Annotated in this window: 175 protein-coding genes, 6 tRNA genes, 1 other RNA gene, 2 pseudogenes and 1 riboswitch (2 of these 185 only partly in view); of the genes and pseudogenes, 64 read left to right on the forward strand and 120 right to left on the reverse strand. The window is 43.7% G+C overall.

The window, feature by feature from the left end:
* The 5 genes from CS948_RS03885 to CS948_RS03905 form a co-directional block, all read right to left on the reverse strand.
* Positions 1–419 carry the beginning of an ATP-binding protein gene (locus CS948_RS03885; protein WP_099290455.1) on the reverse strand. 2,482 nt of this gene lie to the left of the window's left edge, so the window shows 419 of its 2,901 coding nt (coding positions 1–419); the start codon lies at positions 417–419; its stop codon lies beyond the left edge, outside the window.
* Positions 385–1,473 (reverse strand): DNA cytosine methyltransferase, encoded by a 1,089-nt coding sequence (locus tag CS948_RS03890; protein ID WP_099290456.1) that lies wholly within the window; start codon positions 1,471–1,473, stop codon positions 385–387. The genes CS948_RS03885 and CS948_RS03890 overlap by 35 nt, the downstream gene beginning before the upstream one ends.
* 253 nt (positions 1,474–1,726) lie before the next feature.
* A complete protein-coding gene (locus tag CS948_RS21835) occupies positions 1,727–2,137 on the reverse strand; it encodes a hypothetical protein (protein WP_255301848.1) in 411 nt (136 codons plus the stop codon).
* 189 nt (positions 2,138–2,326) lie between these two features.
* Complete coding sequence (locus CS948_RS03900) at positions 2,327–3,115, reverse strand: nucleotidyl transferase AbiEii/AbiGii toxin family protein (RefSeq protein ID WP_099290457.1); 789 nt, start codon at positions 3,113–3,115, stop codon at positions 2,327–2,329.
* Positions 3,112–3,729 (reverse strand): hypothetical protein, encoded by a 618-nt coding sequence (locus CS948_RS03905; RefSeq protein ID WP_099290458.1) that lies wholly within the window; start codon positions 3,727–3,729, stop codon positions 3,112–3,114. Before CS948_RS03905 ends, CS948_RS03900 begins: the two co-directional genes overlap by 4 nt.
* 171 nt (positions 3,730–3,900) lie before the next feature.
* Here CS948_RS03905 and CS948_RS03910 point away from each other — a divergent pair, with 171 nt between their 5' ends.
* Entirely contained in the window at positions 3,901–4,944 is a 1,044-nt protein-coding gene (locus tag CS948_RS03910) for an alcohol dehydrogenase (protein ID WP_099290459.1), read from the forward strand.
* A 227-nt stretch (positions 4,945–5,171) separates the two neighbouring features.
* On the opposite strand, the gene CS948_RS03915 is transcribed toward CS948_RS03910, so the two are convergent.
* Positions 5,172–6,323 (reverse strand): bacteriophage abortive infection AbiH family protein, encoded by a 1,152-nt coding sequence (locus CS948_RS03915; RefSeq protein ID WP_099290460.1) that lies wholly within the window; start codon positions 6,321–6,323, stop codon positions 5,172–5,174.
* Positions 6,324–6,579: 256 nt separating this feature from the next.
* Between CS948_RS03915 and CS948_RS21950 the strand changes: the two genes are divergently transcribed.
* The 3 genes from CS948_RS21950 to CS948_RS03930 all read left to right on the forward strand — a co-directional run bounded on the left by CS948_RS21950 (position 6,580) and on the right by CS948_RS03930 (position 9,653).
* The gene (locus tag CS948_RS21950) at positions 6,580–6,660 is read left to right on the forward strand and encodes a Fic family protein (protein WP_366842434.1); all 81 of its coding nucleotides are present in this window, start codon (positions 6,580–6,582) and stop codon (positions 6,658–6,660) included.
* A gap of 24 nt (positions 6,661–6,684) precedes the next feature.
* On the forward strand, positions 6,685–7,452 hold the full coding sequence (locus CS948_RS03925) for a LuxR C-terminal-related transcriptional regulator (protein ID WP_176554909.1): 768 nt from the start codon (positions 6,685–6,687) through the stop codon (positions 7,450–7,452).
* Between the two features lie 101 nt (positions 7,453–7,553).
* Positions 7,554–9,653, forward strand: a complete 2,100-nt coding sequence (locus tag CS948_RS03930) for a UvrD-helicase domain-containing protein (RefSeq protein WP_099290461.1) — start codon at positions 7,554–7,556, stop codon at positions 9,651–9,653.
* On the opposite strand, the gene CS948_RS03935 is transcribed toward CS948_RS03930, so the two are convergent.
* The gene (locus tag CS948_RS03935) at positions 9,604–10,080 is read right to left on the reverse strand and encodes a YbaK/EbsC family protein (RefSeq protein WP_099290462.1); all 477 of its coding nucleotides are present in this window, start codon (positions 10,078–10,080) and stop codon (positions 9,604–9,606) included. The two genes, CS948_RS03930 and CS948_RS03935, sit on opposite strands and share 50 nt — an antisense overlap.
* Positions 10,081–10,170: 90 nt before the next feature.
* Here CS948_RS03935 and CS948_RS03940 point away from each other — a divergent pair, with 90 nt between their 5' ends.
* Both CS948_RS03940 and CS948_RS03945 read left to right on the forward strand, forming a co-directional pair.
* Positions 10,171–10,941, forward strand: a complete 771-nt coding sequence (locus tag CS948_RS03940; protein WP_099290800.1) for an N-acetyltransferase — start codon at positions 10,171–10,173, stop codon at positions 10,939–10,941.
* Between the two features lie 260 nt (positions 10,942–11,201).
* Positions 11,202–12,497: an MATE family efflux transporter gene (locus CS948_RS03945; protein ID WP_099290463.1), complete on the forward strand. Its 1,296-nt coding sequence runs from the start codon at positions 11,202–11,204 to the stop codon at positions 12,495–12,497.
* 109 nt (positions 12,498–12,606) lie between these two features.
* On the opposite strand, the gene CS948_RS03950 is transcribed toward CS948_RS03945, so the two are convergent.
* The 3 genes from CS948_RS03950 to CS948_RS03960 all read right to left on the reverse strand — a co-directional run bounded on the left by CS948_RS03950 (position 12,607) and on the right by CS948_RS03960 (position 14,260).
* Positions 12,607–12,972: a VOC family protein gene (locus CS948_RS03950; protein ID WP_099290464.1), complete on the reverse strand. Its 366-nt coding sequence runs from the start codon at positions 12,970–12,972 to the stop codon at positions 12,607–12,609.
* A gap of 94 nt (positions 12,973–13,066) precedes the next feature.
* Positions 13,067–13,870, reverse strand: coding sequence for a DUF6597 domain-containing transcriptional factor (locus tag CS948_RS03955; RefSeq protein ID WP_099290465.1), 804 nt, complete (start codon positions 13,868–13,870; stop codon positions 13,067–13,069).
* Between the two features lie 78 nt (positions 13,871–13,948).
* Entirely contained in the window at positions 13,949–14,260 is a 312-nt protein-coding gene (locus CS948_RS03960; RefSeq protein WP_099290466.1) for a hypothetical protein, read from the reverse strand.
* Positions 14,261–14,323: 63 nt separating this feature from the next.
* Here CS948_RS03960 and CS948_RS03965 point away from each other — a divergent pair, with 63 nt between their 5' ends.
* The 12 genes from CS948_RS03965 to CS948_RS04020 all read left to right on the forward strand — a co-directional run bounded on the left by CS948_RS03965 (position 14,324) and on the right by CS948_RS04020 (position 32,934).
* Entirely contained in the window at positions 14,324–15,589 is a 1,266-nt protein-coding gene (locus CS948_RS03965) for a tyrosine-protein phosphatase (protein WP_099290467.1), read from the forward strand.
* 45 nt (positions 15,590–15,634) lie between these two features.
* Positions 15,635–17,071, forward strand: a complete 1,437-nt coding sequence (locus tag CS948_RS03970; RefSeq protein ID WP_099290468.1) for a bifunctional UDP-sugar hydrolase/5'-nucleotidase — start codon at positions 15,635–15,637, stop codon at positions 17,069–17,071.
* Positions 17,072–17,435: 364 nt separating this feature from the next.
* A complete protein-coding gene (locus tag CS948_RS03975; protein WP_099290469.1) occupies positions 17,436–19,124 on the forward strand; it encodes a TldD/PmbA family protein in 1,689 nt (562 codons plus the stop codon).
* Between the two features lie 208 nt (positions 19,125–19,332).
* Positions 19,333–21,162 carry a metallopeptidase TldD-related protein gene (locus CS948_RS03980; protein WP_255301849.1) on the forward strand — a complete coding sequence of 610 codons (1,830 nt, stop codon included), beginning with the start codon at positions 19,333–19,335 and terminating at the stop codon, positions 21,160–21,162.
* Between the two features lie 202 nt (positions 21,163–21,364).
* Positions 21,365–21,922, forward strand: coding sequence for an RNA polymerase sigma factor (locus tag CS948_RS03985; protein ID WP_099290470.1), 558 nt, complete (start codon positions 21,365–21,367; stop codon positions 21,920–21,922).
* Positions 21,919–22,509 (forward strand): Spy/CpxP family protein refolding chaperone, encoded by a 591-nt coding sequence (locus CS948_RS03990; protein WP_099290471.1) that lies wholly within the window; start codon positions 21,919–21,921, stop codon positions 22,507–22,509. The genes CS948_RS03985 and CS948_RS03990 overlap by 4 nt, the downstream gene beginning before the upstream one ends.
* Positions 22,510–22,580: 71 nt before the next feature.
* Positions 22,581–22,868 (forward strand): hypothetical protein, encoded by a 288-nt coding sequence (locus tag CS948_RS03995; RefSeq protein WP_099290472.1) that lies wholly within the window; start codon positions 22,581–22,583, stop codon positions 22,866–22,868.
* Between the two features lie 41 nt (positions 22,869–22,909).
* A complete protein-coding gene (locus CS948_RS04000; RefSeq protein ID WP_099290473.1) occupies positions 22,910–25,756 on the forward strand; it encodes a TonB-dependent receptor in 2,847 nt (948 codons plus the stop codon).
* A 12-nt stretch (positions 25,757–25,768) separates the two neighbouring features.
* A complete protein-coding gene (locus CS948_RS04005; RefSeq protein WP_099290474.1) occupies positions 25,769–26,974 on the forward strand; it encodes a DUF4876 domain-containing protein in 1,206 nt (401 codons plus the stop codon).
* A gap of 26 nt (positions 26,975–27,000) precedes the next feature.
* The gene (locus tag CS948_RS04010) at positions 27,001–28,578 is read left to right on the forward strand and encodes a DUF6850 family outer membrane beta-barrel protein (RefSeq protein WP_141560878.1); all 1,578 of its coding nucleotides are present in this window, start codon (positions 27,001–27,003) and stop codon (positions 28,576–28,578) included.
* Between the two features lie 23 nt (positions 28,579–28,601).
* On the forward strand, positions 28,602–30,542 hold the full coding sequence (locus tag CS948_RS04015; protein WP_099290476.1) for a 4Fe-4S binding protein: 1,941 nt from the start codon (positions 28,602–28,604) through the stop codon (positions 30,540–30,542).
* A 220-nt stretch (positions 30,543–30,762) separates the two neighbouring features.
* The gene (locus tag CS948_RS04020) at positions 30,763–32,934 is read left to right on the forward strand and encodes a S46 family peptidase (RefSeq protein WP_099290477.1); all 2,172 of its coding nucleotides are present in this window, start codon (positions 30,763–30,765) and stop codon (positions 32,932–32,934) included.
* A 259-nt stretch (positions 32,935–33,193) separates the two neighbouring features.
* Here CS948_RS04020 and CS948_RS04025 read toward each other — a convergent pair whose 3' ends face one another.
* The 16 genes from CS948_RS04025 to CS948_RS04110 all read right to left on the reverse strand — a co-directional run bounded on the left by CS948_RS04025 (position 33,194) and on the right by CS948_RS04110 (position 56,067).
* Positions 33,194–35,848 carry a zinc-dependent metalloprotease gene (locus CS948_RS04025; RefSeq protein ID WP_099290478.1) on the reverse strand — a complete coding sequence of 885 codons (2,655 nt, stop codon included), beginning with the start codon at positions 35,846–35,848 and terminating at the stop codon, positions 33,194–33,196.
* Positions 35,849–35,915: 67 nt separating this feature from the next.
* Positions 35,916–37,001, reverse strand: coding sequence for a redoxin domain-containing protein (locus CS948_RS04030; protein ID WP_176554910.1), 1,086 nt, complete (start codon positions 36,999–37,001; stop codon positions 35,916–35,918).
* Positions 37,002–37,006: 5 nt separating this feature from the next.
* Positions 37,007–38,110, reverse strand: coding sequence for a TlpA disulfide reductase family protein (locus tag CS948_RS04035; RefSeq protein WP_099290480.1), 1,104 nt, complete (start codon positions 38,108–38,110; stop codon positions 37,007–37,009).
* A gap of 18 nt (positions 38,111–38,128) precedes the next feature.
* A complete protein-coding gene (locus CS948_RS04040) occupies positions 38,129–39,121 on the reverse strand; it encodes a peroxiredoxin (RefSeq protein ID WP_099290481.1) in 993 nt (330 codons plus the stop codon).
* Positions 39,122–39,220: 99 nt separating this feature from the next.
* The gene (locus CS948_RS04045; RefSeq protein ID WP_099290482.1) at positions 39,221–40,309 is read right to left on the reverse strand and encodes a TlpA disulfide reductase family protein; all 1,089 of its coding nucleotides are present in this window, start codon (positions 40,307–40,309) and stop codon (positions 39,221–39,223) included.
* Positions 40,306–41,265 (reverse strand): hypothetical protein, encoded by a 960-nt coding sequence (locus tag CS948_RS04050; RefSeq protein ID WP_099290483.1) that lies wholly within the window; start codon positions 41,263–41,265, stop codon positions 40,306–40,308. The genes CS948_RS04045 and CS948_RS04050 overlap by 4 nt, the downstream gene beginning before the upstream one ends.
* A 15-nt stretch (positions 41,266–41,280) precedes the next feature.
* Positions 41,281–42,864, reverse strand: coding sequence for a RagB/SusD family nutrient uptake outer membrane protein (locus CS948_RS04055; RefSeq protein ID WP_176554911.1), 1,584 nt, complete (start codon positions 42,862–42,864; stop codon positions 41,281–41,283).
* A gap of 9 nt (positions 42,865–42,873) precedes the next feature.
* On the reverse strand, positions 42,874–46,548 hold the full coding sequence (locus tag CS948_RS04060) for a SusC/RagA family TonB-linked outer membrane protein (protein ID WP_255301850.1): 3,675 nt from the start codon (positions 46,546–46,548) through the stop codon (positions 42,874–42,876).
* Between the two features lie 147 nt (positions 46,549–46,695).
* Positions 46,696–47,853, reverse strand: a complete 1,158-nt coding sequence (locus tag CS948_RS04065; RefSeq protein ID WP_099290485.1) for a FecR family protein — start codon at positions 47,851–47,853, stop codon at positions 46,696–46,698.
* A 230-nt stretch (positions 47,854–48,083) separates the two neighbouring features.
* On the reverse strand, positions 48,084–49,202 hold the full coding sequence (locus CS948_RS04070) for a Fic family protein (RefSeq protein WP_099290802.1): 1,119 nt from the start codon (positions 49,200–49,202) through the stop codon (positions 48,084–48,086).
* 217 nt (positions 49,203–49,419) lie between these two features.
* Positions 49,420–50,856 carry a S8 family serine peptidase gene (locus tag CS948_RS04075; RefSeq protein WP_176554912.1) on the reverse strand — a complete coding sequence of 479 codons (1,437 nt, stop codon included), beginning with the start codon at positions 50,854–50,856 and terminating at the stop codon, positions 49,420–49,422.
* Between the two features lie 106 nt (positions 50,857–50,962).
* Positions 50,963–51,532 (reverse strand): RNA polymerase sigma-70 factor, encoded by a 570-nt coding sequence (locus tag CS948_RS04080; protein WP_099290487.1) that lies wholly within the window; start codon positions 51,530–51,532, stop codon positions 50,963–50,965.
* An 892-nt stretch (positions 51,533–52,424) separates the two neighbouring features.
* Positions 52,425–53,180 (reverse strand): hypothetical protein, encoded by a 756-nt coding sequence (locus CS948_RS04095; protein ID WP_099290489.1) that lies wholly within the window; start codon positions 53,178–53,180, stop codon positions 52,425–52,427.
* A 399-nt stretch (positions 53,181–53,579) separates the two neighbouring features.
* Positions 53,580–54,635: a DUF3871 family protein gene (locus tag CS948_RS04100; RefSeq protein WP_099290490.1), complete on the reverse strand. Its 1,056-nt coding sequence runs from the start codon at positions 54,633–54,635 to the stop codon at positions 53,580–53,582.
* A gap of 251 nt (positions 54,636–54,886) precedes the next feature.
* Positions 54,887–55,324, reverse strand: coding sequence for a JAB domain-containing protein (locus tag CS948_RS04105; RefSeq protein WP_176554913.1), 438 nt, complete (start codon positions 55,322–55,324; stop codon positions 54,887–54,889).
* Positions 55,325–55,596: 272 nt separating this feature from the next.
* Positions 55,597–56,067: a hypothetical protein gene (locus tag CS948_RS04110; protein ID WP_099290492.1), complete on the reverse strand. Its 471-nt coding sequence runs from the start codon at positions 56,065–56,067 to the stop codon at positions 55,597–55,599.
* Between the two features lie 218 nt (positions 56,068–56,285).
* Between CS948_RS04110 and CS948_RS21590 the strand changes: the two genes are divergently transcribed.
* From CS948_RS21590 to CS948_RS04130, 5 genes are all read left to right on the forward strand, one after another.
* On the forward strand, positions 56,286–56,462 hold the full coding sequence (locus CS948_RS21590) for a hypothetical protein (RefSeq protein ID WP_176554853.1): 177 nt from the start codon (positions 56,286–56,288) through the stop codon (positions 56,460–56,462).
* A 176-nt stretch (positions 56,463–56,638) separates the two neighbouring features.
* Positions 56,639–57,400 carry a Fic family protein gene (locus tag CS948_RS04115; protein WP_099290493.1) on the forward strand — a complete coding sequence of 254 codons (762 nt, stop codon included), beginning with the start codon at positions 56,639–56,641 and terminating at the stop codon, positions 57,398–57,400.
* Positions 57,401–57,655: 255 nt separating this feature from the next.
* On the forward strand, positions 57,656–57,835 hold the full coding sequence (locus CS948_RS04120; protein ID WP_099290494.1) for a hypothetical protein: 180 nt from the start codon (positions 57,656–57,658) through the stop codon (positions 57,833–57,835).
* A gap of 170 nt (positions 57,836–58,005) precedes the next feature.
* Complete coding sequence (locus tag CS948_RS04125) at positions 58,006–58,746, forward strand: DUF2971 domain-containing protein (protein WP_099290495.1); 741 nt, start codon at positions 58,006–58,008, stop codon at positions 58,744–58,746.
* Between the two features lie 22 nt (positions 58,747–58,768).
* The gene (locus CS948_RS04130; protein WP_099290496.1) at positions 58,769–59,578 is read left to right on the forward strand and encodes a hypothetical protein; all 810 of its coding nucleotides are present in this window, start codon (positions 58,769–58,771) and stop codon (positions 59,576–59,578) included.
* An 83-nt stretch (positions 59,579–59,661) separates the two neighbouring features.
* Here the strand turns inward: CS948_RS04130 and CS948_RS04135 are convergent, their stop codons facing one another.
* From CS948_RS04135 to CS948_RS21955, 4 genes are all read right to left on the reverse strand, one after another.
* Positions 59,662–60,120, reverse strand: a complete 459-nt coding sequence (locus CS948_RS04135; RefSeq protein WP_141560879.1) for a hypothetical protein — start codon at positions 60,118–60,120, stop codon at positions 59,662–59,664.
* A gap of 41 nt (positions 60,121–60,161) precedes the next feature.
* A complete protein-coding gene (locus tag CS948_RS04140) occupies positions 60,162–62,090 on the reverse strand; it encodes a hypothetical protein (protein ID WP_099290498.1) in 1,929 nt (642 codons plus the stop codon).
* 515 nt (positions 62,091–62,605) lie between these two features.
* Positions 62,606–63,604 carry a hypothetical protein gene (locus CS948_RS04145; protein WP_099290499.1) on the reverse strand — a complete coding sequence of 333 codons (999 nt, stop codon included), beginning with the start codon at positions 63,602–63,604 and terminating at the stop codon, positions 62,606–62,608.
* Positions 63,605–63,723: 119 nt separating this feature from the next.
* Positions 63,724–63,966, reverse strand: coding sequence for a tyrosine-type recombinase/integrase (locus tag CS948_RS21955; RefSeq protein WP_369689225.1), 243 nt, complete (start codon positions 63,964–63,966; stop codon positions 63,724–63,726).
* 206 nt (positions 63,967–64,172) lie between these two features.
* On the opposite strand from CS948_RS21955, the gene CS948_RS04155 reads away from it, so the two are divergent.
* On the forward strand, positions 64,173–65,402 hold the full coding sequence (locus CS948_RS04155) for a site-specific integrase (protein ID WP_004311259.1): 1,230 nt from the start codon (positions 64,173–64,175) through the stop codon (positions 65,400–65,402).
* A gap of 19 nt (positions 65,403–65,421) precedes the next feature.
* The gene (locus CS948_RS04160) at positions 65,422–66,633 is read left to right on the forward strand and encodes a site-specific integrase (protein WP_004311260.1); all 1,212 of its coding nucleotides are present in this window, start codon (positions 65,422–65,424) and stop codon (positions 66,631–66,633) included.
* A gap of 64 nt (positions 66,634–66,697) precedes the next feature.
* Here CS948_RS04160 and CS948_RS04165 read toward each other — a convergent pair whose 3' ends face one another.
* Both CS948_RS04165 and CS948_RS04170 read right to left on the reverse strand, forming a co-directional pair.
* Complete coding sequence (locus CS948_RS04165) at positions 66,698–66,991, reverse strand: helix-turn-helix domain-containing protein (RefSeq protein WP_004311261.1); 294 nt, start codon at positions 66,989–66,991, stop codon at positions 66,698–66,700.
* A gap of 12 nt (positions 66,992–67,003) precedes the next feature.
* Complete coding sequence (locus CS948_RS04170) at positions 67,004–67,207, reverse strand: helix-turn-helix domain-containing protein (RefSeq protein ID WP_032849094.1); 204 nt, start codon at positions 67,205–67,207, stop codon at positions 67,004–67,006.
* A gap of 298 nt (positions 67,208–67,505) precedes the next feature.
* Between CS948_RS04170 and CS948_RS04180 the strand changes: the two genes are divergently transcribed.
* Positions 67,506–67,673 (forward strand): hypothetical protein, encoded by a 168-nt coding sequence (locus CS948_RS04180; protein WP_004311262.1) that lies wholly within the window; start codon positions 67,506–67,508, stop codon positions 67,671–67,673.
* Between the two features lie 195 nt (positions 67,674–67,868).
* Positions 67,869–71,417 carry an Eco57I restriction-modification methylase domain-containing protein gene (locus CS948_RS04185; protein ID WP_004327088.1) on the forward strand — a complete coding sequence of 1,183 codons (3,549 nt, stop codon included), beginning with the start codon at positions 67,869–67,871 and terminating at the stop codon, positions 71,415–71,417.
* On the opposite strand, the pseudogene CS948_RS04190 reads toward CS948_RS04185, so the two are convergent.
* A pseudogene (locus CS948_RS04190) lies at positions 71,389–72,075 on the reverse strand (transposase); the annotation flags it as partial. The gene CS948_RS04185 and the pseudogene CS948_RS04190 sit on opposite strands and share 29 nt — an antisense overlap.
* A 220-nt stretch (positions 72,076–72,295) precedes the next feature.
* Between CS948_RS04190 and CS948_RS04195 the strand changes: the two are divergent.
* Positions 72,296–72,481: pseudogene (locus CS948_RS04195) on the forward strand (transposase); the annotation flags it as partial.
* A gap of 3 nt (positions 72,482–72,484) precedes the next feature.
* Here CS948_RS04195 and CS948_RS04200 read toward each other — a convergent pair.
* From CS948_RS04200 to CS948_RS04235, 7 genes are all read right to left on the reverse strand, one after another.
* On the reverse strand, positions 72,485–74,677 hold the full coding sequence (locus tag CS948_RS04200) for a hypothetical protein (RefSeq protein ID WP_004311265.1): 2,193 nt from the start codon (positions 74,675–74,677) through the stop codon (positions 72,485–72,487).
* A gap of 2 nt (positions 74,678–74,679) precedes the next feature.
* A complete protein-coding gene (locus tag CS948_RS04205) occupies positions 74,680–76,881 on the reverse strand; it encodes a HEAT repeat domain-containing protein (protein WP_004311266.1) in 2,202 nt (733 codons plus the stop codon).
* A 6-nt stretch (positions 76,882–76,887) separates the two neighbouring features.
* Complete coding sequence (locus CS948_RS04210) at positions 76,888–79,062, reverse strand: HEAT repeat domain-containing protein (RefSeq protein WP_005651733.1); 2,175 nt, start codon at positions 79,060–79,062, stop codon at positions 76,888–76,890.
* A 30-nt stretch (positions 79,063–79,092) separates the two neighbouring features.
* Positions 79,093–80,655 (reverse strand): DUF6850 family outer membrane beta-barrel protein, encoded by a 1,563-nt coding sequence (locus CS948_RS04215; protein WP_004327091.1) that lies wholly within the window; start codon positions 80,653–80,655, stop codon positions 79,093–79,095.
* A 23-nt stretch (positions 80,656–80,678) separates the two neighbouring features.
* On the reverse strand, positions 80,679–81,950 hold the full coding sequence (locus CS948_RS04220; RefSeq protein ID WP_004312956.1) for a DUF4876 domain-containing protein: 1,272 nt from the start codon (positions 81,948–81,950) through the stop codon (positions 80,679–80,681).
* Between the two features lie 13 nt (positions 81,951–81,963).
* Positions 81,964–84,834 (reverse strand): TonB-dependent receptor, encoded by a 2,871-nt coding sequence (locus CS948_RS04225; RefSeq protein WP_004311273.1) that lies wholly within the window; start codon positions 84,832–84,834, stop codon positions 81,964–81,966.
* Between the two features lie 910 nt (positions 84,835–85,744).
* On the reverse strand, positions 85,745–87,625 hold the full coding sequence (locus tag CS948_RS04235; RefSeq protein WP_004327093.1) for a carboxypeptidase-like regulatory domain-containing protein: 1,881 nt from the start codon (positions 87,623–87,625) through the stop codon (positions 85,745–85,747).
* 987 nt (positions 87,626–88,612) lie between these two features.
* Between CS948_RS04235 and CS948_RS21595 the strand changes: the two genes are divergently transcribed.
* The gene (locus CS948_RS21595; RefSeq protein ID WP_153862836.1) at positions 88,613–88,774 is read left to right on the forward strand and encodes a hypothetical protein; all 162 of its coding nucleotides are present in this window, start codon (positions 88,613–88,615) and stop codon (positions 88,772–88,774) included.
* A 108-nt stretch (positions 88,775–88,882) separates the two neighbouring features.
* Here the strand turns inward: CS948_RS21595 and CS948_RS04240 are convergent, their stop codons facing one another.
* The 3 genes from CS948_RS04240 to CS948_RS04250 all read right to left on the reverse strand — a co-directional run bounded on the left by CS948_RS04240 (position 88,883) and on the right by CS948_RS04250 (position 90,597).
* A complete protein-coding gene (locus CS948_RS04240) occupies positions 88,883–89,671 on the reverse strand; it encodes a ParA family protein (protein ID WP_004311277.1) in 789 nt (262 codons plus the stop codon).
* 75 nt (positions 89,672–89,746) lie between these two features.
* Entirely contained in the window at positions 89,747–90,151 is a 405-nt protein-coding gene (locus CS948_RS04245) for a DUF3408 domain-containing protein (RefSeq protein ID WP_004315818.1), read from the reverse strand.
* Positions 90,152–90,180: 29 nt separating this feature from the next.
* On the reverse strand, positions 90,181–90,597 hold the full coding sequence (locus tag CS948_RS04250) for a DUF3408 domain-containing protein (RefSeq protein ID WP_004327094.1): 417 nt from the start codon (positions 90,595–90,597) through the stop codon (positions 90,181–90,183).
* Positions 90,598–90,718: 121 nt separating this feature from the next.
* Between CS948_RS04250 and CS948_RS04255 the strand changes: the two genes are divergently transcribed.
* The gene (locus tag CS948_RS04255) at positions 90,719–90,928 is read left to right on the forward strand and encodes a hypothetical protein (RefSeq protein WP_005829337.1); all 210 of its coding nucleotides are present in this window, start codon (positions 90,719–90,721) and stop codon (positions 90,926–90,928) included.
* Positions 90,929–91,511: 583 nt separating this feature from the next.
* Here CS948_RS04255 and CS948_RS04265 read toward each other — a convergent pair.
* From CS948_RS04265 to CS948_RS04275, 3 genes are read right to left on the reverse strand one after another with little or no spacing between them, the layout of a single operon-like run.
* Positions 91,512–92,078, reverse strand: a complete 567-nt coding sequence (locus tag CS948_RS04265; protein ID WP_004289236.1) for a DUF2284 domain-containing protein — start codon at positions 92,076–92,078, stop codon at positions 91,512–91,514.
* The gene (locus CS948_RS04270; protein WP_004289235.1) at positions 92,075–92,833 is read right to left on the reverse strand and encodes an ABC transporter ATP-binding protein; all 759 of its coding nucleotides are present in this window, start codon (positions 92,831–92,833) and stop codon (positions 92,075–92,077) included. Before CS948_RS04270 ends, CS948_RS04265 begins: the two co-directional genes overlap by 4 nt.
* Positions 92,830–93,720: an iron ABC transporter permease gene (locus CS948_RS04275; protein ID WP_255301878.1), complete on the reverse strand. Its 891-nt coding sequence runs from the start codon at positions 93,718–93,720 to the stop codon at positions 92,830–92,832. The genes CS948_RS04270 and CS948_RS04275 overlap by 4 nt, the downstream gene beginning before the upstream one ends.
* Between CS948_RS04275 and CS948_RS21840 the strand changes: the two genes are divergently transcribed.
* Positions 93,644–93,829, forward strand: coding sequence for a hypothetical protein (locus tag CS948_RS21840; protein WP_255301881.1), 186 nt, complete (start codon positions 93,644–93,646; stop codon positions 93,827–93,829). The genes CS948_RS04275 and CS948_RS21840 overlap by 77 nt on opposite strands.
* Here the strand turns inward: CS948_RS21840 and CS948_RS04280 are convergent.
* From CS948_RS04280 to CS948_RS04330, 10 genes are all read right to left on the reverse strand, one after another.
* Positions 93,811–94,950 carry an ABC transporter substrate-binding protein gene (locus CS948_RS04280; protein WP_004289233.1) on the reverse strand — a complete coding sequence of 380 codons (1,140 nt, stop codon included), beginning with the start codon at positions 94,948–94,950 and terminating at the stop codon, positions 93,811–93,813. The genes CS948_RS21840 and CS948_RS04280 overlap by 19 nt on opposite strands.
* Before the next feature lie 11 nt (positions 94,951–94,961).
* A complete protein-coding gene (locus CS948_RS04285; RefSeq protein WP_004311295.1) occupies positions 94,962–97,040 on the reverse strand; it encodes a TonB-dependent siderophore receptor in 2,079 nt (692 codons plus the stop codon).
* An 18-nt stretch (positions 97,041–97,058) separates the two neighbouring features.
* Entirely contained in the window at positions 97,059–98,159 is a 1,101-nt protein-coding gene (locus tag CS948_RS04290; protein ID WP_004293828.1) for a YncE family protein, read from the reverse strand.
* Between the two features lie 28 nt (positions 98,160–98,187).
* Positions 98,188–100,278 (reverse strand): lipoprotein, encoded by a 2,091-nt coding sequence (locus CS948_RS04295; RefSeq protein WP_004311297.1) that lies wholly within the window; start codon positions 100,276–100,278, stop codon positions 98,188–98,190.
* 14 nt (positions 100,279–100,292) lie between these two features.
* Complete coding sequence (locus CS948_RS04300) at positions 100,293–102,074, reverse strand: PKD-like domain-containing protein (RefSeq protein ID WP_004293827.1); 1,782 nt, start codon at positions 102,072–102,074, stop codon at positions 100,293–100,295.
* A gap of 64 nt (positions 102,075–102,138) precedes the next feature.
* Positions 102,139–103,056 (reverse strand): DUF4465 domain-containing protein, encoded by a 918-nt coding sequence (locus CS948_RS04305; protein WP_004289228.1) that lies wholly within the window; start codon positions 103,054–103,056, stop codon positions 102,139–102,141.
* Positions 103,057–103,210: 154 nt separating this feature from the next.
* A riboswitch (cobalamin riboswitch) is annotated at positions 103,211–103,403 on the reverse strand.
* A 386-nt stretch (positions 103,404–103,789) separates the two neighbouring features.
* Positions 103,790–104,119 (reverse strand): hypothetical protein, encoded by a 330-nt coding sequence (locus CS948_RS21960; protein ID WP_004289226.1) that lies wholly within the window; start codon positions 104,117–104,119, stop codon positions 103,790–103,792.
* 46 nt (positions 104,120–104,165) lie between these two features.
* A complete protein-coding gene (locus CS948_RS04315; RefSeq protein ID WP_004289225.1) occupies positions 104,166–105,059 on the reverse strand; it encodes a phage integrase SAM-like domain-containing protein in 894 nt (297 codons plus the stop codon).
* Positions 105,060–105,488: 429 nt separating this feature from the next.
* Complete coding sequence (locus CS948_RS04325) at positions 105,489–106,562, reverse strand: site-specific integrase (RefSeq protein ID WP_099290501.1); 1,074 nt, start codon at positions 106,560–106,562, stop codon at positions 105,489–105,491.
* Positions 106,563–106,677: 115 nt separating this feature from the next.
* Positions 106,678–106,765: transfer RNA gene (locus CS948_RS04330), tRNA-Ser, on the reverse strand.
* A gap of 364 nt (positions 106,766–107,129) precedes the next feature.
* Between CS948_RS04330 and CS948_RS04335 the strand changes: the two genes are divergently transcribed.
* Together CS948_RS04335 and CS948_RS04340 are read left to right on the forward strand one after the other, a co-directional pair.
* The gene (locus tag CS948_RS04335; RefSeq protein WP_099290502.1) at positions 107,130–107,666 is read left to right on the forward strand and encodes a DUF5063 domain-containing protein; all 537 of its coding nucleotides are present in this window, start codon (positions 107,130–107,132) and stop codon (positions 107,664–107,666) included.
* Positions 107,667–107,683: 17 nt separating this feature from the next.
* Positions 107,684–108,283, forward strand: coding sequence for a 3'-5' exonuclease (locus tag CS948_RS04340; RefSeq protein ID WP_099290503.1), 600 nt, complete (start codon positions 107,684–107,686; stop codon positions 108,281–108,283).
* Here the strand turns inward: CS948_RS04340 and CS948_RS04345 are convergent.
* Positions 108,280–109,410 carry a hybrid sensor histidine kinase/response regulator gene (locus CS948_RS04345; RefSeq protein WP_099290504.1) on the reverse strand — a complete coding sequence of 377 codons (1,131 nt, stop codon included), beginning with the start codon at positions 109,408–109,410 and terminating at the stop codon, positions 108,280–108,282. The two genes, CS948_RS04340 and CS948_RS04345, sit on opposite strands and share 4 nt — an antisense overlap.
* Entirely contained in the window at positions 109,394–110,482 is a 1,089-nt protein-coding gene (locus CS948_RS04350; RefSeq protein ID WP_141560880.1) for a GAF domain-containing protein, read from the reverse strand. Before CS948_RS04350 ends, CS948_RS04345 begins: the two co-directional genes overlap by 17 nt.
* A 228-nt stretch (positions 110,483–110,710) precedes the next feature.
* Between CS948_RS04350 and ffs the strand changes: the two genes are divergently transcribed.
* The 4 genes from ffs (at position 110,711) to CS948_RS04370 (ending at position 111,401) form a co-directional block, all read left to right on the forward strand.
* Positions 110,711–110,810, forward strand: an RNA gene (ffs, locus tag CS948_RS04355) — signal recognition particle sRNA small type.
* Positions 110,811–110,818: 8 nt separating this feature from the next.
* Positions 110,819–110,892 (forward strand) — tRNA-Thr (locus tag CS948_RS04360).
* 24 nt (positions 110,893–110,916) lie between these two features.
* Positions 110,917–110,988 (forward strand) — tRNA-Thr (locus tag CS948_RS04365).
* Positions 110,989–111,116: 128 nt separating this feature from the next.
* Entirely contained in the window at positions 111,117–111,401 is a 285-nt protein-coding gene (locus CS948_RS04370; RefSeq protein WP_099290506.1) for a putative quinol monooxygenase, read from the forward strand.
* A 238-nt stretch (positions 111,402–111,639) separates the two neighbouring features.
* Here CS948_RS04370 and CS948_RS21845 read toward each other — a convergent pair whose 3' ends face one another.
* The 17 genes from CS948_RS21845 to CS948_RS04445 form a co-directional block, all read right to left on the reverse strand.
* A complete protein-coding gene (locus CS948_RS21845; protein WP_255301851.1) occupies positions 111,640–111,771 on the reverse strand; it encodes a hypothetical protein in 132 nt (43 codons plus the stop codon).
* Between the two features lie 584 nt (positions 111,772–112,355).
* Positions 112,356–113,447, reverse strand: a complete 1,092-nt coding sequence (locus CS948_RS04375) for a TlpA disulfide reductase family protein (protein ID WP_099290507.1) — start codon at positions 113,445–113,447, stop codon at positions 112,356–112,358.
* A 7-nt stretch (positions 113,448–113,454) separates the two neighbouring features.
* Positions 113,455–116,100, reverse strand: coding sequence for a zinc-dependent metalloprotease (locus CS948_RS04380; RefSeq protein ID WP_099290508.1), 2,646 nt, complete (start codon positions 116,098–116,100; stop codon positions 113,455–113,457).
* Positions 116,101–116,243: 143 nt separating this feature from the next.
* Positions 116,244–117,119 carry a hypothetical protein gene (locus tag CS948_RS04385; RefSeq protein WP_141560881.1) on the reverse strand — a complete coding sequence of 292 codons (876 nt, stop codon included), beginning with the start codon at positions 117,117–117,119 and terminating at the stop codon, positions 116,244–116,246.
* Between the two features lie 20 nt (positions 117,120–117,139).
* Entirely contained in the window at positions 117,140–118,648 is a 1,509-nt protein-coding gene (locus CS948_RS04390; RefSeq protein WP_099290510.1) for a RagB/SusD family nutrient uptake outer membrane protein, read from the reverse strand.
* Positions 118,645–122,211 (reverse strand): SusC/RagA family TonB-linked outer membrane protein, encoded by a 3,567-nt coding sequence (locus tag CS948_RS04395; RefSeq protein ID WP_176554914.1) that lies wholly within the window; start codon positions 122,209–122,211, stop codon positions 118,645–118,647. The genes CS948_RS04390 and CS948_RS04395 overlap by 4 nt, the downstream gene beginning before the upstream one ends.
* Before the next feature lie 145 nt (positions 122,212–122,356).
* The gene (locus CS948_RS04400) at positions 122,357–123,523 is read right to left on the reverse strand and encodes a FecR family protein (RefSeq protein ID WP_099290512.1); all 1,167 of its coding nucleotides are present in this window, start codon (positions 123,521–123,523) and stop codon (positions 122,357–122,359) included.
* A gap of 105 nt (positions 123,524–123,628) precedes the next feature.
* A complete protein-coding gene (locus CS948_RS04405) occupies positions 123,629–124,180 on the reverse strand; it encodes a sigma-70 family RNA polymerase sigma factor (RefSeq protein WP_099290513.1) in 552 nt (183 codons plus the stop codon).
* A gap of 729 nt (positions 124,181–124,909) precedes the next feature.
* Positions 124,910–126,181 (reverse strand): thioredoxin domain-containing protein, encoded by a 1,272-nt coding sequence (locus CS948_RS04410; protein ID WP_099290514.1) that lies wholly within the window; start codon positions 126,179–126,181, stop codon positions 124,910–124,912.
* Between the two features lie 3 nt (positions 126,182–126,184).
* The gene (locus tag CS948_RS04415; RefSeq protein WP_099290515.1) at positions 126,185–127,318 is read right to left on the reverse strand and encodes an aspartyl protease family protein; all 1,134 of its coding nucleotides are present in this window, start codon (positions 127,316–127,318) and stop codon (positions 126,185–126,187) included.
* 18 nt (positions 127,319–127,336) lie between these two features.
* On the reverse strand, positions 127,337–129,037 hold the full coding sequence (locus tag CS948_RS04420; RefSeq protein ID WP_099290516.1) for a S8 family serine peptidase: 1,701 nt from the start codon (positions 129,035–129,037) through the stop codon (positions 127,337–127,339).
* A 116-nt stretch (positions 129,038–129,153) separates the two neighbouring features.
* Positions 129,154–130,152, reverse strand: coding sequence for a TlpA disulfide reductase family protein (locus tag CS948_RS04425; RefSeq protein ID WP_255301852.1), 999 nt, complete (start codon positions 130,150–130,152; stop codon positions 129,154–129,156).
* Positions 130,153–130,161: 9 nt separating this feature from the next.
* Positions 130,162–131,070 carry a hypothetical protein gene (locus tag CS948_RS21850; RefSeq protein WP_255301853.1) on the reverse strand — a complete coding sequence of 303 codons (909 nt, stop codon included), beginning with the start codon at positions 131,068–131,070 and terminating at the stop codon, positions 130,162–130,164.
* 10 nt (positions 131,071–131,080) lie between these two features.
* The gene (locus CS948_RS04430) at positions 131,081–132,577 is read right to left on the reverse strand and encodes a RagB/SusD family nutrient uptake outer membrane protein (protein ID WP_176554915.1); all 1,497 of its coding nucleotides are present in this window, start codon (positions 132,575–132,577) and stop codon (positions 131,081–131,083) included.
* Between the two features lie 21 nt (positions 132,578–132,598).
* Positions 132,599–136,165, reverse strand: coding sequence for a SusC/RagA family TonB-linked outer membrane protein (locus tag CS948_RS04435; protein ID WP_099290518.1), 3,567 nt, complete (start codon positions 136,163–136,165; stop codon positions 132,599–132,601).
* A 105-nt stretch (positions 136,166–136,270) separates the two neighbouring features.
* Positions 136,271–137,434, reverse strand: a complete 1,164-nt coding sequence (locus CS948_RS04440) for a FecR family protein (RefSeq protein ID WP_099290519.1) — start codon at positions 137,432–137,434, stop codon at positions 136,271–136,273.
* 78 nt (positions 137,435–137,512) lie between these two features.
* Positions 137,513–138,058, reverse strand: coding sequence for an RNA polymerase sigma-70 factor (locus CS948_RS04445; RefSeq protein ID WP_099290803.1), 546 nt, complete (start codon positions 138,056–138,058; stop codon positions 137,513–137,515).
* Positions 138,059–138,178: 120 nt separating this feature from the next.
* Between CS948_RS04445 and CS948_RS04450 the strand changes: the two genes are divergently transcribed.
* Positions 138,179–139,261 carry a linear amide C-N hydrolase gene (locus tag CS948_RS04450; RefSeq protein WP_099290804.1) on the forward strand — a complete coding sequence of 361 codons (1,083 nt, stop codon included), beginning with the start codon at positions 138,179–138,181 and terminating at the stop codon, positions 139,259–139,261.
* Positions 139,262–139,298: 37 nt separating this feature from the next.
* Here CS948_RS04450 and CS948_RS04455 read toward each other — a convergent pair whose 3' ends face one another.
* From CS948_RS04455 to CS948_RS04535, 17 genes are all read right to left on the reverse strand, one after another.
* Positions 139,299–140,357 carry a thioredoxin domain-containing protein gene (locus tag CS948_RS04455; RefSeq protein WP_099290520.1) on the reverse strand — a complete coding sequence of 353 codons (1,059 nt, stop codon included), beginning with the start codon at positions 140,355–140,357 and terminating at the stop codon, positions 139,299–139,301.
* Between the two features lie 29 nt (positions 140,358–140,386).
* Complete coding sequence (locus tag CS948_RS04460) at positions 140,387–141,919, reverse strand: hypothetical protein (protein ID WP_099290521.1); 1,533 nt, start codon at positions 141,917–141,919, stop codon at positions 140,387–140,389.
* A 4-nt stretch (positions 141,920–141,923) separates the two neighbouring features.
* A complete protein-coding gene (locus CS948_RS04465) occupies positions 141,924–142,454 on the reverse strand; it encodes a TlpA disulfide reductase family protein (RefSeq protein WP_099290522.1) in 531 nt (176 codons plus the stop codon).
* Between the two features lie 6 nt (positions 142,455–142,460).
* Positions 142,461–143,996 carry a PKD domain-containing protein gene (locus tag CS948_RS04470; protein WP_099290523.1) on the reverse strand — a complete coding sequence of 512 codons (1,536 nt, stop codon included), beginning with the start codon at positions 143,994–143,996 and terminating at the stop codon, positions 142,461–142,463.
* 16 nt (positions 143,997–144,012) lie between these two features.
* Positions 144,013–144,804 carry a DUF4843 domain-containing protein gene (locus CS948_RS04475; RefSeq protein WP_099290524.1) on the reverse strand — a complete coding sequence of 264 codons (792 nt, stop codon included), beginning with the start codon at positions 144,802–144,804 and terminating at the stop codon, positions 144,013–144,015.
* 12 nt (positions 144,805–144,816) lie between these two features.
* Entirely contained in the window at positions 144,817–146,238 is a 1,422-nt protein-coding gene (locus CS948_RS04480) for a RagB/SusD family nutrient uptake outer membrane protein (protein ID WP_099290525.1), read from the reverse strand.
* A 14-nt stretch (positions 146,239–146,252) separates the two neighbouring features.
* Positions 146,253–149,462 carry a SusC/RagA family TonB-linked outer membrane protein gene (locus CS948_RS04485; RefSeq protein ID WP_176554916.1) on the reverse strand — a complete coding sequence of 1,070 codons (3,210 nt, stop codon included), beginning with the start codon at positions 149,460–149,462 and terminating at the stop codon, positions 146,253–146,255.
* Between the two features lie 168 nt (positions 149,463–149,630).
* On the reverse strand, positions 149,631–150,821 hold the full coding sequence (locus CS948_RS04490) for a FecR family protein (RefSeq protein WP_099290527.1): 1,191 nt from the start codon (positions 150,819–150,821) through the stop codon (positions 149,631–149,633).
* A gap of 341 nt (positions 150,822–151,162) precedes the next feature.
* Complete coding sequence (locus tag CS948_RS04495) at positions 151,163–151,708, reverse strand: RNA polymerase sigma factor (protein WP_099290528.1); 546 nt, start codon at positions 151,706–151,708, stop codon at positions 151,163–151,165.
* A gap of 130 nt (positions 151,709–151,838) precedes the next feature.
* Positions 151,839–154,604 carry a zinc-dependent metalloprotease gene (locus tag CS948_RS04500; protein WP_255301855.1) on the reverse strand — a complete coding sequence of 922 codons (2,766 nt, stop codon included), beginning with the start codon at positions 154,602–154,604 and terminating at the stop codon, positions 151,839–151,841.
* Positions 154,605–154,735: 131 nt separating this feature from the next.
* Positions 154,736–155,569, reverse strand: a complete 834-nt coding sequence (locus CS948_RS04505; RefSeq protein WP_099290530.1) for a hypothetical protein — start codon at positions 155,567–155,569, stop codon at positions 154,736–154,738.
* Positions 155,570–155,587: 18 nt separating this feature from the next.
* Positions 155,588–157,153, reverse strand: coding sequence for a RagB/SusD family nutrient uptake outer membrane protein (locus CS948_RS04510; protein WP_099290531.1), 1,566 nt, complete (start codon positions 157,151–157,153; stop codon positions 155,588–155,590).
* A gap of 7 nt (positions 157,154–157,160) precedes the next feature.
* Positions 157,161–160,709 (reverse strand): SusC/RagA family TonB-linked outer membrane protein, encoded by a 3,549-nt coding sequence (locus CS948_RS04515; protein ID WP_176554917.1) that lies wholly within the window; start codon positions 160,707–160,709, stop codon positions 157,161–157,163.
* Between the two features lie 149 nt (positions 160,710–160,858).
* Positions 160,859–162,040 (reverse strand): FecR domain-containing protein, encoded by a 1,182-nt coding sequence (locus tag CS948_RS04520; protein ID WP_099290533.1) that lies wholly within the window; start codon positions 162,038–162,040, stop codon positions 160,859–160,861.
* Positions 162,041–162,235: 195 nt separating this feature from the next.
* Positions 162,236–162,835: an RNA polymerase sigma-70 factor gene (locus tag CS948_RS04525; protein WP_176554918.1), complete on the reverse strand. Its 600-nt coding sequence runs from the start codon at positions 162,833–162,835 to the stop codon at positions 162,236–162,238.
* 21 nt (positions 162,836–162,856) lie between these two features.
* On the reverse strand, positions 162,857–165,466 hold the full coding sequence (locus CS948_RS04530; protein ID WP_099290535.1) for a hypothetical protein: 2,610 nt from the start codon (positions 165,464–165,466) through the stop codon (positions 162,857–162,859).
* 17 nt (positions 165,467–165,483) lie between these two features.
* Complete coding sequence (locus CS948_RS04535; protein ID WP_099290536.1) at positions 165,484–167,637, reverse strand: cation:proton antiporter; 2,154 nt, start codon at positions 167,635–167,637, stop codon at positions 165,484–165,486.
* Between the two features lie 115 nt (positions 167,638–167,752).
* Here CS948_RS04535 and CS948_RS04540 point away from each other — a divergent pair, with 115 nt between their 5' ends.
* Complete coding sequence (locus CS948_RS04540) at positions 167,753–170,116, forward strand: GH92 family glycosyl hydrolase (protein WP_099290537.1); 2,364 nt, start codon at positions 167,753–167,755, stop codon at positions 170,114–170,116.
* A gap of 52 nt (positions 170,117–170,168) precedes the next feature.
* Here the strand turns inward: CS948_RS04540 and CS948_RS04545 are convergent, their stop codons facing one another.
* Positions 170,169–171,185: a 2-oxoacid:ferredoxin oxidoreductase subunit beta gene (locus CS948_RS04545; protein ID WP_099290538.1), complete on the reverse strand. Its 1,017-nt coding sequence runs from the start codon at positions 171,183–171,185 to the stop codon at positions 170,169–170,171.
* A gap of 2 nt (positions 171,186–171,187) precedes the next feature.
* Positions 171,188–173,032: a 2-oxoacid:acceptor oxidoreductase subunit alpha gene (locus tag CS948_RS04550; RefSeq protein ID WP_099290539.1), complete on the reverse strand. Its 1,845-nt coding sequence runs from the start codon at positions 173,030–173,032 to the stop codon at positions 171,188–171,190.
* A 348-nt stretch (positions 173,033–173,380) separates the two neighbouring features.
* Here CS948_RS04550 and corA point away from each other — a divergent pair, with 348 nt between their 5' ends.
* Entirely contained in the window at positions 173,381–174,442 is a 1,062-nt protein-coding gene (corA, locus tag CS948_RS04555; RefSeq protein WP_099290540.1) for a magnesium/cobalt transporter CorA, read from the forward strand.
* A gap of 79 nt (positions 174,443–174,521) precedes the next feature.
* On the opposite strand, the gene CS948_RS04560 is transcribed toward corA, so the two are convergent.
* The 16 genes from CS948_RS04560 to CS948_RS04635 all read right to left on the reverse strand — a co-directional run bounded on the left by CS948_RS04560 (position 174,522) and on the right by CS948_RS04635 (position 191,660).
* Positions 174,522–174,839, reverse strand: a complete 318-nt coding sequence (locus CS948_RS04560) for a DUF3467 domain-containing protein (protein ID WP_099290541.1) — start codon at positions 174,837–174,839, stop codon at positions 174,522–174,524.
* A 59-nt stretch (positions 174,840–174,898) separates the two neighbouring features.
* Positions 174,899–179,143, reverse strand: coding sequence for a DNA-directed RNA polymerase subunit beta' (rpoC, locus tag CS948_RS04565; protein ID WP_099290542.1), 4,245 nt, complete (start codon positions 179,141–179,143; stop codon positions 174,899–174,901).
* 91 nt (positions 179,144–179,234) lie between these two features.
* Positions 179,235–183,047, reverse strand: a complete 3,813-nt coding sequence (rpoB, locus tag CS948_RS04570) for a DNA-directed RNA polymerase subunit beta (RefSeq protein WP_099290543.1) — start codon at positions 183,045–183,047, stop codon at positions 179,235–179,237.
* A 93-nt stretch (positions 183,048–183,140) separates the two neighbouring features.
* Positions 183,141–183,518 carry a 50S ribosomal protein L7/L12 gene (gene rplL, locus CS948_RS04575; protein WP_099290544.1) on the reverse strand — a complete coding sequence of 126 codons (378 nt, stop codon included), beginning with the start codon at positions 183,516–183,518 and terminating at the stop codon, positions 183,141–183,143.
* A gap of 42 nt (positions 183,519–183,560) precedes the next feature.
* Positions 183,561–184,079, reverse strand: coding sequence for a 50S ribosomal protein L10 (gene rplJ, locus CS948_RS04580; RefSeq protein WP_099290545.1), 519 nt, complete (start codon positions 184,077–184,079; stop codon positions 183,561–183,563).
* Positions 184,080–184,108: 29 nt separating this feature from the next.
* The gene (gene rplA, locus CS948_RS04585; RefSeq protein WP_099290546.1) at positions 184,109–184,804 is read right to left on the reverse strand and encodes a 50S ribosomal protein L1; all 696 of its coding nucleotides are present in this window, start codon (positions 184,802–184,804) and stop codon (positions 184,109–184,111) included.
* A gap of 24 nt (positions 184,805–184,828) precedes the next feature.
* On the reverse strand, positions 184,829–185,266 hold the full coding sequence (gene rplK, locus CS948_RS04590; RefSeq protein ID WP_099290547.1) for a 50S ribosomal protein L11: 438 nt from the start codon (positions 185,264–185,266) through the stop codon (positions 184,829–184,831).
* 23 nt (positions 185,267–185,289) lie between these two features.
* Complete coding sequence (gene nusG, locus CS948_RS04595; RefSeq protein WP_099290548.1) at positions 185,290–185,838, reverse strand: transcription termination/antitermination protein NusG; 549 nt, start codon at positions 185,836–185,838, stop codon at positions 185,290–185,292.
* An 18-nt stretch (positions 185,839–185,856) separates the two neighbouring features.
* The gene (gene secE, locus CS948_RS04600; RefSeq protein WP_099290549.1) at positions 185,857–186,048 is read right to left on the reverse strand and encodes a preprotein translocase subunit SecE; all 192 of its coding nucleotides are present in this window, start codon (positions 186,046–186,048) and stop codon (positions 185,857–185,859) included.
* A 19-nt stretch (positions 186,049–186,067) separates the two neighbouring features.
* Positions 186,068–186,140: transfer RNA gene (locus tag CS948_RS04605), tRNA-Trp, on the reverse strand.
* Between the two features lie 97 nt (positions 186,141–186,237).
* Positions 186,238–187,425, reverse strand: coding sequence for an elongation factor Tu (gene tuf / locus CS948_RS04610; RefSeq protein ID WP_099290550.1), 1,188 nt, complete (start codon positions 187,423–187,425; stop codon positions 186,238–186,240).
* 171 nt (positions 187,426–187,596) lie between these two features.
* Positions 187,597–187,893 carry a ribosome hibernation-promoting factor, HPF/YfiA family gene (raiA, locus tag CS948_RS04615; protein WP_099290551.1) on the reverse strand — a complete coding sequence of 99 codons (297 nt, stop codon included), beginning with the start codon at positions 187,891–187,893 and terminating at the stop codon, positions 187,597–187,599.
* Positions 187,894–187,911: 18 nt separating this feature from the next.
* Positions 187,912–188,823 (reverse strand): tyrosine-type recombinase/integrase, encoded by a 912-nt coding sequence (locus tag CS948_RS04620; RefSeq protein ID WP_099290552.1) that lies wholly within the window; start codon positions 188,821–188,823, stop codon positions 187,912–187,914.
* 70 nt (positions 188,824–188,893) lie between these two features.
* Entirely contained in the window at positions 188,894–189,085 is a 192-nt protein-coding gene (rpsU, locus tag CS948_RS04625) for a 30S ribosomal protein S21 (RefSeq protein WP_099290553.1), read from the reverse strand.
* Between the two features lie 544 nt (positions 189,086–189,629).
* Complete coding sequence (locus CS948_RS04630; RefSeq protein WP_176554919.1) at positions 189,630–189,905, reverse strand: tol-pal system YbgF family protein; 276 nt, start codon at positions 189,903–189,905, stop codon at positions 189,630–189,632.
* Between the two features lie 81 nt (positions 189,906–189,986).
* Positions 189,987–191,660, reverse strand: coding sequence for a M23 family metallopeptidase (locus CS948_RS04635; RefSeq protein WP_099290555.1), 1,674 nt, complete (start codon positions 191,658–191,660; stop codon positions 189,987–189,989).
* A gap of 88 nt (positions 191,661–191,748) precedes the next feature.
* Between CS948_RS04635 and CS948_RS04640 the strand changes: the two genes are divergently transcribed.
* The 10 genes from CS948_RS04640 (at position 191,749) to CS948_RS04685 (ending at position 203,941) form a co-directional block, all read left to right on the forward strand.
* Positions 191,749–192,039 (forward strand): hypothetical protein, encoded by a 291-nt coding sequence (locus CS948_RS04640; RefSeq protein WP_099290556.1) that lies wholly within the window; start codon positions 191,749–191,751, stop codon positions 192,037–192,039.
* A gap of 2 nt (positions 192,040–192,041) precedes the next feature.
* Positions 192,042–192,329, forward strand: coding sequence for a cell division protein ZapA (locus CS948_RS04645; protein WP_099290557.1), 288 nt, complete (start codon positions 192,042–192,044; stop codon positions 192,327–192,329).
* Positions 192,330–192,605: 276 nt separating this feature from the next.
* Positions 192,606–194,141, forward strand: a complete 1,536-nt coding sequence (gene rny / locus CS948_RS04650) for a ribonuclease Y (RefSeq protein ID WP_099290558.1) — start codon at positions 192,606–192,608, stop codon at positions 194,139–194,141.
* 93 nt (positions 194,142–194,234) lie between these two features.
* On the forward strand, positions 194,235–195,113 hold the full coding sequence (locus CS948_RS04655) for a nucleoside phosphorylase (protein ID WP_099290559.1): 879 nt from the start codon (positions 194,235–194,237) through the stop codon (positions 195,111–195,113).
* A gap of 15 nt (positions 195,114–195,128) precedes the next feature.
* On the forward strand, positions 195,129–195,590 hold the full coding sequence (locus tag CS948_RS04660) for a DUF4293 domain-containing protein (protein ID WP_099290560.1): 462 nt from the start codon (positions 195,129–195,131) through the stop codon (positions 195,588–195,590).
* A 36-nt stretch (positions 195,591–195,626) separates the two neighbouring features.
* On the forward strand, positions 195,627–197,324 hold the full coding sequence (locus CS948_RS04665) for a dipeptidase (RefSeq protein ID WP_099290561.1): 1,698 nt from the start codon (positions 195,627–195,629) through the stop codon (positions 197,322–197,324).
* 240 nt (positions 197,325–197,564) lie between these two features.
* Entirely contained in the window at positions 197,565–197,918 is a 354-nt protein-coding gene (rplS, locus tag CS948_RS04670) for a 50S ribosomal protein L19 (RefSeq protein ID WP_099290562.1), read from the forward strand.
* A 153-nt stretch (positions 197,919–198,071) separates the two neighbouring features.
* Positions 198,072–199,814 (forward strand): phospho-sugar mutase, encoded by a 1,743-nt coding sequence (locus CS948_RS04675; protein ID WP_099290563.1) that lies wholly within the window; start codon positions 198,072–198,074, stop codon positions 199,812–199,814.
* A 249-nt stretch (positions 199,815–200,063) separates the two neighbouring features.
* Positions 200,064–200,447: a fibronectin type III domain-containing protein gene (locus CS948_RS04680; protein ID WP_099290564.1), complete on the forward strand. Its 384-nt coding sequence runs from the start codon at positions 200,064–200,066 to the stop codon at positions 200,445–200,447.
* Between the two features lie 227 nt (positions 200,448–200,674).
* Positions 200,675–203,941, forward strand: coding sequence for a hypothetical protein (locus tag CS948_RS04685; protein ID WP_255301856.1), 3,267 nt, complete (start codon positions 200,675–200,677; stop codon positions 203,939–203,941).
* A 62-nt stretch (positions 203,942–204,003) separates the two neighbouring features.
* Here the strand turns inward: CS948_RS04685 and CS948_RS04690 are convergent, their stop codons facing one another.
* Positions 204,004–205,431 (reverse strand): ATP-dependent RecD-like DNA helicase, encoded by a 1,428-nt coding sequence (locus CS948_RS04690; protein WP_099290565.1) that lies wholly within the window; start codon positions 205,429–205,431, stop codon positions 204,004–204,006.
* Positions 205,432–205,612: 181 nt separating this feature from the next.
* On the opposite strand from CS948_RS04690, the gene CS948_RS04695 reads away from it, so the two are divergent.
* The 14 genes from CS948_RS04695 to CS948_RS04760 all read left to right on the forward strand — a co-directional run bounded on the left by CS948_RS04695 (position 205,613) and on the right by CS948_RS04760 (position 217,129).
* Positions 205,613–206,263 carry a hypothetical protein gene (locus CS948_RS04695; protein WP_099290566.1) on the forward strand — a complete coding sequence of 217 codons (651 nt, stop codon included), beginning with the start codon at positions 205,613–205,615 and terminating at the stop codon, positions 206,261–206,263.
* Between the two features lie 26 nt (positions 206,264–206,289).
* Complete coding sequence (locus CS948_RS04700; protein ID WP_099290567.1) at positions 206,290–207,132, forward strand: DUF3822 family protein; 843 nt, start codon at positions 206,290–206,292, stop codon at positions 207,130–207,132.
* Positions 207,120–207,656 carry an RsmD family RNA methyltransferase gene (locus tag CS948_RS04705; RefSeq protein WP_099290568.1) on the forward strand — a complete coding sequence of 179 codons (537 nt, stop codon included), beginning with the start codon at positions 207,120–207,122 and terminating at the stop codon, positions 207,654–207,656. Before CS948_RS04700 ends, CS948_RS04705 begins: the two co-directional genes overlap by 13 nt.
* 115 nt (positions 207,657–207,771) lie before the next feature.
* On the forward strand, positions 207,772–208,752 hold the full coding sequence (locus CS948_RS04710; RefSeq protein WP_099290569.1) for a hypothetical protein: 981 nt from the start codon (positions 207,772–207,774) through the stop codon (positions 208,750–208,752).
* 99 nt (positions 208,753–208,851) lie between these two features.
* Positions 208,852–209,910, forward strand: a complete 1,059-nt coding sequence (gene pstS / locus CS948_RS04715) for a phosphate ABC transporter substrate-binding protein PstS (protein ID WP_099290806.1) — start codon at positions 208,852–208,854, stop codon at positions 209,908–209,910.
* A gap of 108 nt (positions 209,911–210,018) precedes the next feature.
* On the forward strand, positions 210,019–210,870 hold the full coding sequence (gene pstC, locus CS948_RS04720; RefSeq protein WP_099290570.1) for a phosphate ABC transporter permease subunit PstC: 852 nt from the start codon (positions 210,019–210,021) through the stop codon (positions 210,868–210,870).
* 7 nt (positions 210,871–210,877) lie between these two features.
* A complete protein-coding gene (gene pstA / locus CS948_RS04725) occupies positions 210,878–211,741 on the forward strand; it encodes a phosphate ABC transporter permease PstA (RefSeq protein ID WP_099290571.1) in 864 nt (287 codons plus the stop codon).
* A 68-nt stretch (positions 211,742–211,809) separates the two neighbouring features.
* Entirely contained in the window at positions 211,810–212,577 is a 768-nt protein-coding gene (pstB, locus tag CS948_RS04730) for a phosphate ABC transporter ATP-binding protein PstB (protein ID WP_099290572.1), read from the forward strand.
* 118 nt (positions 212,578–212,695) lie between these two features.
* The gene (locus CS948_RS04735) at positions 212,696–213,373 is read left to right on the forward strand and encodes a PhoU domain-containing protein (protein WP_099290573.1); all 678 of its coding nucleotides are present in this window, start codon (positions 212,696–212,698) and stop codon (positions 213,371–213,373) included.
* A gap of 10 nt (positions 213,374–213,383) precedes the next feature.
* Positions 213,384–214,061, forward strand: coding sequence for a response regulator transcription factor (locus CS948_RS04740; protein ID WP_099290574.1), 678 nt, complete (start codon positions 213,384–213,386; stop codon positions 214,059–214,061).
* Positions 214,062–214,073: 12 nt separating this feature from the next.
* Positions 214,074–215,837 carry a cell wall metabolism sensor histidine kinase WalK gene (locus CS948_RS04745; protein WP_099290575.1) on the forward strand — a complete coding sequence of 588 codons (1,764 nt, stop codon included), beginning with the start codon at positions 214,074–214,076 and terminating at the stop codon, positions 215,835–215,837.
* A 279-nt stretch (positions 215,838–216,116) separates the two neighbouring features.
* The gene (locus CS948_RS04750; RefSeq protein ID WP_099290576.1) at positions 216,117–216,800 is read left to right on the forward strand and encodes a NigD-like protein; all 684 of its coding nucleotides are present in this window, start codon (positions 216,117–216,119) and stop codon (positions 216,798–216,800) included.
* A gap of 169 nt (positions 216,801–216,969) precedes the next feature.
* Positions 216,970–217,051, forward strand: a tRNA-Tyr gene (locus tag CS948_RS04755).
* Positions 217,052–217,056: 5 nt separating this feature from the next.
* Positions 217,057–217,129 (forward strand) — tRNA-Gly (locus CS948_RS04760).
* Positions 217,130–217,249: 120 nt separating this feature from the next.
* Here the strand turns inward: CS948_RS04760 and CS948_RS04765 are convergent.
* From CS948_RS04765 to CS948_RS04805, 9 genes are all read right to left on the reverse strand, one after another.
* Positions 217,250–217,984, reverse strand: a complete 735-nt coding sequence (locus CS948_RS04765) for a hypothetical protein (protein ID WP_099290577.1) — start codon at positions 217,982–217,984, stop codon at positions 217,250–217,252.
* A 238-nt stretch (positions 217,985–218,222) separates the two neighbouring features.
* Positions 218,223–221,003, reverse strand: a complete 2,781-nt coding sequence (locus tag CS948_RS04770; RefSeq protein WP_099290578.1) for a pitrilysin family protein — start codon at positions 221,001–221,003, stop codon at positions 218,223–218,225.
* Entirely contained in the window at positions 221,000–222,277 is a 1,278-nt protein-coding gene (locus CS948_RS04775) for a thioredoxin fold domain-containing protein (RefSeq protein ID WP_255301857.1), read from the reverse strand. Before CS948_RS04775 ends, CS948_RS04770 begins: the two co-directional genes overlap by 4 nt.
* A 21-nt stretch (positions 222,278–222,298) precedes the next feature.
* The gene (locus CS948_RS04780; protein ID WP_141560882.1) at positions 222,299–223,102 is read right to left on the reverse strand and encodes a hypothetical protein; all 804 of its coding nucleotides are present in this window, start codon (positions 223,100–223,102) and stop codon (positions 222,299–222,301) included.
* A 10-nt stretch (positions 223,103–223,112) separates the two neighbouring features.
* On the reverse strand, positions 223,113–223,754 hold the full coding sequence (locus CS948_RS04785) for a hypothetical protein (protein ID WP_255301858.1): 642 nt from the start codon (positions 223,752–223,754) through the stop codon (positions 223,113–223,115).
* Complete coding sequence (locus CS948_RS04790; RefSeq protein ID WP_099290581.1) at positions 223,742–225,343, reverse strand: RagB/SusD family nutrient uptake outer membrane protein; 1,602 nt, start codon at positions 225,341–225,343, stop codon at positions 223,742–223,744. The genes CS948_RS04785 and CS948_RS04790 overlap by 13 nt, the downstream gene beginning before the upstream one ends.
* 10 nt (positions 225,344–225,353) lie before the next feature.
* The gene (locus tag CS948_RS04795; protein ID WP_255301859.1) at positions 225,354–228,911 is read right to left on the reverse strand and encodes a SusC/RagA family TonB-linked outer membrane protein; all 3,558 of its coding nucleotides are present in this window, start codon (positions 228,909–228,911) and stop codon (positions 225,354–225,356) included.
* A gap of 75 nt (positions 228,912–228,986) precedes the next feature.
* Positions 228,987–230,174 carry a FecR family protein gene (locus CS948_RS04800; protein WP_176554920.1) on the reverse strand — a complete coding sequence of 396 codons (1,188 nt, stop codon included), beginning with the start codon at positions 230,172–230,174 and terminating at the stop codon, positions 228,987–228,989.
* A gap of 82 nt (positions 230,175–230,256) precedes the next feature.
* Positions 230,257–230,686 carry the 3' portion of an RNA polymerase sigma-70 factor gene (locus CS948_RS04805; RefSeq protein ID WP_099290584.1) on the reverse strand. 131 nt of this gene lie beyond the right edge of the window, so only the last 430 of its 561 coding nucleotides appear in the window; the start codon falls outside the window, past its right edge; it ends in the stop codon at positions 230,257–230,259.

Raw genomic sequence — 230,686 nt, forward strand, 5'->3', positions numbered from 1 at the left:
CAATCTATAAATAGAGCCTGACATTTTTTGTTTTCTTTTTTCGTGAGCATTAACATGGGAGAACCTAAATAAGAGACAGACAGTCGTCCGATACCCTTTTCTCCCATGGGAATACGCATAGGTTTATAGAATCTCTCTTTATCTGTTAAAAATAATTTACCTCTTGCTTTTGAATCTGTTCCCAGAACAATCCATTTATTCAAAATATCTTCAGCCGACATTCCGAAACCATCGTCACAGAGTGTGAACAAGGGAGATTGATTATCCCTGTACCCAGGTAAATATAGATTGCAGCTTAAATGACCGGCATAGGCATCATAACCGTTTTTCCATAACTCTGAAATTGCTGTCGGTAAATCTGCAATTTGTCCTTTCCCGAGCAATTCAACGGCTCTGGCTTTGGTTCTGAATTGTACCATGATAATTCTTTTTAAGCTCTTGTAATAGTAATCCTAACCTTCTGCCGTATTCCGGAGGAACTGCATTTCCTATGATACGAGCGTTGTTTACGAGGCATCCTCCTTTGAAAATGTAATTGTGAGGAAATGTTTGTAAAGTTGCTCCTTCACGAATAGAAAGTCCGCGATTTTCTTCCGGGTGAGCAAAACGACCACAAGAAATTTTATAAAATCCGGTTGTTATAGTTGAAGAGGGTGTATTCCAACGTAACCGTCCGTATACATCAGTAAAACTATGATCTTTTCCTATATAACAAGGTAACTGAAGTTCTTCGTCATCTTTCCAAGCTAAACGACTACCTCCGTCATGAGGTGTTTTCATTAATCGTCTTAGGTTTATATCGTTTAATTTAGAAACGGAATGCATAAAATCACTTTTATCAGAATGACCAGCTTCGACTCGCTGAAAACCATGTGCTTCTCCTATAAAATCAACTAATTTAGCTTGTTCTTGATCCGGTGCGGGAAGATATACCTCGCCTAAACGAGAAGCAATTAAGGAGAATCGTTTGCGTGATTGAGGAACCCCGTAATAACTCATATTCACAATTTTCCATTCATAGCGATATTGTTTTTTTTCCAAAAAATCTAAAAATTCGGGAAGTACACTATCGTGACGACTAGCCAAACCCGGAACGTTTTCAACCAGAACGAATCCCGGATTATAATAATCGACAAATCTTTTGAATTCTCGTAATAAGTCTTTTGATTTACGAGCTTTTTCTCGGGAAGTATTAATGATGCTATAATATTGACAAGGACTACAACCGACAAGAATTAAATTATCATCATTGCGTAAGATATTTAGATTCTTCTCAAAATAATCATTTGGTAATTTAGTTATATCCGAATGAATGAAAGTTGTACCCGGGTTATTGTCTTCATAAGTTGTTTTACACGCAAGATCGAAATCAATACCGCCAACGACATGAATTCCGGCTTGACGAAGACCATGTGTCATACCTCCTCCTCCACAGAAAAAGTCAATAGCACAAAATTCATTTGTTTTACTCATGTCTAAACCTTAACTTGGTTAATATGCTACAAAAATACAAATAAACCACTTCTTTTTATAATAAACAAGAGTAAAAATTACCTGAATAGAGTAAAAGTACTAACATTTTCATTTCGAAACTAAGAAGAATCTTTTTTGGGTGTCTCGAATTCTAATTTTTTCTTTCGGTCTTCTACTAATTTTGTATTTAACATTACTGATATACAGTTCACTAATTTGGTTAAAACACGAAACATTCAGATGTATTGCCTAATTAACCCGTTCGTGTTCTCGTTAAGGCCTCTTTCCCATGAAGAATACGGGTGAGCGAAATAAAATTTAATCCCGAGTTTTCGGGCGACAAATTCATATTCGGCAAACTCAGACTCGTTATCAGAGGAATCGAGTGTATAAATTTTTTATATGAGAATAATAACCACACCATCACTCGAGCCAGTTCATTTGCATTTTTTCCTTTCTCGAGTTTCTCCATGATCAGAAAATTTGTTCTTCTTTCCGTCAGGGTAACGATCGCCCCCTTGTTATCTTTCCAGATAATCGTGTCTATCTCGAAATCCTCGAAACGTTCCCGGGTATTTATAATGTCCAGACGTTGATATCTTATCTCAAGATTATTGGCATAAAACGAGTATTCGCATATTTTCTCATTATCCTCAGCATCCATTTTATCTTTGTGTAAACAGGAAAAACAAAGAATAGTACAATTGTTTTCCTCTATATTTTATTTCTGCAATGCACTATATTTACAGCATAATAGAAATAAAATAAAGAAATAATTTCCCTAGGATTTAAACATCACCGACTCGGTTTAATATTCAATTTTAGACCCAAAAGACAAATTATCCCTCCATAATTATTCCGTAAGCGAGTCCACAAATTCCCCAAACCTTAAAATCTTCTCACTATTCACTTTATTGAAAAGCAAGTGTTCAAAATCCTTTTGCTTCTTCTTCAAATCAATCGTTTTCAGCAATTCGACTGTTGCTTGCTTGAATTCTTGCAAATTATGTATTCCACAACGCTTTGACAGAAAAGTGTAATCCGGTTTTGCTTGTGAAAGTAAAAACATCAAATCATAAAAATCACGACCTTTAGCACGAGCTAACATGGCTGCAATTTTCATACTGCACAATACACCATCAGAAGGAACGGGAAACGGAAAAAAGAATCCACACCCCTTGATATTTGTTATAACTGGAGGATAAATGATTTGTTGATCTTGACTCTCAACCTTAATCAAAAAACGCTCTTCCTTATGTCCGCTCAATCCTAAATCAAATAAGAGTTCCGGGAAATGGATGTTACGCCTGAATGCTGTTAACTTCGGATTTTCTTTATCTTTCGCTTCAACTCTTAGTCCCGAACGCTCCAAAAAGCGGATTACTCCATTCGTCATTTCAATAAACTCTTCTTTCGACAAGTCTTTGCAGTCAAAATCCAAATCTTCAGAAAACCGATCTATCCCTTTCACCAAACGCAAGTTTGTTCCTCCAATAAAAGCCATCTTTTGAATGGTTGGAGTAGAAGAAAGGTAATCCAAAATCATCAACTGCAAATACTCTTTCAGTATGTGCTTATCGAAACCCGAATTCCCACGGATTTGAACTGGAAAATAATTTCTTATCTGTTCTATCTGTATCATAAATCATAAGTCTTAAAAAGTAACTTTACCCGATAATCAAGAGCCTTACTTTGAAAGTTGGCACAATAATTCATCAGTAAATCTTTGTTTAAATCATCATGTAGGTAATCTTCATCCAAACGCAATTCCTCTAATTCCTGCTCATTATCATAGAATGGATAAAGATACAGCAAATCAAGCAATGCCTTTTCGGGGGTGGCAAACTGCATGGTACGGTTGTCTACCACAGGCTTCAACTCGTATCCGAACATCAGGTTCTCTTTGATATTTTTATAGGAGTATTCACCAAAATCGTTACTAAACGAGGCTGTTTTTAGTGATGTCACACAAGTAATTTGCACTACCGCTTCCGGTATCATCCCGTAGAATGCCAATGCCGTATGCAAGCTAATATAAGAGGGACGGTAAATCCTATTAGCAAAATAAAGGGAATAATCCGGTTTGTTCTTGTATTCAGAAAAAGCAAAATATCCTTGCCGTAAGCGTATAAGATACCCTTTCTTCACCCAACGAGTAAGATTATTGCGGTCAAAATCCGGTTGCCATGCATATACTTGATAGATATTGAAACATGCCAAATCGAATAGTTGATTTTTAAATTCCAAAAAGGTCATTCTTCATTTTGTTTCTATTATGCAGCAAATATAGTGCATTTTGGAAATAAAAACAAGATAATAGACACAGTCTTTCGAGATACTCTTTTTTGAGATTAAAAACCTATATTTGAAACCTGAAAGAAAAATGCTTCTTATCAGTTTTAATATCAAAGTATATATTACGATTAAATGTTAGCATACACATACATAAGCAAAGGTGACTTCAGACTCCAAGAGAAGCCGATACCTCAAATAAAAGATTCACGAGATGCTATCGTGCGTGTCACGCTTGGAAGTATTTGCACGAGTGATTTACACATCAAACACGGTAGTGTACCTCGTGCCGTACCGGGCATTACCGTTGGGCATGAAATGGTGGGTGTTGTAGAACAAACGGGAACCGACGTTACTACCGTGAACCCCGGGAACAGAGTGGTCGTGAATGTGGAAACCTTCTGTGGAGAGTGTTTTTTCTGCAAAAAGGGATTCGTGAACAACTGTACCGACCCCAATGGCGGTTGGGCTTTGGGCTGCCGCATTGACGGCGGACAGGCTGAATACGTCCGTGTTCCCTATGCCGACAGCGGACTCAACCGCATTCCCGATGCGGTAAGCGATGAACAGGCTCTTTTCGTGGGCGACGTGCTTGCCACCGGATTTTGGGCTACACGCATTTCGGAAATCACGGAAGACGATACCGTACTTGTCATTGGAGCCGGACCCACCGGAATATGTACCCTGCTTTGCGTGATGCAGAAGAAGCCAAAAAGAATTATTGTTTGCGAAAAGTCCCCGGAAAGGATTCAATTTATCCGGGAACACTATCCCGATGTACTGGCGACCGAACCGGAAAGATGCAAAGAATTCGTGCTTCAGCACAGTGACCACGGAGGGGCTGACGTGGTGTTGGAAGTAGCCGGAAGCGATGACACCTTCCGTATGGCATGGGAATGCGCCCGCCCCAACGCCATCGTAACCGTGGTTGCTCTTTACGACAAACCGCAACTTCTGCCTTTACCCGATATGTACGGTAAAAACCTTACTTTCAAGACCGGGGGCGTGGATGGTTGCGATTGCGCCGAGATTCTTCACTTGATAGAAGAAGGCAAGATTGATACCACCCCACTCGTCACACATCGGTTCCCCTTAAACAAAATAGAAGAAGCATATCGTGTTTTCGAGAATAAACTGGATGGTGTGATAAAAGTAGCGATAACAGGGAAAGAATGCTGAAATTAAAAAGAGGATAGATTTTCACCTATCCTCATAACCATTCACAAGCAGTTTTCGAATGCCTGACGCACCTACCAACAACTCTGGTTTTCACAAAGAAGTCCCACGAAAGTAGAACTTCAAATACGCCTATACAGTAGAATCTCATCCAAAAGATGCAATTAACAAGTCACGTACCACCCAACCGAGTTGGGGTTCATAGGATACGCGAATAGGCGCAAGACCAGTTAACGTTTTAAAACCGACATACTGAACAACTGGTCATTTTCCGCTTCGGGTATTTTCAGTTGTCGGCAAAATCTTTTAATTCTACATTTATCTGCATCAGTATGATAACTAAATTTCCATTTCAAATCTTCCGGAGCAACCACATGGTCAAGAATAGCCCTAAAATAAGGTAAATCCACGTCGCCCAGAGAATGTCCAAGTACCGTTATCTCCTGCAATTCCCGCAATGACTTGAAAAATTCCAGATTCCGGTCTATAATCTCTCCGCATCGTTTCACGTTTTCTTTATAATAATCCTCCAAACGCTCTTCAATCAAATCCGCGGCATAATACCTGACAGGCAACCGCCATCGACCTTTTGCTTCATCTTCCGCAAAGAATGCCAAATACACCAACTTATCATTGGCGAAATACCTCCCGTTTTTCCCTTTCAAATTAGGACGGTACCTTCTTTTGTTTCTATTTTTATGAATCCACTCGTCAAAAGCCGCCTCAGCATTCTCCGCACGATGTCCCAGCACTAACTTACCAAACTTTTGTCTTCGCTCTCCATGTATATACACAATTTGCTCCCGAGGAATACCATATTCAGTTTCAAGAAAAAGTGTATAATTGAAGTTCAAAAAAGCCGCATTTCCATCAAGTTGTAGCATTTTCTTCCTAAACCCTTTCTCGTAATGCACGGTATTAATCCAGCGATGGAAATGATACTGCATCTCGACAGAACACTCCTTTACAATATCGCTTACCCACCCTATTAGTGCATCGAAATTCGCGTAAAAGCCACCTTCTTCCTCGTCCAACTCAGATAAATCCTCATCCACGAAGTCAAATACCCGTTCCCGATTCAACTCGCCGAGGTATCTCTCGAAATCATTCCACAAACATTTACAAGCCCACGTATTCCTCGGCGCGGGCAAAGCACGCCCGTATTGCAGGCAAAGCAAGTAGTCTTTTATCGACTTAAAATTATTCATCATCGACCTTGGTCCGAAAAAGAGTTCAAACATCTTTAGCGCAAAGTCATCATGCCTGATTAAATACCCCCTGAAATCCCAATAAGTAGATTTCGCCCCGTGGTATCGATCAAATCCATTTCCTATCACGTAAAGATGTCTGACAGGTTCTCCGTTAATCAAGTTCTCAAGCATAAAGACAAATATATTAAAACAAATTCAACTATTATAATGTTATCTTATAAAGTATTCGTTTTAGCAGATTCTTGTTCCTATTTTCTCTATACAGCATATAATTCAAAGATTTTTACGTAAATTTGTCTGTCATTCAATCATAACACAAAACTGTTCTATAAAACATGACTTCTGAAACAAACCGTATAGATTACCCCGCAAGTTACCCGCAAGTTACCCCGCAAGTCAAGGAACTTATTAAAATATTGGATGGGAAATGACAATCCCCAACAAACCCAACAGTAAGTCACAAAAATACCGTTTAACGCCAGTAGGCAAGCTATTAAAAGAATTGTAATATAAATCATTAAACAAAGTCATCATGAAACCAACCAACATCACCCGGGAAGAAATGTGGGCAAGGCAATGCCTTGCGGCAGAGGATATTGATTATGCCGTGTGGGAGCGGGATAAGGCGATGTTGCACCAAATGGAGAGAATCAGCCGAAGTTGTTCGTTTGTGGTGGATGTCTATAAAGGCAAATATGTATACGCTTCCTCGAATTTTGCGGATTTATTAGGGTATGATAGTCGTAAAATCTGTACACTGGAAAGGCAGGGAGATTACTTGGAATCCCGGTTCCACCCGGATGATTTCCCTCAATTGGAAAAATTACAAATAAAACTAAGCCGGTTTATTTATAGCTTACCTCCCGAACAGCGGAATGACTATTGCAATATTTACAGTTTCCGGGTACGCAATGCCAAAGGACAATATACACGGGTAATCAGCAGACAACAGGTACTGGAACGTGAACGCACGGGAAAAGCGTGGTTGATCGTGGGGAATATGGATATCGCCCCCAACCAGAAAAAGCACGAACAAGTGGACTGCACGGTGCTCAATCTTAAAAACGGGGAGATATTTTCTCCGACTCTATTATCCCTGCCGCGAATTGACTTGACCGAGCGGGAAATAGAAATATTACACTTGATACAGAGAGGATTTCTGAGCAAGGAGATCGCTTACCAACTCGGCATCAGCATCCACACGGTGAATATTCACCGCCAGAATCTGCTTCGCAAACTAGGCGTGCAAAATTCTATCGAGGCTATCAATAAAGGATTGGATTTAGGGCTTTTAAAATAATTGCTATAAAAGATAGCTATAAATAACTATTTACCGCCTCATCCTGTTGAATTAACTTTGTACCTCTTTTCGTGCATTTTTATATAACTAAGGAGAGGTATATGGTTTTCAACAAAACAGAAGAACAGGAAAAAGAGTATTTACGCCAGCTCATCGGTATCATCAACGATATGATAAACAACACGGACAAGTCGGTAAAGGAACACGTGGACACGTTGCAGGAGTACAAGGATTACATCTGGTCGAATAAAGACATCGATCCTCACGAGATACGTTCCATGCGGGAGAGTATTCTGCGGCATTTCGCGTCGGGTGAAAGCGTGATTGACAAGCGTCGGCGGCTAGGGAAAATTCTGGAAATTCCCTATTTCGGGCGGATAGATTTCAAAGAGAAAAAAGAGGGAAGCGAAACCATGCCCCTCTACATCGGGATACACACGTTCTATGATCCCAATCAAAAAATGAACTTGATTTATGACTGGCGGGCGCCCGTTTCGAGTATGTTTTACGATCACGAATTGGGGGAAGCGGCTTATTCTTCCCCGACGGGAGAGGTTAGCGGGGAGATTTCGCTCAAACGGCAATACCGCATCCGGAACGGGAAGATGGAGTACATGCTCGAAAGTTCCCTGACCGTCCATGATGATATACTGCAAAAGGAGTTGAGCGCCAATGCCGACGACAAAATGAAAAACATCGTTACCACGATTCAGCGGGAACAGAACCGGATTATCCGGAACGAGGAAGCCCCGGTACTTATCATACAGGGGGTTGCGGGGTCGGGAAAAACGTCTATCGCGCTACATCGCATCGCCTACCTGCTCTACGCCCAGAAAGGGGATATCTCTTCCAAGGACATATTGATCATTTCGCCCAACAAGGTCTTTGCCGACTACATCTCCAACGTGCTTCCGGAACTCGGCGAAGAAACCGTACCCGAAACCAGCATGGAGCAAATTCTGTCGGGGATTCTCGACAATAAATACAAATACCGGAACTTCTTCGAGCAGGTGACGGAATTGCTCGACAAACCCGCTCCGGACTTTATCGAGCGGATACGGTACAAGGCTTCTTTCGAGTTTATCTCGCGACTGGATAAGTTCATCCTGCACGTGGAGAATACCTATTTCAAAGCGACAGACGTGCAACTCACCCGACTCGTCACGATTCCGGCTGAATTTATAGAGGAGCAGTTCCGCCGCTTCAACCGGTACCCCATGCGCCAACGGTTCGAAACGATGACGGATTATATTCTGGACATGATGAAAGTCAAATACGGTTTCACGGTAACCGCGGCGGAGAGGAACCTGCTGAAGAAGGAAATACAAAAGATGTTCACCGGGAATAACGACCTTCAAGTGTACAAGGATTTCTTCGAGTGGAGCGGGCAACCCGATATGTTCAAGACACGGAAAAATCACACGCTGGAATACGCCGATTTGGCACCCTTGGCATACCTGCATATGGCACTGGACGGGAATACCGTCCGACACCGGGTGAAGCATCTCCTGATCGACGAGATGCAGGATTATTCACCCGTGCAGTACAAAGTACTCCAAAAACTATATCCCTGCCGGAAAACCGTTCTCGGCGATGCCTGCCAATCGGTAAACCCTTACGGTTCGTCCACAGCCGACATCATCCGGAAAGCGTTCGTCACGGGAGAAGTAATGAAATTATGCAAAAGTTACCGTTCGACTTTCGAGATTACCGATTTCGCTCAAAAGATTCTGACAAACGAGGAACTGGAACCCGTGATACGACATGGCGAACACCCCGCAATCCTCCGTTTCAAGAACATGGAAGAAGAAATATCCGGTATCGCGAACATCCTGTCAACCTTCAAGACCTCGAACCACAAATCACTGGGAATCATCTGCAAGACCGAGGCACAAGCCATGGAAATGACGGAAAAACTTAAAGCGTACACCTCCAATATCTATTTCCTCTCCAACCGGAGTTCCGCTTTTGCGAAAGGCATTATCGTCACGTCAGCCCACATGGCAAAGGGGCTGGAATTTGACGAAGTCATCGTTCCGCGGGTAGACGATAAAAACTACTCCACCCCCATCGACAAGAGCATGCTTTACGTCGCCGTGACACGGGCGATGCACAAATTAACTCTCACATATCACGGGAAGCCGAGCGGGTTTATTCCTCCCTCCACCCCTTGCACACGTCAATCCAAGCCGTGTAATTAGAGCAATCTTCCAACTCCTTGATTGACAATTCGACGGCACTGTTACTTGTTCCCGCCGCAGGATAGACTATGTCAAAACGCTTGAGGGACACATCCAGATAAACTTTCGTTCCCGGGGGAATGGCAAACGGGCATACTCCACCGGGGGCGTGCCCGATATACTGTTCCACGGACTCTCCCGGTATCATCTTTGCCTTGTGATGAAAATTCTCCTTGTATTTTTTATTATCCACCTTGGCATCCCCGGCGGTGACGATTAAAATGGCTTCCTCCCCTGCCAGAAAAGACATGGTTTTAGCTATCCGTTCCGGCTCACACCCCACGGCGACAGCCGCTTCCTCGACGGTGGCACTCGATTGAGCCAATACCATTACCCGTTGTCCCAAACCGAGGGTATCGAAATATTGTTTTACTTTTTCTAGTGACATAAGCGAACCTCTTTATTTTGCACGACAAAGATAAAAAAGCCATTGCATTATAGTATCTTTGCCGATAACAAAATCACGAAATACAAACTTATGGAACCACGATTCATCACCCTAACCCAAGAGAACATTGCCCAAGAACACATCTGTTGCGCCTTTTCCGACAAGAAATGCAAGGACAGCTACGAGCTGAAAAAGGAATGGCTGAAGAGAGAATTTGACAACGGGTACGTGTTCCGCCGACTCGATGAACGGGCGAAGGTTTTTATAGAATACTGTCCCGCGGAGAAAGCATGGCTCCCGGTAGATGCTCCCGGTTACCTGATGCTCAACTGCCTTTGGGTTGCCGGACAATACAAGGGCAAAGGGTATGCCAAAGCGTTGCTGCAATCCGCCATTGACGACGCCACGGCACAAGGTAAAACGGGATTGGTGACCGTGGTCGGGACAAAGAAATTTCATTTCATGAGTGACGCGAAGTGGTTTTTACTACAAGGGTTCGAAACGGTCGAGAAAACCCCTTCGGGCTTCAGCCTTCTGGTGAAAAGATTGAAACCGGATGCGGCATTACCTAAATTCCACGCGAACGCAATCAGTGGCGAATGTCCGGATAAAGAGGGACTGGTAGCCTATTACTCGAACCGTTGCCCGTTCACGGAATACCATATCCGAGAGTCTTTAACAGCAACAGCCCAAAGTAGAAACATTCCGTTGAAAATAATCAAACTGGAAACCATGGAGCAAGCCCAAGCCGCCCCGACTCCTGCCACGATTTTCTGTTTATTCTACAATGGCAAATTCGTCACGACGGATATCAGTGCCTGTATAGATAGCAGGTTTGATAAATTATCACTACATTTGTAACGTGTAACATTGACAAAAGAATATTCATCCATTTATGAAACTCTGCATATAGCTACGCCCCGGGAATAGCACTTACCTAAAAAAAGCTATTCAGCACAAACGAACCATACCGGTTCGGTAGAGAGTTTTATTTTCAATTATTTACGAATTTCGAAATAAGATTTCGAGTTTATAAAACACCCGCAAGGTTCATTACTTTATGAACTTTACGAACCTTATAAACTTTTGACTCTACATATTTCGAACCATCGAATGAAGAGATGAATTATACTTATAAACAAATCTGGCTCATCAACTACCCGGTGATGATGAGCATATTAATGGAGCAATTAATTAATATCACCGACGCCCTTTTCCTTGGGCACGTGGGAGAAGTCGAACTGGGTGCGTCCGCTTTGGCGTGCGTTTATTACATGGCGATCTATATTCTGGGTTTCGGGTTCAGCCTCGGGTTGCAAGTCATGATCGCACGCAAGAACGGGGAGCAGCAATATGAAAAGACGGGCAGGACATTCTTTCAAGGACTGTTTTTCCTCTGTGGATTGGCGGTGGCGTTAATCCTCGTTTCGTATTGGATAACCCCGCCCGTCATGCAATATTTTATCAGTTCACCCCAAATCTATCAAGCGGTCATAGATTACTTGAACTGGCGGTGCTTCGGGTTGCTTTTCTCCTTCCCGTTTTTGGCATTCCGTTCTTTTTATGTCGGGATTACCAAGACCAAGGTATTGACACTGGTAGCGCTCACGGCTGTCATTATCAACATTCCATCCAATTACCTGTTTATCTTCGGGCTTGATTTAGGCATAGCGGGAGCGGCAATGGCATCCTCGTTCGCGGAAGCGGGTTCATTGCTTATCATTCTTATCTACACGCTACGCGTGACGGATAAAGTGAAATACGGATTAAAAATGGTGTATGACGGCAAGCTATTAAAAGCGGTACTGCGATTGTCCGGATGGAGCATGATGCACTCGTTCGTCAGCACAGCCCCGTGGTTCCTGTTCTTTATCGCCATCGAGAGATTGGGTGAAGTGCAACTGGCGGTATCCAATATCACCAGAAGTGTCTCGACGCTCTTTTTCGTGATTGTCAACTCGTTCGGCGCCACGACGGCTTCGCTCGTGAGTAACTTGATCGGCGAAGGGAAAGGGAATCAACTTTTTCCGCTCTGCCGCAAGATACTGAAACTGGGGTACGCCATCGGGTTGCCCTTGATTGTACTTGCCCTGCTTTTCAGCCGGCAAATCATGGGATGCTACACCGACAACACGCGCTTGATTGAAATCGCATCCACCCCGTTTATCGTCATGTTACTGAATTACCTGTTTGCCGTACCCGGGTTCGTCTACATCAGTGCCTTGACCGGCACGGGAGATACCCGGACTGCGTTCATCTTTCAAGTGACGACGATAATCGTTTACCTGATATACCTGTACGTGTTGAGCTATTGCTTCACGACACTGCTGGCGGTATACTTGACGGCTGAATACCTGTTTGTTGCCATGTTAGGAATACAATCCTACATCTACTTGAAAAGGAAACAAATATATTAAGTCAAAGGTTTATAAGGTTCATAAAGTTTATAAAGTTACGGGCGTCCTTCGGGCTGCTCGAGAGGGCAATTACTTTATAAACTTTATAAACCTTACAAACTTTATAAACTTATTTCTCCTTGTACACCCCGAAGCGATTCCCCTCGCTATCCGTGCACACGGCGAAATATCCCCCGCATTCCGCCTCGATTCTGGTCTTCGGGATGACGACATCGCCGCCTTTTTTACGAACCCTCCGGATGGCTTCCTCTATATTGTTGCAACGGAAGTGTACAAGCACTCCTCCCGCCGACGGTTTAAATTCGGGAGCCCAAGCGACGGCGCCGACAGTTTGTCCGTCCTCGATAAAGCACGCCATTTTCTCGTGTTCGCATTCAAAAACGGCGAGTTGCAGGTCAAGCACGGTTTCATAGAAATCAACAGCCCGTTTGAAATCGACAGCCGGAATCTCGAAAAATGCAATTAAGTTTTTCATCTTGTTCTTTTTTATTGGTTACTACTATGCCTCTATAAAGACAAGGCAAAAATAAGAACACCGCCTCTCCCCGGATAGAAAAAAACGGACATCCTTATATATGGGAAAAATAATCGGAATAAGGTGCGCAAATAGTCAAATATTCCGCCGGGGTGTACCCGGAAAAGAGTTTAAACTCTTTGATCATGTGGGACTGATCCGAAAAACCGCAAGCGTACGCGACTTGAGCGAAGGGGGTAGCCCCGTCCTGTTGTAACATAAACAAAGCCCGCTGCATCCGCACGATACGTATAAACTCCTTGGGTGTCGTACCCATGTAATCCATAAACACCCGACGGAATTGTTTATCTCCCAGACAAGCGACATCCGCCAAGCGAGGGATATCGACACTCGGGCAAACATTTATCTCGTGCAAGGCGGCAACAACACGTTTCAAGTTATATTCCGGGAACGTATACAGGCGGCGAATCAAAAACCGCTCGATCAACCGGATACACTCGTCCTGATCGGTCGTGTCCATTACTCGCGTTGTCAATAACTTGAAATCCTTATCCTCCACGTCCTCCATTGCCACGCTCTGCCCGTGAAACAAGCGTACCGGGATATGAAGAAAGGCTTTGGCGGCATAAGGCTGGAACACAACCGTGAGCATCTCTATCCGCCCCGTCGAGAGGACATCCGAGAAGCCGAACGTGTGACCGCAAATCATCGCGCGAGGTTGTAATTTTCCTTCTTTCAATAAAAACAGGGATTCTCCTTTATGAAACACCAATTGCACACAACCGACAGGCAACACCCGTTCGGAAACAGGCAGTACCGCGTCCTCTTCCAAAATCCAATAATGCCTCACGTATCGAGCCAACTCCGGGGCGGGCTTTATCATTCTGAATGACTGCATACTACCGGTATATTCTTTTAAACAACATAACAAAGATAATGTTTTACGCGTTTGCTATATTGTAAAAAAGGGACATTTTCAGTCCCTTGATGTAATTTCTGTCAATAAAAGCGTTCGATCCGATTTCTCCTTCACGTTCACGATAATCTTGACTTGTTCAAAAAAACGCATAATCTTCTCGTCAATACCGGAAACGTAAATCATTTTAATTCCGCGGTCAACTAACCAAGAAACAAAATTATTAAAGTTACGGATCTTCACCTCGCTGTTTTTGATAGAAACAACTTTATCTTCCTCCGTGGTAATAGTTGAAACTCTGATTTCCTTCCTGCGGGTATTCTCGTCAAGATGGCAAAGTTGATCGTTTTCAAAAAACAAAGCTGTCTTCATAACTTTATTTTTAAGGGGTTATACATAGGTTACTGACAAAAACCGCACCACGAAACCCGTGTTATGAAAACATTAAGAATTTATTGTAAACTTTTAAAGATACATGACAAGTCACGGGTATCCTTCGGATGTCGTTTATCGGCAGCCCAAGCTACCGTGAGCAAAGCGTCCCCGCAGGGGGCCATTGACCTTATAAACTTTATAGACCTTACAGACTTGACAGACTTAATTATTTTTCGCATATTTGTAAACACCAACACGATTAAAATACAGAACATTATGAGATTAGCCATGATTATTATTACCACTACCATCGTATGCCATTCATGTAAAGACAAGACACCTGACAAAACGCTCGCGAACGGGTATGCCACGCCTGATATGGCAGAGATTACTGCCAACAAAAACACGAAAGAAACGACAATCACCTTACAAGTCGATGGAGATTGGGCACTATTCGAGGCTTCTTCCATCGATGCGCTCGACACGCTACAAACCCCGATTGGCAATGGTAATTCCAGTAGTACAACAACCAACAGCATAACCATCCCCTCCCCGGAGAAAAAATATTACCGGCTCGTCACCCCGCGAGAAACGTTCACCTTCTCCGAGAGGCAACTCCCTATGGCGGGCGGGTATAACTTTCGTGACTTGGGCGGATTCCCGACTCAAGACGGGCGGCACGTCAAATGGGGTAAACTGTTCCGTTCCGACGATTTGCACAAACTGACGGAAGCCGATTTACATTACCTGTCAAGCATTCCCGTCACCTCCGTCGTGGACTTCAGGGGACCGAAGGAAATCGCCAATGCCCCGGACAAACTACCCGGCTCAACCCGCCATGCCTACAAGCTATCCATTGAACCCGGCAACGTGCTCACCCTCGTGAATTTCTCCGATCTCGGTCCCGAACAACTCGACAGCCTCATGACTCAAATATACGTGCATCTGGTCACCGAGGAACCATTTATTGAACGGTACAGAACATTCTTCCAATTATTGCAAGACAGCACGCGAGTCCCCCTGCTCTTCCATTGTTCCGCCGGGAAAGACCGCACGGGTACGGCTGCCGCGCTCATCCTGTACGCCTTGGGGGTGGACGAGGCGATCATCATGGAAGATTATCTCGCCTCCAACCATTACCTCGGCGACAAATACGCCAAGGAACTGGAACAGAACCCCGGTCTTAAACCCGTGCTCACGGTGAAACGGGGATTCCTGCAAGCCGCGATCGACCGGATAAAACAAGATCACGGCAGCGTGGAGAACTTCCTCGTGAAGGTATTACATGTAGACATCCCCAAATTCAAAGCACGCTACCTGTATTAATATACGCTGATTTTGACTATATTTGCCGCCCGATAAAAAGATACGATGAAACACGAGCGAGCAAACAAACGGGTGAACTTCTATTCCGGTATTCGCTACCGGTACATACTCTTGTACATCCTTTTGCTGCTTGTCGGTTGCCGGACAAAAACGGCGGAAAAGGAAATCGTCATCATCTCCACCAACGACATTCACGGGCATATCGACCAATTCCCCAAGTTGGCGACATTCGTGGAACGCGTGAAAGCCGAACACCCGAACGTGATTCTCGTTGACGCGGGCGACCGTTTCACGGGCAATCCTTACGTGGACTACGCCGAGGAACGGGGCAAACCCATTATCACGCTCATGAATGCGCTGGGATACTCGGTCGCCACGCTGGGAAATCACGAGTGCGACTACGGGCAGGAAACACTACGCCGAAGGATAAATGACGCCTCCTTCCCCATCATTTGCGCTAATATCAACTCCTCCCGTGCCGCGTTGGACACAATCGCACCCTATCATTCCATGACGGTCAACGGGCTTGAACTATGCTTCATCGGGCTGACGCAAACCACGAACGGGCTTCCCGACGCCAATCCCGATCATTTCACCGGAATCACTTTCGACGACTACCGACAGACTGCTGCCCGGTACAAATACTTGAAACAAAACGGCGATGCCCTCATCGCCATCACCCACTTGGGGGTAGACGCCGATTCCGTGCTCGCGACGTCCATGCCCGAACTGGACGTCATCATCGGCGGTCACACGCACACCTTGCTGGACACAGCCAAGTTCATAAACGACGTCATGATAGGACAGTCTGGAATCGCGCTGAAATATGCCGGAGTCACGATACTGAAATTCTCCGGCAAGAAGCTAATTCACCGTTCATTCCGCTCCGTCAACATCGACACGATTACCCGTCCCGAGCCCCGAATCCTCGATCTGGTAAACCAATTTTACGACAGACCGGAATTTAAAAAGATCATGGGGCATACATCCCGCCCGTTGTCCCAAGAGATGACAGGACACATCGTGACAACCGCCACGCGGGAAGCCACTCGCGGCGACTTCGCTTTCTACAATCTCGGGGGCATCCGCAAACCCCTTATCCCGCCGGGCGACATCACGCTGGAAACCTTACTCGAGATAGAACCTTTCGGCAACCATATCGTCATTCAGGAGATGACCGCCGAAGATATAAAACTCCTCCTGCTGAACCGCTTCAACGAACTTCGAAAATACCCGTTCACGGACTTGCTCATGGCGGGAGGTACCTTTTCCATCACCCGCGACAGCACGGGCAAAGGCATCGACGTCCTCTTGAAAGACCATTCCGGCACCCCGCTCGCGAACGGAAAGCGTTACCGTGTCGCCTTGAATTATTACATCAACGCCGAGTACTCCTTCCCGGGCAAAGGCAAGGGGATACACTCGGGCATTTCCGTCATGGAAGCCCTACTCGCCTACCTCAAGAAACACCCTTCTCTATAAACACCTCCCCGTTTCCCGGCGTAATACAACACTTATCCCCGCGTCGAGCTACCCGCAAGCCTCCCGCTACCCCCTGTACAAGGCAGGAATTACCCGAAATAGCCAAGATATCACGTGTGTTAAATTTACTTATTTACCACTAAAACGTGGGCGATGAGTGGGCTAACATCAGGCGAACATCGGGCGAAGCCTTTAGACAACCACCCAAAAGCTGCCCAACCCCCACCCATCGAGCCAGCTTATCCCTTGTCCCGGGGTTATAAATGTATAGCTATAACTTTTTTTTACCTCATCCCGCGCAAGTTTTTCCAACCGAGGTTGTCCAAACCCGTGACGAACAAGAGAAAAACTAACAGCATAAACCATGAAAAGAACCCGTATTATTATTTTAGGGATTATATCCATCCTCCTTATTCCCTTTATATCCGGCGCACAGGATCAGTTCACCGACTTTCTGAGAACAGAACTCCGCGCCCAAATGGACGAACTGAAGAAACAAGAGTTCCCCCCGTATTACATGAACTACCGGGTAGTGGACGAGCAATTTGCCCGCGTGATTACCTCCTTCGGGGTATTGACCGCGAAAGAGAGCAACCGGGAGCGTACGCTGGTGCCGCAAATCCGAATCGGGAATCCCGAATTTGATAATTTCAAGATCAAACAAATGGGTTCCCCCATCTCCCGTTTTCACGGACCGTCATACGCCGTACTCCCTATCGACGACACGAACGGGGACAACGCCACGCGGCAAGCCATCTGGAACGAGGTGAACAACCGTTACAAGTTTGCCATCGACGCCTACCAGACCGCGAGAGCCGAAACCACGATCAACGTGGCGGAAGAAGACAAGGCACCCTGTTTCTCGCAAGCACCCGCGGAAAAATACTACGAGGCACCGCTCCCCGCCAACCGGACAGCGGTAGACCTTGACGCATGGGAAAAACGACTGAAGGAAATCTCTGCCGTGTTCAAGAAACATCCCAAAATACTACGGGGAGATGCCTCTTTCCGCTACACGGTGAAACGTATCTACGTGCTAGACTCGGAAGGAACGGAAGTCGTGCAGAACCTCACTTACGCCCGCATCATGGTACAAGGTGCCGCGAAAGCGGACGACGGCATGGAATTACCGCTCGTGCTTTCCTATTTTGCCCATTCGCCGGAATCTCTTCCCTCGAACGAACAAATCATGAAAGACGCCAACCTCATGGCGGACAAGCTGATCGCCTTACGGGACGCGCCGATTGTCGACCCGTACACGGGTCCCGCCATCCTGTCGGGGAGTGCCAGCGGGGTATTCTTCCACGAGATATTCGGTCACCGCATCGAGGGGCAACGCATGAAAAGCGATAAAGACGCCCAGACATTCAAGAAAATGATCGGGGAATACGTGTTGCCCCCTCACCTCCAAGTGTTTTCCGACCCGACACTCAAGAACTACGCCGACCAAGACATGAACGGCTACTACAAATATGACGACCAAGGCGTGAAAGCCGAGAGAGTGGATGTCGTGATCGACGGGAAACTAAACGATTTTCTGATGACAAGAACACCGCTCGACGCGCATCCCCGCAGCAACGGTCACGCCCGTGCCGACATCGGTTACGACCCCGTGTCCCGCCAGTCCAATCTCGTGGTGGAAAGTTCCGACCCGAAAACGGAAGAGGAATTGCGCCAACTATTAATCGCCGAGATCAAAAAACAAGGGAAAGACCGGGGATACTTCTTCAAAAGCGTGACGGGCGGCTTCACCATGACCAACCGTCGGGGAGCGAATGCCTTCAACGTAACGCCCCTCGAAGTGTACGAGGTGTATGCCGACGGTCGCCCCGACAAACTGGTGCGGGGAGTAGACCTCATCGGGACACCCCTCTCCATGTTCTCGAACATCATATACGCCGGTAAAGCACCCGAAATATTTACCGGGACGTGTGGCGCAGAATCGGGCGGCATACCGGTAACCGCCACCTCCCCGACCATTCTCGTACAGAAAGTAGAAATGCAGCGCAAAGCGAAAGCCTCCGACCTGCCCCCTATTCTGGAAAAACCATGAAAGTCCATAAGGTCTATAAGGTCCGTAAAGTCCGTAAAGTCCATAACACTGGAGTCCTTCGGACTATATTTATCAGCAGCAACGCTGCCGTAGGAGAAGCACCCCGCAAGGGTCAATGACCTTATGAACCTTACAGACCTTATAGACTTTATAGACTTTATAAACCTTATAAACTTTATGAACTTTATGAACTTTAACCCTTGATGTCATGAAAAGATTTATCCTCTACATATTATTTCTCTTCCTCATCGGAAGCCTGTCACCCGTTTCCGCCCAGACGACCAAAGACGACGTTATCATCCAAGCCATGCAGGACGAATTGCAGCGCAACATGGAGCAATTGAGCCTGCCCAAGGTGCAGAAGCCGTTCTTTATCTCGTACGCCACGGGAGTATCCCGCAACTTCGAGATCTCGGCTACCTTAGGTGCGGTTACACGCTCGACGGAAAAACCGGAACACATGGTCGGCTCGGTCAAACTACTACTGGGCGATTACAGGGAAAACAGTGACAGCCGCTACCTCGGCAGGCACACGAGGGTAATCCTGTCCATGGAACCGGATTACGACCTGCTTCGCCAAGATTACTGGCTCGCGACGGATAACGCCTACAAGAACGCCTCCCGCGAGTGGATCACGAAACGAAGTATGCAGAAAAGAAACGTCCAGTCCGGAGAAGAAACACAACTCCCCGATCTACAACAAATACAACCGCAAGAAAAAATCATCACCCCCCAAGTCCCGTTTGTATTCAACCGGGAGCAATGGGAAGAAAACCTTCGGGAATTATCGGCAATCTTTGCCGACTACCCCGAATTGTACAATTCTTCCGTTCAACTGTCGGGCATGGACATGGAAGTCTACCTGACTACCTCCGAGGGAACGGTGGTAAAACAACCCGTGCGGGTGGTTACCCTTCGGGCAGAAGCCACAACCCGCACGGACGACGGGATGCAAATCAAGGACGCTTTCGGGATAACGGCACGCGTACCGAACGAATTGCCCGCGTTGGCGGAATTGAAAACCCGAATCGGGAATTTCGCCGAACAACTCGCGGCTCTGAAAAAGGCGGAAACTATCGACCCGTATTACTGCGGTCCCGTGTTATTCGAAGGAAGTGCCGCCGCATCCATTTTGAGAGAGAATCTATTGAGTCAGGAAGGACTGTTCGCCTACCGGATGCCCCAAGATCCCAGAACAGCGTCCCAGAACAAGGTCAATTCCATAGCCCCCCGCATGGGACTAAAAATCATAGACAACCGCTTGACCGTTAAGAATTACAGCACATTGAGCAAATACAACAACACCCCGTTACACGGAGCCTACGAGATAGATGCCGAAGGCGTGGTACCCCCTCAGGAAGTCACACTGGTTGAAAACGGGATACTGAAAAACCTGTTGAACGGCAGAGTTCCCACGCTCAACTGCGAGAACACTACCGGAAGTTCGCGTTACATCGCTTCCGACCGGGAAATCGCGTACAAAACGGCACCGGGAACCATACACGTGTCGGCAAAAAACGCCGTGAAACCGGAAACACTGAAAAAGAACCTGTTGAAAATAGCCAAGTCGGAAGGTCTGTCCCACGCTTACATCGTGCGGAAAATAGCCGGAAACGCCACCCGCATCTACCGGGTGAATGTAAAAGACGGCAGCGAAACACTGGTACGCACGGGAGAAATCATGCCCATCACCTTGTCTCATTTAAGAAGATTAAACGCTATTTCCAACAAAGAAAATGTCAGCAACTATCTCTTGGACGGAGAAGTCATATCATCAATGATCTACCCGTCGGCACTGTTGCTGGAAGACATCGAAATCAAAAAAGCGGAAGTGAAGAAAGAAAGCGAGCCGGCACTCCGGTTCCCGTTGATATCGGGGCAAACGCGTGTAAACACTTTTTGCCCGGTTCATAAAGTTGAGCTTTCAGCTCCTAAAGTTTATAAAGTTCATAAAGTAACGGGCGTCCTCCGGACAAAGTTTACCGGCAGCTACGCTGTCGTAGAAAAAACGCCTCGCGGAGAGCCATCTACCTTATGAACCTTATAAACTTTATGAACTTTACAAACCTTTAACTCACAGGATTATCCACTTCAAATAATTCAACTAAATTTGCACCATATGCATACACCAATACCCTAATACACAAAACGATACAACAGACAGCTAAAAAGCCGCAAAGACAAAAAATATCGCATCCGGCGATATACCCGATTGACAGTTTTTGACCCAAAAGTTGTACATGTGTGAAAAATTGAGAATAAAAGCAATCCTTGAAGGAGATCAACGAGCCTTCAAGGAGCTGGTTGACGATTATAAAGTGATAATCGTCAACACCTGCTACGCTTTCGTTCACGACAAAGACGATGCCGAGGATCTGGCGCAGGAAGTATTTATCCAAGCCTACGAATCCCTCGACAAATTCCGGGGAGAATGTAAACTCTCCACGTGGCTGTACCGCATTGCCGTGAATAAAGCGATCAATTACAAGAAATCCGTCCGGTACAGGATGAAAAGAATACGTCTTGAAGGGGACAACCCGATGTCCATTCCCTCGAAAGACGAATTGGCACAGGAAAAAATAGAAAAAGAAGAAATCATATCACATCTCCACCAAGCGATCAACAACCTTCCCGAAAGGCAACGCACCGCTCTGGTTTTAAATAAATATGAAGAACGCCCGTACAAAGAGGTCGCCGAAATCATGGGTATTTCCCTCGCTTCCGTCGAATCCCTCCTGTTCAGGGCAAAAAGCTATTTGGAAAAATATTTCAGTAACTATAAAAACGATTTGACATGACAACGGGTAACAAGAACAAGCTATTTTACTGGTTCAACATCATCTTCCTCATGATAAACACCTCTCTTGTGGTCTTCTTGTGGTCGAACACGAGCCAAGAGCAACCGACCGAGAACACGAGCCAAGAACTGAACATGGAGTTTTTAAGAGAGGAACTCGAACTGACCGACGAGCAATACAAGCAACTCATGGGAATGGATCGCCAAGTGCTCAAAAGACACGAAACCGTTCTGAAACTACTATGCCAGAACCGCTACCGTCTTCTGCACGAACTCGCGAAACCCGAGCCCTCCATGGAAGAACTGAACAACACGGCGAGGTCTGTCGGTTTCCTGCACCGGGCATTGAAGAAGCAAACCATCTATCATTTGCTGAACGTGAAGAAGATATGCACCCCGGAGCAATCCAAGAAGCTGAATAAAATCTTTATCGACATTTTAGAGATTGACAAACACTGCCCGGAGTGTAAAACCAAATGCAGCAAAAGCGAGAAAAAAGAAAAATGCCGTCGTTGCACGGGAACTTATCCCTATGACAATCAAGCCGAAGACCGACTCCGACAGCAAGAAAAAGATTCTTTGCTATAAAAAAACGGACATCTAACGCAAGTTATCCCGTACCCCGTTGTCAAATACACAAATACCTAATCTGAAGCGTCATGAAGTGGGAAAATATAATTCAAGAAGATAGAATCAAATCCGTGTCACCCGATTTCACGGAACAAGTGATGAGCCGCCTTGCCGGGTTACGCAAGTACGAGTTCCGATTCAGAAAACGCTACCTCGGGATGAGCATAGCGGCAGGCATCATTATGGGGATGATCATGCTCGGGCTGCAACACCACTTGGGGGAATCACGAGATCGTGACACGATGCTCAAAGAATGGATCGGTCAATACCATCTCGACGACATGAACCTTGAAAAAATGGACATCAATCTGTTTTAACGGAAACCTAATACCAACTTAACCTACAAATACAATTAACTATGAGTCTTTATCGTTTCATTTTTCTATGCTTGTGTATCTTCTTCACAAGCCAACTTCCTGTAACAGCGCAGGAAGCGGAAAAAAAGGTAATATTCGAGGGAACTATCCTCGATTCTAAAACCGGAGAAACCCTTCCGGTCGTGGTTATCCATATCAAAGAACTGAACATGTGGACGACTTCAAACCTCGAAGGCGCCTTCAGTTTCAAGAATATCAAACCGGGAACCTACACGGTTACCGCCTCGTGCCTCGGGTACAAGGATTACGAGATGAAAATGGTGCTCACGAAAAACGTGACCAATTACAAGCTCCGGCTGGAAGAAGTATCCCTCGCCATCTCGGAAGTGACGGTAACCGCCAAATCCGGCGGTAAACTGAACAGTTCCTACTCGATCAACAAAACGGCAATCGAGCACTTGCAAGCCACCAGTTTGACGGACATCATGCAATTGCTGCCGGGAGTATTGACCTTCAATCCCTCGCTGACAAAGATCAACCAGATCACCATCCGCGACTTGCCCCCTATCACCAACGGAACGGCTGTCCCGAACACGACCAACGCGCTGGGTACCGCCATTATCATCGACGGGGCGCAACTGACCAACGACGTCAACATGCAAACCCGCTCATCGGACAACAACGCGTTCTCCACGAGCAGCGAAGGGGGTATCGATACCCGCCAGATCCCGATCAACAATGTCGAATCGATAGAAGTCATCAGCGGTGTAGCCTCCGCCGAATACGGCGATTTGACTTCTGGAGCCGTTATCGTGAGGACGAAAGCGGGACGGGCACCCCTTGAAATCGGTTTCAAAACCGACCCGAACATCAAGCAGGTGAGCGCCACGAAAGGATTCGCCCTCGGCGGCAACAAAGGATTTTTCAACGCTAACATGGACTATTCCTACTCCAACAAAGACAACCGCTCCCCCGCCACCACGTTCAACCGGATCACGCTGGGATTAGGCTATTCCAACACGTTCAACAAAGAACGGACGCCCCTCAGCTTCAACGCCAAATTCAACGGTCACATGACTCTCGACAAGCAAAAAGAAGATCCCGACATGAAACAGGAAAGACTGTACAAAGCGGAAGACAAACAAGCGAGCCTCAACCTGTACGGGAACTGGATGTTGAACAAATCATGGATCACGAACTTGAAATACACGGTAGCCGGATCATACGGGAAACAATACAACTACGAGAAGAAATGGAATTCCGGAAGCATGCAACCCACGACATCCGCCACCGAATCGGGTCCCAACGTGGGGACATTCCTGCCTGCACAATACTTCAGCACCTTTTGGGTGGAAGGAAAACCCTACACGGCACAGGCGAAATTGGTTGCCAACCTGTCCGGTAAATACGGTGCCGTCTACAACAGCGCCCTCGTCGGAGCCGAATGGAGAGTAAAGGGGAACAACGGTGACGGCAAACAATACGGGCAATATCAACCCGCATCCGGACTGCGTCCCCGTTCATTTAAAGACATTCCCGCCATCCACGAGTATTCGTTCTTCGCGGAGAACAAGCTGACCATTCCCTTGAGCAAACAGCAATCTTTCGAACTCTCCACCGGAGTCCGCCTGTCGAACATCAGCGCGGACGCCGCAGATTACGACGTGATGGTCGATCCCCGTTTCAACGGACGACTGGTACTCTACGACCAGAAATGGAAAAAGAGCGGTTTGCAGCACCTCAGCATCCGAGGCGGCTGGGGTATCCAACACAAGATGCCGACCATGTACTACCTCTACCCCGACCCGAGATACACCGACAGAATCGCGTTCCAATACATAAACGGCGACACGACACTGGCAGTGTATCACACGCAGGTCACCCCGACCGATAACCCCGATCTGAAAACCCCAATCAGCCGGAACACGGAATTTGGCGTGGATGTCAACCTTTTCGGCATCAGGGCAAGCATGGTATACTACCGCGAGAACTTGAAAGACGCTTTCAGCACCAGCAAACAAGTGATCCCGTTCCACTGGACACGCTTCAAGAATCTCGACATCGTAACCAAACCGGAATACATCAACGGTGAAATCGTTTATGACGGCGGAAAAACCGTCGAATCCTATCAAGACTCTATATTCATTTCCTACGACAGTCCCAGCAACGGGAACCGCATCAAGAAATGGGGACTCGAGTACACGCTCGACTTCGGTATGATTCCCGCCATCCGCACCTCGCTGATTGCCAACGGAGCCTACCGCTACGAAAAAAGAACAGACCAGAGTCCGCTGATGCGCGATAAATCCACCACCTACTACGACTACGCCGGAATCTATGCAGGCACAGACAACGGGGTGGATAACGGAAGGATAGCACAACGCTTCAACACCAATTTACAGATTATCACGCATATTCCCAAGTTACGTTTCATCGTGAGCCTCACCATGCAATGCGTGTGGGTAGATAATAGTAAACGTACCTTCAGTTACAACGGGAAAAACATGATTTACATGAAAGACGAAGCCGGCAACATCGTCCCCGGTAACCCGAACAAGGATTCGCAACATTACAAGTACATCAACCCGACCCATTACATGGATTTGGCGGGTTATATCCGTGAGTTCACGGACGAACACGCCAAGATGCCCGAATTTCAGAACCTAATCCTCAGCTCCAAGCCGAAATACTTGTTGCAGGATAACTTAGACCCCTATTTCATGATGAATTTGCACTTGACGAAAGAAATCGGGAAACACACCACGTTCTCGTTCTACGTGAACAACTTGACGAACTCATCCCCGAAACGTTATTACCGTTCCACGGGACAATACCAGAGAATGAACTCCGACATCAGCTTCGGCGCAGAACTCAAGTTAAAATTCTAAACTCCGAATACCATGAAAAAATACATATACTCCCTTCTGGCACTATTCTTCATGACAGGCTGCCTTAAAGACGAAAAGATACACACGAGTCTACAACTTAGTCTGGACTTCCCGGAAGAATTTGCCGACATGGACAGGACTCCTATCGTGGTGACTTTACGAAACACGTCGAACGGCGTGCAATACAAGAGCAATTGCGACGCGAACGGTATCGCCTCGTTTAGCGCAGAATACGGTTTCTACGAAGCGAGTTTCCAACACAAACACATTGATAATGAAAGTGGAGTCATCCACATTTTCAACGGGCGTTTCGAGAATATCGTTCTTTCACAAGAAATGGAATCCAAAAACGCCACTCCTTACCCGATGGAGATTATCGCGGCAACTTCTGCCCAATTGATTATCAAAGAATTTTATCACTACGGATGCATCGGCAACGACGGGAAGAATTACACGTATGACACGTACCTGTGCATCTACAACAATTCGAACCAAGTGGCTTACCTCGACAGCATCTGTATCGGAATGGTTACCCCGATGGTAAGCAACTCCCCGAGCAGATTCATGGTAAACGGCAGCCTGCCCGATTTCTTACCATTGGACCAAATGGCTTGGCAATTCCCCGGAACCGGCAAGGATTATCCCCTGCAACCCGGCGAAGAATGTGTCGTCGCTTACTCGGCAATCAATCATAAAGCCCTTCATCCCAATTCCATCGACCTGTCGAAAGCAGACTACGCCTTCTGGACAGAAGAATTTGACATGAGTTCCAGCCAAGTACAAAAACCCGCCATCGGGGTAAAACACATGGAGTGCATTTGGAGAACAAAGAATACGACTAAAGCATTCCCGATCGCCAATACCGCCAAAGCCATGATATTGTTCCGCATAGAAGGACAAAGTGCCGCGGCATACGTGGCAAATCCTGATAATATCACGAAAGCCCCGGATCAACCGACCGGATTGGACTATCTGAAAGTGCCGCAAGAATGGGTACTTGACGGCATCGAATGCGTTACCAGCGCGGAAAGAAACAACAAACGCATACCGACCAGCGTGGATGCCGGCTTCTTCTTTATCGACGGCGGGGCTGCCGGATGCGGATTGGCTGCCATCCGGAAAGTGGAAGAAATCGCGGACGGAAGAATAGTCTATCAAGACACCAATAATTCTTCCTTGGATTTGGAATCCGGAACACCGACATGGAAAAACAGATAAGGTCATAACCCTAAAACGCAAGCATTATGAAATTCAATAAAATATATACCTTAGGTTTAAGCCTTCTCTTAGGCAGCACACTATCGCTCTCTGCCCAGAAAGAGGATAAAAACATCTACAACATGGAGCGTTTGAAAGCTGACAATCCATGGATTAGTTCGTACAATGCCGCCGGATTGACATTCAACCGATTCTCAGACTTCTCGTTAGCCGAAATCGGTTTCCAATACGACAAAGGGGATTTCAGAAACGTGATAGACCCGACGTCAGCCTTCGGCACGAAAATATTGGCAGAATCTTACCGGAAAATCGACAAAGTCTACTTTTACGGGAAATTCGCTTTCGATTATATTCATCGGCAAAACAAATCGTGGTCGAGCGTACTCGATCCCTACGCTACCCCGTTCTTTCTTGCCGACTCCGTACCGGGACGCCAGACTCTCGAATCTTATATTCTGGACGCGGGAGTGGGAACCACGTTTGGCGAACATTGGGCTGTAGGCGGATACGTTCATTATCAAGTAGCTTCCAACTCCAAGAAAAAAGACGTGCGCAACACCAACACGTACATGGAATTTGAAATCTATCCCGGTGTCATGTATAAATCGAAATATTTCAACTTGGGAGCCAACTTCCTCTACCAACGCTCGACAGAGAAAGTGACTAACAAACTTTTCGGGGAAGGAATCAATCACGAAGTATTCTACTTCGAAGGCATGTGGTTCTACACCTCTGTCACCACGACAAACAACTACTCGGAAGACCGTAACTACACGACCAACATTTACGGGGGCGCAGCCCAAGTCGAACTGGCAACCGGGAAAGTGAGATTCTTGAACCAATTCACGGGGAAGAAAGCCGACCAAACCATCTGGATCAATCATGTACAGGGACAAAGAGGCGGACAAATGGAAAGAACCACTTACTCGTACAACGGACACCTCGATATTGACGGGGATAAATTCCATCACGTGATTAAAGGGGAAGCCCATTTCAACGAAACGCAAGGCTTTGAAAATATGCAGAAATCCGAAATCGTGGACGGGTACACCACTTGGACTCAATACGGGAAGAAAAATAAAAACACGCAAGACGCCACCACTTACGACGTGAGCTACACGCTCTACCGGGATCGGGCGATGCTCGATAACTCGTGGAACGCCAGCGTGGGAGTAAAAGGTTTTAGTGTGGAAAACACATACCGCCTTTACCCCGTGGAATATTCCCAGAAATGGGAAAACACGGAAGTGTACGCCGCCTTCAACAAGAACTTCCAATTCAAGAAAGGGATGTTCGACTGCGGTATCGGACTTGCCTACACGGCGGGCGACGGCACGATGCTGAAAGTAAAGAGCGTGTCGGACGAAATCACGGGAGAAGACCTTTACAAACAGCGCACCGACCTGCTGCAACGTGAATTTGATTACATCACGGCAGACAAATTCACGGGCCAACTGAAAGCCCGCTATACCTACTTCCTGAACAAAGAAAAAGGCATGAACCTCTATGCGGACGCCCATGCCACGTGGAAGAGGGCTTTAAGCGGCAGTTTCAAAGACGACGACCGGACAGCGGTCAAAATAATGTTGGGATTTTCATTCTAATAATATAAAACTAAAGAAAAGTCATGAGCAAAATTAAAAAGAATTTATGGAGGCATGTATTACAAATAGGTGTGATTGCCCTCATTGTCGGATTTATCGTGAAAGTATTTTTCGGGGGGAAGCCGGCGGATGTTGAAGCTTACTGCCCGCTAGGCGGACTGGAATCTCTCGCCACCTTCCTGAATTCAAGCACTCTCGCCTGTAGTATGTCTATCGTGCAAATCATGATAGGTATCGTATTGGCTGTCGGAGTCATTCTATTCAGCAAACTGTTTTGCGGGTACGTGTGTCCCCTCGGCACCATCACGGAATGGCTGGGTGTACTGCGCAAGAAAATGAAGATTAAATACGAGATACCCATGGGTTCGGTAGCGGATAAAGTACTGCGGGTATTCAAGTATATCATCCTCTTCTGGATATTCTACATGACTATCACCACAAGCGAACTCTTCTGCAAGAACTTCGACCCCTACTATGCCATGGCAACCGGATTCAGGGGAGAAATCACGGCTTGGATGACCGTTATCTCCATGCTCCTGCTCTTCCTCGGCAGCTTATTTATCAATATGTTCTGGTGTAAATATATTTGCCCGCTGGGAGCGTTGAGCAATATTTTCAAATTTACCCTCACCTTCGCCGTGTTGGTCGTACTCTCCCTTATCGCCGGGGCTATCGGGTTATCCATGCCGTGGGTATGGTTGCTGGGAGTTGCCTGCGTGATATGCTACATCTACGAGATCGTGTACTACGAGAGCAAGGTATTCCCCTTGTTGCGCATCACGAAAGACGAAACGACGTGTACCAATTGCGGCGCTTGCAGCCGGAAATGCCCGCAACAAATTGACGTGAAGAACATGAAAGTGGTCAAACACGTGGATTGCACCCTGTGCGGGGAATGTATCGCTTCCTGCCCGGAGAAATCACTGAATATCAATCGCCGTTCCGGCTTGCGCTGGGTTCCGGCAATTCTGGTTGTCGTCTTGTTCTTCCTCGCCTTGTGGATGTCCCAACATTGGGAATTACCGACCATCGACGAGCGTTGGGGAGATGAAGCAAAAATCGAACGCCTCGAATCCTTCGAACGGGACGGAATGCGCACGGTGAAATGTTTCGGAAGTTCGAAAGCATTCGCGAACAAGATGCGCACCGTGCCGGGAGTTTACGGGGTAACCACATACGTGAACCGCTTCGCCGTCGTGATTCATTACGACCCGACCGAAACCACGAAAGAGAAAGTCGAGGAAAGCATGTTCACCCCGACAAAACGCAAACTGAACACGCCCCCGGCAAACGTGCAGCAATTGAAAGTTGTCACCATGGAAGTGGATAAACTTTTCGACCGGATGGATATAACTTTCTTGGGCAACATCATCAAAGAAAAAGAAGGATTCTACGGTATCGTATCCGAATACGGCTGTCCGGTGAAAGTAATATTGTACATGGACGTGAACAAACCCGTTGATAAAAAAGAACTGCAAGGAATCGTGGAAACCCGCAAATTCGAAATGCCGGTTCACGGGGGCGGGGTCAAAGAAATCACTTGTAACTACGAGTTGACTAGCGTATCCGATCAAGTAGACACGATAGGACGCCAAGAATTTTTGGATTACATGTTCCCAAAAACATCTTCCGCGTTCAAAGGCAACAAGGATAAATATGACGCGAACGTCGCCACCGCCGTTTACGAAATGGACTACCCCGGCATCGACAAACCGTTGATTCAACGGCAACTTCCTTACTTGGGCAGCTTCCTTTCCAACAATCCCGGTATCCTTGCTTACGAAACAGCACTCCGCGGCGATATGTCCGTCATCCGGATTACCTACGTGAAAGATGTCCTTGACGACGAAAAGATATGGGAATATCTCCAATCTCCCCAATGGACAATTCACTTTAAAGACGGCACCGTGAAAGATATGGATCCTACCCTCAGTTTCAAACAACAGGGAAAGACCGTAGAATGATTCTGTGATTGTCGATTAAATAGAGGTGTGTTTTGACACACCTCTAGTCCATAAAGTTTATAAAGTCCGTGATTAATAACGTGATGATATCCAATATGTATTCATGGATTACTTGTACATTTGACCTTACGACCTTATGGACTTTCTGACTTTATGGACGAGAGGGCGTGTCAAAACACACCTCCTATTACATTTTTCTCAAACCATTAAAATTATCACCATGTCACCAATACGTCAGATTAAAAGTCTGTTACTCGTCTTATGCCTTGCCTTCCCCACTCTTTCGTTCGCGGACGAGGGGATGTGGCTCGTGCAACTCATGGCACAGACCAACTACAAGGCAATGAAATCCCACGGGCTGAAACTGAAAGCCTCGCAGATATACAACGAGGAACAACCCTCGATAAAAGACGCCATCGTCGCCATCGACTACGGCACCTGCACGGGAAGCATGATCTCCCGACAGGGACTGATGATTACCAATCATCATTGCGCCTACAACGATATTCAAAAACTAAGTTCCCTCGAACACGATTACCTGCGGAACGGTTTTTGGGCAAAGAGCCAATCGGAAGAAATCCCCCTGCCCGGCAAAGTGGTTTTATTCCTCGACCGGGTGATTGACGTCACTGACGAGTACCGAGAAGAACTGAAAAAACACGCGCCGGAAAGAGAATACCCCATCTATTCCATGCGAAAAGTAAACTTCATGCTTGAGAAACGTTATGCCAAAGAAGGCTACGAGGTATCCTGCAACGCAATCATGAAAGGCGATAAATATTACCTTTACTTCTACCGCATATTCAAAGATGTACGTCTGGTATTCGCTCCCCCCACGTGCTTCGGGGCTTTCGGGAAAGACACGGACAACTGGACATGGCCCCAGCACAAGGGTGATTTCACCATGTACCGCGTGTACGGGGACAAAGACGGCAACCCGGCAGAGTACTCCCCGGCAAACACCCCCATCACCCCCCGTTATGTACTGCCCGTATCCATGAAAGGAGTGAAAGAAGGGGATTACGCCATGATCATGGGCTACCCGTACACCACCTCCCGCTACACGCCCTCGTGGGGAGTTAGCGAAAAAATCGGACGTTCCAATCCCGCCATGATTAAGGTAAGAACCAAAAAACTCGACATCCTTAACGAGGCGATGAACGCTGATCCTGAAGTCAATATCAAGTACGCCTACAAAGCATTCTCCATCAGCAACCCGTGGAAATTCACCATCGGGGAAAGCGAATACGTGAAACGCTACCAAGTGGCAGCCTTGAAAGCAGAAGAGGAACAACGCCTTGACCGCTGGATTAAAGCCGCTCCCGACCGTCTGGCACGCTACGGCAACCTGCTGGAAGAACTGAAAAACACGTACGACATCACCGCCCCCTACATCTCGTCGGACGTCTACTACAAGGAAGCCATTGTCAACGGTGCCGACATCATGCGTCTTGCTATGCGGGTACGGGGGTTGGAGTCTTCCATGCTCCGGGAGAAGGTCACCACACTCGACCCGAAAAGCACACAATGCGAGGGTTTCCGGGATTATTGCGAGAAATACTTCAAAGACTACGACGAGGCGACGGACAAAAAAGTATTCGCTGCCCTCTTCCCGCTCTACGTGAAGAACGTGAACCCGGAACATTTACCCGCGGAAGTCACGAACCTCGTGCAGGAGTACAACGGCGACTACACCCGGCTGACGGATTCACTTTACGCCCGCTCTTTCTTGGCAAACCAAGAGCGCCTGTACGCAGCATTGGAGAACTTCAATCTCGAACTGTTGGCAAACGATCCGGTGTACTCGCTCTCCCGAATCACGCGGGAAACGAATCAAAATCTACGGGACGGCATCCGGGACAACGAGAAAAAAAATGCTTACTTACGCACACTCTACACGAGAGCCCTGCTCGAAATGAACCGGGATAAAACTCTTCCCCCGGATGCCAACTCCACCATGCGCATCACGTACGGCAACATCGGCGGCTATTCGCCAAAAGACGGAGTCACCTATTCTTACCGTGCCTCTATCAACGGCTACAATGAAAAATACGTGAAAGACGATCCGGAATTTGACCTGACACCCGAAGTCTTGGCAGCCATCCGCACGGGAAATTGGGGACGTTACGCCGATAAAGACGGCAAACTATACACGAGTTTCGCCTGCAACTTGGACATCACGGGAGGCAACTCCGGCAGCCCCGTCCTGAACGCGAAAGGCGAAATCATCGGTCTTGCCTACGACGGCAATTGGGAATCCATGGCAGGCGACCTGTATTTTCATCCCGACTACAATAAAAGTATCTGCGTGGATATCCGCTTCGTTCTCTGGATTTTAGACAATTATGCCGGGGCAACAAATATACTGAAAGAAATTTCCATTGTTGAATAATAAAAAATTACTATATTTGTATTTGTCAAGGAGTGAGTAATCTTGATACGAAAAGCACACTACGATTATTTAATGTTTTTAATCAATCGGTCACTGAAGCACGCACCAAAAAAAGTGATCTTAGTTTGATTCCTTGACATAGCGACCTCGCGACGAGGTCGCTTTCTTTTTACTAACAAAACAATATCAATCATCAAAAAAGGAGGTTATCCCGAAAGGGACAACCTCCTCATCTTATAAAATAAGCATAAAATGCTAATTACTTTTTCTTCATTTCTTCCAACACGGATATCAAACCTTCATAATGCACTCTATCAGCACGGTTCGCTGATGCTAACTTACCCTTCAACAAAGTAACAACCCGTTTCAACATAGCTTGATTATACCCGAAACTATTGTTAATAGCATCAATTTCCACCTCACCTTGGAAAGGCGAAGCTCCCTGTCCAAACTGCACGGGCAACCCTTCAGGTGCCAAAACGTTCATTCCGAATTCTTCCTCAATATTCTGGGAATGACTATGTAGCACCTCCATCAATCCTTTAGGACACAACTCGTAAGCCTCAATTTCTGCCAAAGATGGATTCAAACTTTGAATTCCTTTATTACTTAGGTACTTAGTAGAGATAGCAGCCATATTCTTGAAAATATTTTCTTGAATTATTCTATCTGCTGCAGTTAATTTTCTTCCCTGAATCGTGGGAGCAAATACGCCGGCATACAAATCGTCGTAGAATTCACCAATTGTATAAGGATTTTTCTCTTTTGAAACATGAGAAGACAAAATTACATGTCCTCCTTTAGCAACGATAGCCTTACTAATTCCGGCAACAATCTTTGCAGACGGATATACAGCCAATCCCGTTTGATTGATTAATTCGGGAAGATTAATCCAGTCGCTATTTCTCAATTCTTTAATCACCCATGCCAACGCTTCCTTTTGTTTTGCATGCGGCACAGATACCACAGCCTCACCAGCCGTACCATCTTTCACTTGTGTCAAATGCACACCACCAACCTGATACAGCACATTCAACAAATAACGCGTATACTGCGACTGAATAGCTTTGTAAAGTTGCATTCTATGAGTGTAATCCACATCATCTTCAATCCACTCGTTCAAATGGCTCAAGATATATTTCAAATTCTTGATCCCGTAGGTACTTGCTTTCAACGGATCATCACCCAAATCTTCTTCCAATGCACTCGGGTCGATACGAAACATCAATTGCTGACGACCGTAACGATAAAGAGGATCTCCAGCCTTCTCGTCAAGCCATTTTTGTGTAATCTCGGCTTCCTCCCACATATCCTTCGCTTCCGGAACAGGAGAATACAACCACTTAATCACGTAATAATCATACACACCAAGTTCGGGAGGTGTCAATTTCACTCCTTTATCTCCCGGTTGCGCTACATAATTGAAACGAGCGTAATCCATGATAGAAGAAGTTGTCCCGTATTTTTGAGTGAAAGAAGCGGAACGTAACGAATCCACCGGAATTGAAGCAGAAGCTGACATATTGTGCATCAACCCCAAAGTATGCCCGATCTCGTGAGAAATGACATAAACGATAGACTCATCAAGAACATCTTTCGGCATCTTAGAGGCACGAACGCGAGGATCAAGTTGTGCGGTTTGAACAAAACGCCAGTTATTAATCAACTCTACAATATTATTGTATACAATCACGGAAGCATTAATAATCTCTCCGGTTGTCGGGTCTACCCACGACGGTCCCATGGCATTTGCCACTGCATTCGGGCAATAACGGATACACGTGTATTTCAAGTTATCCGGATCGAAATTAGGATCATCCTTCGGGAAATCTTTTGCAACCATCACGTTTTTGAAACCTATCTTCTCGAAAGCCTTATTCCAGATCAAAATTCCCTCTTTAATCGGACCTTTCCACTCGTCAGGAAAAACATCATCCACGTACCACACGATCGGCTTCACTGGTTCAACAAGCTCTCCGCGCTTCCAAGCCTCCATATCTTTGGGTTCCAAACGCCAACGGTTCGACAAGATATAAGAATCAAATCCGTCTTTTTGTTGAGATATTTTCCGAATAGGCAACTGCATCCTATCACTTGCCGAATTCACCGTGAAAAAAACTCCGACACGGGAATCCTGAACACGAGGTCTCATTTTAGCCTCCGGCAACAAAAGGAAAGTAATCACCGAACGAGTTGACACCTGTCCAAAATCTATTTTGCCAAATAATGATACGATATAAGCCTCTACCGGCTGAGAAACTTCCACAGATGCATTATCTTCAAATGCTTTTATACCTTCAAAAGAAAATTTACTTGAAACTGGAGATGAAGTTATCATTCCACCGCTAACTTTCGGGGCAAGTTCTTTATTCTCCTTTATAAAGGAAGTCACGTCAATTACCACGGCTGAACTATCCGCGTTATACGAATGAATCGAGAACGATTTTGCCGGTATATCGATATAATTCTTTTCCATGGCTTTCTTTATCCAAGGTTTATCTTCTCCCGCGGTAGCCGCCAAATTGGGTTTATTGAAAACAATTGCAGAATCTTTTTTAATCACGCGATAGAGCTTAGGATCATTGTATTTATACCCCACGTTAAGTAATGAAGGCTCCGAAGTGGCGGACACGGTTCCTCCCACTAATATTTCACGATTCACATATTTCAAAGGATACTCCAGATAAATCTTCTGTCCCACTTTGTGAATCGTCAAAAAATCACCTTTCGCGGTAACGATTCCCGGGCTTTTCATCAAAGTTTCGTATTTATTCTTCTTCTTGACAACAGGTAGTTTCACCTCCTCTGTTGCTTCTTTTTTCTTCTTTTTTTTGAACAACTCCCCTGCATAACTCTCTCCCGCGGAAGGAATAAGCAAGGACAGTAACATTGCTAATACAAAACAATTTTTCATTTTTAAAAATTTAAAATTAAACACTGTGATAACATAAAAAACAAACATTTATCATTAAAATAACATCCTATATTCCAACTCGTTTGTAGAACAAAAGACTTTTCACGAACACCCGTTTAAACAACGACTGATTAACGGGAGAAATAAACCACCCGGAGCGCAATACACCGTCTACTTCCACGAAAATATAACGCGGAAGAGCCCCTATCACGTAATCTTTCATGAAAGCACTTTTAGTCTTGTCACAAAACAAGTTTATCATCCACCCCGTTGGTTTTTTCCCCGTCAATATTTTTCTCCATTTGTCCATATCTTCACTCGCACCCACGGCAATATTCACGAACACGATACCGCCCTCACCCCATTTTTCATTCACATTTTTTGCTTCAGCAAACGTATCCAACTCGTCAGCACCATTCACGCTATCCAACGCCCACACGCAAATAAACACACATTTTTCCTGAAAGTCCGTCAATCGAAACGTATTTCCCTTGTCATCCGGCAACACGATTTCGGGCGCGATCGCGTTTTCCCGAACAGGAGTGTACATCTTCTCCAATTCATTCACCCGCTCTACAATCTCCCGATTTTTCATACAACACCTGAAAACTTCAAATACAGGCACCAGATCTTTGCTCATCCCATTCACTTGTAACTCCTTCTCCAACAATCCGAACGCGTAAATCTGACGCACTTTTTCACTCTTGATGCCATACAAGCACTCCTTCATACGCATATAACTTGTGCTCCCCTTATTCACCCGGAAATACCAATCCAACACGTTTTTCAAATCCCCCGGTGACAACAATTCCAACTCGGGAACATCCGGATCAGTACTCAATTGACAGGGACGCAATTTTTGCAAATCTCCAGGTCGCCCACCAATCGCCTCCCAATACCGAAAAATATTTTCCCGCTGATACGCGTGCCACAACAACGTGGCTCGCCCTCTCTCTTGGGTATCATCAATCCCACGCACAAGTTCGTTAGCCCGGGCATCCATCCCTTTCAATGCCCGCGTATAGCTGTCTATCGAAAGCGTCCCGTCCACATTCTCGTAAATCTTTTTTAATTCCGGGTAAGACGTTTGGGCATACAACTCCCCTTGTAGTAGCATAAAACACGCTACTATACTGCATACAACACTTCTCATACTCATTATTTTAACATCTCCAACAATTTATTCCGCAAAACTTCTCGACGTAAAGATTTCCCCGCGACAGTTCCATCTTTATCGAGTACCACGATAAAAGGAATACTCCTAATATCCAATGCCTTACATATTCCTCGTTCCAAATCAAACCCGTACCGGTTACGAACACTTAACCATTCCAACTTCTCTGCGGCATTGGCACGAGCCCAAGCCTTCGCCGAATTATCCAACGACACACTCACGAACTTCACGCCTTTCCCCTCCAATTCTTTATACAACGTCTTCAAATATTGAAGTTCCGCCCGACAGGGAGCGCACCAAGATGCCCAAAAATCAATCACGTACACGCTTCCGCCCCAATCCTTCAATGTCAACGAATCTCCTGCTATCGAACACACTTCTATTTCGGGAAATTTCTTCCCGTTAGCCATATTTTCCACCCGCTCCAATCTCCGTTTCAACGCCTTGCCTATCTCCAACCGCTTCACTCTCTCCGACAACAATTCATACATCTTTATACCCTTATCGTAATCGTTCTTCATCTCCATCAATGCAATATGGGCAGAAGCTATATTATCCGGATTCTCCTCTATAAAAATACAAGTTTCCTTAAACCTCAACTGTTGAAGTTCAGCTTCAGCTTCAAACGAAAATATATTTTCCATGCTAACATTCTTTTCCGACATCTCGCTTGCTTGCTTTTCCAACATCTCGCTTACTTGCTTTTTCTGCATCTCGCTTGCTTTTTTTTCCATCTCCATTTCATATTTCTTGAAACAGTCTTGGGCGGGCGAACCTTTCAAATTCTTCAAATGAGCTCCTTCAAGAAATTCTGCAACCAACTCTTGTCCATCCAATAGAACCGTCATCTTCTTATCATTCACCTGCAAAACATAACATCCCGGTTCCTCCAACTCCCCTTTCAAAATGAACTCATAATTATCCAAATCCGCAGAAGCCAAAACACGTGAAACAGAATCATTCGCGCGAATAAACACCGTCCCATACTTCATGCCCGGTACACGCCCTTTCATCGTAAAACAATATCCCCCGGCTTCTGAGCATCCCCACGCGCAATACAACAGTATAGCTATTATCACTAATCTCATAATCAAACAATTTCTATTTTACTTCAACATATCAAGCAAATTCAGAGTTTTCTTATCTCCAAATTGATAAGAAAACTCGGGCATCCCCGGAGCTATATACCAGGCATTTCTCACAGAACCATCCTTGTTGACAAACACGTAACGAGGCAACCGGGATATACAATAATCCCGCACGAAAGAACATCTTTCCACATCACAGAAAAGGAAGTCTACTTTACCCGCCTTTTCATCCACCTGTTTTCTCCACGCCTCCCGTGCATCCGCTTTCCCCAAACAAACACAGAGGTACACGAACCGATCGGTATTATTATATTCATCGGGTAAATCCATGAACCGACTTATTGCCTCGTTCTCATCCATTCCTACCGAAAAGACTCCTATAAACACATGTTTACCCTTGAAACCAGAGAGTTTCACGCTCTCCCCCTTTCGGTTTTCCAACACGAATTCAGGAGCGGCAGCCCCCGCTTGAAGCGGACGGTATTGCTCCACCAACGCTTCCACCTCTTTCACGGTTTCCGGAGTCTTGGAACACCAGCGCACATTCTCGCAAATCTCAGCCACTTTCTTCCCGAATCCCTCTTGTTCGAATGTTCTCCTCAAAAAGGGCAACACGTAAGCATTACGTATTTTCTCACTTTTCACGTTAAATAACACGTATGAACAACCACTCAAATTCATTCGAACCACATTATACACCTCCAAATAATCATCTATCAACTCCACCAGCATCTCTTGCGGCAACAACTCCAAATCCGGACTATCCAAATCAAACCCCGGATACAAACGCTCTAGTACACCATGTACAACAGTTCGCTCCGCACTTCGTTTTCTCAAGAAATCACAAGCATACGCAAAAACCTCTTTTATCTCTCTAATCCGCATACCCCTAGTGTCATTTTTCGGAAGAGTATTCATTAATTTCTCTGTTTGAGCATGTGCGGCACTCAAAGCCTCCTCAAAACCGGCAATATCATTCGCATCAATCACCTGTTGATAATTCTTTGCCATTTCAGCAAACCGTTCATCTTCTTGCGCAAAAAGTATGCATGGCATCAACCAACAAACAAACAATAATATACTACAAATAAAATATACTCTCATCACGTACTATTCTTGTAACAACTCCATGATTTTCTTTTTCAACTGCCAATTTCTCAAATTACGAGCAACGATACAACCATCTTTAATCAATAAAATATATGGTATACTATTAAATTTAAACTGCTCTCGAACACCTTTTCCATTCTTAAAACCGTATATATTCCGCACGCTTTTCCAAGGAATCTGTTCCTCCACACACGCTTTCTTCCAAGCCTCGACCTTATCATCCATGGAAATACTAATCATATTTACCCCGAATTTATGCACTTCCGGATACATCTCTTTCAAATAAGCCATTTCTTCGCGACAAGGTGCACACCAAGATGCCCAAAAATCAAGCACCCATATCCCCGGAAAACGTTCTATCACCTCTGTTTTTCCTTCTTCCGTTTCCACCTCGAGCGGGGAAACTTCACGTCCCAAAGCTAAACCAGCAAATACCTGTGTTTCTGCATACAATCGTTTACCTAATGTCAACTGCTGCATTTCCGGCGAAAGCAACGCGTACATTTCCATCCCTCGCTCGTAATCCCTATTCAGCATACCCAATGCCTGATATACCGAGAAAATACAATCAGGATACGCTTGTATAAAATCACGAACAACACCGTATTTTACTCTTTCCACCCCGAAATACTCGATTGTTTTTTCGTCCAAATTAACTTTATCTTCCGGATGTTTCCGCGCCTCCCTATACTCCCGTCCGATTCGTTCCTCTTCCGGCTTGTACTTCTCCTCCATCCATTTCTCGAGCAACAGATTCATCTCCCTTACCTTCCCCTCCGTCAAGTTTACCCTTTCATTAATAATATCAATAGCAACCTTCGTCTTCCCCTCATCCAATAGCAAAGGATGTTCCCAGTGATTTATTTTCAATATATACTCTCCCGGTTCTGGCAAATTCCCTTTCAACGAGATTTTTCCATCATCTATCTCGGAAGAAAAAAGAACATTTCGGGCGGAATCGGCACTTACAAGAAGTGCCGTTCCGTATTTACATCCTTTAATCTCTGCCGTCAATTCCATCCGACAGGTACCCGGTGCAGCACATCCCGCCCAAAATAAAATCCCCAAAATCACTCCATATCTTATCATAAATCCGACCGTTTCCCAAGTGTTTCCTGCAATTCCGATACAATCGATTTCATCAATTTGTATTTCTCGACACACAATTTAAACTCACCATTCTTCTCTTCAAACGCCGCATCATCTCCCAGCAACACTTCTTTCACGTAATCGGCAATATCCTGAATTACCGTAGGACAAGTATATTCTGTTAGTTTACCGGTCTTTTTATTTACTGTAAATTTCTTTCCTTTATCATACGACAAAAAACCGAATTTACGACAATCTTCATCCCAATCCGTATCTTTATTCGTTTCTTTCATGGACACTCCATACAACGGTTTATTCATTACCTTATCTACTTTCCCCACGGAAAAAGAACAAAAAACTGTCAGATTATCAGACTCCATCCCATTCATGTAAGCCGCATACTCTTCCGCCAATACAGTTGCGCCCAAACTCTTTTTATCTATTTCTGTCTCCTTCTTCTCATACAAAGCAACACAAGTTGTTCTTCTTGCTTTAAATACATCTTTCAAATAAAGTGTATTCTCATTAACATTACTTTTATTTATTAAAGAATCAACCAACAAGAAACTACAAGGAGAAGCTCCATTCAGCAATCCCGGTATCACTTCATCACGTAAAAATTCCATCCCTTTCTTTATCTTATCCCGTTCTGTAAGTAACGGATACCTGTAATTATAATGAGAGTTTACATTATAATTAATCCCCAAAACCTCGTAACGATACATCGGTTCTCCCAGTGAATTCACCCCGCGTTGAACTTTGGCAATTGTATCGTTATAAAAAATAGTAACACCCGTTTCCTTGTAAATCTCATAAGCCAAATGTCCTAATTCGTCATCCGAATCTTCCAAGACAAACCAATTCGTTTCTCCCGTGGGAGATAAATTTTCATCATCATCATTGCATGCCGCAAAGCACAACGCAACACCTAATAACAAATAATTCAATATCTTCATAACCTAATATTAATTCTATTTTACCGCTTTTCTTTCTTCACGTTCTTCATTGAGTTCCAGTCGACTATTCAAACGATGTTCTTCGGCCGGAATAGGAAACACCCAAGCCGGATCTTCTCCATAGGGAGCTAAAACATAAGTTTCATCAAGCCAACTATGAGTTATTTCCTTCTTTTGCGGATACTTACTATTCACGGCATATCGACGTAAATCCAACCACCGGAATCCTTCAAAATTAAATTCCAACCTACGCTCCGCGCGAATAGCCGTCATCAAATTCTCCCCATGCAGCACAACAGCTTCCGGTTCCGCTACTCGATACCGACGTAATTCTTGCCACAATTGATTAGCCTCATCCTCACGTCCCACGGCTGCCAACGCCTCCGCTTTATTCAGATAAGCTTCTGCCAAACGTAATGTAAAAACATCGGATATCCCACCATCATCCCATTTTTTTAACTTGGCTGGTAACAAATATGATATCATTACAGGAAACCACCCACTCCAAGAAACAACTTGTAACTTAGCCATCCCCACCATATAACGGAAATCATTACCCTGTGACTGGTCCGGCACTAAACGATTGTCATTAAAAGCATCTACCAAATCATCAGAAACACCATAAAATGGACTAAACAGGTTATCCCCAGGCTCAGCATCCCACACGATTTCATCTCCTCTTATGGCACCTGAACCAAAAAAATACCGTAACCGATAACCTCCTTGAGAAAATATTACTTCCGGCGAATGACTCGTTATCAGACTTTGTGAAGCACTCTCGATTAAAGTATAATCATCCAACCGATAAACATTATCTTGCAATAACGTATCACACTCGTTAATCACTCCCTCGTAATTCTCCATGTGCAAATAAACTCGGCTTAAAAACAAGCGGGCAGCCTCCATTGACGCACGATAAACAGACTTTCTCCCGTATCCGGAAAGCCATTGAACGGCATCTTTCAAATCGGCAACAATCTGCTTGTACACCTCGGCCACGCTAGCCCTGGAAAATCCGCCCTCTTCCTCGTAATCCTCCACGTAGGGACTCAACTTTAAAGGCACTCCCGGGTCTTTATCCGCTGTTTTCACGTCATAAGCCCTCGAATAGATATTGAGCAACCACCAGTAATACGTGGCACGCAAAAACATTGCCTCTCCTTTAATTCGATTATAATCAGGTTCATTCTTGAACTCTTCCGCCTCATACAGCATAATATTCAACGCGTTGATATGCCGATACAATTCACTCCACGCCAGATTATCCGTGGAACCGCGGTTATCATCTGTTAAACCACCTCTCCAAGGATCTCTTTGCCAACCGTAAATTGCAGAACGTGACATATGATCACCTAGCCCCATTAGTCCCAATCCATCATATTGCAGATCATCATCCAAAAGATGCATCCAAGCAGGTACCGAACCATTCCAATTGCTGCACTCGTCAAAAGATGCTATCGCATACCCTTCTCCAATCAACAACTGGTCCAAATCATTGATCGAATTCACATAAGTCAAATTTTGTGCATCCTCTTCCAGAAAGTCACTACAAGACCATCCGAATACCAGAAATACAATTAAATATAAAATCTTCTTCATAATCATCAACTAAAATGAAACATTCAAATTAAACGAGAACGTCGGACGCAATGACATGTTCAACTGAGGAGCACTTCCCGACTGCGTGGCAGGATCCTGTCCTTTCAGCTTCTTGTCACAAATCATAAACAGATTCGTGCAAGCAAAACCGATATAAGCCGATTTCATAAAGAATTTCCGACAAAAACCATCCGTAAACTGGTAACGTAAAGAAAGCGATTGCATCTTCAAGAAATTTCCACTTGCAACCCGAATATTCGAATTGTCATACATTTGCCAGATATTATCGGCAAACTTGTAATCATTATTATTACACCAAGGATCGTATAGCGAACGATCAAACTGAATCCCTGATAATACCCCAGGAATATTCGTGTATCTCTCGTCACCGGGCTGACGCCAACGATCGGAAAACTCTTTGCGTACATTCTCGGTTGGAATTGGGGCTATCGACCTATTTATTTTATTCATATTAGGATACATTTGCAAAAGGCGAACCTTTGATCCTAGACTATACGTCAAATTAAATGATAACGTGACCCCTTTGTAAGAAAAAGTATTACTGATTCCACCTTGAATTGTCGGTACGCGAGTTCCTGAATGTTCCATCACTTCCATAAACACGTCCTCCCGTTCCATATCGCGATACTTTTCCCTCAAGTCCACCGCGTTCTTTTTCGTTTCCTCGTTAATATCAAACAAGGGCAGACCATTAGCATCCACGTAGCAACCTTTTTCTGTTTCTCCATTCACCATCGAACCGGTATTATAGAACATCGGTCGACCATCCCGTTCACTCAAACCGGCAAAACGATAAGAATAAAACGTATTCACCGGGCGCCCCACGACAAGCACGCTTCCATCCAAATATTTATCGTAAGTCGGTCTATTCTGTAAAGGATTGTCTTTCACTTTCTTTTTGTTAAGCAATTGATTCAACACCGAGCCGAGCTGAGGATCAATCGACCAATGAAATCCCCGAACGTTTCCGGTTGAACGGAAATCAAGCGGCACAATTTTCAAGGAAATTTCCGTACCCTTGTTCTCCACGGTTCCCTTGTTCATCGTGTATGACGACCGTCCGTTCACGGTTGAAATAGTCTTCGTCAAGAAGGCATCTCTGGTCTTTTTGTAGAAATAAGACACCGTACCGTTCAATTTCCTTTTAAAGAGCGAAAATGTCAATGACACGTTGGTCGAAGAAGTTTTTTCCCATTTCAAATCGGGATTCGGATAGGTCACAATTTTGGCATAAAGTTCACCCCCGGCATTGGTCGCCCCCTCTTTCGAAACGACCAGCCTTGAACTCTCAGAGGGTAACATATTCCCTTGATAACCATAAGAAGCCAAGAGAGAAAGTTCATTGATCCAATCCGCCCCTTCCAAAATATTTTCCTTAACATTCCATCGACCGGAGAACGACCAGATCGGGGCAAGCTTTTCGTTAGCCCTGCTACCGAATTGATTGGATTGATCGAAACGAATATTGGCATTCAACACGTACCACATTTTATACGCATAAGACACGCTCCCGTACCCGGACAACAAATTCGATTTCGACGACCTGCGAGTGGAAGGATTATTATTCATCCATTTTACAAAATTGTCATATTCTTTTATATTATCAAGTTTAGCAACAATCCCCCCCCGATCACGCATATACCCTCTCTGGGTATGCTTGAATTGATCCGATTCTGACGAAGATACTTCAAAACCCGCCATAGCACTTAAATTGTGGCTCTCTTGAAAAGTTTGAGCGTAACTCAACTGCAAACGCAACATATAGTTATGTTTCTGATCGCTTTGTTTCTCTATTTCACCACCCATTGGGCAAAGATTACTCGCTCTATTATCCGTGGTAGTCCCTACTTCATGACGCAAATCCCCTATATAATAAGATTTTTCACCATACCAAGTTTCTTGATCGGAATTCGAAAAACCATAAGCCAGCGTTGCGCTTAAGTTCAAGGGATCAATAATCTGGTAACCCACTGTCGTGTTAAAATTGAACGAATATTGATTGATATCGTACGAGCTATTCTCCACCTCGTTCAAGATATTAAAATAAGAACCGACATAGTCACCTTTTTTATAAAACCAATAAGAACCATCCGGGTTCGTGGCAGGTACTGCACGGCTAGTATGATAAGCATAATTCATCACGTTCACCTTTTGAGGCGTGTATTCCCTTTCCTGCGCATTAGCGTCCATGCCCGCCTGAACCGAGAATCGATTAAAATGAGCCGACATTCTCATGTTTGCCGTATAGTTTTTATTCGCCTCCCGTTTCGTGGTCCCTTTGGCATCATTGTAACCGATAGAAGCATAATAGGTCACGTTTTCACCACCACCGGATACACCGATCGTGTGCTTGTGAGAGAAAGAATTCTGTCCCAATAAACCGAACCAATCCGTGTTCAATTGTTCCAAATAACCAATCTGTCGGTTCATTTCATTGAAATCAATACGATTCTGGTAATAATCCCGCATAACACCTTCATAACCTACCCAACTATTAAAAGAAGGGAACTCCAACAAAGCCGCGTCCATCTCCCGGCTATAAGCGATTCGCTCCTTGGAATTCATCATATACACGTTACGGTCGCTATAATGCGGACGTCTTGTAAAAGTTCCCGACAAAGCATAAGATACCGACGGGGCACCTTTCCGACCTTTTTTCGTCGTGATCACAATAACTCCATTCGCGGCACGAGCCCCGTAAATAGCGGTAGCCGAAGCATCCTTCAACACGTCAATCTGTTCGATACTCTCCGGGTCCAACCCTGAAATCGCGTTACCTAACAAGTTCACGAAGTCCAAATCGTTCAACTGTGCCGGGTCCACGTCCACCGGATCGGTTCGGATTATACCGTCAACCACCCACAATGGTTCCTGGTTTCCCAACAGCGTGGAAGTTCCCCGGATTCTCAACCGCGGTGCGGCTCCCAACTGTCCGGAATTCTGCAGGAACATCATACCCGGCACGTGTCCTTCCAACATCATATCAATCGTGTTCAACCCGGGAACCCGAATATCATCTGCTTTAATCGAGGTAATAGCGCTCGTCAATCTACGCTTGTCTACCTGCTCGTACCCCGTGTTCACCACGACAACTTCATCCAATTGATTCGACGACTCTTTCATTACCACGTTAATCGTATCCTTCCCGGTGTACGCCACGGTCTGCGTTTCCATTCCCAAAAAAGAGAATATCACCTCGATAACATCCGCTTTCGGCACAGGCAGAGTATATCTTCCCTCCATGTCCGTTGCCGTTCCCCGGCTTGTTCCCTTCAACACTACCGTCACCCCGGGAAGCGGAGCTTTTTTCTCGTCCGTGACCTTTCCCCTGATGATGAGCATCTTCTTCTCGTCCTTGGGCTCCTCTTTTACCTTAATAACAACAATATTGTTGTCATAAGAATACATCAGACCGTAACGAGGCAACAGATCGCTCAGAAAAACCAAAAACTCCTTATCCTTCACATCCAAATTCTTCACGACTTTCCCTTCCATTAAATTCAAGTCATAAAGAAAATCGCAAGCAACTTGTTTACTCACTTCTTGTAACACATCGTTCAAAGAGGCTTCTTCCACATGTAAAGAGACCTTTGCCTCCTGTGACAAGGTTGTTGCATGAACCGTCATACAAAAACCAAACATCAATACACTCAATAATTTCATGTTAATTAACATCTTACGATACAAAATCAATCGCCTAAGATTGACACACATTCGATTTTTCTCCATATTTTTGCTTGTTAGTAAATAAAAATATACTTTTTGACCGTTCCAAAATCAAGAAAGTATATGGTTATCAGGTTGGAACCCTTATTTCCAACCTGTTTTTCTTTTTACCGTGATTACTTTATCCTTTATTATAAATTCAACATTTCCGGTTTCTTCAAACTTATCCAATAAATAAAGAAAATCATCATACCGCTTCAATCGTCCCGAAAACTTATTGTTCTTCAATGCTTCATCCAAATAAAACACCTCCAAACCATACCACTTCGCCAGCACGTCCATGATATTTTCCAAAACCTCCCCGTTAAAGCAATAGAATCCATCTTTCCACGAGGTATAATACATCGTCGTCACACTCTTTTTCTCCGCATTCCCCGTCACCCTGCTAAACACCACCTGATGCCCCGCCTGCAACTCAAAACGTTGATCATGGTCACAATCCACTTGCAACCGTCCTTCTTCCAACGTAGCGATAATATCATCCTGCTCCGGGTAAGCCTTAATATTAAAAGAAGTCCCCAACACCGTCGCATCCATGTTCAACGCGTGCACGATAAACCGCTTTGCCGAATCTTTAGCCACCTCGAAATAACCTTCCCCCTTCAAATACACTTCCCGATTTTCCCCAGAAAACACCTCCGGGAAACGAAATTCCGAATCCGCATTCAAATGAACCGTTGTCCCATCCGCCAAAAGCACCCGGTACTCCGCTCCCACGGGAACCGTGATCGTGTGATACGCCACCTCCTCATTCTTCTCCTTGACTCCATCATTCGTGTAGATCAACGTACTATTATCATTTTCTATACGCTTGAAACTATCCTCCACGATCACCTCATTTATTCGGTCCGCACGCAACGGAAGAACCTTCCCGTTATCCAGCTTCAACGTCACCAAAGTACAATCATCGGCAAAGGTATTCGCCCTCTCCTCCACCACGGGACTTTTAAACAAGAACATCAAACCGAGCAGGAGCAACGCCACGGCAGCCACAGCCCCGCCATACCACAAATTACGCCGCCGATTTCTCCTTCTCCACCTACGTCGGATAGCCTCCATTCCCGCCTCGGCATCCCGCTCCAACTCTTCCTGCAACGTTTTTCCCACCCGCATTCCGTCCAATACTTGAACAATCCTTGCACCATCCCCTTGCTGAAGCCACTTCTCAAGCTTCGCCGAATCACTCGCGGACAATTCCTCACCCCCGAAATAATCAACCAATATATCTTCAATTTCTCTCATTCACGTTCGCTTTTTATATATAATCTACAAAAAAAGACAAAAGGGTGACAGCAGAGCAAATATTTTTTTATAAAAAAACAGGAATCAAGTTATATCATCGAAAAAATGTATCTTTGCTGGAAGAATAACACTATTACTAACACAAGGGAATAGAAATGGAACGAAAAATCATAGCCAAACTCAAAGCATGAAACTCAATCCAAAATCGTAAATCATAAATCTAAAATCTATCAAGAATCACTTGGCAAAGAATTATAAACCGCCAATCCTTTTACCGTTAACAGATATCTTTGCCTTGGATGTTTAGGATTATTAGGGTAGAGCATCACAACAAAACCCTCTTTCATGGCAGGATTCAAATAATTTGCTATAAAGTTCTCCCGGTCTTTCAAATTCATGGCCGCAAGCATGTCTTTAATTGATAATTGCCGTTCTGCCAATACACGAATCAAAGTTTGTATTGCAACAGAACTTGTCGGGTACTTGTCGGGTACTTGTCGGGTGCTTGTCGGGTGTTGTTCCTCAATCCATTCTGATGGAGGATTCACAACCATATACCGATTCTTCAATTCATTATGTTCGCCCATCATCAAATTCCTAAAGAACCGTGTTAAGAAACCCGTATCAGGCTCAATGCCTTTACGCACATTACGATAATTGGCACGAACCAGTGCATTGCGGAAATACCAAGAGTGTTCAGCAAACAAATCATTATCCACATCAAAACCTATACTTCTCAGATACTTTATCGTGAATACAGCCGTTGTTCGGGTATTCCCTTCACCAAATGGATGTATCTGCCAAAGATTTGAAACAAATTTGGCTATATGTGCCACCACCTCATCCAAAGACAATCCTTTATAAGAAAAGTTCTTTTCCTGTTCCAAATCATACTCTATAGCTCTATGCAAATCTTCTGCATTAACGTACAGCACCGTATCGCCACGAAGCACCCATTCCTTCTTTGTAATATCATAGTCACGAATTTTACCCGCAAATTTGAACACGCCTTCAAATAGTCGCCGATGAATAGAAGTAAAACCTGCTACAGAATAAGCAAATGACTTCTCATTCAAGATTCGGGCTATATTGGCTGAAACCTTGTCCGCTTCTTCTGTATCTTCATCATTCGGAGTACGAACAGTCTTAGATTGGTAATATCCATTGATAAGTGCTTTCACTTCATCAATGCTAATATCACCCTCAATATGTTTAACCGCTGTATCCTTCAAGTAGTCGGAGGTCTGTAAACCATCTACAGCCTGAAGCCCAATAGCGGTTTTCCAAGCTGAAGCCTTTTCTTTCTTGTCAGGCTCTCCATTGCGGATATATTCGTCAAAATTAATCATCATACACTTATTCAAACCTTAGATTTATTCCCCGATTTGTATGACAAATATAGTACTTTTGTTTTGTATAATCAAATAACTATCAGCAGTACGCCAAAGGTCTTCTAGCTGATATTCAACAAAGAAGTTTTATTATTTTGTATATAGACAAGAAAGAAAAAACGAGATCCATTTTATTGAATCTCGTTTTTGTATTCAGAATTATTCCATGAAAAAATTATTCCCCAGCCATACGTTCGGCAATCTTCACTGCCTGCAAAGCATTCAAAACACCTCCCGTAACACACAATTCTTCAAAATCTACCACCTTTGCCTCTTCCTTCTTTACCCCAAAAGCACGAGGCGACTCAACACGACGCCCTTTCCACGACTCCACACCCTCCAAAATCGCCTGTTTAACTTGGTCAGCCGTCAATTCCGGAAAATAATTCCATATCAAAGCCGCCACCCCGGTAACCACGGGAGCCGCCATACTGGTTCCGGACATTTTTTTATACCGATCATTCAATACCGTAGAATATATATGTTCACCGGGTGCGAAAAGATCGACACTGATTTTCCCGTAATTACTGAAACGGGAAGCCTCCCCGTATGGTCCTATCGAACCGACACAAATAAAATTCCGTAACGTTTTCTTCCGGCTTAAAAATTTATTCGGGTATCCAGTATATTTATCTAGTAAAAAACCATCATTCCCGGCAGCTTTCACGATCAACACCCCTTTACTCTCGGCATAACGCATAGCTTTATACACCAACTTCTTATTCGGGGAAAAGAATTTATTAATACTCATATTAATCACCCGAGCTCCATTATCCACGGCATAATAAATAGCCGATGCCACATCCTTGTCCTGCTCATCACCATTCCCGAGCATTCGCACGAACATCAGTTCTACATCCGCAATCCCGTTCGCACCTGACTCACCGGTCGGTTTCGCTCCCACGATTCCACCTACATGCGTTCCATGTACCGCGTTTGCCCCAAGCAAATTATTATTCCCGTAGCAACGTATCTTCAAACTATTCAAATCATCACCCACGGATTCGCGCATTTTCTGCCTCTCGTGCATAACCTCAACCTTCTTTCGATAAATTTTCAACGAATCCGGCAACGAACGCAAAGTAGAAAAATGCCGAACCACATCGACAAAATAACGATACTCCGCCTTTTCCTTCCTCGAAAGCTTCATTGTATCAACATTCGCAAACTTATCGCATAAACGCAAAAATTCCCAATCCGCCGCCACGGTTCCGGGTATATCTCTTCCATCGGGTAAACCCAAAAAATTCCAACCATGAACGTCATCCGCAAACCCGTTATTATCATCATCAATACCGTTCCCGGGTATTTCTTTCCGATTCACCCAAAGCCGATCTTTCAAATCCCGATGCGTCACATCTCCCCCGGCATCGATAATGGCCACAACAGTTTTCGCCTTGGGTTCCCGTCCTTTCAGGTAATCGTAAGCCCTATATATATCCGCCCCGGAAACCGTATCGACCTCCATACATCCCCAATGCCAATCGCGGGGCAACTCTTGAGGTTTTAATATCGCGACTTCGCTAGATTGCCCTTTCTTCATCTCCTCTTGGGCAATAAGCCCTAAAGGCAATAAAAATATCAATAACTCCAAAAAAACTATTGCTTTCATTTCTCTCATTTTACTATTATACACTTACATACGTGGAAATGCCATCACGCATCCCCTATCCATATTAAAATCTATAAAAAGTACCTAAAGGGTGACAAGCAACAAATTATTTTTTTACCAGAAAAATAAAAAGAAAAGATATATCATTATCTTTCATCTCCTTGCGAAGAAATTTCAACGCCCTCGCCAACTGGGTTTTCACGGTATTCTTAGAGATATCCAACCGCTCCGCCACCTCTTGGTAAGACATACCATCAACAAAAACCATCATAAACACTTGACGCCGCTCCGCGGGTAACAAATCAACCATTTGATAAACGACCTTGATAATATCTACCTGCTCCTCCAATTGTATCGTGTCTTCTTCAGACATCACTTCCCGGGAAAAAGATTGGTAAGAATCCTCTTTTCGCCGCACTTCTTTCAAATAAGTTATAGCTGAAAATTTAACCGCTTGAAAAATATACTTATCCAAACCGGATTTCAATGTCTTGTAAGGCTTCGTGACCCAGAATTTAGCCAAATAATCCTGCACGATATCCTTCGCCACCTCCTTATCATTCACCACCTGATTTGCGAAAAGCACCAACGTTTTATAATACGTATCGTATAGCAACCGAAAAGCTTTCTCTTCTGTTTCACCAAACATACGAAGTATTTTCTCTGCTATCATCATTTTCGCATAACGTTTAAATACGCCAAAAAAGTTGCACAAACCAGCAACATTGACGGCTTCAAAAATATAAAAAATATACAAAATACCAAAATCAACGAATCATTCTAAAATAAAACCTCTCCCCACGCCCCTTGTACTCCCCTTACCCTACCCCTTCGCAACCTCATGAACGTATCATGAACGTACCATGAACGTATCATAGACGTAAATCTGCGTTCATGATAGGTTTATGCCTCGAAAGAGCAGCACTTGTAAGGTTGGGGAAGGGGATGTCAAAGAGGGGGATGACTCGGAACAATGTTCCTCGAGAACGCGTTACGAACCCCGCCGTCCCTTCGTTCGAATCCCTCGAAAAAAAAGAGAGTCAGACACTTGTTCCAACTCTCATTCATCTCAATTTCAGCGGAAAGAGGGGGATTCGAACCCCCGAAACCCTTTAGAGGTTTACACGCTTTCCAGGCGTGCCAGTTCAGCCACTCCTGCACCTTTATAACTAATTGTACTTATGATGTTTACAATCAAATATTATAGTTTGCATTCTGTTTGGTTTAACTGGCGGTTTAACTCAAAGCTAAATCAAGAAGGATTAATACTATTAATGAACTCACTCTTATTTTATACTCAAATATAAGCAACATATAGCTTATATACAAGCAACTTACCACTAAATTATGGTGGTTGGAATATGATTTTTATACGCATACTTTCTGTATTAATTGGTAATGCAATAGGAATCAAATTTTATTCATATATCTAATTGAAACACGTAAGTTGGTGTAAAATTATCAACAACCATATACAATTCAATTTTTTCAAATTTTCCACCACGATATAAAAAGGGATGACAAACCGAAGTCTATCATCCCTTCACACCATACCTAGCACACGCTAACTATTCTTTGTATGTAACTGTTGTCGTAGATTCTAATTTCTTAACGCTTCTCTCGTCATATGTTTTGATTGTTGTAACATAACCGTTTTTGTCGAAAGTATATTCATAAGTATATGTTTCATTCCCCTCTTTCATTGATGCAATTAAATTCTTTGATTTAACCCCAAAATAACTTGTTTCCATGAAATCATATTCCCATACTTGGATTAACTGCCAATTAAAATCATAGTTTGATTTATTTTCGTAATCCGTATAAGTATAAGTTCTTGTGCCATAACATTCCAAAGATGTGATGTTCCCATTTAACCATTTGCATGAAAACTTACTTCCTGTTGTACTAATAAGCTGGTTATTCTCGGTATAATCAATACTTTCGTATTCCTCTGCTCCGACGCCAATAGCTTTAGTTACCAATTCTTTATCATTCAGTTCACATTCAAAAACACGTGATTCATCCCAATCTTCATCATTTGTGTCCCATGTAGCAACAAGCTTATTACCTTCTTTCTTAAATCTCGTTGTTATCACACGCCCGTCATCCTCTCCACCTTTATAAGTTTCCACAACTTTAGTCATCTTTCCTTCTGAATCATATTCAAAAGTAGTTGTACAAGTTTCTCCGTCACCGTAATCATCGATGAGTTTACTAACTAGCTTCTGTTTTGTAGTTGATTTTTCATCGTCTTTTTCGTCATCATCTGAACAAGCTACAAATACCGTAGCAAGTAACATCATCAATAAATAAATCTTTTTCATTTTAATCGTAATTTATCTTTTACCCAAGATTCCCAGAATGGTAAGTTATTATAAATAAAGAAGCATGGGAACTTACTAGATTATCTATCAGGAGGTATCGCCAAACACCTACAGGAAAATAAACAGTCATCCCATGCTAAACCATGTATATAGAGTTATATATACGGCAAGCATAGCATTTGTATCCTGCTTATCCCTTCCTGTAAAAATTTGGCGATTTTCCTGATAAGGATAAAGCTAAATGCTTCTATTTTACTAATATGTCTGTAACCCAGATGTTACTCTGGATAACAATACAAAGATAGATAAATATTAACATCCTACAAACGCTTTCAGGGATGACTGTAATGCAAAATTAGACTAATAGCTAGAATAAAAAGAATATATTACTAACGGTTTTCACTCTATAAACCATTTATAGGTGTTATCACCGTGTAAAGCTCTATCTATCCCTTCTGTTAATTGCGTGGCGTTTAATGACCTATCGAGGAAATTATCTATATAAGAAGATTTATTCGCACCCGTAAGCATATTATAGAATTTCCATAAATTTATTTCATTCTCTCCATGCTCCCTCTTGAAATTGTCATCGTTGTAATACGCCTTCGCCACCATGTTAATCTGGCTATCCGTCAATTCCATGTATGGTAAATGTTTCTTCTCTCTGGCAGGTAAACATTGATACAGCCTACTTTTACCCAAGAATTGTGCGAATTGATGTTCAGTGAGGTAAGAACCTGTAAAGCTCTTCATCAATCGTAAATGCTTGTCCGCATCATACTGTTGGAATAACTTCATAACACCTCTAAATAAATCATGGTAACTCATCGCTCTTAAATCAGTCTGGAAACCATCAGTAAAGGTACACAGGTTACAACATACCTTGTTCTTGAACCCAATAGCCACGCTAAACCTTTCTGATGTCTTCTTTGAATAGAGGTTCTCCCTGTTATACGCTCTCACTCCCGTGATACATAGATTAATCCTGTTACCGTTTATAGATTCATAAATAGTTGGAATCTCAAATGCAAACGCCATTCTTTCATAATAGATGGTCTTGTCACTTTCCAGTAATTCTGCCACTGGTTTATGTATCGCCTCTGGAATCCTACCTTTTATAACGTGGCTAACCATTATATCAGGTTCATCTATACTTTCCCCTCTAAACAGTTCACTAGCCACCTTGTGCACCGTTTCAATAAATGCTGGATGGGATATTGTCATCTCGTTATCCTTGCTGAACACTGGCACGATACAATCATTCTTTAAATGTAGCATATCTATGGGCGAAGTGTTAGCCTCTATAAAATGTTTCCTCCTTTTGTCTTTTTTAATTGGTTCATTTACCACTTCACAAGGAGTGTAGGTAGGTTCTTCCTTTTTTGTATCATTACTGCCAAATAAAACTGGCAACAATCCTTCATTCTGACTTGGAATTAATATTGACGTGTTCATAATCTAGTCTATTTAACGGTGGTGGAAATATTTAAATTTTCAGTTTATATATACAATTCATGAATTCTCCACCAACCTTGATTTATAATGTTCATTATCACTTTTACTTGTTTTATTTATTATTCATCTTTTAGCCAGTTAAAAAATTGAACTGGAAATGTGTTTAGAGTTTACTCTCTATCGGTGGTGAGAATTATTGTCCTTACTAGTAATATATACCAATCCAGACAAAAATTCACCAACCTAAATTTTCATATCTTACCGTTAGCTGAATAACTGTAATACCCCTCTTCATAGTAAAGAACGTAATCCAGTAACTCTACATCTATACATGAAAGTGCAATCTTTACCTGTTGTACCAGTTCATCATCCTGTTTAGTTGGTTCAATATCACCAGAAGGTTGATTTATACAAACTATCACACTTTTACAATTAGAGAGTGCTGCCAGTTGCACTATAAACCTAATATCCGTGATGTTGTAAGATAACGCACCTTCACTCACGGTAGATATTCCCAACACTTGATTCCTACCATTTAACAGGATAACTCTAGTTGAGATATGGTGTTCGATGGTATCTTTAAATGGAGAAACCAGTAACTCGTGGACGTCTTTAGCGGTTATTATTTTATACCTTTTAGAAGGCTTGGTATTATTCCTGTACACCAGTTCCACTACTGGTACTTTCATTAATTCTTCATTCATGATATTGTTTTACTTGATTTTTAATTTGAATACGTTAATGGTAATGGAATTTAGGGAGTTGTAAGTTTATCAGGTTTGGCAATGGAGAGGAAAGATTCTTGTTTATACTGCCTGTTTAGAAAGGTGATACTTCCTTCACTCTGGTATAACAATATCTTTCCCCTTCCCACTGCTCTCTCTGTCCCTGTTCCTTCTCCACTAAAGGATTATTTTAGTAGAATAATGCTTTTACAAAAAAAAGAAGTAGAGATTACTCTCTACTCTTCATCAAACAGTATGGCGAATTTCCATACAGTTAGCGTGTACTCGTTCCCGTTGTAACTGGCAGGCGTTTCCATGCTACCACAGCAAATAATAGTTTGCCCGTCTAGGATAGAAAACAAATCCTCGTAACTGGTATTTACTGCCAGAGGGTAAATGTATTGTAGCCTGTCTTTATACTGTTCCTCTATAACAGGGTCACACGGGACGTCATCGGGTGTTATCCCTGTTTGCTTGGAACCTTTCACCATGTTACGGATTCTAATATCTATCCTTTCATCCCCTTTCATGCAGGAGAGGGAAATACTTGTTGGATCTTCACCCTTGAATCCAATAACTTTTAGAATATCACCCACTTTTGGAGGTGCTGGTAACGTGACCAGTTTGCCCGCCAGTTTGGATTTACTAATGTCTGAAAAACATTTGGGCATGGTAACCTTGTTCACTTCAAAATCTTTCTTTAACATGATAGTTTGATTTTAATTAATTGATTTTTTTCCAGAGATGGGTGGGGGATGTAAATGGTACACTACCCTAGCGTGGAACACACTTTATATATAATGCCAACCTGAAATTAGAGGGGAGGGGGTGTTTTATAAGGATTCTCTATTTTAACCACTCTAATTCTCCCTGTATTTAGAATATATTCTTAACTTTGTATGGTTATATCAATCAAAGGAGAAGCATGGAGATACGTTTTGAAACTAAAGCGGAAAGTCAAGCCAGACGAGAGAGGGAGGCACTGGAAAGAACCCCCAACGAGAGATTTATATTCTTTTTGCGTCTGGTCGCCGAAATCGGCAAGTTTCAAACTTTGAAGGAGAGAACAAGTAACAACTTTATTCTTGAACGGAAAAAATAAACCTTAATTTCTTTTGACTGGGCAACTCTCTCCTTGTAGGCATTGGTCTTTATCAATGAAGTAAGGGTTGGTGGAAAATTTTTAAAATGTATATACCGACCAGAATTTTATATTTTCCCACCAGATATAAACAATGATAATTTCTTACCTTTGTAATCAACTAAAAATATGGCAACATGAATAGTAAGTTGGTTGATTTATTAAGAGAGGTAGATTCATTGAAAGTGCGGTTATCTTCCTTACGTCCTTTACCTGTCGAGGCATTAAAGAAAATTCAGGATGCTTTAGATATCGAGTACACTTACGAGAGTAACCGTATAGAAGGGAACACGCTTACCCTGCAGGAAACGGCACTTGTTGTCAATGAAGGAATCACTATTTCTGGTAAATCCATGCGTGAACACTTGGAGGCAATCAACCATGCGGAAGCTATTGACTATATAAAGGAGGTTGCCAAACAGGATATTGAAATAAGTCAAAGAACTATCAAGGAGATTCATGCACTCGTGTTACATGGCATAGATAGGGAGAACGCTGGAAGTTACAGAACCGTACCCGTGATGATTTCGGGTAGCACTCATGTACCGCCTCAACCTTATTTGTTGGAGAAGCTAATGGAAGATTTCATGCTGACATTTCAACGCATGGAAAAAGAAAACGTTCATCCAGTTATTATTGCCGCTTACTTGCATGATGAACTGGTGAGGATACATCCGTTTATAGATGGCAACGGGCGTACTTCTCGACTTCTGATGAACCTCTACCTGTTGCAAAAAGGTTATACCATTGTTACCCTGAAAAGTGATAACGACATGAAGTTACGTTATTATAAAGCTTTGGAGTCTTCTCACACGGAACAACAACATGATGATTTTTACTTGTTGGTTGCCGAAGCTGAAAAAGCATCTCTAGAGAGGTATATCTCTATTCTAGGATAAAAGTAATTTTATGAACCTATAAATGGTGAATTGGAATAGAAAGTTTAGAGATATTCGTGAGTTCAATTTCCTTGTGTGGTAAAACTGGAAATAGAATGTCAAATCAATATGTTATCATAGATATAAATATTTGATATTCTGATATATTTACTTTGTCGTACCCAATTCAATAAGTATTTTTGCATATGTAAATGATTGGTCTGATGTTCTTGTCTGAACTAGATACTCTTTTGTTTGTTAGAAAAATTTATTCCTATGAAATTACGTAAAAAAGGAAAAAACTCCAATTCAGAATGGTTTGGTGTAGAACATTATCGAATTTTCCATGAAATGGATTTATTCAGGTATGTAAACATGGAGAGATTAAAAATGTTATATCCTGAAATTTTTGGAAGTTCCAAACCGAAGCTTCTCAAGAAAAGACAGCACAACTAAATGATTGAAGCCAGTACCTCATATGTCCTTAGGGTGCTGGCTTTTTATTTGTTGGTGGAAAATTTATGGAATGTATATAGAGAATAAAATTTTGTATTTTTCCACCATGTTTTATCGAAAATCTATTTGTAATTTTGTATAGATAATAAAGTTTATAAAATCATAATTGTATGTACCAAATTCATCCTTGTTTCGACACTCCTGCTGATAATACAATGATATGGAGATATATGAATTTTACTAAATTTGTTTCTTTGTTAGAAACTAAAAAATTATATCTTTCCCGTTCTGATAAATTTGAAGATCCATTTGAAGGTTCATGGCCTAAACTAAATGTGGAGCATCGATTGGATGGACTTCCTTTACCACAAGAACAAATAATGAAAATAAATAAACTTTTGTCTAGTTCATCACAAAAGATGCTTGAACATATTTATATAAATTGTTGGCATATGAATACATGTGAATCTGATGCGATGTGGCGGATATATGTACATGGTAATGAAGGTGTGGCAATCCAAACTACGATTAATCAATTAAAAGAAAGTATAACGGATAAAACAAATGTTTATATTGGAAGAGTAAAATATATAGATTATAAACATGATTTTATACCTATATATAATCAATCAAATATATTTGATCCTTTTCTTTACAAAAGAAATAGTTTTTCTCATGAAAATGAAGTTCGTGTTGTAGCACTTGGAAATATTGAACGCTTGGCAAATGGTGAAGGTGAAGAATTACTGGGAGTTAATATAGATATTGAGCCTTCTGTTTTAATCCAGAATATTTATGTAGCACCATTTGCTGCCTCATGGTTCCATAATTTAGTACAATCAATTTTAGTAAAATATGGATATAATATAGGAGTAAATCAATCAGAAATCTTGGGAAAACCGATGTATTAATTTAAAGTTAGAAAGTTGTAAAATGAAATTGTATCATTATACTTCAATCGAAAATTTGGCTCTTATTTTAAAAAATAAGACAATACGTTTTAATCGACTTGATAGAGTTGATGATATAGAAGAATCTTCTATTTATGAAAAAACGGTTCCAATGGGTAAATACACGTTTGTATCATGTTGGACGGATAATGAGGAGGAAAGTATTCCTTTATGGAAGATGTATACTCCACAGATGAAAGGGGTTAGAATTGCAATGGATTATGATATGTTCTTGATGAAGAAAATTAATGAGGGCATTTATAAGACACCAATAGGACCCATTGAAATTAAAGGAGAGCTTGAAACATTATGCTCAATAGAGGAACAATTTAATGACAAATATGCTATTTTATTTAATGGGAAAAATGATCCTAATTTCTTTCGCAAAATAGAGTATGTTGATATGTGCGAAAAGGCAGGATTACAAGCAATACAGTTTAAATTGGTTGAAGGTAAGGTTAATCTGGATGTGGATACGTCTAAAGTTGGGAAATATAAAAATAAAAGATGGGCATTTCAAGAGGAAGTACGTTTTGCTTTGACGATTGTCCCTATGGTAATCAATCCTATAACTCACAATTTTGAAATAATTCAAGCAATACAAAGTGGTTTAGAATTACCGATGATGTATTATGATTTGAATTTGTCTGAGAGAGCATTGGAATGTATGGAGATAACGGTAAGTCCTTGTTGTAATGAGGCGGATAGAATAATTATAGAATCTTTGGTTAGGGCAATGAATCCTACGGCAAAGATTCAATCAAGTGGATTATCGGGATATATACGTAAATAAAAATAGAAAGACTGAAAATTTACTAGATTGAAAGCCAGTATTCCAAGAATATATGAGATACTGGCTTTTATTATGTGCTATTATTATTTCTTACTTTCAGCTTCCCAGATTATATTTAAAACCTGTTGAAAGTTGGCAAGTGGTATATGCTCTATTGATAAAGATTGTCCCGTACTAGTACCCTTTACATGATAGCAGGGGCTATTTTGCTGGTAAGGGTTAAACGTGTCACCACTGAAATTTATTTCCGTTAGCTCGTACTTGTCGAATCGTATCGAGTTCACGGGGTCGAGTTTATCGTTAAAGAATCCTAGTGTAACCGACCTAGTGTTCATGTAAGTAAAGTTTTGCCATTTATACATTCCAACTAGAATGAAGTAGGACACGTCTGTCATGTCCCACGTGGTAAGGTTTGATTTTACCACGCATTTTTTTAAGTCTTTACTGATATAAATACAATAACATAGAGGGAGGAATGAATCACTGATTGTCATTCTTAACTCTCTAACGGTTTGGAAAAATTCAGCATACTTCATAATCATGTATTGTTTAAAATTTATACTTGGTGATAAATTTGAAAATTTCATTCTCTTGTACCTTTTGCAATTTTTTCCACCAACTCTGGTTTCATGGCGATAAGTTTATACGCCCCTCCATTGGCGTTGGAAATCTTGAACTCGGGGTAATAATCTTCTATCGTTTTATCGGTTAAAGTGAAATATACTTTCTCTAGTCCAGCCTTTACCCCGTACTCTTTAAAAGGAATACCGTGAGCCATGAATATCACTCTTAGCCTCTCTCGAACGGTTTTACTCGGTATATAATCACCATTATTCATTTCTTGCTCGAACGCCTTGAATACATCATGTACCACGTGGGGAGAGAAACGTTGCTCGTTAGCCATTTGTTCATGGAATGTTTTCATCATTTTATCTATTTCTCCTTTCTTGTAGTTGGCTTGTTCAATGGCTGCTTTGCCGATCGTGTTGTAGGCATCTATTATATATCCAGTATCGTTGAATTCTTTCAACATTTCAATGTCGGGAATGATGTCGTGGTCGGGATTTTGTAATACCATTTGTCGTAACCTGTCGAGGTGACTGACAACTTTTTTCCAGAGTTGTTTCTTGTTAGCCTTTCTCATGGCTATTTTATCATCTTCTCCAATTCTCTTGGTGTCATCGATGAAATTAATATTGAAATGTCCCGAGCCCTCGTACGCCTCGTGCAAGCTTCGGGCGGAGGTGTAATATCCCTTCACTCTTTCCTCGTTGTAAAGGTTATCAACGGAGAAGTAGTTTATCTTTCCTTCCTCGTCCAGTAATTCTTTATACTTGATTTCTTCCAAGTCTTTCAAAATGGCTTTCTTTTCCACCTCTGTCGTGGCTTCTTCTAAACGTAGGATTAGATGCTGGTGGGTGATTTCAAATTGTCGTGTCATGGCGGTAACCTCTTCCTCTGTCATCACTTCCATTTCATCGTTAATGTTAGATATAACGGTTAGTGAGTTGTAAGTATTCCCGTCCTCATGCTTATTTCTAAACCTTCCCTGTGCTTGTATCACCTCTGTGTACGGGTCAACAATAGAGTGTGGGATACTACAATCTGACAATATTAAAATATCAGGCTTCTTGATGGTATAAATATCAACGGCAGAAAAGAACCGACAAGTGAAGAAATTAATCTTGGCTAGCGGTAAATCCAGATTCTCGTGGCTGTTCTTGAAATTGCACTCTTTCAACTTCTTCACGCTCTCGTTAGAACAAAACACTTTATAATCTTCCTCTTTTATCAAGTTATTATTTAAAAGGTAGGTTATCACTTTATTTATTCCCGTTGTGGAATTGAAGAAGACGCATAGACATTGGCTGTTCTGGATTAACTCTCTTAACTGTCCCGTCATGGTGCGATTGAAACTTCTCGTTACTATTAATGTCATGTTCTTCCTGTAATCGAAATTTGGAACCACTTTCCAAATCTTGAAATCCTGTCTTTCCAGTTCGGGGTGACGCATTTCTAGTGGAGTGGCAGATACCATCGCTTTCCTCTCGAACTTGAAGAAGTCATTTATCGGTTGTGATATTCTGGGACGGTAATCAACGTCTTGAGTTATCTTCTCGCACTCGTCAAACAGGCAGAAGAACTCTTTATAGATGTCTATTCCCAGTTCCCGTGCCGCTAGCCTGATTTTCTCGAATCCCTCTGGTGTGGTTAATAGCTTTTTGTTGGTGATAGAGTTGTTATTCAAGAACTTCTTTACCAGTGTTTTATTGCATAAAGCATACACCGCTAAAGAGTTGTCAACCTTTTCAGCTTTACCGATAATAACAGGCACGTTTGGCTCTATAATAATAGAGGGACGTTTAGCCAGATGTAATTCCCAGTAGGTTGCCCCGATGCCTGTTATAGTTTTGTCAAGTATAACGTTGCTCCCTATCTCTTGAATACCTTTATTTTTGAACGCTTCTACTAGAGTTTCGTTACTTTCAATCGTGAAATACTCTGTTCTCATGATATTATCTGTTTACAAGTTACAGGAATCCCGTCTGGTGGTAATTTTGAAAATTTCATGTCGTGTATGGTTTTCAAAAATTTTCCACCAACCATGAAAAGGGGACTAGAGCGTTATCTCCAGTTACTTTCCAGATTCCAACCTTTGCCTTCAACACTGCTGAAGACTTGCAGACAATCTAATGAGGTGCGCACCGTAAAGATTGATTTGTCACAAAAGTAGAGTTCAGGGAGAAGGTGTGCCATAAAGAATAATAGCCATTTCGAACGCTATTCTTTAGACTTTCCATTTCCTTCAAGAACTCTATTTTCACGTGGCAAACTAACTTCAAATCGAGAGGTTAAACCATAAAGAATGGAGGTCATTTAGAGGTCTATTCTTTAGATGTTCTCTCTTTATCAATTCGTTCGCCAAAACAAAAATGCGGCAAAAAAGGGAGGTAGGTTATAAAGAAATGTAGCCAGTTCAAGGGGTATTCTTTAGCTGGCTATGAATCAAGCATGTACGTGGTAATACTACCAGAAATAAAGTTTGGAAGGATTGTTAGGGGAGGTTCTATAATTACCTTGTGAGGCTGGTATCCATTCTGGTTTGTAACCATGCTTGTCCAGATAAGCTATTTTAGAGTTTATGTAGTTCTCGTCGATTTGTTTATCTTCATCCTTTACCAGTCCTATCAATTCCATGTAATCGAGGATAAATTTATATATATCACTTTTTCTCTCCATGCCAGAACGGTTTACCAGTAAACGGTATATCCCTACCATTACAAGATTCTGTGCTGGGTTATCTGCCTTACGCCCTTTCTTCGGTGAATAGACTTCTTTCAATTCTTCTTCCGCTTCTTCAATGGAATTTACTCCCAAGTATACATGAAGGTAAGAATCTAGGAGATTGGTAAACCAGCTCTCCATGGCGTTGTTAATGATAATCTTTTCTTGATTGTTACTTAAAGTGATTGATTTATCTCTCTTCCTTTTATCCCTTTCAAGGAACAGGTAGAGTTGTAACATTTCAGGTCTTACTTGCTGGAAATAGGTATCCATGTTATACGTTTCTTCCAGTAATTCAGGGTCGAGGATAGGTTTGAACGCTTCATGCTTCTTGTAGATAATGGCTAGCATCCAGAGAGTGTGAAATATGGCATCCCTGTTTTTATCTGGTAATTTACTTGTCAACTCCTCTATTTTCTTTTTCAATCCATCATCTTCAAAAAGGATTCCTTTTATGTTGTCTGTCATGTAAGCCAAGGTATCAACCACTTTTATCATCTTTTGCTCTCTGGGAGCGTAACGTTGCCAATCAAACGGGTTATCGCTTGTTGCCAGTTCATCTAGCGTGTTAGGAACTTCTATCATGTATTTATCCTCTACCTTCCCCATGAATCCCCACGTGGCTGGATACATTCTTTCTATTTCTGGATATAACATTGTCCTGTTATAGGCGAAATACTCTACTAGAAATGGTTCTACTTGCAGTAAGGTTGCGACTGGATAGATAATATTGTTTGCCATGGTATGTATACTTTAAACAGGGTTAAAGGTAAAAAAAATACCACCTCCCCAGAAAGAGGAAGTGGTATAAAATTTCAAAGTTTTAATCTCTATATGGAAGTGAAAATATTTCCACCAAATCAAAGTAAATTACTCATGGCTTCATCTATCTGCTCATTCTCGAAACTATCCAGATAAATTTGAGTTGTTTTCAAATCGGTATGTCCCAAGGATTCAGAGATTATTCCTACATTTACACCAGAGCGTCGTAATACCGTGGCAAATGAATGGCGGGCGACATAAGTAATATTTAGAAATGCAATAAAAAACAGAATGACGATAATTAAACGTAAAACGTTTATAATTAAGCATTTTGCGAGAATTGCAGAACAGACAGACCTGCAAAAGAAAACAAAATATTGCGACGTTTCAGTTACCAGACTGTTAGCCGCCTGTTTCGGAAACGACGGCAGGTAACCGAATTTTTACCGATAAGAACAAAGCGGATTTGTATTCACTGTTTCTCAATGTTTTGCATGCCAAAGGACGCTTTTCAAAGGAGTATTTTTACAACCTAAAAAAGAGCGTTATGAAAGTGGAAAAATTCAAGGTGCTGCTCTACCTGAAAAAGAGCGAGCCGGACAAGACCGGCAAAGCCCCGATCATGGGACGGATCACCCTCAACCGCACGATGGCGCAGTTCAGCTGCAAGCTCTCCTGCACCCCCGGGCTGTGGAACGCGCGTGAGAGCCGGCTGAACGGCAAGAGCCGGGAAGCGGTGGAGACCAATGAAAAAATAGAAAGACTGCTGCTTGCCGTACACTCGGCCTTCAATTCCCTCATGGAAAGAAAAAGGGATTTCGATGCCGCCGCGGTCAGGGACATGTTCCAGGGCAATGCGGGCATGCAGATGACCCTGCTCAAACTTCTCGACCGGCATAACGGGGAAATGAAGGCCCGTGTCGGTGTGGACCGTGCGCCCACCACACTCTCGACCTACCTCTTCACCTACCGCACGCTTTCCGAATTCATCAAGGCGAAATTCAAGGTTCCGGACCTTGTCTTCGGGCAGCTCAACGAGCAGTTCATCCGCGACTATCAGGATTTCATCCTTCTGGAAAAGGGATATGCCGTGGACACGCTTCGCGGCTACCTGGCCATCTTGAAAAAGATCTGCCGCATCGCCTACAAGGAGGGCCACTCGGAGAAATACCATTTCTGCCACTTCAAGCTGCCCAAGCAGAAGGAGACAACACCGAAAGCACTCAGCCGTGAGAATTTCGAGAAGCTGCGTGATCTGGAGATACCGGAAAAACGCAGGTCACATGTCATCACCCGGGACCTCTTCCTCTTCGCCTGTTACACCGGCACCGCCTATGCCGATGCGGTAAGCATCACCCGGAAGAACCTCTTCCGGGATGACGAGGGCAGCCTCTGGCTGAAATACCAGCGAAAGAAAACCGACTACCTCGGACGTGTCAAGCTGCTTCCGGAAGCCGTCGCGTTGATTGAGAAATACCGGGACGATACCCGCGAGACTCTTTTCCCGCCGCAGGACTACCACACGCTCAGGGCCAATATGAAATCCCTGCGCCTGATGGCAGGGCTGAGCCAGGACCTTGTCTACCACATGGGACGGCATTCTTTCGCCTCGCTGGTCACGCTCGAGGAGGGAGTGCCGATAGAGACCATCTGCAAAATGCTGGGACACTCCAACATAAAGACCACCCAGATATACGCGCGCGTAACCCCGAAGAAGCTGTTCGAGGACATGGACAGGTTCGTCGAGGCAACCCGCGATTTGAAACTTATCCTTTAATCCCTAAACAATCATTATCATGCGCAGTACATTCAAGCTCTTATTCTACATCAACCGTAACAAGGTGAAATCGGACGGCACGACCGCCGTCCTCTGCCGGATCAGCATCGACGGAAAGAAATCGGCAGTCACGACAGGCGTCTATTGCAAACCCGGGGACTGGGACAGCAAGAAGTGTGAAATCAAAACAGCCAGGGAGAACAACCGCCTTGCCGCCTTCCGCAGCCGGTTGGAAGAGGCGTACGGGAACCTGCTGAGGAACCAGGGAGTGGTCACGGCCGAACTGCTCAAGACCACCGTGTCAGGCGCCAATTCCGTACCGGAATACCTCCTGCAGGCCGGAGAGGTGGAACGCGAACGGCTCAGGGTCCGCTCCAAGGAGATCAACTCCACTTCCACCTACCGCCAGTCGAAGACCACCCAGCTCAACCTCAGGCAGTTCATCGAATCCCGCGGGATGAAGGACATCGCCTTTTCGGACATCACCGAGGAGTTCGCCGAATCGTTCAAGGTCTTTCTCAAGAAGGAGCTGGGACACAGGAACGGACACGTGAACCACTGCCTGTGCTGGCTCAACCGGCTCATCTACATCGCCGTGGACCGGGAAATACTAAGAGCCAATCCGATAGAGGACGTGGCATACGAGAGGAAAGAAACACCTAAACTAAGGCATATCAGCCGCAGTGAACTGAAGCGGATGATGGAAACCCCGCTGCCCGACCCGATGATGGAGCTGGCACGCAGGACGTTCATCTTCTCCTCGCTGACCGGTCTGGCCTACGCGGATACGAGGGCTCTCCATCCCCGTCACATCGGAACGACTTCGGAAGGAAGAAGGTATATCCGCATCCGCCGCGCCAAAACGGACGTGGAGGCGTTCATCCCGCTGCATCCCATAGCCGGACAGATACTGGAGCTTTACAACACCACGGATGACGACAGGCCGGTATTCCCGCTGCCGGTCCGCGACGTCCTCTGGTATGAGGTACATGGAATGGGCGTGGCATTAGGCATGAAAGAGAACCTGTCCTACCACATGGCCCGGCATTCGTTCGGGACCCTGACACTGACCGCAGGTATTCCGATAGAGAGCATCGCCAGGATGATGGGCCACACGAACATCGACAGCACGCAGGTCTACGCCCAGGTCACCGACCGGAAGATATCCTCGGACATGAACCGGCTGATGGAAAGAAGAAAGCCCGCGGCCGGCAAGGAAGCCGCAGGCTAAATAAAAACTGCCGCCGGAATCGTAAATGCAATTCCGGCGACAATCCTTAAACTTAAATACGATATTATACCAATGCAGGGTGATAGTTCTCCTCCAGCAGCCTCTCGATGTCCGACTGCCTGTACAGGATCTTCCCGCCAAGCTGGATATAGGGAATCCGTCCTTGGTCCCTGTAATCCTGCAGGCACCTGCGGCTGATCTTCAACATCCCGGAAAGCTCCCTGTCGGTCAGGAACCGTTCCCCGTTGAAGGGAGGACGGTTGTCACGAGCAAGACGTTCCACTTTTTTCTCCATGTCGTCCAGCAGGGCAAAGAACCTGCGGACACGTTCGTTCTCCTTGTCGATAATGCCTTCCATCTCTTCCGCTCTTTAAAGGTTTCCGTTCTTCCTTCTTTCTCTCACCTCCTTCTCCTTGCGTCTGATGCCGACGTAGACCATCAACTTCTCCACATCCCCGGGCTTGTAATAGAACTTGCGCTGGAGGCGGGTGAACGCCAGCCGTCCGGTATCGCGGAGAGTCTGCAGGGTACGCGGCGAGATGTCAAGGCGCAGGCAGACATCCTGGCCGTCCAGTCACTCTCCGGGTTCCTTACAGCGGTTTCTCTCATACAATCTGTCCACACGTGCGGACAGGTTCTCGGCGCGCGCCAGCATCCTCTCAAGGACACCGGCCTCGATGTAGCATATTTCCATATTTTCAACTCGTTTAAATATCAGTGCGAATATAAGGGAAGAAACCATGAGAGGCAAGCACGACCGGCACACTGGCAGGAATAGTCATGGATAGTCGGTTTTTGTCATATGGGAAGGAAAAAGAAAGCCGAAGCAGGTCTGGATCCACTACCCCCTTTGGGTATGTGAAAGGAACGTTGTGGTGAAAGAAAAAACTCCTTTTCACACATGGATGAGGCAATGCCGGAAGTCCGGCAATAAAAAATGTGGCTTCTCTATCCGGGTAAATGCCATGATTACAGACTTCTTCCTGTTCCTATACCATCAGGTCGGTTACCTTCAGGTTAACAACTTATCCAACCTGTGATAGATCCGGATGTGAAAAGATTACTTTGGCTGGCTATTACAATATAATAAGTAGAATCATGTCAAATCTACTGCTGCTATTGTTTGTTGATAATGGCTGGCAGTAGAACAAACTTTCGTTAAACCAATACGTTCATTCTTTATTATCAAGTTTTTAGACTACCTTTGTATTTTATTAACTCATTTACCAAACATTATGGGACTACTCAAACCGAATCAAGTTTTGAACAAAGCATATAGACAGGTTGCGATTGAAACAACAGATTTTGACTTATTCAAAAATGCCCTTCGCACATTGAGAGACAATATTGTGGATGGGCAAAGAGAACACACGCAAAAAGAACATTTACGTAATTTTCTGAGTGAAACGTTCTACAAGCCATACTACATGGCTCCCGAAGAAGATATTGATTTGGCTATCCGATTGGATAAAACTATCAAGTCCAATATAGGGTTATTGATTGAAGTAAAGAGTACCACCAACAAAGGTGAGATGATTTCTAATGACAATCTTAATCGTAAGGCTTTGCAGGAATTATTGCTATACTATCTTAAAGAACGTGTCAATAAGAAGAACAATGATATTAAATATCTCATCGCTACTAATATTCATGAATTCTTTATTTTTGATGCCCATGAGTTTGAACGCAAATTCTATCAGAACAAACAATTACGTCGTGAGTTTCAAGACTTTGTGGATGGACGCAAAACCAGTAACAAAACCGATTTCTTCTATACTGAAATTGCAACAACCTATATTGAGGAGGTGAAAGATAGCCTTGAATACACTTACTTCAACTTACAAGACTATCAACACCTGCTTGATAGAACAGACAGTAGCGCTTCACGCAAACTTATCGAACTTTATAAGATATTCAGCGATACACATCTTTTGAAGCTATCGTTCCAAAATGACAGCAATTCGCTCAACCGTGGATTCTACACTGAGCTGCTACACATTATTGGTATTGAGGAACGCAAAGAGAATAATAAAACCGTGATTGTACGCAAAGCTGTGGAACGGCGTGACGAGGCTTCATTACTAGAGAATACTATTAACCAACTGGATGCAGAAGATTGTTTGCGTCACATAAATGGTCGTTTGTATGGGAATGATTATGAGGAACGGTTATTCAATGTTGCAATGGAATTGTGTATTACTTGGATGAATCGTATCCTTTTCTTGAAACTGTTGGAGGCTCAGATGTTGAAATACCACAATGGAGATGCAATCTATAAATTTCTTTCAATAACTAAGATTCATGACTATGATGATCTCAACACACTCTTTTTCCAAGTGCTTGCACGTGACATGGGCAGCCGCACACACTCCATTATGCGTGATTTTGCTTACGTTCCCTATCTTAACAGTTCTCTTTTCGAGGTGACAGATTTGGAAAGTAAAACAATTAAGATAAACAGCCTTTCACAACGTACGGTACTTCCTGTCTTGGCGAGTAGCGTATTACGAAATAAAAAACGCAATCTACAAGTCAACGCATTACCCACCCTGCAATATTTGTTTGCTTTTCTCGACGCTTATAACTTTGCGAGCGAAGGCAGTGAAGAAGTGCAAGAAGAGGCTAAAACACTCATCAATGCTTCTGTTTTAGGGCTTATATTCGAGAAAATAAATGGTCACAAGGATGGTTCAGTATTCACTCCAGGCTTTATCACTATGTTCATGTGCCGTGAAGCAATCACCAAGACCGTGTTGCAAAAGTTTAATGGTTATTATGGCTGGAATTGTACCACCCGTATAGAACTATACAACCATATTGACAATATAGTCGAAGCTAATGAACTAATTAACAGTTTGCGACTGTGTGATCCAGCTGTTGGTTCGGGTCACTTTCTTGTGTCTGCTCTCAATGAACTGATACTCTTGAAATACGAATTAGGTATTTTGGTAGATGCTACCGGTAAGCGTATCCGCAAAGCGGACTATCAACTTGCCATTGAAAATGACGAGCTGATTGTTACCGATACCGAAGGTAATTTATTTGCTTACAACCCACTCAATGCGGAAAGTCGCCGCATGCAGGAAACTCTTTTCAAGGAGAAGCGTCAAATCATTGAGAACTGTTTATTTGGCGTTGATATTAACCCCAACTCTGTGAAGATTTGCCGCCTACGACTGTGGATTGAATTGTTGAAGAATGCTTACTATACGGCTGAAAGTAATTACACTTATTTAGAAACCTTACCAAATATCGACATTAACATCAAATGTGGAAATTCTTTGCTTCACCGATTCGCTTTGACAGACAGTATTCAGACCGTACTGCGAGAGTCTAGTATCAGCATCAGCCAATATAAGGAGGCTGTAGCTAAATATAAAAATGCCCAAAGTAAAAGCGAAAAGCAGGATTTGGAAACGTTTATAACAGAAATCAAGTCGAAACTGAAAACAGAGATCAACCGCCGGGATGCACGATTGGTTAGATTGAACAAACGCCGCTCTGAGTTGGCAAACTTACAAGCGCCTCAACTGTTTGAACCGACAAAAAAGGAAAAGAAAGCGTCGGACAAGCGCATTGCCGATTTAAAGAAAGAAATTGCGACTTTAGAAAATATATTTGAGGAAATACGCTCCAACAAAATTTATCTTGGTGCATTCGAATGGCGTATAGAGTTTCCAGAAGTACTTGATGCCGAAGGCAACTTCTTGGGATTTGACTGTATCATTGGCAATCCACCTTACATTCAGTTACAATCTATGGGTAAGAGTGCCGATGTATTAGAATGCATGGGTTACATAACTTATGCACGCACTGGTGATATTTACTGCCTCTTCTATGAGTTGGGTATGAACCTGCTTACTCCCAATGGTTTTCTTTGCTATATCACGTCTAATAAATGGATGCGTGCAGGGTATGGTGAAGCCTTGCGAGGTTATTTCGCAAGCAAGACCAATCCTATTATGTTGGTAGATTTTGCAGGTATAAAAATATTCGATGCAATAACGGTAGAAGCAAATATTCTTTTATCTCAAAAAGCAGCAAATATTTTTAACACACAAGCTTGTTTGGTACAAGATTCGAATGGCTTGAATAATTTGAGCGATTTCGTGCAGCAACAAGGCGTGAAGTGTAACTTTGCAGATTCTATCCCATGGATGATATTGTCTCCCATTGAACAGAGCATCAAGCAGAAGATTGAGTCTGTGGGAATACCCTTGAAGGATTGGAACATCCAAATCAACTATGGGATAAAAACTGGTTTCAATGATGCTTTTATCATTTCTACCGAAAAGCGTGATGAGATACTAGCGAATTGTCAAACAGAAGATGAACGTGTTCGGACGGCTGAACTTATACGACCGATTCTTCGTGGCAGGGATATCAAGAGATATGAATATGAATGGGCGGACTTGTGGATTATAGCCACATTTCCTTCGCGGCATTATGATATAGAAAGTTATCCTGCGGTGAAAAATTATCTTCTGTCAATTGGCATAGAGCGTTTAGAACAAACAGGAGAAACTCATATTGTTAATGGCAAAAAAATAAAAGCCCGAAAGAAAACTAGTAACGAGTGGTTTGAAACACAAGATAGCATCAGTTATTGGGAGGATTTTTCTAAGCCAAAAATTGTATGGAAAATAATCGGAAACCAAATGGCTTTTGCATATGATGCCAACAATTATGTAATGAACAATGCCTGTTATATTATGACAGGCGATCATTTGGATTATCTGTTGGCAGTATTGAATTTTCCAATAACTGAAGTAACCTTCGTGTAATCATACGAGTCTGTGATTTCCTGCGTTTACGCAGTTTGCTATAAGCAAGATAGGCACGGCGTACATCAAGATACTTGTTACGGGGACGTTGTATGTGCAAGGTCTGGCAATGTTTGCACAGATGACGATGAAGCCATACAATACCTTCCCATAAGAGTTTGGTATCAGTAGGAAAACGCAGATGACTTTCATAACAGGTGGCATCGGTCATACAGACATGAAGGTTCTCAAGATAAGGTTTCCAATGCTCGGCAAGAATGAGCTGGAGGGGCTCAACGTCAAGGCGATGCGCTAGTTCCTGACGAATTGCACTAACGATTTTAGGATTGGTTAGTGGATGAAGCGGATCAATCTGAACACCACAAAACAACTGGTAATGAATATTACCGTTTAAATGCTCAATCAGTTGTGCATCGGAAAAGTTGGTATAGGACTTCAAGACCATCAAGGCTATTTTACCTTCGGGAGAAAAATAACTTTTACGACCCAAAGCAGAGGACTTCAAATGCATTTGTCGGGTCAGTTCCGAGAAAGGAAACAGAGCATGGAGGCGACCTAATTCACTCGTTGCAAAACTTTGACGATATTTTTTTAGCATATCGAACTCGGTAAAACCTAAACGAGGTTCGATTTCTGAGATTTTTTGTATCTTTACCATGTGTTTTTATTTTAGATTACCCCCGTTTTGGCCGTCAAACCGTTTTTTGGGGGGAATGCTTAAAGATACAAAAAAGGCAACTAACTCGCAATGAATTAGTTGCCTTAAATTTTATTATTTTAGGAATATCCCTGTTTTAATGATTGGTGTCTGGAACTGGTTGAGGAGTTATACTATAGACATTTACTGAATGTCCCTGTATAGTGTCGATAATATTAAAGAAAAACTTGTTATCTCCCTATATGCCAAAGGAATGAGCGTGTCAGACATAGAAGAGGAGATGCGTGAAATCTATGAGATAGAACTGTCCACATCAGCTATTTCCATCATCACGAACAAAGTCAACCAGGCTGCTCAGGAATGGCAGAACCGCCCTTTGGATCCGGTCTATCTCATCGTTTGGATGATTCTACCTATTTTGACTTTTCAGCCTATTAATTGTTTTGGTAACTTCGTTCATTAGCTTTTGATTGGAAGTTCTAAATGTGTTAAGTTCTTTGATTATATCTGCTTTATTATAGTATAAATTATACCAGCCTAATGTTTCAGCAGCCAATATGCGAAGTTCTTCTTCTTGGCTTTCATTTTTTATAATGTTCAGTAATGGCTCAATAGCTTTAGCAATAGGTTTATTTCGGAACCTACTTATTTCGCTTTGTATCTGTTTGGTAGTACTTTCCGGACTGTCAATAAGTGCAAAATCTCTTTCAAGTCCTTTCTTTTGGCGAGGAAGGTATTCTAACAATTCATTCACATAGGAAGAATCGTAGAAAGACCAATCGGCAGCCTGTTTCTTCAATTCATTCAAAGCCATATCATGGTCGAACGTGTTGATAGCACTAAAAATTCTGAAACGATGGCGGTTTTCATGTCCGCGTAATAAATAGCTTTCTATCCATGCCGGCAACAATTCCGGATTGCAATTCTTTTCAACGTATTCCACCGCATAACGACGGATCAGTTCATAACTGTCGTTCATGGCTGTCTGCAATACATCGGCAACCTCTGTCGGATAGTTCAAAGCTAATAGGCGTAATGCTTCCAACCGCACAACGAAATAGTTCGATTCGTGGTAACTTTTCTTCAGCAACTCAACGAGACCACTATAATTTGCCATTGACAATTGACGGAGCGCCATTGCCTGCATGTCAGCCATAGGGGAATTCAGCTGTTTTTTCCAGAATGTAACATTTCCTTCCTGCGCAACTAAAGCTTGGTTGATGTCCATATCCAGCCCGGCATTATTGGTGAAGTGAAAAGTCGGGTCACCGATCAGATGATTTTCCAAGAAGCAGGTAAAACGAGTGAACTGCCCGATGCGCATACCGGCAGCTAACAAGCCGAGAAATTCATCCGGCCATTTATCTTGAATGGTGTTAACCGTACATCCCATAGTAGCAATGGTCTTACCCTTATTGAATATATAAGAGCCTACAATGTTGTCATCCAAATGGAAAGAACCGTTGAAACAAGCATCGAACAATATAAAACGCGCATTAGGAGTCAAAAGACGAATATCTTCAGTATAGATATCCATATTACGGTTTACAATGGAATCCGATTTTATTTTCTCCTCATCGAAAGCTTCCGCACACCAACTTTCAGGCACCCCATACTGCTTGGCATATTCTTTGATAGCAGCTTCACGCCCATGTTTCTTGGCGTATGAAGGCACTTTGCTTCGCAAGAATATTTTGGCATTCTCAATACTCAAATTAATACCGGAACCATTTTCATAGCCATTGATATACTGCATGGTGGGGCCACCGTGGTGATGGAATAGCATGACATCTAATCCTTCGCGCTGAATCTCGTTCAAGTATAATGGTTTCATCGGATAGCGCATGTTAAAATCATAGAACTTCACTGTATTACCCGATTTGAATATTTGCGGCAATTGCTCACGTAAGGCTATTTGCTCACCGCTCCATGCCAAAGGATCTTCAGAATTGTAACCATGGCCACGGGCCATAGTCAGTTGGTCAAATGCATTTTGCTTTGCTTTTTCGGCAACTGCCTTTTTTAAGTAATCGCGTAGCATCTGATAACGGTTCTCACCTTCTAAATGTAATGGACGGATACGGGCCGAATAAATATCCGGTGAAATATACTGTTTAGAATCAGCACGCAATGTCATATAATGATAGTCAGGTATCAAACTGTCTTGTTTAATATAATCAAATTTTAATCCGAAGTCATCATAATAACGGTCGGAAGGAACGCTTGATTTCTGCCAATTGGCTTTGGGAGACCTTTTGAAAGCCGAAGATAGATGATGTGCATCACGAATCATTGGAATAGGGATGTCACCTATAAATACGCAACCCTCCAAAGGCGTTTTCTCATTCTCATGCAATTTGACAAGTTGCTCACGAATAGGTTCGGGCCTTTTCCAATCATCAATTAGCAAGTAAGTACCTAAACCTTCTTTTTCTATACTGGTACGATAAGCATCAATTTCACTTTTCGCTTCATCATAACTTTTCTGATCGACTACAATTGCAAAAGTAGTCTTTGTTTTTATACTAGGATGTACAACTGTTTGCGCCTGCATATCCTGTAAGCACAAAGCGGTAATTGCCAAAAGGATGTATTTATTCATATTTATAAACTTAATCTTTTGATTGTCTGTTCAAGCTCTGCTTTTAAATCTTCCGGAAGATTGGCTGTTTGTTGCATCTTCTTTATTTCTTCAAGAATGTGTGGCCGTTGTACAGAATTAGTAAACCAACCTAATGCTTCGGCCATTACTACACGTACTTCCTGTGGATTACCGGCATCACGAATTACATTCAAATAATCATCCACGTGGAAATGGAATGTATAGTTACGCACATTGCGGATTGCACTGATACGTTTTGCTTCCGGTGCAGCTACATCCATCAAGGTCTGATGGACTTTTGCCTCTTGTACAAACATTCTTTCCAGGCTTCTTAGTAATCGTTTTTTCTCTTCGTTTTCATTCAAACGGTCAACTTTTGCATAAAAGTCTTCTATTGTCTTTTCTACTTTCTCTTTCGGATAAAGGCTTAAAGCCTTGTTGGCACTCATTTGTACGCGTAAGCGTTCATTATGTTCGACCAATGCTTCCACAATAGCGGGCAATAAGGAATCGTCACCTACAAATCCAGCATAAATGGCACTTTGGCGAGCTACCATTTCATAAGTATCGTTCAAACCTTCGCGTAATGCTTCGATGAAGTTGTCGTCCTGATAACGGCTCAACAACTTGATAGCTTCCATACGAACCGTATTGAAGCCACTTTCCCGGTACTTCTTCAGGAGCAACGGAGATAATTCCTTTTGGGTATCGGCGTCAGCCAGCATACGCATGGCCAAACTTTGTACATCAGCGTATGGGCTGTTTAACAAATTCTTCCAATAGGCTTTGTCATCTTTGTGTATTGTTATATCGGTACTTAAAGTATTGGCTTCGATAGGAGCAAAACGGAAAGTGGGATCACCAAACAAATGACCTTCAAGTGATACGATTAGCTTATTGTATTGCCCGGCTCGTACACCATGGGACAACAAACCAATCATTTCAATAGTCCAGCGGTCTTGCAATACGTTACGGGTATTTCCTTGTGCTACTAATGTCTGACCGTCATTAAAGATATATTGTCCTGCTATATAGTCGTTTTCGTGAAAAGAACCGTTGTAGCACGCATCAAACATTATCATCTTCGGATTAGTGGAAAGATTTCTCTTCATTAAATCTTCCGTTACGATACGTTCATCAGCGTAGTGAAGAGAGTCTGCTTCCCAGAACTTAGGATTGTCCAGGTCTTTAAAAAACACCTCATTCACTTGTCGTTTTTCCTGCATCTGAATACGTAAGGTGTCTTTGTCACGTTTTCCAACATGGGACATGACTGCATTATAAAGTGTACTCTTCAACATTTTATAACGATTATTGAAATCAGTGCATGCCAATTCATCATTAATAAGCTGCCCTGTTGGCATTCCATGTTCATGAAACATAAATAAGTCAAGGTCCTTTCGTTGCAATTCGCTGAATAACTTATATTTCATAGGGTGTTTCATTCGGAAGTTCCAATGTTTGAATCCCATTTGACGACCAAAAGCTAATGGAAAGTTCTCCATATAAGCTTTTTCGTCATCCATCCATACAATCAGGCAATCGGAATTGTAAGAAGCACCATTGAATGAGAATACCCGATCTAATTGATTATGCTTATCTGCCTTGGCAGCAGCAGCTTTCTTCAGATATGAGGCAATGGCCGCATATTTATCCCCTTCCTTTTTTTCCGGATACTTGATACGAGCTGAATAGAAAGTAGGATTTAGCCGCTGGGGACTGTCTTCTGTCAATTTGTAGTAGAAATGCTGATGATTTACTGAGTCTTGCCTGATGAACTCAAACTTTAAGTTCAGATCATCATAAAAGCGGTCGGTAGGTACGGAAGACTGATCCCAAGGAAAGGCTTTCTCATTCATTTTGAATGCAGTAGTCATGTGTTGCGCATTACGTACCAATGCGACAGGCACATCGCCGATTAAAACCAGACCTTCCAATGAAGGGCATTCTTGATATGTTTTGATGATTATCTGTTTGACTTGATCTGGATTTTGCCAGTCACCGCTGATCAGATAAGTTGCCAAACCATCATCTTCAACCGCAGTTTTGTACTGATGCATGGCATCTTTGGTATTTGCATAAGTTTGGTTATCTGTTATGATAGCAAAAGCGGTAGGTTGTTTGACCAATGGCTTTATGACTGTTGTTTGTGCATTTCCTGCCAATGGCAAAAGAAATGCCAGATATATTATTTTTTTAATCATGGCCAATTAATTTTTAAGTCTGTAATATGTACGGTCGGCTTCTTCACGAAGGTTCTCGGATAAGCTCTTATCTTTTCTCAGTTGATCGCATACCCGAAGGATGTCAGGCTTCCGATAAGAATGAGTGAACCAAGCAAAAGCCTCCAATAAACAGGTTTTTAGCTTTTCACTTTCACTGGAGTCGGTAAGTAAAGCCAAGAGGCCGTCTACACAGGCATGTGCCATATGATTTTTCAGAGAATTGCAATAAAGGATGCGCCAACGTTCGGAAGTTTCTTTGCTTAATAACTCTTTTTGCATGCTACGACTATTATTGGCATTCTCCAAAACCTTACGCATCTCCTCCTTGTCTTGCAACACATAGGTCTCAGCCATTACTTTATCAATTGCCGCCTGTACGGCTGCCTGATCAAAGACTTGAAGCCCCAAACTCACATTAAATGCCACACGCTCGGATAGGTTGTCTTCTACATAGGCTTTGATTTGCGGATAAACATACTCGTTCAGTCCCACATGTTGCATCATACGAACAGAGGTGCGACGAATAAATTCATAGGAATCCGTAATGGCCAAGTGTAAGACTTCCCGGAAGTTTTTGTCACTAATCTTCTCAAGCAATGCCAAGCAGGTGAAACGTACCATCATGAACGAGGAAGTTTCAAAAGTTTTTCTTAATAAATCAGAAATACCCGGATAGTCATTGCGATAAAGGTTGTGCAAAGCAAAATTCTGTATGTCGGCATAGGGCGACTGTAATAACTCCAACATGCGGGACTCGCTATATGGTTCTTTGAACAAAGCATTGGCATCTACCTCATTGATAGATTGAAAACGTAGAGTAGGGTCACCGGTAATGTGCGATTCGAGAATATTCGTCAATTTAGCCCATTGCCCCACTCGTGCTCCCATACCTAACAGGCCGAGCATCTCGTTTGCCATTTTATCTTGCAGTACATTGACTGAATTGGCAAAAGTAGTTACGCATTTTCCTTCCGACATGATATAACGTCCGGCAATGTAATCTTTTTCCCGGAAATCACCATTATAGCATGCATCGAAAATTACCATACGGCTATTAGGCTTAAACTCTGTAACTTCCGACAGGATAATACCGGTGCGCAGGTCTAGTAAAGAATCTTCTGCAATTACTTTGGGATCATCATAGCCTGCAATCCAAGTAGTGTCCAAACCGTATGTGTTTTTCATCATATCCAGCATTTCGTCGAAAGACTTTTTGTTGTTTTGCTTTCTACGCGCTAAACCACGATAATAGTACTTCATTGCATCTACATGAGCATTCCACCTATTAGTAGCGGGACTACCGGAAAGATATTGACGTTCGGGCATACCATGCTCATGAAAAATAGACAAGTCCAGATCTGTGCGTTTCAGCATATTAATGACATCGTCCTTGGGATAATCGCTGAAATTATAACGGATGAAACGGGCCCGTCCCTCTTTATCGAATACGCCCGGCATTTGTTCGCGAATAGTAAAGGTTTCCGGTGTCCATGCAGTCAATGAGTTAGAGTAAGAGCCATCACCTGTATAGGAGAAGAATTGGTCTAATTTATTGTTTATCTGGTGCTCAGCCACCACTTTTTTAAAATAGCGGCTGATTTGCGCATGCGGTTCTTCGCCGTTATCAACAGCTTTGACACGTGCAGAATATATGTCACACCGAATTTGCTGTGGAGATTTTATAGCCAAATTATAATAGAAGAAATTATTTTCGACACTGTCCTGTTTCAAAAAATCGAATTGTAGGTCGAAATCATCGTAGAAACGGTCGCTGGGCACTGAAGAATCTCTCCAGTCATTGTTTTTCTCATCCATTTTAAAAGCGGAAGTCATATGCTGGGCTTTGCGGAGCATTGGAATAGGGATATCACCGACAAATACCACTCCTTCCAATTTATCCTTTTTGTAGAGCTTAACAATAACTTTCTTTACATCTTCCGGTTTATTCCATTCATTGTATACGATGAACGTAGGCAACCCTTCCATTCCTAGAATCTCCTGATAGGCTTTAAGCTCGGCTTCACAAGCCTGAAATGTCCCTTTATCTGTAATTACAGCAAAAGAGGTGTCCTTTACTTTCACAGCCGGTTTAACAAATGTCTGTGCCCGCAGAGATAATATGCTGCAGAGCATCAAACTTCCAGTTATTAATTTACGCATGTTTTGTAATATAGATTTCGTTATGTAGCATTAAAAATTACATCCTAAACTTATCGATAAATGAGTACGCCCATCATAATCATAGTCAGAGGTATTTACACGATCGAATACAACTTTTGCAAATAAGTTCATACGTCTGTTTTCTCTGACTTGTTGCGAATACGTTATCGACCCGCCAATACGATAGTAATCACAGGTATAATAATTAGTCAGCCCTTGTTGTAATTCGGTTACAGTTGGATAGTCTGCATGGCTGCCACCATATACATATTCACCTCCCAGATTATTGTTATACGCAACATGAACATCTATTAAAAGCCTGCGATTCAAACTATTGCCTAAAACAAAATTTTTTTTGCCACCTAAGCCTAAAGATAAATTTTCTGCATTCTGTACAGAATTAGGCATTAAATATTCATCGTCTTGCTTGGTATAATTCACATTTAATTCTGCTTTCCAACTATATTCATTCCCGCGGTTTCTGCTTAATGCATAATTAAGAGAAGCGGTTTGTGCCTTGTACGTAGAACGGATGTTATTATATAATTCCACCCAGCCACTTTGTGATTCAGAGTTATCGCGTTGAGAAATATACTGAATACCATCGATGTTACGATTTGTATATGTGGTTCTCATATAATTGGTATAGTCCTTTCCTTCCTGAATCATCGTTAAAGAAACATGAGCAGTTTTATCTTTTACACCGGCTATTTTTTTAGGAGTCGTATAGCTCTGCTGAACAGTTTCCGCTTTTACATCGTAACTGCCCTCAAGCAGTAAATTGAAAGAGGGCATACTGAAGTTGTACTGGAGAGCTCCACCGAAACGGTCTCCAATATAATTGCTGGTTACACCGCTGCCTATTCCTTTTATGGCTGTTCCCAAACCGTATAATATATAATAGTCCTGATCCACATAAGAGTTGACATTACTCATTCTTGAGTCTTCCTTGATAGAACTATACTTGAAACTTGCACCAAACTTGTGTGAATTATTCAACTTGTAAGTAATCCCCGGCGTCAGTCCCAGCGTATAAAAACGGGTATCCACACGCGGGTCGCGCTGTTTGGCAGCTAATGTAGCTACATAATTACCTTCCAACCCCAATGCCCAATGATTACCAAGTAAAGGAGTAGCTGCACGAAACTTCAGATCGTAATATTGATTTCTCCATTTGCTTAAGTGCTGGTCTGCGACATAGTAAGGCATTCCCCTGAATGGATCGGCAATGGAGGCGTTATATCCGGCATCTGTCAGATTTTTTTGTGCAAAATTAAATGCTCCCCACACATATGCATTTTTCAGATTGATAAAGCCTTCACTGGATACACCTACGATAGCCTCTTTCTGCCCCTCTTGCGGACGGCAATAGTTTCCGTCCTGTAAGTCATATCCCAATATAACATTCGAATAATTCTGAATATCATCGAATGGCATACCGGCAGCATTCTGTGAATGAGACCATAGTCGTCTTGTTTTCAATTGTTCCATAGCGGCGGGAGAGAAGCCCTGTGCCGCTCCCACCATACTTACAAGGCAGGCTATCATTACCAGCAGGCAGCTTTTCATATAGTTCATATATTGTTTTTTCATTGTTCTGTCTTTTTAGTTAATTATTACAATGTGTGATTCCATGAAGGCATTTTTGCTCCATTACGACGCATTACAGGAACAACGCCACGTTCAAAGTCATCCGTACTGTTGTTTGTATCCTGATATATATATGTACCTGTTTCTTCGCGAATAATAGGATTACCTTCTTCGTCTGTGGACAATTTGCGAGCAATACCTAAACCGCAATAAGTAGCTCCTACCCAAGTAATACCTGCATCAAGTACACCGGGGACACGTTTTGCATTCATCTTTGACTCATTGTTTACTGCTTCAACAGCATCCAATACATATTTAATAGGTATTTTTGCATAATAAACATTGCTGTTCGGTTTGCTAAGATCTGTTGTCTTCATATTTTCATCGTTGACCGGATCCCAAGCTTCTCCTTCAGGAACACGAAAAATCACATAAGCACCTCCGAATACGGATGTCAAATATTGTGGTATACTTCCCATCTCTGCTTTTCCTTGGTAGAAAACATGTTGCATATCATAAGCTGCCTGGTCAGGGAAGTTTGGATTATTCATATTAAACTCAAACTCAGAACTACTGCCGTCTATAGGACTTTGAGGGTTATAGATGTCCAACTGATGGTTAGCGGCAAATTGAGAAATGATGCAAGATTCACCTGGCGCTAACGGATATTCGGTTCCATTTCCTGGAAATTTCCACACACGTTCTCCATATGCATAATTATTACCGTCCGCTTCCGGCCAAATAGGTAATTTAGTGGTAGCTGTACCCGGAGTTAAATTTGCGAAATAAATACCGTCCAAATACAAAATGTCAGCAGAGTTATTGTATATCTCATAGAACTGGTCTCGGAAATAGACTCCTCCTTTTTCCGGACGGCTACCGCAATAATAAATCTCCTTGAATATTAATGGGCTCACTTTAAGCCCTTGTACTTCAATATTCAATGCGCTACCATGCTTAAATAATGCCGCATTTACAGAATTGCCATTGATGTAGTATTCATTGTTTTCTGTATCGATCGCTGTACCGGATACTGTTACCGAATAAATTCCGGGGATAATTCCGTCAACTTTCACACTATTATCAGTTACTTCTTTTACATAATGTAAATCTTCATCGTAATTGTCGAACTTTACAGTCAGATCTTTCAGTGTGGATATATTTTCAACGGTAATATCCAAATATACATCCACTGTGATAGGATTCACTTCTGCTGTGCCAGACATGTCCCTGAACGAATCGCATCCTATCAAAAGGGTACTTGCCAATGTAAACAAATATATTAAATATTTTTTCATAACTTCCTAAACATTATAAAGTGAGTGATAATTCCAGCCCAAAGAAAAATCGGTTATTCAATTGAATATATGAACCCGGATTACGTTTGGATTCTCTGCGCGGATAACTTCTGAACATATTGTTGGCAAAGAAAGAAACACGTAGCATATTGCTAATTTCTTTAGTTACATTCAAGTTAAAACAAAAATAAGGACTGTATGATTCTTTTATAGCATTATTATGACTTACATTATTCAACATATATCCATATCCTGCATCCTTTACTTGCTGGGTAGTGGTATATTTCCCCTTGGGAAACATATTTACAGACGCATCTTCCAATGCTAAATAGCCCACAGGTATAGAATCGTTTCCAAATGTATTCCAATTAGACTGCTGCCAAATAGCTTGTGCTGTCATCGTAACAACAAAACCGATACGCGGGATATTGTGAGTGGCACGTAAAGTCGTTACAAATTGTTGTTTGTAACTTGCATTGCCTTCTTGAGAATAAATGGCCACCGGTTTACGGGCTGAAGCAGCATCTTCGCTATTGTCATAGAAGCTATAACCCTGACGCCAACTCTTAGTACGCATCCATGAGCCATTTATTTGGAAGGCCGTACGGATAGCATCAATACGTCCGATATTCAAATCAAATTCTAAACCTTTAGTTTCTATATTTAAATTATTAGTTGGTTTTGCATAAGTAGACAATACCGGTAGGCTACTACTAAGCTCTATCCCGTTTTCTGTGCGCTGGTATTCATTGTAGATAAATGTATTGAAGGTGTTGAAGGTTTGGCTCATTACATAACCATCCTTCAGACGCTCCTTATAAGCTATTACATTCAGATTGGTTTTACCCACTCGTAAATTAAAACCGACTTCTGCTTTATGATTTTGGGCAATCTTCAAATCTGAGTTATCTACTTGCCGAACTTCTGTGGTAGTCATAAACAAGCGCTGGCTTTCCGGAATATTTTCATTGGTAAGCTCATTTATATTGATATATTCAAAATATGCATTTTCTGGATATAAATAGAGAAGAGAAGGCATCTTTGCAGCAATACCGTAACCTCCCTGAAGACTTAATAGATTCGGAATCAAATCAATGGATGCATTTACACGTGGCGAGAAAATGCCTCCTACTACTGAGGTATGATCATAACGCACACCAGCCTGAATGTTCAAATCATGCGTACCGCTTATGGACCATTTGAAATTATCTTCCACATATGCACCAAATTGGTTAATGAAAGGAATATCCTTATAGTTACGTGGACGGAAAGATGAATTATGACCGTATTGACTACGATAAGGAGGAGTACTTGGGTCATAAGTTTTTCCTTTACCAACGTTACCGTCACTCCGGAAATCCGCACCAATCAAGATGCGGTTGTTTACATGACCGCTCGCCTTGAATAGAGAACTCGTCACTTTAGCAAACAAATTAACTTCACGACTATCGATCTCATAGTGTCCCAAATAGCTGCTTGGTAGATAAACAGCATAATGATTTATGTCTTCCGGTCCAAAATTAGTAATTTGATTACCATTGGCATCATAGATATGCTGACCTGCAAAGTTACTAAGTACCGCACCGTTTGTAGTGGTCATGGAATAAGGAGATGTAGCAGAACTGTATACGGTTTCATAATAACTGTCTTTATCCATATACGTACCTGACAATACATAGCGTAGTGTTTTTAACCAGCCCTTATTTATATTCCATGTACCATTGGTATTCAAAGTAAAACCTATATCGCGGCCTTCCGAAGCTGTTTTAGTTTGTTCATCATCAGGATTACGTTCACGTTGATCCTTACCATAAATAAAATCAAAGCTGGAATTGGTACGTAACTTATTATTAAAGAAAGTATTTGAATAGAGCAACTTTGTTGTGGCACGCTGATAGTGCTGGTAACTGGATATTGGATTATTCGTATTATAAGCATAATCTGCACTTACATTTAAAGCGCCTTTCTTTTTTCCAAGTTCAAAACCGGTTCCCATAGACACCTGATAGATATTGGGATTGGCTTTTGCTTTGACACGTAGCGGCTCACGACCAGCTTTTGTATTAATAATTACTGCTCCTGAGGTCAGATCACCATATTCAACAGAAGGGATACCACGAACGATTTGTATAGACTCTATATTTTCAGTAGAAATACTACGAACATCGGTTCCACCAGCCGGCGAGGCACCTCCGGCCAATGAAGCGGGTGTTTCCGTACCACTTAATACCGTAGGGCTCATCGCAGATAGATTAGCATTATTTGAGATGGGGGCACCATCACGAATTATTGCGGTGCCCATAGCATTCATCGGAGCTTCCGGACCACTGGAACTGGAAACTTGACGGATGTTAATCTGTTGTGCCGAACTCATATCTTGATTCTGTGAAATTCCACCTGGCATCAATGACATTACATCATATAAACTGGTCGCTTGCATATGGTCCATAGCAGAGCGGGAAATGTGAGAAGATGTGGATTTGCCTGAACGGCTGTTGGTTGCAGTTACTGTAACTTCTTTCAACTTAAAATCCTCATTCCTCATTGTAAAATTAAGAACCAAATCCTTATTTACATTTATTAAGGTGTCAATGGAGACTTTGCCCAAATATTGAATTTGCATACGAATTTTACCAGTAGGTACGTTTTCCAGTATGTATCTACCATTTTCATCAGAGGTTGTCCCTAGTGCAATTTCAGGAATAGACACAGCTGCAAATTCTAAAGGCAAACGCTTGTTGTTGTGGTCGTACTCATAAACAGTGCCTGTAAGTTTTACTTTGTAATTGTTTTGCGATTTGATAGGGAGGGCAATTCCTATGCAAATAAGTATAAACAAGTATATAATATTACACCCCAAAATACCTTTTTTCATAAGTAACATCATATTTATTAATAATGCAAAATTATATGTAAATTTTAAATTAAAACAAACCATTGTGTGTAACAAAACTAAAATTATTAAAAATACATGTTGTTTTTGTTGGTGCCGTTGCATAATCTCACAGACCTCAACCGTCTGTTGTCTAACAATATAGCAACTGCATTATATTTAGGAAAATCCAATATATATTAGTACTTTATTTAAGTTCCATACATAGTAATACGGATCTTGAGTGATTAAAAGCAAACTGCAAATCTAAATAAAAAACGGGATGGTTGTAGTTCTGATATGCTATATCTTAATACAACGCAGATAAATACTTATATTTTCATTGATAGATCTAACTAAGTTAAAAAACGGATTTTCTCCAAAATTCTTCTGATAGCTCCGTTCCAGCCTCATATTTATCGCACTTTACAGAAGCCCCAGTTCAAATATAAGGAAACTGTATCTCTCTTCGATAAAAGATCTATTTTAGGACGCAAAATTAGATATTACAAAAGATTATAAAAATACCATTTTTTGGGTATAAAAACGCATCTAATACCTATATATAGGTATTAAATATCATTGGCAATGTATGTTCCATTTCATTAAGCAAACAATTTTTTGTATAAAATACAAATAGTACTTTTTTACCCACTTAAAAAGTGCAAGAATGTATAAAAGTCCATGTGTCAGCTATAATAGGGGCATGAATAGGCATCCGTTCCATACCTGTCCCTATTTGAATCGGTCACCCCACAGTGACCGGACATTACTCACCCAATTCGGATTCTCATTACAGTAGGCAACGAAAATCTGTATCAAGTTCCAAAGCCCGAGAATCATTCCATTAAACCTGGCAGGAATTGTGACAACATGTCTGCTTGAAACAGCTACTATTATGGTATCATGCTGTATTGTTATGCTATATACCATGTTCTAAGTCAAAACTCTTTTTTTTTAGAATTGAAGGTTTAAGGCTCCATCCGAAAGTCAATATCACTTTCTCAAAATTCTTTTCTACAGCACCCTTTGTATAAGTTAGGATGTCTTTCTCTAGAAAATTTTTGAAATCAGATGAACTCATGTCTCTAAAAATGTTTATATATTCTTTTTTAAGAAATTCATTTATGGCATGTGCCGATATCTTTTTTTGCGTGCACTTTTCTATAACATATAAGTTGCTTGGTACCGGTACCATCGTGTCCAGCCCCATGAAGATATTACAGTCTACCATAAGAGTATAAGCGCCGCTCTCGGCAAGAGGTGCGGAAATGCAGTAATTGGCTTGCTCAAGCAGAGAATCCACCAGTTCTTTTGTGGAAGAACTGATACTATTGGCCAATTGTTCATATCCTCTTAGATTCAGTTGGGATATGGTCTTTTCGATAGCCGGGATGAATTTCATTCCTGGACCCAGGTTCAAATCAAATCTTTTGTAATAGACAAGAAGCTCATTCCAATCTTTGTACCGTGAAGGTTTGATGATATTTACATTGTCTATACCATGTTGTTTAAGATACTCGCCGGAGGAAAATGCATCTTCTTTGAAGGTCTGTGTGTTTCCATCCGGGAAACTTAAATAGATGGTCTTATATGTGTCTCCAGTGTTGGTCCTTGCAAAAGCTTTACATTCCTCACCTTTGAGATAATATGCTGTGGTGATGTCAAAACCATTACCGCTGGCATCATTGTCATAGCAACAATTCCACTTTACCTTATCAGATGGGAATATACGGCTTATATTCTCTATTTGGGATTTGGTGACATATCCCCCCGTGCTTATGAATGCGCATGTGGTTTCTTTAGTATAATGGTTTATTTCGTAGAAACTCATTGCGTCAATAGCGGATTCAAAGAGATATATGTCTGTAACCTTGTCAAAAGGAACAAAATTGGCCATCCAACAGCTTTGTGCCTTGTCACCACCCGTGGCAAAGGCTTTATAATTGGTATTGGTCTCTGCAAAATAGTTCCTCATTTCAAAGTTAAGGATTTCCATCTGGGAGGGTTTGCGGAATGGAAAGCCGATATGATTGTTTTTTCCTACCTGGTAGATGAACAGTCTATTGGCGAAATCCTCCACAGTCTGTGGAGAGAGCTTCCTTTGGACGGTCAAATATGGATTATCCTTTTTGATAGGACGAGGATTCCAATAATTCAAATTGGATTCAATATCATTTGGATTCAGTCCCAGCAGAGGATTGTTTACCGTTTCGGTATCTTCATTGGTGATCTGTTGAGTAGGCATTGGTACACCATCAATGACGAAGAGAGGCTGGGTTCCTCCTGTGACGGAGTTGACACCTCTGATTCTGAAAGTCATTCCGCTTGACAATGAACCGTCTGTGGGGATAATCTGTACTCCGCTGATTTTGCCTTGTAGTGCTTGCAACGTCTGCGTAGAACTACTGTTTACAATATCTTTTATATTCACAGAAGCAACGGCGGTTGCAATATCACTTTTTCGCTGGCTACCATAGCCTACAACAACCACCTCATCCATCTCTGTGACTGAAGGGTCTAGAATGATATCAAATCTTCGGTTCTTTCCGATAGTGATAGTTTTGGGCTTATATCCCAGATAACTGATGACCAGTTTTTCAGAAGGAAGTACTTTTATCGTGAACTTTCCTTCTAAATCGGTGATTACTGCATTGGTGGTACCTTCGATATTTATCGTGGCACCGATAAGAGGTTCACTCTTCTCATCCAACACTTGCCCTGAAATAGTTACTTGCTGTGCTAATGCTACAGTGAAATGTAGTATTAGAAACAATGTGCTTAATAGTACTTTTCTCTTCATAGTGCAGATATTAAAGTTTATAATAAGGATTAATACAATTAGATTTAAAATGGTAGTGCAAATAAAGCGAATTATAATATCCATGTTTTGACCTATTGTACTTTTCTCTTGACCAAATTACAGACTTTTTCTTCAAAGGTAATCGCTTTCTATTAATTTCATTTATCACCGCGTAAAATTATTCGATTGGACTTTTTATAGTGAGTATTATCATGGGGAGTATTAAAAAAGATTGGATATGAAAAATAGTATGTTAAATCATTCTGTTTTCTCAAATATGCAGTGGGGTGTGAGCGCAAGGAAAAATATCTGTAGAAATTGATAATAATGTATTTTATTCAAACTTTCCATTTATCCAAACTCTATCAGTTATCTGCACTTAAATCAGGCTTTGATATTTCAAGAGTTTGGATAAATGATTAAGGATTCAGTCTGCATTAATACCGAACATAGCAGTCAGTGAACGATTGATACCTTACGTTCGCATCGTGCGAAGTCTATTCCTTTCCACACGGTTTTGCGTCCGGCTGAAGATGCACACTCGGCTTGCGCCTTGTTCCTTTGCTGTTTCTTTATACTTGAAGTTCTACAATTCGTTTCACAAAGAATTACCCTGTGGAAGTCTGCCCGCTTTCGCGTAGGGTGACGTTGAAACCTTTATCCAGGGCATTACACCATGGCATTCGCTTTCTCCACAATCCTTTACCCGCACCTCATTCGGCCGCTCTTACAATTGGCCACCCATCGGTTATTGGCTGACGGGAGAGATACGGGCTTACCAAGTTTCGCACAAATAACTGACGACCGACTTAGACTCCGCCTATCCACCAGCAGTGCGACATCCGTGTAGCACGATGTAACAGCGTACTATCCTGACTGCTTGCCTTTTGGAATGGCCCATAAATATCCGTGAGCTAATTCATAGTCACGATGGTACGGCGATTCACTTAGGTTACTCATATCAGTCAGCTTTGACATTCTTCGCCTATGATGCTTAGGTTGGAACGTCGTTGTCAAGAGGGCTTCGCACCCGACCGTTGCCAGTCACGTACGCCTCTTCAGGCTACTATTGATGGAACAATAGGTTCAGACACGATGCTGAACAATTACTTGTGTGACCTCTTGGCGCACATTACACTACTAAGGTAATGCTTTTATAGGAGAAGTCACATCTGTAAAAAACTTATTATCATGCAATTATCTTACTTTATCTTAGGCTAAAAGCCCTTATTCAAGGTGTCTGTATCCTATCATCCGCTACCGCTCGGTATCGGATTCCTCCAGACCGATGGCATGGCATATCTCCTCCACCAGTTCAGGAAGGCCGGAGTCTTTCTCCTGACGGGGATCGGGTGGAAACAGCGTGGAACGAAAGACACCCTTACAGACAGGGTCCGCCTCCTTGTTGTAGCGGAGGGTGTTCGGAATGTGTGAGGACAGCAGCCGCAGCCCCATCCTGTGGATGACCCGGTTCCAGGCATCATACAAATTCTTCCGTCCCCTTCTATCCACCATGTTCCAGAACAGCCGGATTCCTTTCAAGTTGCAGTTCCCCTTGGCGATCAGCTCCTCTTCCAGCACCTTGGTAAACTGCAGGGAACTCTGCATGACGATATTGTCCGCCTTGAGCGGGACAAAGATATAGTCCATCGCGGCAACGGTATGAACCACCCCCTCGCTGCGGAGCGTTCCGGGAAGGTCGAAGAGCACGATATCGAAAGTCTCCCCTTTTTCGTCCATATAACGCCGCAGGTCTTCCACCCCCTTTTCCGGGTCGCTTTTGATGACCGGATAGGCAGGCTTACGGATTCTTTCGTACTGCCGGTACAGGTTCACCTTCAGGTCGTCATTTTTCATGACATTCTCCATGTCCCTCTCACGCATCAGGGCGATGCTGTGCTGCGGGGAGTCACAGTCCACAACCGCCACACGCACGTCTTTGCGGTAATGCAGGACACTGGCCAGCAGTACCGTAAAGACGGATTTTCCCACGCCACCCTTCTGGCTGGCGATGGCAACCAACAACTCTTTTTCTTTTTTCATCATACTTCTTTTTCATTAAAAGTTAAACACTATTGTTTCAGAAACAAAAATAATGCTCCCATCGGGGGAGATCCCCTGTCATGGGGGACGAGCCTTTATGACCGGGCCGGGCAGGGACTCCTCCAGAATCATGTCCGTCGTTTCCCTGTATTCTTCCAGATGCCGCGAGACAAGGTGGTTGATGAACCCCTCCAGAGTGACCTTTCCGTTTCTCGAGGCTCCCGCCAGGATGGACAGTTTCCGGTGCAGGGCGGCGGGAATATGCAGCGACCGACGCTGCACGCCCGCAATGCCATGCAGGTATTCCTCCCCGTAGACGGACGGTTGCATGGGGCCATTTTTCCTTGCGGGACGTATAATGTCGTTACCGGACGTTCCACGTCTCTTCCGGGGACAGGCAGGCGCTTCCCCCATGATCTCACGGATGCGGTCCGCGTCCATCCCGCCAAGACCAATCCGCTCTTTTACGTTCTTTCCTGTCATGATATGCCTTCTTGGACAATGACAACGTTTTATCGGCGAGGTGTTCCTCCCGGCTGTCCGTCCTCATCCCAGGGACGGTAGACCTCACCGAGCAGGGAGGCGATGTCCTCCCTGTGTTCCTCCATATGGAGTTCCAACAACCGGATGATAAAACCGGAGATGCTGCCGCAGCCGGCGGCCCTGACCAGCATGGCGATCCGGCGGTGCAGTCTCCCATCAATGTAGGCGGTCTTCCACTCAGCGGCTCTGGGAGCGGGAACCAGAAACCTCCTCTTGTATTCCTCCGGACCTGTCACTTTCCCTGCCCGGACCTGACTTCCATGACTTGGTATCTCCACCACTGGTTCCAGGGATGGGGAAACGGGAGCTGACAGAAGGTTCCCCGTGAGTCCGACCCTCTCGAGAACGATATCGGAAAGCCGGTTCTTTTCCTTTTCTGAATCCATATTTTAAAATCTTAAATTATTAAATTACACAACTGGTATTGTCTCGGAATACAAAATAAAGGAAGAAGAGAACAGGATGAAACCACCTGTCACTTATAGTCATCCAAAGTCAGTTATTGTCATGATACACATGACGGGGGGGACGGAGATGCCGTTCCGTTCGGACGGTTCTTCCTATGCGGAGGCGACATCAGAGGCCCGTAGTGGTGTGGAAAAGCGAGCGGGATTCCGTTTCCTTGTCCACCGTTCCTTTTTAATCCTTATGGGCAGGCGTGAGAGCGCGCATCCGTCCGGATACGGATTCTTAAATTATCGGTCTATGGGAGTGTAAAAGTATTAATCCGTTAATGGAGAATTATGAAGGAAGACCATAAGGTGTACACGGCTACATTCTCCATTTGCAGAAGTGTAGAAGTAGTAATCCATTAATGAAGATAATGCAGAAAAACCATAAACCATATACGGCTCACTGCCGCTCTCCATTTGTAGATGTGTAGAAGTAACAATCCATTAATGGACAATAGGGCATGTAAAGGGCAGATTTCCCGTATATTCGCCTCCTTATTCCCGAATTATGGACGTAAGTCATATGATTATGGAGAGATATCCACCCTTTTATGGGGAGAGCAGCCGGCAAACACCTGATGGAAATGCCTCGTAAATCACAGGAGAATAGCCATACAATGGGCTAATACACAATAATTATTGGATAAATGTGGTCCGCTCCTGCGGACAGCAAGTTGTGTTTTCGTTTAACGAAAACAGGACGGTTTAACGGAGAATACACCGATAAACCGTTACTTATTTCAAGCTCCAGCGTCGCTTTTTACATATCTAACTATAATTCATTTGAAATCACAAAACAGATTGAACCGAATGTGGTTAGTTTGTCTGTTTATTTCATGTCCGAATCATTAGTATGCTATGTTGCAAAGTTCGTATTCATTATGAAAAAATCCGCTTACGAGAACAAGATATTCAGGTAATTTGCCATCCTTTCCCCAAAGAAGTTCGATGTTAAAAAGTTCAGAAAGCGTTTTGGCTATGTCAAATCCGAAGGCTTCGAGTGACGGACGCACTTTTTCCGGGTGTCGGCATGGTGTGCCGCAGTTACGCGTACACTCGTTATCTGAGCAGTGAAGACATTTACCTATATAGGCAAATGAACGCCCTCCATATTTCCGTTCCATATCCAATAATTCGCTCTCGATTCGTATCCGTTCCGGTAAAATGAGTTTTTGTGTATATTCAATCGGAATATCTTTGTCTTCAGGGATTATCTTCGTTGCCATAAGATGTGCATACTTGTATTGTCGGAGAAACGATTCCGTATCAAAATCAAATGGAGGACACCCCCAACTTTTACCGTAATTGGTACATTGTTTGCAAAGTTCAAGAAAATGTGGTTCGTCACGGAATTCGGCGATGTATCCTTCAACAGTGATGTCTGAAGTAAAATTTTCTACAGTGTATATACTCATTGTTTCAAAATCATTGTACCGCATAAGGAGTCGAAACGGATGTTTTCATTTTGGAAAAGTCTGTCAATGTATCCGCTTTTCTGCATTTCAGACGCGGTCAAGCAACTTAAATTCGGGGTATCTAACAATGCTATCGAATCGCACATGGACAACGCGATGTCAAGTTCATGTGTCGAGAACATGATACATTTTTTCTCGTCGTGGACAAGCCTACGAAGCAACGCCACAAGTTCGTAGCGATTAGGCATGTCAAGAAAGGAAGTCGGTTCATCAAGGAGAATGATAGGAGTATCCTGTGCCAATGCACGAGCAATCATCACACGCTGGCATTCGCCATCCGACATTTTATCCATCGTGCGGTTTGCATAAGCCTCCATTCCCACCGAAATGAGCGATTGCATGACTATCTCCTTATCTGTTTCTTGCATCCTACCTATCCAGTTGGTATAAGGAGCACGGCCTATGGCTACGACATCCTTGCACCGCAGGTTGGCGATGCGCGTGCGCTCGGTCGTGACGACAGCCAGCGTTTTTGCCATATCTTCGGTTTTCATGCAGGCGATGTCGTGCCCGTCGAGAATGATTTTTCCGGAATAACACCGGTTCAGACCGGCTATGGCGCGGAGCAACGTCGATTTTCCTGTCCCGTTTCTTCCGATAAGGGCTGTCAGTTGACCTTTTTTTATCGTGGCATTTACCTCGTGGAGCAACGAGTTTTCTTTGTAACCTATGGAAAAATGCTGTAATTCTATCATGCGGTGATGGATTTGTTGCGTAAAACCACCCATACGACGATTGGGATTCCCAATAGAGCTGTAATGGCGTTGATCGGCAAGGTGAATATTTTAGAAATGATGTCGCAAAGAAGCAATATCGATGCTCCCGAAAGAATTGTTCCGGGCAGAAGGACATGATGATCGCTATTTTGGAAAAGCATTCTTGTGACATGAGGCATAGCGAGACCTATGAAACCTATCGGACCGCAAAAAGCGGTTATCGTTCCGGCGAGCAGCGTTGTCGAGAGAAACAACAGGCTGCGTGAACGCCGAATATTCAGTCCCATTGTTACGGCATATTCCTCTCCGAACAGCAGGAGGTTAAGCGGTTTGATGGTCAGTACAGCCAACAGCAGTCCGGCAAACACCGATGGAACAAGAATCAGAAGTTGTCCGGAGGTGACGTCACCCAAAGCCCCCATCGTCCAAATGACAAAGGCTTTCAGCGATTCCTCTTTGCTGAGGTACTGCAATATCTGCACGACAGCACCTACGCCCGATGAGAACATCATGCCCAGAATCAGGATTACCATGATGTCTTTTATTCGCTGTCCGACGGCAGTTATCACGAGCAACACGACAGCCGCACCCACCCACGCTGCTCCGGCAATGCCTATTGATGAACCGATCCCGGCAAGTACCACAAGTGCCACACCGAGACTTGCACCGGAACTGATGCCAAGGACATAGGGACCGGCAAGAGGATTACGGAAGAGGGTCTGCATCTGAAGACCGCTGACCGATAAGGCAGCCCCGGCCAACAGTGCCACTATAGCTTTTATGAGGCGTATGTTGAGTACGATTTTTTCCGTGGCACGGGAACAATTTCCCCCGGTCAGTGCTGCCCATACATCGCGGATCGGAATGTTGACAGCTCCCACGGCCAAGTCCAGTAAAAAAAGACCGACCGTGAGCGTAATCAATATGGAGAATAATATAGTCGAACGGGAACGCATCTATTTCAGTTGCTTGTAATACACACACTCTTCCTGCACCAGTTCAGGATGGAATATCTTCACGAGGTCGCGGAGCACGATGTCAGGATTCACGACGGCAGACTCGTAATAGTCGTTACCCCCGGCTGTGTTGGTACGGGCGTTGTTGTTATACACCTCTCCATTTTTGAAACATCGGGTATCGGTGAATTTCGGACATGATGCCTTCAAGTCGTCAAGGGAGTTCGCCATTCCCACGTTCAACCACATGTCCGCATCCGACGCGAGCAGATATGCTTCTTCTAAGTCAATGGGGATAGAAGCGTTTCCCGTGTTCTTCTGGTAGATATAGCGGCCTCCCGCATCAGTAATCAAGCGGGCTACATAACTTTGGGTTGAAGGCATGAACCACGAGTCGCCATAGGGAACATTAAGCATAACCGAAGGAGTGCCGAGGGTACTGTCGGCCACTTTCTTTTTCAAGGCGTTGTATCTGACCGGGATTGCGGCAAAGGCTTTTTCACCCTTCTCACGTTTTCCTGTGACTTCTGAAAGCACTACCATCCATTCGGCCTTGCCGAGAGGCGACTCTTCAAGATAATCGCCGACATACATGAACGGTATGTCGAGTTCTTCGAGTTTGCTTTCCATTGCGCTTGCGCCGTTCACCCCATAGAGCAGAACGAGGTCGGGATCGAGCGAGAGCAGCAACTCGTAGTTGATGTTCCCTTCATAGCCGACATCGCCAATACTGTCGCGGCGGGCTTGGATGTCTGGGTTGGAAATGTAGTCGATTCCCGAAACGCCGGTTATACACCGGACTTCACCGATTGCGTCAAGCATGGCGATATGAGTGGAAGACATCGCCACGATACGTTTGGCGTCTCCTTTGAGTACCTGTCCTGCAAACCCTTCGGGAACCTCTTCACCGTTGCGGACGATAAACAGCCATGTGGTTACACTGTCCGCTCCCTGCCAGGGATTCCTGACGGTTATCAGTACGCTTTCCTTCCCGCCCGCCCCTTTGATGTCGAAGCCGGAGGCATATTCGGGAGCATAAAGCAGCAGGTTGAAATCATTGATTTTTGAGCTTTTGTTGTGGCAGCCTGTAAATGCCAGAGAAAGCAACAAAATCAGGCTTAAATTCTTTAATGCGTTCATATTGATGCAGATTATCGTTTACTATTTTTGTTTTTTCCGAACTTGGGTGTTATGCCGATGAATATCTCGAAATTGATGCCCGGCATGGGACGGGACAATACGGAAAGGTATTCTTCATCGAACAGGTTGTTGATGCTGCCCTTTAGCGACAGATCGGCCCATCGGAAAGAGAGCTGTTTTTCCAGTGTCACGTTATTCATGAAGTAAGGGGGCAGATAGCCCGTCAGGGTATAGTCATTACTCGACATGGTATAACGCTGGCTGTAATAACACCATTTGTAAAGCAGGCTCCATGTCCGCCATGACAGACGTCCGGTCACCGTTGCGGAAAACTCCGGCACGTATGGCAACTGTTTGCCGACGGATTGGTCTGCCGGACTCATCGGTTCGCTCTCGTTGATCGAGGGAGTCCACGAGAAAGTTCCGTTCATATCCAGTTTCCAGTCCTTTCCGAGCATTATATCAAGGTGGGCGTTGGTCTCTGCCCCGTAAGCATGTACCTTTTTGAGGTTTCTGGGGGAGAAGAATCCCTTGGTTGTGGGTAGCCAGATGATCCAGTCGTCGATGTGCGAATCGAACCAGTTGATACCACCGCTCAAAGCATATACATTTTCTTTCCCCACCGAGAACGACAACCCCACGTCGTATGTGAAGCCGTGCTCGCTTTTCAGGTCGGGATTACCGCCCGGCAGAAAATAGAGGTCGTTCAGCGTGGGAAAACGGTAGTTCCGGGAGATGGATGCTTTCGCCACGATATTGCCTTTTTTCGACAGTACCCCGTCGATGAAGAAAGCCGGGATAACCGGGGCCCATTCCGTACCGAACATATCCTCGCGAAGGACAAGCGAGGCGGCAAAACGATCGACAGGCCGCCATTTCGCAGAAACGGAACCGGAAAACTCGACACGTCCCTTGTCATACCCGACAACAGCCTTGTTACCTTCCTGCGAGATGATATTTTTGTCCGCGCTTTCCACCAAATGCTGGTGTACGGAAACACCGGCCGTGAACAGCCATTTCTCTGAAGGAGCATAATCCCCGTCCGCACTTCCGTAGAACGTGTTAATCTTACTGCGTGAGCGGGTCATCGAAGCCATTTCGCCGTTTCCCTTGTCCCGCTTGTAATCATAGGCCATCCATGTGTGTATATAGCCGCCTTTTACACCGACCTTCCATTTCTCCCGCACGCGATCCCACGAGAGGACGCCGCGAAACGTCTGCTCCCTTTGGCGGTTCTCGAAGTCCATGTCGTTCCCGTAATCCGTGCTGAGCATCGCCAGTTCCCGGTTGGAATTGATATACCAGGCGTTTAGCCCGAACTTGTCGCCTTCGCCCGTGTTATAATAAATTTCCTGCAAGACGTGCAGATCCTTATAAGCCCCGCTGCGGTTGCGTTCCGTCGGGTAATAGGAACCGATGATGTTCTTGTCCTCGTCATAGATGTTTTCCTTCTTGTCCCGGTTTCGGTATTTGTAGTCGTTGGGGGAAGAGGAATACACCACACGGGTGGAGGACTGCCAGTGTTTGTCACCGTAGGTCAGGCGGAGAAACTCGTCGAACGTGCTGAACGACCCCACTCCCTGCACGTACTGCAACCCGAACCCTTCATGGTTGGCCGGAGAAGTGGAGAGCCTGACCAGACCACCCAAGCCGCCGCCCGTTTCGTTTACCGATGACGTTCCGTGCAGCAGCGAGGCATCATCGATAAAGTAAGAAGGGATGGTGGAAAAATCCGTCATGCCCAGCATCGGGTTGTTAATGCGCATACCATTCCACGTCACTTGGGTATGCGAGGGAGAGGTACCCCGGAAAGCCACGGTGGATAACGTGGCGCGTCCGTAGTTCTTGACAAAAACGGATGAGTTGAATGTCAGCACATCGGCCATAGACAAGGCGATGTTCTCTTTCATGGCGATGGAATCGAAACGGGTTCGTTGCACGCCTATATCCTTCATAGGTCGTTTGCCCACCACCGTAACCTCCGGAATACGTAGTACCCTTTTGGTAATGCTGACGGAATTTTTCTGCTGGGCGGCAAGCAGAAAGGGCAGGCTTACCCCCACGAACAATAGAATAAGATGTCTTTTCATTTTTGTCCTCCTTCCTCGTTATTTCCAGCAGAAAGCTCCCGGAATGATTCCCACGTAAAATTCATCGATCAGCTTGCCTTGCGGCGAATAGCGATACACGATACCTTGTTGCTGGTAATCAATAGCGTCGGCCACATATACCTCCCCGTTGTTGGGATTGACCGTAAGGCCGTAGTATTTGGTGTCCCGAAACTCCAGAAAAGGCCGGACGGGAACACGGTCGGCTTCCACCGGCATTCGCCAAATATCGTTGTTGATCCAGTAAAGTGTATCCCGTGTACCGTTGAGCTGGACTTCCGAAGGCCAGTCGCCCAGCTTAAACTTGAACTGTTTCTCTACGGTGAAAGTCTCGGCGTCTATACGATAGAGAGACGGTGCCTCGTAACCGTATGGGCTGCCCTCGTAACCGCCATCCGTGATGGTCCACATCTTGTTGTATTTGTCCATGACCAGCGAAGTAGGTTGTATGCCGATGGTCAGTTCGTCCACGACCTTGTCCGTCTCCGTGTCGATTTTCAGGATGCGGTTCTGGTACGACCAGCAGTTCACATAGACGTACTTGCCGTATTGTACCATTTGTTCGGTGGAACCCGATTCCATGTCCATGTCTGGACATTCGATATAGCCGGTAATCTCGTATGTCTTGGGGTTGATGATGAAGATACGGTAGTCCCATATCTGCGTCACATAGGCTTTCTCATCCGACAGAAAATGGATATACCGGGGTGAGGTGAAACCTGTGATACGGCCCACTTCCTTGAAAGTATTGATGTCGATGGCGAAAATCACATGCGAGTTGTTCACCACGATCCAGCCTATACCGTCCCGGATAACCATAGACTGGGCCACATCGCCCAACTTGAACCCGTTGGCACGGTAAAACACTTCATTCTCCACTTCGCACGTGGCGGGATCGTAGTAGGAAAGCGTGGCATTGCTGTACTGGAAATTCCCCTCGTTGGTAATGAAAAGACCAGAGGCCGATACAGAGAAATCTTCCATCTCTCCGTAATCCCATTTCATGCAACTGCCGAAAACTGGCAGGCAGAAAAGAAAAAGGCAAATCCGTTGTATTGTTCTGCTCATTGTCATTCGGATAAAAAAGAGTACCCGAATCATTACGGGTACTCTGGTTAAGGTATAAGGTTTAATCCTGCTGCGTATATTGTTTGTCCTTCATATTTTGGAAGGTTGGGTTATACCCACATTTCGTCACGCTCCAACTTTCCCCCGTAATCATTCCGTTTTCTATAAACTTGCCGAAGAAAGTGTAGTCGGTAAATTTCGTCAAACCGTCAAAAACAACCCCATGCAAGGTCTCCAACTTCTCCATGGAAAGTGTTTCCTGAGAAAGAGAAGTCGCACTTTTTATCTGTAGCGTACCATCTATAGTCTGTAATTTATCACAAGTAATGCCTGTTGCTTTATTAACGAACAACCCTTCACCTCCTACGTGAAGCAATTCCGGAATATCCAGCGATTTACTTTGTAAAGATATTGCTAACGAACCCTCTCCCTCTTTATAATATACAGGAGAAGCTGAACAACAAACTTTGGATAGTAAGGGCAAGTTACAACTGGTAAAATTTCCAGATAAATAGAACTGTCCTCCCACTTCTTTCAAGACTGGCATTGTGATTGAAGCAAACATGGGTATTTGGATATATCCATATCCATCTATGATTTCCAAGTCGGGAAATTTGGCATTGCTTCGCATTTGGCCTGTCACATTTAGATTTCCATATACATGTTGAATTGTCGATATGGTATAATCGGTATTGTTGGTGGTTGGCTTACAAGTGAAGTCTTTGATATTCTTGAACGTGATTTCAGGGAACTTATTATTCGTGAGACTGGTGATGACAAAATTTACATTTGACAAATCTTCGGCTGTTTCAATTTTGGAGAGCTGCACCTTGTTTATAATTTCAATCTGGGGCGCTGTTTCTCCGAAGGTTTCAAATCGGGCGTTCGGCAACAGCAGTGTTCCGCTCACATCTTCAAGATAATCCAGCGTGATGCTTCCAAGTGTGGTGATCTTGCTCCAGTCGGGAAGTTGTTTGAGTGCCGTGAAATTCTTTATCTTTATCTGTCCCTTTATCGTTGTCAGTTTGTCCATTCCACCGAAAGCCTGAAGCACGTCATTTCGTTGGGGAACAAAACTACCGGTAGGAGGAGCTTCCATATTGGCTTCCATAATAATACTTCCGTTTACTGTTTCGATTTCCGGAAGGTTGATGGTTTCCAACATCACGGGGACGGTATGGAAATCAAGGCCACCGGTCTCTTTCAGCTTAAGGAAGCTCATGGAAGTCAGCTTGGCAAGATTGTTTACGGACAAGACCCCTCCGACACTTGTCAGTTCCGGTATTTCCAAAGACGCAATCGAACCGGCTGCTGTGTTCTCTTCATTGAGTCCTTGAAGATTCAGATCCTGACCTACAGTAGTCAGAACCGGAAACTCAAAACTCTGTAACGACGACGCATTGAACATCACGCTTCCTTCAATAGTTGCCAGTTTCTCGAATAGGACATACGTCACTTGGTCGTTATATACCGATATGTCTCCGGAGAGCGTTTCCAATGCTTTCATGGAAATCATGTGAAGTTCCGTAGCTTTCGAGGCGACATCGGTCGAACCTACCTGTAAACCTCCGGCAGAAACGATATTATCCAACCCTGTCAAGTCTGCACCGTTGTAACTGTTACGAATGACAATGTTGCCAGTAACCTCTTTCAAAGATGCCAATGCAGATATGTCAGTGATTTTTTCTGCCTCTTCCGCATCAGAGCCGATAATCAGGTTCCCTTTGACAACGGTTGTTTTGGTTGCGGCAAAAGAAGCTACCTCCTCGGTGGTCTTCAACTCCACATCTCCGTCAGATTCTATCTCGCTTTTCACGACCTTATAGGTATATTCGCGGGCATCTCCGTTATAGGATGTCACCCGGAAGGTTCGTTCGTTATCCCAGTCCGTTACCGTTTCAGGATCAGGTATGATTGTTGCAGAAGTTGTGTACTTGAATTCCACTTCGGCGTTGTTCAGCGATACCGTATAGGGAACGGTTATTGTTACTGTATTGTCCGTAATGTCGGCCGTGTACGATTTCCCGTCCACGGTCATCACGACCGATGTGATGAAATTTTCATCTGCATCTTCAGGTATAATTTCATCGTTTTTGTCACACGCTCCCAAAAAGAACAAGGATAGGAGCATGGGAAGAAAATAAATTTTCATACTTGTAATTTTTATTATTTGGTTAGATCCTCAAAAGAAAATACCTCCGTAGAAACTTCGCCCAGCCAGCCGCTTTTGGCCAGAACACCGCATTGTATTTTGATAAAGTCAATATATTGCAGATTGGCTTCCGTTCCATCGGCATGGATGGCATTGGAAATTTTGAAACCGTTCCTTTGTCCGCTTCCATCCACCGTACTGCCGCCTTCTATCTGGTCGTTTCCGAAATTATCCACGTACCCCCAGTCATAACTCTGATTATCCCAATAACCGGTTTGAGAATCTTGGGTGTTGCGGGCGGCCAGACAAGTGCCTGTCAGGGTATAACTGTTTTCCGAAATCCAAGCCGGATAATAATAGTCTTGTGTATGATAAGCGGACAGATAGTCTACCCAGCCGTTTCTACCGTCGGAACTGATCCATTGGACATCCATTTTTTTGCCTTCCGGACGGTAATAGGTCACTTCAAAATTCTGTATTGTTTCTTCCTTGCCTGCTTCAGATCCTTTCAGTTCGTACCACTCGTCATCCGGCAATCCGTTTCCGTTTATATCTTGCATGACCCATACGATACCCGGTTCGGAACTGCCGTCAAAGGCGTTCCCCTGAACACAGAAATCATATTGGTTACCCGAATTGGGAATACTGTGGTCGAAGCCGACGATGATATAACCCCCGAAAGAACCTAAAGAGACGTGCAGTTTGTCTTTCAAACGCTGTGTTGCCCATGCGACAGCCGCTTCAGGGGATGTTTCGTTGCCGGTCATACCGCCTATCGTGCTCGTCTCGTTGATAAATTGGCCGGGAGCTGGGGTATATTCATAGACTTTATTCCAGAGCTTGGAACTTCCCGAAGCCCGGAAGCCGTCTTGTTCCTTTTTGTCCACACAAACGACTTTTACGGTGGCAGTGACAGCCGTTTTCCCTTTGTCGATATTCCTGCTTATTTTTTCCGTCGGTGTGTCTTCCGACACAGTACAGGAGACGGTGTATTCTCCGGGTGCGGACGGCGTGAACTTGAACATGCGTTCCACTTCTCCTTCCATGACCTGACCGTCCACACTCCACTCAAAACGGGGATTGTCGAAATACTCCAACAACGGACGCAGGAAAACAGGACGGTCGGCAAAAGTGTACCTGTCCGTGGATGTTTGCAGGTAAGACGGGGTCGGGAATTTGACAACGTAGGGCATCGTTTCCACGACCTCTACGCTTACGTCTTTCGTTGTTGTCCCATCTATATTGGAAGCGTTGATTGTCACCGTATAAACACCGAGTTCTTTTTCATTGAAAGTATAAGTATTCTCGGTGGAAACGATTTTTCCTTCCCGTACCCATTCGATTTTGAACCCTTCGACATCCGAATGCTGAATATCGGGAGTAAATGTGTAATCGGTATTCCGGACGACTTTTAGCCCCTGCGAAGGTAGTGCCAGTGAGATGACCGGAGGGGTGAGTTCTTTCACTTCTACTTTCAGTTCCTCTTCGGCATAGCCTTCCGCATTGTCTACTCTTAGTTTGACATAAAAATCCCCGCATTCATTCCATGTACGTTGAAGAGACGGACCCGAAGAAACCAGCGTACCGTCTATCGTCCAAGCAAAAAGAGCATCTTCAACATTCTGGTATGTCGGGGCGATAGTCAATTCGTGATCGACCTTGACCGTGTAAATACCGGTCTCGCTGTCAAGTTCTATTATAGGTTGTCCTCCTACTTCTTCGGTAATGACTTCATCCTTGTTGCAGGAGGTGAACAGCATACAGGCAGAAATAATAAAATAGTGAAAACGATGCATGATGTGTGGATTTTAGAAAAATAACAGGGATACCCCCGACAGAAGGGATATCCTTGTATTCTTTTTATTGTATGGTGATATCATCAATACAGATATAAGCCGGAGTATTCAAACCGTATGCTCCCGAATCCGAACCCTCGAAGTTGAATTTCACACTTTGCACCCCTTCGGCATTGATTTCCCAATAATCCCATGTCGTGATAGGATCAACCTGTTGTTGGCCGTTACGATAATCGGCTAAAAGACGTTTGTAAGTGCGGATCAGACCGCCATTCGCATCATAACATTCCAGATTCACTTGGAAATACCCTTTCATCTCTTTCAGAGGAGTCGCTACCCCCGTAGAACCGAACTGATTACCATAAGTAATGACACCATAAGTGTATGAGGTGTTGCAGATCCACAGGCCGACCAATTTCCGGGGAACATTGAAATAAAATTCTGGTTTAGCCATCCATGCCTGATTGTAAGCATCCACATATCCGTAAACGACACCGAAATTGGAACCGCTGTGCCCGGCTTCCTTATTCTGTCCTTCCGCTTCCACCGCAGTGTTATAGACAGAACATTGGTTTAGATAAGAATACCACCAGTCTCCGGTATTTCCCGACTGATTGGAGCGGATGTTCCAGTTGGAAAGTGCGATGCCGCCGCTGGAATACTCTGTGCTTCCACCTACAGTATTAAACATTGAAAGGAAGAGATATTCTTCCGGAGTATTGTCGTAAATGGTGGTTACTTGAGGATACCCTTGGTACGAATAAAGATTTTCTCCGGCCGAGGTAGGTCCTGCTAACATGCCGGGATCGAAATCATCGAAAGTGATAGTTAAAGTACCGTCCGAATTTGTCACAGCACGGGTTTGCGAAGTTCCGGAATCAACCGGGTCCATCAAAAAGTCATCGTCCGAGCTACAGCCAGAGAACAAGGCGGTTGCGGTAAATAGACAGGCACCTGCCAGAAAGCGTAATTTTCTTTTCATAGGTCACTCATTTTAATGTAAAACATATTATTAACAAACACAAAAAATTCCCGTTCGTGCGGACTTACACGAACGGGAATATGTCTGTCTTCAAATATTGAATGGCCGATGAGCTATTCCTTATTTGATTACGACCCGTATATCCCGCAGGTGTAAATCTCATTCCGGTCATGGCAGGTCTTCTGACTCGTCCCGGTCATCGTGCCTTCCCGGTATTACACCAGTGGCAAAAGTTCGATGTCCGTTTTTGTGGACTCACAGCAGCGGGTACTGTCCCGGATTTTCACCGGGTTCCCTTTTCATTCGGAAGGCGTAAACCTCCCGAAACCATTTCCCGACTGCAAAATTATCTATATTACATATCAATTCCAAATAATTCATAATATTTATAATAAAACACACAAAGCATGACAACCGTACTGTTTTAATTAGAGCATTCAAGTTTACGACAAACGAAGACGGTAATTATCATACACAATATCCATAAACCAACAAAACAGCTTGCCATTTTCCATAACAATGCGTTCTGGAATAGATAACTGTTAGCTGCAATTATGCAAGCAAAAAAAGCAGACAGAATAATGACTATTAATATCATGCACCAGAAATTAATCCTATAAATTTATGGAAAACAAGTAAGGGAATGGAAGTTCCGTTGCCGCATGGATGCAGGTGAAGGACCTTCTCTTTTAACGTTGGATACGCCAATGCACGCCAACGGAAGACTCTGATATTATCTGTTTGGAAAGGATATAGGATGTGCGTTACTTTGTCGCATATTCAGAATCTTAAAAAGAATTTTAGTATGGAACTGACAATTATTGAAACAAGCGCGTATTAGGAGTTGAGAAAGCTGGTCAGCACGCTGGTCGTACAGATGGGCGACTTCCAGAAAAAGATTGCCCCGCCTGCGCCGGACAAGTGAATGGATGCGCAGGACGTATGTGATGGACTTATGCCCAAACACTTTCTGAAGAGTTTCCAGCAGCATCCCCTTGAGTATGGCCAGAACGGCAAATGCGTGGCGTCCGATGTGCGGGGTGACCTCGCCCCGGAGTTGCATTTCCTGCCTATGATTCCAAGACTGAGCCGCATGGCATTGTATTCACCTACCGGAAAGACACATTCGGGGAGTCTTTCTTTTCATCCGTACCCCTATATTTTTCAATCAGTTCGATAGCAATGGGCAATAATTTTACGACATACGCCACTCCCGTTTTTATACGGTTGCCCATCAGCCATGTACCGCCGTCGGAGTCGGTATGGATATTATCGTATGTTATGGCTTTCAAGTCCACATAGGAAAGACCGGTGAAGCACATGAACAGGAACATGTCGCGCATGGCACGCTGGCGTTTGTATCTCGGTTCTATATGGATTATCCTTTGCAGTTCCTCTTCGGAAAGGAAAGAACGCCTCTTGTATTCGGGCATACACTCGAATGATGCGAACGGATGAACCCGTATCCAGCCTTTTTCCTGCGCGATATACATCAGCCACTTCAAGGTATTGACACGCCCGAAGACAGTGGAGTTTGCCAAAGCGCATGTACCGAGCATCCAGTTGTAGTAATCCTCGATGAATGATTTCTCAAGTTCTTCGATGACAATATCCTCTGCATTCTTCTTGCTTTTCATGAAAAGCAGGAGACTCTTGTAATCGGCAACCAGACCGCAGTAGGTGCTTTCGGCTTTCTCTATGCCGATTTTCTTTTTATACGGTTCCAGCTGTTCCCTGAAAAGGTTCATAAGGGTGTGGCATTCCTCTGAGAAGCCGACATAGCGGTTATAGACTTTCTTGGCTGTAACAAAACTGTCGTGGTCGCAGATGTACTGGTAGTGCCTGGTGATTTGCGCCTTGATATTGTCAAGCTCCTGATTGAGTGTACGGGCCTCCTCGGACTTGCCTTTGGCCCGGTTGGTTTTGACGTCCCACAAAGCGAGGGACACTTCTTTCTTACAACTGAAACCGGCTTGGGTTCCATTGATGGTGATACGGCCCATAATCGGTGTCTTTCCGTTTTTTACAGACTGTTTATTCTCAAAACACTTAGCTATACATGGTCTGCGATAAGCTAAGAGAGATTCCCCTTACACAAAAGCATGGCATCTCCTTGTCGTATCTCGCCTTTATACTTTTATGTATAGTAGTCTACCGGATCGAATGAACAAGACCTATCCCATACATAAACCAATTTAGACTGCTATGTTATTTTTGAGGAAGAAGATGGAATGAGACCAGATACCCTCTTTAAGGCTGACTGTAAGTCGATTAAATGTAGAAAAAGATTGCTTTTGTCACAAGTAAAGTGTATATTTGCATTGAAAGAATCGTTCTTTGACAGAGGCAAAAGAAAACAGAATATTGTAATTCGCTCGTTTCTAAATCGTTACCTGATATTAATTAAACAGAAATAACTGTTTAATTTTCAATTAGATAGAGATTGTATGATGTTTCGCGGTGTAGGTTGTAATATCAACATTAAGATTTATTAATTGGGCAATTTCTTTTAGCCTTTGATTTATCTTATCTAACACATAGTGAATTCTCGTTTGCTTTTTCTTCTTTGTTGGATAAACTTCATCATTTAGTATCGGAAATAGGTAATCATTAGACCGTTTATACTTGTTTATTATATCCAATGCTTCTGGCAGTATTTTCAATTTAATTTGTTTTCCAGTTTTTTGACGAAGATATACCAATTGCTCTTCAACTATATTACTGTCTTTTAAATGAGCAATATCAACGAAATTAATGCCTCCGCACAAATAGCTAAATACAAATATATCTCTAGCAAAATTCAATTCATTTCCTTTCAAAGCAATATTCATGATTTTCTGAATATCTTTTTTGGATATAGCACGTTTATTTGTTGAGGTATCAAATTTACTGACCTTATATTTCTTAAAAGGGTAATAGCTTTCATTTACAATTCCTTCGTCTATTGCTTTATTATAGGCAGCACGTAACGTTCTAAATTGAATGCTCAAAGTTGTATCTTTATTCTCTCTCTTCCTTAACCATTTCTCGTAATTATTTAACCAAGTAACATCTATATCGGAAAAATAAATATCTAACTTCTTTTTTGTAAACTTCAACAAAGAATTGTATGAACTCACGTATATACGCCAATTTCCTAATTGTTCATCATTTTCCATACTTGTAAGCAATTGTTCATAGAATTCTTTTACAGTCTTTTTTGTAACTTGTTTATGATTAAAAGTTATCAGAGATTGGGCAGAGTAATCTTTATCCTCCACTTGAAAAGTTAGTATTTGTTGTTGATATTTCTTGAGATGCGTTGAAATAACATTTTCTATCTTTTCTCGTTCAGGACAATTACGCTTGGGACGCCCTTTTTCAAAATCCCAATATTTAGGGTTGACGGATATGCCAATACTTATATATTTCTTTTTACCGTCTTTACATACTCTAAGCATTAGGGGATGCTCTCCATTGGCTAGCGTTTTAGATTTGTAACACAACACATTAACCGTTGCATTCATGTCAATTTTCGGTTTAACTCTTGGTTTAACTTTCCACCAAAAAACCGCCTAAAATTGTTCTTGCAAGCAAAAAGAAAAGGAGCTACATTTTATCTTGTAACTCCTTGATTTCTTGCGGAAAGAGGGGGATTCGAACCCCCGAAACCCTTTAGAGGTTTACACGCTTTCCAGGCGTGCCAGTTCAGCCACTCCTGCACCTTTCCAGATGCGGGGACAAATATAGAAATTATTTTTGTATCATCACGTATATTCTTATCTATTTTTAACTGGAAATCTAAAACGATTTTTCTCACGGGGCGTATCAATAGTACAATTTCACCGGAGGGAACGTGAGATGAAACGGTGAAACTAAAGAGATTGCTAGCATTAGGAGAGAGGGAATTCCCGGTGTCACAACTAGGAAAAAGTGAATGTAGATTGTTGCTAGTCTCGGTGCGGTTACTTCGCTAATGGACGTAACCGCACTTTCTTTACATGGAAAATTTACCATAATTACCAAAAACTTGTCTGCTTTTTACGTATAGTCTAAGATATTTGGTAATTTCGCGGTAGAAAACAAAAAACGTTATGGACGATTTACAACACGTGGGATACAGCAAGGAGGTCATTGAATTTGTGGCCGTGGCAAAGGAGTTTTGCGGGTATTTAGAATCCGCGCAAGAGGAAGAAAGAAATGATTTTCTCTCCAAAGTGCAGAAATTTATCCCGTTAATCTATTTGAAGGGGAGTTTGTTGCCGGATTGCGAGAGTGACGAAATGGGTATGCTGGATGAAGCGGTGACGGAAGAGGATTATAATATGCTGCTCGCGTCCCTGCACGGGATACTCGGGGAACATGACGAGTATCTTGAAGTTTTTGACGATAATATGCAATACAGCGAAACTCCCGTCGTGAACTCGATATCGGAGAAGCTCTGTGATATATATCAAGATCTAAAGAATTTTATTTCCTCTTATCGCAGCGGCATGGTTGACGTGATAGCGGAAGCCCTGTGGCAGTTAAATAACAGTTTTGAATTATACTGGGGTAAATCTTGTGCCAGCGTGTTAAGAGCGATTCATCTGGCGATTTTCAAAGTGACCGACACGAGCGAACCCCAATAAAATCCAAGATACTAAACATGGAATACCAGACAAAGATAAGTGAGGAGGAGATTGAGGAGTTACCGCTCTTCACGTTTGACGGAGAAATCGTCGTGATAGATCACGAGAATAAGGTTCAAGCGGCCGTGGAAGATTTGCTCTCGTATCCCTACATCGGTTTCGACACGGAGACGAAACCGGCATTCAAAAAAGGAGTGACGCACCAAGTCGGCTTGCTCCAGTTGGCAACAGATAAGCGGGTGTATCTATTCCGCTTGAACAAGTGCGGATTCCCGAAAGAATTGCAAGCACTTCTGGCAAACGAGGAAGTCACGAAAGTAGGCGTGGGCATACGGGACGACATCCGGGGGTTGAGAAAATTGGGGAACTTTACTCCTGCCAGTTTTCTGGACTTACAGATTTTCGCCAAAGCGTTCAAGATCGAGGAAATGTCTTTCTCGAAACTCATGTCTATCATATTTCATGTAAAGATTTCAAAACGACAACGCACGTCCAACTGGGAAGCCCCGAAACTTACACCCGCCCAAGTTCATTACGCCGCGACAGACGCGTGGGGTGCGCTCAAAATGTATAAAGCGTTGAAATCCGGGAAGAGTCAACTTCAACAAGTGTCCTAATTCGGGACTTTATCGGACACGGGAATGGAAAAATAAAATGTTGTTCCTTTACCCTCCTTCGAGTTAAACCATATCTTCCCGTGGTTCATTTTCACGAAATCCTTGCAAAGTTGCAGTCCTAACCCGCTACCCTTCTCTTTTTGAGTCCCGTAAGAAATGAAATGCAAGCCGTCCGCGAACAGATCCCGTTGATGCTCTTCACTTATTCCCTGCCCTTTATCTCGCACGGACACGATCAGATACCCGTCTTTCTCCTCCCCGTCAATGTTTATTTCCCCGCCCGTGTAACTGAATTTTATCGCGTTTGACAGTAAATTGCGCAACACGGTTTTCATCATGTTCAAATCGGCATGAACCGGAAAAACTTTATCCAAGTGATTGTACACTTTGATCCCTTTGGCCTCGGCGATATTTTCCTGCAATGTCACGACATCTTTGGCTGCCTCGGAAAAAGAGAACGTCTGCAAAACAGGTTTCAATACCCCGTTCCGGCTATTGCTCCACAGCAACAGGTTTTCCAGCAACAAATACGCCTCGTCCGTTGTTTCCTGCAACATCTTGATCAGATGCTTGATATTGGAATCCGGGATTTTCTCTTTCTGGTGATCTATCGCCTCGAGAATCATTTTCAACGTCCCGATCGGGGCGCGCAAATCATGCGCGATAACCGAATACAATTTCTCTTTGGAACGTACCACATTTTGAATTTTCTCGTTCTGACAGGCAATAATTCGTTGAGATTCCAGTAAAAGCAACTGATTGTTTATACGCAGCATCAACTCTTTTTTACTCAACGGACGGGAAATAAATTCCACTTCCTCGTAATCCGCCACTTTTTGAAAATCCTCGTGCCGGTTGGGAAGCGTCATGTAAAGTATCGGGATATGCTTGGTTAAAGTACTCTCTTTCAATTGACGCACGACAACAATACCTTTGCCGTCTTCCAACCCGAGGCGGACAATGATCAAGTCCGGCATCCTCAATTTAGCGAGTAAAAATACCTCGTCCGCCTCCAGAGTGGTTATCAACTTGAAATTCTCCCCGGCAAGCAGACTCTTCATTTTCTCCAGATTCGAGATGGAATCATCCGCCAAAAGTATCGTGTATTCGTTATGATCTATATGCATGCGTCGCAAATTTATAACCAATTTTTGACAAAAGTTCCTTGTAGAGCCGATTAAATATCTCCGCCTTACCCGTCAACTCATCCTTTTCATCCGCGTTGCACGCAATTCCCTCATGGATAGATTTCCACATGGGAAACATGGATTCGGAAAAAGTTTGCAACTCTGTCTTCAATAAATTCAACTCGTTCTCCGCCTCCCTGTATTTAGTCACGTTATGCCCGATCAAATGAATCTCAATATGCTCCCGCCCCAATCGCACGGGATAAGCGTACCACTCGATAAACACCACCTCGTCACGTTGCGCTAATTGGGCATGGAAGGTCAACAAAGTATCGGTATGTTTTGTCACCGCCTCCAACTGCTTGGAAGAGATATCCATTTCCGTCATCAAATCCCCTATCCTGCACCCGATAACATCGTCCGGGCTGTCACCGAATAACGAGTAAAAAGTCTTGTTGGAAAAACTGATATGCAGATGCCTGTTAAGCCTCAAAATGTAGTCCACCCGATTCTCGATAAAATCCTGATAAAGAGCGTGATGTTTCACCAGCTTGCGCAATATCAACTCTTTCTCCAACGCGCCCGACAGTACAGATGCCACCTGAATCAAAAAATCGATCTCCTCCTTTGTCCACGGCTCCTCGTCATGACATCGGCTCAAGCATAAAAACGAGAAAAGATGACTCGATATATATAACGGTAAAAATATCGCGCACCGTACCTGCATGGCATGCATGATATTCTTTAACCCCTCGTTTGTCACCTCGTTTACATCCCGTATATATATATAATTATCCCTTTCCAACTCCCGCTCGAGTTTCCGGTCATAATAGAAACTTCTCTTTTCGTCCGTTTCCGGGAACACGGATTCACCGTTTTTCGTCCACTCCTCCGATATCGTGAAAGTCATATCATGGTTAATACTCACGATATACACCTGATCGGCTCTCTCGTGTTCACCCAATCTCCTTAAAGCTTGTTTCACGTTTTTGTTCAATCCCACGTTAGTGGATAATAATACATTCAAATCCGAGAGAAACTCCGCCCCTGTCATGTTATTTTCTGTTTGCATACGTTCGTTTGGATCGTTTAGTCCTTAATAAATGCTTTCAATTGTCACTATTTATACCCGAATTTCACACTTTAGGTTACATAAATCCCTATTTTTATATAACAACAATAAAATACATCTCCAAATAATCAACTATTAGCCAATATATTAAATTCTCCTTCATATTTTCCTGTACAAAAAAGGTAGAAAACATTTGGTAACTGAGAAGATTTTTGTACTTTTGTGCCCGGGTAAGTCCTATGCGACCAGCTCCTGTCGAACTCCCCCAGGGTCGGAAGGCAGCAAGGGTAGATGGTTGTAGCGGTGCGACATAGTCAGCTTACCCTTTTTGGAAACGCCTCTTTAGCTCAGCTGGCCAGAGCACGTGATTTGTAATCTCGGGGTCGTTGGTTCGAATCCGACAAGAGGCTCAGGAAAGTAAAGTTCTTTCAGTTGCTGTTGTAGCTCAGGGGTAGAGCACTTCCTTGGTAAGGAAGAGGTCTCGGGTTCAAATCCCGATAACAGCTCAGGGATAGCAGTCAATTTCTTGGCTGCTTTTTTTGTTTTATAGAACTATTATTCAGTTCCGCTATTTCTCAAATTATTTACTCCCCTGTCGGTTGCGACAAACCGATGAAAATCTAAAATAAAAAACATGGAAAAGAAGAAAGTAGTAATCGCGAAAATACAAGTAATCAAGGGAAAGGAAAATAAATTCATTGCACTCGTTTCGCCACTGACCGAGTTGTCTAAAGCAGAACCGGGCAATCTGGTTTACAGTTTATATCAAGACACTTCGGAAAACAACCGGTTTATAGCATACGAGGAATATACCAATGAAGAAGCATTTAACTATCATTGCAGTACCGCTCATTTCCAAACCTTCGTAGAAAATGTAAAACCATTGCTTGCCGCAGAGATTGATATTCAAGTCTTTTAGAATAAAGAGGGACTGCCGTTTCCGGTCAGTCCCGCGCAGTAATGCGTGCATGTTATTCGTGTAGAGTAACACGCTTTTTACTATCTTAGGCAAGATGTAAAATCCTTTATTATTTCAACGAGCAATTATTATCTACCGTGATTCAAAAGCCGAAAAATGGGGGTACTGCCGTTTCCAGACAGTTTCCCCCGGTGCGAAGCACTCGCACGTCATTCACGCGTTAGCATCACCATCACAACTAATTGAGGCAAATGGGATGTTCTTCCAATATACAAGTAGGCTCTAATAGATTATTCCGGATTGCCCAAATGGCAAATTTTTCCTCCGGGATAGGGGGAATGTTTAACGTGATTTTGTCGTGATCTTCCATAATCCTTTTTTAGTAAAACATCTGCCGCGGTTTCCCCCGCGGCTATATCTTAAAATCGTCACGACAAAAAAAGATGCGTACCACATCCTACGCTTCCCTCCCCCAAGCTTCGAAACAATCGAGAAGTTCCACGTAAGACGGGTACGCATATCTTTATATATACGTACACCGTCACCGAAAGGTCACCTGATTGTTTCGAAGCTTGAGATGACCTTCGTTTGCCGTGCATATATTTTCTAACCAAGAACGTGCTACACACGTTCATCTAGCAAAGGTATGAAAAATTATTAAAATTATACACCTCCTGCCATTTTTATTTTACAGTTATCCAGATTTATTCATTCCCGCGGCAGAGGAAATATTCCTGTTTTTTCGCTGTAATTATTCGCACCCTTCTCAGCCCCTGCCACACGGGGCTTACAGCAGTATCACGCCTCACGTAAACCTGCCTTTAACCTGCCCATAAGTTGGTCTTAACCCGACAGGACTATTTAACGACAGGTTTACACCCGACAGGGATAAAAACAAGATTGAGGCTGCTGAACAACCTCAATCCCATAAAACTATCACTCCAAACCTTTTCTTCACAACAACGTTTCAATTTTATCACGTAGCATATTCCGACGAAGCCCTTTTGCCACAATTTTGCCCTCTTTATCAATAACCACGACAAACGGGATGGCACGAATCCCCAACATCTTCACGAGTCCTGTCTTTTTAAATCCTTGTGGATTATGCAAACTAATCCAAGGAATCTGCTCTTCCTGACAGGCTTTTTGCCAAGCATCAAGTGAATTATCCAAGGAGATACTGACAATTTCAACCCCTTTATCCCTCCAATCCGGGTAAAATCTTTTCAAACTTGCCATCTCTTCCCGACACGGGCCACACCAAGATGCCCAAAAATCAATAACGGTCACCCGACCCGTCCAAGAAGAGATAACAACAGTATCACCAGCTTCATTTATCCCTGTCACCCGGGGAAAGGATTTACCGACCGCCGATTCCGAAATATCCTCCAACGCTTTTCTCATTCGTTGCCCTTGCGCCGTTTCCTGCATCATCGGGGATAAAGCCCTGTACATTTCTATTCCGATTTCATAATGAAATTTTCGTTCTTTATCAGCTAAATACACAGAATAAACATTATCGGGATGTTTTTGGATAAAACGTAATGCCAGTTTCAGGCGTAACGAATCGTGTTTCATACTTTCTGTCATCATTTCATCCAATAATACTTGATCTTTGGCTTCCATGATCTTGAAATAATTATATTTCTCGTACACTTCCATCAACTTGGATTCATATTCTTCATATAAAATCCGTTCAAATTCCAGACGTAATTCATTTGCAGGAGAGCCTGTCAAACTATCCGCGGAAAGATGTTCGTAATCCGAAACCAACTCCATTTTCTTACCATCCAACAACAAGAATAATTTCTTATCCCCTATCTGCAAGCAAAAGTTACCCGGTTCCGCAGCCTCTCCTTTCAACTTGAATTTTCCCTGTTTCAATTCGCCTGTCGCACTCGTTGTCATTTCCGGTGTAAATAACACCACTTGCCCTGTATCTTTCCCCGCGATATTACCGGAAAGGTAAAAACGGTACCCCTCGGGAGGGGTACACTTCAAAAATAAAACAATAAATATAATCCATATCAAAATTCGTACTTGCATCACGCTATCACTTTAATAATCGGTTCAACGTAAACAAAAGAGACTGGTAATGACGTTTCGCGTCACCTGTTGAAGAAGGTAATGTTTCCTCCAATAATTGTTTTACTCTCAACGCCATATCATAAATATAGACCTTTGAATTATCTATTACCTGCCAATTCACTTCATGCTGCCAGCCATAACCATTCCCGAAGCTGTTTAAAGATAACTCCTTCTTTAAATTCAAATCTACAGATTCCGTTTCCAATCTCTCGAACTTTCCGATATACTTTTCAATCATTTCGTTTTCGTCCAATCCATAAGCAATCAGATCATCCGGTGAAGGAGCATAAGCATTTTGACTTGAAGCCAAACTGAAAAGTCCTTTCTCTTTCTTCTCCTGCAAAGTTTCACTTAACAAATCAAGCGCCGTCGTTTGTAAAATCTTATCACCTTCCGTCAAAGCCCTGCCTGTAAGAATATTTTCAAACACTCCTTTATAATAATCATCAAAGAACTCTTCCACCGTATAAGGCTCTTCTTTAGCAACATGAGCGGACAGAATCACACCTTCATAACTCTTTTTTAAAACTTCCGCTATCCGTTTACGAACAACAATACTGGAATTGACTTTCAACGGAAGTTTCTTTTTCAACGTTTCGTTATCCAGCCAATCACAAGTACGGAATTGATTCATCACCCAAGCCAACGAAGCCTTTTGCACCTCCCGGGGTACAGATTGGTAAATATTTCCCGGTGTCCCCTCTTTCACTGAAGTCAAGTAAATACCTCCGATATTATAAAGTACATTACGGATATAACGATAATATTGTCCCGTCAACTCCGAATACAAATCAGCTTTCTGTTTCCCGTTCTCGTCATCCACGATCCATTCATCCATATTCTTCAAGATATACTGCAAATTCTTAACGCCATAATCACCTGCTTTTACAGGATCGTCCCCCAAATCTTCCTCGAGGGCACTCGGGTCATAACGACTGTATATTTGCTGCCGCCCGTAACGATACCTAGGATCTCCGGCTTTCTCGTCCACCCATTTTTCTAAAATCTTACTTTCCTCCTCGGCGTCTTTCGCTTTTGGAAAATACTGGTAAGCCCACTTGATTAAAAATTCATCATATACCCCCAAATCCGGCGGAGTCAACTTCACCCCTTTATCTCCCGGTTGGGCAACATAATTAAATCGGGCATAATCCATGATGGAAGGCGTCGTCCCATACTTTTTCGTGAAAGAAGCCGAACGTAACGAATCCACCGGATAAGCGGCGGATGCCGCCATATTGTGCATAAATCCCAGTGAATGACCTACCTCATGAGCCACCACATAAGCTATCGACTCGGCAATAATCTTATCCGGCATCTTCTTGGTTCGCACGCTAGGATCGAGTTGTGCGGTCTGAACAAAACGCCAACCATTGATAACCTTCACTACATCATTATAGATCAATACGGTAGCAGCTATAATCTCACCCGTGGAAGGATCCATAAAAGAAAGCCCCATCGCATTTTCCGTGGAAGACGGGATATAGCGGATACAAGAATATTTCAAATTATCAGGATCGAACGACGCATCATTCTTCGGGTAATCCTTCACTTGAATAACATTTTTAAAACCGATTTTTTCAAAAGCCTTATTCCAACGTAAAGTCCCTTCTTTTATCGGTTTTTTCCATGCTTCCGGGAATGCATCATCCAAATAAAACACGATAGGTTTCACAGGCTCTACCAATTGACCTTTCGCGTATGCTTTCACGTCTTTCGGTTCTACCCTCCAGCGATGAGCCACGGAATAACTTTGTAATTGATCTTCCTCGGTCGATACATTCAATTTATTGTACAAGAATATTCCCACCCGGGAATCGCTAAATCGGGGGCGCATCTTTTCTTCCGGCAAGAGCATTAACGAGCGGGCAGCGACAACCGTAACATCATTCCGATAAACAGTAAACATGAAATATTTTAATGAAACGGAAAAAGACATCGTCGTCCTAATCGTCAAATTATCGTCAAAAGACTTCATTTCAGACACAAATGGTTCACTATTTCCCATTCTGAAAGAAACGGAATATTGTCCGACCTGTTCTGGCAGAATCGGCAACATTTCATTTTCCTTCAAAAACATACCGGAAACATCAAAAACTACGGCAGTACTATCCGGGTTATAAGCCAATATCTTGTAGGATGCAACTATCGGATCCAGATTATTCCGGGCTACAGCTTTTTTCATCGCTTCCTCCCGTTGCGTGCAGGTCGTTGTAGAATTAACTTTCCGCAAGCAAATCAATGTATCATCTTTCGTGAATTTAACATGATTCGTACTTTTCACCCCGATTTCACACACGAAATTATTGCTCGCGGCAGCCGGTGATGAAGCAAGTAACATTTCTCTCTTTAAATATTTCAACGGAAATTCAAAATAAACTTTGTCCTCTATTTTGTGAATCGTGATAAACGTACTTTTCACGCTCTTACAAGACTTATCTTGAAACAATTTCTCGTAAGCCGTCGGCTTTTTCACTTCATCCTTTTTTTCCTTTACCGTATCCGCTTTGACAACGGTTTCAACCTTTTTACTTTGCAGCGCGGCTTGTACTTCCCGATAAAAAGGAAATACCAACAATAATACCGCACTTACCATTTTCCACTTTTTCATAACATACTTTTATTTATTACATACAAAACCTACTCCCTCCACTTCCCCCTTAAGGAAAGCACAGGATACAAGGAACAATTTTCCGGACTCTACTTCCGTTTATATCAAGGAAGAAGCAGAAGGAGTAGTATATTCAGACATCACTATTTCAATTTCAAACCGGAAAGAGCTTCCAGATCGATACCGTAAATACGCTTCATCTCGTCGACTAGGATTCCGCATTTTTTCTTAATCATACCTTTGGAATCAACACCCCAATCATCCGGACTCGCGAACCAGAAATAATCAAACATAAACTGGTCTTCCGTGAAAATCAACTCGATGAAACCCAACATATCCTCCTTGGCTCCAATACCGGAACTCCATTTCACGATACCCCAGTCCTCGGCATTCTTGGACGTCACTTTAGAGTAATCCACTTCCGCGTAAAAAGCTTCCGGCACGTCCATCTTCTGATAATCGATACAATATGAAATATAAGCAAAATTCAACATCGCCTTGTATTTCTTCTTCCGGGATGAACTCGTAATCAAGTTAATACTCTCGTTCACGTTCCCGATACAAATATTATCAACCGTGTACGTGTAATCGACGAAAGCACCTTCATCCGTCAGACTTTTCTTCCGCAAAACAGTATCCGCCAGTAAAATCTTTTTCGGCAAAGTTGCTTTTAATGTCTCGGGGGAGTACAACCCCAGCCATTCGGAAAATAGCAAACTAACCGCCTTTTCCAGATACTCCTCTTTCGGGAGAGTCACTTTCAACGGGTACGCGTTATTGGGATACAAACTTGTCACGTTCCAAACAGCATCAATCAGATCGTAACGATACAACAAAAAAGTACCCGTCGACTGATAAAAATCCACAATCTGGTCATCAAACTCATGTTCGCCTTGCGGCACACTGTATTTTTCCTCGAGTCCCTCCGCGTCAATCTTATCGTCCTCATAACTACACCCGCACAACAAAAAACACAAGGACAAGATTCCTAATCCGATAATTATAGTTATTCTATTCATATCTTTCATTTTAATTCGATTTATAACGGCATTCTTTGAGGTTCCGAGGCTCCCGGATTCTGTTCCAATTTTCCGTTCCGGTCAATGGCTTCGGAAGGAATAGAAAGTACATACATCGGATCACCCTCTCTCAACACGTAAGTTTCATTCTGTTGTTCATTCAACTGCCAGATTTTCTTTATTTCAGGCATACCGAAACGTCGCAAGTCAAACCAACGCTGTCCCTCGAAGCAAAGTTCGCGTTGACGCTCTTCACGATAAATTTTCAACAAATCATCAGCTTCCTGCATCGGAATTTCATCCAGAACTTCACCGTCTCCCGGAAATATTCGCTTAGCCCGCAAGGCATTCAATAAATCCAATCCCTCTTGCCCGGCTTGTGCATCCCCAGTTTTCTTGTATTTCTGCAGTAAAGCCTCACACCCGTTCAGCCAAGCCTCGGCAACCCGGAATGCCTGACCGAAAGTGACGGACTTAGCCGCCCACTTATCCACCTTCTGACCAACCACCTCGCCTGTTATCCAATCCGTAATATCCGAAAAATAATATTCCAAACGGCAATCTTTTGCCGGAGCCGTTTGTTCAAATAACTTCATCAACTCGTTGGAAGGACAGTAGCTATCCGTAGCAGAACCACCCACATTATACCAGTTCTGTTTAGCCCCGTACATCCAGATAATCTCTTTATTTCCATTCTCCAGAACCTTCAATGTTGGTAACTCACCCGTTAAGTCTACCAAATCCTTACGCTCCATCACGTAACGGGAATGCATCAAAGCTGCATCCCAATTTTCCATGTACAAATAAACACGGGAAGCAAGCAAATGAGCGGACAACGCGTTCAAACGGTAAACAGCAGATTCCCTTCCTCTCATTTCCAACAAACGGATACCTTCATTCAAGTCCGACAAAATTTGCCTGTACACTTCGGATACCGTATTCCTCGGCGAACCGGTTTCTACAATATCCGGACTCAAGACAATCGGTACTCCCGGATTCGTCAACGAATCTTTATTGCTGTAAGGCAGTGCGTAATAATTCACCAACTGGAAATAATAGAAAGCCCTTAACACAAGAGCTTCACCTTTTAAACGCTCCTTGTCCTCGTCCGTCCCGATTGAGCCATCCGCGTATTTCAAAGCAATATTACATCCCAGTACCCGTTTATAATAATTCTCCCAACAATTCATCCCGCCAGTCATGCCATATCCGCCTTGTTCTTCCGCATCCAAAGCAATTTCATAAGCCAACGGTTGCCAAGTGTAAAAATTCTGGTATAGCAAAGCCTCATCCGATCTGCCGGAAGAATACAAACTGGTATACTCATCACTCAAATAGGAACAAACCACATCCATGGCTCTTCCCTCTGCCGGATACCCTTCCCCCCACAACAATTCATTGAAAGAGGTCGTCGTTTCCGGAATCATTTCATCCTGAGGTGTCTTCTCCAAAAAACTATCACAAGCAGAGAAACACCCCGCACATAAAATCAATATATATAATTGCTTCATCGTTCTCATAATCATCATAAGCTAATATTAATAGTAAAATTATAAGAAGGTTGTCTCGGTACGGCCGAACTCGATGTTTCCGGATCTTGGTTGCGCAACCGTTTGTTAGCTATCACGAATAAATCATTTCCCGAAAGCTCCATTGTCAACCCGTTTAATCCCAAACGAGAAGCGACACTTTTCGGGAACGAATAATTCAATCCGATACTGCGGCAACGCAAGAAATCTCCACTCACCACCCGGTGATTTCCCTCGTCCCACATCGTGTACATACTTTCCGTGCCCGCCGGGTGCACGTACATATAGGTACGTCCCGGTTTCAAGAACCCCGGGTTATCGGTAAATTCCTCGTCCCCCGGCTTACGCCAATGTGTCACGAATTCCGCCGGAACATTCTCGTAGTGGCTTGGAGCATCCAGCGCCATACGGGAATCATACACGGGACGCAACCGGATTTTAGCTCCCAGATTATAAGCAAAAGAAGCCCTCAACGTGAAATTATAAAAAACGAAACGAGTGGAAAGCCCTCCGGTCACGACCGGGTTACGACGCCCCGAGTATTCAAGAAATTTCGTCGGGTCCTCTTTCATCTCCGTGTTCGTGTACCCGTTTCCACTATCATACTCGAAAACAGGAAAGCCATCCTCATGTGTCAATCCCTTGTATTTCCATGACCAAAACGAACTCACCGCATAATCATTCAACACAACTGTCCCCGACAAATACTCGCCATAAGACCTGTTCTCCGTTTTACGACGAATCTTATCTCTGTTCCATGAAAGCACGGGAGAAAGCGTCCACCTAAAATTCTGTGTTTTCAACGGTACAAAAGTTAAAGAAACATCTATCCCCTCGTTCCGGATATTCGCCCCGTTCTGGTAAGCCGCATCCACACCTTGTTCAACGGGCACGTTCAACGTGTACAATAATTCTTTGCCCCTCTTCTGGTAATATTCCACGGAACCGCTGAAACGACTATCGAACATAGAGAATTCGAGTCCCAAATTGACAGTTTGAGTCTTCTCCCACCGCAGATCGGGATAAGGCAAACTTTTTAAATTCAGAACATATTCACCGATATACTCGTCTATGGGCTTCAAGGGATATTTCGCTATTAAATCCGGTCCCACTGTTGAAATCACATTTCCCTGCAAACCGTAAGATACTTTAAGTGACAAATCGTTAAACCATTTCTGCTTTTCCATCCATCTCTCCGAAACCACGTTCCAACGAGCGGCAATACTCCAGATCGGCAAAAAACGATTGTTCGTCTTCTTACCGAAACGACTGGATGCATCCACCCGGAAATTCGTATTTAAAATATAACGATTCTTATAGCTATAAGCCAAGGTCGCCAACAAAGACATTTTATTATTAATCTGGTCGGTCAAGGACACAGGATGCTTGCTGGCGGAAGTACCGTAGAAATCGTACAAATTCCCGGCATCTGCCTGATTATATTCATAATAAATCACTTTACCTCTATCGGGGAAGTAACCGTATTCCGCCGTTTCAAACCCCGTTTGTTTATGTGAAGTCATCTCTCCCCCGACCATCACGTTCAATGAATGCACGTCATCCCACGTCTTCATATAATTCAACCGGGCATTCACCATCCACAAATCACTATTCTCCTCGTCCCGCTCGTACCTGCCCCCGTAAGGATACATTGACAATTTCTCGTTGATACTTCCCGGCTCCACGCTCCCGTAATCATAACCTCTCAAATTAGCCATATAATAAGAACGGTCGGTAGCCCACTTTTCCGTTAACCCGCGAGTGGCAGAATAAGAAACCAACACATCACCTTTCAATCCTGCCAGAATATTCGCCCTTAAAGAAAGTGCTGTCGAGAATGATTGGTTTTCTCCCTCGGAACCTGATTCCCTTAACTCATCCAGCACGTTATAAGTCAAATCATACGTGAATTTATGCACTCCTTGATACTGTCCCTCTTTAATCTCCTGCGACACGTAATTCGTCGATCTCACGTATCTCTCGTCTGCTGCTAAGGTACGGGCAGTTCTCAACGCGTAATTCATCGGATTCACGTCGTAAAAAGAAGAGACCTGCCGATTGGAATATTCCATTTTAAAATCGGCATCCAACCATTTGAACACGGGTAATTCCACTCTGGAATTCAACGTGTAACGCTTCACATCATCCCCGTTCGCCGTTCCTTTGTCACTGGCAAAACTTGCCGAGATATAATAAGATATTCTATCCTTTCCCCCCGAAATAGAAAGCGAGTGGGAATGGGAGAAGGCATTAGAAAACAGCACGTCAAACCAATCCGTGTTCATAACCTCCCGTCTTGAATACTCTTGTTCTACATCGCTAAAAGGTATCCTATTCTCCAAATAATCAAGCATCGCTTTCTCATAACCGTAACGAGGCGTGGATGCCAGTATCAACCCATCCTCGAAAAACTCTTTCGATAATTTCATTCTCTCTTGGGAATTCATCACATCAGCCGATTTCCGGTAAGAAGGACGCTGTTTCACGGTATAAGTTCCCGAATAATTCACTGCCGTCCTCCCCGAACGCCCCTTCTTCGTCGTCACGACAATCACACCGTTTGCCGCCCTTGTCCCGTAAATCGCAGTGGCGGAAGCATCCTTCAAAAAAGTGATACTTTCTATATCCATCGGGTTTAAACCCGATATAGCGTTACCAAACATTAAATAATTCGGGTTCGTCATTTCCATCGCGGCAGCAACGTCTTCATTAGCGATATTCACAGGATCTTCCCGGATTACTCCATCAATCACCCAAACGGGAGCCGCATTTCCCAATAATGTTGCCGTTCCCCTCATTCGTATCTTCGGAAGAGCTGAAGGACTCCCCGAGGTATTCACAATCATCAATCCCGGGATTTCGCCCTGCAACATATCATCGATCGAATTCATTCCCGATTTCATAATATCGGCGGCTTTCACCGTGTAAGTGGAACTGGCAGACAATCGCTTGTCAATCCTTTGATACCCGGTCACCACCACTTCTTCCATTTCCTGAGCGTCTTCTTCCATCACGATCACCCAAGGATTCATCTCTTTAAAGCGCAAGCAGGACAATGTCTGTGTTTTCATCCCAATAAAGGACACAACAATTGTCGCCTTTGATAAATCGGGAACCATCAAAACAAATTTCCCGTTCTTATCCGTCGAGACACCGACAGTTGTCCCCTTCAACAACACGGAAACCCCGGGTAACGGCAAACCTCCCTCATCCTTCACGTACCCTGTCACCCGCGCATTCGTTAAAGAATCGGTCTTCGATTCTATCAAACGTTTTACGACCACAACCTTATCATTCATCTGATAATAAAGCCCCGTACCTTCCAGTACCTTACCTAAAATTTCCTCTAAAGACGTATCTTTAAAAACTGCATCCAGCCCTTTGATTCCGGCAACATCTGCCACGTTATAAAAAAAGGTAATCTCACTTTTCTTCTCCAACGTCCAAATAATCTCTTCCAAGGTAGCCCCCCTCATCTCTATACTCACCTTCATCTGTTGAGCCCGCACACTGGCAGACAGGGACATAACAGAACAAAATAACACACACATACATAATTTCATAATCCTAAAAATTTTTCCATACTTCCCTTTACAGGGGAAATACTCTTTCCACTTTTTTTTCATAACTTTGTTTTTCAAAATTTTTAAAACACTTATCTCATGAAAGTGAGATATTGACAGGCGATGTTCGCAGCATCGCTTGTTTTTATTTCACTCCTAAAACAATACGTTTCCCATTCACTTCTACTGTCAACTTATCCGTGGCACGCAGTACATTCAATATCGGCGTGATATCCTCGCTCCTGTCCAATTTCCCGGCAAAAGCCATATCCTTTATAGATTCATCAAGATAAACGACTTCCACGTCATACCAGCGTGCCAACGTCCGCATGATATCTTCCAACCTGTCCTGCCGGAAAATAAACTGCCCGTTTCGCCATGCCATAAATAAAACCGGATCGACCTCACGCACTTCCAACGCCGCTTTCTTCCGGTTCCATTGTGCTTGTTGGGCGGGTATGATTCCCACCTCCTCTTTTTTCCCGAATCCCGTGAAAACAGACACGTTCCCCTTCAACAATGTGGTTTGCACATTCAACTCGTCGGGATACGCCTTCACGTTGAACTCCGTCCCGGTCACCAACACATCCATATCTTTCGTCTTCACGATAAACGGGTGTTTCTTGGATGCCGCCACTTGAAAATACGCCTCTCCTTCCAACGTGACCACCCTCTCCTTGCCCGAAAATTTCACGGGAAACTCTATTTTACTCTCGGCATTCAAATAAACCGTTGTCCCGTCACTCAATATCAGATTATACTCTCCCCCGGTCGGAACAATAACTTTATTCGTTAATCCCGTTCCCTGTTCTCCCACCTCCCGGTTATAGTTAATTCCCGCGGAATCGTTCATGATAATCTTCCCGTCTTTCTCGACGATTTCATTCATACTTCGAGTATCCAGCTCGACCTGCCTCCCGTCGTCCAACACCAACACCGCCTTCGCTTGCCCCGGCACGATCGCGGCATCCGCCAAACACGGCTCCCCCGCATCCTTTACCGTCAACACCCAAAACACGATTCCGACAGCGACCAATGCCGCAACTGCCGCCGCATACGCCCACCATTTCCCGATCCTTCTGTCGTGCTTCATATCTATTTCCTTCCCGAAGGCATTCGCGTATTTCTCCACGTCAATAGAAGCCCATTTCTGGATTCTCGACCTCACGTGGCTTTTCTCCGTCATCTTCTCGTAGAGAATCCGGTTCTCCGGCTCCTTTAGCCACTCCTCCAATTCCCGCCTCTCTTTTTCGTTCACCCCTTCCAAAAGTTGTTTGGCTATCAATTGGTATATTCTTTTGTCTTGTATCATCGCTTTCGACTGTTTTATCGCATTGTATATTCATATAACAACTGAAAAAAAGAAATCGATGAATCCCTTTTCAAAAAAACAATGTTAAATATTGAAAATACAATATCAAGGCAAGCGAGTCCAGTCCACCAAGAAAAGAAGATAAAAATAGTCTTTCAATAAGCCCCGCAGTTTCTTGTAAGCATTCTGTTTCAACGTCCTAACCGAATTGATTGAAATATTCAATTGCTCGGCGATCTCCCCGTTCGAGAGTTCCTGAAGTGACATTAGTATCACTTTGCGGGACTGTGGTGCCAATTCGTCGATAGCCTTGTAAACCAAAGCGTATACTTCCTCCTCGATTATATTATCCCGCGTATATTCTTCGGATTCCAGCATTCCTTTCTGCACGTAACGGGTAACAATCGCACCGTGTTTCAATTCGTTCAAGGCAAGATTTCTCGCCGTGGTGTACAAAAATCCCTTGATCTTATCCTCCGACTCGAAAGTTAAATCCTCACGCCATAATCGGATAAAACATTCTTGCGCAATATCGGCCGCAATCTCCATATCATCAATATATTTATTGGCAAACATTACCACAGACGAGAAGTTCTTCTCGAAAAAGACCTTGAAAATCCGACGATCCTTGTTATTTATTCCGATAACCGTATCCATAATACACCACTGTTACAGAACAAATATAGGCAATAATCGAAATTTCGCACAAAAAACGACTAAATATTTTCCGTTCTTACCAACAAGGCACGTTCCACATCCCACACTTTCCTCCTGCCGACTACCCCGGCAAATAGTATCAATCAACATGTCAAAGAACTTTTCCTATACAAATATACTTCCCGCTTTACCCTTTTCCTACCATTTTTCATAAAGAGCCCACGTGTTTTCACGAACACCCCTATTTAAGACATGAACACGTCTTTAAGCAACCGATATCCCGTGCCAAATCCGCTCGAATCAGTGTACACGACTGCATCACTTTTAAATCACTCCCGTATCAAAAACGCACCCAAGCGCCTTTGATACGGGAGTGATTCGAAGGTAATACGTGTTTGACTCGGGACTTCAACGGGTTCTCTTCAAATTCTGTCCGAATTCTGATAAAAAGAAGAATCCCAAACATAAAGGTCATCTTTCTCTTAAAGTAAGCACCTTCACCCAGTGTTCTATCGTTATTGCTCCGTTGTAGATATACCCCGAAGCGTTTCTACTCTGTATCTATAACAAACGTACAACCACATTACTTCTCAAGTATTGCCCGTTCGAATACTTAAAACAGGGGAAAACGGGACTCAATTAAAAAAGGAGCTATGCCTATTACAGACATAACCCCCAATCCATGCAAACTTTGCACGCGTAAGTCTAGAGTGAACAATTAGACATCACCTACTTCAATAACTGTTCTTGAATAATCTTCTCGTATTTTTCCGGTAAAGCACCCGTTTCTATAATCGGTTTACCCCCGACAGGGATAAAAAACAAAGTCGGCAGTGCCACTATATTAAACATACTGCACAATTCCTTCTCTTGATCGGCATTCACTTTCAAGAATATAACTTTATCCTTGTATTTCTCCGCCATCTTTTCCAATTCGGGAATCAATCGCATACAAGGCCCGCACCACGTCGCCCAGAAATCAATCACGACAGGCTTGTCGCCCTTGAACACGAACTCTTTCCCTACACGGTAATCATACACGTGTTCGAGAAAATAATCACGGGTGATCGGGTTCAGTTTGCCCGCTTCTACCGTTACTTCCGCCCCGGATTGTACCTCATCCTTCACTTCCGCCAAATCAAAAGATTGGAAATACACCTTCTGTTTTTGAAAATCAATAGAAATAATCCCCTCTTTTAATATTCCGGTTCCCAACACGGAACGGGGCAAATCCTTATTTTCCGTCACGAGTACGTCCGAAAAATCATTCTTCACGAAAGTACACTTCTTTGCCAACTTCGTACTATTCGTTACCACCGGTTCTCCATAACCATTAAACAATTCGGCCTTGCCCCCGGCTATGCCGTTTATTCGGGCATAATCGGATGATGTCAAAGCAATCATACCCTCGTTCCATGTATCAAAAGCTAATGGCAACGACACACCGTCAACCGCCACGGGAAACGAGACCACCGATCCCGGAAGTATATCCAAATCCGCCCGATGATCCAATTTCATGTATGAAGGGCGATAAGGTACTGAAGTCGTGATCTTCTTCCTTCTGCCGTCAATCGTCAACACGACATTACGGAACAGAGCTCCACCAATAACTCCCGCCACTCCCAGTTTCCGCAAGTAAGGTTCATCTTCCAGCACGAATGCCGCCACGCTATTCCCAAACACGTTATTCCCGAAAGCAATCGTACTTATTGAAACACTTTTAGCGGTCGGTACTTTCTTGTGAAGGAATGTATTATAACGGAAATCTCCCGGCTGATTCGGGTTTATTTTGAATTTCTCCACGTATTCCGGCAAGATAGCGTTATGTCCCGTCAAGTCCAACACGAAATCAGCCCGTTCGCCATTTACAATCATCTCCACGATAATTTTACCGTCCACTTCCCGGTAATCCCTCACCTCCGTGGCGGTGTTCTTGGATTGGGCAAATATCAACACGGGTAAAGATATTATTGCCAATAATATAAATATTCTATTTTTCATACTTCACTCTTTTTCGTAAACGATTACTTTTTCCCCTTGTCGGGTTCGGATCGTCAATTTGGTTTTCTTCTTCGCTTTCAACTCGGGTATGCCGTTAATAATACTCTCGCAGAAGTCATATTTACCCGTGGGTTTCCCGTTAATCTTCGTGACCTTATCGCCCACCTCGACAATGCCTTTCATGGCACTCCACACGGTAGACACGAACAACTCACCATCCTTTACCCGCAACGCCACGTTATAGTGCTTACTCCCCAAATCATTCTCCGGCTCATAAGCCTCAAAATAAAACCGGGCACGGGGGTAATCCAGCGTTACCTTGCCGTAATCCAGCAATCTTACGCCTAATAAAGTAAACGGCGGAGTAGATGTCTCGGAACTCACGTTTTTGAACTTTGTACTTCCCACGGATATCAAAGGGAATCGTACCCGATAAGACACATCCGCGGCAGCCATCCCGGCAACACCGATAGAACCTTCACCGTATCCCTCGGACAAGATATTAAACGCCGCGGCTGATTTCAATACCTCAAAATCCGTATTTTTCAAAGAAAAAAAGCCGGGGCATCCGGTATCGAACAAACAAGTGATATTATTCCCCGCTCCCGCCTGCAACGAGATGAGCGGCATACCCGCTTTCACGAACGGGAGCATTTTTCGCAATGATATAGCGGATGCTTTCTCGGCTGAAGTTATCGTGACAGTCTTCGCTTTCCCGTCAATCTCCACGATAGTACGTGCCAACAGATCGCTACCGATCAACCCATCCGCGTGAAAACATTCGAAAGGTGACGGTTGCGCCAATTGTAACGCCGGAACGCCTTTGAAATTTATTTTCCCGTCGGGAGTAAGCAGACTCTCGATAACCACGATCGGATAAGTCGCTTGGTTGTTGTTCACGTCGGTCACGACAAGAGAGTCCGTCACCGTTAATCCCAGTTCTTCACAAATCTCCCCGGTTAAAGCCGTGCGCCCTCCCGTATCGAAAATAAACGAACGAGGTGTCCCGTTCATAATCATCTCCACTAGCATTTTGCCCCCGACCATCCGGTAAGGTAGCACAGTCTTGTATTGCTGTGCCACTACCGGAAAAGTCATCATGCAAAATAACCATATAGTAATAATCCTATACTTCATACGATACTTGTTTACTGACTATTTACTCCGTTTATCCGCTGCCACGACAGCTTGGTACGCATTCACGATACCACCGGATAAACACAAATCATCAAAAAGGAATAAATCCTGAGCTCTTTTGCCATTCACCACGATTCCTTTCTCTATTTCCACCCCCCTTCTGGATGTCACGGTTTCCAAAAGAATCTCACGTATTTGTGCTCCCATCAGATTCGGGTAATAAGCCTTTACCAAAGCCGCCACCCCGGCGACCGTGGCTGATGCCAACCCTGCCCCGGTTCCCGTTTTGTACGTATCGCCCATATAGGCAGCGTAGATATCCATACCGGGTGCGAACAAGTCCAGTTCTTTCGCCCCGTAATTAGAGTTCATCGAAGGGTTTCCGTTTTTATCGGAAGAAGCGATGACCATTAGATTTGTCAACTCCTTATTTCCATCCATCCAACGATTCGGGAAAAATTCTACTTTGGAAAGGTCATACGCCAATTCCCAAACCGGAACAATGACCAAACTCCCTTTACCCTCGGCATAACGAATTGCCTCGTTCATCCAAATCTTCTGACCTTCCGGGTACAATGTATTTTGTTGGGGCAACACGATCACATCCGCCCCGTGATCCACGGCATAGCGAATAGCCAAAGCCATATCTTTTAAATAAGGTTCTCCGGCACCTCCACTCACCCGCAAGCACATGATTTCAGCCTCATCCATAATACCGTTTCCTCCCAAACCGTTATCTCTTTTTCCTCCGATTATTCCGGCTTGCATGGTTCCCGTGGCAGCTTCGGATGTCAGCAATACATTATTCCCATATTTATTGTCTTTTATATCCATATAATTATCACCGACAATCTCCTTACGCCCGTCATTACCCAATGCTTGCAACGCTTTCTCGTAAGATTCCCTGCCTCTCTGCACGGATGTCTGGACAAAATTTTTATAAATCACATCAAAATCCTCCGTTTTATATAGACTAAATCCATACGCAATCAGTGTAAAAACTACATCGCTTAACGAATCTTGAGGGGCTTTCGGATCATAGCAAGTCTGAAATTCTTCCAAAGTATGGTTATGCCCGGGGAATTTAGCATCCATCTGCTCCTTGAATTTTTGAGCATACTCTTCTATCACATAGCCTATTCTCCATCCCCCGTAAGTTCCGGCAAGCTTGGACTCCGGCACAACTTTATTCTTGTAATAGGAATACTCCGCCAAATTTTCGGGAGCCGGAACTTTCGTCCGTTTCCCGTCGATAATCTTAAAAAATTCACCGTTACTCGTCATGTAATCCGCGTATTTATCTTTCAAACGCAAAAATTCCCGATCTCCTTCCTGCATCAAGGATTCCATGACCTGCCCATCCTTACCTCCAAGGAAATTCCACCCGTTAATATCATCCGTGAAACCATTCTTGTCATTATCCTTTCCGTCTGCTTTTTCTTTCGGGTTTACCCAGATCGCCTGCTTCAAATCCTCGTGCTCCACGTCCAGACCTGTCCCGATTAAAGCGACAACCGGTCTTTTCTTTATCTTTTTCCCCTTCAGAAATTCATAAGCCTTATTCACTTCTACCCCGTATACGCCATCTTGGTCAAAAGCACAATTATACCAATCCAAATCCGCTTGTTTCTTTTGTACCTGCTCATCTTGCTTAATTAACTGTGCATTCACGTTACCTATACCGATGCACACCAGTAATAATAAGAAATACTTTTTCATCATTTACAGAATTTATCTTGTTATACAATACGAAATCTTTAAAATTTACACGCAATGATAGACAATCGAGTAATCCACAATCACACAATCTAAAATTTAAAATCTAAAATCGTAAATTACTCTCTGGCTTCCTCTATCGCCACCTTCACTTTCTCCCCTCGCAAACCTCTCGCGAGTATCCGTCCTTCCTTATCTATCAAAACGATAAAAGGGATTCCGTAAAATCCATAGGCTTTCTGAATCGTGTTAGGTTCATTACCGATCGTGAACCCCTCTTGATTCCATAACATCACCCAAGGTAATTTCTCTTCCTCCAACATCTTACGCCAGTCCTTTTCCCGTTTATCCAACGACACGCTGATAAATTCCAAATCATCCCCTTTTAACTCGTTATATATCGGTAAAAGACTTTTCATCTCATGCCGGCAAGGTCCGCACCATGATGCCCAAAAATCAACCAATACCAATTTCCCCCGAAAATCACTCAATCGAACCCTTTTCCCCTCCGGATCAACATACTCGAAATCATAAGCCTCCGCACCCACGGCAAACGTTCCCAGACTATCCACCCGATGAGCCAGCCATTTCGCAGATAGAGAATTTCGGTCAGCTTCCGGTACTAAATCCAATAACATCTTATTCGGTTCATACGCCTCCATATCGGCAATATAGGCCAACGCACTATACATGGTTCCATGTAACTTCCCTTTCACTTCTTCGGCAATTGTCTTTTTCTTCGGATTTTTCTCCGTGGGTATCCATTTCGACAATTCTAAAAAATCGTCTATCCCATGAAAGGAGAGAGAGCTATTCCCGGGATTCTTTCCATTATAAAATCCTGTTATTGTTACCTCCCGACCACCCAGATAAATCGGTTGTTCCGTGCTGCCCACGCTCAAAATATACACGTCCGGCATGACTTCTCCGGACATAGCTCGAAATTCTTTCCCATTGGTTACAGAAATAGATAATATCTCTTTTCCATCAATAGAAGTTACTTTGATTTCCGCAGGTTCCAGCAATCGCAACTTCCCGGATAGCACAAAATCGGTTTGAGCTATCCCGGGAGCAAACGCTCCCGAGATTAGCAAGAATACTAAAACAATTCTCAGCATATTTTTTTATTATTGCAAAACAACATTACCAATAGCTTGTAAATCTATCCCGTAGTTCTCCTTAAATTTATTTACAAGAACATCATATTTCTTCCGGATATAACCATTTACATCTTTTTTGGCATGCAATATTCCCTTGTTCGTGTAATCGTTAGCAGCCGGTTCGGCGATTAAAACTTCATACGGGGTCTGAATGATCGCCCGCATATAAATCTCGACATCATCTTCCAGTTTCGTACCGGATTTTATATAGCCCCGCTCATACATATTCGCGTTCGTCACTCTTTCCTCGTAACTCATTCCATCGTAAAACGCCGCATCTTCCACGATCTTACTATTATTCAGCAACCGACTCAAAAAAGCATCGTTAACATCATATTTAAACGTATTCTTTTGAGTATTTGTCATGGTCAAAACATTCTCGTTTCCCCAATTAAATGCTAAAAAATCATACCCGCTATACACGTTGCGCAATGCGGTAGAACCGTTTGCAGTACGCCAAGTCAATTCACTACATAACAATAACTTTAATGGTAAACAACGACGTAAAGTGGAATCCGGATAAAAATCCAGAAACAACGTTTCAATCAAATCCAACTGCTCACCCACGTAAGTTTCATCCGCGATGGCTCCAAGCAATCCATTATTGTACGGATATGCAGAACTGCTGCCTTCCGGAGTCGGTACAGACTCATTCCAACCGTCCAGATCCCAGTACAATTCTTTTAAATCGAATTTATACAAGATAAACGTATTACACCTTTCATTCCAATCCACAATACGATCATCATAATCGTGCTCTCCCTGAGGCACGCTATACCCGAATTCAGGAGTTGCTGTCGGCGTTAAAGCATTCTCATCATCGCAAGCGACTAGAGAAACGGCTAATATAAACAAATAAATAAAATGCAATTTCATAACTTCTCGATTAACGTTCATTTTGTTTCAAATAAGGATTACGATCTAAAGCGGATTGCGGTATCGGCAATACATAACGGGGATCTTCCCGCTCCAAGCTGATTTCCTGTTTAGATTCCGGGGCAATAAAATACACGTGTGTCAATTCAGGCATCCCGTAACGACGCAGATCAAACCAACGATGTTCCTCGAAACATAACTCTCTACGGCGTTCGTCTTTATAGAACTGTAATAATTCGTCAGCATCTGCGATATCAACCTTCGTGTAAGTGACATTCCGCGTATCATAACGATTTTCACGCAACCTATTCAAATCATCCAAGGCCAATGTCCGGTAATTATCTTCACCTGTTTCCATGAATTTACGCGCATACGCTTCTGCCCGATTCAAGTACAATTCTGCCGTACGAATTCCCCGTGTCGCCCATTTATTATTTTTTCCACCTTTAAAACCATAAGAAGGATAAATAACAGCTCTAAAAGTAGACCAATCCATCCAAGCCTCATATTTAAAATACATATATCGCCGCAAATCCCAATGATTATCACTCTCCGCAGAAAACTCGTACAAATCCATTAACTCGTCCGACGCGGTATAAGGAGCTGTTGCCAAACCGCCCCCTCCGGGATAACACGCGGATTCCGCTTGACCTCCATACATCCAGATAATTTCATCACTGGTAGATTCATTATAGACACTCCAAGTACTGCTTCCCTGATATTGCATGGCATCTTCCGTCGCACTCGCCAAAGAGGTTAGAACGGACTTCTCTCCCAACACCATGTTGGCATATTTCAAAACATTATCCCAATCTTCCATGTAAAGATACACTCTACACAAAATTGACTTTCCAGCCAAGGCACTGATTTTATACAAGGACATGTCTATCCTATTTTCTTCCACTAGCTTAATCCCTTCTTCCAGATCGGTTACTATCCGTTTATACACCTCTGCCACGGTATTCCGTTCCATGAAGCCATCGTTCACCTCCATCTCCAATTTTAAAGGTACTCCCGGGTTCTGAGCCGGATCTCCATAATTATAAGGTAGTCCGTAATAATTTACCAGTAAAAAATAATAATACGCACGTAATACAAGAGCCTGTCCCCGCATATTATTTTTTGTCTTCTCCTCCCCGCTTACCCGATCCATATAATCCATGACCGTGTTGCACCCCATGATTTTATTATAACAAACCTTCCAAGTATTATACCGGTTATCAGTGAGTTTCTCGTATATATCATCCCCCCAAGAAAACAAGGGATATATATTCTCGACAGAACTTTCCAGCGTTTCCTGTCCTCCGGCACCATTACATTGCACATCGTCTGTAAAAAAATCAATATAAGCATATTGCAAATTGCTCATGGGATATGCCTCTCCAACCATTACCTGCATCAAATCGTCAACAGTCGACGGACGCACTTGGTCCTTACTGGATTCTTCAAGGAAATCGCTACACCCGACGAATCCCAATAACAGTAGAAAGAATAATATATTTCTCATACGATTTATCATATATAGTCATTAGAAACTTAAATTCAAGCTGAATGTATAATTTTGCGACAAGGGTTGAGAGCCGGTGGCAACTTCAGGATCTTTTCCTTTAAAATCCTTACTTACAATCATAAAAGGATTGGACACACTGAACGAGAAGCCCACATTTTGAGCAAACTTCTTGATCCATCCCTTGGACAAGTTATAGGACAGTGAAATATTGTTACACCGAAGAAAAGAAGCATTCACAACCCGGATATCCGTGTAATTATACAACCGGTAACTATAAGTACTCCCGGAAGGTAAATTCGTACTGGCATTCGTTTTCTTGTATTCCGGCAAAGCAGGGATATTCGTGTGTTCTTCATCACCCGGTTTACGCCACCGGTCTACTAAATCTTTTGGTAAATTATTATACTCGTACGGGGTACTGTTTATTATGTCGTCATCAAACATGGTCGCTAAAAACTTTTTACCTCCGACCGATAGATAGAAAGAAGAAGAAAGAGTTAAATCCTTGAATCTAAATCCCATGTTCAATCCGGCAGTAAAATCCGGATCTAACTTTCCCATATACTTCATATACACGGTAGCATCCGTGCGGGCTTCCGGGGTATCGACATCGGGCAAATTATACAGAGGGACTCCGTTCTTCGGGTCTAATCCGACAAACTCGAATGCCCAAAATCCCGACACGGGATAACCTTTCTTGTTCACGTTTCCGGCAACTGCCTGCGTCCAGTTCTCGTTCGATTCCAATTTACTGGTAACTTTATTATAATTCTTGGAGGTATTTAATCCCATGGTCCAAATAAAGTTCTTCGTCCGCACGGGGGCAAAACTAAAAGATAATTCCCAACCGTAATTTTCCAACGAACCTCCATTCATTGGCATACTCAACACGCCATTCTCAAAAGGAACCTCTTTATTAATAATAGCGTCTGTGGTCTTTTTATAATAATACTCGAACGATCCGTTAATTTTATTCTTCCAAAACACGAAATCAGCACCGGCATTCACTGTCGCTGTCTTTTCCCATTTCAATTTCGGGTTCGGCAAACTCTTTATTTCCATGTAATACTCACCCGTGGCACCGGATATTCCAGCCCCGGACGGTATTCTGGCTATCAAATCCGGGCTTGCCGCCTCACTTGCATTTCCTTGGTATCCGTACGTCAATCGGAAACTAAATTCATTCAAGAAATCCTGTCCCTCCAAAAAATGTTCCCGTCCCATATTCCAACGCAAACCGAAAGACCAAACCGGAAGATAACGGGCATCCTTGTCCTGCCCGAAACGATTGGAAGCATCCGACCGAACACTGGCATTAAAAACGTAACGCTCATCGAAAGTGTAAGTAAAAGCGCCGTAGAAGGACAGTTTGTTAGACTTGTTATCAATAATAGAGGTTGTCGGTTGAGCGTACAACGTGTTCTCGCTAATACTTCCGACGTTCTGTGTCGTCAAAGGCGGATTCTTTATCGTCTGTCCTCTCTTTGGCAAGTAACCATAATATGTCCCCGTGAATCCGTCATATTTTGTACTGTTGACTTCCTGCCCCACTGTGGCGGTAAGCAGATGTCTTCCAAAATTCTTCACGTAAGAAAATTGATTCCTCCAAGTATAGTTCTCGCTGCGTGAATCCGACATGTTCAATTGTCCCCCGTGAGGTAATCTTGAAAGTTGGTATTTATCATCATTCGGACCATACATACCAAATTCATACCCACGTATTTTCGCGATAAAATGCGTCATCTCCGTTATCCAAGATTCCCCGTGAGTGGAAGAATAGTTGTACCCTAATGCCATCTCATATTTCAATCCTTTGATAATTTCCCAATTCAAACCGATATTTACATTCAATGAATTTGAGGTATTCCCGTTACCGGACTCTGCCAACTCATTCAACACGTTGTATTTATATCCGTCACGATTGATGTAATATGCCAATTCTCCATTTTCTTCAAACGCGGGAAGAACCCGGCTCGTGGTAGACGCGTAGGAATAAGGCGAAATACTATTGTGAAAACCATTCGTTTTTGAAACGCTACCGGCAACTCTAGCCGAGAATTGCAATTTATCCCAGAAAACCGTGTTCACGTTTATACTTCCCTGATAGCTCTCGGAGTCATTTCCTTTGGCTGTACCGTTATTATTTGTAATACCGAAAGAAGCATAATACGTAGTCTTGTCACTCCCCCCGGAAACACTGATATTGTTGGAATAACTAAACGGATTTTCATACAAGAGATCGAACCAGTCCGTATTTATGACTTCCAATTTCTTTACCCCGGTATTAAATTCATTGTAAGAAATTTTTTCCTGCAAATATTGTTGCAACAAAGCTTGGTACCCCACGTTTGCCAAAGAGGATGAACTGCCGACTAATCCGCGTTCATACATTTCCCGTGAAACATCAATTCTCTCCTTGGAATTCATTAAATTCAACTTATCATACGTGACCTTGGAACCGATAGAGAAATTACCCGAATAGCTGATAGACATCCGCCCTTTCTCCCCTCTCTTTGTTGTGATCACGATGACTCCGTTTGCCGCTTTCACACCATAGATTGCCGTGGCGGAAGCATCTTTCAACACGGTTACATCTTTGATATCGGAAGGATTCAACCAAGAAATGGCACTACCCACAAAATTTCGTATCATGTCAATATTATCCGGGCTTGTATTATACGTTGATAAATCGGTCGCTTTAAAAGGAAGCGGATCTTCTTGTATAATTCCATCCACTACCCACACGGGGTCCTGACTACCTAACAACGTCGATGTTCCCCGTACCCGTACTTTCTGACGTGTCCCCACCAAACCATCCTGATTCTGGATAACTACACCCGGCAACTTACCTTGTAATGCTTGCTCTAAAGATTGGGTCCCGTTCAGCACCAGATCCTCAGCCTTGATTGTACTCACGGAACCTGCCATATTCGATTTTTTAACCCGTTGATAACCTGTCACCACAACTTCTTCCATCTCTTGTGCATCTTCCTCCATCACGACCTTTAACTCTTTCTCGCCCTTCCAAGTCACCAACTTCATTTTCATACCCACGAAAGAAAAAATTAAAGTCACACTATCCCGTTTCGTGGTTGTAAATGTGAACTCTCCTTTTATTCCGGTAGCAACTCCTATTGTTGTGCCTTTTTCTCTGACAGTTACTCCCGGCAAAGGTTCTCCTTTTTTATCCTTCACAATCCCTTTAATAACTATCATCTTGTCCTCCGGTTTCTCATCCCTCACCCGAATAACAATCAAATGTCCGTTAATCTCGTAAGTCAACTTTGTGTTAGCAAGGCAAATATCAAGCACATCTTTCAAATCAGCTTGCTTCACGTTGATGTTTATTGACGCAACATGCTCCACATCCTCTATCGAATACAAGAATGTAAATTCTCCTTTCTGCTCTATGAGCTTGAACACATTCTCTAACTTCCCGCCTGACATTGAAATATCATATTTCGCTGTCTGTGCCATACTTTGCAGAACGCTCATCAAAAGTAATAACACTGTCACTCTCATTTTCAAAAAAGTAATTTGCATTTTTCTCCTGCCGAGAAAACTCGATTCTCGCTTTTTTTTCATAGTTTTGTACTAATTATTAAGATTAAACTCGGTTGTAAGCTTGTTGGCGCAAGCAAACAATCATGAAACTTTAAGCAAGGACGTGTTGGCGCACGTCTTTGTTTTTTATCTAATTCTCACAATAATTTTCTGTTCATCCACTGTAAATGATACTTTACCTGTTTTCTCCAACATCCTCAAAGTTTCCACTATATCGGAATATCTTTCCATTGTACCGGAGAACAAAATATCCTTCGCCCGGCTCTGCTCGTAGAATACAGTCACGTTATACCACCGTGCGACATCGTCCAGAATAGACTCCAAACGCTCGCGACGGAAGACAAACTGTCCTTTCGTCCATGCCCGATACGCCTCGGCATCCACTTCCCGTACCTCCAGTTTATTTTCCCCGACAATCAAATCCGCCTGTTGGTTCGGTTCAAGAATCACGCTCTCCGATAGCGTTTTCACCTCCACCTTTCCACTTAGCAAGGTAGCGGTCGTCCGCTCTTCAGAAGGGAACGATTTCAAGTTAAAGGAAGTACCCAACACCGTCACCATCATCCCGTTTACTTCTACACGGAAGGGTTTCGTGTCATCTTTTTTTACTTCAAAATACCCCTCTCCCCGGAGTATTACCCGTCGTTCATTCCCCACGAAAGCAACCGGATAAGTCAACTTCGACCCGGCATTCAGCCACACCCTCGTTCCGTCAGCCAAGGTCACGTTAAACTCTCCCCCTTTCGGGACGTCCAACACGTTCAGCTTTTCCGCCTGCACATCGGTTTCCGCTTGATAAACCAAAGTATTATCTATTTGCTCGATTTTCCCGGACAGGCTGTCGTTCACGATCACTCCGCTATTTTTCCCCAAGACAACTTGTTTGCCCGTCTCCAGATGCAAAATAGCTTTCCGCTCTCCCGGTACAATCGCCACCACCTTTTTCACCTCCTTTTGCTCATCTACCCGTCCCGTCATCATGACAGCGAACCATCCCGCTGCAACCAGCACAATCACGGAAGCCGCATAACCGATCCATCGCCACGACAAGTTCCGGTGACGGGGCGCAATTTGTTGCTCCAACCGACGCCATACCTCTTCCCGGTGAATCGCACGATACTCGTCATAACTCCTGCTCAACGCACTTCCCTCGGACAACTCGTCAAATAGCTGACGATTAAAATCAGACTCATCCACCCAAGCGAACAACTCCCGTTTTTCCTCATCGGTAGCAATCCCTATTTTTACTTTGTAGATTAAATCCGCTATCTGAATATATCTTTTTGTCATATATTTATTGCATTTACACTACAAAAACAACCGAGAAGAAAAAACGGGTAGTGAAAAAGAGAAAAAATTTGAAATGTCTTAAATAAAAAACAGAAGATAGAAGTTATCCCTTAATTTCTCACGCAACAATTTATAAGCATTCTTTTTATGGAATTTCACCGTGTTCAACGTGATCTTCAGTTCCTCGGCAATCTCCTGATTATCCATTCCTTCCATATACAACAAGCATACTTTCCTGCTGTGTTCGGGCAAAGAATCAATCGCCGTGAATATCAACCGTCGGGTTTCCTCCTCTATCACCGACTTCATGTAATAAAGTTCGGTGTCCTCCTCCCGTAGCATATCATTCACGTATTCCCGCTCCACTTTACGATGCTTCAACACATTCAACGCCTTGTTGCGCACCGTGGTATAAAGATAAGCCTTCACCGAAACCTCATCCGGAAATTCCCGTCTATTCTCCCACAAAGCCAGAAAAGTATCCTGCACCAGTGACTCACATTCTTCCCTCTCTCCCAGATAACGACCAGCGAAAAGAACTAAAGTATTGAAATATTGATTGAACACGCTCTTGAAATCAAGACGTGTACCGTTACCCAATATAATACTGTAATTCCTGTTCATAACTGCTTCTTTACTCACCTCAAAGCGTAGCAAATATGCGAATAAATTTTGAGTATCCATCCGTTTGAAACAGAAATTCGTTTTTCCCGTATTACAAAAAAATACAAATCATTTACAATTATGAAACATAAACTACAAATCTTACTAGCACTCTTTATCGCCATAAACTTGCAACCGCAATTCCTAAAAGCCTGCACCGGAATATCTTTTACCGCTAAAGACGGTTCCCGTGTCGTGGCTCGTACCATCGAATGGGGCGGCAGCAACCTCAACAGCCAATACGTTATCGTACCGCGAGGCTTCAAACAACAATCTTACACGCCCGACGGGATTGACGGAATGCCATTCACCGCCCGGTACGGCTACGTCGGTCTAGCCGTAGAACAAAAAGAGTTTGTAGCAGAAGGTCTTAACGAAGCCGGGCTTTCTGCCGGATTATTCTACTTCCCGCATTACGGGAAATACGAAGCGTTCGAGCCGAACCAAAAAGCGACAAGTATCTCCGACCTACAACTCGTTTCTTGGATACTAGGCAGTTGCAAAAACATCGACGAAGTAAAAGAGGCCATTAAAAAAGTACATATTATTGGCATCGTCCCGCAAGCCTCCACCGTGCACTGGCGTTTTGCCGATCCTTCCGGACACCAAGTAGTTCTCGAAATCATTAACGAGAAACCTACCTTTTACGAGAATAAATTAGGAGTACTAACCAACGCTCCGGGATTCGAATGGCAAATGACCAATCTTAATAATTACGTCAATCTCTTCCCCGGTATGGCTTCTCCACAACAACTGAACGATATAAAACTTTCCTCCTTCGGCAACGGTAGCGGATTTCTAGGAATACCGGGAGATATCACTCCCCCCTCCCGTTTCGTGCGTGCCGCTTTTTACCAAGCCACCGCCCCCCAACAAGAGTCAGGCTTAAAAACCGTTCTTCAATGTTTCCAGATTCTAAATAATTTTGACATTCCTATCGGGATTGAATATTCACCGAACACAAACCCCATTGACATACCTAGCGCAACGCAATGGACTTCGGCAACCGACATGACACACCGGATAATCTACTACCGCACGATGCACGATAGTGCAATCCGTAGTATCGATTTAAATAAGATCAATTTTGCTCGTGTCAAATACAGAGCCATTCCTCTTGACACAGTACAACAACAACCTATTATCCAGATAGATATTAAATAATTAAAACGAGGAGGAGAGTTAAACACTCCTCCTCGTTTTAATTATTTTTCTTCAATTGAATAATCTTCTCCCACCGAGCCTTTTGAGCGGGAGTAGCCGAAGCTAAAGGACAATCTTGATATTGCAAAAATGGACCAGCTAAACGAAAAAGCACCCAAAGTGCTAATTGAGAGTCACCTTGTAAAATAGGTATCTCTTTTTCACACACATCCAACAATTCGTCAATATCACCACCCTCCACCACCTTAGCGATTTCCAAAGAAGCTAATAAACTTTTCTCGTTCACCAATTTCATTTTTTTGAGCTCTTTCTCTATCGCCTTCAAACGCTTACTTCCGACATTCACCATCTCCCCTCCCATTATAGCCAAAATTTCATTACAAAGATCTTCTCCCAATCGTTTATCCACCTCTTCACGACCAATCGCTACGTAAAATCTTTCTCGTTTATCTCTTAAAAATTTAAAAGCTTTGGAATCGGAAGGACTCAATTGCGAATTACCAAAAATAAACCAATAATCTTTGGATACCTTTTCTTCATCACTTGCCACTTTCAACAACTCATCTACCACCACCACCGCTTTTGACCATTCATTAAACTTGTTCAATTTCTGAAGATATTGAAACAAAAATGCCTTATCTCGATCTCCGGTACGAAATTTCTCCTCCCAATTTCCTAATGATTCTGTACCCTCTATGCCTTCTTTTACCAATCGGATAAATTCATCTGCCTCGTATGCGCCAGAAATCTTATGTTGTATAGAACCATCAGGCAAGATAAGGAAAAACGTGGGATAGGCTGCAACATTATATTTTTGACCGAATTTCTTCCCCTCTTCTTTTTCCATATCAAACTTCACGGCAACAAACCTCGGATTAAAAAACTCGCCCACTTTTGCGTCGGGAAATACCTTTTCAGACATCAACTTACAAGGTCCGCACCAAGTCGTATAACAATCCACGAAAAGCAATTTATTCTCCGCTTTCGCTTTCGTTAAAGCCTCCTCAAAAGTAAGAATTTCAAAATTCACGCCCCCCTGCCCCCGAACTGCGATACAAGCCGCAAAAAAAACAATAAATAGTACAAACCTTCTCATCACGAACAACTCTAAAATATTAATTTTTTTTAATCCACCGACAAGACCAATTTATACGTCTTTCCCGGCTCGAACCAAGTATCATACACCAACAACATATCATCAGACAATGCCACTCGCCAATCCTGCTCGGGTGCTAAACGAGGATTTTTCAAACGCTCCGGAAAAATAACAGCAAACGGTATTTTACCAACCGTGGCAGGCTCTCCCGGTATTTGGTTATCAAACATTCTCATATAAATTCCATCCAATCGATCCACAGAAAAATTTTCTTTCGTTTTCAATGTAATCACATACTTTTTACCCTTACGAACCGTCTTCACGGTATAAGTTTCTTCCTCCGGTCGGAATCGCACATCCCATTTCGGATCCCCGAAATAAGCCAATAAATCCCGCTCCTGCCAAAAACCAAGAATATCCCCAACAGCTTCTTTACCCATCACCTTCGCCATCCGCTCATATATACCGGATATATCATTCATAACATCCCAATTGAAATCAAAACTTGCTTCCAACAAACTCGGAGAAAAATTTTGTAACGTATATAATATATGCTGCTGTCCTAAAAAATAAGCCTCTGCCATCGTGTAACGCCCGGGCGTTACATGCCAGAATTTCAAACCACCCCACACGGCTTGCCCCAACATCACTTGGTTTACCGGGTATCCCACCATTGAAGTTACATTCGGACGTCCCATCCATGCCAACGCACAACTCTTTTCGGGCTTATCCACATCACAACCGTAAGATCCCGCGGCAATATATACTTTCCGCTCACCCGCCCAATTCATCTCGTTATCCGACGTGTCTTGACGAGATATCTGATTATCTTCAATTTTAACCTCCTGCATCACGTGATGAAAAATACCATCCCGGGCATAAATTCTCTCGTGTACGCTGAAGTTATCAGGCATGGACAAATGGTAATTAGGAGCATAAGACTCACTCAACACGAAATCAGGCTTCACTCTTCGATAAAGATCATTAAATTTTTCAACCTGTTTCACGGCTGGCCAATATTCCATTGCCAACGTATCTCCTCGTTCCATTTTCATCCCTGATTTTCCCCAACTCACATACCCAAACCGCTCCCAGTCCGCCTCAGTCAATTCCACTCTATTCTGTGATATCAACCCGTTGCGAATCTCGAGTGGCTCTTTAGCATTATTCACCATCTTCATCGCCATATCCGCATCAAGCCCCGTGATAATTCCCCACATGAAATCGGCATATATCGAAGAAGTTACTTTACGCGACAAAATATGCATCCCAATAATATAATCCCGGGTAATCTGCTCCGGTTTCTCTACTACCGCAACATAACGAGGGCGCATACGTCGCAATGCCTCCAATGTCTCAGCAGGCTTCTCCGCGTAATATACCACCTCCGCACCGTGTAATCTCTGTAAAGCCTCTACAACCCCATTCCAAGCTTTATCCTGTTCTACCGATCTACTAGCCAACACAACATATTCGCATCCATCCACTTTCATTGACCGACGATTGCTGGCAAATACACTACCAACAATCAACAAAAACAACACAACAATACTTTTTCTCATCTCCTTAAATTCCTTTCAATTCTAATAATCGTTTCAACGTTTCTGGATCAGAAGGACGCGTCATATCAGCATCCACAATTTTCCCTTTCTTATCTAACAAAATAAAACGAGGTATTCCATTTATGTGATAGGCTTTCATAAACTCCTCTTTCCCCTCTGCATTTAATTGTACGCCCCCCATCTTGTTATCTTTCACGTATTTCAACCATGCCTTCCGACTCTCGTCCACTGACATACTCACGAAAACGATCTTTTTACCACGCATCTTCCGCTCCAATTCTTTCAAATGGGGAATCTCAGCACAACAAGGTCCGCACCACATCGCCCACACATCAATATACACGTATTTTCCCCTCAAACTTTTTAATGTCACGATTTTACCGTTCACATCCCGGTAACGAAAATCCGGTGACGCCATCCCGGCTTTCAGCGTATCCGCCACATTCTTCTCCACGCTCCCCGAGGTAGAGGCAATGGCTTGTCCCCCGGAGAAACCGAGAAGGACAAGCACGAAAAATATATAAATCTTTGTCATTTGTTTTTATTTTGTATCCTTATAAAATAATTTCAACGGTTTATCAGCCACACCGACAAAACTGTTCACCAATTGCAGGTTTTCCGTTTTATAAATATAAACGCTTCCCTTCAATCCGGTTGCCGCAGGGTCGTAAGTTCCAACGTACAAATACTCTTCATCAGGACTTTGCGCCATACAGGTAATTTCTCCGGGCACGGTGATAACCGACTCCACCTCAGAAATATCGGAGCCATGCCTCCAACGATATATGGAGTTACCGCTATTGTAGAAAATGCTATTACTATACTTCGTGTTATACAACATATCGGATTCCTCGGTCAAAGTCAACGGAGCAGAAAGTTCGTAAGACTTATCACTCCATTTCTCGTCCCCACTTTCATGCCCGAAAATTGCCTCCATATTCCACAATACCTCAATCCCCGAAACATAATTCGTCACCCACACCTTCCCGGGGTCATTTTTAGATTGGCTTACCACGAGCAAACTCTTTTTCAAATTTGTATTCCCCACTATCAAAAAATTGACAATCCGACGTCCTTCAAAATCAGTGCCGGAGTCAAGTGATGCCTTTCCCAAAAGATTTGTATAGCATACCAATTTTTCATCCTCCGCCACCACAGGCAGTGACATCATTACTTCATCCCAATCATTCCAAAGCATCGCCTGATACATCTTCGTTCCTTTCATCTTTGCCCCCCAAGCATCGCTCATCAATCCGTTCGACGTCAATTGAGATCCTACCACGATTCCATTCTCGGACAGCACCACCAATTCATCTCTACACGGAGACAATGCCACCGGTTGTATATTCAATTCCGACACCAAAAGAGTCAAATCTATCTTGCGCAACACGAGTAGCGTATTGGGCTCCAATTCATACGCACATCGGTTGGACTTGGAAATCACAAACACGGAATTTTTATACGCCCCATAATTCATCAAACTCATGTCCAAAGCATCCACTAACTCATAGTCTGGATTTATTCTGCTCCACACCTCCCAGTCAAAGTCTTCTTTCTTTGCCTTCAGCAATTCATTCGCATCTTCCAGCACAGAACAGAAGGACAACCGACCTTTCCCCGCATCATCAGAACTTAACACCAGCAATCCCCTTTCCATTCCAGCCTTGATTTCCACCATCATGTAGTAAAAAGCACTACTAAACCCATCAGACACCCGCAAACGTACCAAGAACTCCCCTACTCGATTAAAAGAATGTTCCAACACCGGTTTCTCCGAAACCAAATACAACGAATCCATCACCGGCTTTCCGTCTTTCCATTCGTTTACGTATCCCACCTTCCATTCATACACCACCTCATTTTCGGAATGATTCACCTCCGCTTCAAAATGCACTGGCATCATAAATTCTGCGTACGCCCTCTTTCCCTCTTCGTTGACGCCCTCTCCCTTAACTTTGACAATCGAAAGCTCGGGGATTTCGTTCACAAATCCGGTTGTGTCGTCATGAATACAGGAAACCATTCCCGCAGACACTACAAACAACCACAACAACAATCGTATATATATCTTTTTCATATTATGTTTTATTTAATTAAAGATAAGGATCAGGCATGCTTGTATAATCTCCGTCTTTCGGATTATTTTTCAAATGATCATACAAGGGACGGGCCACATATTTCCGAAGCAAGGTCCCATAAGGCTCATGCCATTTCTTACTAAACCAATAATAATAATAATGAGTTCCATTAGAAACATATTCACAATCCCTACCCAAATTCGGTTCAAAATACGACGTCCACACATAAGGTTCTTTCTGTTCCACCGCATGATAGAACCGCATAAACAACTCGTGCAAGCGAGGTGTCCACGGCGCCCCAAACATATTACTGTTTGCAGACCACCAATCGGGTTCTGTCAGTTTATACGGAAGCAAAAGGAAACACTCCTGCGAAACCATCACGGGACGGAAGTTGTCATTTTCCACAATTCTCAACCCAAGCGAAAAAGTGTCCGTTTCGGAATAGGCATAAGAAAAATTCAAGAAACCGAAAGTTTCGCCAGCCGTGATATTACACGTGTCCTTGAAAGAGAAACAGTCGGCAGGTATCGTGGTCAAGGAATCGACCACCTCCACCTTGAAACGCCGGTCGACATCCCGGGTAAATCCGAGGATATCCACCCTCTCTCCGTACACTATCCATTTTTCTCCTCCCGATGCCCTTGTAAACACATGAACAGTGTCTTTCCCTCCCAGAAAATACACCCCGTCCTTTGCCTCGGCGTCGTACCACAAATATTCTCGTTCGCAGCCCCCAAAAGCGAAAACCGCCAAAAGGGAGCAACAAAGTCCAAAAAATCGATTCAATATCGTATTTATTTTCATATTCTGCTCTATTTACATTGTGAAATCTTCTCTAAACTCAAATTCATCGTCCGGAATAAGCAATTGCCACATCTCTTCGGTCATGGTGACGACGTTCCTATCCACCGCTTCCACGGTTTCCGGGTGACGATGTTTCATCCTGAACCACACCTGCCCCTCCTGTGCCAACTCTCTCCGCCACTCCTTATCAATGTTCTCCAACGTCAACTCACCCTCAAACCGTTCCAAACCGCGCGAAGAGACTAAATCCTCCAAATATTTCCGTGCTGTTTCCGGGTGACTCTCCAACGCCGCCTCCGCTGCTATCAAATACATTTCCGTCACGCGGATCTGATTCACCCCTTCCACGCCCGCTGGCATCAAGGAAGAAATACCCGCCTCCACAGGATCGATTATTTTGACCCATCGGGTAGAACCACCGGTACCTGGAGGTGCGATAAGCCACTCCTTACGCCAATCGTTTCCCGCCTTAGATTCGTAGAGACTCATATCACTATCGGAAGGTTTATACGCACTGTAATCGGAAGTCGTCAGAAAACACTCGGCCATCGGATCGTACAAATTCTTATTGGATAGCCCCCAAATGGCTTCCGTTTCAGCCACCACACCCGCCACGACAAAACGGGCATCTTTCGGATCACTGATCAAAGGAAACTTCTCGGAATCAATGACCGCCCGGGCATATTCCCCCGCCTTTTCCAAATCACCCGGTTCCCCGCGCATGTAATAAACCCGCGCCAGAGTAGCCTGCACGGCATACCAATTAAAATGCACCTCACGATTTCGGCAGATCACAAACTCATGCGAACGCACCCGCGGCAACATCAAGAGCGTGTCGTCCTGCCGCAACAGTTTCTCAGCTTCCAACAAATCGTCGATGATCAAATTGTAACACTCCTTTACTGTCGAGAACGAGGTCACCGAAGAACCAAACCGGGTAATATAAGGAATGCCCCGCTCTCCCAATTTTACCGGAGCATACATCCTGAGCAAATCAAAATGCAGGTAAGCTCGCAATCCCAACGCTTCTCCCCGGTAAAGATCTCCGAACATGAGGCTCTCTCCCTCGTAAGCATCCAAATTCGCCAAAAAACTATTGATGTCGCTAATCGAACGGTACATCGTTTTCCAAATCGAATTGCACACCTCCCTTCCCGCCGGTTTCAAAAAATCATAATGCAGCACATCATACAACGCAGTATTTCCAGGTTTATAAAACTGTGCTAACAAATCCATCCGGCAAGGCACATAAAAACCGTATAATTCCGGTTTTGCCAATCCGCTATATATCCCATACAGCGCATCTTCCACACCTTCTCGGTCTGCAAACAACGTCTTTTCCAACACTTGCGTATTATCTCGCGAAGTCAGAAAATCATCGCACCCTCCCCACAAGAGAGCCACGAAAACCCATAATATCGTTAATCTTTTCATCGTATCGTCAATTTTTAGAATGTCGGACTAATGGTAAAATTGTATCCTCTCATATAGGGATAACCGGTACCCCGTTCATACTTCACCGTACTCAACCGGGCAATGTCGCTGAAACCGATCCCCAACCCTAACCGCCTCAATCCGATTTTTTTCAACCAATCACCTTCCAAATTATAAGAAATGTTGATGGAGGAAAGATACAATTCGTTATTGCGCTCCACGAAACGTTCCGTGTGACCGGTTGACGGCTCTTTTACATTCGGATACATCACGTAATCGTTCACGCTCTTCCAACGTTCGGTGAACGCCCGACGGTCCACGTTGTTTTCGATGGTGATATTCTCAATTTTTCCTGCCCGCGTGGTATTATAGATATCTCCTCCGAACGTATAGGTCAAGCCGGCAAACAGCGTGAGGTTTTTCCACCGAACACCGGTCGAAATTCCCCCCTGCATAATAGGGATTTTGTTCCCGATCGCCACCTTGTCCTTCGGATCATAAATAAAAGTGTAAGTACCATCCTTTTTGATAAAAATCTCTTTTCCCGTTGCCGGGTCTATACCGGCGGAACGCACGGCATAAATTGCGGTGGAGGATTCTCCCTCCTCCAACTGGATTCTCGGCGAAGAGGTGTTTTCGTCCCGATTTTCCGAATTTATATTTTTCAGTGAATTACTGATCTTTTTGATTTTGTTCTCCGTGTGACTCGTCGTGAAATTCAATGTCCAGCTCCAATCCTGCGTACGAATAACCGTTCCAGCAATAGCAAGTTCATACCCCCAGTTGGCACTTTCGCCCAAGTTGTATTTAACCTTGTCATATCCTATGGAAGGCGGCAACGAAACATCCATCAACAAATCCTTAGAAATCTCCTTATAGAAATCCAACTTCACTCCTAAACGGTCATTGAATAAGTTGACATCCATGCCGACATCCAATTTCAACGTACGTTGCGATTTCAGTTTGTCATTTCCCATCGCCGACGGCAAAGCCCCGAGATTGTCGTCATACGCATTATCACTATAACTATATATAGTTTGTGCTAGAACTCCCCCGAAATTGTTGCTTCCCACATATCCCGCACTTCCCCGAATCCGGAAACTCTGTACCCATGCCAAATCAGCAATGAATTTCTCGTTATGCAGGTTCCACCCCAAACCAACTGACCAAAAAGGCGCCCAACGCCGGTCTTTAGAAATCGTGGCATTACCAGAAGTTCGATACGAAAAATCCACGAAATAACGGTCCTTCAATATAAAATTGACATTACCGAAATAAGCCACCGTTGCACTATAGGATTCACTCCCGGTAGGATTCCCCTCTTCAGGATAACGCTGCGCAAAGTTCAAGTTATTCAAACGATCTTTCGTAAATCCCACCCCCGAAAAAGCAAACGAACTTCTTTTGTCTTGCGATATGTCCAATCCACCATGAAAACTCAACATAGTCCCATGCTCGTCCAAAGCAAGATTGTAATTTAACACACCTGAAAAAGCCCAAGAATAATTCTTGTCCCCGCTCAAGTTATAAGAACCTTTTTCATCTTCCTTAATGCCATCTTTCAAGAAACGAGAATCCTCCGGAGAAACAAAAGCATCCGTCTGACCGTCTCCCATAGTATAATTGGCATTAGCGGTAAAATATACTCCTTTCACGATATCCCATCTCACACTTAAGTTATTGGAAAAACGCTTGCTCTCCGCTTTACTGAAACTGCTCAACGTGGCATTGTAAATCGGATTAATCTTGTCGTATGACAACACTTTTACCCATTCCCCGTTTTCATCCACAGGCGAATCATAAGGATTGATTTCCACCCACGAATTATAGCTACCATAAGGCGAATCCTTGGAATTCAATTTATTGAAATCGGAACGGAAACTCACCGTCAGTTTGTTGTTCCAAAAATAAGAGAAATAGAATCCCAAATCAAAACTGCGGCGATAGTCCCCTTTCATAACACCCCGATCATCCGAATAATGAGCGGAAATACCGTAGTCCATGCCGCTTCCCCGTCCGGTGATGCTCAAAGAATGGTTATGCGACCAGGAATTGCGCAACGGAATAGATTTCCAGTCGGTATTCACACCGGCATTCACCCGTTTCAATTTCTCGTAATAGAGTTCATCGTATTCACCTATGTTACTATCGTATTTTCCAAACAATCGTTCCAACTCCAATTTCTCCCACGGCGAACAAAGATTAAAAGAAGAAACATCAGGAAATCCAATGTTAGGCACAAAATTATAACGTACCCTCAATTTACTTTCCGTCACCTTCTTTCTCATGACCACGATAACACCGTTGGCAGCTTTTTCCCCATACATTGCCGTGGCGGAAGCATCTTTCAGAACATCCACTCGATCAATGTCAAACATATCCAAGTCATACAATTGCTGCAGGCTGATTTCCACCCCATCCATGATAATCAAAGGACGATTCAATCCTTGTTCCATCTTTTCACTATCAAGCGAATTCATACCCCGGAGGATAATTTCCGGCACCTTATTAGGATTCGAACCGTTGACATTGTCATCCACGATACGCAAACCGGGAACAACAAAAGACAACGCCTTGAGCATATTCGTCTTCGATATTTCCAACAATTGTTCACCCTTTACAGACGTCACCGCCCCCGTGTAACTGTTACGGTTTTGCGTGAAATAACCGTTCACCACAACCTCGTCTATCGACTCTACCTCTTCTTTCATCACGATACTCACCTCTTTGCCCGGGGTAACCTTCACTTCAACATTCCGCATCCCCACGAAAGAAGCCACCAGAACGATGGATTCTTGCTCAGGTAACTCCAACCGGAATTTTCCATCCACATCCGTGGAAACTCCGATAGAGGTACCCTTTAACACGATCGTTACCCCCGGTAAAAGTTCCCCGGCCTCATCCTTCACGACACCATTAACAACAATCTTCTTTTTCTCCTGCTTGTCATCCTTTACACGATAGATCACAACCGTTTCCTCGTTAATCTCATACCTCAACTTCGTGTCACGCAAGCAATAATCCAAAATCTCCTTCATCGATTTTTGCTGCATGTTCAAAGACACTTTAACATCCTTGATCTCGGTCGTCCAATACATAAACGTGAAATCGGTCTTTTTTTCCAATTCCCAAATCACTTGTTCCAGAGAAGCATTTTCCAAACGCACATCCAAAAGCTTATTCTGGGAATGCACCGCAGCTGTCACCTGAAAACAAGTAAGCATAAGCAAACACATTTTCAATGTCATAACTAGTAAAATTTTTTGCCAGATTCCTCGAAAAAAGGTCCCTGAATCTCGTTTTTTCTTCATAATTTTGAAAGATTAATAAATGAACTACTATTTATTAGTTGTCCATGCGTTTGTGTCACCAGCACAAACGCATGTTTTGTCTTATTCGCTTGATATATAAAACACACCATCCTTCCGGGATATAGAAATACTCGGATTTTTCTTCAACATCTCGATAATCGGATTCATGTTATTGTACCTATTTAACTTGGCTCCCACCCGCATATTTTTCGCATCTTCATTCATAAATTCGTAACGCACGTTATACCAACGAGCCAAATACTTCATCACATCCTCCAAACGCTCGTTCCGGAACACGAACTTTCCTTCCCGCCAAGCCATGTAACGTCCGACTTCGACTTTACTAACCTCCATAGTCCTTGCAGCCTTTTCGTAAACCACTTGCTCCCCATGAACAATATCCTTGAATTGCCGACCGTCAAAGACCTGTACTTTCCCTGCTGTTAATGTCGTCGTCACCACCTCTTCATCTTCATAAGCTCGCAGATTAAAAGAAGTCCCCAATACTTTGACCGAAATATCGCGAGTCTTTATCACGAACGGATGCGCGGCATCTTCGGCGACTTCAAAATAAGCTTCACCGGACAACTCCACCACTCTCTGCGCCCCTTTGAAACACACGGGAAAACATAATTTCGATTCCGCGTTCAAATAGACTTTCGTGCCGTCTGACAAGGTCAACGTGTACTCCATTCCCGTCAACGTACTTATCGTGTTTCGGATTTCCTCCTCATCCTTTACATCATGCGCGACATAATCTATTCCCATCGAATCCGTCACGAGCAGAGTCCCATCCGTTTCCTTCATCATGAATGTTTGGTCTTTCACGATATCCACCGTTTTCCCGTCAGCCAATGTCAGACGTGCCCCGGTAGTCCCCGCTTCTATCTGGTAAGCAAAAACAGGTTGTTTCGGCTCTTCTTCCCGAGAACGATTCAACCAAAAGAATAACCCGCAAGCGATTAGTATTATCCCCACCGCCGCGTATCTGGAAACGAACTTGAACCGATTTACCCGACCACCTTGCTTCTCTCCCGAAAGCACCTTTATTTTTCGATTCTCCTCGAAAACCTGCCATCCCTCCTGACAATCAAATCGCTCCGCGACACGCACAAATTCGTCATAATTCTCTCTGTTGAAAATCTCCTTAGCCAAACGACCGTTTTCTCTTTCCCAAAGCTCATACTTTTCCCTCTCCTCCCCCGAGTGAGTATTCATGAAAATAGCTGCTAGAATTTCCGCTATCTTAAAATGTTTTTTCGACAAACTCATAATATTTACTATTGCTATTTTATACTATAACACGCAAAGTGCAAAATAGGAATAGTCGAAAACCGAAAAAAATTACAAAAAAATAATCCTAACCCACGAAATTAACCCCATCCCCCAAGAAATCGCCCTTATTTCACTCAAATTCCACTGTAAATCCGAAGAAGAGTAACCGTAATAATACCTCACCTACCGTACTCTCTCCGTTCCCGCTCTTATGTTGCTACAAAAAAGATTATAGCAACATAAAAGCGGAAACATCCCATAAACGAACAAGGGAGATTATTACTCCGGATTTACTGCGGCTTCAAGGCGGCTTTACCACTACTCTACCAAGATTGAAATCAGCAAAACAATAACAACAAATAAAAATGTTCTTTCAATTGCTCTCTCAATTTACGATAGGCAGTTTGTTTCAGAGATTTCACGGAACCTTCACCAATCCCCATTTCTTTTGCAATCTGGGGATTTGTCAATCCGTCAAGAGAATAACGAATGATAGTCCGCATCTGCGGCGGTAACGCATTTACAGCCTTCCACACTAAAAGATAAGTTTCCTGCGCCACAACCCAATCCTCGAAAACACCCTCGGATTCCAACTCCCGCCCGTATTTCTCCAAATACCCCTGACTTACTTTCTCGTGTCGCAAGATATTTAAACAACGGTTGCGGGTGATCGTGTAAAGATACGCTTTCACTTTATAAATATCGCCAAAACGCTCTCGTCTTTCCCAATAATCGGCTAAGGCTTCCTGAGCAACATCCTTACATTGCTCATCATCTTTCAGGTATTTAGCGGCAAAAACACATAACATGATATAGTAATCATCAAAGAATTCCTTGAATGCCTTCAGATTCCCTAATTTTATATCCGATATAATATCTCGCATTACATCACCATGTTATCTTTATTTATGAAACAAAAATAAACAATATTCATGTATTACCCTGAAAAAAGTCGAGGAAATTCTTCATAAAAGAATTCCCTCGACCTTACTAAAATACATTTATGCTTCCCGACTATTTTTTTAATCTTCTCTCTAACATAAATAATAACGCTTCATAATGCATAAGCTCCGCACCTTGTGACGTGGAAACTTTACTCTCCAACAAACGTTGAATCCGTTTCCCTAACGTATATATATGAATGTCCGAATTATCTATAGCCAACACGGAAATTTGCCTTTGCCATCCATACCCGGAACCGAATTCAATAGTTTCCGGCATATCCCGGCATTCTTCTCTTCTTAATTCACCGGCAAATTTATTCGTGAGTCCGGATTCATCCAACCCGTAAGCAAGCACATCTTCCAAGGAAGGTCTATACGCATCTTGTGCATTCACAACCCCGAATAATCCTCCGGATTGTTTATCCTTAAACGTTTCCGCTACCATATTCACGGCAGCCATTTGCAACATTTTGTCCCCCTCTGTCAAAGGTTTGCCATTAATCGTATTTTCAAAAACCAAATTGTAGTAATCATCAAAGAACTCCTCTACCGTGTAAGGATCCGTCGCAACGTGCGCGGACAACATCACACCCTTATACAATTGATGCAAACTCAAGGCTAATGATTTTTGGATCATTACTCCCATATCAATTCCAAGAGGGAATTTACTAATCAATTTCTTATCACATACCCAATCCGAATTGCGAAACTCGTTCATCACCCATTTCATCGAAGCTTTCTGTTTTTCTCTGGGAACAGAAACAACCCGTTCTCCCGGAGTCCCTTCTTTCACCTCGGATAAATAGATTCCCCCGATATTATACATCACGTTACGAATATACCGATAATACTGGTTACAAATACCTTGATAAAGACTCAACTTGTGAGAATCGTCCGGATCATCTTTAATCCAAGAATCCAAATTTGACAAAATGTATTTCAAATTTTTAATCCCGTACTCTCCCGCCTTCATCGGATCATCACCCAAATCTTCCTCCAGCGCACTCGGATCATAACGGCTATATACTTGTTGACGACCGTAACGATACATCGGATCCCCGGCTTTGGCATCTACCATTTTTTCCAGAATTACCGCTTCTTCATTCATACTTTTAGCTGTCGGGAAATACTCGTAATTCCATTTTACCAGATATTCATCATATACCCCCAAATCAGGGGGAGTCAATCTGACACCTTTATCCCCGGGTTGCGCGACATAATTGAAACGGGCATAATCCATGATAGAAGGTGTTGTCCCGTATTTTTTCGTGAACTCCGCCGAACGTAAAGATTCTACCGGGATTGCGGCAGACGCCGCCATATTATGCATAAATCCGAGTGTATGACCGATTTCGTGAGCTACCACGTATTCGATAGATTCATCCATAATCTTTTTAGGCATTTTCTTGTTTCTCACCAACGGATCTATTTGTGCAGTCTGGACAAAACGCCAATTATTAATCATCTGCACCATATTACTGTAAACTAACACGGAAGCACTGATAATTTCTCCCGTGGTAGGATCCACGTACGAGGGACCCATGGCATTAGCGATACTCGTGGGTAAATAACGCACACAAGAGTACTTCAAATTATCCGGATCAAAGATCGTATCATTTTTGGGGAAATCCCGTACCTGCATCACATTCTTGAAACCGATTTTCTCGAACGCTTTATTCCAGCGCAAAATGCCTTTCTTAACCGGTTCGATCCATTCTTTCGGGAAAGCCGTATCCACGTACCACACGATCGGCTTTTTCGGCTCTACCAGTTTACCTTGCTTGTAAGCATTGACATCCTTGGGTTCAACACGCCAGCGATGTGCCACGGAATAAGTGACCAACCGGTCTTCAGCTTGCGTGAAATGTTCCTTATCCGTCAAAAAGATGCCGACACGCGAATCACTCTTACGGGGACGCATTTTATCCTCGGGCAACAACATCAGGGAACGAGTAGCAACCACCGTCACATCCGCTCTCGCGTAGGTTGACATTAAATAAGTCAGACTCACCGTGTAAGGCATAAGTACCTTTACCGTCAGATTATCATCAAACGTTTTGATACTACTCACAACCGAAGCACCATATTTCATTTTCGGCAAAATATTAAAAACGGAATAGTTTCCCCGGAATAATGGCAAATACTCGTTCTCTTCCGTGAAAAATTTAGTTACCTCGAACACGACTGTCGTTTGATCCGGTTTAAAAGCTGAAATTTTAAACGCCTCGACAACAACATCTAAAGAATTAGCCTCAATCGCCGACTTGATATTTTTTTCTTTCGCGTCATAAGTAGTCGTGGTATTTACACGTTGCAAATAAACTAACGAATCGACCAACTTGAATTTCACGTGCATCATCGTTCTGTGTGCCATATCGGCAAACACGCTGTTACTTGTTTCCGAAGCCGCGGAAGAAAGCACCATTTCCCGTCCGAAATATTCAAGAGGCATTTCAAAATAGAGTTTCTTGTCTATCTTGTGCAGCGTGATGAAATCACTTTCAGAAGTTTCAAATGCCTTGTCTGCAAACAAGCGATCATACGCAGTTTTCCGTTTTTCCGAAAATTCCTTCAATTTTCTTTTCGCTTCTTCCTGCGCCATTTTTGCACTATCATTCACCAAGGTATCACTTTCAGCGACCTCTTTCCGGTTGGATTTCTTTTTATCCATGACCTCTTTCAATTTTCGCCGCACCTCGGCCTCTTTAGTACTATCCTTGGTCAAGGTATCATACAGACATCCGTAACCGCTCTTTACCTCATTCGAGGCAAACAACTTTCCATAACCCGGTAATAATATTAATATTACCAACAATGCATACATACAATTTTTCATACTATTCTATTAAAAATTAGGTAATAAACTTCCATTTCTATTCGATTACAAATAGAGTCACAGGGAAAGAAGGTTCAAAAAGTCTTTAACCACTCTTCGAACAACTTCTCCCATAAACATTAAAACTCGCTCTAATCCGTCAATACTTTCCCGGTCAACAATTCCAGATCTATATCATGCAATCTCTTCATTTCGCTCACGAATAACTGTACTCTGGTTTTGCACGCCGGATAACTCCGAAATCGCATATTGATGATCGTTTGACTCGTCGACATCAAATAATCTATCGTTTTTTTGAAATCTTCCTGAAGGTTCAATTTGTAAGTACTCCCGTGAATAATTCCCATATTATATCCTGCTATTAAATCTGTTGCTAACGAATAATCCAAATCCAACGCTACCGGAACTTCAAATTTCCCGTTATCAATAATATAAGTCCAGAAAGCACTATTGATATTCTTTTTGAAAGTACTTTTCGTCGTTGCTGTCATGTTCTGCAGGCTCTCGTTGATATTACCGAAAGTAATACTGATATTTGTTGTCAAATTCGCCGCATTTGAATATCCGCTCCAGATGCTGTCCGCCAGATAAATATAATGAGGCAGGCGTCCCACGAAAAATTCTCCCGGGTAAAGATCCAACCATAAATCGAACAAACTGTTCACTCCCGCTTCAAGATTCTCTTTTTTAGGCGGTACGATACGGTAGATTCCGTACCCCTCGATAGACTGGATATTCCATAGCGGATCATGCGCCCCGTACTCGTACAGAATAAATATCTTATTCTCGTTGTAAAAATCGAGTATCAACGAATCGTACTTCTCGTTCCCCTGCGGGAGAACGTATTTCACGGATAAGGCCTCGGAAGGAACAATCGGATCGTCATCCTGATTACATCCTCCTATCATGAAAGAACACACGGCAAATACAAAAACTACCGGTTTCAAAAAAATCTTCCTATTCATATGTCTTCTACTATTTTATTATAAACTCACGGGTAAACGCGGAGACGATAACGTCTCGTTCAATTGCAAGCCACTATTCAAATCTGTCACGTAAGCAGGAATTTCCAACACGTACAGAGGGTCATGCTTCTCCAACACGTATTTCTCTCGTGTATTCCCGTCAAGAGCCCAAATCTTTTCCAAACGGGGCATACCGAAACGACGCAAATCGAACCAGCGTTGTCCCTCGTAACACAACTCCTTCCGGCGTTCCAGACGATAGATATCTATTAATTCATCGGCATTTTTCATCTCAATACCGGGAAGGGCAGCTCCGCCCGCAGACACGTAACGTTTGGAACGGAAGTCGTTCAACAATTGCAATGCCTCATTTCCTGCCCCGGCATTTCCCGCCTTGTATTGTCCCAACAATGCTTCGATCGCGTTCAGGTAAGCCTCCGTCACCCGCACTCCTTGCGTGTAAGCTGATGTTGAAGTCGGGTATTTCAAAACGGAAACCATGACACTCGTACTAATAAGTTCCTTAATAACCTGTCCCGTTTCATAATCGTAATGCGAGTCAAATACACTATCCCTTGCCACAGAGAAGAAACCGTCAGCACGGGCATCTTTCCAATCTTCACTTTCAAAGGATTCATACAGACTATAAGAAGCGACAAACGCACTGCTGGAAAGACTGGCATCACCTATGCCCCACACGTTATCCTTGGTCCCGTACATCCAGAGAATATCATCATTTTCAGCCGTAAAAATAGCCGTCGGTACACCTTGTGTATAATCACACAATTTTTTTTGTCCCATAACCACCCGGGCATGCTCCAACGCCTTTTCCCAATTTTCCATGTACAAATAGATTCTTGAAGCCAGCAAATGGGCAGTGAGAGAAGATACCCGGTATTTCGTACTTTCCTTTTTCCCTTTATCAAAATATCTTATACTATTCTCGATATCTTCGACGATCAACGAATAAACCTGTTCTACCGTACTCCGGGCAAGACTTAACGCCCCGATTTCCGGTTCGGTAACAATAGGAACACCCAAACTTACCTTGGGATCGTTTTTCTCGTCATTATAAGGCCAACCGTACAAATTCACCAGCTGGAAATAATGGAACGCACGCAGACAATAAGCCTCTCCTTTTAAATAATTTTTGTCAATTTCCGAACCGACGGATTCATCCGCGTATACCAGAATAATATTGCACCCCAAGATACATTTAAAATGAGCCTGCCAAGGTAACACCCCCTTAGTCGCACTATAAGTATTCCCCGCCGTATTATTAATGACATCATTTACAGCCCCGGGTTGCCACGTGTAGAATAATTTATTCTCGATATCAGCATCCCTGTATCCCGAAGAGTAAGTACTGGTCGGATAATTATTCTCCACGTCATCATCCATGTAATAGAGCATCCTATTCACAACCTGACTATTAGGCAGATATCCCTCGTACAACAATAATTCACTAAATGCTTGGGTAGATTCCGGAGTTACTTCATCCGAAGGAGTTTTCGCCAAAAAATCATCACAAGCCTGACAGATTAGCACAAGACTTATCAACAGTAATATATTCAATCTTCTCATGGTACTCCTATAAATTTAAATTAATTGAAAAATTATACGATGGAAGAATCGGTACATTCATGGAACCGGCTTCCGGATCTTCTTTATGCAACCGTTTATTCTTTATCACAAACAGATTCGTTCCCGTCAAACTGAAAGACAAAAAGGATAATTTCACGTTTGACAATATCTTCTCGGGCACTTTATAGGTCAAAGTCATCGATTTGCAACGCATGAAATCGGCACTCACTACTCGATGCTGGGAAGCATCCCACATTTCATAGATATTACTTGTTCCACCGGGGTGTATGCAAGATGCCGATTCCGTGGGACGCAAGAAACCCGGTTTGTTGGTTGTATTTTCATCCCCGGATTTTCTCCAGTGTTCAACAAATTCCACGGGCAAATTTGCATCGAATTTCGGAACGGTAACCGTATATTGCCCCTTCTGATAAACCGTACGCAACCGCTTCATTGCTCCCAAAGCAAAAGCGAAACTCGAATTAAAGGATAAATTCCGATAGGATAGGTTCACGTTAAATCCTCCTACTATATCCGGATTTTTACTACCGGAATGTACCAGATATTTCATCGGATCACTTCTTAATTCTTCTTTCGTGTAAGAGGTGTTTTCCCCTAAATCAAAAATAGGCATTCCATTGCTTCCCAATTCTTTAAAGTTCCACGACCAGAAAGAACCCACGGAGTAACCTGAAAAAGCGGAATACCCGTTCAAATAACTCAAGTACACATCTCTATACCCGGGACGTTTAACCTCGTTACGCGTAAAAGCCACGTTAGCCGACAAAACGAAGTTCCAATCTTTTGTTTTCACGACATTCCCCCTCAATGACAATTCAACACCCTCATTAGTCAACTTACTATCATTAAAATAAGTTTTCTCAACCCCGTACGCCAATGGCAATTGTCTATCATATAATACCTTATCACCAAATTTGATATAGTATTCCGCTGATAGCGAGAATCTGTTTTTCCAGAATCCCAAATCCACTCCAAAATTCACGGTACGCGTCTTCTCCCAATCCAGATCGGAATTGGGGATATTTCTCAATTGTAATTGGAATTCTCCCACGTAAGGATTTATCGCATTATTTCCGGTCAGATACCCGGCTATCAATTTCGGACTCACGCCATACACCACGTTTCCCTGAAAACCGTAGCTCACTTTCACGTCGAGAGCACTTAACAAATTCTGATCTTTCATCCACTTCTCCTCCAACATGTTCCAACGACCACTCACGCTCCATATAGGAGAGAAACGGAACTTCTTGTTCTCACCGAAGCGATTGGTTCCATCCACGCTAAAACTAGCATTCAGCACGTAACGACGTTTGTAATCATAAACCAATGCTGCCATTACTTTCACGGCATTGTTGGGTCTGTCCGAAAGTGTCACGCGGTGTTTCGACGTCGAAGAACCATAATTATTGCCTAAAAAACCGGAATCATCTTTATTATATTCATAAAAAATAGTCTTTCCCCTGTCCGGGAAATAACCATAATCACTGGAATTAAAGCCACTGCTTTTCTGTGAAGAAATTTGACCTCCACCCATAAGATTCAACGAGTGAGCCTCCTTCCACACGTGGGTAAACCGAAGTGTTCCGCGAAGTTCCCATCGGTTATTATCCTGATCGCGGCGTTGGTAATATCCCCCGTACGGGTATTGGGAAAGCTTACTTTCCATTCCCCCGATATCGACAGTACCGTAATCATACCCTCTTTTTCGTGCCATATAGGCACTTTGCTCCGTGGCGTAACCAATCTCCACTCCATGTGCCTCCTTATAAGCAAAAAGCAGTTCGCCCCGTAAACCCTTCCAAATATCCATTTTCAAATTTGCAGAAGCAGAAAATTCCGTTGTCTGGGTTTTCTTGGAAGTGTTTGCCAACTCGTCGAAAATATTAAACGTGATCGGGTTCTCGAATTTATATTTTATCCCGTCAACATCCCCGGATAAAGATTTTATCTCGGTGATATAACGCTCGTCAGGAGCAATCGTTCTCGATGTCTGCAAGGCATAATACATCGGGGTAGTTCCCATGAAACCCCATACTTTACGGCTCGAATAACCCATTTTTAAATCCGCTTTCAACCATTTAGCCAATTCCGTGTTCACCCGCACGTTAGCCGTGTAACGTTTCGTGTCGTCACCTTTTTGAGTTCCCCGGTCATTAGCAAGTCCCAATGAAACATAATACGTTGTATTTTGATTTCCACCGGAAACTGACAACGAATGATTATCACTTACCGTGTTCTCGAATAGCAAATCAAACCAATCCGTGTTAAGTTGCTCGCGGTATTGATACTCTTTCAAGGCATCCTCCAGTGACCCTTTCCCGTTCAAATAATCAATCATGGTTTTCTCGAAACCGTACTGTGGCAACACTTCAAACACAAGGCAATCGTCAAACATCTCTTTCGTGATAGCCATTCTCTGTTTAGAATTCATCATGTTAGCCGACTTCCGGTAACTCGGACGCTCCGTGAATTTCAAATTTCCCGTGTACGACACCGTCATTTTTCGGGCACTTCCTTTTTTAGTAGTAACCACAATAACCCCATTGGCCGCTTTCGTTCCATAAATAGCGGTAGCTGCCGCGTCTTTCAGAAAAGTGATACTTTCAATATCCATCGGGTTCAAACCGGAAATGGCATTACCGAACATAGAGTAATCTTCCCCGTCCGACAAAGCCATTATATCTTCATTCGACAGGTTCATGATATCTTCCTGAATCACCCCGTCGACCACCCATACCGGAGCGGCATTACCCAACAATGTTGCCGTTCCCCGCATTCTCACCTTTGGCAAAGAAGAAGGACTGCCGGAACCATACAGCAACATCAAGCCCGGAATTTCACCCTGTAGAACATCTTCCACGGAAGTAGCTCCCGGCACCATAACATCTTCCATTTTCACCGTGTAGGTCGAAGCTGCCGACAATTCTTTGGCAATAGTCTGGTAACCCGTTACAACAACTTCGTCTACCTCTTCCACTTTTTCCCGCATCACAATCTCGTATACCATCACTTTCGTCACCGGAACAACTTGCGATTCCATTCCCACGAAACGGACAAGTAATTTCTCTTCTATACCGTCCTTCACGTTGATAGAAAAAAATCCCAGCGAATCCGTCACGGTTCCCTGTCGCGGGTTACTTTTCAAAAACACCACAACTCCCGCTAACCGATGCCCTTGCTCGTCTTTCACCACGCCATGAATCCTACGCTCTCGCTGTTGTGGTTGACTAACCGTCGCTTTCTTTGCGGATATCAATATCGTTTTATCAGAAATCTCGTAAACTAAATTAGTATTCTTCAGGCAGAGTTTCAACACTTCCTCCACGGTCGCATTTTTCACCTTCAGATCGACTCCTTTCACGGCTCTCACGTCCTGAATATTATACAGGATATAATACCCAGACAACGCGCGCAACTCCTTCAGCACCTGTTCCAGTGTCGCACCTTTCACTTCCATTTTAATTTGCTGTTGTCCCAATCCCGGCAATGCAGACAGCAAAGTCGGGAACAGCATCATGATTACAATTAGTCGCATCACTCGCAAAATTTTACTTTTCCACCCATGCAGGTGAACAATTAATCCTTGTTTTTTCATACATTTGTTACGTTTTTAATTTATTCTCGCGTCAATTGCCAAACCGAGGCGAGTTTAATTACAATCTGTCCGATAAGATTTACCCGATCTTATCGGATTTCTTTTATCACGATATTTCGACCCTTAATCGTGTAGTCCACGTTCTGGGTCTTTTTCAGCATATCCAATATTTTTGAAATATTCTCGTACTTCCGGATCACCCCGTAAAAAGTCTTTTCCCGCAACACGGGCGACTCGATCGTGATATCCACGTCATACCAACGGGCTAATTTACGCATCATACTCTCCATATTCTCCTCGTCAAACACAAAGAGCTGATCTTTCCATCCCACGTAACTCTCCACGCTGACTTCCCGGCTCTCGATATTCCCCGTGCGTACATTCATCTCGGCCTGCCGTCCGGGAGTCAGCACCACCGGTTGTCCCGGCTGTATTTCCGAAGTTACCCGCACACTTCCGTTTACCAACGTAGTCTGTATCACGGGCTCATTCCGATAAGCCATTACATTAAACGCAGTACCCAACACCCGTATTGCCACACCTTCACAATGTACCTCAAACGGTTTTCCCGTGCGTGTCACCTCGAAATAGGCTTCACCTTCCAGATACACATCCCGTCGCTCACCCGTGAAAACCACCGGGTAACGCAACCGGGTTTCCGAATTCAACCACACCCGTGTCCCGTCTGCCAGTGTCAATCGATACTCTCCCCCGCGGGGAATAATTATCGTGTTGTACTCCAACTTTGTCCCCGAAACATTTCCATCCACTTGATAAGCGAGTATATTTGAATCATTCTTTACCATTATTCCGGCCATACGCGAAAGGTCTTTTGCCTCTCCGGCTGTCAAATCTATCCTGCTGCCGTCAGCCATTTCCAATATAGCACGTTCTCCACCGGGAAGCACATCCGCCACCACCGGACTCGGCTTCTGCTCTTCGCTCGTGAATAAAAGGATTCCTACAGCCAGCAAAGGTATCAATAACACGGCAGCCACCCGCACAAACCAACGTATCCGTCGAACTTTTCGTCCGGTCTGCCGCACGCCGGACATTACCCTCTCCTTCATCTTTTCCAAAGAATAAGCCTCATATTCCCGCAATCTTCCGGCAACAAATTCCGCCTCCGTCACCCGTTCGTAAAAAGCCTTATGTTCATCACTTTCCGCCAACCATTCTTCCAAAGCTTTCTCTTCATCCGGAAGAATAATTCCTTTCATTCGGGCTGCAATCCACGAAGCTATCTTCAAATTATTTTTGTCATTTACCATACTTGCATTTCCACCATTTGAACAAATAACGACTACCCTATCAAAAAGAATGACAAGTTTTCCATTTATTTTGAAAAAAAATAATCCACCTTAAAAATTAACCGATACGAACTAAACAAAATCCGATATAAATTCTTGGAAACTACACCGTGTTTTACACGGATTTCGCCATACCGGATTATTCAGCAACAATCTCTACAGCCATAAAAAAGCTTCCCCGAAAACCACTAATACGACTCCTGCACCAAAACGATTTTTCAAGGTCGTCATCGCCCGTTGTTTTTGTGTTTTCACCGTGTGGATAGATACTTTCAACGTGTCGGCAATCTCTTGATTACTCAATCCCTCCAACCCTAATTTGAATACCCGGGCACATTCGGTCGGCAATTCTTCTATCGCCCGATAGAGTTGCCCCAGCAATTCCTCCTCGATCATCTTCTCGTCCAAAGTATCTTCGCTCAACTCCCGAATCAGCTCGTTTTCATGCTTCTCTATCACTTGCTGATGCTTTAATTGATCCAAACACTTATTCCGGGCACTCTGGTAAAGAAATACACGAATCGGTAGTAAAGCAACAAAATCTTTCCGTCGTTCCCACAAACTCATAAAACTTTCCTGTACAATGTCTTCCGAGAAAACATCATTTTTCAGAATAGAGTTACAATAAAAATAAAGAGACTTGCCGTAAGTCGTCAACAAGAAAGCCAAAGCTTCCTCATCGCTTTCCCGGAGTCTTTTCACCAGATAATCCGGCTCTTCCCGAAATCTCTTGTTTTGTAAACTTCTATCTATCACGATGCATAAATTTATATAGGATCATTTCAGTATTAACGGTATTCGCTTCCGGCAAATAATTCCATTTGTCGTGATTCCCTCCACGGTAACGGTATATTTCCCGTAAGTATCAGCGGTATAGAACGACAGCTTTGCCGGATTTCCCTTGTCTATCGTCACAACCGGCTTCCAGTAAATCGTGGAACGCTCGTCATAGCGATTATCCTTGCGTACGGAATCCACGTCATATTTCGGTACATAGAATTCGTCCGGTACTTGATAACCCAGTAGCTTAAACGGTAATACGTTCGGACGTCCCAAGGGTTTCGGAGTCCATCCCGGTTCCGCTGAAATAATCAACACCCCGTTCGCTCCCTGTTTGCCAAAAAATATCTGTCCCTGCATACCGTCTAACAAAGATATATTCCGTAACGCACCCACCGGAATCAACCGGATTTGATCCATCGGCTCCTCGAAATCATTCACCAGTATATAAAGTTTACGCCCGAACTGCTTGAAACACTCTTCCCCCTCGTCATCATTCTCGAGCGTGACACCGGGTAACAATTGGATAATCTGGGTGATATCGAACATTCCATTCTCGGCAATTTGGGCGGAATCCAACTGGTGGTTCGCCAGATTATCATAGAACGAGTAAGACTTCTTGATTTTCCGCCGGACGACTTGCACCTCGTCCAACACGTATATTTTCTCGCCATTCTCGTAATAGTAATTCAACCCGTGTTGCTTGTAAAATTCCTCTTCTTTCTTTTTCTCCTGCATATTATAGGGTAAATCATAAACGGCAGGCAGAAATTCATCCTCATCCACTCTCACGGTAACACCCCGACGCCCTTTCGCACTCAATGCCTGTACCAGAAAACTCGTGCTGTCATGGAATGCTATTCCGTCCACGACAAAATTTCCCGTTTCGTCCGTTTCCACCATACGGCAAAGCCCGTAATTGGAAATCAACACGATATTCGCTCCCTTTGACTTCTTCCCCCAGAAATTATTTACCCGTCCGGACACGATTTGTCCGATTTCCAACGGGAATTTCATTTCAGAGAACTCTCCTTTAGCAATCTTGGAAATGTCAAACCGGGTCCACCCGTGAGTCATCATCACGAGGTCAAGATGCGCAGCAACTTCCGGGGTTGTATCGTTAAAGTAATACGCGGGATGATCTATATACCCCTTTATATCGGAAGTCATCAGCAGATTGGACAAAATATTATCCTCCAGCGAATCCTGCACCACCTTATCATTATCCGTGACAGAAATAGAAAAAGAGCCGTCCAGATATCCCTTGAAAGGTTCATCGAAATCAATTTCCATCTCCACCAGTTCCCGACTGACATAAGTCGGTTTATTCGTGGTGATCTTCAATTCGGGACGTTGTTTGAGCTTCCTGAAAAACAAACGCTGGCTATACACGTTAGCATCCCCGTCCATCAACACGATATGTGAAATTCCCTCCGGAATAACACTCATATCGATACTTCCTTTCATTAATCCGTTTACCCGGTTGGACCCCAGAAGCATACCGCGGCAATGTACCAGAACATACAACTCTTTCGGTAATTTCGCATTCACTGCCTTAATTACCCGATAATGTAACATAGAGTCCTGCCCGATAAGCGAAATACCCCACCCGTCGTCAGAAACCTTGGGCAAATCAAATCGCTTTTCGACCCCTTCTTCCGTTTTCATGACGGCATAAAATTCCTTACCCGGATTCACCGGTAACTTGAAACATCCCATCCCGTCATGTACTGTTTCTATCGTGGCAATCACCACGGAATCCTGATATACTTCTCCGCTGGCATGAACGGCACGCCCATCCGCCCCGATAGCCTTGAACGCCACTTTCTGCCAATTATTGGACAACAACGAACCGCCTTCTGGGAAAAACTGCACGTCAAAATCCCGCAAATGGGCTGGTATATGAATATATCGTTTGAAAGAAAACGGACGTCCCTCCGGAAACTCCACCTCGATAGTTTTCATCGTGGTGTCAATCTTCACCTCGAATTTCCCCTCCTTATCCGTCCGGGCGTTTTTCTTGGAATACTGATCCTTTTTAATTCCGGCAATATAGGTCAGTAAAACCCTATCATAAGGCTCTCCCTCGCTGTCCAGCAACCGAATCGTCGCCGTGTAATTATTCTCCCGGTTTTTCGTGTAAGTCACATCCGTCCACACCTTGGAATCTTCCGGATTTATAACCCGTATTTTCTTCTTGAACAGGAAATCCTCCCCTTGATTCTGCATATAGTAAGTATATCCCCGCAAACAATAATCCCCTTGTTGCAAATCCTTCGGGATATTCACCTGACCGTAAAAAGAAGAATCCCGTGACACCACCTTGATACGCTGCACGATAGAATCCCGTCGGTCTACCAAATCAACATACACGAATCGACTGTACACGATAGGCTGCAAGCCCGCCGCATGAACAAGATACGCCCGAAACCAGACTTTTTCCCCCACGTTATAGACACTTTTATCCGTGTGCAGATAAAGTTTTTCCTGCTGCAATTCCCGAATCTGTGCCGTGAGGTTACTCAACAACTTTTTCTCGAACGGGGACATTTCCTTAAACGCATAAGCCAGTAAAATAATCCCTAAAATGACAACGACTTTTTTCATACACCTACCACATAAAATTATTTATTCCTTTTAAACAGACTCCTCATCACGTCCGCCAAATCATCCAGACTATCATGTGAATCCGCGTGCGGTATACTCTTTAGCGCTCCAAGTTCCTGTTCACCTATACCTATTTGCATCGGGTAAATCAAAATACAACTATGCCTATTGAAATATTTGTTCAGATACGTCGGCACCAACGTCATGTTTTTCACGTAAGACGGGTAATTCCGACGGCTCATCACGATCATCAAAGCATCGTTCTCCTTCACATCACGGGAAATAATCAGGAAATCATCCCAATCGGCAAATTCATTAAATTCGACTTCAACAGCATGTTTCGCGTTCACTTCCTGCAAGACCGACAACACCGAGGCATCAGCATAAAATATAATTTTACTACTCGAATTTTTAGCAATATTCCATATCCGTATCACCCAATACGGAAAACCGATTTCCCGTTCGGCACGAGGGGGAACCACCACGATATATCGTTTGATTGTCGATAAGGGTTGCGACGGCCGGTACACCAAAGTAGTCGTCGCGCATTTCGACAAAACCCGGTCTGTCAGATTACCTAGGAAAGTATCCGATATCTCGCCCTCTTTACGGAGTCCCAACACAATATCCGTGATCTTATGTTCTTTCGTGGCATTTTTAATACCGTTCACCACGTCGTCGTCGTAGCGCAAAGAAGTCACTAACTGGTTGTCCGTGGCGGCTGCCGCTTTCGTGGCTTTTTCCAATAACAGATTCGCTCTTTTTTCTGCCGTCGAATCACCCGTGTCCGCTTTAATCACGTTCAAAGCGGTCATAACCGCCTTCGCTTTCTTTGATTTTATAGTTACGGCAAGATTGACCAACTCTTCCACGTTCTCGATATTACTCAACGGGATCAATATCCGGTCTTCCGCATCCTCGTCACTTTCCATCTCTTCCTCGGCAAACTCCGCCAAGGCTACCTCTTGCGCCCCTTTCTGCGTGGCAAAGGAAGCGACAATACAAGTCACCAGAATCATCACGATCGTACCGTTCAACACGCTCTCGTTCAGCAAACGAATCGGTTCCCCGTTCGGTGTCGTCCCTAATATCACGTTATACCCGACCAACACTGCTGCCAAAGTTGCCGCAGCTTGCGCGTTACTCAACCCGAAAATCAACGTTCTCTCCGAACTCGTGAATTTAAAGTTCCGTTGAGTCAACCATGCCGGAATAAACTTGGAAACCGTGGCTACCACCGTCATAACTACCGCTACCCATATCGAAGTCAGATCATTAAAAAACACGTGAAAATTAACCAGCATCCCGACTCCTATCAAAAAGAACGGGATAAAAAGAGCGTTTCCCACGAACTCGATCCGGTTCATCAATGCGGAAGTATTCGGTATCAGACGATTCAATGCCAACCCCGCGAGGAATGCCCCGATAATCGCCTCCAACCCGGCGGCCTCCGCCAAGAAAGAAGCCAAGAAGACCAATCCCAGCACAAAAATAAATTGCCCTACCCGATCATCATAACGCTTGAGATACCAATGTCCCACGACAGGAAAAACCCACAAGACAATAAACGCGAACAATACCGTCAAAACTCCCAGTCTGATCCAAAAACCTTGAGTCAGTTCCCCGGTAGACATTCCGACAATCACCGCCAACACGAGCAGAGCGAGCAGGCAAGTAACAACAGTTCCCCCGATCGCAACATTGACCGCCCTGTTTTTCGTGATCCCGTATTTACTGACAATCGGATAAGTCACCAAAGTATGCGAAGCAAACATACTCGCCAACAATATGGAAGTCGGATAAGAAAAATCCAATAAATAGACTCCCGCAAACGTTCCCAGAATCATCGGAATAAAAAACGTGTACAAACCGAATATTAAACTTCTCTTGCTATTCTTTTTGAAATCCGCCATGTCTATTTCCAGACCGGCAACAAACATGATATACAATAATCCTACCGTCCCGAACAACACGATACTGCTATCCCGATCCATAACGTGCAGGCCGTAAGGACCTATCACGGCACCGGCTATGATCAAACCGACAATATCCGGAATCCGGAACCGGTGTAACAAGAGAGGTGCAAACAGAATAATAAAAAGAATTACAGAGAATATCAACACCGGATTGGTCAAAGGTAATGTAACGCTTAGTATATTCAGATGCATCATAGGAGAAAATTTTAATTCTTTGCATTACAAATTTATTATTTTTTACCGAAGAAGAAATCTAAAAAGGATAATTTTGTCGGCAAAATCATTAAAACTTTAAAAATAATAAGCATCCATGAGAACTCTCAGTAGCCTATTCTTGTTAATATCACTACTTTACTCGTGTCAAGACACGAACGTAAAAAAGCAACCCGTTGATTGGGTAGACCCACAAATCGGTTCCGTGCATTGTCGTTGGTTCTTCTATACACCCGCGGCACTCCCCATGGGTATGGCAAAATTAGCCCCGACGACAAACGCCTATGGAAGTTACGGAAGTTGGACTCCCTGTGGATATGATGACCGTCATCATTCGCTCGAGGGCTTTGCCCATTTTCACGAGTTTCAAATCGGGGGAGTCGTGACAATCCCAACCACGGGTACATTGAAAACACTTCCCGGTTCTCTTGAAAACCCGGATGAAGGTTATCGTTCCCGCATCGACAAGAACACGGAATGCTCCACACCGGGGTATTATTCCGTGAATCTCACCGATTACAATATCAAAGCCGAACTCACGGCAACAACCCGCACGGGTTTTCACCGCTACACTTTCCCCGAATCACCGGAAGCAAGAATATTATTCGACATCGGACACAAACAAGGCGAAAGCGCAACCGTGACCGACGCAGAAGTAACCTATCATCCCGAAAGCAACGAGGTGACCGGTTGGGTGGAAAACTACCCGGTTTACGCCATTTTCTGTCAGCCGGAGGGAAAAGTGAAAATCTACTTTGCCGCCAAACTGGACAAGCAACCTGAATCTGTCGGTACATTTGTCAATGACAAGATTACCGAAAATTCTCATTCCGAACAAGGTCCCGGATGCGGATTATTCTTGAATTTCAAGACAAAAGAACAGGAACAGATACAAATGCAGGTAGGACTATCCTACACGAGCATTGAAAACGCCCGCAACAATCGGGAAATAGAGTCAAAAGGCAAAACATTCGACAACGTGAGAAACAGCGCTCGCGAAACATGGAACGAAATGCTGGGACGCATACAAGTCGAGGGTAGAACCGATGAAGATAAAACCAAATTCTACACCGGACTATACCATGCTCTACTCGGCAGAGGCATTGCCAACGACATAAACGGGCAATTTATTCAACATGACAAGACGATAGGTCAAATTTCTCTGGATGAACACGGGTTACCGCAATACGCCCATCACAACACGGACGGCATGTGGGGCGGCTTCTGGAACCTCACGCAAATATGGACTCTCGCCTACCCGGAAATCTATTCCAGCTACGTGAAATCCAATCTCGACTTCTACGAAAATTCCGGTTGGCTACATGACGGTGAAGCCGCTGGAGTCTACACGAATGGCGTGCAAACCAACTTTCAGGGGTTAGTGATTTGTGCCGCTTATCAGGCAGGCATCCGGGACTTCGATATCCACACGGCATGGGATGCCGTGCGTAAAAACGAATTGGAATACATCGGCAGGGACATGGGTAACGGGAAATACGATAACGAATACTTTATCAAGAGAGGCTATATACCCTTGAAAGATTACGTGTACCCGAACGAGTGGGTATGCAATTTCGGGGCATCCCACACGCTGGAATACGCGTTCAGTTGCTATGCCGCAGCACAATTGGCAAAGGCCTTGGGCAAAACAGCCGAGTATGACACGCTGCTATATTACTCGCATGCTTACAAAAACCTTTTTGACCCCGAAACAAAATACATGCGCCCGCGGGAAGAGGACGGCACATTCATGAAAGATTTCGACCCGATGAAAGGCTGGAAAGGATTCCAAGAAGGGAATGCCGCCCAATACACGTGGTACGTTCCGCATGACGTGAAAAATCTAATCTCCCTCATGGGAATAGATGTCTTCAACGAAAGATTGGAAAACACGTTCGCCGAGTCACGCAAGACTCTTTTCGGCGGCGGTAAAGAAATCGACAGTTTTTCGGGTGTCGAGAAACTATACAACCAAGGTAATCAACCTTGCCTGCACGACGCTTGGTTATTCAATTATTCCGGCAAACCTTGGCTGACACAACTATATACCCGTCTAATTTGTGACGAGTTTTACGGACTCACTCCCGAACACGGCTATGGCTACGGGCAAGATGAAGACCAAGGACAACTGGGAGCATGGTACGTACTGGCTGCCATGGGGCTGTTCGACGTGCAAGGGGGAACAAACATCACCCCCTCCTACCAAATCGGTAGCCCGAAATTCAACAAGATTACAATCAAACTTGACCCGAAATATTATTCCGGAAAAGAATTTATCATTGAAACGGAAAATTGCTCCCCGACAAACTATTACGTTCAATCCGCCACGTTAAACGGCAAACCGTTGGACGACTGCTGGTTCTATCGTAAGGAAATCATGAACGGTGGGCATTTAAAATTAAAAATGGATTCTATTCCCAATACCCAATGGGGTATCGCATCCATGCCCCACTCGAAATAAAAAATAGAGGCGTTTCAATGAAACGCCTCTATTTTTTTTATTATCAAACAATTTATTTTACCTCCCAAACGTCACCGCTGTTCAATAAATCGTCAACACAATGAATCGGTGATTTTGCTTTCACGTCTTCAATCTGTCCTTCCAGTGCATCATTATAAGTAATGCCTTCCACATCACGGATAACTCCCAATGCCACGGGATATTCCGGAGCTTTCATGTGCACCAGCATCCAATGTATAGAGGGATTCACACTATGAGCGTCATGTACCATGATATCGTCAAGAGTGATGCCATCTTTGCCAATCTCCACAACTTTCAACTTTCCGGCTTTCATATCGAACATGATACCTTTATCTTTGTTCTTTCCAAAAACCATCGGTTCGCCGTGCTTCAAAATCAACTGACGTTCCTCTTTCATTTCTTTATCGGTAATCGCAGCATGAGCACCATCGGCAAAAATCACGCAATTCTGAAGAATCTCCACAACTGCAGTCCCTTTATGACGCACACCCGCCTCAATCACCTCGGCAGTCAAATTAATATTCATATCCAATGAACGGGCAAAGAATTTTCCTTGTGCACCGATTACCAATTCTCCGGGATTAAACGGAGTTTCAATCGTACCGTAAGGAGAAGTTTTAGTCTTCGTACCCAATTTCGTGGTCGGAGAATACTGTCCTTTTGTCAGACCGTAAATCTCGTTATTGAACACTAAAGTGGTAATATCGATATTCCGACGGATAGCGTGAATAAAGTGATTACCCCCGATTGCCAACGCATCACCGTCACCGGAAACCTGAAGGATATTCAATTTCGGGTTAGCACTCTTTGCCCCGGATGCTATCGCGGCAGCACGCCCATGAATCGTGTGGAAACCATACGTGTTCATGTAATAGGGGAAACGAGAAGAACACCCGATTCCGGAAATAACTGCCCACGATTCTTTCGGGTACCCCAATTCAGCCATGGCCTTTTGTACAGAGTTGATGATACCATGGTCACCGCAACCCGGACACCAACGAATCTCTTGGTTGCTCTTAAAATCTTTCGGTGTATATTGTTCTGCCATGATTATTTTCCTAATAATTCGGTTATTTTTTCTTTCAGCTCAACTACCGTGAAAGGTAATCCTGCTACTTTATTATACTGATAGTAATTGTGGTGCGGGAACTTAGCTCTCAAATATTGAGCAAATTGTCCCAAATTCAACTCGCAAACGATAATCTTCTTGAATTTCGCAAGCACTTCACCCGTGTTCTTCGGAAGCGGATTAATAAAATTGAAGTGAGCCAAACTTACATCCGCACCCTCTTCTCTCAGTTCCTTTACCACGGAATACAAGTGACCGTAAGTACCACCCCATCCGACAACAAGCACATCGCCACCATCTTGGCTTCCGAACACTTCCTGTTCCGGGATATAATCGGCAATCTTAGCCACTTTCGCATCACGCAAGTCAGTCATCACCTGATGGTTTTCAGGAACATAACTAATCTCTCCGGTAACATTTACTTTTTCCAAACCACCGATGCGGTGTTCCAGACCTTTCGTTCCCGGCAAAGCCCACATTCTAGCCAAAGTTTCCGGATCACGAGCGTAAGGCTTGTAATCATCTCCCTCTTTAGCCACTCTCGGGGTTATCACCGGAAGATCTTTCATTGCCGGAATCTTCCACGGTTGCGCACCGTTTCCAAGATAACCGTCAGTCAACAGAACAACCGGAGTCATGTGTTCAACTGCTATTTTAGCTGCCCAGAACGCGTAATCGAAGCAGTTACCCGGGGTACTTGCCGCTACAACAGGCATAGGACTTTCACCGTTACGCCCGTAAAGAGCCTGCAATAAGTCGGATTGCTCCGTCTTCGTGGGAAGACCTGTTGAAGGACCACCGCGTTGAACGTCAACAATAACCAAAGGCAATTCAGCCATTACAGCCAATCCGGCAGCTTCGCTCTTCAATGCAAGACCAGGACCGGAAGTAGTAGTTATAGCCAGATTACCCACGTAACTTGCACCGATAGAAGTACAAATTCCGGCAATCTCATCCTCTGCCTGATAGGTTTTCACACCTAAATCACGTCTTAATGCTAATTCCTGTAAAATATCCGTTGCCGGAGTGATAGGATAAGAACCGCAGAACAAAGGTAAATTAGCCTTTTCAGCCGCTGCAAGGAATCCCCATGCAGTTGCCTTGTTTCCGGTAATCGTACGGTAGCGACCTTTCTCTATATGAGCAGGAGCCACATTGAAGTGTACAGCTAAAGCGTGTACGTTGGCAGCATAATTAAATCCGCTTTCCAAAACTTTCACGTTAGCTTTAGCGATCTCCGGTTTCTTACCGAATTTCTGGTTAATAAAATCTCTCGTATGATCTACCGTACGGTCAAACATCCAGTATATCATACCAAGAGCAAACATATTCTTACATTTAACGATAGATTTTTGATCCAGACCGCTGTCTTTCAAAGCCTCTTCCGTCAAAGTTGTCACTTTTACCGGGACTACATTATAATCCTGCAAAACAACATCTTCCAACGGATTTGCCTTATACCCTGCTTTCTCGATGTTCTTATCATTAAATGCATCCAAATTCACGATAATCGTCGCACCCTTTTTAGCCCAACGCAAATTAGCTTTTAAAGCGGCAGGATTCATCGCCACAAGCACATCAGCAAAATCACCCGGGGTTTTCACCGGATTATCCCCAATATGTACCTGAAAACCGGAAACACCACCTACAGTTCCTTGCGGTGCGCGTATCTCCGCGGGATAATCGGGAAACGTTGATACCCCGTTTCCAAATAAAGCTGCAGCATCCGAGAACTGCGAACCCGTCAATTGCATACCATCTCCCGAGTCCCCCGAAAAACGGATTACAATATTTTTTTTGTCGATAACTTCTGTCTTTTCACTCATGACTTAGTTATTTGTTCTTTAATATTAAATTACAAAATGTATATTACAAAATCACACAATTTTTATGTTGTAAAACATATGCAAATGTAGCCAATACAAACATCTAAACAAGTTTGTATCAGTATTTTTTTCTTTCGGCATATACCATTGACAATCAAGCTTGAGCATGTTGAAAAACATATTTTTCAACACAGATAAAATAAAACAGTTCTAAACAAGGCTCATTTTTCCGCCTTTTTTTGTTACTTTCTTGTTACCGTTGAAAATTCCAACGAATAATTTCCCTTTCAAAATGGAACAAAAACACCCAAAAAATTGTATACGTAATAAAAACAAATTTAACTCATTATGGCTAGATTTCTGAAAGATCGGACAAAATCACAAGGAGCCGCTCCCGGTTCCCTTATCTTTATCGGGAAACAGAAAATGACTAAAAATTCGATCCATGTCATACAATACACCCCGGAAGGAGTCAAAGAATCCTTTCCGGAAACAGTCGACGGTATCAGTAATATGGTATCCAACGACCACATGACATGGATCAACATATCCGGTCTTCAGAATACAGGCCTGATTGCCGAAATAGGAAAAGCATTCGATATATCTTCCCTTTTTCTGGAAGACATTTTAAACACAGACCAGCGTCCCCGGTTCAGCGATGAATCCGACCACCTGTACATTATTGCCAAATCTTTCTATCTAGGCAAAGAAGATGATATCGTACACATGGAACAACTCTCTTTCATCGTCGGCTCTCACTATCTGATTACAGTGCAGGAAACCGACGCAGATTATTTCAAGGATGTAAAGAAACGCCTTTATGACGGGAAAACCCGTATCCGCACTTATGGCACGGACTACCTTTGCTATGCGCTGCTGGATACGATTGTAGACAGCTATATCATCAACTTGGAAATACTGGGTGCCGCTATTGAGTCAAGAGGAAAAACAATCCTCGAATCCGATGTGAAAACAATAGAAGGTCTTTATCATTACAAAACGGAATTATCCTACATCCGGAAAAACGTCCGTCCTTTCAAAGAAGTCACCTCTCGTTTCACGAACTGTGATTCGTCCTTAATCAATGAACGCACGTACACCTATCTGCACGACTTGGACGACTTGGTTCTACAAGCACAAGAAGCCATAGAAATCTACTACTCCATGGTATCCGACCAGATCAATCTTTACCAAACCAACACTAGCAACCGGATCAACGACGTCATGAAAGTATTGACGATTTTCTCCGCCATCTTCATCCCGCTCACTTTCATCGCCGGCATCTACGGAATGAACTTCCAATACATGCCCGAACTAAATCACCGCTACGCTTACCCCATCCTATGGGGTATCATGATTGTTATCACCATCATCATGCTACTCTATTTTAAACGGAAAAAATGGCTTTAGTAATTTTAGATTTACGATTTCAGATTTATGATTCCAGTCGCACAAATCTGTGCTTGTGGAAATCTGAAATCGTAAATTACTAAGCCTGTCCCTTCGTTCCCAAATCCAACGGGAACATCGGGGTTCCGGGACCACCACCTTCGGGCAAGTTAATTTTACCGAAATTCATTTCAAATTTACGGATGTTATCTTGTAACGCCAACATCAAACGTTTGGCATGTTCCGGGGTCAGTATGATACGACTCTTCACGTCAGCCTTCGGCACACCCGGCATAATACGAATAAAATCCACGATAAACTCCGACGAGGAATGGGAAATTATAGCCAGATTAGCATAAGTCCCTTGTGCCACCTCGTGACTTAATTCGATATCAAGTTGTTGTTTTTTCTCTTCCATAATGGTTCGGTTATAGTTATAAAACAATAGAGGCGCCTTTCGGCGCCTCTATCTTATCGTTATTTTTCCATCCTTTCGAGATCCGCCTTAGAGCCTACGATCATACCTCTAAACTCTTTCATACCTGTTCCCACCGGTATCAAGTGACCGCAAATCACGTTCTCTTTCAATCCTTCCAGAGGATCGACCTTACCGTAAATTGCAGCTTCGTTCAACACCTTCGTGGTCTCTTGGAATGAAGCAGCAGAGATAAAGCTTGCCGTCTGCAATGCAGCGCGGGTAATTCCTTGTAATACCTGTGCCGAAGTTGCGGGCACCGCATCCCTAGCCTCAATCACCTTCAAGTCACGACGTTTCAATTGAGAGTTAATATCTCTCAACATACGTACCGTGATAATTTGTCCCGGTTTCACCCGATCCGAATCTCCGGCATCCAGTACAACTTTCTTACCGTAGATTGAATCGTTTTCTTCCATGAACTCACCTTTATCAACGATTTGGTTTTCCAAGAATCTCGTGTCTCCGGCATCTTGAATCAATACCTTACGCATCATTTGGTGTACGATAATCTCGAAGTGCTTATCGTTAATCTTCACACCCTGCATACGATACACATCCTGTACCTCGTTCACGATATATTCCTGTACTTTGATCGGTCCCTCAATATTCAGGATATCAGTCGGGGTAATCGCACCGTCAGACAACGGGGTTCCGGCACGTACATAATCGTTCTCCTGAACCAATATCTGTTTTGACAGAGATACCAGATACTTCTTCACCTCACCGGCTTTAGAAGTTACGATGATCTCGCGGTTACCACGCTTGATCTTACCATAAGTTACCTCCCCGTCAATTTCCGATACAACCGCAGGGTTCGACGGGTTACGAGCTTCAAACAACTCGGTAACACGAGGAAGACCTCCCGTGATATCGCCTGCCTTACCAACAGCCCTCGGAATCTTCGCGATCGTACTACCTGCCGTTACCTCTGCACCTTCTTTTACAACGATGTGAGCGCCTACCGGCAAGTTGTAACTCTTGATCATATTTCCTTCCGCATCATTGATACGCAAAGCGGGAGCTTTCATCTTGTCACGGAACTCGATGATAATCATCTCTCTAAATCCGGTCGTTTCGTCAGATTCTTCCTTGTAGGTTTCACCCTCAATCAAGTTCTCCAACCCGACAGTTCCGGCAAATTCAGTAATGATCAACGCATTGAACGGGTCCCATTCACAAAGCAACTCACCTTTATTTACTTCATCACCATCCTTCACGAACAATTTAGCCCCATAAGGAATAGCGTGAGAAATCAATATAATATTCGTGTTTTTATCCAGAATGCGCAACTCCGTCAAACGTCCGACAACAACGTCACAAGTCGTTCCGTTATCCAACACATGCTCGACAGAACGCAATTCCTCATACTCGACATAACCGTCATATTTCGCTTTCAACGAGTTCTCGCTGGAAATATTTCCGGCAGTACCTCCCACGTGGAAAGTTCTCAATGTCAACTGGGTACCCGGCTCACCAATAGACTGTGCTGCAATAACTCCGACAGCCTCACCTTTCTCAACCATACGGCTGGTAGCAAGGTTACGTCCATAACATTTAGCACAAACTCCTTTCTTCGCCTCACAAGTCAGTACGGAACGTACTTCAACCCGCTCGATCGGTGATTTTTCAATAATATCGGCAATCACTTCCGTGATCTCGTCACCCGATGCCACGATCAATTCACCGGTATTCGGGTGATAAATATCATGCACGGACACGCGTCCCAATATTCTCTCGGACAAAGAAGATACGATCTCCTCGTTATTCTTGATAGCCGAAATGGTAACCCCTCTCAACGTACCGCAGTCTTCCTCGGTAATCGTGATGTCATTTGCCACGTCAACCAAACGACGAGTCAGGTATCCGGCGTCTGCCGTCTTCAATGCCGTATCCGCCAAACCTTTACGAGCACCGTGGGTTGAAATGAAGTACTCCAACACCGAAAGCCCTTCCTTAAAGTTCGCCAAAATCGGGTTCTCGATAATCTGACCACCGGTAGCTCCGGATTTTTGGGGTTTCGCCATCAATCCACGCATACCACCCAACTGACGAATCTGCTCGCGAGATCCACGGGCTCCGGAATCCAACATCATGTAGATAGAATTGAATCCCTGGTCGTCAGATGCCAACTGCTTCATCAAAGTTGAAGTCAAGTTAGCGTTCACGTGTGTCCAAATATCAATAATCTGGTTATATCTTTCATTATTGGTAATGAATCCCATGTTATAGTTCATCATCACCTCTTCCACTTGATCGTATCCCTCCTGCAACAAATCTTGCTTGTTCTCCGGCACGATAACGTCACCCAAGTTGAATGACAAACCACCCTCGAACGCCTTACGGTACCCCAAGTCTTTGATATCATCCAAGAACTTGGCGGTCACATCCACCCCGCAACGTTTGAACACGTCACCGATGATGTCACGCAAAGCTTTCTTCGTGATCAAGGTATTAATATACGGATAATTCTTCGGGGTAAACTGATTCAATATCACACGACCGACAGTAGTCTTAATCATGTGGTTGATCGCGTTTCCTTCATTATCTACATCATCAATTTTCACTTCAATCTCGGCATGCAAATCCACAGCCCGCTCGTTGAAAGCGATAATCACTTCCTCGGGAGCATAGAACTTCAAACCTTCACCCTTCACGCCTTTTCTCGGTTTCGTGATATAGTACAAACCGAGTACCATATCTTGAGAAGGTACCGTGATAGGCGCACCGTTAGCCGGATTCAAGATGTTATGCGAACACAACATCAAAATCTGCGCTTCCAGAACAGCCTCGTTACCTAACGGCAAGTGCACAGCCATCTGGTCACCGTCAAAGTCGGCATTAAATCCAGTACAAGCCAAAGGATGCAAACGGATAGCCTTACCCTCGATCAATTTCGGCTGGAAAGCCTGAATACCCAAGCGGTGCAAAGTCGGCGCACGGTTCAACAAAACCGGATGCCCTCTCAACACATTTTCCAGAATATCCCAAACAATCGGGTCACGACGATCCACAATCTTTTTCGCACTCTTCACCGTCTTCACGATACCGCGCTCGATCAACTTACGGATAATAAACGGCATGTACAATTCGGCAGCCATATCTTTCGGAAGACCGCATTCGTGCATCTTCAAGTCCGGTCCAACGACAATTACCGAACGTGCGGAATAGTCAACACGCTTACCCAACAAATTCTGACGGAAACGTCCTTGTTTACCTTTCAAACTGTCGGACAAAGATTTCAACGGTCTGTTATTCTCGATCTTTACAGCGTTAGACTTACGAGAGTTATCGAACAATGAATCCACGGCCTCCTGTAACATACGTTTTTCATTACGTAAGATCACATCCGGAGCCTTGATCTCGATCAATCTCTTCAAACGATTGTTACGGATGATTACCCGTCTGTACAAATCGTTCAAATCGGAAGTCGCAAAACGACCACCGTCCAACGGAACCAGCGGACGCAACTCGGGCGGTATCACAGACAACACCTTCACGATCATCCATTCCGGTTTATTAATCTCTTTACTCTCGCGGAAAGCCTCTACAACCTGCAAACGTTTCAAAGCTTCGTTCTTTCTCTGTTGAGAAGTCTCCGTATTCGCTTTATTTCTCAAATCATAGGACAAATCATCCAAATCCAGACGCTCCAACAACATGGAGATCGCCTCGGCACCCATCTTAGCAATGAATTTATTCGGATCATCATCATCCAGATATTGATTATCCGTCGGAAGCTTATCCAGAATATCCAGATATTCCTCCTCCGTCAAAAAGTCCATTGTTTTGATACCGGTATCACCCATGATACCCGGGTTCACCACCACGTATCTCTCGTAATAGATCACGGTATCCAGTTTCTTGGAAGGCAAACCTAACAAGTAACCGATTTTATTCGGTAATGATTTGAAATACCAGATATGAGCCACCGGAACCACCAATTGAATGTGCCCCATGCGCTCACGTCTTACCTTCTTCTCCGTCACCTCGACACCACAACGGTCACAAACGATCCCTTTATAACGAATACGTTTGTACTTACCGCAATGACATTCGTAATCCTTCACCGGTCCGAAAATACGCTCGCAGAACAAACCGTCACGTTCAGGCTTGTAAGTACGATAGTTAATCGTCTCCGGTTTTAGTACAGCGCCACTGGATCGTTCCAGAATCTCTTCCGGCGAAGCCAACCCAATCGCTATCTTAGTAAAACTCTTTACTTTATTGTCTTTTCTGAAGGCCATATTTTATTTGTTAATTGAAAATTGAAAATTGAGAATTGAAAATTAATAGACTTTCTTTCCCCATTTTCAATTTTCCATTTTCAATTTTCCATTATATTAGGTTTACGCTCAATCCTAACCCGCGAAGCTCATGCAACAACACGTTGAAAGACTCCGGAATCCCGGGATTCGGCAGAGGTTCCCCTTTCACGATATGCTCGTAAGTCTTCGTTCTTCCCATCACGTCATCCGACTTCACTGTCAGGATTTCTTGAAGGATATGTGATGCACCGAATGCCTCGAGTGCCCAAACCTCCATCTCTCCGAAACGCTGACCTCCGAACTGAGCCTTACCTCCAAGAGGTTGTTGAGTAATCAACGAGTACGGACCGATAGAACGAGCATGCATCTTATCATCAACCATGTGCCCCAACTTCAACATGTAGATCACACCCACGGTTGCCGGCTGGTCGAAACGTTCTCCCGTTCCCCCGTCATACAAGTACGTGGTACCGAATCTGGGTACACCGGCTTCGTCCGTGTACTTATTGATATCTTCAAGAGTTGCACCATCGAAAATAGGGGTAGCAAACTTCACTCCCAAGTTCTTACCTGCCCAACCCAATACGGTTTCGAATACCTGTCCCAAGTTCATACGGGAAGGCACACCCAACGGGTTCAAACAAATATCAACCGGAGTACCGTCAGCCAAGAACGGCATATCTTCCACCCTTACCACGCGGGATACAATACCCTTGTTACCGTGACGTCCTGCCATCTTATCACCGATTTGTAATTTACGCTTTTTAGCCACGTAAACTTTCGCCATCTTGATGATACCCGTGGGAAGTTCGTCCCCGACAGTAGCGTTGTATTTCTTACGTTTGATCTGTCCCTCTATCTCTTTGTACTTGATGATATAGTTATGCAACAAGTCGCGGATCATATCATTCTTCTGCTTGTCTGTCGTCCACTTGTTCGGGTTGATCTGCAAGAAATCCATATTCTGCAACATCTTGTACGAGAACTTCACGCCTTTCGGAACAATATCCTCGTTCAAATAATTCTTCACGCCTTGTGAAGTCTTACCGTTCACCAGTTCGAACAACTTATCGATCAACAGAGAAGTAAGATCACCTACTTTACGTTGGAACTGCTCGTCTAACTCTGCCAGTATATTCTTTCCGGCAGCTTTAGTCTTGCGGTCGCTGATCGTGCGTTGGAACAGCTTCTTGTCGATAATCACACCCTTCAAAGACGGGGAAGCCTTCAAAGAAGCATCTTTCACGTCACCGGCTTTGTCACCGAAGATGGCTCTCAACAACTTTTCTTCCGGACTCGGGTCAGACTCTCCTTTCGGGGTAATCTTACCGATCAAGATATCTCCCGGCTGTACACGAGCTCCGACACGAATGATTCCGTTTTCATCCAGATCTTTCGTTGCCTCTTCACTCACGTTCGGGATATCGGCCGTCAACTCCTCAAGACCGCGTTTCGTTTCACGCACTTCCAAAGAATACTCGTCCACGTGAACAGAAGTGAACACGTCATTCCGAACAATATTTTCGGAGATCACGATAGCATCCTCGTAGTTGTACCCCTTCCAAGGCATGAATGCCACTTTCAGGTTACGCCCGAGAGCCAACTCACCCTTCTGGGAAGAATAACCTTCCGTCAGAATCTGTCCTTCTTCTACACGCTCGCCTTTTCTCACGATCGGCTTCAACGTGATTGTCGTACTTTGGTTAGTACGTTGATATTTCGGTAAATAATACTCTTTCGTATCCGGCTCGAAACTTACAAAAGCCTCTTCTTCCGTGCGGTCATACTTGATCACGATCTTGCGCCCGTCCACGAAACTAACCACACCCGGACCTTCAGCAACAATCTGTGTTCTGGAATCCTTGATCAAGTTAGCTTCCAAACCGGTACCCACGATCGGGGACTCCGGAGAAATAATCGGAACTGCCTGACGCATCATGTTAGATCCCATCAATGCGCGGTTAGCATCATCATGCTCCAAGAACGGAATCAAAGAGGCAGCGATAGAAGCAATCTGGTTCGGGGCAACATCAATCATGTCCACCTCTTCACCCGCTGCCAACGGGAAGTCGGCATCTTGTCTGGCTTTTACCCGCTTATTGATAAACTTTCCCTCTTCATCAATGGGGGAACTAGCTTGAGCGATTACCTTTTCTTCTTCCTCCTCTGCCGAATAATATCTCACTCCTTCTTCAGATAAATCCACCACTCCGTTATTCACCTTACGATAGGGAGTTTCGATAAAGCCAAGGTCATTGATCTTCGCATACACGCAAAGAGATGAAATCAAACCGATATTCGGTCCCTCGGGCGTTTCGATCGGACACAAACGACCATAGTGAGTGTAATGCACGTCACGCACCTCGAATCCGGCACGATCTCTCGAAAGACCACCGGGTCCCAATGCGGACATACGTCTTTTGTGGGTTATCTCAGCCAGCGGATTCGTTTGATCCATGAACTGGGACAACGCGTTCGTTCCGAAGAACGAGTTAATTACCGAAGACAAAATCTTCGAATTAATCAAGTCAACCGGGGTAAACACCTCGTTGTCGCGCACGTTCATTCTCTCGCGAATCGTACGTGCCATACGGGCCAACCCTACTCCGAATTGATTATATAATTGTTCGCCAACCGTACGTACGCGGCGGTTGCTCAAGTGGTCGATATCGTCCACGTCCGTCTTGGCGTTCAACAAACGGATCAAATATTTGATGATCTCGATAATATCCTCTTTCGTCAGCACACGGATATCCGGGTCTGTCGCAAGATTCAACTTCTTGTTCAACTTGTAACGTCCCACGTCACCCAAATCGTAACGTTTGTCCGAGAAGAACAACTTATCAATCACATCGCGTGCAGTAGCCTCATCTGGCGGCTCCGAACTACGCAATTGCCTGTAAATATGCAACACCGCTTCTTTCTCTGAATTACAGGGATCCTTTTGCAGCGTGTTATATATAATAGCATAATCAGCCAAGTTTTGCATTTCCTTGTGAAGAAGGATCGTTTTCGCGCCGGATTCGACAATTGCATCAATATGCTCAGGCTCCAGTACCGTTTCACGATCAACGATAATCTCGTTACGCTCGATAGAAACGACCTCACCGGTATCTTCATCAACGAAATCTTCAATCCAAGATTTCAAAACACGAGCAGCCAAACGTCTGCCAACGACTTTCTTCAACCCCGTACGGGAAACATTGACTTCATCTGCAAGACCGAATATCTCGAGGATATCCTTATCCGTTTCAAACCCGATCGCTCTCAAAAGAGTTGTCACGGGCAATTTTTTCTTCCGGTCGATATACGCGTACATCACGTTATTGATGTCCGTGGCGAACTCGATCCATGAACCCTTGAACGGAATAATTCTCGCGGAATAAAGCTTCGTACCATTCGCGTGGATACTTTGCCCGAAGAAAACGCCGGGAGACCTGTGTAACTGAGAAACTACCACTCGCTCTGCTCCATTGATCACGAAAGTACCCTTCGGAGTCATGTAAGGAACATTTCCTAAATATACATCCTCGATAACGGTATCAAAATCTTCATGTTCCGGGTCTGTACAGTACAACTTTAACTTCGCTTTCAAGGGTGCGCCGAAAGTCAATCCCTGACTCAAACACTCCTCGATCGTGTAGCGGGGCGGATCTATAAAATAGTCCAAAAATTCCAAAACAAAGTTGTTCCGTGTATCAGTTATAGGAAAATTTTCCTTGAAAACCGTGTAAAGGCCTTCATTCTTTCTGTTCTCAGGCGTGGTACCTAATTGAAAAAAGTCCTTGAAAGACTTCAACTGCACCTCAAGAAAATCAGGGTATTCCAGCTGATTTTTTATCGATGCAAAGCTTATTCTATTGTTTGAATTATATGAAGACATCTATTATTTTTTTTGAACCTAAACAATCATAACAACAAAATGGTTTAGAGTCCACATGAGACTCTAAACCTAAAAACCTACCGGTTTTATACCTTATTTAAGTTCAACTTCAGCTCCTGCCTCTTCTAATTGAGTTTTCAATGAATTAGCTTCTTCTTTAGAAACTTTTTCTTTCAATGGAGCCGGAGCCTTGTCAACGATTTCCTTAGCTTCTTTCAAACCAAGACCGGTCAATTCTTTAACCAACTTAACTACGGCTAATTTAGCGGCACCTGCTGATTTCAAAATAACATCGAATTCAGTTTGTTCAGCAGCAGCGGCAGCAGCGCCACCAGCTGCAGGAGCAGCAACAGCTACAGCAGCAGCTGCAGGTTCAATTCCGTACTCTTCTTTTAAAATGTCAGCTAATTCTTTTACGTCTTTTACGGTAAGGTTTACTAACTCTTCTGCAAGTTGTTTCAAATCTGCCATTTCTATTCTATTTAAAATTGTTTGTTTACTAAACTATAAAAATTATTCTTTTTCAGAAAGTGTTTTAACAACACCAGCGATCGTATTTTGTCCGGATTGCAACGCGGAAATAACATTCTGCATCGGTGATTGCAACATCGCGATAACGTCCGCAATCAACTCTTCCTTAGACTTAATACTGATCAATGCCTCAAGTTGGTCTTCACCAACGTAAGTACATTCCTCAACGAAAGCTCCTTTGAATACCGGTTTGTCTTTGGTCTGACGGAACTCTTTAATCAGTTTGGCAGGACCATTTCCGGTATCGCTCAACATGATAGCGCTATCTCCCTTCAACACGGAGAAAAGCTCCTCGTAATTGTTGTTAGCGTTTTCCAAAGCCTTTCTCAACAAGGTATTCTTTACTTGCACCAACTTGATGTTAGCGTTGAAACAAGCCCGACGCAAAGCTTGTGTATCCACAGCGTCAAGTCCTGAAATATCACTAACATACAAGTGCTTGTAAGTATTCACTTGTTCGGTTAAGGTCTCTATTACGACTTTTTTATCTTCTTTTTTCATACTACTGAAGTCCTTTTTAGATTACTACATTAATCAAGTAAAGTCTTTGGTTCTACTTGAATACCGGGACTCATCGTACTTGACAGATACACGCTCTTGATGTAAGTACCTTTCGCTGCAGTCGGTTTCAGTTTATTGATCACGTTCAAGAATTCTCTCGCGTTCTCCATAATCTTCTCCGGCTCGAACGTTACTTTACCAATAGAAGCGTGAATGATACCGAATTTGTCAACTTTAAAGTCGATCTTACCTGCTTTAACCTCAGTAACAGCTTTCCCGATTTCCGGGGTTACCGTACCACTCTTCGGGTTAGGCATCAATCCACGAGGACCCAAAATTCTACCAAGAGCACCTACCTTACCCATTACAGAAGGCATCGTGATGATAATATCGATGTCGGTCCAGCCGCCTTTCAATTTCTCGATATAATCGTCCAAGCCCACGTAATCGGCCCCGGCTGCTTTAGCTTCTTCCTCCTTGTCAGGAGTACACAAAACCAAAACTCTTACTTGCTTTCCGGTACCGTGAGGTAAAGTACATACACCGCGCACCATTTGATTGGCCTTACGCGGGTCTACACCCAGTCGAACGTCCATGTCAACTGACGCCTCAAACTTCGTGAAAGTTACTTCTTTCACAAGCTGTGCGGCCTCGTCGATAGAGTATACCTTTCCACCTTCGATCTTCGCTAAAGCTAACTTTTTATTTTTTGTCAGTTTACTCATTACGTTTGAAGTGTTACAAGTTCATTAAAAAGGTCTGTCACCGGTTACGGTAATACCCATACTTCTGGCGGTACCAGCTACCATACTCATTGCTTTTTCAATCTCGAAAGCGTTCAAATCTTTCATCTTGTCCGTGGCAATAGCTCTCACCTGTTCCCAAGTGATAGAAGCCACTTTCTTGCGATTGGGCTCCGCGGATCCGGATTTAAGTTTAGCAACTTCCAAAAGTTGAATAGCAACAGGAGGTTGTTTTGTAATAAAATCAAACGACTTATCACCATACACCTGTATAATTACCGGGATGATTTTGCCTGCCATCTCCTGAGTTCTAGCGTTGAATTGCTTACAGAAGTCCATGATGTTGACTCCCTTAGAACCTAACGCCGGTCCTACTGGAGGGGACGGGTTTGCAGCTCCGGCTTTAATTTGCAGCTTGATAATAGCTTCAACTTGTTTTGCCATGATTGTTTTTAATCAAATAATTGTTATTCTTTTTCTACCTGCATGAAACTCAATTCAAGTGGCGTTTTCCGTCCGAAAATCTTGACAATTACTTTCAAGCGTTTCTTGTCGGAATTCACCTCCTCTATCACGCCGGTAAAACCATTAAACGGTCCGTCAGTCACTTTAACCGACTCGCCAACGAAATAAGGAATACTTATTTCTTCTGGTTGTTCCGCGAGTTCATCCACCGTACCGAGTATCCGGTTCACCTCCGCTTGACGCATCGGCACTGGATCTCCTCCTTTGGTTTCCCCCAGGAAGCCTATCACGTTCGTGATGTCACGAAGCATGTGAGGGATTTCTCCAACGAGCGCGGCTTCAATCAACACGTAACCCGGGTAAAGGTTTCGCTCACTGCTATACTTTTTCCCGTTACGCACTTGATACACCTTCTCGGCAGGCACCAAAACCTGAGAAACATATTCCTGAAGCCCTAAACTGGCGATTTCATTCTCGATGTACTCCTTTACCTTCTTCTCTTTACCTCCAATGGTTCGAAGCACATACCATCTTTTCTGTATTTCAGCCATGTTAGACCTCCAAGATTATTAGTAAAACAAATTATATATACCGGTCACGATATGTCTGAACGAGAAATCCATCGCGAATATGCAAAGCGCTATGATGACGGAAGCTATCATCACGATCGTCGCACTACTTTGGAGCTCAGACCACGTAGGCCAAGTTACTTTATTCACCAGCTCATTATAAACATCTGATATATAACTCTTAACTTTCATTTGTTCTTTAATTTAGTTGCACGGGAGGAGAGGTTCGAACTCCCGACCCTCGGTTTTGGAGACCGATGCTCTACCAACTGAGCCACTCCCGTGTGTGAGTCGGCACGAAGCCGACTCATTTATTTTGGATTTATGATTTAGTAATTTCAGATTAAATCATCAATCTAAAATCGTAAATCTAAAATCTTATTAGTCTAAGATCTCAGTGATCTGACCAGCACCAACGGTTCTACCACCTTCACGGATAGCAAAACGCAAACCTACGTTACAAGCTACCGGAGTGATCAAATTAACCTCGATGGTCAAGTTATCACCGGGCATTACCATCTCGCGTCCTTCCGGAAGAGTGATTTCACCGGTAACGTCCAAGGTACGGATATAGAACTGCGGTCTGTATCTATTATGGAACGGAGTGTGACGACCACCTTCTTCTTTCTTCAAGATATAAACCTCAGCTTTGAATTTATCGTGCGGTTTAACTGAACCCGGTTTTGCCAACACCATACCACGTTTGATCTCGTCTTTATCGATACCGCGAAGCAACAAACCAACGTTGTCACCAGCCTGACCTTCATCAAGAATCTTACGGAACATCTCAACCCCGGTACATACGGTTTTCTTACCGTCAGCACCCAAACCGATGATTTCCAATTCATCACCAGTGTGAACGATACCAGTTTCAATACGACCGGTAGCAACAGTTCCACGACCAGTGATAGAGAACACGTCCTCAACAGGCATCAAGAAAGCTTTATCAACGGCACGTTGCGGCAACTCGATCCAGTTGTCAACAGCATCCATCAACTCCATTACTTTCTCTTCCCATTTAGCTTCTCCATTCAACGCTCCAAGAGCAGAACCCAAGATCACCGGGGTATTGTCACCATCATATTGATAGAAAGACAACAACTCGCGAACTTCCATCTCAACCAATTCCAACATTTCCGGGTCGTCAACCATATCCACTTTGTTCAAGAATACAACGATTCTCGGAACGTTTACCTGACGAGCCAAAAGAATGTGCTCACGCGTCTGAGGCATCGGACCATCGGTAGCGGCGCAAACCAAGATAGCACCGTCCATCTGAGCAGCACCAGTTACCATGTTCTTCACATAGTCGGCGTGTCCCGGACAGTCAACGTGTGCATAGTGACGGTTGGCAGTCTGGTATTCTACGTGAGAAGTATTAATGGTGATACCTCTTTCTTTTTCCTCCGGAGCGTTATCGATAGAATCGAATGAACGTAATTCAGAAAGACCTTTTTTTGCTAATACCGTAGTGATAGCAGCCGTCAAAGTAGTTTTACCGTGGTCAACGTGACCGATAGTACCAATATTTACGTGTGGTTTGGACCTGTCAAAATGTTCTTTAGCCATAACTCTAAAACAATTTTATTATTAAACAATTTATCACAATAACTCTATATTCATGCAAGTAACTCGCTGTCTATCCACTCCTTGAACAGAAAAGGCGAGATCTCCCATTTAATTTGGCTTGCAAATGTACAAATTAAAAATCATATCTCACAATAAATGAGATCATTTTTCTCAATTTTCTCTTTTTTCTTTCGCCTTAACTAATTGTCTCTTGAGCACATCATACAACTCATCGACAGTCTCCTCGAAAGTTTTCGCGTTCTTTTTGGCAAATACTTCCTGCCCTTTTATATCTACATGTACCTCGGTCAGTTTATTCTCGAGTTGATCATCCTTTTCCAATTTCAAGGTAACGTCAACTCCCATAATACCGTCGTGGTACTTTTCCAGCCTCGAGAATTTCTTGTTTATAAACTCTTCCAACACCGGATTAACTGAAAAACCTACAGGATTAATTCTAATTTCCATATCGTTTCCTCCTATAATTTATGCTCGCGGGTGAGCTTGTTTAAAAATCTCCAACATTTTCTCTACCGAATTATGCGTGTAAACCTGAGTGGCTGCCAGACTGGAGTGCCCCAACAATTCCTTGATACCTTGGATTGACGCCCCCCGATCCAGCAAGTGAGTGGCAAACGAATGCCTCAACACGTGCGGACTGCGCTTTGACAATGAAGTATGTTCTGCCAACGCCGCCACCACCAAACGGTAAACGAATTGCGGGTAGATCGGCTTACCTTTATCGGTCACGAAGAACATCCCGTGTTCACGTCCCACGACTTCGGCACGCCCCTTGATATAACAAGCAATATCCTCCTCCAGTTCTCTCAAGATCGGGACTTCCCGCTGTTTTCCGCCCTTACCGTGGACACGTATACAATGCCGCGACAAATCAACATCAACCAGCCGTAATCCGACAATTTCAGAACGCCTCATGCCCGTGTCGTAAGCCATCAGCAAAATCAGAAAATCTCTCAACCCATGAAAGCCTTCCTCTTTCTCCGCATCATCCAGCGTGATCTCCATATCCTGCTCGTTCACGAAAACAGGCAATCTTTTCGGCAACTTCGGCCCCGAAATATCTTCGGCCGGATTCACCTCCATCACCCCTTCTTTCACGAGGAATCGGAAAAACGCTTTAACACTGCTCAACTTACGCTTACCGGAAGCCGGATGCAACTTTTGTTTCCCCCCTTTGTTCCTCAAGGCTCCTCTCATTTCCGCCACGACCCACTCCCTCACGAGCTTGGTCGTCATTCGGGAAAAATCCTCGTCTTCCTCGTCCATTCCACAAAAATCGTAAAACTGACGCAAATCCGTCTTGTAAGCGACCACCGTATGAGCGGAGTAACGCTTCACGTCTTCCAAGTATTTCAAAAATAGTCCGATCTGTGTCATTTTTTATAAATAATAAGTCGTAAGCAAGTTACGCCTTTTGTTTGGAAAAACAAAGGAAGAATTCGATTTTTTAATCTTCAGCTTGTTGCAAAGATTGACGATAGGCAGCCTTCATACGAGCCACTCTGTTTCTTACAGACGGTTTCGTGAAAGCTTGACGATCTCTCAGTTCTTTAATAACACCGGTTTTCTCGAATTTTCTTTTAAATTTCTTCAACGCTCTCTCGATGTTTTCACCTTCTTTTAATGGTACAATTATCATGATTTTCTAGTATTTAAAATGAATATTTTTTATATAACACAAAATTCGACAACACTTTATCGTGCTGTTCTCCACTAAATAATATGTATTCTTTTTAATCTCTCGATAATAATTGACCACCCCCTTTCAAGCGGATTGAAGTTTATATTTAACAATTCAAAAAACTGGTTGCAAAGATATATCAATTAATTAAGATATAAAACCCTTGCAGCCTATTTTTTTCTCGTACACAAAGAAATAATCATTCCCTTCCCTTGAGCACAATACCATGAACAAGGGTAAAACTCCCATTGACCAACAGCAAAGCACCCCACCTGCTTTTCAGCAACCGGAACTCATCACGAGACAATCGGCATGCCACCCGCGTTAAAAATACCTTTTTTATGCAAAAACGTGGGCGATAAGTGGGCAAACTGTGGGCGAAGTGTAGGCGATGCCGCCCAAAAGCCGCCTATAAGCCACCCAAAAACCGGATAAAATCATAGGACATCCCTATCTATAGCATAGCATGACCTTACCCCCAGAATATTTATCCCTCGCTAACTCAAGGATTCAGCAAATCCTTGCAATAATAATTCAAGATGCCGTTAATCATATCCAGATAGGTCTTCGCCTTCGTGTTTTCCGGGTTTATCCGCACGACTTCATTAAAATGATTCAACGCTTGAGTGGTATCCCCCTTGGCATAATACACCACCCCCAACTCCAACAACACGGTTTCACGTTCTCCCGCACCATTCTCCAACATTTGCAAAAGCATCGCGATAGCTTCATCCCTCTGTCCGTTCTTCGCTAATTGTTTTGCCTCTTCTATATTCATCATATCGAAATTTACTTATATAATATGTATAAACTTAACAGGACTTTTTTGTCCATTTCAAAGATAGTAATTTTTGTTGAACTATTTTACATACACGTCGGTTTCAAAAATCGCTTCATTTTTCACGCCATCTTTCACGTTCAACACGAGCCGGTTTTTCCCTTTCACGAAGACCGGTTCGTTAAGACTTCCCTCGAGCAAGCGATTTTTGGCATCGTAAGTGAACAGACACCACTTCCCGTTCACCTCCACCCGGTAAGAAGCAATTCCGGACAAATCGTCGAATACCCGGAATTGAACCCTTCGCCCTTTCACCCCCGTGTATAAAATCACCGGGGCAATCGTATCCTGCCGGATAGTGTATTCTCCCAACACACGGGTAGACGCCTCCAACCCTCCGGTGCGCCACTCGGTATTTAAAGGAGATAAACGTCCTTTTTCTTCCAACAGACAAAAGACGGATTTATCCGGAAAATCCCCTTCGACGGACAACCTTGCACTCTTCAACAAGGGATATACCCGTTCTGTCAAAGAAAAAACCTCTACCACCCCCGTGCTATCCTTCTCCCTCGAGCAGACACGAGGCTTACAAATAACGGGATATGCCAATGCCCCCGCTTCCAAGCACAAAGAATAATTACCGTTCCGCAAATTATATCCCCGAGCACATGTCAAAACCTCCGCCCCTTCCGGTATATCCAACCCGGCAGCCTCCTGCCGTCCCACCAGTTGAAACAATACCTTGGAACGATTCCCGTTTATATCCAGCAATTCGATTGCCACGTCGACAACACTATCCTTTTGCACCCCGATAAAACCGCCTTGCCTGTTGCTCGCTCCCAGCAACCGGGACTGACAATCCCCGAAAGCCAGATACACGTATCTGCCCTCCCGGTACTGGTGAAAATCTTTTATCGTGTTTACCAGCGGGGACTGATCAAAAGACAGGCGATCCATTTTCAACTCGAAAATTTTCTCCCCGTTCGCCGATACTTCCATATCATACACCCCGAGTTTATTCCATGAATCTTTCATGAAATCATCCGCTTGCACGCCGACACCGACATTACCGGCAGGCACGCTGATTTTCCCTCCCCGGTACACCCGGTTTCCCGTGTTTTTCACTTCCACCCGACGGGCCCCGGCGTTCACTCCTTCACGAGAAAAAGTGTACACGTAAACACCCCGCACGTTAGGTCCCGTTTCATCCGCCACGGAAAGATAGTTCAAAGGATTCAGCGCGTGCTCGCTTTCCGTTTCCCGCACCTCGAAATGCAAATGCGGTCCCATGGAGGAACCGGAATTACCGCTATAAGCGATCGTGTCACCCGCGCGAAAGAAAAGCTGCCGCCCCACGAGGTTCTCGTCAATGGCAAACGATTCCTTATTATATTGTATCTCCCGTACCACTTTCGCCACCCGGGGCACGAAACGGCTCAAATGCCCGTACACGGTAGTGATTCCTCCCTCGTGCTCGATATACAAGGCATTCCCGTATCCCGTGGGGGACACCTTGACACGGGCGACCATCCCGTCCTTCACGCAGATCACGGGCAGCCCTTCACGTCCCCCGGTCTTAAAATCGAGCCCCGAATGCAGGTGCGTGGCACGCAATTCTCCAAAATTTCCGCTCAATAGCGGGGTCCCGTGCAACGGGAACAACAACCGCTCCGACTGGGCGCAAATATTTGATGATAAAACGAGTAGCGTGATTCCCGACAACAGAATCCTTCTCCACAATCTTTTCCTTTTCATAAAAAAACGATTAATTTCACCGCAAATTTAATAACACTCTTGATATTTAAAAGAAATATTTCTATCTTTGTCGTGTAAAGAATATGTTATGACAGCAAAAGACAATGCCGTTATTAACGAGCTAAACGAGAAAATTGAACGACTGATAAAACTATATATATCCTCGCTGGACAAAAACAGAGAGAAGGATACGGAAATTAAAGAACTCCGTGACCGGATCGAGCGGATGAAAAGCGAGAACATAAAATTACATGAAGAAATCAAAACATTGAAGGTGGCGACAGCTATTTCAACCGGAGAAGGAAGTACCGAGGCGAAAAGTAGAATAAGCCAACTTGTGCGGGAGATTGATAAATGTATTGCTCTTTTGAATAATTAAATATGAATGATAAACTTACTGTTACTCTAAATATAGCCGGTAGGCCTTGCGTTCTGACCATCGAGAGAGAGGAAGAAGAGGCGATCAGAAAAGCCGCCCAGCTGATTAATAGTAAGATTGCAAAATATAGGGAAAAGTACGCGAATGCCGATCCCGTCGACTTTCTAGCAGTTACCGCGTTACAATTCACGGTAAAAATGTTGGAAGCCGAGAAACAAAACGACGTCGAGCCCGTATTAGAGGAAGTGAGGAAGATCAGCAACAGGCTGGACGGAGTTCTGAAAGAGTAGAATAAACAAGAGTTCTTTGAAAAGGAAATAGATATACCCGCATTATTTCGTATTTAACTGGAAAACTCAACACTTAACCAATTAGAGTGAAGCTTTGTTAGCCAAGGACAGGCCTCGACCCTTCGGGGTTCCTTCGGGACGGTGGAAGTCTGAATCTAACGGCAGCTCTACCCGTGTCTAACAGGGGTTTTTTAAAGAGAAATAGTGCGGGTTTTTTGTTTTGACAAAAAACACCAAAATAATTATATATAACAACTATAAATTCAAGTTACAAATATGATAACAACAATAATTACCGGTGTTGTTGCTTTGGTCGTGGGGTTCGTTATCGGTTATATCCTGATAAACATCACCCTCAAATACAGAAGCAAAAACATCATCAAAGAAGCGGAAGCCGAGGCGGAAGTGATCAAGAAGGACAAGATCCTGCAAGCAAAAGAAAAGTTCTTACAAATCAAGGCTGAACACGAAAAGCAGGTAAACGCCCGAAACAGCAAAATTCTTCTCACCGAGAACAAGCTGAAACAAAAAGAAGCCGAGTTGGCACGCAAAATGGAAGAATGCCAACGGAAAATAAAGGAAACGGAAACTCAACAAGAGACGCTGGAAGTGCAGAAGGAATTGTGGGAAAAGAAACACGCGGAACTGGATAAATTCAAAAAACAACAGATCGAGCAACTGGAAGCCATTTCCGGAATGTCGGCAGAACAAGCGAAAGAAAAACTGATCCAGTCCTTGAAAGACGAAGCGGAAACGGAAGCCATGTCTTACGTGAACGAAATCATGGAAGAGGCGAAGATGACGGCAAACATGGAAGCGAAAAAGGTCGTGGTAAAAACGATTCAACGGGTTGCCACGGAAACCGCCACGGAAAATGCCGTATCCATATTCCACATTGATTCGGATGAAATCAAAGGACGTATCATCGGCCGCGAAGGACGTAATATCCGCGCGCTCGAAGCCGCAACCGGAGTAGAAATCATCGTGGACGACACCCCGGAAGCTATCGTTCTTTCCGGATTTGACCCGGTAAGACGTGAAATCGCTCGCCTGTCCTTGCACCAGTTGGTAACGGACGGACGTATTCACCCGGCACGCATCGAGGAAGTGGTGAACAAGGTAAAAAAACAGATAGAGGAAGAAATAGTGGAAACGGGTAAACGTACCACGATTGACCTCGGCATCCACGGTCTGCACCCGGAACTAATCCGTTTGGTAGGTAAAATGAAATACCGTTCCTCATACGGACAGAACCTATTGCAACATGCCCGCGAAACCGCGAATCTTTGCGCTATCATGGCTGCCGAACTCGGCTTGAACGTGAAGAAGGCAAAACGTGCCGGACTATTGCACGATATCGGTAAAGTACCCGACGACGAGCCGGAATTACCGCACGCGATTCTCGGTATGCGTCTGGCTGAAAAATACAAGGAGAAACCGGATATTTGCAACGCTATCGGGGCCCACCACGAGGAGATCGAAATGACTACACTCATCGCTCCCATCGTTCAAGCCTGCGACGCTATTTCCGGGGCAAGACCGGGAGCAAGACGGGAAGTTGTAGAATCCTACATCAAACGTCTGAAAGAAATGGAAGACTTGGCTCTCTCATATAATGGAGTGGTGAAAACATACGCTATCCAAGCAGGCCGCGAACTCCGGGTTGTCGTGGGAAGTGAAAAGATCTCCGACACGGAAGCAGAAAAAATCTCGTACGAGATCGCCAAGAAAATTCAGGATGAAATGACTTACCCGGGACAAGTAAAAGTAACGGTCATCCGAGAAACACGAGCAATCAATTACGCTAAATAGTTTAAGAATCCCCAAACCAAATAATACCGGGCAAATGTTTGTCCGGTATTATTTGTTTTACTAAATTTGGTTGCTCAAAAAAGTAAACAGATTATGGAGCCGATAAAATCATCTGAACTAATCACGAATGAAGACGGTAGCGTCTTTCATCTTCACCTGCACCCCGGGGATTTGGCAGACCAAATCATCCTCGTGGGCGACCCGTCAAGAGTCGAAATGATCACTTCTTATTTTGATCATATTGAAATCAAAAAAAGTGACCGGGAATTCCACACGACCACCGGGCTGTACAAGGGAAGGCGAATATCCGTTATCTCCACGGGAATCGGACCTGACAATATAGATATCGTGATGAACGAACTCGATGCCCTCGTGAATATTGATTTGCAAACCAAAGAAATCAAGCCGGAGAAAAAGCGATTGAATATCGTACGCATCGGAACTTCCGGTTCCGTGCAAGCCGATGTTCCGGTTCATTCTTTCGTGATATCCGAAATGAGTTTGGGCATTGACGGGGTATTACGCTTCTACCGGGACAATGAAACGGTATGTGATACCGCTTTCGAAGACGCTTTCATCAAAGAATGTCACTGGACTCCCCTTGCCGCACGCCCTTACGCTGTAAAGGCTTCACCGGAGCTGGTAAGTAAATTGCACACGGAAGGCGTGACGGTGAAAGGCGTGACACTCACCGCGAACGGATTTTACGGCCCGCAAGGTCGGGTGCTCCGCCTGCCGATAGAGATGCCGACGGTCAATGACGAAATTGCCCGCTTCCATTTCAACGGTCATAAAATAGTGAACTACGAGATGGAAAGCGCCGCTATTGCCGGACTCTCCGCTCTCATGGGACATCATGCTACCACGATCTGTCTGATCATAGCGAACCGGGCAAACGGGGATGCGTCCTCCAATTACAAACCTTACATGAAAAAACTTGTCGAATACACGTTAGATTCACTCGCGCGTTAATTTTTAATTTTAGATATGATACAAAGAATACAAACAGTTTACCTGCTTATCATTGCCATTGTCATGGCAATACCTTTATTTGCCCCGATCGCACAAGTACTTGTACCCAACGATGCAAGTTACAATTTTTTCACTTACGGGGTGGTCATGATCGGACAACAAACAGTACTTCAAGCAAATTACTGGGCTTTACTTATCTTGAATATTTTCATGATCGGGTTGCCCTTCGTGACGATATTCCTCTACAAGAAGCGATTCCTGCAAATCCGCTTGTGCATAGCTGAAATTATTCTTCTGTTGGGCTCCATGATATTGATGTGGTACCATATCAATCAATTCCAAAGCAAAATAGATGCAGATATCATATATAAAATAAGTTTCATACTTCCCTTGGTATGTGTGGTACTCGCATACATGGCTATGCGGGGAATATTCAAAGACATCAAATTACTGAAGTCTTTGGACCGGATTCGATAATGAATAAATAAATCATATATAAACCAATAACTTAAAATGAGAAAAGTAAACGCCTTAATTACATTAGCATTGGTTTGTTGCACCTCTTACACGATGGCATGCACGAACTTTCTGTTCACGAAAGGATCCACGAAAGACGGATCCACGATGGTTACCTACTCCGCGGACTCTCATGTGTTGTACGGAGAACTATATCATTGGCCTGCACGGGATTGGCCAGCCGGAAGTATGCTCGACGTTTACGAGTGGGATACCGGTAAATTCATGGGCAAAATCCCTCAAGTAGCACATACATATAATGTAGTCGGTAACATGAACGAACACCAGTTGGCTATTTCCGAAACGACTTACGGCGGAAGAAAAGAACTGGAAACTCAAACCGGAGCCATTATAGATTACGGTAGTGCAATCTATATCACGTTACAACGTGCCAAAACAGCCCGCGAGGCGATCGTTGTAATGACCGACTTGATTGAAAAATACGGTTGGGCAAGTAGTGGAGAATCCATCTCTATCATCGACCCCAACGAAGTATGGATCCTTGAAATTATCGGTAAAGGAGAAGGCGAGAAAGGTGCCGTGTGGGTTGCCCGCATGGTTCCGGACGGATACGTATCGGCACATGCCAATCAAGCCCGTATCACCACGTTCCCGTTGGAAGGCAAAACTTCTATCTCTTCCGACAACATGAACAAGATCTACGACACGAACATCACCACCGTGTATGCTAAAGACGTGATCTCTTTCGCGAAAGAAAAAGGATTCTATCCCCAAGACGGTAAAAATAAAGATTTCAGTTTCTCGGATACCTACGCACCGGTAGATTTCAGCGGAGCACGTGCTTGCGAAATCCGCGTGTGGGCTTTCTTCAATGCCGTAAACCCGGATATGGGAAAATATTTCAATTACGCGAACGGGAGAGATATCAAGCGCGATGCTAAAGGATACGCCACGAACCGTATGCCGTTGTGGATCAAACCGAGCGAGAAGATAGATGTTCTTCAAGTAATGGATTTCATGCGTGACCATCTGGAAGGAACTGAATTGGATATGAGCAAGGATATGGGTGCAGGACCTTACGAATGTCCTTACAGATGGCGCCCGATGAGCTTCAAGGTCGACGGCAAGGAATATGTACACGAGAGAGCAACCGCCACTCAACAAACAGGCTTCACTTTTGTCGCTCAATGTAGAAGCTGGCTACCGGACGAGATCGGCGGTATCCTTTGGTTCGGGGTTGACGATGCGGCAAGCTCGGTATATTTCCCGATGTACTCTGCATCAACGGAAGTTCCGTTCGCGTTTGCCGAAGGTAACGGCAGCATGATGGAATTCACTAACAAGGCAGCCTTCTGGGTTTTCAATCAAGTAACGAATTTTGCTTATACCCGCTATAACTTGATTCACCCGGAAATTCGGGAGAAACAGGTCGCACTGGAAAAACAATACGTGAATTTCGTGCAGATGATTGACGCCGGGGCAAAGGAAATGTTAGCAAAAGACAGAAAAGCAACTATCGAATTTATCACCGATTTCTCTTGCCGTACCGGAAACCAGCTCGTGGATACGTGGAGAGATTTCTACGGCTATCTGTTCTGCAAATACATGGACGGAAACGTGAAAACCGCTATCCCGGGAGAAAAGAACCCGAAAGTAGAGCAACCCGCTTTACCGGAATGGTACTTGCGTATGATTATCGAACAGACAGGCAAGAAATTGGAAGTGGTAGAATAACTACTACTTCCAATTTCGGTTGCAGGTTGCAAGTTGAGCCTACGGCTCTGCAAGTTGCAAGTTCGAGAACCTGCAACCTGTAACTTGTGAACTCGTAACAAATAAATATTCCGGCGCTATTGCACCGGAATATTTATTTTTATATCTTTGCCACTCGATTTTAAAACGTACGCAGTCTCTTACATGAAAGACAAAAGTCGTAATACTGCGTTCGATAAGTGAATTTTTAAAATAAAGACAATGGACTTAATTAAAATTGCGGAACAGGCTTTTGCACAGGAAAACAGTGTTGAAATTCCCGAATTTTCTACCGGTGACACGATCAGTGTACACTACAAGATTGTTGAAGGAAACAAAGAACGTGTCCAAATTTTCAAAGGCGTAGTTATCCAAATTAAAGGTACCGGAACCACGAAAACCTTCACGGTTCGGAAAATGTCCGGTAACGTTGGTGTAGAACGTATCATTCCTTTCAGTTCTCCTTATATTAAAGCGATCGAGGTGAACAAGAGAGGTGCTGTTCGTCAAGCCAGAATTTACTATTTCCGTAAACTTACCGGAAAGAAAGCAAAAATTAAAGAGAGAAAATTTTAATTTAAGCTTTAGCCATATAAAAAAGCCTCGTTGCAGAACGAGGCTTTTTTATTGCATTTTTCTTCTTTGAAACGTAACAATTTAATCTCAAAATCCATATTATTCATTCAGGAAAATCCTACCTTTGCAAGAAGGTAAATAAAATGATAGCTTATGGAAAACAATGACATCATAAAAGTAGCCAGAGCCAAAGCCGAAAAATGGTTGGATAAGGCTTATGACGAAGAAACACGAGTTGAAGTACAACGCCTGTTAAATAACACGGATACAACCGAACTGGTGGAATCGTTCTACAACGATCTGGAATTCGGAACCGGGGGATTGCGCGGAATCATGGGAGTCGGCACAAACCGGATGAATATTTACACGGTAGGAGCCGCCACGCAAGGTTTCTCCAACTATATCAACCAAATGTTCCCGAACGAGAAAAAAGCCGTATGTATCGGACACGACTGCCGACACAATTCCCATCTTTTCTCGGAAACCGCCGCCAATATCTTCTCGGCTAACGGAATACATGTTTACCTGTTTGAAGACCTGCGCCCCACCCCGGAAATGTCGTACGCTATCCGGGAATTAGGTTGCAAAGGGGGAGTTATTCTCACCGCCTCGCATAACCCGAAAGAATATAACGGGTACAAAGCCTACTGGGACGACGGTTCGCAACTTGTTCCCCCGCACGACAAAAACGTGATCAACGAGGTGAAAAAAGTACAAGTCACGGATATCAAATTCAAGGGTGTTCCCGAAATGATCACCATTCTCGGGAAAGACTTCGACAAGAAATACCTCGACAAAGTGAAGACATTAAGCCTTTCACCGGAGGCCATCCAAAAAGAACATGATTTAAAAATCGTCTTTACCCCGCTGCACGGCACGACCTACGAACTCGTGCCGGAATCTTTGCGCAACTGGGGATTCACGAACATCCACACCGTACCCGAACAAAGCATCCCAGACGGGGATTTCCCGACTGTGGCTTCCGCCAACCCGGAAGAACCCGCCGCATTTAAAATGGCGTTGGATCTGGCTCGCAAAATAGATGCTGACCTTGCCATGGCATGTGATCCCGACGGCGACCGAATCGGTATCGCGGTCAAGGATGACAAAGGGGAATGGACTTTACTGAACGGTAACCAAACCAACATTGTATTCACGGAATACATCATCCGTAGAAAAAAAGAACTTGGGTTGCTTAAAGGTGGCGAATACACCGTGAAAACGATTGTTACCACGGAATTAATCAAAGATATAGCAGAGAAAAATAATATCATTTGTTACGACGTGTACACCGGGTTCAAGTGGATTGCTGACGTGATCCGCAAAGAAGGAGGAGAGAAATTCATCGGTGGCGGCGAAGAATCATTCGGTTTCATGCCGGGCGCTTTCACGCGTGATAAAGACGGAGTATCAGCCACTTCACTCATGGCAGAGATTGCCGCATGGGTGAAGATGCAAAACAAAACCATCTACACGTTCTTGAAAGAGATTTACGCGAAATACGGGTTCTCGCAGGAGAGAATGATTTACATCGTGCGCAAAGGCATCACCGGGGCAGAGGAAATCAAATCCATGATGAAAGAATTCCGTCACAATACCCCGAAGAGCATTAACCATAGCGACGTTGTCCTCAAAAAGGATTACTTAACACTGGAAGCGACCGATTTGCGCACGGGTGAAAAGAAACACCTTGATTTTGAAACGACCAGCGACGTACTGCAATTCTTCCTTGCCGACGGCAGCAAGATTTCCGTACGCCCCTCCGGCACGGAACCCAAGATTAAATTCTATTTTGAAGCCCGCACCCAGATGAAAGACGTGAATGATTACGAGCGGGCACAGAAAGAGGCGAATGACCGGATTGATGACATTATCAAAGATTTAAAGATTCAGTGATTTCGTGATTCGGAGATTGCCGATTATAAGTATTAGCCGACTAATTTTTATGAATTAGTCGGCTAATATATTTTAAATAATCATTGTTCCATTTCCAATTTAATAGTCAAATTTACTTTAGCCTACAAAAAATTTATTATACAAAAGACAATTTATTCTTAAAAATCATGATAAATATTTGCCAATAGTCTAGCATTTACTTATATTTACAACGATATACTAAAAATAAAACCCTTAAAGAACAAAATTATGAAAAAATTTTTGAAACCATTTTTATTCATCTGTTTAGGCTTAGTCATTACGACAATCGTATTTGCTAGCACAGCTAGTAGACCTAGTCCTCCGAGACTTCCTAAAATAGATGCGACAACGGATCATTCATGCACGATATCATACCAAGCACCCAAGGATGATGGTGGGTCTCGAATAGTATCCTATGAAATTGAATGCAGAGAGCACAATTCTAACATATGGATAAGCAAAGGAGGAACTACAGAGCTTAGTCATTACGTTGATAATATGACGAAAGGAGCTAAAGTAACATTCCGTGTTTCAGCCATAAATGGTGTAGGAAGAAGTGAGCCTGCAGAAACAAAAGAGGTAACAATTGAAGAGGTACATATAGCAAGATAACAATAAATTAAAAACTGTATAATTCAACACGACAATTATTCAGATTTTTCTACAAAAACAAGAATATCTTAAGCCTATAATAAGGCTATGTTATTTCACATGAACCAAATATTCAAGGAGAGGAGCCTTTCTCCTCTCTTTATTTGTTTATTTTCAAAGAATCTTCTTATTCATAATACAATATTTATATTTTCACCCTCTATAGTACTAAAAATAAACCTGCAAACATGAAAACTACAAATCTAAAAACAATTATAACTTACGAAAGCAAGTTGACAAGAAGGAATTGGCTATTCTACCTTTTCATTATTGGGGGAGTGTATATATTAGGTACTCTAATTCCAGGTGTTTTTATCCTAGGTATTGGGTATATTGGGTGGCAAGATGTTGCATTAACTTCTTCCATGCCTCTACGCGGCATCTATTTTCTGAACCTGTTTCAATCTCTCATTGTTACTTTCCTTGTTTGTGACATTCAAAGGAAACGGAAAAAAGCAGAAACGAGGGAAGTTCTCTTGACACGACCTATCAGCAACGGGCAAACCCTTCTCGGGGAGGTTATAGGCATTCTTATCCCATTCCTCACGATAGATATTATTTTCATGACCATATCCATGATTATCAATATATTCATCCCGAATTCTCACGTCAGTTTATGGATAAACCTTTTCTATCTTTTCACCTATACGGTTCCCACGCTAGTTTTCATCACCAGCCTATCTATACTTGTCAACAAACTGGTTAAACACCCCATGTTTAGTTGGTTGATTCTAATAGCTTTTCTTTATTTCGAATACAATTACGCTGCAACAGCTTTTTACGGCATACTGGACTTCCAAGGACGCTTGCTTCCCAACTCTTTTTCCACCCTAATAGGATTCATGGACCTATCCAATTTCCTACTCCACCGGGGTGTTTTCTTGCTATTAGGGATTAGTTTTCTCTACTTTAGCATTTTACTCGTGAAGAGACTTCCCGGAACCGCCGGGCGGCAGCGTTATTTAGCCGTTCCAGCCATGTTGTTTTTAGCATTTTCCCTGTACCTCGGTTTCATCTACATTGAAAAATACCAATCCCGCCTGGAAAATAGAATTACCTGCCGCAAAGCCTTTCTTAAATACACCAAAACACCCAAAGCCCGCGTGATTACACACGACATCACATATCACCCCAGGGGAAATACATTCTCGGCAACAAGCCGGATGCAAGTACAAAACCAGAAAAAAAAGAAAATGGACCAACTCTTGTTATTCCTTAACCCAGGGCTGAAAATTAACAAGATTGAATCTAACGGACAAAACCTTCCCTTTCATAGAGACCACCTAGCCGTTGTCATCGAACGTTCCCTGGCACCGAATGAATATATCAAATTAGATATCACGTACGAGGGATACATTAACGAAGATATTTACCAAATAAATCTACCCGACGAGAAATTTTTTCCCCTAAAAGATAATCCTTTTTCTAAAGAGAACTATGGCAAACATCCCGCTTTTGTATCAAGTAAATTCACTTTCCTAAGACCGGAAGTGCTGTGGTACCCGACAGCAGTTCCCTCGATAGCATTGCAAGCATCTGCAGAAATGAATTTCACGAGTTACACGCTCCATGTAAAAAAAACGGACGAACTGACTGTTTTATCCCAAGGAGTACCCATAACAGAAGGTGAGTATGTCACGTTTAACAATTTACAAAACTTGACGGGACTAACCCTCTGTATCGGGGAATACGAGAAAAGAGCCCTTACAGTGGACTCGCTTACCGTGGAACTTTATACTTACCCGGGAAATGATTGCTACATGAAATATTTCGACGAATGGGATCTCCTCAAAGAAGACAACCCAAACCGGGAGAAAGATTTAAAAAAAATGTTTTACCTGTGTAAAGATGAGATTGAGCAAGATAAACCCAATCCCTATCCTTTCAAATATTTCAAACTGATTGAGGTGCCTTCATCTTCTTATTTTCTACGTTCGACGTTGTTTAACGACTGCATGCAACCGGAAATCGCATTTTTCCATGAACGATTATGTCGCATAGAAACTCGCAATCCTGCTGATTATCCAGATAATAACTTCTACGACAGAAGCGTACAAGAATATCTTTTAACTGTCAATTTCCCCTATTTGTGGAATAACAATATGGGAATAAAACATATTTTCACCGATTATAATAGCTGCATCACGTCCGACACGTACCAAGGCATAGAACTAATATTCAAACAAATGATAAATCCGAACGTATATAGAAGCCCCAATGATATCATGAGCTTGGAATTATTAAATCGCATCGCTGAAAAAGGATTAAAAGGAATCATCGCCGAAGAATATAGCAGGGAACAAAACATCGCCATCCGTTCGAAAGTTTCACATCTACTTGGGTATCTTACCACAATCACGACCTGGGATTCCTTGAGCCGGCTTATGCAAGATTTCAACACACACATTCCTTTCCATGAAGTTAACTTCGATTCATTCATCGAGGGATTCGAACAACGTTTCGGGCAAAACATCAAGGCATACATGGACGAGTGGTACACAACTCTCGAAGTTCCCTTGTTATCGATAAAAGACATATACCGGAAAAAAACGGAAGATATGCAAATCCTCGATTTTAAAGTCGGCAATCCCAGCGGAACAGACGGTATTGTTTCAATTATAGCAAAGGATCCCCCCCCCAGGAAAAGTGTAATCAGAAATCTTCAAAGTTACTTAATCAAACCCGGAGAATACAAACGAATCGTCATTCATGAAAACATCGAATATGAACTACAATTAACCACAAACTTTTCAGGATGTTTTCCCCAAGACATTAAAGTCAGCCAAGCTCCAGTATCAAGCGCAATACCTAACAAAGGTATCACGTTACTTGACAGAAATCAATTCTACCCCCCGGGAGAAATCATTGTAGACAACGAGGATGTTAATTTCCATCTCATCGATTCGGCAAACAATCGAAAACGACTGACCGATCTAATCAAAAAAGAGAATAATGAAAAATACATTCCCTTCTATAAAGTTAAAGGCAACACATGGGAACTTACTCTTTCACAAGAGTTTCACGGAGAACATATTCGCAGTGCTTTTGTCAAAAAAGCCGGTACAGGAAAATCCAAAGCCGAATGGAAGGCAGATATTCCGGAAGCAGGGAAATACGAAATATTTGTCCATCGGCCTCATGTCTGCGAATGCCCCAACGGCATTTTCTTTGCGGTTGATTACCCCGAAACGAAAAACTACTATACCGTCTATACCCCAGAAGGTGAAAAAGAGATAGTCATAGAAACTCAAGAAGCAGACTATTATGTAGCATGCACACTTCCTTTGCCAGCAGAAGAAGCATGGATATCATTAGGCACATTTACCTTACCGGCAGGAGAATCATGTGTCGTATTGGACGACCGAGGAATAGCCTCCTTCAAGAATGAAAAATTCGGTCAAGAATACGCCCAACTTATTGCGGCCGATGCGGTCAAATGGGTAAAGAAAAAATAATAACGGAAATTCTGTACGATAAAGCCCCCTAAAAGTTTGGTGTTTTTAGGGGGCTTCATTATTTATAAATTCTCCGAATCCCCAAACAGCTCATCTTTGAAATTAATCAAATACAATTTCTTGCGGGCACGTGTAAATGCCGTGTAAAGCCAACGCCAATACTCGTCGTCCATCATCTCGTCCCCCATCCATCCCGGATCGATAAAAACGGCATCCCATTGCCCGCCTTGTGCCTTATGGCAAGTCACGGCGTAAGCGAATTTGATTTGTAGGGCGTTGAAATACTCGTCCTCTTGTATTTTTTTGTACCGCTTTTGTTTGGAAGGGATATCCATGTAATCCTCTTCCACTGCCGCAAACAACTTTCGATACTCGTCATAACTCAACGCAGGTTGTTCCGAGGTCAAAGTATCGAGCATCACCCAAGCCGAAATCTCTTCCTCGTACCCGTAAATACTGAGGCGGGCATGAACGAAATGAAAGCCGTACAAATCCTTGTATTTTCCCACTTTCTCCACGGTGGCAATATCGCCGTTGGCGATAAAATCAATCTTATCATATTCGGCACCCCAGAAATAATTATTCTTTACAACCATGATCTTATCTCCACCACCAAATGCTTCTTCCCGGTAAAGCACACGGGCACGGATACCCTCGTTAAAACGGTTCGCCCGCTTGTTGGAACGGCAGATAACCATCGTTTCGTCCATGCCGAACCTACCGTAACAATGATCCAATTCATCCAATAGTTCTCCTCCCCCGACACGTACTATATCCGGGAAGGGTGCAACTTTCAACAACAATTTGGCATAAGGAGCCGCCCCGATCATCTCCCGCACGAGAGTCGCATTGTACAAGATACCGGATTGTTCGGATTGACGCATAATATCCGTGAGGCTTGCCTCGTAAACCTCCATACCGTAACTCACTTGCAGAAATTCGGCATCCAATGCCGGACTGACATCCACTCCAACCGGGGGAAGCTGTGCCGTATCCCCGATCAGCACCAAACGATTGTTGCGCCCGTTATACACGAATTCAAACAAATCATCCAATAGAGAGCCCGTTCCGAAATTAGAATCCTGAGAACTCATCGAAATCATGGATGCCTCGTCCACGAAAAACAACACGTTGGCTCCCGCGTTAAATCCCAAGTTAAAGACACCAATTCCTTCCTGTGCATTTTTCTGGCGATAAATCTTCTTGTGTATCGTGTACGCCGATTGCCCCGAATAACCGGAAAACACTTTTGCCGCACGTCCCGTCGGGGCTAACAGCACGACATGATACTCGAATTGCAGCAATGTATTGACGATTGCCGCCACCAGAGAGGTCTTTCCCGTCCCCGCAAATCCTTTCAACAAGAACAAACTTTCGGGGTTTCGGTCAAAGAAAAAAGTCGTGAAACATCTCATCGCCTCCTGTTGAGAGGGAGAGAAATCAAATCCAAACTTCTCTTTTACAATACGTTCAAAATGTCCATGTATCATGATTAAAATAAATAGCCAAAACTGTGGTATAAACTTTTTTTTTCTTATATTTGCCGACACTGTAATCCAACGTGGATTCGTGCGAGGTGTTGAATAAACACCGTGTAAAGATATGAAAAAAACAGCTTGAAAACAGTAGAACTAACTTGTTTAATATATAACAAATATACAGACAGAAAAAATGAAACCAGTTAAGATCATTATCCAAATCGTTTTAGCACTTGCGGCTATCTACCTGGGTTATTTGTGTTATGCAAGCGTGCAGAACCCTATTCAATTTGAAAAATTGAGAAACCAAAGATACGATAGAATTATCCAAAGGTTAAAGGATATCAGAACTGCACAAGATGCTTACAAGAGTATCCACGGGGTATACACTAGTAGTTTCGATACTTTGATTCATTTCGTGAAATACGATTCGTTGAAAACAGTGCGTTCTATCGGAGAGCTTACCGATGACCAACTGGATCAAGGTATGACGGAACAAGAGGCATTGAAGAAAGGTCTTATCATCCGTGACACGATGCGTATATCCGCGCTTGAGCAACTTTTCGGGAAAAACTACCCGATCGACGATCTTCGTTACGTACCGTTCACCAAACGGAAACATGAATTCCTCATGGGAACAAACATGATCTGGACGGAATCAGGTATCGAGGTTCCCGTGTTCGAGGCTCGTGTAAACAACATGGTTATCTTCGAAGATTTATTTGAAGAATACGAAGATGCCATTCTCGAATACAACGGTGAAAGAAAAAGATTACAAAAATACCCCGGTCTGAAAGTGGGTAGCGTGGCAGAGGCAAACAATAACGTGGGTAACTGGGAGTAACATTCCGGTTCGTAAACGAGGAATACATGCAGAGTATTTATTTTGTTGACTCGGATTTCACTTACGAATTATCTACACAATCGATATTATCCATCCGTTATGCAACGGATGGATTTTCGTTTTGCGTGCATGACGCCCATGACAAATTAATGGTATTTGTTCACGAACCTTATGCCGCGGATTCTCGTGAAGCCGTGATTGCCCAGTTGAAGAATTATCTCGTGAACGACGTGATTCTGAACCTGCGATTCAAAAAGGTATATCTTATGCCCTGTTTCAGCGAGAGAACCATTATCCCCGGGGCTCTCTTTAACAAGGCGAACGTGGCAACCCTCTATTCCGTGAATCAAGAGATTACCCCCGATGATACGCTTTTGTATCATCATATCGAGAAAATAGATGCCTACCTCGTGGAAACGATCAATACCACTCTCAACAATTTCGTTTGGGAACATTTCCCGGTGCTCCAAATCGTGAACGAGGCATACCCCTTTATACAAGGAGCGTTAACAAAAGCATTGCATGGTTCGGAACAAATATTCCTGAACATACAGGCTGATTTTTTCGATATCCTATTTATAAAAGATACAAGGGTGCAATTATTCAACTCGTTTAATCACAGGACGGCAACCGACATCGTTTATTTCCTGTTGAATTGCATCAAAGAATGTGACATTCAAAAAGAGAAACTACACGTTTCGGTGTTCGGTGCAGCAACAAATGACGAGAAACTGAAAGAATTGCTCTCGACCTATTTACCCACTCCTTATTTCGCAAAAGAACCTATATTAAACGGTATCTTGCCCGGCAAGGAGATCAATTCATCCTATTTCATTCACTTGTTAAATCTTCATCGATGCGGATTATAAGCGGCACACACAAGGGGAAAGTCATATTCCCGGACAAAAATTTCAGGGCTCGCCCGACAACGGACTTTGCTAAAGAAAACTTGTTTAACGTGCTCAACAACTACATCGATATAGAGGGAGCCGTCGTGCTGGACTTATTTTCCGGCACGGGAAGTATCAGCTACGAATTTGCCTCACGCGGTGCAGAACGAATCGTATCCGTGGAATTGAACTACAATCATTACTCTTTTATAAAAAAGACGATACTCCAACTCGGTTTCAAGAATATCAACGTATTCAAAACCGACGTGTTTATCGCTTGCAAAAAACTGAAAGGCCAGTCCTTTGATATCATCTTCGCCGACCCTCCATACGATCTGGAAAAGATTATGGATATCCCGGCCGCTATATTTGACAATGAATTATTAGCCCCGGACGGGTTGGCTATTATTGAACATCCCGGCACGGTAGACTTCTCATCTGCCCCCTTCTTCTCCGAACACCGTCAATACGGCAGCGTAAATTTTTCTATTTTCAGGAAATAGAAAATGTAACATTGTTGTAATTAAAATGTATCTTTTTAGAAATCTTTTCAATCTACTTTAGCCGTCGAAAACAAGAGGTTTTCAATTATTTATTTAACGACTAAAATTTAGACAAATGAAAAAGATTTTAATGAGTGTGGTTTTGATTATCGCCTGCATGAGCAGTTTCGGACAAGAAGAAAAAAAGAAATTCCAGATTACCGGGAAACCTATCGTTACCGTTTTCGCTAACTATCATGCCGGATTGGGGGACGCGAACAAAGAATCCGGATTCGCGTTGGATCGCGCTTACTTGGGTTATCAATTTTCACTAACCGAGAAACTTAGCGGGAAGGTAGTATTCGACATGGGCTCCACGAAAGTAGACGGCGCAGACCTTGAAAGAGTGGCTTATATCAAAAACGCCATGTTAAGCTGGAAGACAGGAGATTTTACCTTGGATTTCGGGTTGATCGGTTTGGAACAATTCAACGTGCAAGAAAAGTTCTGGGGATACCGTTACATCATGAAATCATTCCAAGACGAGTACAAGTTCGGTTCCAGCGCAGACATGGGTATTTTGAGCAGATACAAATTTACCAAATGGCTCTCTGCCGATATCACGATCAGCAACGGCGAAGGGTACAAAAAATTGAACGGAGACAACAAATACCGATATGCCGTCGGAGCCACTTTATTCCCGGTAAAAGGTCTGACTATCCGTGCCTACTATGACCTCGCCAGCAAAAGCAGTGATGCAGACGGATTGAAAGATCAACAGAACTTGGCTTTCTTCGCCGGATATAAACACAAACTTTTCTCTCTTGGCGGTGAATACGACCAAATGTTCAACACCAAATCCAAAGAAGATAAAGACCAAAACGGTTTCTCCGTTTACTCCACGGTGAAATTAGCCGAAAAATTCGACGCTTTCGGGAGATATGACAACTTGGCTTCCAAAGACGATTGGAGCAGCGCAGACGGGCAACGGGTCTTAATCGGTATCCAATACTCCCCGATCAAACAGTTGAAGATAGCCCCAAATTTCTCGACATGGAATCCAAGAGACGGGAAATCAAGTTCTTTCGCTTATTTGAACATCGAATTCAAGTTGTAACATTAATGTAACATTCGTGCAACATTCATGTAACAAGATTCATCTAAACTTGCATTGTAAAAAATGAATCAATAGATGTTGAAATTAATACAATCAAAAATGAAAAACTTATTTATTATTCTTCTAGCTATCGCGATTGCATCTTGCGGCAACTCAAAGAAAAACAAGGGTTCCGAAGACAAGAAAATGAATATCGCTGCCGCCGGAGCTACATTTCCTCTGCCATTCTACAATCTGGCCTTCAAAACCTACCAAGAGAAGACCGGCAACACGGTAACCTACGGGGGAATCGGTAGTGGCGGCGGAATCAGAAGCTTGAAAGATAAAATTGTTGACTTCGGGGGCTCGGACGCCTATCTTTCCGACTCCGAAATGCAAGAAATGCCTTATACCGCAATACACATCCCCACTTGCATGGGTGCCGTGGTACTGGCATACAACTTGCCGGAAGTGAAAGATTTAAAGTTATCCGGAGAGGTGGTTGCCGATATTTATCTGGGTAAAATCACCAAATGGAACGATGCCAAAATCAAAGAATTGAACCCCGGCATTACCCTCCCAGACAAAGAACTTACCCCGGTATACCGCTCGGACGGTAGTGGTACGACCTTCGTGTTCAGCGACTATCTTACCAAGGTAAGCGCAAACTGGAAAGAGAACGTGGGTACCGGAAAGTCATTGAAATGGCCGGTAGGACTGGCAGCCAAAGGAAACCCGGGCGTAGCCGGAACGATCAGTCAAACACCGGGAGCAATCGGGTACATCGGCTCTGAATACGCGTTCTCGCTGAATATCCCGATGGCACAAATGAAAAACAGTTCCGGGAACTTCATCACCCCGAATACCGAAAGTATCTCTGCCGCGGCAAAAGGGGATATCCCGGCAGATACCCGTACCATGATCACCAATTCGGACGCACCGGACGCGTATCCCATCAGCTGTTTCACGTGGATTATCCTTTACAAAGAACAGGCATACGCCAACAGAACTTTGGCACAGGCTCAAGCCACTGCTAAATTACTGGACTGGATGTTAAGCCCCGAGGCACAAGCTTTAACAACAAAAGTACACTACTCCCCACTCCCAAAATCCGCGGTGGACAACGCCAAAGCACTATTAAACTCTATAAGTTTCGAGGGCAAACAAGTCCTTAAATAATAAAGTTACAGGTTACAAGTTGAGCCTACGGCTCTGCAAGTTGCAGGTTCTCCACGGCACCCGACTTGAAACTTGTAACCTGCAACTTGTAACTTAAATTATTATTTAATGCGTGATATTATTTTTAAACGGTTACTTTCCATTTGTTGCATCTTGATACTTTTGATCAGTGCCGGAATGATTTACTCTCTGGTGAGTGGTTCTCTCTCCGCGTTCGGTCAGTACGGATTCTTCCAGTTCATTGGTTCAACAGAATGGGATCCCCACCCGGACAGAGAAACATACGGGGCACTCTCGTTTATCGTCGGAACATTATTAACCTCTTTTCTGGCATTAATATTTTGCATCCCGTTCTCCCTACCCGTCGCTCTTTTTACCGGAGAATTTTTCAAAGGCAAAAGAATAGCCACTTTTATCAGTTCTATCATTGATTTATTGGCGGGAATCCCTTCTATCGTCTACGGTTTATGGGGATTTTATACCTTCCGCCCGCTCATTATAGAAATGGGCGTGAACGCGCAAGGATTCGGGATATTAACCTCCTCTATCATTCTGGCAATCATGATCATTCCCTATGCATCCTCTCTCAGTGGCGAATTCATATCCATGGTTCCCAACGAACTGAAAGAAGCCGCGTATAGCCTTGGAGCCACCCGTTACGAGGTCATCAAAAGCGTCACTTTCCCGGCAGCGGGCTCCGGCGTATTTGCCAGCTACATCCTTGCCTTGGGACGGGCTTTAGGTGAAACCATGGCGGTCACCATGCTAATCGGTAACACGAACAATCTACCGACCTCACTTGCCGACACGGGTAACACGATGGCAAGTATCATAGCCAACCAGTTCGGCGAGGCGGACGGTCTGAAATTAAGTTCGCTCATCGCTATCGGGCTGCTTTTGTTCTTGATCACGGCTATCATCAACCTGATAGCGAAACTCATTATAAAGAAACTTAACTGATAGAGAAATGAGTAGTCTAAAATATAGAACGATAAAAAGCAAGGCATTCTTCTGCATCACGTGCCTTTTTGCCTCACTGACAGTAGTCCCCCTATTCGCTATTATATGGGAACTCATCAGAAAAGGCTACAAGCAAATCAACTGGAACTTTTTCACGGAAAGCGCACCCAGCACCTTGGATGCCATGTTAGCACGCAACACGGGTGACATCATTCCCGACGGTATCGCTAACGGAATCACGGGTACATTACTTATGGTCGTGTTGGCCGCCGTTATCGCTATCCCGATCGGGATCATGGTAGGTATTCATCTGTCGGAACACCCGAAAACCAAGTTTTCCAATATCACCCGTTTTCTAACGGATTTGATACAAGGTAGTCCGTCTATCGTGATTGGTATTATCGCCTATGCATGGATCGTCAAACCAATCGGTAGCTATTCCGCTTTGGCGGGAAGCGTTGCCTTGAGTATCATGATGCTTCCCTTGATCGTCCGCTCAACGGAAGAAACATTGAAAATGTTACCGGGCAGCCTGAAAGAAGCCGGGCTCGCCCTCGGCGCCTCGTACACGAGTGTCGTACTCAAAGTATTACTGCCGGCAGCCTTCGGGGGACTGTTCACGGGAATCCTTTTAGCGATTTCCCGCGTTATGGGAGAGACAGCACCACTCATGCTCACGGCTCTGGGAAGTACCACAATCAACTGGGATATCGTGAAACCTACCAGTGCGGTACCTCTATTAATTTGGGAATTCTACAACGATCCCAACTTGATAGACATGATCTGGAGTTCATCATTATTCCTGCTGCTCTTGATTCTGACACTTAATATCACAGCAAAACAGATCGCTAAAAAATGGAGAATCCAATAATTTACGATTTTTGATTTACGATTTCAGATTCATCAATCGTAAATCAAAAATCAAAAATCATAACCAACATGGAAATCAAAGATCCTATACTACAACTGAAAAACGTATCTATTTCATATACACCCGGGAAAAATGCCGTGGAGTCAGTGAGCGCAGACATCGCCGAGAAAAAGATTACGGCAATCATGGGACCCTCGGGATGCGGGAAAAGTACTTTATTACGGGCAATCAACCGGATGCACGAGTTATACCCGGATATAAAAACCACCGGAGAAATTACATTGAACGGGAAGAATATATTGAAAACCAATCCCATGGAGGTACGCCGCATGGCAGGTATGGTATTTCAACGCCCGAACCCGTTCCCGACCATGAGTATCTACGACAACGTCATTGCCGGATATAAACTGAACGGCATCTCCCTCTCCAAACAGGAGAAAGACGAACTCGTGGAACAAAGCCTCCAGAACGTGGGTCTGTGGAATGAAGTGAAAGACGCCCTGCACAAAAAAGGAACTTTCCTCTCCGGGGGACAGCAACAACGCCTTTGCATCGCACGGGCTCTCTCGCTAAAACCGCAAGTACTACTGATGGACGAACCGACCTCCGCCCTTGACCCGATTGCCACGAACCGTATAGAAGAACTGTTACTCGATTTAAAAAAAGAGTTCACGATCTTGATTGTCACGCACAATATGTCACAAGCCGCACGTATCTCGGATTACTCCATGTTCATGTACCTCGGAAACCTCGTTGAATATGATGAAACCCGGAAGATGTTCACCAACCCGAGTGACAAACGCACGGAAGAATACTTGACGGGACAATTTGGATAACAACTTACGATTTATGATTTCAGATTTATGATTTCAGATTTCAAACAATAAATCATAAATCTACAATCATAAATCGTAAATCCCTAATCATCAATCTTAAATCATCAAATTTCATATTATGACTACAATAAGAGAAAAATACCTCGAGAAAATAAAAGAAGATTTTGAAGTACTGTCTACCGTCGTTATCCAGCAAATGGATATCGTGTTCACACTCACGGGAAGTAATAAAGACGCGGAATTACACGATAAAATAGAACACAACGAAGTAATCATCGACGGACTGGAAGTAAAAATACGGGACGAAGTGATCAACTCCATCGTACTCTATTGCCCCAGAGCGAGCGATTGCCGTAAAATCATGTCTTATCACGACATGACGGCCTATCTGGAAAGAATAGGGGACTTGCTTTTAAACATCGCGGACTTCCTGCGTGAAGTCGAACTCCAAGGGGAATTATATACCCTCTTCCGTGAAATCATTCGCGAGCAACTGGAAATAGTGAAAAAAATGACACAAAATGCTATCTTTGCTTTCACGTGTGAAGACGAAAACTTGGCGAAAGAGATTATCCGCACGGATGATATCGTGGACAAAAACCACAAAGAAATCGTTCACGGAATACCTCTTCATTTCGTGGGTAGAACCGTCAAAGATCAAGATTTATTAGATGCCTTGTCACTGAGCAACATGTCATACAACATCGAACGAATCGGCGATAATGCCACGAATATAGCGGAAGCGGCTATCTATCTCATGGAAGGCAAGAACGCGAAACATATTCATAACAATTAAAATTGAAACGATGGACAAAAAACGCATTTTAGTGGTTGACGACGAGGCTGATTTAAGAGAAATCCTGCAATTCAATCTCGAGAGCGAGGGTTACTTCGTCGCCACGGCTCCTTCCGCGGAACAGGCATTAAAGATGCTCCCCGAGGAATATGACCTGATATTACTGGATGTCATGATGGACGGAATGTCCGGTTTCAAAATGGCAGAGAAAATGCGCAAAGACCTGCACAATGCCACCCCGGTTATATTCCTTACCGCCAAAGACACGGAAAACGATATGCTCACCGGTTTCAGCATCGGCGGGGACGATTATATTTCCAAGCCTTTCTCGATAAAAGAAGTATCGGCAAGAGTGAAAGCGGTACTGAAACGAACAGGTTCCCCGGAGAGTAAGAAAACCATCATCGACGTCGGCGAAATGCATATTGACCAAAGTATGAAATGCGTGTCCGTTAATGACCGTATTATCCCGATCACTAAAAAAGAATTCGAGATATTAAACATGTTGGCACAAGCCCCCGGAAGAATATTTTCCCGCGAAGATATTCTCAATAAAGTATGGAACGACGACAGCTACGTGCTGGAACGCACGGTAGACGTCCACATCACCCGGCTGAGAAAAAAACTCGGAGACCAAGGAAAACATATCATCAATCGCTCCGGGTATGGCTATTGTATAGAACTTTAAAAAATTATTCCCATGAAATTATCCTATAAACAGAAGTTATTCATCTACTTCTTCATTGTATTCGCGGCATTCACCATCGTGATTACCTTTTTCCAACAGAACCGGGAAAAGGAATACAAGACCGAAACCCTACGCACCACGCTGGATGACTATTCAGACATCATAGCTCGTTTTATCCATCAACATCATTTACTTGAAAAACATCGGGTTGACTCGTTAAACAGCGTATTAACGCTCATGCCTTCCAACTTGCGCCTGACGATAGTCAGCCATGACGGGAAAGTCCTGTATGACAACAATCTCGACACGGGAAAAGAGATAGAAAACCATCTACAACGCCCCGAAATACAATCCGCGTCCATTCAAAAAACGGGTACAGCCATACGTCTTTCGCGAAGCACGGGAATAGAATATTATTACTACGCCAAAGACTACATCAATTACTACATCCGGGTTGCACTCCCCTACGACATCGAGGTACAAAATTTCTTGAAAACGGACAATATATTCCTCTATTTCATCACGTTGTTGTTCTTTATCACGCTGATCTCGCTGATTTACATATCCGATCGGTTCGGGAAAGCTATCTCCGGCTTGAAAGACTTCATTATCTCCGCAGAGAATCATAATATCGACTACAAAAATATTCGTTTCCCGCACACGGAATTAGGAGAAATAGGAGAGAAAATCATCCACAGCTACCGTCTACTGGAAGAAAGCAACAAGCAAATCAACGTGGAACAAGAAAAATTACTCCGCCATTTCCATTATTCCGACGAGGGTATCGCCATTTTCTCTGCCAACCAAGAAAAGATATACGCCAACACGCATTTTATCCAATACCTGAACACGATTTTGGATGAACCGACCTTTAAGGTGGAAGGACTCCTCAACCAACCGGATTTCAAAGAAGTGGCAGACTTCCTGAAACGCAACACCCCGGTCAACCCCAACACCGCGAACATCCCCGTTTACCAGAATAAAATCAGCAAATCCGGCAAGCACTTCGCCATTCAACTACTAATATTCACGGATAACAGTTTTGAAATCACACTAAACAACATCTCTGACAACGAGAAAAACCGTTTGTTGAAACAAGAGATGACCAACAATATCGCCCATGAACTGAAAACCCCCGTGAGTAGTATCCGCGGCTACATCGAAACCTTGTTGGAACAACAGAATATCGCTCCCGACAAACAACGTTTTTTCCTTGAACGCACCTATTCGCAAGTCGTGAGATTATCCGATCTGATCCGGGATATTGCCTTAATCACGAAAACAGAAGAAGCCGCGGAAATGTTTGAAAAAGAGCAAGTCAATATCCACGCCACTCTACAGGAAGCTATCACGGATTTACATGAGCCGATCGTATCTCATGGCATCACCGTCAAAAATAGCGTCGATCCGGCAATCTCTATCGAGGGAAACAAGACTCTCGTGTACGCCATTTTCCGTAATCTCATCGAAAACACGATCAACTATGCCGGAGAAAACATCTCTATCGGGATCAACAATTACACGGAAGACAACGAATTCTATTATTTCTCCTATTACGACACGGGGCGAGGCATCGACGAAAACCACCTGAACCGTATCTTCGAACGTTTCTACCGGGTATGCGAAGGACGCAGCCGTCAATCCGGAGGCTCCGGTTTGGGACTCTCTATCGTGAAGAACGCCGTCCTTTTCCATAAAGGAGAAATATCAGCTAAAAACAGGAAAGACGGGGGATTGGAATTTTTGTTCTCGCTAAGGAAGATCGAGAATGCGTAAGGGTTTATAAAGTTTATAAGGTTTATAAAGTCCGTAAAGTCGAAAGTCCATAAAGTCACGGGTGTCCTTCGGACAAAATCAAAACGGCAGCACAAGCTGCCGTTGGTATAGCGCCCCGCAGGGGTCCACGGACTTTCGACCTTATGAACTTTATGGACCTTATGAACCTTATAAACTTATTTTAATACTATTCAACGCAACCATTTTGTTAATCATCCATCTAATGCATAGATGCTTAATGGCAGATGTGATAACAACAAGTAATAAGAAAGGGAAAAAATGAAAAGCAAGAACACATTCACGCTAATTATTTTTTTGATCATAACTACACTCACGTTTTCCTCTTGTAACGATGACGGGTATAGCTTGGATAAATTTTGGCTAGAGTTTGGCACGATCGAGAAAACCGGAGATAACGAATACCAAATCCTTTTGGATAAAGGTCCCGTGCTATTTCCCTCCGTTTCGAACGTACCCGCCCGTTCACTGGAAAACAACGCACGAGTATTCGCGGACTTCACGATCCTGCAGGATGCCAACCCGGGCTCAGACGTGGATCATTACGTGAAAGTAAACGGTTTGCAGGAATTACTGACGAAACCGATCGTACCGTACAAAGAAGCCATCAGCGACAGTTTAGGAATGGATCCGATAGAACTACCCGAGTACTGGATCGCCAATGACTTCATCACTTTCCGTTTTTTCTACGGCGGTGGCGGAAGCATTACCCACATGGTAAACCTCACCAAGCATGAAGAGAAAACTGCCGACGGAAAGGTATTACTGGAATTCCGCCATAACGCTTACAACGATCCGGAAAACACCAGTAGAAACGGTTACGTGAGTTTCCCGCTAAAGGAAACCTTTAGCGAGGTAACGGACTCTGTCGAACTCCGAATACACTACAAAGCGTTTGATCAAAAAGAAAAAACAATTGACATTACTTATCGTCCTCGTAAATAGGTCTCTTCGTGACGGTAAGATGTAACGGGGAAGTTTCGTTCTGAACTTCCCCGTACTTTTTTTACGACGAAAATATCTTTTTTCAAAATTTTCTCTCCCAATATTTGGACTTTCAATAAAACTCTCTATCTTTGTACCCGCTTAACAAAAGCAACCGTTCTTTGAAAAAGGGGAGATACCAAAGTGGCCAACTGGGGCTGACTGTAACTCAGCTGACATCGTCTTCGTAGGTTCGAATCCTGCTCTCCCCACATTCGCGGAAATAGCTCAGTCGATAGAGCACTAGCCTTCCAAGCTGGGGGTCGCGGGTTTGAGTCCCGTTTTCCGCTCTCAATATAAAGCACTTACGAAGGTAAGTGCTTTTTGCTTTTAAACGGTTTTCATGAGACTTGGATAGTTTTTGTCAACCAAAACGTCAACCACGCTTCACTTTTTTGAGAAAAATAAGATCAATTCCCTTTCATCTTCTCGATTAAACGTGTGACAGCTGCCACCAATTGATCGTCGTCTTGATAAATCGTCACCACCAATCTTCCCCCCTCCTCGATACTCCGAAATCCGATATCCCTATACCACGATAGCTTATCTGCCATCGCCTCCCCGTAATCCGATTCATCATTGATACCGAAATGCTCCCACCGAAATATCGTTCCCGTGATTTTATTACGTACCGTGAAATCGGGAAACTTTTTCTGTTTTCCGACAGCCAAAGGCGCCTCATAATACACGTCAAAAAAATCCACAGCCAACAATTGATTCAGTATATACAATTCCTGCGTCGAACGCACGAGTACTCCATTAGCCGCTTCATACTTTTTAGCACTCTTGAAAAATGTTCCCGCCCCGGGATGCGAATCCGCCACATTCCGATCTTCACAAGTGGTTTCCTTTTTAATCACTCTGGCTTTAGGAAAAAAACGCCACTGGTAATGATGATAAATAGTGGTATCCACCGTGCAATTTCTAATCAATTGCTTCAAAATACCCTGATCGTGCATTTTTCTCATAAAACGACTAAAATCCATCGGAGTCGGAAAATGTTTAGCGAAATCCTCTTTATCTTTTATATAGTCATATATATCATTCAATCGAGCGATTTCCGATGCGGCAGACTCGTTTAACAATTTATCAATATATGTATTGATTTTCTTCAACAACACGTACTCTTGAGGCAATGATTCCATAGTAAATTTGATTTTTTCAACTGTAAATATAGAAAATAAAAGCGAATAATATCATAGCCGGGGCATCACACGAGCGGATTGCGGAAAAATACATCCGTTCACCCCTCCTTAATCGTTCACAGGGTTTACCTCCCTCGACAAGGAAAGAACAAACTAAAATAACTGGTAATTAACGAGGAAGTGTTTATTGATTAGGGAGGTGTGTTAAAACACACCTCCATTTTTGCCTTCGTGACAGCTATCGTGATTTCACCACGATATCAACGCATTGCGCATCAGCAAAAAACTTACGGGCAAAAGCCAACACGTCTTTCGCCTTAATCTTATCAATCACTTTCTCGAAAAACTCGGGAGCATCCAAACTTTTTCCCGTGCGTTGATAAAACTGGATATTTTCCGTCCAGAAAGGAATACTTCCAAAATCCGGAGCTGCATCCCGTTCTTTTTTCAATAACAGGATAAAATCCTCCACGTCTTCATCGGACATTCCCTCTTTCAAGAACTGCTCAATCTGCTCGTGCACGATAGCCCGCATACGGGGTCCTTTCTCCAAGGAACTCTCGAATTGCACGTTAAATAACTGCGAGGATTCGGGATAATCGGTAACATCCGTCCGCACGTGTACCCCGTACGAACCGCCCTCCGCTTCCCGAATACGCTGTTGAAACAAGTATTCGAAATGCTTCTGAAGAATCATCATGCAAAATTTATCCGTCGGTTTCGTCTTCAACGTGTTCGTGAAAGCCATATCCACCATGTACTTTTGCTCGGGAATATCCACGGCAATATCTTTCGCCATGCTCTCTTTTTTATAGTACTCGTACTTAACGGGCTTCTCCTTGCGGTAAGTAGAAGAAAGCGAAGCGATATATCGAGTAACAAGCTCCCGGGCAACCTCCCGTTCCAAATCACCCACGATATAGAAAGAAAAGTCCGAGGCATTCCGGTAACGCTCCTTGAAAATACGAACCATCTTCTCGTAATCCATCGCCTCGTAATACCGTACATCCCTCACCCAAAGCCGGGGCGACTTCACCATCCGCAACTCACGCAACACGTCATTGATAGTGTCGTCCGTCGTCTTACGAGAGTGAGCCAATGTCAACTTATTCACGTGCACATATTTGTCAAAAGCAGCTTTATCGAAACGAGGTTTTTCCACCACCAAATGCAAAAATTGGAAAGCGAAATCCGCGTCACGTGTCGTACTCGTGCAATTAATACTTTCGGATTTCTCCTCCAAGGAAATATCCATGTTGATGGAATGCTCCTGCACGAGCGCATTCAACTCTCGAGTCCCGTACTTATACAGACCGCTCTTCAAGAATAAAGCCACCATAGCGTCGGCTGACGGCAAATCCTCTGCTGGAAGCAAAGAACGTCCTCCTCGGCTACCTATCAAAACATTAAACATACCCTTGTTGTAATCGGTGTACTTGTAATAGACCTTCGCCCCGTTACTCAACGTCCACTCTTCCGCCTCTATCGGCTTCAACGCTTTCTCCTTGACAATTTTACCCGCCGGAATCTCGAAATCGACCAAAACACCGTTGCCCGCCAACTTCTCCTGTCCCTCCCCGGCTTCAAATGTCCACTCGCGAGCCTCCTGCATCACGGTTGAAATCTGTTCTTCCGCGGGGAAAGGATAATCCGCACTATTTCCTTGCATGATATAAATCCAATTCCGGTCGTCGTCAAACCAGCGAGCAATCCACTTCCGGAAATCCTCGGCGGTCAGACTGTTAAGAATCGCTGCCGTCGTATCTATATTCTGCTCGAACTCGCTAATCGGGTACCCCAACAAGAAATTATTCTGGTACATTTGCAAGTACATACTATTCGGGAATCGCTCTTTTTGCAACTTAAACTGCTCCAACCGCTTGAGATAACCAGACGCCATGCCGTGCAACTTTTCATCGGTTATCACCGTCTGATGAACCCGCACCATCTGTTCCATCAACTGTTCCAACGCCTCGATTTCCTGCCCGGGCAAAGACGACACCACGACATTCAATCCCTCGTAACCCCGAACGATATCGAAGATACCGATACTCGCATTAAGAAACGCCACATCGGAATTTTCCATACACTCCGCCAAATGGTCGCACATCATCTTGTTGTAAAACTCCCGCATCAAATCTTCCCGCAACATATCCCGTAACGAACGCACCGGATTCTTCCGGAAACGCTTCATAAGCACCATCCCGTTCGTCGGCACATCCTTGTCTATCAACTTATAATATTGAGGTTGCGGACTATCCGGAATATCGTACACGAGGCGAGGTTTCGGGTTCTCCCGCCGGGGAATGGGAGCGAACAAACGTTTCACCTCCGCTTCCACCGCATCCACGTCTATATCCCCGAGAATAATCACGGCTTGTTGGTCCGGACGATAGAAATCCTTGTAATAATCCCTCACTTGTTCCGCCGTGAAACTCTGCAACACTTCCACGGAACCAATCACGTCATGCGTGGCGTACTTGCTCCCGTTATAGATGAAAAAGTTCGCCTGCTTCTGCAATCGAGCGGACAAATCCATTCCCGCACGCCGTTCCTCTTGTATCACTTGCCTCTCGATTTCCATCTCCTCGGGATACAATTTAAGAAAACCGGACCAATCCCTCAATACCAAAACACAAGAATCAACCAACAACTTCGAAGCGGTAGGAACATTATTCACGTTATACACCGTTTCGTCGTGTCCCGTGTAGGCATTAAAATTACTTATCTTGTGCCGTTTCAAAAAAGCCGGAACCCCATCCGGGAAATTATCCGTGGCATGGAAGGCCATGTGCTCGAGCACATGAGCTAAACCATTCTGCTGCTCCTCCTCCATCAACGCACCCACGTTCTGCACGAGATAAAAATCGGCACGTCCCGGCAAACTTGTCGTGCGGCGAATGTAATACGTCAGCCCGTTTTCCAATCGCCCCTGCCGGAAATTCACCGATTCCTCTTGCGCTAAAATCGATTGCCCGAAGGATAAAAAAACAAAAAACAATAGTAACAAGTTTCTCATAACTCCCTCAACTTCTCTTGTATCATGTTCTGCAACTGTTTCATCAACTCCACGTCTTCGATTCCGGAACTAACGACAAAAGCTTGATTCAAACTTTGTTTTGCTTTCTCCAGATTACCCATGGCATTGAAACAATCTCCTAGCATATACAACAAACGAGTACGCAATTGTGCCGCCATCTCGTATTGCAAAGCCTTGTCCAACCACGCTATCACTTTCTCGTTCGCACCCTCCGGCAAATTACCCCGGTACACGGTGTACAAATCTTCAATCGGTTGGGTATAATCATTTACCGTCAAAGCCTTCTCCGCACCGGAAAAGTATTGATTCATCTTCTCGAAAAACGTATTTATATCCTTGCGGAAAAGACTGTAATACCCGTCCGCTAACAAAGATATCGCCTCAAAAGCAGAAAGCGAACCGAATGAAATATCGCTATATACCGGCTGCAAATCTCCTTTTACCCGCTCCAAATGTTTCTTGTAATCCTGTTTACCGTTTCTACAAAAAGAGAGGATATAATTATTATAAACACCCAAGATGAAATCTTGAATCTTCTCTTTCCCCACAATCTCCCCGTATTTCCGGTAATTTTTCACCAGAAAATCGAAAATCTCGTCATTACCCTTGATTTCATTGTGATACATGCTGATGATATACAAATCCTCGGCGTTAATCATATTCTCCAACTTCTTGTTCTTCACGTACTCCGGGAAAAGAGCCTCGATACGCACCATCCATTTATCCCGGTTATACCCGGTTTGGGTAGCGATAAACTCGGGAGCCCGAAACAACAACTCCTGTTGCAGGTCGGTATTTTTCTTTTCCTTCTTCGATTTCTCGTACAACTTCTCAAAAGTCAGCATATCACCCGTCACCATCTTCGCTTCATTGAGCAATGCGGCAGGGGCTTTCGCCCCCCGCACCACGCGCAACACCTCACCTTTCACGTTCACGAATATCATCGTGGGAAAAGCCTCCACCCCGTATTTCTTCACCAGTTCAGCCTGCTCGGAAGCTTCCGCATTCAACTTGCAACTCACGAAATGCGTGTTAAAATAGTCGCCCACTTCCGGAACGGTAAACACCTTTTGCGACATCACTTTGCAAGGTCCACACCACTCCGTGTAAAAATCAACGAAAACGTCCTTTTTCTCAGCCTTCGCTTTTTTCAAAGCCTCCTCGAAAGTTCCTTGAAAAAAAGTAATTTGAGCGGATAGACTCCCCATCATCCCCATCAACAGGAATACCAACACGTATTTAATCCTTCCCATAATATTTCCTCTCCTTTGAATCTAATCTTTTAATATAAACTTGAACACATCCTGCAAGACAGCCGAATGCCCTTCATTCTCCACCCTCAAAGATACAAAATAATTACCCGCCGGAGAATCGACCTGCATACCCACGTAAATCCGACCGCCACCAACAACTTGCACGTGAGAGGCAAAATCCTCCGCGGCTTCCTCTCCCCGGTCACTACGAACGCTTTCCAAGTAATAGCGCATAGGCTCCGTTCCCAAAATCTGACCTATCGTTGCCGTGGTCCACGGGGTATTTTTATCAATCTGGTTTTGCAACTGCACAATCTGTTCTTCCATCGTGAAAGGGTCAGCCTGCCCCATGGACAAACATTCATCCTCAATCTGCTTTTTCAACAGTTTCACTTCATTCCTCAACTCATGGAGTTGAGGTACCAACTCGTCTTCCCAAAACATAGCCAATTCATACGCTTGCGCCTCTAATTCCGCTACTTTATCTTCATCCGGATTTAATGCTCCCGCTTCCATAGCGGCTTCCTCCATTAATGCATCTATTTGAAGCTGCAATTCTTCCAGCTCGGCTTCCATTTCCTCCAATTCGACATTCAACGCCTCCATTTGGTCAAACAGCCCTGCCAACTCCTCGTGGGAATACAAGGCATCCAATGCCGTTTTCAACCCTTCCATCTCCGAGGCTAAATTAGAAAAACGCACGATTTCCAACGAATCTTTCGAATACCGGGCATTAGCACAATCCAAATACCCGACAGTCACGTCATTACAAGCATACAAAAAGCCACATCCCCATAACACGAATGCATATAATAATTTCTTCATCACTTTCATTTTAATATATATCCGACACGTTAAAATCATATCCCAGTGCTTGCACTACACCATTGTTCGTCTGAATATCCGAAGAGAATATCAACGCCCGCGACACATTCGTTTCCTCCAGCTTGAAATTCAATCGCACGATACCCACGTCACTGGTATTCATATCCATATAAGGTTCTTGAGTAGTCCACAATATTACAGTTGTACCATCCAGCAAGCTATATTCCTTGCCTCCTGTCACCTCGCCTGTCTGGCTATCCCATGTTCCGCGAGGCACGTCTGCCACCATCACCCGTTCCGTGATAATCAACTTGCTTAAAATAGCATAACACTCATCCCAGTACAAACTATTCACCTGCTTGTATCCCATATCCAACAAATAGGTACGAATCGAATAGTTCGTCAATCCTAAGAAAGTAATTTGCTCGTGTTCCCCTTTCCCCTCGAACAACTCTCTCAACCCTGCACGCTCAATCATCACAATTGTAGAATCCCAATCCCGGGATTGGGTATGCAGGTATTCCCACATGGAACAATCGTGCACCCCGTTCGACACACCCCCGTCATCGTAATTCCACTTGGTACACGAAACCAATCCTACCATCACGATGCAAATCGCAATTTTCAATATATTATTCATTATTCTTGCCATTGCCAATAAGTATTTTGAGTCATTAACGTATTCTTTCTAAAAGCATTGGAATGCACTTTCGTGTAAAGAGCGCCATTCCGAACATCCTCGTCGGTCAGCGTACGATAGCCACCCAACAAATATTTCCGGAAATACCCGTTCCGGACAATATCAAAATAATATTGCCCCTCGCCGAACAACTCCCGGCGTCTTTCCAAGAACACCTCTTCACGCAAAGCCTCTTTGCTCGTGCTACCGGCATACCCTGCCAATCCCGCACGCTCACGCACGCGGTCCAAATCACTAACAGCCTCCTCCGTCATATCCAACTGCACCCGACACTCGGCACGTAATAAAATCAAATCCGCCAATCTCCAAAACACCCAATCGCAATCGGTCAAAATTACAGGCATACCTGCAATATCTTCTTTCATTTGCCGAATCATGTAACGCCACTTCGCAATATGAGCATAAGGAGAATACAAACTATCCTCTTTCGATTCCACTTCCGACTCCGACTCTGAGTCTGACTCTGACTCAGACTCAGACTTGGCATAATACTTCAACTCTCCCAATTTATACCAAAACTCCTTTCTTCTCAAATCATTTTCCTCCGGATAGATTTGTTCTACCGTGGTCACTTTTATTCTCGTATAACTGTTCTTATTATCATTCACCATGTTAGCAATCTCACTTTTATCTTCCGTGAGATAAGGATAAGAAATCAGGAAATGCCCCGGTGCTTCTTTATGAAGCGATTCGTAATTCCGGTCATAATCCAATGCATTGTTCGAAATAGCGTAAATAATCTCGTCACTCTTCCGGTTCTTGCCAAGCACGTTCTCTATCAACCCGTTCATACTCTCCAAATCGTAAACCCCGGCTTTTCCGTCCAACACCACAGAAGCGTACCGCTCTGCATCCTCCCAGTATTTCCGTTCCCCGGTCAAACCACCCATCCAAGCGCAAATATTAGCCAGCAAGGTATTTACCGTCCCTAAGCTGGCACATTGTTTCGTGGTTATCGCGGCACCTGTCGCACCTACCAACTTGTCATGCGTGGGCAAAACCAACGCGGCTTTAGCTTCCTTGAGCGCTTCCTGCAAAACCTCCAAAGCGGGACTTTTACCGATAGGGTCAATGGACTCCGAGTTCGGCGTGATAGGAGCATCCCCCCAAATCTGAGCCACCCGGAAATAAGCCAATGCCTTGGCAAAATGTATTTGCCCCAGCCAAAAATCCGCCCGTTCCTTCGACACATTTTCGAAGCGGTGTTGATTCTCAATCATCACGTTTGTCAAATAAATCACGTCATAGAAAGCCGTCCAACTCTGCGTGTTTGAAGTCCCCGTGTATTTAAGCACATCCAATTTGCGATACCCGTCCACATCAAACTGCACGTCGTCCGCGTCTATGGAAGAATAAAAATAAGGCTGCCTACCGAAACAAACATATTTCATCCGGCTTTGCACCATGTTATACAAAGCTTCCAACTCACTCTCGCTCTTGAAATAATTCACAAAAGTAACCGAATCCTCCGGCTCGACCGTCAACCAATCATTGCAAGAGAACAAGGGAATAAACAAAAAAAGTATCAATATCTTTTTCATGCTCTACATTTTAAAAATTAACAGTCAATCCGATTGTAAACTTCCGCGGCAAAGGATAAGAACGCATATTATCTTTCCCGGAAGTAATATCTATCAACTCGGGGTCAATACCGGAATAATTCGTCAACAGAAACAAATTCTCCGCCGTCACAAAAGCCCGGATTCCGCCTAAACCTATTTTTTTACAAACACCTTCACCCAAATTATATCCTAAAGTCAACTGCTTCAAACGCACAAAATGTACCGTTTCGATATCCTCGTCATATATTCCCGCGTACTGGTTTTCCAAGTACATATATTTCTGGGCTTTCGGGTAATTGGCTTTCGAACCGGCACCCGTCCACGGTTTCAAATCTTTAAGACTCACGAACAGCGGACCACTCTCCTCTCTCGGGGTCAAACAATAATCATCGTAAACAGCCACCGCGTGACGACCTATCGAATAGTTGAACATGATATTCAAATCGAGATTCTTCCAACGAAGTTCATTTATAAAACCACCATGCCCCTTCGGCAGAGGACTCGCGGCATAGTACCTGTCATCAAAATCAATCTTTCCATCCCCGTTCAAATCCTCGATACGGTGAGTCCCGGGGAAAAACACTGCGTACGTGTTCGCACCCGACCACAAAGGTTGTTTCTCGCCTTGAGCGTTATAAATAAAAGGCACTTCGTCCATGCTGTCATAAAAACCGGAAGTCTTGTATGCCAAAATTTGATTCAAGGGTTTACCTATCACCTGACTACCGTAATCATAACCGTCCGCACTCTTCTCGAAACGATTCCAGTTTCTCGAGAAATTAAATTTCATTCTCCACTTCACCGCGGTTTCACGCAAGATATCCGCTTCCAACTCGATTTCGATACCTTGATTAGATATCGCCATAGCGTTCTGCCACTGGAAAGTATGGAAATAAACATCTCCCGGCAAATCCCATCTCGTCAAACGACCCGTCGTGTACCTGTAATAGTAGTCGAGATTCATCTTCAAACGGTAATCCAAGAAACTCAAGTCCAAACCGACATCATACTGGTCGGTTTCCTCCCAACTCAATCTTCTATTAATCACCCCACCATTCTTGTTGGGAGCCATTCCCGAGTTACCCAAGAACATTCCGCTGGCAGAAAACACCCCTTGAGCCAGATAACGCTGACCGAACTTCTGACCGGAAGTACCCCAACTGGCACGAATTTTACCAAAACTCAGCCAGTAAAAACGTTTCATGAAATCTTCGTCCGTGAAAATCCACCCCACGGCAACCGAAGGGAAAGTCGCCCAACGCACCTTCTCCCCGAAAACGGAAGAACCATCCCGGCGAACCGTGGCTTCCACCATATATTTATCCCTAAAATTGTAAGTCAAGCGCCCGAAATAACTGCACATCCGCTCTTCCGAGAATCCTGATGAATAATTAAATGCCGAAGCATATGACTCCAACGTTTCACCCGGGGCAATTTGGTTGATTCCATCCGAGCCGCCCCAACCGTCTCCCACGTATTGAATTTTATCATTCGGACCATTTATTCCCTCCCCGACATTCGAAAAACTCTGGTCTTTCTGGAAAGACAATCCCAACATAACATCGAAATTATGCTTCTCCAAGTAATTAAAACTATAAGACAACAAATTCTCGTTCAAAATAGACAAATCCCGAGTAATCGTCCCTTTCGAAGTAGAAAAACGATAAGCCGCATTCGTGTTCGGGTCCAAGGTACTTGGTCTAAACACATTCTGGTTCTGCTGGTTATAATCGACACCAGCCGACACTTTCAAATGCAAATCACGAATCAACTCGTAATCAAGCACCATATTATAACGCAACGAATAACTTTGGTTCTTCTCGGAAGTCTGGTTCAAATTCTTCAACATGGCCTCTCCGAAAGCCCCGCTACCGGGCAACAAAGTGGGAGTTTCCGAAGGGTCGGAAGTAATCTCCTCGAACTTACCCGCTCCCGACCCGGCATTACTACCCCGGCTACGGTCGCTATACGTGAGTCCCAATTGAGAATCCAACCGTAACCGCTTCGCCGGCTGAGCGGATAAATTAGACAGAGCGGTAAAACGAGTAAAACCCGTGTTCGGCATGATACCTTCCTCGTCATAATACCCGGCACCCACCATATAACGCGTGGTTCCTGTTCCTCCCGATGCCTGCAAGTTAGCGTTAATCACCTTTGCTGTCTGATAATTCTGCCGATACCAATTCGTCGAGTTATTATAGAACGGGTTCAAACTATCTTGCAATATAATGGCATTCTGTGGGCCGTTGGCACCACCCCAGAACCAATCATAAACCGGACCATGGTCATAACGATTATTATACACCTCCTCGTAAGAAGTGGGCAACTTCCACTCCCCGCTCTCCGTCTTGTAAGGAGCAACCGTATTTATCAAGGCATTCAAATGATACATCCGCTCGTAACGTCCGCCCACCTGCTTCGGAGCCACGGGCAACCAAGAAGCGGAATAAGAAACGTTTGCCGTGAAACGGGCTTTACCGCTCTGCCCTTTCTTTGTGGTAATCAAAATCACACCGTTACCGGCACGCGAACCGTAAATAGCCGCAGACGCCGCATCTTTCAGCACCTCGACGGACTCAATCATCGAAGGGTCCAGATTCGACAACGCGTTGGCTCCCGTCACCGGAGAAGTAAACGACTGCATCGGGATTCCATCCACCACGTACAAAGGCGTGCCGTACGAACGGTCTTGCCCCTCCCCTTCAACAAACAAAGAGTTGTAACCGCGGATGGCAACCACGGTACCACCGCCACCGGGAGAACCGGAAATGTTATTAATCTCGACTCCCGCCATGTGTCCTTGAAGCAAATTTTCCAGACTATGCGTCGGCATCTCTTGCAAATCCTCCCCTTTCACCGAAGAAATAGCACTGATGACATTCCTCTTCCGCTGCGAACCGTAAGCAATCACTTGCACCTCGTCCAAACCCGATATATCCTCCTGCATCTTCACCGTCAACGGCTTCCCGTCCGTGTAAGCCACCCGCTGTGACTTGAAACCGATGAAAGAAAAACACAAATAACCTTTCTCCTTCGGCAAAGGCAACACGAATCCCCCGGCGGTATCCGTCACCGTTCCAATCCGGGTACTATCCAGCAAAACCGTCACCCCCGGCAAAGGTTGATTCTGGTTATCAAGCACCTTTCCCTTGATAAGATACGTCTTTTTCTTCTCCTCGTCCTTTGCCTTCTCCCTAAAAAGAATAATAGTCTTATCCAGAATCCGGTACCCGAATCCCGTACCCTTCAAACAGGCTTCCAGCACCTCCTCTATCGTGGCATCCTTCAAATCCAAAGAGATATTCGCAATCTTTTCTACCGCGACATCATCAAAGAAAAAGCTATACTCGGATTGAGCCCGAATATCGTTCATCACGCTCTTCAAAGAAGCGTCGGAACACGTCACGCTCAATCTTACCGTCTGCGAATAAGTGCGAGCAGACACCTGCATCACCCCTATAAAGGCCAAGATAAAAAATAACTTCATAATTCTCCACTCTTTTCGCCATCTACCATGATGATGGCAATTTTCAATTGTTTTTTTCATACATTTGTGTTGTTATAAAATAAAACCTAATAACAATCCCTAGACCTTTGGTGTTAGCGCACCAAAGGTCTAATTTTATCGCAATCGAATAGACACAGTCCGTTCGTTCACTTCAAATTCCACACGTTCATTCTTCTCGATAATATCGAGTATCGCACCGAAATCCTCGCTCTTGTTCAAATCCCCCGTGAAACGAATATCCTTCGCCCCCGGATGAACGTAAAACACATGCAAATCATACCAACGAGCCAAAACATGGAACAAATCCTCCAAACGGGCATCCTCGAAAACAAAACGCCCGTCTTTCCACGCGGAATACAAATACGTATCCACCGCGTGTTTCGACAACTCCCCCGACTCCTTATCCAAAGTTCCCTGTTCCCCGGGGTCCAGACGAATTTCCTGCTTTGATTTCTGGGATACCATGATAACCGACCCGCTTTCCAACGTGGTCGTAACACCATCCTCGTCGGGATAAGCCCTGAAATTAAACGAAGTCCCGAGCACCCTCACGTCTGCCTGAGCGGCTCTCACCACGAAAGGACGCTTCTCGTCCTTCTTCACGTCAAAATAAGCTTCCCCCTCCACGTACACGACTCTTTTATCCCCCACGAACTCCACCGGATAGCGAATCTCCGTTTCCGCGTTCAACCAAACGGTAGACCCGTCAGACAAGGTCAAGAAATACTCTCCCCCTCTCGGAATCCGAAGCGTGTTAAACAACACCTTCTTCTCCCTCTTCTCCTCTCCGTCATTACGATTCGTGTAAGATATATTATTCCCCTCCACGGTCACGTGTATATCCCCTTGCATTTTCAACGCGCTAAAATTACTATCGGACAAAACCACTTGCTCTCCCCCTGCCAACGTCAAGATAGCATTCTTTGAAACAGCCACCCCGGATTGGGCTACCGGACGCTCGCCCTTCTCGTGTCCCGCGCTGATATACAACCCAAGTGCCACCCCGAACAACAACACGAACACGGCAGCGTACCGTGCGAACCATTGCACCCTCCGGCGTCTTTGCGACCTCGCCCGGGAAGCCATAAACTTCTTGTAATCACCTTGCCAATCCACTTGCTCATACTCTGCGCTCTTTCTTTCCAACGCCCCGGCTGTCCTAAACTCCTCGTATTTCTCCCGGTTAACTGCCGAAACAGCCAACCACTCGTCCAACTCTCTCTGTTCATCGGCACTCAATGCCCCTTCCAACGAGCGGGCTATCACATCCGCCAACCGAAATATATCTTTTTCTTTTTTCATATCCAATTCTATCATTACATAAGCAATGACCCCCATTCATCAAAAAAGGGGGTATGAAACCGATAATTTTTTTCGAAAAAAATCAGATATAAAACAAAAAGGTCAGCCCTGCCGCGGGAACAACATGTTTCAAACGCTCGTAAAGCATCTTTTTACCCGCCTTCTTGTACGACTTCACAGTTTCCACCTGAAGCGACAGAATATCAGCAATCTCTTGATTGCTTTTATTCTCCAACACCAACAAAAACACTTTACGACACTGCTCGGGAAGCTCAGAAATCGCTTTCATCAAATGATGATACACTTCTTCCTCCAAAATACTATTCAAATAATACTCCTCGCTCCCGTGCAACACATCCTCTGCATACTTTTTCTTCACCTCTTCATGGCGAAGATACTTTAAACAACGATTTCTCGTCGCCTGATATAAATAAGCTTTCAGATTATCTATCGAAGCAAATTTCTCCTTCGCCTCAATCAAAACCGTGAAAACCTCCTGCACGATATCCTTA

Source organism: Butyricimonas sp. Marseille-P3923, from assembly GCF_900184685.1.
Classification (GTDB): domain Bacteria; phylum Bacteroidota; class Bacteroidia; order Bacteroidales; family Marinifilaceae; genus Butyricimonas; species Butyricimonas muris.

Bases quoted from the DNA above. Each gene is read 5' to 3' on its own strand.
- CS948_RS04065 (WP_099290485.1), bottom strand. From the start codon at position 47,853: ATGAGAGAAATTGAAGATATATTGGTTGATTATTTCGGGGGTGAGGAA.
- CS948_RS04685 (WP_255301856.1), top strand. From the start codon at position 200,675: ATGAAAACTACAAATCTAAAAACAATTATAACTTACGAAAGCAAGTTG.
- CS948_RS04550 (WP_099290539.1), bottom strand. From the start codon at position 173,032: ATGAGTGAAAAGACAGAAGTTATCGACAAAAAAAATATTGTAATCCGT.
- CS948_RS04270 (WP_004289235.1), bottom strand. From the start codon at position 92,833: ATGATAGAATTACAGCATTTTTCCATAGGTTACAAAGAAAACTCGTTG.
- CS948_RS21590 (WP_176554853.1), top strand. From the start codon at position 56,286: ATGGAGATACGTTTTGAAACTAAAGCGGAAAGTCAAGCCAGACGAGAG.
- CS948_RS04240 (WP_004311277.1), bottom strand. From the start codon at position 89,671: ATGATGAAAAAAGAAAAAGAGTTGTTGGTTGCCATCGCCAGCCAGAAG.
- CS948_RS04415 (WP_099290515.1), bottom strand. From the start codon at position 127,318: ATGAAGTATAGGATTATTACTATATGGTTATTTTGCATGATGACTTTT.
- CS948_RS03945 (WP_099290463.1), top strand. From the start codon at position 11,202: ATGAATTATACTTATAAACAAATCTGGCTCATCAACTACCCGGTGATG.
- CS948_RS04460 (WP_099290521.1), bottom strand. From the start codon at position 141,919: ATGAGAAAAAGTATTGTTGTGTTGTTTTTGTTGATTGTTGGTAGTGTA.
- CS948_RS04380 (WP_099290508.1), bottom strand. From the start codon at position 116,100: ATGAAAAAGTGGAAAATGGTAAGTGCGGTATTATTGTTGGTATTTCCT.
- CS948_RS04055 (WP_176554911.1), bottom strand. From the start codon at position 42,864: ATGAAGAAGATTTTATATTTAATTGTATTTCTGGTATTCGGATGGTCT.
- CS948_RS04800 (WP_176554920.1), bottom strand. From the start codon at position 230,174: ATGAAAAAAGAAAAAGATATATTTCGGTTGGCGGATGTGATAGCCCGC.
- CS948_RS04020 (WP_099290477.1), top strand. From the start codon at position 30,763: ATGTCACCAATACGTCAGATTAAAAGTCTGTTACTCGTCTTATGCCTT.
- CS948_RS04350 (WP_141560880.1), bottom strand. From the start codon at position 110,482: ATGCAAACAGAAAATAACATGACAGGGGCGGAGTTTCTCTCGGATTTG.
- CS948_RS04735 (WP_099290573.1), top strand. From the start codon at position 212,696: ATGACTACAATAAGAGAAAAATACCTCGAGAAAATAAAAGAAGATTTT.
- CS948_RS04695 (WP_099290566.1), top strand. From the start codon at position 205,613: ATGAAACCAGTTAAGATCATTATCCAAATCGTTTTAGCACTTGCGGCT.
- CS948_RS04545 (WP_099290538.1), bottom strand. From the start codon at position 171,185: ATGGCAGAACAATATACACCGAAAGATTTTAAGAGCAACCAAGAGATT.
- CS948_RS04345 (WP_099290504.1), bottom strand. From the start codon at position 109,410: ATGCATATAGATCATAACGAATACACGATACTTTTGGCGGATGATTCC.
- rplL (WP_099290544.1), bottom strand. From the start codon at position 183,518: ATGGCAGATTTGAAACAACTTGCAGAAGAGTTAGTAAACCTTACCGTA.
- CS948_RS04790 (WP_099290581.1), bottom strand. From the start codon at position 225,343: ATGAAAAAGATATTGATACTTTTTTTGTTTATTCCCTTGTTCTCTTGC.
- CS948_RS03955 (WP_099290465.1), bottom strand. From the start codon at position 13,870: ATGCAGTCATTCAGAATGATAAAGCCCGCCCCGGAGTTGGCTCGATAC.
- CS948_RS04530 (WP_099290535.1), bottom strand. From the start codon at position 165,466: ATGAAAAAAGTCGTTGTCATTTTAGGGATTATTTTACTGGCTTATGCG.
- pstA (WP_099290571.1), top strand. From the start codon at position 210,878: ATGAGTAGTCTAAAATATAGAACGATAAAAAGCAAGGCATTCTTCTGC.
- CS948_RS03950 (WP_099290464.1), bottom strand. From the start codon at position 12,972: ATGAAAAACTTAATTGCATTTTTCGAGATTCCGGCTGTCGATTTCAAA.
- CS948_RS04540 (WP_099290537.1), top strand. From the start codon at position 167,753: ATGAGAACTCTCAGTAGCCTATTCTTGTTAATATCACTACTTTACTCG.
- raiA (WP_099290551.1), bottom strand. From the start codon at position 187,893: ATGGAAATTAGAATTAATCCTGTAGGTTTTTCAGTTAATCCGGTGTTG.
- CS948_RS03990 (WP_099290471.1), top strand. From the start codon at position 21,919: ATGACAACGGGTAACAAGAACAAGCTATTTTACTGGTTCAACATCATC.
- tuf (WP_099290550.1), bottom strand. From the start codon at position 187,425: ATGGCTAAAGAACATTTTGACAGGTCCAAACCACACGTAAATATTGGT.
- CS948_RS04655 (WP_099290559.1), top strand. From the start codon at position 194,235: ATGGAGCCGATAAAATCATCTGAACTAATCACGAATGAAGACGGTAGC.
- CS948_RS04635 (WP_099290555.1), bottom strand. From the start codon at position 191,660: ATGAAAAGGAAAAGATTGTGGAGAAGGATTCTGTTGTCGGGAATCACG.
- CS948_RS04010 (WP_141560878.1), top strand. From the start codon at position 27,001: ATGAAATTCAATAAAATATATACCTTAGGTTTAAGCCTTCTCTTAGGC.
- pstB (WP_099290572.1), top strand. From the start codon at position 211,810: ATGGAAATCAAAGATCCTATACTACAACTGAAAAACGTATCTATTTCA.
- CS948_RS04435 (WP_099290518.1), bottom strand. From the start codon at position 136,165: ATGAAAAAAAAGCGAGAATCGAGTTTTCTCGGCAGGAGAAAAATGCAA.
- CS948_RS04480 (WP_099290525.1), bottom strand. From the start codon at position 146,238: ATGAAAAGATTAACGATATTATGGGTTTTCGTGGCTCTCTTGTGGGGA.
- CS948_RS03915 (WP_099290460.1), bottom strand. From the start codon at position 6,323: ATGCTTGAGAACTTGATTAACGGAGAACCTGTCAGACATCTTTACGTG.
- CS948_RS04030 (WP_176554910.1), bottom strand. From the start codon at position 37,001: ATGAGAAGTGTTGTATGCAGTATAGTAGCGTGTTTTATGCTACTACAA.
- CS948_RS04035 (WP_099290480.1), bottom strand. From the start codon at position 38,110: ATGAGATTAGTGATAATAGCTATACTGTTGTATTGCGCGTGGGGATGC.
- CS948_RS04660 (WP_099290560.1), top strand. From the start codon at position 195,129: ATGATACAAAGAATACAAACAGTTTACCTGCTTATCATTGCCATTGTC.
- CS948_RS04315 (WP_004289225.1), bottom strand. From the start codon at position 105,059: ATGGGCCGTATCACCATCAATGGAACCCAAGCCGGTTTCAGTTGTAAG.
- CS948_RS04750 (WP_099290576.1), top strand. From the start codon at position 216,117: ATGAAAAGCAAGAACACATTCACGCTAATTATTTTTTTGATCATAACT.
- CS948_RS04145 (WP_099290499.1), bottom strand. From the start codon at position 63,604: ATGGCAAACAATATTATCTATCCAGTCGCAACCTTACTGCAAGTAGAA.
- CS948_RS04255 (WP_005829337.1), top strand. From the start codon at position 90,719: ATGATACACATGACGGGGGGGACGGAGATGCCGTTCCGTTCGGACGGT.
- rny (WP_099290558.1), top strand. From the start codon at position 192,606: ATGATAACAACAATAATTACCGGTGTTGTTGCTTTGGTCGTGGGGTTC.
- CS948_RS04205 (WP_004311266.1), bottom strand. From the start codon at position 76,881: ATGATTAAAAAAATAATATATCTGGCATTTCTTTTGCCATTGGCAGGA.
- CS948_RS04520 (WP_099290533.1), bottom strand. From the start codon at position 162,040: ATGGTAAATGACAAAAATAATTTGAAGATAGCTTCGTGGATTGCAGCC.
- CS948_RS04710 (WP_099290569.1), top strand. From the start codon at position 207,772: ATGAAAAAGATTTTAATGAGTGTGGTTTTGATTATCGCCTGCATGAGC.
- CS948_RS04400 (WP_099290512.1), bottom strand. From the start codon at position 123,523: ATGATACAAGACAAAAGAATATACCAATTGATAGCCAAACAACTTTTG.
- CS948_RS04780 (WP_141560882.1), bottom strand. From the start codon at position 223,102: ATGAAGAAATTATTATATGCATTCGTGTTATGGGGATGTGGCTTTTTG.
- CS948_RS04295 (WP_004311297.1), bottom strand. From the start codon at position 100,278: ATGAAAATTTATTTTCTTCCCATGCTCCTATCCTTGTTCTTTTTGGGA.
- CS948_RS04425 (WP_255301852.1), bottom strand. From the start codon at position 130,152: ATGCTGAGAATTGTTTTAGTATTCTTGCTAATCTCGGGAGCGTTTGCT.
- CS948_RS03995 (WP_099290472.1), top strand. From the start codon at position 22,581: ATGAAGTGGGAAAATATAATTCAAGAAGATAGAATCAAATCCGTGTCA.
- CS948_RS04185 (WP_004327088.1), top strand. From the start codon at position 67,869: ATGGGACTACTCAAACCGAATCAAGTTTTGAACAAAGCATATAGACAG.
- CS948_RS04705 (WP_099290568.1), top strand. From the start codon at position 207,120: ATGCGGATTATAAGCGGCACACACAAGGGGAAAGTCATATTCCCGGAC.
- CS948_RS04640 (WP_099290556.1), top strand. From the start codon at position 191,749: ATGACAGCAAAAGACAATGCCGTTATTAACGAGCTAAACGAGAAAATT.
- CS948_RS04025 (WP_099290478.1), bottom strand. From the start codon at position 35,848: ATGAAAAATTGTTTTGTATTAGCAATGTTACTGTCCTTGCTTATTCCT.
- CS948_RS04740 (WP_099290574.1), top strand. From the start codon at position 213,384: ATGGACAAAAAACGCATTTTAGTGGTTGACGACGAGGCTGATTTAAGA.
- CS948_RS04050 (WP_099290483.1), bottom strand. From the start codon at position 41,265: ATGAAGATATTGAATTATTTGTTATTAGGTGTTGCGTTGTGCTTTGCG.
- CS948_RS03940 (WP_099290800.1), top strand. From the start codon at position 10,171: ATGGAACCACGATTCATCACCCTAACCCAAGAGAACATTGCCCAAGAA.
- rpsU (WP_099290553.1), bottom strand. From the start codon at position 189,085: ATGATAATTGTACCATTAAAAGAAGGTGAAAACATCGAGAGAGCGTTG.
- CS948_RS04510 (WP_099290531.1), bottom strand. From the start codon at position 157,153: ATGAGAAGATTGAATATATTACTGTTGATAAGTCTTGTGCTAATCTGT.
- CS948_RS21595 (WP_153862836.1), top strand. From the start codon at position 88,613: ATGATGCTTAGGTTGGAACGTCGTTGTCAAGAGGGCTTCGCACCCGAC.
- CS948_RS04000 (WP_099290473.1), top strand. From the start codon at position 22,910: ATGAGTCTTTATCGTTTCATTTTTCTATGCTTGTGTATCTTCTTCACA.
- pstC (WP_099290570.1), top strand. From the start codon at position 210,019: ATGCGTGATATTATTTTTAAACGGTTACTTTCCATTTGTTGCATCTTG.
- CS948_RS04250 (WP_004327094.1), bottom strand. From the start codon at position 90,597: ATGGATTCAGAAAAGGAAAAGAACCGGCTTTCCGATATCGTTCTCGAG.
- CS948_RS04300 (WP_004293827.1), bottom strand. From the start codon at position 102,074: ATGCATCGTTTTCACTATTTTATTATTTCTGCCTGTATGCTGTTCACC.
- CS948_RS04105 (WP_176554913.1), bottom strand. From the start codon at position 55,324: ATGAAAGTACCAGTAGTGGAACTGGTGTACAGGAATAATACCAAGCCT.
- CS948_RS04115 (WP_099290493.1), top strand. From the start codon at position 56,639: ATGAATAGTAAGTTGGTTGATTTATTAAGAGAGGTAGATTCATTGAAA.
- rplS (WP_099290562.1), top strand. From the start codon at position 197,565: ATGGACTTAATTAAAATTGCGGAACAGGCTTTTGCACAGGAAAACAGT.
- CS948_RS03985 (WP_099290470.1), top strand. From the start codon at position 21,365: ATGTGTGAAAAATTGAGAATAAAAGCAATCCTTGAAGGAGATCAACGA.
- CS948_RS04785 (WP_255301858.1), bottom strand. From the start codon at position 223,754: ATGGCAAGAATAATGAATAATATATTGAAAATTGCGATTTGCATCGTG.
- CS948_RS04420 (WP_099290516.1), bottom strand. From the start codon at position 129,037: ATGAAAAAGTATTTCTTATTATTACTGGTGTGCATCGGTATAGGTAAC.
- CS948_RS04245 (WP_004315818.1), bottom strand. From the start codon at position 90,151: ATGACAGGAAAGAACGTAAAAGAGCGGATTGGTCTTGGCGGGATGGAC.
- CS948_RS04500 (WP_255301855.1), bottom strand. From the start codon at position 154,604: ATGAAAAATTGTATGTATGCATTGTTGGTAATATTAATATTATTACCG.
- CS948_RS04430 (WP_176554915.1), bottom strand. From the start codon at position 132,577: ATGAGAAATATATTATTCTTTCTACTGTTATTGGGATTCGTCGGGTGT.
- CS948_RS04450 (WP_099290804.1), top strand. From the start codon at position 138,179: ATGAAACATAAACTACAAATCTTACTAGCACTCTTTATCGCCATAAAC.
- CS948_RS04410 (WP_099290514.1), bottom strand. From the start codon at position 126,181: ATGAAAAATAGAATATTTATATTATTGGCAATAATATCTTTACCCGTG.
- CS948_RS04305 (WP_004289228.1), bottom strand. From the start codon at position 103,056: ATGAAAAGAAAATTACGCTTTCTGGCAGGTGCCTGTCTATTTACCGCA.
- CS948_RS04045 (WP_099290482.1), bottom strand. From the start codon at position 40,309: ATGATAAGATATGGAGTGATTTTGGGGATTTTATTTTGGGCGGGATGT.
- CS948_RS04200 (WP_004311265.1), bottom strand. From the start codon at position 74,677: ATGAATAAATACATCCTTTTGGCAATTACCGCTTTGTGCTTACAGGAT.
- CS948_RS04290 (WP_004293828.1), bottom strand. From the start codon at position 98,159: ATGATTCGGGTACTCTTTTTTATCCGAATGACAATGAGCAGAACAATA.
- CS948_RS04485 (WP_176554916.1), bottom strand. From the start codon at position 149,462: ATGCTTACTTGTTTTCAGGTGACAGCTGCGGTGCATTCCCAGAATAAG.
- CS948_RS04645 (WP_099290557.1), top strand. From the start codon at position 192,042: ATGAATGATAAACTTACTGTTACTCTAAATATAGCCGGTAGGCCTTGC.
- CS948_RS04395 (WP_176554914.1), bottom strand. From the start codon at position 122,211: ATGAAATTATGTATGTGTGTGTTATTTTGTTCTGTTATGTCCCTGTCT.
- CS948_RS04370 (WP_099290506.1), top strand. From the start codon at position 111,117: ATGGAAAAGAAGAAAGTAGTAATCGCGAAAATACAAGTAATCAAGGGA.
- CS948_RS21960 (WP_004289226.1), bottom strand. From the start codon at position 104,119: ATGCAACTCCGGGGCGAGGTCACCCCGCACATCGGACGCCACGCATTT.
- CS948_RS21950 (WP_366842434.1), top strand. From the start codon at position 6,580: ATGACAATCCCCAACAAACCCAACAGTAAGTCACAAAAATACCGTTTA.
- rpoB (WP_099290543.1), bottom strand. From the start codon at position 183,047: ATGTCTTCATATAATTCAAACAATAGAATAAGCTTTGCATCGATAAAA.
- CS948_RS03965 (WP_099290467.1), top strand. From the start codon at position 14,324: ATGAAAACATTAAGAATTTATTGTAAACTTTTAAAGATACATGACAAG.
- CS948_RS04125 (WP_099290495.1), top strand. From the start codon at position 58,006: ATGTACCAAATTCATCCTTGTTTCGACACTCCTGCTGATAATACAATG.
- CS948_RS04335 (WP_099290502.1), top strand. From the start codon at position 107,130: ATGGACGATTTACAACACGTGGGATACAGCAAGGAGGTCATTGAATTT.
- CS948_RS04535 (WP_099290536.1), bottom strand. From the start codon at position 167,637: ATGATGCATCTGAATATACTAAGCGTTACATTACCTTTGACCAATCCG.
- CS948_RS21845 (WP_255301851.1), bottom strand. From the start codon at position 111,771: ATGGAAGATCACGACAAAATCACGTTAAACATTCCCCCTATCCCGGAG.
- CS948_RS21840 (WP_255301881.1), top strand. From the start codon at position 93,644: ATGTTGAGTACGATTTTTTCCGTGGCACGGGAACAATTTCCCCCGGTC.
- CS948_RS04100 (WP_099290490.1), bottom strand. From the start codon at position 54,635: ATGAACACGTCAATATTAATTCCAAGTCAGAATGAAGGATTGTTGCCA.
- CS948_RS04375 (WP_099290507.1), bottom strand. From the start codon at position 113,447: ATGCAAGTACGAATTTTGATATGGATTATATTTATTGTTTTATTTTTG.
- rpoC (WP_099290542.1), bottom strand. From the start codon at position 179,143: ATGGCCTTCAGAAAAGACAATAAAGTAAAGAGTTTTACTAAGATAGCG.
- rplK (WP_099290547.1), bottom strand. From the start codon at position 185,266: ATGGCAAAACAAGTTGAAGCTATTATCAAGCTGCAAATTAAAGCCGGA.
- CS948_RS04385 (WP_141560881.1), bottom strand. From the start codon at position 117,119: ATGAATAGAATAACTATAATTATCGGATTAGGAATCTTGTCCTTGTGT.
- CS948_RS04340 (WP_099290503.1), top strand. From the start codon at position 107,684: ATGGAATACCAGACAAAGATAAGTGAGGAGGAGATTGAGGAGTTACCG.
- corA (WP_099290540.1), top strand. From the start codon at position 173,381: ATGGCTAGATTTCTGAAAGATCGGACAAAATCACAAGGAGCCGCTCCC.
- CS948_RS03900 (WP_099290457.1), bottom strand. From the start codon at position 3,115: ATGATACAGATAGAACAGATAAGAAATTATTTTCCAGTTCAAATCCGT.
- CS948_RS04135 (WP_141560879.1), bottom strand. From the start codon at position 60,120: ATGATTATGAAGTATGCTGAATTTTTCCAAACCGTTAGAGAGTTAAGA.
- CS948_RS04455 (WP_099290520.1), bottom strand. From the start codon at position 140,357: ATGAGAAGGTTTGTACTATTTATTGTTTTTTTTGCGGCTTGTATCGCA.
- CS948_RS04770 (WP_099290578.1), bottom strand. From the start codon at position 221,003: ATGAGAAACTTGTTACTATTGTTTTTTGTTTTTTTATCCTTCGGGCAA.
- CS948_RS04165 (WP_004311261.1), bottom strand. From the start codon at position 66,991: ATGGAAGGCATTATCGACAAGGAGAACGAACGTGTCCGCAGGTTCTTT.
- CS948_RS04675 (WP_099290563.1), top strand. From the start codon at position 198,072: ATGGAAAACAATGACATCATAAAAGTAGCCAGAGCCAAAGCCGAAAAA.
- CS948_RS04700 (WP_099290567.1), top strand. From the start codon at position 206,290: ATGCAGAGTATTTATTTTGTTGACTCGGATTTCACTTACGAATTATCT.
- CS948_RS04475 (WP_099290524.1), bottom strand. From the start codon at position 144,804: ATGAAAATAAATACGATATTGAATCGATTTTTTGGACTTTGTTGCTCC.
- CS948_RS04140 (WP_099290498.1), bottom strand. From the start codon at position 62,090: ATGAGAACAGAGTATTTCACGATTGAAAGTAACGAAACTCTAGTAGAA.
- CS948_RS04690 (WP_099290565.1), bottom strand. From the start codon at position 205,431: ATGATACATGGACATTTTGAACGTATTGTAAAAGAGAAGTTTGGATTT.
- CS948_RS04015 (WP_099290476.1), top strand. From the start codon at position 28,602: ATGAGCAAAATTAAAAAGAATTTATGGAGGCATGTATTACAAATAGGT.
- CS948_RS04120 (WP_099290494.1), top strand. From the start codon at position 57,656: ATGAAATTACGTAAAAAAGGAAAAAACTCCAATTCAGAATGGTTTGGT.
- CS948_RS04470 (WP_099290523.1), bottom strand. From the start codon at position 143,996: ATGAAAAAGATATATATACGATTGTTGTTGTGGTTGTTTGTAGTGTCT.
- CS948_RS04745 (WP_099290575.1), top strand. From the start codon at position 214,074: ATGAAATTATCCTATAAACAGAAGTTATTCATCTACTTCTTCATTGTA.
- pstS (WP_099290806.1), top strand. From the start codon at position 208,852: ATGAAAAACTTATTTATTATTCTTCTAGCTATCGCGATTGCATCTTGC.
- CS948_RS04005 (WP_099290474.1), top strand. From the start codon at position 25,769: ATGAAAAAATACATATACTCCCTTCTGGCACTATTCTTCATGACAGGC.
- CS948_RS03980 (WP_255301849.1), top strand. From the start codon at position 19,333: ATGAAAAGATTTATCCTCTACATATTATTTCTCTTCCTCATCGGAAGC.
- CS948_RS04795 (WP_255301859.1), bottom strand. From the start codon at position 228,911: ATGAAAAAAACAATTGAAAATTGCCATCATCATGGTAGATGGCGAAAA.
- CS948_RS04325 (WP_099290501.1), bottom strand. From the start codon at position 106,562: ATGAATGCAACGGTTAATGTGTTGTGTTACAAATCTAAAACGCTAGCC.
- CS948_RS04630 (WP_176554919.1), bottom strand. From the start codon at position 189,905: ATGAATATAGAAGAGGCAAAACAATTAGCGAAGAACGGACAGAGGGAT.
- CS948_RS04040 (WP_099290481.1), bottom strand. From the start codon at position 39,121: ATGGCAAAGAATTATCAACAGGTGATTGATGCGAATGATATTGCCGGT.
- CS948_RS04130 (WP_099290496.1), top strand. From the start codon at position 58,769: ATGAAATTGTATCATTATACTTCAATCGAAAATTTGGCTCTTATTTTA.
- CS948_RS03930 (WP_099290461.1), top strand. From the start codon at position 7,554: ATGGTTTTCAACAAAACAGAAGAACAGGAAAAAGAGTATTTACGCCAG.
- CS948_RS04225 (WP_004311273.1), bottom strand. From the start codon at position 84,834: ATGTTACTTATGAAAAAAGGTATTTTGGGGTGTAATATTATATACTTG.
- CS948_RS04680 (WP_099290564.1), top strand. From the start codon at position 200,064: ATGAAAAAATTTTTGAAACCATTTTTATTCATCTGTTTAGGCTTAGTC.
- CS948_RS04775 (WP_255301857.1), bottom strand. From the start codon at position 222,277: ATGGGAAGGATTAAATACGTGTTGGTATTCCTGTTGATGGGGATGATG.
- CS948_RS04440 (WP_099290519.1), bottom strand. From the start codon at position 137,434: ATGACAAAAAGATATATTCAGATAGCGGATTTAATCTACAAAGTAAAA.
- CS948_RS04210 (WP_005651733.1), bottom strand. From the start codon at position 79,062: ATGCGTAAATTAATAACTGGAAGTTTGATGCTCTGCAGCATATTATCT.
- CS948_RS04405 (WP_099290513.1), bottom strand. From the start codon at position 124,180: ATGGATACGGTTATCGGAATAAATAACAAGGATCGTCGGATTTTCAAG.
- CS948_RS04465 (WP_099290522.1), bottom strand. From the start codon at position 142,454: ATGACAAAGATTTATATATTTTTCGTGCTTGTCCTTCTCGGTTTCTCC.
- CS948_RS04075 (WP_176554912.1), bottom strand. From the start codon at position 50,856: ATGAAAGCAATAGTTTTTTTGGAGTTATTGATATTTTTATTGCCTTTA.
- CS948_RS04080 (WP_099290487.1), bottom strand. From the start codon at position 51,532: ATGATGATAGCAGAGAAAATACTTCGTATGTTTGGTGAAACAGAAGAG.
- CS948_RS03890 (WP_099290456.1), bottom strand. From the start codon at position 1,473: ATGAGTAAAACAAATGAATTTTGTGCTATTGACTTTTTCTGTGGAGGA.
- CS948_RS04390 (WP_099290510.1), bottom strand. From the start codon at position 118,648: ATGATGATTATGAGAACGATGAAGCAATTATATATATTGATTTTATGT.
- CS948_RS04110 (WP_099290492.1), bottom strand. From the start codon at position 56,067: ATGTTAAAGAAAGATTTTGAAGTGAACAAGGTTACCATGCCCAAATGT.
- CS948_RS03970 (WP_099290468.1), top strand. From the start codon at position 15,635: ATGAAACACGAGCGAGCAAACAAACGGGTGAACTTCTATTCCGGTATT.
- CS948_RS04235 (WP_004327093.1), bottom strand. From the start codon at position 87,625: ATGAAGAGAAAAGTACTATTAAGCACATTGTTTCTAATACTACATTTC.
- CS948_RS04060 (WP_255301850.1), bottom strand. From the start codon at position 46,548: ATGAAATTATTGAGTGTATTGATGTTTGGTTTTTGTATGACGGTTCAT.
- CS948_RS04160 (WP_004311260.1), top strand. From the start codon at position 65,422: ATGCGCAGTACATTCAAGCTCTTATTCTACATCAACCGTAACAAGGTG.
- CS948_RS04765 (WP_099290577.1), bottom strand. From the start codon at position 217,984: ATGGAATCATTGCCTCAAGAGTACGTGTTGTTGAAGAAAATCAATACA.
- rplJ (WP_099290545.1), bottom strand. From the start codon at position 184,079: ATGAAAAAAGAAGATAAAAAAGTCGTAATAGAGACCTTAACCGAACAA.
- CS948_RS21835 (WP_255301848.1), bottom strand. From the start codon at position 2,137: ATGGATGCTGAGGATAATGAGAAAATATGCGAATACTCGTTTTATGCC.
- CS948_RS03975 (WP_099290469.1), top strand. From the start codon at position 17,436: ATGAAAAGAACCCGTATTATTATTTTAGGGATTATATCCATCCTCCTT.
- CS948_RS04265 (WP_004289236.1), bottom strand. From the start codon at position 92,078: ATGAGTATATACACTGTAGAAAATTTTACTTCAGACATCACTGTTGAA.
- rplA (WP_099290546.1), bottom strand. From the start codon at position 184,804: ATGAGTAAACTGACAAAAAATAAAAAGTTAGCTTTAGCGAAGATCGAA.
- nusG (WP_099290548.1), bottom strand. From the start codon at position 185,838: ATGGCTGAAATACAGAAAAGATGGTATGTGCTTCGAACCATTGGAGGT.
- CS948_RS03905 (WP_099290458.1), bottom strand. From the start codon at position 3,729: ATGACCTTTTTGGAATTTAAAAATCAACTATTCGATTTGGCATGTTTC.
- CS948_RS04560 (WP_099290541.1), bottom strand. From the start codon at position 174,839: ATGGAAGAGAAAAAACAACAACTTGATATCGAATTAAGTCACGAGGTG.
- CS948_RS04515 (WP_176554917.1), bottom strand. From the start codon at position 160,709: ATGCGACTAATTGTAATCATGATGCTGTTCCCGACTTTGCTGTCTGCA.
- CS948_RS04095 (WP_099290489.1), bottom strand. From the start codon at position 53,180: ATGAAAAAGATTTATTTATTGATGATGTTACTTGCTACGGTATTTGTA.
- CS948_RS04505 (WP_099290530.1), bottom strand. From the start codon at position 155,569: ATGAATAGGAAGATTTTTTTGAAACCGGTAGTTTTTGTATTTGCCGTG.
- secE (WP_099290549.1), bottom strand. From the start codon at position 186,048: ATGAAAGTTAAGAGTTATATATCAGATGTTTATAATGAGCTGGTGAAT.
- CS948_RS03925 (WP_176554909.1), top strand. From the start codon at position 6,685: ATGAAACCAACCAACATCACCCGGGAAGAAATGTGGGCAAGGCAATGC.
- CS948_RS04445 (WP_099290803.1), bottom strand. From the start codon at position 138,058: ATGAACAGGAATTACAGTATTATATTGGGTAACGGTACACGTCTTGAT.
- CS948_RS04070 (WP_099290802.1), bottom strand. From the start codon at position 49,202: ATGATTAATTTTGACGAATATATCCGCAATGGAGAGCCTGACAAGAAA.
- CS948_RS04280 (WP_004289233.1), bottom strand. From the start codon at position 94,950: ATGAACGCATTAAAGAATTTAAGCCTGATTTTGTTGCTTTCTCTGGCA.
- CS948_RS04665 (WP_099290561.1), top strand. From the start codon at position 195,627: ATGAGAAAAGTAAACGCCTTAATTACATTAGCATTGGTTTGTTGCACC.
- CS948_RS03935 (WP_099290462.1), bottom strand. From the start codon at position 10,080: ATGTCACTAGAAAAAGTAAAACAATATTTCGATACCCTCGGTTTGGGA.
- CS948_RS03910 (WP_099290459.1), top strand. From the start codon at position 3,901: ATGTTAGCATACACATACATAAGCAAAGGTGACTTCAGACTCCAAGAG.
- CS948_RS21850 (WP_255301853.1), bottom strand. From the start codon at position 131,070: ATGAAATTGCATTTTATTTATTTGTTTATATTAGCCGTTTCTCTAGTC.
- CS948_RS04155 (WP_004311259.1), top strand. From the start codon at position 64,173: ATGAAAGTGGAAAAATTCAAGGTGCTGCTCTACCTGAAAAAGAGCGAG.
- CS948_RS04495 (WP_099290528.1), bottom strand. From the start codon at position 151,708: ATGCGAGATATTATATCGGATATAAAATTAGGGAATCTGAAGGCATTC.
- CS948_RS04220 (WP_004312956.1), bottom strand. From the start codon at position 81,950: ATGAAAAAATATTTAATATATTTGTTTACATTGGCAAGTACCCTTTTG.
- CS948_RS04215 (WP_004327091.1), bottom strand. From the start codon at position 80,655: ATGAAAAAACAATATATGAACTATATGAAAAGCTGCCTGCTGGTAATG.
- CS948_RS04285 (WP_004311295.1), bottom strand. From the start codon at position 97,040: ATGAAAAGACATCTTATTCTATTGTTCGTGGGGGTAAGCCTGCCCTTT.
- CS948_RS04620 (WP_099290552.1), bottom strand. From the start codon at position 188,823: ATGACACAGATCGGACTATTTTTGAAATACTTGGAAGACGTGAAGCGT.
- CS948_RS03960 (WP_099290466.1), bottom strand. From the start codon at position 14,260: ATGAAGACAGCTTTGTTTTTTGAAAACGATCAACTTTGCCATCTTGAC.
- CS948_RS04490 (WP_099290527.1), bottom strand. From the start codon at position 150,821: ATGAGTTTGTCGAAAAAACATTTTAAGATAGCGGAAATTCTAGCAGCT.